This window comes from Micromonospora sp. NPDC049151, from assembly GCF_040648395.1.
Taxonomy (GTDB): Bacteria; Actinomycetota; Actinomycetes; order Mycobacteriales; family Micromonosporaceae; genus Micromonospora.
On record NZ_JBEZDP010000002.1, the window covers coordinates 229,201 to 459,886 of the forward strand.

A 230,686-nucleotide genomic window follows, 5' to 3' on the forward strand; every position below is an offset into this window, starting at 1 on the left:
GGTGAGCCGGTTGAGTTCGCTGTCCTTCGTGGGCGGCGTGGTGGCCAGTCGCGACGCCTGGTTGTTGATCAGCGCCTCGAACAGCTTGCGCGCCACCCGGCCGTTGCCGAACGTGGCGTTCCTCGGCACCCGGGTGAAGTACGCGGTGAGCGCGTCCACCGCGTCGTCGGTCAGCTCGTAGTAGTGCTTGCTGACCAGGTTCGAGGTGATGGTGACGAGTTCCTCGACCGAGTAGTTCGGGAACTCGATGGTACGGGTGAAGCGGGACGCCATACCGGGGTTGGAGGCCAGGAACTGCTCCATCAGCTCGGAGTAGCCCGCGACGATCACCACCAGCTCGTCTCGGTGGTCCTCCATCATCTTCATCAGCGCGTCGATGGCCTCCTGGCCGAAGTCCGGTCCGGAGCCGCCGGAACCGCTGGACAGCGTGTACGCCTCGTCGATGAAGAGCACGCCGCCGAGCGCCTTGGTGACCAGCTCGGTCGTCTTGATCGCGGTGGAGCCGATGTACTGGCCCACCAGGTCGGCCCGCGCCGCCTCCACCATGTGGCCCTTGGACAGGATGCCCAGCTCCTTGAGCACCGAGCCGTACAGGCGGGCCACTGTGGTCTTGCCGGTGCCGGGCGGGCCCGCGAAGACCAGGTGCCGGCTCATCGGCGGCATCGGCAGGCCCATCTGGAGCCGGACCTGCGACATCTTGATCAGGTTGATCAGCGCGGTGACCTCCTGCTTCACCCCGCGCAGACCGATCAGGCCGTTCAACTCGCGAAGCGGCTCGCTCAGCTCGTCCGAGCCGTTCCCCTCGGCCGTACCCTCGTCGTCGGCGACCGGGACCGACGCGGCGGCCGGCGGGCCGGCGGGCATGGCCTGCGGACGGCCCACCGTCAGCGCCTCGGTGGTCACCGTCGCGCCGGGCGCGCGGCGCACGTCCTCGCCGCCGCTGTCGCGCACCACGCACCGGGTGAGCGCGACCGGCTCCACGGTGTCCACGCCGATGCCGGCCGCGCCGCTGCCGAACACCTCCCCGTCGCTCACCGACCCGCGGGAGCCCGCCTCGAAGACGATCCCGTCGGCCCGGGCGTCACGTACCCGGGTCTGCGTGACGCTCGCCGAGCCGGTGACCCGCAGGCCGTCGCGGGCCGCGCCGACGATCTCGCTGTCGCCGAGCTGGAGCGCCCCCTCGGCCAGTACGCCGGAACCGCGCAGCAGGGCCGCGCGCAGCGTCAGGTCGGCGCCGGCGCCCACCCGGACGCAGGCCGCGCCGGTACCGGTGAGGCGGGCCTCGCGCACGACGCCCCGCGCCGGTCCGGTCAGCGCGAGCGCCGTCGCCTCGCCCGCGTCCACCACCAGGTCGGTGCCCTCCAGCGAGGCGCCGTCCTGGACCAGCACCCCGGAGCCCGTGGTGATCTCGGCGCGCAGCCGCTGGAGCACGACCGCCGACTCGCCCGCGAGCACCGCGACGTTGTCCCGCGTACCCCGCACGGTCAGGCCGAGGAAACGCGGGGCGCCACCGTTGACGGCGACGCCCACCGGCGCGTCCTGGATCGTGCAGTCGGTGAAGGTCGGCCGGCCGCCGCCGAGCACCTGGACCGCTGTGTGCCCGGCGCCGCCGAACGTGCAGTCGCGGAACGACGGCGAGGCACCCTCGGCGATGTGCGCCGACTGCACCGCCGCGCCGGTGAACGTCGAGTCGCTGATCTGCACGTCGGCCTCGCCCCGGACGAAGACGTCGACGTTGCCGCTGCCGGTGACGGACAGGCCGCGGATGCGGGCCCACGCGCGCTGCTCGACCACCAGGGCGGGCTTGCCGGCGCCGGTGATCTCGCACTGCTCGACGGTGAGCCGGGCGTCGCCGCCGACGCACACGCTGTTCGCGCCGGCCGTACGCAGCCGGCAGCGGCGCAGCGTCAGCGCGCTCTGCTCGCCGGCCACCACGCTGCTCGTGGCGACGTCGTGGACGTCGGTGTCCTCGATCGTGCTCGAACCGGCCGACATCACCACCACGCCCGCGCCCGCCGAGCTGGTCACGTCGCAGCCGCGCAACGCGACGGTGCCCTGCATGCGGGCCAGCAGCGTCACCCAGGAGGCGCCGCTGACCCGGCAGTCGTCGAGCGCCACCTCGCCCGCGTACACGTCGACAGCGGCGAGCGTGGCGTCGGCTGAGCTGAGCGTGATGCCGCGCAGGTGGGCGCCCTCGCCGCGGACGACGAGAACGCTGCCCTCCTCGACGTGCACCTCGACCGTGCCGGGCTGGACCGCGCTGATCGTCACCCGGTCGCCGACCACGAGCTTCTCGACGTACCGGCCGGGGTGGACGTCGATCGTGGCGCCCGGCTCGGCGCGGGACAGCGCGGCGCCGATCGTCGGATGGGAGCCCGGCCTCCGGTCGCCCACCACAAGAACCTGCCGACTCACCGCGTCACCCCTTCCGGTCCAGTCCGGGCAGCACCCGCAGGCGCCCGCGGGCCGCCGCTCCGACGCGTACCCGGGGCTCGGCCGTGGCCCAGCGGTCGACGCTGCGCCGCAGCGACGTGATCGCCAGCTCGTCGAGCGACAGCCGGTTGGAGTCGACCCGGCCGGTGTCGTCGATCTCGTTGGCGCCGATCTCCCGCAGCAGCACCGCGCCGCGCCCGCCCGCCGCGGGCCGGCGCAGGTCCAGCACCTTGAAGCTCGTACCCGGCAGGAACAGCACCCGGTCCTCGACGTGCTCGTCGCCGTCGGGTTCCAGCAGGCTGGTCCGGCGGGCGGTCATCGACCAGATCAGCACGTCGGTGTCGCCGTCCTCGGCGGCGCACGGCTGGGTGAGCGCGTTGACGAAGCTCCAGTCGGTGACCAGCCGCCGGTCCTGGTAGAGCGCCCACTCCCCGGCGGTCGGCGAGAGCCGGTAGACGGTGGTGCCCCGGAAGGACGGCATCCGGGAGACCCCGGCGACCACACAGCGCGCGAACGGCACGTGCGGCCCCTTGCGGCCTGACCGCAGGCCCGCGTCGACGCCCGGCCCACGGCCGGTCAGGTAGAGCCGCAGCGCGACCGAGTCGGCGAGGACGTCGTCGGTGGACACGCCGGAGCCCTGCATGCCCGGGTGCTCGGACATGATCCGGGACACCGAGCTGGCCATCACGTCGAACTCGCGGCTGAGCGTGCGGCGCAGCCAGGCGCGCTCGTCGGCGAGCCCCTTCTTCTCCGACAGCAGCGCGCCCGCGCCGGCCGAGGGCACCGGCTGCAGCCGCGCCTCGGCGGCCACCTCCGACGGCTCGGCGTCCTCCGCCGGCCCGGCGGTCGTTGCCCGCCCGGGTGTGTCCACCGGCTCGGCGCTCCGCGCCGGGCCGGTGCCGGCGTGCGCGGCGGGCGGCAGGTCGACCGCGACCGGCATCGACGGCGGACCGGCCGCCACGGGCGGTGGCGTCGCGAGCGCCTGGCCGAAACCGGCGGGCATGGTCGGCGGCGCCGGCTCGTCGAAGCCGGCCGGCACGGTGGACGGCCCGGGGTACGCCTCGCCCCCGGTGTCCTCGGCGGGTGCCGCCGACGGCCCGCGCCCGGAACCGGCGGGAACCACCGGCCCGGCGACCACGGGCGCGGCCGGCGCGGCGGGTGCCGTCGGCGCGGCGGGTGCGGCCGGCGCGGCAGGTGCCGTCGGCGCGGCGGGTGCGGCAGGTGCGGCCGGCTCGGCGACGGCGGCCGGCTCGGTGAAGGCGGGCGCGACCGGCTCGCCGACCCCGGCCGGGGGCGTGGGGGCGGCCACCACGACCGGTGCCACCGGCGGCGCGGTCGGGAGCGGCGGTGCTGTCGCAAGCGGCGGTGCTGTCGGGAGCGGCATCGCGGGCGGCGGCGGCAGCTCGGACCCGAGCGGCACCGAGGGTGGTTCCGGAAGCTCCGATCTCAGTGGCGCCGAGGGTGGTTCGGGCAGTCCGGCCGCGACCGGAGGGGCGGCCGGAAACGGTCGCTCGGACCGGGCCGGGGGCGGCGACGGGAGCGGCCGTCCGGACACGGCCGGCGGCGGGGCCGCCCGTTCGGACCTGAGCGGCACCGCCGGTGGATCCGGCAGCGCGGACACGAACGGCATCGCGGGCGGCGCCGGCAACTCGGATCCGGGCGGCGCCACCGGGGACGGGGGCAGTTCGGGCACCGCTGGGGGCGGCGGCAGCGTCGGCGTCCGCTCTCGCTCGGCGGAGAGGGCCGGGACCGGGGCGGGAACGGCTACCACCACACCGTCCGCCGCGGGCGGGGCGACGGCGGCGGGCGGGGTGACCTCCAGGTACCCGCGCACCGGCGCGGTCGTGCCCACAGCGGCCGCCTCGGCCTCCAGGTCGACGGCCATCTCCGCCCGGCTGGGCGGTTTCGCGCCGGGCACCAGCACCGACGCGGGCATCAGCGCGCGGCTCGTACCCGCCATGCCGTCGACCCGTGCGCCGAGGTCGAGCGCCAGTTCCCGCATCCGGTGGGCGGTGGAGTGGACGGTGTCGTCGAAGACGAGCGTGCCGCTGCGCGCGTCGAGCATCGCGGACCGGACCTGCTCGGCGTTCCTCGGCTCGGCGGTGGAGCGTACCCAGAGACCGGTCTGCACCACCTCGACCACGGCGCCGGGGGCGAACCAGTAGACCCGGGGTGCGACCTCCTCGGCGCCGGCCAGCGGCGGGCGGTGGCTGAGCACGGCGGGCCGGCGGGCCCGGGAGTTGGGGTGCGCCCGGGGCGAGTAGGACAACTCCAGCGCGTACGGCGCCCAGCCGAACGCGCCGTCGGGCAGCACGGTACGGATCTCGTACCGGTGCGGGCTGCCGATCGGCACGCCGGTGTAGCAGGTGACGTCGGTGTTCAGCAGGTCGGCGAGCGCCTGGCCGAACGCCTCCCCCTCGGGGATGCGGACCTCGCCGAACTGCACGAAGCGCACCCGGTGCCGGTTCTCCTCGTCGAGTCCGCGCCAGAAGCGCACCACGTCGTCGAGCGACAGCGGTGGCGTGCCGGGGCAGCCCAGCAGCACTGTCATGGTCTCCGCCTGGCAGGGCACGTACGCGGTGAGCCGCTGCCGTTGCGGGTCTACCACCTGCGGGTCGCGGTTGCTGTGGATCCAGACGCCGGCCGGGATCGGCTCGATCTCGGCGGTGGCGCTGGACGGCCGGGTGTCGATCGCGGCCCGGTCCCATCGCGGCGTCGGGTAGCGCTTGGCGTCCCAGGCCGGCGGGCGGCCGGGCCGGAACCGCACCCAGCCGCTGCCCGGGGCGGAGTGGACGAACAGCGTTCCGGCGGAGCCGCGTACCAGGTCGCCGTCCGGGGCGATGACGGTGCGGTTGAGGCGTTCGGAGAGCCACTGACCGGCCATCGCCGCCGAGTTGCCGTGCCGGCCGCAGGCGATGAGCCGGATGCCCCGGCGGCGGCGCGGCAGCACCCCGGCCATCGACTCCCAGGCGCTGATCGGCATCCCGTCGCCGAGGTCGAGCACGACCACGTCGTTCTCCGCGTCCTCGATCATGGACAGCGCCAGGGACTGGGCCTCCGGGCTGATGGCGTCCTCGGCGTGCACCACGAGCGCGTTGCCGACGGTGTGCTGGACGACGCCCTCCGGGCGGTCCTTGCCGCCGCCGAACAGGTCGCGGATCCGGGTTGCCATGATCGACCTACCCCACTTCTGCGGCCGCGAGGGCCCTCATGCTCAGCGCCGGGCCCTGGGGCACCAGCGCGAGCAGCTCTCTCGGGAAGGGAACGTTCACGACCCGGTCGAGCTTCAGCGCCCGTACCGCGTCCTGGTCGCCGATCGGGTACGCCTTTCCGTCGTCCGCGATGTACGTGGGCAGGGGTTGCGCCGCTCTGGAGCCGGCCGGTGCCGGGAGCACCGCCATGCCGCTGCCGGGTGCCAGGAGCACCGACGTGCGGCCGTCGGGGCGGACGCCGGAGCGGGCCAGCGGGACGAGCACCGCCGTGCTGTCGAACCGGGTGCCGTCCGCCGGGCCCTGGCGCAGGCACAGCGCGTACGGGCCGGGTTCCTGCGGGGTGAGGCCGGTCAGGTCGGGCAGCCGGGTGAGCAGCGACCTGTCGGCCGACATCCGCGCGGCGGCGAGCCCGGCGGCGCTCAACTCCACCGGTTCCTCCCCGGAGGCGGCGGTGGCCAGCAGGAACTCGGTCCGGCTCAGCGGCGCGAGACCGTCGCGGCGCAGCACCAGGAACTGTTCCGCGCCGGTGTCGGGCCGCTGCCGGAACAGCGTGCCGATCGGGTACGTGCGGTCGCCGACCCGTCCGGAGCGGCCCGCTCCCGGGATCGTGGCCGGCGCCAGGTCCGGCCCGTCGGGCAGGAAACCGAGCCATTCCCCCGGTGCGGGCACCTTGCGGGTGGTGGTGGCGCCGAGGGCGGCGAGCACGGCCGGGTCGGCCACCCGGTGCTTGCGGTCGGCGGTCACCAGGTAGGTCGGCCCGTCGGCGGTGCGGACGACGGCGAAGCGGTCGGCCGGCACCGGGACGGCTTCGGCGCGCGGGTCGAGGTTGAGGCCGAGCCGGTCGCCGGGTTCGTCGGTGACCGAGCCGGGCAGGCAGGCCAGCCACGGCCCGGCCACCATCGGCCCGGTGGCGACCGACTGCGGGGCGCCGTCGATGCCGATCGACGGCCCGCGCGGCACGTCCTTGATCGACTCCTGGGAGATCAGCTTCACGGTGGCGCCCGCGCCCTGGACCAGCATGGCCGAGGTCAGGTTCGGCGTCGGGCGCAGCGCACCGTCGAGGTAGACGTACCGGTTGCCGCTCTCCTTCTCCACCAGGATCACGCCGCTGCGGGCGTACGCCTTGCTGCCGCCGGGGACGATCCAGCCGTAGACGGCGAACCCGGCCACGACCAGGACGCTGATGAGCACGCCGAAGGCCAGGCCGGTGACGGCGCGCTGCCCGGGAATCTCCGCCGTCGACGGGTCGCCCTGCACCAGGGCGGAACTCAGCCGGCCCATCATGAACTGGTGGGCGTGGACGTGGTCGCGCTGGGTCTGCACGGCCGGCTACCCGAACAGCCCGCGGGCCCAGGCGTAGAGCCCCAGCACCTGGGCGAGCACCGGCAGCACGGCCAGGCCGGTGGCGACGTCCAGCCCGCCGGCCGTGTACTCCCAGAACGGCAGCATCCGGCGCGGCCACGGCCGCAACGCGGCCATCACCAGCGGCACCAGGAGGGCGACGAGCCCGCCGAGCAGGACGTACCGGCCGGTCGGGGCGAGCTTGTCGGAGAACATCAGGGCCACCATGAGGTAGCCGACGGTACCGGCCGCCACCAGGGCGACCCGCTGCCAGAAACCGAAGAAGGTACGCGAGCGCAACAGGATTGCACTCGATGTCACGAGCACGAGCGTCCACCCGGACCAGCCGGGCACCTTCATGGTGTGGTGCATCAGCACCGGCAGGACCAGCGCGGAGGCGGTCATGCAGGCGGTCAGGTAGGTGTCCGCCTCGTCGGCGCGTGCCTTGACCAGGTCGGAGTCCTCCGGCTCGATGTCGTACGACATGTCCGCGCCGGTCTTGGGCAACTGCGGCCCGCGCAGCCGGGCCAGCTTCACCGCCGCCCGGGGCGCGATCACGATCAGCACCAGGATCACCGACACGGCCACTGCGGAGACCTCCGGCGCGGTGAGCGCGAAGCCGTCGCCGGCCAGCAGCACGAGCACCACGATCGCGGCGGTCAGCGCGATGACGAGCAGTGGAGCGAACGGCATGACCGGCGTGACCGTACGCTGCGCGATCAGCAGCAACGCGGTCACCGCGACGATCGCGACGGTGGCGGCCAGCCCGGCGCTGGCGTTCCAGGCCACGCCCTCCGGGTCGCCGTCGACGGCGCTGGACGCGGCGACCGCCGCGAAGAACGCCGCGCCGCCGCCGAACAGCAGCGGGAACGCGCCGTCGCTCTGCTGGCGGGCGCTGACCATCGACGCGGTGAACAGGCCGGCCGCGAGCACCGCGCCGCCGATCACCTGGGGCAGCACCGGCCCCCGGTCCACGAGCACGGCGGCGATCAGGCCCATCGCCACCACGCAGAGCACCAGGAACAGCACCCGGCGGTACTCCGGCTGCCACCTGTCGGCCCGCCGGTTGACCACAGTGGCGACGCCCTCGGCCAGGTCGTCGAAGTCGAGTTCGGGCAGCGGGTCCTGCGCCGGGCGCAGGTGCAGCTCCTCACCCTCCAGCCAGTCCAGGCTCTCCGGCGTGCCGGACAGCTCGAACGGCGCCTGGCCGAGGCGCTGCAGCACCCACGACTCGTCGGGCGCCTCGCCGTCGGGGACCCGGGCCAGATCGGTGGTGTGCCGCACCAGCAGCGGCATCAGGTTCGCCACCGGCATCCGTGCCGGTACGGCCAGGTCGGCCCGGCGGGCCGGCCCGATCACCGTGATCCGGCACAGTTGGTCGTTCAGCGCTGCGGTCACCAGCGAGCCTCTCTCATCGGGCCGTGTCGGACACGAAACCGGTCTGCATCAGGCGTACGCCGCGCCGGGTGACGAGCTGGGCGCGTCCGGGCGGCAGTTGGCGGGGCTTCGCCTCGCCGAGGAACTTGCCCTCCTCCTTCGGGTAGGAGAAGAGCGTCGCGGGCGTGCCCAGCTCCCACATCCGCCGGATCACCGGGTCCATCATGGCCCGCATCGCGCCGGAGGTGCTGCGCGCGACGATCACGTGCAGGCCGATGTAGGCGCCCTGCGCGAGCAACGGCAGGAGCGGGTCGAGCGTCGAGCCCATCCCGGTGCTCTTGGTCATCAGGTCGTAGTCGTCGACGATGACGAAGAGCTCCGGCCCCTCCCACCAGTCGCGCTTGCGCATCCGCTCGGACGAGACGTCCGCGCCGGGCATCCGCCGGTTCATCGAGACCGACGCCTGGCCGGCCAGCTCGTGCATCTTGTCGCCGGTGAACGCGAAGCCCACCTGGTACGCGGCGCCGATCGCGGTGTCCAGGTCGCGGCGCGAGTCGCCGAGCACGACCTTCGCCCGCTCCGGCGGGTAGTGCTGCTGGATGGACCGCAGGACGAGCCGGAGCAGGTTGGTCTTGCCGGTCTCGCTGTCGCCCAGGACCAGCATGTGCGGCGTGGCCATGAAGTCGTGCCAGACCGGGGCGAGACGCTGCTCGTCCTGGCCGATGACGAACTTGAAGTAGGACTCGGGCGGTGGCAGCGTCTCCACCATCAGGTGCGCCGGAAGCATCCGTACCGGCGGGGCGGCCGGACCGGGCCAGAACGTGCCGATCTCCTCGACCACCGACTTGGTCGCCTCGGCCAGGTCGCCCACCTCGGAGCTGCCGTCCATCCGGGGCAGCGCGGCCAGGAAGTGCAGCGCGCCGTCGGTGAGACCGCGCCCGACCTGGTTGGGCACGGTGGCCGCCTTGCGGGAGCCGTGCTCGGACTCCATCGCGTCACCGAGCCGCAGCTCCAGCTTCGTGCCGAGCAGATCCCGCATCCAGGTACGCAGCTCCGACCAGCGGGTCGCGGTGACGATCACGTGCACGCCGAAGGACAGGCCACGCGAGGCGAGTTCCTGGAACTTCTGCTCCAGCTCCTGGAAGTCCTGTTTCATCGTGTACCAGCCGTCGATGACCAGGAAGACGTGCCCGAAGCCGTCCTCGATCGTCCCCTCGGCCACCTTGGCCAGGTAGCTGGACATGGAGTCGAGCCCGTGCCGGGCGAACTCGGCCTCGCGCTTCTCCATGACCTGGAGGACCTCCTCGACCGTCCGGACGACGCGGTCGCGTTCCATCCGGGTCGCGATCGAGCCGACGTGCGGCAGGCCGGCGATCGAGGCGAGGCCGCCGCCGCCGAAGTCCAGGCCGTAGAACTGCACCTCGCGGGGCGTGTTCGCCAGCGACAGCGCCAGGATCAGGCTGCGCAGCAGCGTCGACTTGCCGCTCTGCGGGGCGCCCGCGATGCCGACGTGGCCGTCGGCGCCGTTCAGGTCGACCACCAGCAGCTCGCGCAGCTGCTCGGCGGGCCGGTCCACCACGCCCACCGGAACCCGGAGGCCACCCTGGACGGCCGGGTCGTCGATGGTCATGCCGCGTACCGGGTCGGGCAGCACGCTCGGGATGAGCGAGTCCAGGCTCGGCGCGTAGGACAGCGGCGGCAGCCAGACCTGGCGGGCCGGCGGGCCCGAGCCGGCGAGCCGGTCCAGCAGCACCTCGACCAGGCTCGGCCCGTTCGCGTCGCCGGCGGGCTCGTCGACCTGCTCGGCCGGACGCTCCGGCCCGGGGTCGTGGCGCACCGCCACCTGCCGGGTGGTGAACGGCACCACGTCCGCGGTGGGCTCGTCCCCGGCGTCCGCGACGCCGCCGCGGCGTCCACTTCCGGTGTACGCGCCGGAGACGTACGCCGCCTTGAAGCGCACCAGGTTCGTGGTGTCCACCTTGAGGTAGCCGTTGCCCGGCTCGGGCGGCAGCTCGTACGCCGCACCCACACCGATCACCGACCGCGACTCCATCGAGGAGAACGTGCGCAGCGCCAGCCGGTACGACAGGTGCCCCTCGACCCGGTTGATCCGGCCCTCGTCCAGGCGCTGGGAGGCGAGCAGCAGGTGCACGCCGAGCGACCGGCCGAGCCGGCCGATGGACACGAAGAGGTCCATGAACTCGCTCTTGCTGGACAGCAGCTCGCTGAACTCGTCCACGATGATCAGCAGCACCGGGAAGGGCACGAGCTGGGCGCCGTTGCCGCGCGCCTTCTCGTAGTCGAACAGCGAGGCGTAGCCGCTGGCCCGCAGCATCTCCTGCCGCCGGGTCATCTCGCCGTTGAGCGCGTCCTGCATCCGGTCGACAAGCGGCAGCTCGTCGGCCAGGTTGGTGATCACCGCCGAGGTGTGCGGCAGCTTGTCCATGCCGAGGAAGGTGGCGCCGCCCTTGAAGTCGACCAGCACCAGGTTGAGGATCTCCGAGCTGTGCGTCGCGGCCAGGCCGCAGACGAGGGTACGCAGCAGCTCCGACTTGCCCGAGCCGGTGGCGCCGATCAGCAGGCCGTGCGGGCCCATGCCGCCCTGCGCGGACTCCTTCAGGTCCAGCTCGATGACCTCGCCCTCCTCGGTGACACCGATCGGCACCATGAGGCGGTTGCGTTGCGGGGTCCGGGTACGCCACAGGGCCTGCACGTCGAAGGTCATCGCGTCGCGGATGCCGAGCAGCGTGGTCAGCTCGAAGCTGGTGTCCAGCGGTTCGTCGGACACCTCCAGCGTGCCGCTGGTCCGCTTCGGCGCGATGATCCGCGCGAGGGCCTCGCACTGGGTCCGGTCCAGACCGTCGCGCTTCGCCGAGCCGGTCGTCGCGCCGGCCGGGAACTCCACGACGTCGCCGGTGACTGTCAGCCGCAGCACCTTGGGACCGCCGGGCATCGCGCCGGTGAGGTCGAGCAGCACCACGTTGCGGATGCCCGCACCGAGCAGGCGGGAGCTGTCCGGCAGGTCCACCAGATGCGCGACGATCACCAGGAACGGCTCGCTGGTGGTCGGCCTGACGGCCCGGTCGTGGTCGCCCCGGTCGGTGATCTCCGGACCGAGCATGTCCATCAGCGCGTCGTGGCTGCCGGCGAACATCCGTACCGGACCGGCCGCGTCGTACGCGGTGGGATGCGCGTTGTGCGGCAGCCACTTGACCCACTCCCACGGGCCCCGGTGCACCTCGGCGGCGAGCACCGCGATCCGCAGCTCGTCCGGGGCGTGGAAGGTCGCCAGCTGCGCCACCATGGCGCGGGCCAGGTCGATCGCCGGGTCGATCGCGCCCTCGAACTCGACGCTTGTGAAACTCGGCAGGCCGACCGAGGTCGGGATGCCCGACACCGTCCGGTACGCCTCGGAGAACCGCCGCAGCGAGATCGACGACAGCGGTTCGAGGTCCTCGATCGGCTTGGTGGACGGCGGGTTGAACTTCAGCATCGCGGCCTGCCGGCCGAGACCGATGCGGACCCGGCCGAAGTCGTCGTGGCTGGGCCGGCGCTCCCACAGCCGGCTGCCCATCGCGATCGACCACAGCCAGCCGGGTTGCGGGTTGTTCCAGAGCACGTGCCGGCGCTGCTGGTCGGCCGCCTCGCGGGCCTGCTTGCGCAACTGCCCGATGTAGCGCAGGAAGTCACGCCGTTCGCCGCGCATCTTGCGCTTGCGCTCGGACGCCGCCCGGCCGATCTGCATGACGCCCATGAGCAGCATGCCACCGGCCATCGCGCCGCCCATCACGTACATCACGGGGGTGCGGTTGTAGAGGCCGAACATCGCGAGCATCGCGCCCATGCCGAGGCCCATCGGCACGACCATCGCGAACGAGCGGAAGTCGAGCGGGGCCTCCTCCGCCATCAGCGGCGGCTCCTGCAGCTCGACCGAGCCTTCCGGCGCCTCCGGGCCCGGCGCGCGGGGCGGGCGCTTGACGGTGACCGTACTCATCCGAGCGTCCCCGCGTCGGCGCCGTCGCCGCCCCAGACGGTGCGCTCCTGGCGCAGCAGCTTCACCGCGTAGCGGTCGTTGCGGTAGCGCTCGGCCACCTTGACGTCGTCGTCCTCCTCCGCCTGGCGCTTCTTCTCCCTCTTCGCCCGCTCCTCCTCGTCCCTGCGGCGTCGCTCCTGCTCGGCCCAGAACGCCTCGGCGCGAGCGGCGGCAGCCGTCTCCTCGTCGGCGAGCGACGCCGTGAACTCGGCGTCGCTGACGCCGGGCTCACCGCACCGGGGCAACTTCTCCAGGTCGGCGCTGAAGAAGTCGAGCGTGCCGTCGGACGGCCTGGGCGCCTTCGCGGGCGCCACCCGCCGCCACACGGCACGCGGGGGCTGCGGTGTCTCCGACATGGTCACCCTTCCCTGCCGTCGTCAGCTGACGGGCCGGTCAGCCAGTCCGCGTCGCTGAGGTCGTCCCAGCCCGCCGTGTCGTCCGGGTCGTCGTCCGGGCGGACCAGCGGCACGTGGTCGCCGGCCGCCGGCCGGGCGCGGTCACCGCCCCAGACAGCGTCGTCCTCGCGCAGACCCGCGGCGGGTTCCCGGCCGGCACCGGGCTCGCGCTCGTCGTCGCGATCGGAGCGCGCCCGGACCGTACCGGTCCGGCCCGGGTCGTCGGGGCCCGCGCCGGACGCCGCGCGGCCGGACGTCTGTGGACCACCGACTCCGGCGACGGCGGCGGCACCGGCCAGGCCGAGCGCGCCGGGGACCGCGACCGCCACCTCACCGTCGGCCACGACGGCTGTCCTCCGCTGCGTCCCCTCCGGACCGCCGCCCCCCGGCGAGACCTGTTGGTTCGACTGCGCAGGCGAGTTCGGCTGAGCAGGCGGGTTCGCCTGCCCGGACGGGTTCGGCGCGGCCGTCTGGCCGGGTGGGCTCGCCGCCTGGCCGGGCTGGGCGGCCTGGCTCGGCTGCCCGGGCTGGGCGGGTGGGTTCGGTACCGGGCCGGGCGCGGCGGGCAGACCCGGCTGACCGACGATCACCGGAGCCGCCACGACACCGCCGACCACCGGCGGCACGACGGCCGCGGGCGGCTCCGCCCGTGACGGCGGTTCCACCGCCGGGGACAGATCGACCACCGTCGGCACCTCCACCGCCGTCGGCGGCACGACCACTTCCGGTACGGGCACACCCGGCGTACCGCCGGTGCCGGACACGGGTGCCGCCGGAACGTCCGGCGCGGGCTCCTCGGCGGCGGCCTCCGGCACGCCCGGATCCGGGCCGGCAGGTGGACCGTCCGGTCGAGAGCCGGGCACAGCGGTGACCGGTGCAGCACCGTCGGGATCCACCGTCCCGTCGCCCGCCTCCGGCGCGCAGTCCTCCGGCCGGGCCGGGGTCCATTCCGTCTCGTCCGGGCGGATCAGATCGGACGCCGCTGGTGCGGTACGTGGTGTGGTGCCGGCGGGCGCGTGGCTGCCCGGCGGGCCGCCCATCGGCGGCAGCACACCGGCGACCGGTGCCGACACGTCGGTGCTCGGGAGCGTCACACCGGTGCTCGGCGGCGCGACGGGGACCGGCTCCACCAGTCCGGCGCCGCCCGTGCCCGCTCCCGTGGGCGCCTGCGGCGCACCGGCGTCGGGGGTCGACGGGCGCCAGTCGTCGGCGTCCGCCTCGACCAGCCCGGAGGCGTCCGGCGCGTCCGGCACACCGGCGGGCGCGCCCGCACCGGCGCCCGGCGCACCCGGCGCTCCCGGCATCATCGGCATCGCGGCACCGGCCGGCGCCGTGACCGGCGAGTCGACGCCGACGCCCGGAGCCACCGGCGCGGCGGGGATCTGCGGGCCGTCGACGCCGAGCCCGTCGCCACCGGCCGGCGCGCCGCCCGACCCGTCCGGCACGCCCGCGTCCACGCCCACCGGTCCCCAGGTCTCGGGGTCGCCGCTGACGAGTCCCCGGGCGTCGGGCGACTCGGCCCCACCGGGGTTCGTCGCGCCACCTGCGGGCCCCGGCATTCCGGGCATGGGCGGCATGCCGGCGCCCAGCCCGGCGCCGCCGGCCGAGACGCCGGCCGGTGCGCCGGGAACCTGCACGCCGTCGAACCCGGGTGACCGCCAGTCCGCCTCGTCGCCCTCCACCAGGCCCTTGGCATCCGGTGCCTCGGGGACACCTGAGCCGCCACCGGCACCGGCGCCGGGAGCGCCCGCGCCGGGCATGCCCGGCATCATCGGTGACTGGAAGCCACCGCCTCCGGGCACGGCGCCACCGGGAGCGGCCGGGATGTCCACGCCGTCGACGGCCCCGGGGACGAAGTCGTCGCTGTTGCCGAGCAACCCGTTCGCGTCCGGTTTCTCCGGCAGCCCGGGGCTGCCGCCCGCGCCGGGACCGGCGCCGCCGGGCGGGCCGAATCCCGGGATGCTCGGCGCGGTGAACCCGCCGCCCGGTTTGCCGATGCCCGTTCCCGTGCCCGTACCCGCCCCCGGCTTCGGGCCGCCCACCTCACCCGGTCCGGAGAACGACGGCGGCTTGACCGATCCGGCGCCACCCGCGCCGCCACCGAGGTTGGCCGAGCCCGGCGGCTTGATGCCCGGCGGAACGACACCGGAACCGAGCCCGCCCGGCAGGCCGCCCCCACCCGGTACGCCGACGCCGGGGAAGCCGGCGCCCCCCGGCCCGTTGATGCCCGGCGCGTCGAAGCCGGGCAGCCCGCTGCCGCCGCCCCCGCCTGGCGTGGGCCCACCGATCTCGCCGGGGCCCGAGAACGACGGCGGGGTGATGGCGCCCGGTCCCTGGCCGGAACCCGGACCACCGATGTCGGCGAGGTTCGGCGGCGTGATCGAGGGCACGGTGATGTTCGGCGGCGTGGTGAACCCCGGCGTGGTGATACCGCCGGCGGGTGGCGCGGTGAATCCCGGCGGGGTGATCGTGGGCGGGGTGGTGAGGGTCGGCGTCGTGAGGTTCGGCGACGAGATCGGCGGGCCGGTCGGCACGTTGATGCTCGGCGTCGGCATGGTGACCCCGGACGTCCCCGCCTTGTCGGTGGTCATCCGGTACTTCTCGGCGACCGTGTGGACGACCTCGGACATCTGCTGGGCCATCGGCTTCTCGTACTCGGTGCCGCTGATCGGCACCGGGCCGCTGCCGCTGCCGACGCCGTTGTCCGAGGCGATCGTGGCCCAGGCGCCGTCCAGGTAGGCGATCGTCTGCTGGGCCCAGGACAGATGGTTGGCGGCGTCGTAGAGCTGCGACGGCAGCGAGTTGCGGTTGGTCGAGGAGTTGATGCTGTTGGCCGCCGTGGTGGAGTCCGGGACCGCGCCGCCGGCCAGGTGCTCTGCCTGCTTGCCGAGCAGGTCGGCGTAGAAGTTCATCTTGTCGCGGAACCCGTTGGCCGCCGGCCCCTTCCACGCCTTGTCGTCTCCGACCATCGAGGTGACAGCGGTACGGATGGTCTGTTCGAGCCAGATCAGCAGGTCCTGGGTCGCCTGGAAGGCCTGCGCGGTCTCGACGACGGACCGGACGCTCACCAGCGTCTTGGCGTGGTCCCGCCCGCTCTCGGTGGTCAGCGCGGCGCCGCCGTTCACCGCGGCCTCGAGCTTCCGCCAGCCCCGGGTCTCCTTCGCCCAGGTCTGGTAGTCGTACAGGTCGCTGACGGGGACCACCTTGGGTGGGAAGGTGGCCGCCTCCTCCGCGGGGTCGTTCCACCCGTCGAGCTTGCTGTCACCGAGGCCGTTGCCCATGCCCTGTCCCTCTTCGCGAGCGGCGAGACCGTTTCGCCCGCGTCAGTTTCCGTCGGTCTTGACGATCTTCTGGCCGTAGGTGCTCAGGTTGTCCAGGCCCTTGAAGGAGTCACCCATGATCTCGCCGAGCTTGTCGGTGGTCAGCGCGTTCAGCTCTTCGAGGTTCTCGTACTCCGCGGCCATCTTCAGCAGGGCGGTCTGCACCGCGAGCAGGGCGGTGTTCATGTTGACGAGCATGTCCTTCATGTCGCCCTTGACGCCGCCGTCCTGGGCCGTCGCCCCGACGATCGCCTGCCGCAGCACCTCGGCCCGGGCGAAGGCGCCGGGACGCGGGTCGATCGCGCCCACCTGGTCGGCCGTGGTGAGCAGGATCTTCCCGGCGCCGGTGATGCTGCCCAGCACGTCCTCCGCGAACCACTTCAGGGCGGCGGTGTTGACCGCCACGCCACTGGTCGAGGCGGTGTCACCCTTGAACGTCGGGTTGATCGCCGGCGGTTTGAAGCCCGAGCCGGTCGAGATCTCGTCGTCGATCCAGTCTGACTGGTCGGTGAACGCGGGCGGCTTCACGTTCGACGGGTCGGTGATGTTGTCCTTGTACGTCTTGACGAGGTTTTTCCAGCCCTCGGTGTCGAGGATGTTCTTGTCGTACCAGTCGCGGGCCTCGATCCACTCCGGATGCTCGGCGCGGACCTCGTCCTTCCATCGCTCGTAGTTCACGCCGGTGCGGTTGTTCTGGTGCTTGTTGTAGAAGGCCATCCAGGAGTCGTGCGCCGCCTGAACGGTGCCGTCCGGCTTCCCTATGGCCTCGTCACCCATGCCGTAGGCGTTCATCGCGCTGATGGCTTTGTCGTTGGGGTATCCCCAGTCAATGCGGGCCAAGGAGCTCACTCCACTCGAGAGTCGACGACGGAACGTTGGCACAGACCCCAGCGGCCCGGGTCGTCTAGCTCACCGGGCCGGGGACGGACGACGTGGGCCGCCACGCCGCGTCCGCGGCGGCCGTCCGGCGGTTCAGCCGCCGCGGACGTCGTTCCAGATCATGGCGTGACGCTGCTCGGTGGTGCCGTAGTTGTCCGAGATCTGCAGCAGCGTCTGCCGGGCCTGCTCCAGGTAGCCGACCATCGAGTCGGCCGCCTGGTTCCAGGCCAGCTTCGAGACCCTGTACTGCTCCTGGGCGGCACCGGTCCACTGGGCCAGGCTGGCCTCGACGGTGCGCTCCATCTCCTCCAGCGACGACTGGATCTGGCCGTTGATGCGGTTCATGTCGGTCAGCACGGCGTCTGCCTGCACGAAGTCGAAGGTGTAGTTGGACACGTCAGTCCTCTCGGGAGATCGGGGGGATCCGGATGCGGCTCAGATGCCCGGCAGAGCCGCGCCGAAGGAGTTGGCCACGCTCGACGCCTCGTCCTCGGCCGTCTGGTAGCCCTTCGTGGTCACACCCATGACCTCGAGCATCTTCAGCAGCTCGTTGATGACCCGCTGGAACGCGTTCTCCCAGTTGTCCATGGCCTGGTTGAAGCCCTGCGACGCCTGGCCGGTCCAGGAGGAGATCAGGATGGCCATCTGCCCGTTGACGGCGCGCAGCTGGCCGGTGAAGGCGGTGGCCTTGTCGGAGAACTCCTGGGCAGCCCGCTGCATACCCTCTTCGGTGGTGCTGACGGTCGGCATCGTCACGGCCGGACTCCTCGTGTCAGGGAAAGGTGGCAGGGAAGAGTGTTGATCCGCGGCCCTGCCCGGCGGCAACCCGTTCGCGCCACCATGTCCGAACGTCACCGAACATTGCACGGCAGCGCCCCGGGACCCGGCGCCGCCGGCCGACCGACCGGGAAGAGTGGTTGCACTTTCATGCACTGATCCCCGGCCGGAGTTCCGGCGCGACGGCGGTGGCGTCTTCACTTGACGGCGACGTCGAGGGAGTGGTCCGTCGTGAACTACAGCGAGCGCATCGAAGGCCTGTTCCAGGAGTACGAACGGCAGCGCAACAGCCTCGCCGAGATGCAGGCCCGGATGAGCGCGCTCTCGGCCACCGCGACGTCACCGCGCCAAGAGGTGAGCGTCACCGTCGGCCAGAACGGCGTGCTGACCGACATCCAGTTCCCCTCCGGCGCGCACAAGCGGCTCACCACCGCCGATCTGACCCGGCTCGTCCTCGACACCTACGCCGACGCCAAGGAACAGGTCATGAACCAGGCGGCCGACGTGCTGGCGCCGATGCTGCCGGACGGTCTGGACGCCCACAAGCTGGTCCGGGGCCAGGCCGGGGCGGACGCGTTCCTGCCGAAGGAACCCCGCATGGTGACGAGCGTGCGGGAACTCCTGACCCGGGGGCCCGAGTGATCAGCAACAATCCCGGCGGGCGGCTGTGGGTCGACCCGGACGGGGTGGAGGGGCTCGGCAAGGCGTACGAGTCGCACGTGCAGCTCTACGACACGTACCTCACCCAGTTGACCGCGCTGCGCGCCCGCTACGCCAGGGCCTGGGGCGACGACGACATGGGCGAGCAGTTCTCGACGAAGTTCCTGGAGGGCCTGGACAACCTCGAAGCGATCATCGGCGGCGTCCGGGGAACCCTGCGCTACACCGCACAGGGGCTCACCGAGAGCAGCCGGGCGTACCGGGAGGCGGACGAGGCCGCCCTCGACGTCAGCCGGAAGATGACGAAGGACTTCGACGGCCTGGACGGCCTCACGTACCCCCGGCGGGCGGTGGTCGCGGACCCGGTGCTGGAGCCCACCGCGGAGGGTGAGCCGCGCCGGCCGCATCTGACGTCCCGTCGGCTGGCGCTCACCGAACCGGTCGCCGAACAGGCCGGGGTCGCTCCGCGGCAGTACGGCGCCCCGATGCTGCCCGTCCAGCCCGCCGAGCCGCTGATCCCGCTCACCGCCGCCCACCCGGCCATCTCGTCGTACTTCGTGCGGCCGGAGTACGCGACCGCCCACGTCGGCGGCCGGCCGCTGCCCGAGGGGTACCGGCTGATCGCACTCAACCCGTTCGAGGACGGCAGCGCCCGGGTGGACGCGAACCTCTACGACTCGATCACCCCGCTGGCCGGGACGCCCGTGACCACCCCGGACGGCAAGCCGATCGACCCCGGGCAGGGCCGGCTCTTCGTCGTCAGGGAGAACCCGGCCGTCGACCCCACCGCACCCGGCTACCAGCCGCTTTACCTGAGCTACGCGCCGGACGGCACACCCACCCCGATCATCCCCGGCGCCTGAGCCACCCACAGGTGCCCCGGTAGGACATGCCCGACTTCCACATCCCCAACGACCCGCAGTGGCAGTGGGCGTACGACCTGATCCTCGTCGCCGTCGGCGAGGAGTATCCGAAGGCCGACCCCACCGCCCTGCGGGCCATGGGCGACGAGCTGTACGCGCTCAGCAGCACCATCCTCAACGGGATGGGTGCCACCGCCAACCTCGGCTACGGGCTGGCCGGGAGCCTGTCCGGCCCGGCGATGGACGCGTTCCAGCACTACCAGGTGGGGATCACCAAGAACGTGCCGGCCGGCGGCAACATCGCCCTGGCCCTGGGCGGCTCGGCCTACAACTTCGCACTGGACTCGGAGAACACCCAGTACAACATCGTCATCGCGGCCTTCACCCAGGTCGTCGAGATCGCCATCGCGCTGGCCTCCGGCTTCGGCGCGGCGGCGGTGCCCGCTCTGATCAGGATCGGTCAGGAGATCGTCGGGGCGCTGATCGGCCTGCTCCGCCAGCGGCTGCGGAACCTGCTGATGCGGCTGACCTGGGAGGCGTTCCAGGAAGGGCTGGAGGAACTCTGGCAGAGCGCCGCCGCCCAGGTGACCCAGATCATCGAGGGCAACCGCAAGTCCCTGGACTACAAGGACCTCGGGCTGGCGTTCGCCGGTGGCGCCTTCATCGGCGCGGGCGTCAGCGGCATGCAGATGATCGGCGGCAAGTTCTTCCCGAAGATCAATAACAACGTCCTGTCGCGGGAAGGGCTGTCGGCGCTCGCCGAGACGCTGTTCGAGGGCCTGTTCACCATGATGGTCGGCGGCGGAGGCTTCAACCCGTGGGCCACCATGAGCTCGTCGATGATCGGCGGGATGGCCCACCACTACGCCACGGTGGCCGGCCAGAGCTACGGCCCCGGCGCCGCCGCCGGGGCGCCACCGCCGACGATCGAGACGAAGAACCTCACCACCACCGCACCCACGCCGCCGACGACGACAGTGGACGGGCCAGCAGTACCCCCACCCGTCGGCTCTCCCACCGGCCCGGGCGGTCAGAGCGGTGGCCCGGGTCCGCAGCCCTCGGGCGGGCCGACCACCGGAGGCGCCGGTCAGGGGTCCGGCCCGGGCGAGGCCGGAACCCGGGGGCCGTCGCCTCAGGGCGCCGGTGATCCGGCTGCCGGCCAGGGCAGTGCCGGGGACACCACTCCAGGCGGCCAGGCTCCGGGCAGCCAGACCGCCGAAGGTCAGGTTCCGGGCGGACAGACTGCGGGCGGCCCTACCTCCGGCGGACAGACCGCCGACGGCCGAGCCCCGGGCGGACAGATCTCGGGCGGGCAGACCGCAGGCGGACAGGCCGTGGATGGTCCGGGCGTCGGCGGTCAGGTCGGCGACGGGTCACAGGGCGGCATCCAGAACGGCGACACGAGCCCGAACGGCACCGGAGGCCAGAGCCCGAGCGGGCTCGGCGCCGCGACCCCGGCGACCGGCACCGACCCGCGTGGAGCCGGCGGTCCCGCCCCGGGGCCGAGCCCGGCCGCCGGCACCGAGGGGACGTCGCCGCGCGCGGACGCGACGGGCGCGCCGAGCGGCAGCCCGGCGAGCACCGGTGCGCCCACGACCGGCACCCCGGCCGCCGTCGCCGGCCTCACCACGCCCCACGGCGGCGGCCTTCCCGGTTTCGACGCGCCGGCGTCGAACGGCGGGCCGGCCGCTCTCGACACACCGGCGCCCGTGGCCCCGCCCGCCACCGCCGCCGGCCCGGCGGCAGTCCCGACCGGCCCGTCACCGTCCACCGGCACGCCCGGCACGGGCGCGGCGACCGCCAACGGCACACCACCTACCGGCACACCGGGCACCTCCACGCCGGGCACCGGCACACCGAGCACCTCCACACCGGGCACCGGCGCACCGAGCACCAACGGCAGCCCGCTTACCGGCTCGCCGAACACTGGCTCGCCGCCGACCACCGCGTCCACGGGTTCGCCGACCGGGACCCCGAGCACCGGCCAACCGACCACGAGCACGTCGTCCACGGATCCGGCGACCACCGGCCGTCCGGCCGCTTCCCCGCGTGACGTCGCCGGCGCCGCGGAGGCGCCCCCGCCGCCGCTGGCGCCCGTCGGCGGGATCTCGGTCGACGGTCCGGCCGTGGCCGCCTCACCGGCCACCGACCCCGGTGTCGCGGGACCGTCCTCACCGGAGCCGGTCGTCGCGGTGCCCGGCCCGGTCGCCGCCGTCGACACGCCGGGCGACGGCACGTCGGATGCCCAGGTCGACGCCGACGGTCCCGGCACGGGGACGGGCCGGGCCGGCGACCCGGAGACGGGCGCCGTCGACACCACGCCGACGCCGGACGGAGCGACGACGCAGCAGCACGGGACCGTCGAGCCGACGCCGGCCCCTCCCGCGCCGATCGCCGGCGCGGACCTTCCCGCGCCCACCCGGCCCACGCCGAGCCCGCAGTTCCAGCAGGCCAAGGCGAGCGCGGAGCCGAAACGGCTGCGCACCGAACGGTACGTGCCCTGGAAGGACACCGTCGTCCCCGGCACCCACCTGCTGCGCGGCGAGATCACGACGATCGACTTCACCACAAGGGAGTTCACCGCCGACGGCCGGGACTACCGGTCGTTCGACGTACACCTGGATCTGGTCTCGAAGAACGACCAGATGTCCCCGCGGGAGTTGCGCGACTTCGCGGCGACGGTGCAGCGCACCGTCGACGAGATGGTCAACGGCAGATACACGCTGCCCGACGGTCGCCTGCTGCACATCGACCTGGTCGTCGACACTCCCCCGTGGCGCGACGGCATGACCCGCGACTGGCAGGCCGACCCACGCCGTAACCCGCCGGTGGAGGTGACCTCGCAGGACGGGGTGAGCACCGACCAGCACGTGTGGAACACCGGCGACCGCCTGCCAGTGATGGTGCACGAGGTGATGCACTACCTCGGGGCCAAGGAGGGTCACCAGGCCCCCGAGCACCTCTTCACCACCGTGCCCCGGCCGGGGGTGATGGGTGTCGAGGTCGACACGCTGCCGATGTCGGAGCAGGACGGGATTTCGGCCGGGCCGGTCGACTATCTCACCGCACAGGATCTGGCGACGATCCACGACGTCGCGCTGACCGCCGGACCGGTGCGCGACCTTCCGGCACCGCAGGCGCCGCGCGAGCAGACACCGGACCCGTACCCGAACCCGCAGGTCCCGTCGCGCGCCCCGGCCCCGCCACCACCGCCGCCGCCACCGGGCGTCCCGGTGCCACCGCCGCCACCGCCGGGTGTCCCGGTACCGCCACCACCGCCACCGGGTGCCGCGCTGGGTGTTCAGGGCCCGCCGCCTCCCCCGGGGATGCCTCCACCGCTGGGGATGCCGCCGCCTCCGGCCGCGCCCGGGTTCCCGCCGCCTCCGGCGCCCGGACCGGCGAACCGGAACTCCGCCCCACCACCCAGGGCGGACCTCTCCACAGCCACGCTGCCGCCCCGGCAGCAGCCCGTGCCGACGGCGGTCGGGCAGAGGCTCACCGCGAAGTACCAGGTGGTGCACGTCCTCGACCAGGGTTCACCCGGACTGGGCCACCAGGCCGCGACGGTCGCCATGCTCGACGGGCTGGCCGCTACCGGCTACCGGGGCACTGTCGTGCTGACCTATCCCAGCAACAAGACGCCGTACTACGCGGGGCAGCTCGGCCGGCAGTCCGACTTCGACGACCCGGTGGGCTCCTACGATCTGTTCCACCGCGAGTGGACCGGTCGCCGGGGCGACATGGATGTCGTCATGCGACCGCAACAGCCGGCCGAGCAGAAGGCCGCCGCCGCCCTCCGCACGGAGGTGAACTGGAAGACGAGGCAGTGGCCCGGCGCCGCGCAGGCCCCCGAATGGCAGAAGGAGCTGCAGCCGGGGTTCCGGAAGAAGACGGAGGACGAGCAGAACAACACGCAGGGCCTGCGCCTCGACCAGATCGGCGCCGACCCGCTCCCCCCGGGCACGGTCCTGACCGTGCTGCCCGCCGTCGACGTGCCGAAGAACGACGACGAGTCGGAGCTGACCGACGATCAGCGGAAGGAGTGGTTCCAGGAGTCCTGGGTGCGCCGGCTACGCGACGCCCACGGCGACCACGACCTGCTCACGCTCCAGCCGTTCCTGTGGGACAAGTTCCCCCGCCAGTTCCACAGCCCGAACGCGCCGGTGAAGGATCTCGACACGATCCTGACCGGTGTCCCGTCCTACCGTGGCCGACCATCGGCAACCCCGCCGCCCAGTGCCGGGGCGGTGATCAGGGACACCGGCGTTTCCGGGGCCGACGGCCTCGCGGACCTGGTCGACGACGAGGGCACCGACGTGGTGCTCGTCTACTACGGCAAGACGCGGGTCACGCCGGAGCACGGCGACGTGGTCCGCCGGCTGACGACTGGCGCCCGGCAGGACCGGCCGACAGTCGTCCTGGTGGTCGGCGACGCGACGCGGGCCCTTCCCACGGCCGGGGCCCCGGTCCACGTCGCCGCCCTGCCCCGCGTCACGCCGGAACAGATGGCCGGGCTGCGCGAGCGCGCCACGCTCGTGGCCACCGAGGGCGCGAACACCTGGCAGGAGTCGCTCGCGGCGGGCAGACCCACGCTCTCCGTGACCGCGTCCGCAGGTGACACCCGCCCCTGGCAACACGAGCCCGCGTCGTTCCACGACGACCCCGAGCTCACCGGTGGCCGCACTCTGCTCGACCGGGCGTCGCACCACCTCCGTACCGGGACGGACCCGGACGCGCTGCGCGACTTCGTCGAGGACCGCGACGGCGCCGTCCGCACGTACTTCGACAGATGGCGCGAGGCGCTCGGCGAGCCCGGCTCCGATCAGGTCGACCAGGCCCTCGCCACGGTCACCGGCCTGCCACTGGACCCGGACGCCCGCCCGCGCGCCGACACGTCGCCGAGCGCGCCCCCGATCGACACCGCCGCACGTCAGCAGGGCACCCCGCCGCCCCGGTTCGACGTGCCCAAGACCCGCGACGAGATCGCCCAGGCACGCGCCGCGCAGCGCGACACCGCGCCGCACCGGGTCGCGAACACCAGCGCGTACGACGTCATCGACCGGGGACCCCACCCCGACACCCGCGTGCCCGGCGTGGTCGCGCGCTCGTACGAGCAGGCCGGTCTGCCCCTTCCGGCCGACGACCGGCCCCGCCTGCGCCTCGACGCGGTCGACAACCGCATCGCGTACGACCATCGGGTGCTGGGCCTCGGCGACCGTGACGTGCAGGACTTCACGGTCAAGGTCTTCCTCGACGCGCGGGACGCCACGGCGGCCTCCGCCCGGCCCGACATCCAGACCCGGGTACGCGACGCGGTGGACCGCGTCTACAACCAGGGCTTCCGGATCGGCGACGATCAACTGAACGTCACTGTGGAGTTCGTGGCGACGCCCAGCGAGGCGCACGCCACCGTCGCGCTGCACGGCACTCCGGCGCCGGCCACCCAGACCACCTGGTCGACGCACTCGTCCGACCTCGATCTCGCGCACGAGATCGGGCACTTCCTCGGCCTGCGCGACGAGTACCCGGTGGCGGACCGCGCCCTGGACGCCACGTTCGTCCAGGGCGACACCTCGCTGATGGCGACCACCACGCCGGAGCACGATCCGGGGCTGCTGGCGCGCAACGTCGACCGGATCGCCGGTCAGCAGGATGCCGTGCTCTCGCCCGACCGCGGCGGGCTGCCGCCTCGGACGGCGCCGGTCCGCTTCGAGCCGGTACGGGTGGCGGGCGGCCGCAACGCGCGGTTCGACGAGCTGACCCGGCACACCCGCGAGGTCGGTCCGGGCAACTACCGGCAGGTGAGTGCCGCGCTCAAGGACGAGGGAGCGCCGATCGGGTTCGTCGTCAACTCGATGCTGCCCGCCGAGGACGTCGACCAGATCCCCGAGGTGGTCCGCGCCGTCACCGAGGGACTCGCCCCCGGCACCACTGTCGCGTTCGTCTTCGGCGTCAACACCACCGCCGAGACGCCCGACCTCGCCTTCCGGGACGCGGTCGCCCGAGCCGCCCGGCTGGTGGAGGGCCTCGACGTGCCGGTGGCGGTGAACGGCTACGCGGTCGGCACGAAGGGCGGCAAGTTCCCGTACGGCCGCACCCGCAACCAGGTGCTCCGCGACCCCGACACGGTGGCCGCGATCCAGGGCCTCGTCCAGGGCGACCCGGCCCGCGAGGAGCGGCGCTACCCGTACGTGTCGATCCAGGACTTCGACCGGGGTGCCCGTACGACGGCGGACGGCACCCACGTCTTCGACCGCATCGACGGCCGGACCCGCTTCGACCCGGAGTCGACAGGACCGCAGGACGAGCCGCCGGCCCGGCCTTTGATGATCTCCGGTGGTTACCGGGTCGGCGACACCGAGGAGCTGATCCGGCGTACCCGTGAGCGGCTGGACCGGCGTGTACGCGACCACCAGGCGAGGATCGCCGACCTCACCACACGCGGCCCGGGCGCGCGCCGGGAACTCGGGATCGAGCGGCAGAAGCTGACCGCCGTCCTGGAGGGCCTCGCCACGTTCGACACGCAGGCCGGGCGGGACGCCTTCGTCCAGGACTTCACCGACGCCGTGGACGAGGACATGCGGTCCCGGGACCGGCAGGCCACCGTCCACCCGATGCTCCCGTACTCGCCGGAGCCGAACCTGTTCGTCGACGGCCTGCTCACCCTCGGCCGGCCCGAGGTCCGGTTCGGCGAGGCGGGCGCGGAGTTCCTCATGCTGGCCGAGAGCCTGCACCAGGCGTACGGCGAGGAGCTCGCCGTCGCCCACGGCGCGGCGACGCCGGCCGGCCTGCCCGCGGACGTCCTCACCGTCGACGTGCAGGTCCAGTCGCAGAACAACAGGCATCCCGACCGCGACCTGGCGTTCATGACGGACTTCGTGGGCGCCGCCACGCCCACCGACCTGTCCCGGCTCGCCGCCGACTTCGCCGTCGTCCACGCCCTCCCGCAGTCGCACGCCGTGCCCACGAACGCCAACCGGCAGCTGTTCTACACCGAGGGCACCGGCTTCAAGGAGTACCGGGCCGACCTGCGCAAGCCAAACGTCGCCGCCTCGACGCCGTTCGCCGCGCCCACCGACGCCGGAGCCGGATCGCCGACGTGGCAGCAGTCGCTCACCGCGCGGCAGCTCCGGCAGCTCGGCGCGCAACCGCACAACCGGTACGTCACCGCCGTCTCGCTGCCCGCGCCGGACACCGGTCCGGCGCCGGACGTCCCGCCCGCCGTCGACCCCGACCTGGATCCGTCGCGGCCGGCCCGGACCGTGGGCCTGCCGAACAGCCAGCGCCTCGTCGCCGCGCACCTCATGGCGACGTCCGACGACCCCGGGACCATCCAGCAGGAGTTCGCCGTCGCCACCGCCGTCGCCGTCCGCGGCGGGATCGACAGGCAACCCGGTTCGCTCTACGACGCGATCGCCGCCGAGCTGCCCGGAGGGGACGCGGACGCCCTGCGGTTGAGCACGCTCCGCGCCGGACGGGACGTGATGAGTCTCGACGAGGCCGCGGCGATGCGGCGGCGCAATCCGTACGACAACAGCCAGTTCGTCCGGGCCGCGCTCGCCCCCGACCCCGGCGGGCGGCGCCGCGACACGCCTGTCGACGACGCCGAGCGGCGCGGCATCGGCAACGCGCACGACGTGGTCGAGCTCGCCGCGGCCCGGGGCACCCACGTGCACCTCGTCGTGTACGACGACCCGGCCGGTACGCCGCGCGACTACCCGGTGATCGGCGCCCGGCCGCTGAGCCGGCTGGAACTGGTCCGCACGATCGACCCGGCGGGCCACGTCACCTACACCCGCCGGGAGCCACCGCCGCCGGCCCCGGCCGACGACACCGACACCGGCAGCGAGCCCGGCGGCTTCGACCTGTTCGGCGACGGCGACGACGACGGCTTCGGCGACTTCGGCGCCGGCTTCGGCGAGCACGACGACGGTGACGGCAGCGACGACCACGACGGCGACGACGCCCCGGTCACCCGGTCGACAGCCGAGGACGACACGACCACCGGGACCACCGCCACGAGAGACCCCGCAGAAGAAACCACAGCGGGCGAGACCACCACCGCGGAGACGACCACCGCGGAGACCACCGCAGCCGAGACCGCCACCGGGAGGGCCACCGCGGAAGAGAGCGCCGCGGAAGAGACCACCACCCGGGAGGACGCCGTGGGCGGGGCCGGCGCGTCGCCGGCGACCACCGGGACCACCGGGACCACCTCGGCGCTGCCGTCGTCCGACGAGGTACGCCGGAGCCTGTCGTCCTACCTGCGGGAGAGCCGGACCCTCGGGCTCGCCGAGCAGTTGCGCGCCACCGAGAACGCGGACCTCGGCGCGGCGCTGCGCACCCTCGACCCCGGCCTGTCCGACGAGTTCGTCGACGCGGTGGCGGCGGACAGCCGCGACGACGTGGACCAGTTCCTCGGCGAGGGCCGCCCCTACCCGGTCACGATCGGGGGGCACCCGGCCGAACTGCTCGTCACCGCCGTCCTCGACTGGGACGCGGTCCGCGTGGACCGGGCCCACGACGACAAGCGCAAGGTCACCGCCAAGACCCGGGAGAACCTCACCCACAAGCTGCGCCACAACCGGGACCAGCGGGTCGAGCCGAAGGTGACTGTCACGGCGATACCCGGTGTCGTGGTCGGCGTCGGTGGTTCGGTGCCGACGGCGCCCGTCACCGAGCACTCCGCCGAGCACAAGGACACGTTCACGTCCACCACGACGGTCAAGGTCGCGGGGCTGACCGAGGTGACGGTGCCGGTCCGGTTCGTCGCCCGGCTCGTGCGGCCCGGCCGTCCCGCCGCCGGACCGGTGGAGGCCTCGGGCACCGTGGCTCTCGCCGTACACACGGGGTTGCGGACGGCAGACGCGACAGCGCCGGCCGCCGCGGACCGCACGCTCGGCGCGCCGGTGCCGGACCGGTTCGGGGTGGAGAGCGTCCGGAGCCGGCCGGCCGATCCGGACGCCACGTTCTTCGACCAGGTGGAGGCGATCCTCGCCGAGGACGGCATGGCCGACCTGGTCCGGATCGGCGCACCCGGCCGCCCGGTGATGCAGAAGCTGCTCAGCACGGCGTCGATCTCCGGCAGCCTGCCGAAGATGGTGGTCACCGACCCGGCGAACGTCCACGACGGCTGGGTGCGGTCGGGTGCGCTGCCGCGCGCCGCGCGCACCGGATGGCGGCGCTTCTTCCCGGGCCGCGCCCGGCAGGTCGAGGTCCGCCTGGTCGCCCGGCACGTCGAGGAGGTGGAACGGGTCGAGGGGGTGACGCACATCGACACGGCCGCGCTCGCCGGCGAGGGCACCGGCGGCGCCACCACCAAGCGGCCGTGGGGCCTGTGGGGCCTCGGCGGCGCCGGACTGGACGCCGCGCCGTTGAGCCTGGTCGTGGGGCCCCGGGTCGGCGGCGGCCGGGAGCGTGGCGCCACCCAGACGATCGCCGAGCGGACCGGCGGCAAGCAGACGGTGACGGGCACCGCGCCGGGCGTCCGGTACCGGGTCGAGTACGGCGTGCAGGTGCGCGTCCTGGGCCGCGCGCCACGGATGCTGTCCGGTTCCGTCGACGCGCTCCAGTGGACCACCGGCGACCGGCTGCCCGGCACCGCCCTCGACCCGAACGGCCTGGAGTGGCGCGGACGGCGCGGCGCCGCCCGCACCCACTTCGCACCGGCCCGCGTCGAGCACGGCGAGTCGTTCGGCGGCGCGTACCTGACCCGGGTGGGCGACCGGAGCCTGTACGAGACGGTCGCCGACGCGGTCCGCTCGGTGCCCGGTCACCGCCGGTTCCGTCTGGCCACGCCCGAGGAGACGCTGCGGCACTTCGGCGACGCGCGGCTCGCCGACGGGCTGACGCCCGAGCTTCAGGCGGCGCTGAACCGGGACACGGACCTGAAGACCCAGCTCTCCCCCGACCAGTTGCGCCACCTGGCGGACCGGATCGTCGGGCCCGGGCTGAGGATCCCGCTGATCCGCACCGGCACGTTCCACGACCACGTCACTGTGGTGACCATCCGGGGCAGCCTCGGCGAGGTGTCCGACGGTGACCTGGTCAACCGGGACAAGATCGGCACCGCCGACAAGCGGACCGCCAGGTCCACGGTGACCAGTGCCCGCGACGACAGCCGGTCGGCCGAGCTGAGCCTGGAGCCCCGCGTCCTGGGCCCGCTCGGCCAGGCCGCCTCGACGCTGCTCGGCGGGCCGCGCGCCGCGATCACCTGGGGCACCACCGACGAGAGCGCCGTCACCGGGGGGCAGTCCGTCGAGAGCGACCACGGGCCGGAGCTCGACGACGAGGGCAAGCCCACCGGGGTACGGCTGCGCGAGTTCGCCGCCACCCTCGACCTGACCGTCACGACCCGGTCCACGGTGCGGGTCAACCAGGCGGGGCGGCAGCTCTCCCTCGGGACGTACGGCCGGGACGTGCCCACCGTCGTCGCCTCGTCCGAGACGCGTCCCCGCACGCACCGCCTCGACGTGCGCATGCTCGTGCCGGAGACGCGGGTCTCCCGGCGACGCCCGGACGCGGAGCCCAGCCCGGCTCCCCGCGACGTGGAGACCATCGCGTACCCGCCCCCGTTGAGCCGGATGACCGGCGGACCGCACGACCTCGACGGACGCCGGGTGGAGTCGTTCGTCGGCGCCGACCGGTTGCAGGAGGCGGTGGTCGAGACGCTGCGTGAGGCCGCCCGGGACGACGTCTACGCCGTCGAGGACGGCCGATTCTCCACTGTGGTCGCCGACGAGCTGTCACCGGAGCGCCTCACCGGTGACGCCGAGCTGTTCAGCCGCCCGCTGGCGCTGAGCAACCTGTGGCACGGCCGCCGGGCCGCCGACGCCCGCGCCGACGTGCGGGTACGGCTGCGCCCGACCAACCCGACGGTGCTCGACGGCGCCGAGTTCGCCCGGGTCAAGCGGACCTTCGCCAGCGGCACCGCCCGCAAGAGCACGCACACGCGCGCGGCCGAGCTGAGCGTCTCCGGCACCGGTGTCGCCGCTGTCAGCGGGCCGGTCGCCGACCACGGCGGCAGCACCGGCCGGCCCGGCGGCGCCGTCATCCTGTCCGTCACGCCGTGGCGGCGGGCCTGGGGCCGGATCAGCGAGCGCAGCGCGTCCGGGGTCGCCAAGCTCCGCCTTGGCGGCGGCCGGGCCGAACGCGAACTGCTGGTACGGGTGGACGTGGAGGCCGAGGTGGTGGCCGAGGCCCGGCACGACAGCAACCTGCGCCCGCTGGGCCGCTGGCCCGGGTCGCCGGCCCGGCGGGCCGGCCGGCGGCTCACCCTGCCCGGCGCGGTGGTCATGCGGATGACACCGGCGGAGCTGAGGCGGCTCCAGGACCGCGACCGCGCCCGCCGGCACGGCACCGCAGACGTGCGCCTGCAACTGCGGCACGCGGAGGACGCCGAGACGCTGCGCGCCGACCAGCGCGAGCAGGTCGCCCGGATGGTGAGCGAACAGGCCACCGAACGCGGTTACCTGCTGCGGCGCCAGCACACCGAGCTGCGTGCCGCCCGCGCGTACGTCGACCGGGTCCGCCGGGACCGCGACGTCGGCGAGACGGACCGGCGGCGCGTCGACGACGCCTTCACCGACCTTCAGGACCGCCACCGGCGCGAACTCGGGGAGCTGGACGCGCGCCACAGAGCGGCGGTGGATGCGCTGAAGCAGACGCAGGAGCGGGAGCGGGCCGCGCGGGCCGCGCATCAGCAGCGGGAACGCGACCTGGTACGCGAGGCGCAGCAGCGGCAGGACGAGGAGGCGGCCGGCTCCGCCGCGCCGGCCGACGCGACACCACAGCCGTTCCGGCCCGGGCCGGAACGATCGTTCGGCATCGGCGGCGTCACCACCCACGTCGACCTCACCGACCGCATCCCGCACCTGCGGCGTGCCCTGGCCCGGGAGTCCAGTGAGGAACTCGCCCAGGCGATCCTGCCGGCCACCCGGGACCGCGGCCCCGGCGACCCGATCCGGGGGCTCGGCAGCAGCGGGTTCCTCGGCGCCGCCCACCTGCACCTGGCCGACGCGCTCAACGGCGGCCGCAGCGAGACGGTACGGCTGGAACGGCGGTTCCGGGGTGCCACGTACCACGTCACGCTGACCGCCGAACCGGTGGCGGAGCCGAGCTTCACCGGCATCGAGCTGGTCGACGAGCTGTCGGTCACCGACCGCTCGGTCGTCGGCGAGGCGCAGACCCGCACCACCTCCCGGACGGCGGCGCAGGTCACGCTGACCGCGCGGGGGCAGGGCACCGAGACCGACCGGGTCCAGGACGACGCCACCCGCACCACCGGCCACGGCCCGTCCTCCGGCACCGTCGCCGCCGGCCTCAGCGGCACCGCCGCCCTCGGCAACCAGGCCACCAAGACGACCGAGCGCACCGGCCGGACGTACGAGCAGTCGCTTACCGTGTCCGGCCCGGTGCCCACGTACCGCGGGCCGGTCCGGCTCACCGTCACCGTCACCGGACGCGGGCTGCCCGAGGGCGGCGTGTCGATCCAGGCGGTCCGCGACGTCACCACGTACTCGGCGACCGAGGGCAGGCCACCTGCCGTCTCCGGTCCGGTCACGCCGGTGCCCGCCGGGCAGACCACCGACGAGGGCCGGCGGCCGTGGCGCGAGGCGGCCGGCTTCGACCGGCTGCCCGAGCCGGGCCGGTTCGCCGTCCAGGACGTCCTGGTCGACCTGCCCGGCCTGCACGAGGCGGCCCGGCAGGCGCTCATCGCCTCCGGCGCCGACCCCGGCCGGGACGTCGCCGCCGCGCTGCGCGACACCCTGACGGTGAGCCGGATCAAGGCGCTGCCGGCGATGCAGGACGGCGCGTTCCCGCTGCCGATGCCGGCCGCGCTGGGCCGCGACCTGTTCCTCGACGCCCGCCTGGTGGCCCGTCCCACCCTCCTGCGGGCGGACGCCACAGTGAAGATCGGCGGCTCGGCGAAGCGCAACACGGACACCGAGTACGAGCGGACAGCGGGCAGTTCGCTCACGGTGAAGGCGGCCGGGCCGCTCGTCGCCGGCGGGGTCGGTCATCCGGGCGGCGCGAGCCGGGTGGGCGAGCGGCAGGACTTCGCCGCCGTCAACGCCTCCTCGCTGGTCGAGCAGCAGCTCTACCGCACCGACCCGGGCGCCCAGGTGAAGGACGAGGGCAAGGTGGCGGTCAGCGCGACCGGCAAGCCGATCCGTCGCACCGACCCGGACGACAAGATCACCGCGGCGGTCCGGTACGACGTCGAGTTCCGTTTCGTCGCCCGTTCCCGTGACGGCCGGCACCGGGCCGGCACCGAGGTCCGGGTCCCGGGCGGCTTCGTCGTCCGGCTGGACGAGGCGGCCGCCCGCGACGCCACCGGCCGGGACCTCTCCCCCGCGCTGCGCGCGTCCGCGCTCGCCGTCGCGGACGCGGCGAAGAAGATGTCGGAGGCGGCGGCCCGCCTGGACGGGCTGACGTCCCGGACGGACTCGACAGCGGAGTCCGTCGCCGAGGCCGAGCGGGCCCTGACGGAGGCGGAGAACGCCTGGTGGAACGCCTACCGGGCACACGAGGACGAGGTGGCCCGGCCACCGGCCCCGGTCCCGCCGGTCGCCGGACCGGCCACCGGGGCCGCCACGCCCACCGCACCGGCGTCCGGCGCCGGCGGTGCCGTGCGCCCGCCCACCCCCGGCCACGACGACAGGCGGCGTCCGGTCGAGGTACGCGACGCGGACCGCCGCCACCCGGAGGAACCATGACCGACAGCGCCGAGCCGCTGGACGTGCTGCTGCGCCGGATGATGCGCGGCGACGCCCCGGTGGAGCGGGTCCAGTCCGCGCTGCGCGGCTCCCGGTTCGACCTGGCGATGAACGGCGACGGCCGCCCGCTGATCGTCCGTTCCTTCGACGACATGCCCTGCGTGGTCGTGGCCACCTCGGCCGAGAAGCGGGCGCGCACCTTCGCGCCGCGGTGGCGCCGGGTCGAGACGGCCGAGCTGGCCGAGTTGCTTCCGGACGGCATCGACGTCCTCGTCGACCCGTCCGGCCCCGAGCCGGTACGTCTGGCCGCCGCGCTCGTCTGGCACGCGCTCCTGTTCACGGACGAGGACGCCGGATGAGCGACGTGGACTTCCTGTTCCTGCTCGACCCGGAGTGGCCGGCCGACGACGATGATCCGCCGTTCGAGGCGGTCGTCGGGGTGTGGCAGGTCGGCGAGGACGGCGAGGTGGGCGAGTTCCGGAGCAACCCGGACTACCGCCCGTCCTTCCCGGACTCCCCCACCGACCCGGTCGACGCGCTGCTGCGCCTGATCGCGGCCGGCGCGGCGCAGCCGGCGCACCTGCGGGCGGTCCTGCGCGCCGGCACCCTGCACCTGGCGGTGAACGGCGACGGGCGGCCACTTGTCATACCCGCCCCGGACGACGAACGGTGCGTGGTGGTAGCGACCGGCGAAGCACACCGGGCGCGGGTGCCGTCCCCCGGCTGGCGGCAGGTCGACCTGGCGGAACTGGCGGCCGTGGCCGGTGACCGCGATGCGCTCGTCAACGCCGGCGGGGCCGCGCCGGCCCGGCTGGCCGCCGCCTTCCTGCGCGAGACGGCGGCGACGCGATGAGCACCGGCGTGCTGCACCTGCTCTGCCTGCGCGCCGCCGGCCGGATGCCGGACCAGGAACTCGCCGGCTTGCGCGCGCGGCTCGCGCACGGCGACCGGAGCGCCTGCGCGGCCGGGCTGCTCGGCGCGTTCCCGCAGTCCGCGGCCGAGATCGCCGCGCTCACCGCGCTGCTGCCCCCGGAGACGCCGCTGCTGCCCGACCCGGCGGCGGACGAGGACGTGGACACCGGCCCGGCGGCGGTGTTCATCCCGTTCCCGCCGGCCGACCTGCCGCTGTACGCGACGGCCGCGCCGCCGGTGGTGGACGAGACAGCGGGCGGCACCGTGGACGGCCTCGACCAGGTACTGCTCGACGTGCTGGACCCGGCGCACACCGCCGGGGTGTGGCGCTGCTGGCGGATCACCCCGGGACCGGACGACACGGTGGACGCGGCGCGCGTCTACCTGGTCGAGGCGGCGACGCCCGACGACGAGCTGCCCGTGATCGCCGACCGGGGGCAGGCGGCGCTCGCCGACGCCGGGCACGCCGCACCGGTCGAGGTCTACCGGCACGACCTGCCGCTGCCCGCGTACCAGTGGGCGGCCCGGTCGCGGTCCGCGCTGATCTGGGCCCCGGAACCGCCCGGCGAGGTACGCCTGGCCGCCGACGGGGACGCGCGGCTGCCGGTCGACGACGACGAGGTCGCGCCGTTCGTCGCCCACCTGCGGTCCGCGCCCGCGCTGACCGCGCGCCTGCGCACCGACGGCGTGTGGGTCTGGCCGGCCGACGTGGCCGACCGGCTGCTCGACGAGGGCACGCTGGCCGACGAGGGTCTGCTGTGGCACCTGCGGCGGTGCCGGGCCGATCCGCCCGCGCCGGCCGGCGCGGTCGCCGTCCACCGGGCGCTCGCCGCGCTGGTACGCGCCGGAGCGCTCTGACCGGGTGTACGAACGGCCCGGGTCGCGGTGTCTCTCGGGCACGAGCCCCGGCGCCGCGCGGCGCTCCCGGCGGCCCGCGTGGTCGAATGCGCCGGCGCCCCGCCCACGAGGACCAGAGGAGGCCGGAGATGACGGACCAGGACCACCTGCACACCGCGCTGCTGCACCTCGGTGGCCGGGTGCCGGACGCGACGCTCGCCGACGCCCGGCTGCGGCTCGCCGACACCGGCACGGTGTCCCTGCCCGAGCCGCCCGGGCCGGTCGACCTGCCGTTCACCTTCGCGTCGGCCGTACCGAACCCGCGTGTCTTCGGCGGGCGGGTGCCGCCGCTGGCCGACCTGACCGGCCGCGAGGGCCTGATGGACGACACCGACCGGGTCGCCGTCGCCGCCGTGCGGCAACAGCCCGGCGCGGTGGCGCTGTGGCGCGGATGGCGGATCGCCCCGGAGTGGGCCGCCTCGGTGATCCCGCCCGCGCCGGTCTACGTGCTGGAGACGGAGGGGCCGCGGGCCGGGACGGCGGCGAACGTCATGCGGGCGCTGGGCGCCGCCGGGATCTCCGCCCCGCTGGTCGAGGTGTACCGGCCCGGCGACAAGCTGCCGCCGTACTCCGCGGCGGCCCGCCGGTCCGGCGCGCTGCTCTGGGCCGACCGGGACACCGAGCCGCCGCGGATCGCCCGCGTCTTCGACGAGGTGGACGACGACGGGGCACGCTTCGCGCCGGACCACGAACGACTCTCCGGCACCGACCTCGCCCGGGCGGCGGCGTACCTGGAGACGGGCACGGCGGTGCTCGCCACCACCGCACGCGGGCCCGACGTGGTGGAGCCCGAACGCGGCCGGGTCGTGCCGATGACCTACCGCACCGACGGCCGGTGGCTCTGGCCCGAGTCCGTCGCCTACTACCTGCGGGCCTACGGGCTGGCGCCGGAACCGGACCTGCTGGCCCACATCCGGTCGCGCGGCGGGCTGCCGCCGGTCACCGACCCCGCCGACGAGCACCGGGCGCTGGCGCTGCTGTTCCAGTCGTACGCCCTCGTCCCGGCGGAGGCGGAGGCGTGACGATCTTCGTGGCGATCGCGTCGTACCGGGACCCGGAACTCGTGCCGACGGTGCTGGACTGCCTGGCCAAGGCGGCGCACCCGGAGGACGTCCGCGTCGCGGTGTGCTGGCAGCACCTCGGCGACGAGGACATCTCCGCCATCCGGGACCTGCCACAGGTCGACGTGCGGGAGTACGACGCCCGGGACAGTCGTGGCGCCTGCTGGGCCCGGGACCAGACGTTCCAGCGGTACGGCGGCGAGGACTGGCTGTTGCAGGTGGACAGCCACACCCGGTTCGCGCCGGACTGGGACGTCCGCCTGATCCGGATGGCGCGGGAGACGGGCGCGGCGAAGCCGATCCTGACCGCGTACCCGCCGAGCTACGAGCCCGACCAGGAGTTCACCGGCGCGGGCGCGCCCGCCGAGATCATCGTCAGCGACTGGACGACGTTCGGCGTGCCCGTCTTCGGCCAGCGCCTGATCGAGGGGGCCGCGCCCGGCGTACCACCCAAGCCGGCGCTCTTCCTGGCCGCCGGGTTCCTCTTCGCGCCCGGCTCGTTCGTCGCCGAGGTGCCCTACGACCCGGGCATCTACTTCCACGGCGAGGAGATCACCCTGGCCCTGCGCGCCTTCACGTGGGGCTACGACCTGTTCCACCCCACCGAGGTGCTGACCTGGCACTACTACATCCGGCAGGACCGGCCGCGGCACTGGAGCGACCACGTCGAGCAGGACTGGGCCCGCTGCGAGGAGCTGAGCCGCCGCCGGGTGCTCTACATGCTGCACACCCCGCCGGCCGACCGGCTCGGCATCGGGCCGGTACGCACCCTGGAGCAGTTCGTGGCGCACACCGGCTGCGACTTCACCCGGCGCACCTGGACCGACATGCTGGCCCAGGAACTCGTGCTGCTCTGATCAGCTCCCCCGCGCCGGCTCCCCGGCCCCGCTCGACCAGCGGGTCTCGGCGATGGCGGTGGCGAGCCGGGCCAGCTCCGGATGCTGCCGCGCGTACGACGTGACGTGCTCGGCCAGCTCGTACTGGGACTGCCAACGGACCTTCCCGGCCCGGACCAGCGCCCGGTCCAGCGCGAGCGGGTCGCCGCGCAGGTGACGCCGGACGTCCACCAGGACGCCGGTGAGCGACTGCTCCTGCTCGTCGGTGCCGGGCAGCGCCGTCACCATGGCCGGCAGCGCGGCCACCGTGTCGTCGTCCATGCCCGGCACCAGGCCGATGAGCGCCTTCTCCCGCGCCTCCGGGCGGGTCTCGGCCAGGTACGCCATCCCCGCCTCGTCTGCGGCCAGGTGCCGCAGCGCGGGGTCGCGGCTCAGCTCCGCCACCGCCGCCGTCACGTCCGGCCCGACCGGAACGGCGTCGCCCGGAACGGTGTCCTCGGGGGCGGGGTCAGCGGGTACGCCGCCGGCGGTCGCCCCGGTGCCGGCGGGCCCGGTGTCCTCGGGAGCGGCGACGGCCGGCCGGGCTGATGCCGGGGCGGCGTAGGTCCGGTGGGGGCCGGCCTGCTTCGCGAGCGCCGCCTCGGGGACTGCTGGATCCACACGGGTCGCGGCCGGTTCCACCGGGGCAGCACCGGCGGACACGGCTGTCGTCGTGGCCGGCGCCGCCTCGGCCGATCCGGCACCGGCGCCCGTTGCCGCCCGGCGGCGGGCACGCAGGCCCAGCAGAACCGCGGCGAGCGCCGCCAGCCCGGCGAGCGTCAGCAACGCCGCCCGGCGGCCGATCCCGGTGGTGGAGCCGGACACCGGTTCGGCAGCCTGCGCGCGGGGCGCCTCCTCGGGCAGCGCGGCCGTGACGGAGGCGGTCAGGTCGATCTCCGGCGCGACGCCGCCGGTGGTCCTCGCGGTCTTCAGCACCCGGTTGCGGACCCGCGCCGGGTCGAGGTCCGGGTACGCCGACCGGATCAGCGCCGCCTGCCCGGCCACGTACGCGACGGCGAGGTGGGTGCCGGTGCCGTTCACCGGCCGCGTGCCGGTGATGCCGAGGCTTGTCACGTCGACGCCGGGCGCGATCACGTCCACGCCGCCGGAGCGGTAGCGCTCGGCCGTGCCCCCGTCCGGACCGATCCCGCCGACGCGCAGCACCGCGTCGTGCAGGGGCACGTCCGGGTCCGGCGCCGCCGCCTCGCCCGCGGCGCCAACCACCACCACCGCGCCCCGGTCGACCGCCTCGTTGACGGCGGCCACCACCTCGGCCTGACCGAGGTCCACCTGCGGCCCGAGCGCGATGACCGACGCGCCGGAGCCGACCGCCGCCCGGATCCCCGCGACGCTCGCCGCGGCCGAGGCGCCGGGCGTCCGGCCCGCCACCCGGACGGGCATGACCGCCGCGTCCGGCGCGACCCCGGCCACCGTCGACCCCTTCACCGGCCGCGCCACGATCAGCCCGGCCATCGCCGTACCGGTGCCGAGACAGTCGGTGTCACCGCGGGCGGCGCCGGCCGCCCGGTCGACGCCCGTCGTCACGCGGCCGGCGAGCGAGGGCAGGCTGCCGGCGACGCCGGAGTCGACGACGGCCACGAGCTGGTCCCGGCCCCGGCTGTGCGGCCACGCCCGGTCGGCGGCGACGCGCGGACCGGCCCACGGCGACCGGGCGCGCGCCGTCGCGGCGGTGCGGCACCCCTTCGGCGGGCCGGCCGCCGCGTCGCCGTCGGCATCCGGTTGCCGCCCGGACGGCGTGGACGCGCCGGGCGTCCGCTTCGGGGCCGGCGGGACGCCCTGTCGGACCTCGCTGCCGTACGCGTCCCACGGCAGCACGAGCACCCAGCCGGCCCGGAGCCGGGCGCCGTCGGTCAGGGTGGCGCCGTCCGGCTGGATCCGCCCCGCGTTGAGGGTGAACAGCTCGGCCGACCGCGCGCCGTCGCCGAGGAACCGCTCCGCGATCTCGGTGAGGTTCTCCGGCTCGCCCTGGTGGGTGGCCCCGACCCGGTAGTACTTGACCTGTTCACCGTCGGCGCGGGCCGCCGGTGCGAGCGGGGCCAGCGCGAGCACTGCCACCGCGACGACGACGGCGAGCGAGGCCCGGACCACCGCCGGTGCGGTCCGGGTCACCCGCCACCACCCCGGGTGCCGGCGCCGGTCACGGGCGTGGTCGCCGTGGTACCGCGAACGCCGGGCGTCCGAACCATCAGTCATCGATCCACTCTTGAGCCCGGTCGAGAAGACTGTCCATACCAGACGGGCAGGCTAGCATCGCGGACTCCCGACGCCCGGCGGCGGTGCACCTCCGGTCGAGTACGCGGTCATCCGCGGAGGGCCTGCCGCCCTCCGCGGATGTGCCGGAGCCACAGCCCGGGTGTCACTGTCCGAAGCTGCCCGAGGCCCTGGCGCTCTCCGCGTCGGCCAGCAGCCGCGCGATCGCCGTCTTCCGCCGGTTGACCACACCGGCGAAGTTCACCAGGATCCCCATGTACACGACTGTCTCCGAGGCCCACATCGCCAACCGGGAGCCCCCGCCGGGCTGCGGTTCGATGTCGATGGACAAGGTGATACCACCCCGGATTCCACGCCGCCGCATATTGATCATTCCCGGCCCGTTCGCGCCGGTCCACAGCACTGCGCGGGGACCACCGAAGGCCCCCCGTACGACCTCGGCGGCCAGTGCGGTATCGCACGTGGTGTCGACGGTCGTGGTCGCCGTGGCATTTCGTGTCTCGACGAACTGCCAGACGAGAATGCCGATCAGTGCGGCCACGATGCCGAAGCAGACTAGTCCTTCCACGGTGTTCATTCCCTCCTTGCGATCGGACGAAGTCGACGCCGATCGCGGGTCAGCCGCGCTGCGCGCGGATCTGCTGGAGCCGTTGCTGCTCGTAGCCGGTGAGCAGGGCGTCCGGAAGCCCTCGCGCGGCCTTGAAGGCGATGCCCGCGTCGATCAGCGGCCACGCCGCGGGAATCGTCAGCACGTCCCCGCCGAACATCTCCCAGACGAGCCGGGCCGCGCCGAAGGTCGCGAAGCCGCCCTGATCGTCGGCGACGAGGTCGCCCAGGGCGGCCAGGAAGCCCTCCCGGTCGCTTCTCGCGTACTCGTACAGCGACCCGACGCGTTCCCACATGCTGCTGTCGTCGATCCCGCTGCCGTGCACGTCGAACGAGTACCGGCCGAAGAGGTCGAGCCACCGCAGCATGTCGTCCGGAAACGGCGAGCTGGACGGTCGTCGGAAGAATGCCATGCCCCCTGCTGACGGACAGCTGTCCGTCAGCAGGGGGCGAGGTCCGGCAGCCGGTGCCGGCGACGCACACGAGGACGGTCACCGCGTTGGTTCGACGCCCGCCACCTACCTCCTACGGATACCTGGCGCCACCCGAGGCGGCAGTGCGGGGCTGGGAGTGCCGCAACGACGGCTGCTGGACGAGCGACGTCCCGGCGCCCCGGTCGTGGCCGCACCCGTGTCCGACGTGCGGAAGGCCGACCGATGCGACCTTCGAGGAGCCGTGGGCGCACGAGGCCAGGGGACAACGGATCAGGCACGACCTGGACAGCCCGGACGACGACCGGCGGCGGATGGCCGAGGCCGCCCGGGATGTGTGGGCGTACAAGGACGCACACCTGCGGGGCAGCCCGGCCGAGGCTCACCGGGCGTGGACGGCGCACCGTCAGACCCGGCCGCGGCAGTGGCAGAGCACCGGCGACTTCAACCTCTGGCTGGGGAGGCTGGAGGACCTGGTCCGCGTCGCCAGCGCGTTCGACGACCTCGACCTGGCGATAGAGGACCTGCTGAGCTGCCATCCGTTCATCGACACGCGGAACGTGGACGAGGACAACCTGACACGGACGATGGCCCGCGCCTACGTATCCATGTGCCTGATGGTTTTGAAGCGCGAATCCTCGATCGGCCACCCGCAGGAGAACGCACTCTTCGCAGCGCTGCGCGACGTCGCGGACCGCATCTCCGGCGTCCTGCTGCCCGCGCATAACGCCGCCTTCCGGAAGATCGCCGAGATGCGGGCGCTGCACCACACTCGCGCCGCTCTGGGGCGGAACAGGTCGGCCTCCGTTCTCGTGGCGGGTATGCCGGCCGTCCTGGCACCGCGCGTCCTCCGGGGAGGGCCCGCCCCGACGGGCGACGTGCCGGACCTCGCCACCGTTGCCCTGTCGGACGAGGGGCGCGTCCTCGCTGTCGCCGAGGCGGCCCTCGCCATGGCGGAGACCCACGACGACACCGCGCCGCTCGATCAGTTGATCGACCGGCTCGACCTCACCGGTTCCAGCCGTGGTCTGCTGTCTCTGCTGCGGGGCCGCCGTCACGTGCTGAACGGGAACCTCCGCGCGGCGGTCGTGGAACTGACGAGCGGCTGGCAGGCGCAGGACAGGCTCTCCCGGGCGTTGCGGCCCCAGATCCTCGCCACCCTCGGCCTGGTCGCGGCGGCCAGCCATCCACATCGACTCGACGAGGGCATCAGATGGTGCCGGTCAGGCCGGGCCGCGGGCTCGCGGTGGTGGCGTCGTGCCACTGCCGCGGATGCCGCGCTCGCCAGGCTGCTGTTGCGACGGGCCGCGTCGTCCGGGGCCGCGTCCGCCGGCGACATACGCGAAGCGGTGCGCCTGGTCCGTGGCCGCTGCCGCCCCTGGCGCCGCCCGGACGCGGACGATCGCCTGCTGCTCCAAGAGGCGCTGTCCGCCCGGGACGCGCTGGCCGGCGTACCGAACGACGAGCGCCGCCACCGGGCGTGGCGCGAGTCGATGGACGCCACCGGGACCATCGCCGCGCGGGCCCGGCTGGCGGTGGCGTGGGCGGAGTGGGCCGTCGGCACTGGTGATGCCGGGTACGCCGCCGAGGCGTACCAGTACCTGGTGGATCTGGCCTCCCAGGACGCCGTCACGCGATACGGAGCGCGCGCGAAGCAGCGGGTTCTCGCCGCCGCGCAGGAGTACGCCGAGGAGGCCGGATACTGGCTGGCGCGAACCGGACGTTACCGGGAGGCGGTGCTCGCGCTGGAGACCGGCCGGGCCGTGGGACTGACCGAGGTGATCGGCCGGGACGACGCGGCGGTGCTCCAGCGCCTCGGAGCGGCCGGCCGGGCGGACCTCGCGGAGGAGTACCGGCATGCCGTCGAGGACTTCGACGATCGGACGCGCCTCTCCTCCCCCGATCTACGGCAGTCGTGGTCGCACCTCCGTGACGTCGCCGGGCGTGTCGCGGAGGTGACCGGAACGGACCCACTCGCCCTCTTCGCCGACTACGACACGATCACCGCCGAGACCGAAGACGGCGCTTTGGTCTACCTCGGCGCCGCGAAGGCCGGCGGGTACGCGCTCGTGGTCGCCGCACGCCACGACCCGCAGTACGTCGACCTGCCCGAACTGGACCGCGCCACGGTCACCGAGCTGGTCCGTGACGTGGCGGCCGGTACCCCGACGGCATCCGGTCGAACCGTCTCCTTGAGCACGAGCCCGCTCCTGCCCGGGCTCCGCGACATCGAACCGCTCGGAGCGACGGGCGTCGACCGGACTGCCGCGGCGCTTCGCACCCTCTGGGAGGCAGGGCTGATGAACGTCGTCCTGTGGAGTGCGAGGGGACGGGTGGTCACGCTGGTGCCCGTGGGCCTCCTGAGCCTCCTGCCGCTGCATGCCGCCGGAATGCCCGGCATCCCTGGTGACGAGGACACCGAATGGCGTCACGTCGGGCAGTTTTCGGCGATCCGGTACGCGCCGAACGTCCGGAGCCTGCGACGATGCCGCAGCACTGCCCGGCAACTCGCCGGCCCGGAGCAGACACTGCTCGCCATCGACGTGCCCGACGGGCACGGCACGAGCCTCGGCGAACACCTTCGGTATGTCGGCCGGGAGACCGCCGAGATCACCCGCAGATGGAACGGCAGGCCGACGTCGCCACGGCACGGCTGCACCTGGGCGGAGTTCCAGGCCGCAGCCGACAGACACACCGTGTGGCACATCGCCTGCCACGGCAGCGTCGACCCTGACTCGATCATGGACAGCAGGCTGTACTTCGCGGACCGGCAGGTCACGCTCGAGGAACTACGCCGGACCTTGAAGCCGAGCCGCCGCCGCCTGGCGGTGCTGTCCGCCTGTCAGACCAACCGCAGTGGATCGGCGCTGCCCAACGAGACTGTCGGCCTGCCCTCGGCCCTGATCCAGATCGGGTTCGCCGGGGTGATCGCGACCGCCTGGTCGGTCGACGATCTCGCCACCACCTACCTGATGGTCACGTTCTACCGGCTGTGGTGCCAGGAGGGCTGCGAGCCTGCCGAGGCGCTCAGCCGTGCCCAGCGGTGGCTCCGTACCGCGACGCGGACCGACCTGGCCGCCCTGCTGCCCGATGTCGAGCCGCCGGGCCGGGCGGACGACCGTCCCTACGTCGATCCGAGGTACTGGGCCGCGTTCGCCTACACGGGGGCATGATTCCCGGCACACCCGCCAAGGCGTCCTAGGAGGCTGATGTGCCGGGCGGCGCGGCGCCGGCAGCGAGCGGCCGCTACGTCACGGGCAGGGCCCGCCCCCGCAGACGTCGATCACCTTGCCGGTGAGCAGGAACACCGCCTTCTGCCGCTGGGCGCCGGGCTGGGCGCGGGGGAACTCGTGCGAGTCCTCGCCGTACTCCGGTCCGGCGGGCGCGAGGTTCGTCGTCGGCGGCGCGTACGCGGCTCCGCTGTTCCAGACCACCATCGCCGAGCCGGCGTACGGGTACCTGCGGATCGGCGCGATGCCCCAGAACGGCCGCACGTCCGGTGACCAGCCGTCGGCGAGCGCCGGGGCGTGCAGGCGGGCGCCGATGGTGCGCGCCTGCACCTCCGCCGCGGCGGTCGACACCTGGTGGTCGCCGAACGCCACGTGCATCAGCACCCGGTGCGCCGGGGTACGCGGCAGCGGCCGGTCGGTCATGTGCTGGGCGTACCCGTTGGCCTCGGACCGGTCCCACAGCATCTGCAGCAGGCCGAAGATGAGCTGCTGGTCGATCCGGTCCGGGTAGTAGCCGTCCATGACCGTCTGGAACGGGGCGAAGTCGACGCTGCGTTGCAGCAGCGTGGAGTAGTTCATCGCGGGCACGCCGAGCACCGAGCGGGTCCAGTCCTGGGCGATGGCGGTGAGCGCGCCGCCGTTGATGCCGCCCTGGCTGTTGCCGTCGTAGTGCAGTCCGCCGGCCACGTCGATCAGCGGCCGACCGGCGGCGTCGCGGAACGCCGGGTGGGCGGCGAACCCGTTGCGGTGGATCATCGTCCGGCCCAGGAAGAGGAAGTTCAGGAAGCTCTGCTGGAGCCGGTCGGCCACCGCGGGGAAGGCACTGAGGTCGGTGAAGGCCCCGGCGACGTACGGGACGTCGGCGGCGGCCATGCCGATCCAGCTCGTCGCGCAGAAGGTGAAGTCGTACGTCTGCGACATGGTCTTGACATTCGCGGCGTTGATCTCGGTCGGGCGGCCGAGCAGGCCGTGGCCGTAGAGCGAGAGGTGTGCGGGTCTCGTGGCGGACGCGCTGCGCGGGATGTTGCAGACGAAGTCGGCAGCCACCGTCGTGCCGGACGGTGTGGGCAGCGCGTCGCGTGTCGGCGGGGTGCCGTCGCCGCCGACCGGCCCGTAGTGCAGCCGGGAGCCCGGCCCGCCGTCGCCGGTCAGGTAGGACGGCACGGCGACGGTGCCGGTGACCTGCCGGGCGATCAGCGGGTCCTGCTCCGGCGTGTAGTCGGTGACCTGCGAGACGGTGAACGTGGGCGAGCGGCGGCCGAGCGCGGCGAACGCGCCGTCCCGGACCGCCAGCATCCGCCCGGTCAGCCCCTGCCGGCTGGCCACGGTGAAGTCCCAGGCCAGGTAGAGGCTGTGCCGCTTGACGCCGGCCCGGTTCAGGTCCGCGAGGATCCGCTTCATCTGCGGCGCGCGCGGGTCACGCCGGTCCAGGCCGGAGCCGGTCACGTACTTCCGGAACGCCTTCGGTGCCGGGATGAGCGCGCCGTCGCCGTCTCGCATGCCGCGCAGGCCGACGACGTACCTCGTGCCCTCGGTCAGCGCGACCGCCGGCCGGATGATCAGCGCCTGCCGGTCCGGGCTGCCGGCGGCGTGCGCGTCCAGTTCGGCCCAGTACGGCGTACGCCTGCCGGTGCGCGCGTCGAGCAGCACGATCGGCGCGTCCGGCGCGAGCGATCGCGCGACGTCGGTGACCGGCGCGATCCGGGTCCGCGCGGCGTCGAGACCGGGTACGCGCGCCAGGATCGGCGAGCCGGGGCTGAATCCGTCCTGCCGGTTCCACTCGGCCGGGTCGATCGGCACTCCGAGCACGTTGGCGGGCATCGCGGAGGCCGCGAACCGGACCCGCTTGCCGGTCGGGGTGCTGCGGTCCGGCACTGTGAAGTAGTCGTTGGGGAACGGCAGCAGGCAGGCCGCCGGGTCGATCGGGTCGCAGGGCCGCTGCCCGGCCGTCGCGGGAGGCGCGGACGGTGCCGCGGCGGCACCGGAGCCGAGCAGCACGGCCGACGCGGTCACCAGCGCGGACACGGCGAGACGGAGCCGTCGGGGTGTGCGCACGCGCGTCTCCTTCGACATCGGACGGTGGGTTTCTTCCTACGCTCGTGAACGGATCTCGGCAAGGCACTCACGTCCACCGGAGGACGTCATGAGCACTCCCGCCCCCACCCCACCGCCTCAGCTCCAGGTCGCCCTCGGCACGCCGGGGATCCCGGCTCGGTGGGTCCCCCTCGCCGAGCGCGAGGGGGATCGGACAGGGCTCGTGGCCGGCCAGCCAGCGTTGCTGCCGCGGCGGGAGCAGGACCCGGTCCAGTTCGGCGGCGCCGAGCCGGCCGGCGGTGTGCACGACGTTGCGCAGCCGCACCCCGGCCGACTCCCGCCTGCGGATCTGCTCCCGCTCGTCGTCGTCGAGTCGATCGCGGGGTACGCGCCGGAAGGCGATCTCGACGATGTCGTGCCACTTCCGGCGGTGCATGCCGAACCGCGCCACCACGTCGACGGCCTGCCCCACGTACCGCTCGCCGTCGGCGAAGGTCAGCTCGTAGATGCCACATCGGCCGCGTGACTTCGGCAGCAGGTGCGCTATCGAACCCACACCGTCGACAGTCAGCTGGTCGACCTCCGTGCCGTCCACAGTGAACGATGATAGGCGCGTCAGGCACTGCCTCCGGGCGTCAGGTCACGAACCCGGTGCCGCCCCGAGCCCCGACGTCTCCGCCCGGGCCCGGTCTCCGTCCGGCGGTACGCCGAGAGCGGCCGACAGGACCCGTGCGGCCCGCTCGGCACCGCCGGCCGTGACCAGGGCGAACACGAACCGGTCCGGCCGTAGCACCACCAGGTCGGCGCCGTGCCGCCGCAGCCACCCGCCGAGCACCCCGTCGGCGTCCACCACGTCGACCCGGTCCGGCCCACCGGCCACGGGAGGGCCGGAAAGCGGATCCGGCAGGTCGCCGGACGAGCCCGGCAGGCCGGCGAGCGGCGTGCCGGACGGGTGGACCGCGACGAACCGCACCGGCAGCCCCGGCCGCCACGCTCCGAGCGGAGCGTCCACTCCGGCGGCGCCGAGCACGACGAAGCCGTCGCCGAGCGCCTCGTCGAGCAGGCACTCGCCGGGCACGCCCGGGATGAGCACGCGCGGCTGGGGGAACATCGTGCCGACCACGCCGTCGCGCCGCCCGCCGGCCATCAGGCCCCGCCGGTACGCCGGCACCGGCTTGAACTCGAACCGCTCGACGAACCGCCGTACCTGGGGGATCGTCTGGACCGCCCGCAGCGCGACGTCGCGCACCCCGGCGGTGACCCGGTTGCGGGCCAGGAAGACGCGTCCCAGCCGGACGCTCGTCTGCGCCATCTCCACCGTGTGCGGGCGCCGCTCCGTCTCGTACGTGTCGAGCACCGCGGGATCGGCGGCGCCGGACAGCACCAGCGACAGCTTCCACGACAGGTTCGCCGCGTCGCGCAGGCCGCTGCACAGGCCCTGGCCCATGAACGGGGGCATCTGGTGGGCGGCGTCGCCGAGCAGGAACACCCGCCCCTCCCGCCACCGCTGGGCGATGAGGTGGTGGAAGGTGTAGACCACCGCGCGGGTGACGGCGAACCGATCCGGGTCGACGTACGGGGACACGAGCGCGGCTACGGTCTCCGGCCGCCGCATCCGCGCCTCGGTCTCACCCGGGCGCAGCATGAACTCCATCCGGTAGCTGCCGGCCGCGCCGGGCGACACGAACGCCGGGCGCTGCCAGTCGCAGACGAACGTGGTGTCCGGCACCCGTACCGCCTCGGGCGGCACGTCGCCGGAGACGGCCAGCCACGGCTCGGCGTAGCTCGCCCCGGACAACGGGATCCGGACGGCGGCGCGGGTGGCACTGCGGGCACCGTCGCAGCCGAGCACGTAGCGGGCGCGGACCGCCAGCCGCTGCCCGGTGCCCACGTCGGACAGCAGCACCGTCACGCCGTCCTCGTCCTGGGCCAGGCCGACCAGTTCGGTGCCGAGCGCGAGCTGGACGTGCGGGAAGCGGTCCAGCCCGGCGCGCAGCGTCCGTTCCAGTCGCGGCTGGTCGAAGAAGCGCAGCGGCGCGTGCCCGTACCCGAAGTCCGTCTCGGACAGCTTCATCCGGGCGAAGGTGCGGCCCGCGCGGTTGACGTACTCGACGAGCGGCGGCGCGATCGTGGAGTCGCGTACCTCGTCGAGCAGGCCCGCCTGCTGGTAGACGCGCAACGCCTCGTCGTCGCAGGAGAAGGCCCGCGGCTGGCCGTGCGGCGTGGCGCTGCGCTCCACGACCAGCGTGGTGACGCCGCGCGCGCCGAGCAGGTTGGCGGTGAGCGCACCCACCGGCCCGCAGCCGATCACGGCGACCTCGACCTCCGGCTGAACTGATCCCATCAGTGGTGCCCCTTCGAAACGTGCCCCGGGACGGCTCCGGCCGCCCTACCCGACACCGACCAGGGCACCAGCCCGGCGTGGAAGGGGCGTGGAGAAGGCGTGGAGGCGGGCCTCCACACCGGTCAGAAGCCGGTGAACCGGGGCAGCAACAGCCCGGCGCCCTGGTCGGCGGCGATCCGGGCGCCGAGGTCCCACTCCGCGCGGTCGCGCCGGGCCGCGCCGCGGATCCGGTGCAGCTCGGCCACGTAGACGCGCTCGCCGACCCGGTCCGCCACCGCCAGCGCCTCCCCGGCCAGCGTCGCCGCGGTGTCCGGACGGCCGGCGGTCAGGTACGCCTCGGCCATCGCGCAGAGCGTGATGGTCCGGGTCGAGCGCAGTCCGGGCCGGTAGAACTCGTCGGCGGCGGCGCGCATCGCGTCGAGCCGGCCGTGGTCGCCGCCGCGCGCCGCGGCCCACTCCAGGAAGTACGCGCCGGTGGCGGTCATGTGCGGCAGTCCGGTGGCCCGGCCGATGTCCCGGCACCGCCGTCCCGCCGCGTCGGCCGCCGCGACGTCGTGTTCCTGCATCGCCAGCCAGGCCGCGTAGAGCGCCGCGTTCGCCCGGCCGTACGGGTCGTCGAGCTCCTCGGCGAGGGCCTCGGCGGCGGCGATGTCGGCCCACGCGCCGGCCGGGTCGCCGCGCATCGAGCGGACGAGCGCCCGGAAGTTGTGGCAGGCCAGCACCGGCCGGCGGCCGGCCTCGCGGCGCAGCAGCGCCCGGTCGACGGCACGCAGCCGCTCGATCCCGGCGGTGAGCCGCCGCTCGCCCTCGGCCTGCCGGCCGGTGAAGTAGCCGACGGCGCCCAGCAGGTACTCCCCGGCCACGGCGATCAGCCCGCTGCCGTCGTCGGGTGCCCGCACGAGCCGCCCGGCGAGGTCGGCGCAGATCGCGTACTCGGCCCGGTTGGCGGCCAGTTCGCCGAGCGCCCAGAGCGCGGGCCCGATGTCCGCGTCCGGGCCCACGAGTGTCAGCAGCTCACGGGCGCGGGCGCAGACCCGGTCGACAGCGTCGCTGCCGACGCCCACTGTCATCTGGAGCAGGGACGCGCGGTGCAACTGGACGGTCAGCTCGGTGGCTGCCGCGTCGGGCGACACCGGCGCGGCCGGGGCCAGGCGGAGCGCGGCCCGTCCGAGGTGGCCGAGCGCGTCCTCGTAGGCGACCCGCCGGGTGGCGTCGTCGGCGGCACGCAGTGACCACCGCAGGTGGTCCTCGCCGTGGCCGAGCCCGATCGCCTCGCCGTAGTGGTGGGCCAGCTCCGCCGGTGCGGTGCCGGCGGTCCGCTCGTACGCGGCGGCCAGCCGGGCGTGCAGCGCGGCCCGGCGCGGCGGGACCATCTCGGCGTGGGTGACCTCGGCGATCAGCGGATGACGGAACGCGAGCGCGCCCGGACCGGTCTCGACGACAAGCGCGGCCGGGTACGCCGGGGCGAGGTCCTCGGCGACCGCCTCGGCCGTGCGGTCCAGCGCCGCCGCCAGCACCGCCAGGTCCAGGTCGTGTCCGGCGACGCTGAGCAGGTCGAGGCAACGCCGGGTGGAAGCGGGCAGCCCGGCCAGCCGCAGCCGCACCGTGTCCCGGATGCTCGGCGGCAGCTCCGCGTCGGCGCCCGCGTCGGCCCGGGACCGTAGCAGCTCGGTGAGGAAGAACGGGTTCCCGCCGGTGCGGGTCACGAGCCGGGTCACCTGCGGCTCCGGCGGCGCCACGCCGGTGCGGTCCCGGACCAGGTCGGCGACCGCCGCGGCGTCCAGCCCGGCGAGCCGGGCCTGACCGAAGCCGCGTCCGCGCGCCAGCTCGGCGACCGTCGCCATTAGGGCCGGATCGTCGTCGTACGGGCGCAGCGTGGCGACCACCAGCGCCCGCGACGCCGGCAGGGCGGTGGCGAGGAACCGCAGCAACAGCAACGAGTCCGGGTCGGCGGCGTGCAGGTCGTCCAGCACGACGAGCAGCCCGCGTTCCCGGGCCGCCGCGTGCACCAGGTCGGCCACCGCCTCGTACACCTGGAACCGTGCCGTGGGGTCCAGACCGTGACTGTCTGCCGGCCCGGCCGGCGAGCCGGCGGCGAACCCGTCCAGCCGGTGCGCCGAGCCGGCGGCGTGGGTCCGCGACATCGCCGTCAGCGCGCGTACCACCTGGCTCCACAGCCAGAACGGCGGTGCCTGCCCGACGTCCGGACAGCGACCCCAGACCACCGGGACGCCGGTCGCGGCGGCCCGCGCGCCGAGCGCCGCGGCGAGGCTGGTCTTCCCGATGCCGGCCTCCCCCACCAGCGCGAGCACCCGCCCGCCCTGCCCGGTCGCCGCGTCCAGCGTCTCCCGCAGCAGTTCGAGCTCCGCGTCCCGCCCCACGAGCGGCCCGCCGTCCCGCTCCGGCGCCACCCCGGCCGGACGTCCGGCCGCCGCCCGGCCGCCGGCTCCGGCCGCGGTGCCGGGGTCCTGCGGTACGGCGGGCTCCGCCGGTACGGTCTGCGCCAGGATCAACCGGTGCGCCGCGCGGATCTGCTCGCCGGGGTCGAGCCCGTACTCGCCGGCCAGGATCCGGCGTCCCTCGTCGAAGACGGCGAGCGCCTCGGTCTGCCGTCCCGACCGGTACAACGCCAGCATCAACTGCGCCCGGGCGCCCTCACGCAGCGGGTTCGCCGACATGAACCGGCGCAGCTCCGGCAGCAGCGTCGCGTGCCGGCCGGCCGCGACGGCGGCTGTCAACCGCCCCTCCTCGGCGCTGGACCGCAGCTCGGCCAGCCGGGCCGCCTCCGGGCGCACCGCCGCCAGGTCGGCAACGCCCGCCAGCGGCTCACCACGCCACAACGCCAGCGCCTCGGTGTAGATCCGCTCGGCGTCCGCCGGCCGCCCGGCCGCGAGCGCCTCCGCCGCCCGGTCCACCAGGGCGCCGAACCGGACCGCGTCCAGGGCGTCGGCGTCCACCCGCAGTTCGTACCCCCCGGGGTGACCGCGCAGGACGCGCGCCGGCTCGCGGTGGGACCGTTGCGGTTCCACGGCCCGGCGCAGCCCGGCGACGTACGTGCGCAGCGTCGTCTGGGCGCTGGCCGGCGGCCGTCCGTCCCAGAGCGCGTCGACCAGCCAGTCGGCGGCGACGAACCGGTTCGGGCGCAGCAGGAACAGGGCCAGCAGGGCTCGCTGCTTCGGCCCGCCGAGCGGCGCCACCCGCCCGTCGCGGACGACCTCCGGCGGACCCAGCACCCGGAACTGCACAGTCACCTCGACGACGACCCTCGTGTCCGACGCCGGGTCAGGCCGCCGCCATCTCCCGCAACTTCAGCACCGAGCGCCAGTTGCGTGTCGTCCCGACCATCCCCGTCTTCTTCTCCACGAAGGCGTTGCCGATCTTGCTGCGCCCGTACCCGTCGGGCACGTGCACGAACACGTCCCGGCCGACGAGCGTCAGCGTCCCGGTCTCGCCGGGCGGGGACGCGAGCGCCGCCTGCTTGTCCGCGCCGGGATCGCTGCTGAGCATCGTCACCAGCAACTTCGTCAGATCGGTCTGCCCGGCGGCGTACGGATTCGCGGCGATCATCGCGTCCAGCTCGGCCAGGCTGCGCAGGAGCACGGGCACGTCCCGGCCCCACCGCCGCTCGATGGCCCGGCCGATCTCGGCGAGGATCGCGGCCTCGTCGGTCTCCGGACAGCCGAACACCACGTTGCCGCTCTGGAGGTAGGTCGCCACCTGGTCGAAGCCGCAGGAGACGAAGACCTCCTTCAGCTCCGCCATCGCCATGGAACTGGCGCCACCGATGTTCACCGCACGCAGCAGAGCGACGTATCTCGCCATGACTCGGGATGGTAACCGGCAGTGGCGTCACCGTGGTACGTCCGTGACCTCGACGCACCGGCCGACAGTCGCCTGCGTACGCTGTCCGGGCAGGCCGGCGGTGCGAGCCGGCCGCCTCCCCGCCGGTTCCCGGCACTGACGTCGAGGTGGGACTGACCGACCCGATCACGGGCGCGGCGGCGCGCAGTTCGCGCTCGTCAGCCGCACCGAGTACTCGCGGTCGTCGGACGTGATCCCGGACGGCACGCCGTCGAAGTGAGCCTCCACCTTCTCCCAGCCCCGGCGCTGCTCGTAGTGCAGGTGCGGGGCTCCGGAGTTCCCGGTGCTGCCGACCCGTCCGAGCTGGTCGCCCCGGGCCACCCGCTGACCGGCCCGCACCGACGGCGGTTCGAGCAGGTGCAGGTACTGCGTCTCCCACTTGCCACCATGGTCGATCTTGACCCAGTAGCCGCCGCCCCGCCCGCGCGGCCCGTCCGGGTCCTGCGGGGTACGGCCACCCAGCGAGCCGTTGATCCCCGCGACGGTGACGGTGCCGTCGGCGGAGGCGAGCACCGGCCGCCCCCACGCCTCCCCCGCTGTCGGGAAGAAGTCGACGTCGTAGTCGTCGTGCCCCGGATAGGTGGACAGCCGCCACGTCTCACCGCACGCCACCGGGAGCTGGAAGTCCGGTCGGGGGCCGGGCGGCCGCACCAGCGGCACCACGACCGCCGCGACGGCGGCGAGCGCAACGAGGACGCCGACGATCAGCAGGACGCGCGGGAGGCGGGAGCCGCGGGGGCGCTCGGTGGTCATCGTTTCGAGCATGACAGGCCGTGTCCGGTGGCAGACACGGGTCTGCCGATCAGCGACGCACTGGCTAGTCTCATGGCGCTCGCCACGACTAGGAACGGCGGAACGGCGTGACGGACCATCAGCAGGTGCCGGTGTGGACCCTGGCGACGGAGCCCGGGAAGATCTCGCGGGCGGCGGAGCTTCCCGTGGACCACAAGGGCATGTCACCGGAGCGGTTGGCCGGGCTGCGGCAGGCGCTCGCCGCGTTCCTCGACACGCCGCTCGTCACGGTGGAGGCGTACCCGCTTCCGCCGGCGACGGACATCCGAGGCGGACGGCTCCTCGACGCCGCGTCGCCGCTCGCGATGGAGCTCCGGCGGCTGCTGAAGACGCCGAATGCCGGGTCCGCGGCGACGGCCGCCGCAGGGTCGACGGAGACGCTGTACCGCATGGTCGTGCCGAGGTCGGTGGCCTCGCAGCTCGGTGACGGTCTCGTCCGGTCCATGCCGTCCAAGGCCGTCGCGGGTGGCATCCATGGCGATATCCTCGGCAGGACGGGCATCGTGCAGAAGGCCACCTTCGTGCCGGTGGCGGCCGACGCGTCCCGGCCGGGCGTCACGGGGGCGTGTACGCCGAAGAGCAGCGTCGTAAGGCCATGGAGAGGGTCACCGAGCTTCTCGAGGAGCTGACCGCCGAGAACCTCGACGCGGAACGCGACCGCCTCCACGGCGCGACGGCGGCCGTCGAACGGGCGACCGCGCTCCTGCTCGACAAGGGTGAGGCGGGACATTCTCTCGGCCTGGACGCGGCCGTACACACGGTCGACACCGCCATCGCCGCGGCCCGACGCAGGGCGGGCGCATGGCGGGCGAAGGTCGCGGCGTTCTCATCCGACGGGGTGGAGGTCGCCGACCTCATCAAGGTCTTCCCCGGGATCGACAAGCCCGACGGCGCCTTCCGCGTCGAGCTCCGGCTGGCGTCACTGGCCATCGCGACGAAGCGACGGGTCGCGGTGCTGCAAGCCGTCGAGCACGCCCAGAAGTCGCCCGAGCTCAGTTTTCGCCGCTTCACCGCGATGTTGCAGGACGAGCAGCGGAGCGTGGACGAACTCCAGGACGAACTGCACGCGCTCCTCGGCGCCCTCGCGGACCTGCGGCTGCGGGCACCCACCAAGAGCTTCACCGATCGCCTGCTGACCCAGGGCGAGGTGAACAACCTGCTCGCCTGGCCGGGTCGCCTGCGTCAGCTCGCGGCCGAGGAGACCGTGTCCGTGTCGGATCTGCCCGATGTCGAGATCGGCCTCGTCGAGAAGGAGGACGGGAAGGTCCTGGTGCTGCCCACCCGGGCGTTGCCACGCGACCGGGTCGCTTAGGGGCGCGCGGACGCTGACACCAGGTCCTATCCCCTCAGCCATCGCGCGACGAGTCGGTGGTCCGCGTCGGTGAGGCCGCGGCGGGCATCGACGCGGTGCAGGAGCGCCGGCGCGCCGTGGTTCCCGGCCACCCACCTCCGGTCGGCGTCGGTGATCTCGTCGTCCAGCCAGACGAACCGGCGTCCGGCGGCCCACTCGACGAGCCGCCGTGTCTTCCAGTGCAGCCGACCGCCGTCGTCCTCGTCGTCCGGCCAGTCGACGACCGGCAGCGGAGGCAGCCCGAGCCGCGGCGCGAGCACCTCGTTGGCGTCGTGCATCCAGGTCGTGGCCCACACGAGATCGCACGGCAACGCGGCGAGCCGCCGGCCAAGGCCGGCGTCCAGACCGGCCAGCAGTGGGTTGGCGCCGTCCTCCGGCGGCCCGGCGGAGCCGCCGAAGGGCAGAAGCGTCCCGTCGACGTCCAGGAACAGCAGCGGACGATCAGTCATCGCCTGCCGCGCCGGAGGGTTCGCCGGTCCTGGCGTCCATCCGGGCCTCAGCCCAGCTCGATGACGGGCCGGGTCAGGATCTCGTCGGCGTATCCGTCGTCGGAGGCGACCCACTGGCCGAAATCCTCGTCGCGGTACGCGGTCGCCAGGGTGAGCCAGCCCAGGAAGAAACCGCTGCCGCCGCAGGTGGCACCGCCGCCGTCCCCACCGCACACGACGGTGCGCTCGGTCGTCGCCTCGTGCCGGTATGGGTCCTGCCCGATCGCCAGACCCCAGAGGTTGTCCTGCCGGTGCGGGCCGGTCCTGTGGTCGTACGGGTAGCCGTCGCCGGGGCAGTCGTCACCCCAGCGGAACAGCGTCGCCGCGCCGGCGCCACACGCCCACTCCCACTCGTCCGGAGTGGTCGTCCGCAGGCCGAGGTCGGCCAGCCCGGCCATCGCGTCGTCGTACGAGACCTCGCGGATCGCCCGGGCGCGCACCACCTGCCCGGCCCGGTCGAATTCCACGGCCAGCCCGTCACCCGACCGGAAGGTGCGCACCCCGCCGAACCGGCCCCCGGCCGACGAGACCAGCTCCCGCACGCGAGGGTCGTCCGGCGCCAGCGGAACCTCGCACGGGTCGAAGGCGTCCACCGCGACCAGCATCGCCGGCATGTCGAGGTCGCGGACGGGCGACGTCATCGCGTCCACGTACTCCGTCAGCGACGGAAGGCCGAACTCGGCGGCGCTGTCGGCGTAGTCGGCGGCCTGGTGCGCGGCGGGACGGAACCGGGCCGCGTCGTAGCCGAGCGTCGACCGGCCGCCGGGGACGAGAGCGAACCGCATCCCGCCGCGGTCGAACAGCGCCGTGCGGTGCGACCGCCCCGCGTACGCCCTGTTCTCCACACCGGCCACTGTCAACTCGTGCCGGCCGGCGATGTCCTGGGCCAGCCGGCCGGCAGCGCTGTCGGAGAGGTCGTTCCACTGCGCGGAAGTGAGATCGGCGTACGACACCGCGAAAGGATAGCCACGGGCTCCGACAACACCGGATCGACGCCGAGCTGTCCGGCTACGCGGCAGCGCGCGACCCGCCGACGAAGCAGTCAGGCGCCGTCGACGTCGGGCGGTTCCTCCGTCCAGCTCGACGCCGCCGCCCGCGCCCACCTCGCCGGCCTCGCGTGGCCGGCGAGGCGCAGCAGCCGGCAGATGCCGGCCCAACGGGTACGCCCGGCGATGCACCAACTGCTCGCCTCGATGACCGAACACCCCGCGTTCATCCTCGGCCGCCGCACGGACGTGCTCGCCTCGAAGCGGATGAGCCATCCGGCGGTCGGGCCGATCACTCTTCACTACGAGGCGCTCGCCCTGCCCGGCGACCCGGACCAGACGCTGTTCGTCTACACCACCGATCCCGGCAGCCCGTCGCACGACAGTTCCCTGGCCGTCCGGGCCGAGCCGGCCCCCGGCAGGGCCTCGTCCACGCCGCTGTCCGACGCGAGCAGGACCGAACCGAACCCGTCCTGACGCCGGCCGGGCGTCGTTCTCAGGCTGGCGAGGCGTCCGCGGCCCGCGGGGCCCCGGCCAGCCGGTCGCGGCAGAAGTCCCGGAACGTCCGGGCCGGCCGGCCGGTCACGTCCGCGACGGTCGTCGTGACCCGGTCCTCCGAGCCCGCGGCGACGGCCGTGTCCAGGCCCGCGAGGAAGCGGGCGTAGTCGGGCGCGAGGCCGTGAGCCTCGTGGTACGCGGTGAGCGCGTCCTCGTCGACCGCACGGTGCCGGACCGGGTGACCGAGGAGGTCGGTGAGCGTGGCGGCGACGTCGGCGTAGCTCAGCCGCTCGGGACCGGTGATGACGTGCTCGGTGTCGTGGGGCGCCGGGTCGGTGAGGGCACGCACCGCCACCTCGGCGATGTCGGCCGGATCGACGAAGCCCACGCGGGCGTCGTCGGTGGCGCTGACGATCTCGCCACGCTCCCGGGCGCTCGCGGCGTGCGGATGGTCGCCGACGAAGTTCTCCATGAACCAGGACGGTCGCAGCACCGCCCACTCGGGGATCATCTCGCCGAGCTGGGCCTGTACCTCGCCCAGTCCCGGCGTGCCGGCCTCGATCGCCGACGAGCTGAGCAGGACGGCCCGCCGTACCCGGGCGTGCCGGGCCAGGTCCAGGAACGGCAGCATGGTCGGCGCCGGGTCGGCGTCGCCGAGGGGCGCGATCAGGTAGAGCCCTGTCACACCGTCCAGCGCCGTGGCGTGCGTGCTGCGGTCGTACCAATCGAAGCGGACGCCCTCGGCGGACGCCCGGCGGCTGGCGACGCGGGCCCGGCGGCCGGCGGCGGCGAGTCTCGCGGCGACGAGCCGGCCCGTCGTTCCCGTGCCTCCGACGACGAGGATCATGCCCGCACCCCCTCGCCGAACAGTTCCCGCACGGCCAGCGGGTTCCAGTAGTCGCGGTAGCGCACGATCCGCCCGGCCCTGATGGTGAGGACGGCGATGTACCGCAGCCGGTACGGCTCGCCCGTGGCGACGACGACGCCGGTGGCGGTGAACTCGGCGACGATCACCTCCGGGTCCGCGGTCTGGTGCACGGTGACGTCGGCGATCTCGCGGATGTCCAGGGTCCGCGGGTAGTCGATGAGGTAGTCGTGCAGCTCGGCTCGGCCGGCCACCCGGCTGGGCCGCCCGGCCGGCGCGAACGGGAACTCCATGACGGCGTCGTCGGCGAACAGGGCGATGAAGCCCGGCATGTCCTTTCCGAGCAGAAGATCCAGGGCCTGGTGGAACACATCGGTGGCGGTACTCGGCACTGCTGTTCCTTCCTGTCGCGGGCCGCCCGCGGTGATCTACGATAAGCGGACGGCCGGTCCGCTTCACCATAGCGGACTGGCGGTCCGTTTGCGAGAGGGGGCAGGAGTGCGGGCTGACGCGGCGCGGAATCGGGAGGCGGTGCTCGCCGCGGCCGACCGGCTGTTCGAGGCGGCGACCGACCCCGACCGGATCTCCATGGACGACGTCGCCGCTGCCGCCGGCGTGGGCAAGGGCACGCTGTTCCGCCACTTCCGAGACCGGCTGGGCCTCATCCGCGCCCTCTACGGCGCACGCGGCGAACAGCTTCAGGCGTCACTCGCGGCGAGCCTGCCCGGCGACTCGCCGGCGGACCGGGCCCTGCGCCTGCTGCGGGAACTGGTCCGGTTCAAACGGGCCAACCGGGTCCTCACGCTGGCCCTGGAGAACGCGGGAAGCGGAAGCCCCTATCGCAACGAGTCGTACGAGGAGTGGCACGCGACGCTGAGCGCCATCGTGTCCGAGGCCCGGGGCCCCGAGTCGGCGGAGTTCCTCGCGCACGCCTTGCTGGCCGCGGTGCGCAGCGATCTCGTGGAGCATCTTCGCGACTGGCCCGACGAGCGCTGGGATGCCGGGCTGACCGCGCTGACCCGTTCGGTGCTGGCCTCCGGGCGGTAGTCATTCCGGCGGACGCCAGGGTGGCGGGGCGTGAGCCGTGCCGCGCTCAGGCCCCCGCCCTCACCTGGTCCGCTCGATCACGGCGGTGAGGCGGAGCCCGGCTGTCGACACCGTGCCGCTCCCCCAGAACGACGAGGTCCCCGGGATGTTTGCGAGGGCGTCCAGGCTCGGGTCGTTGCCGTCCACCTTCGGCCCGTACGCGACGCTCCATCGGCCGCCGGTGTAGCGCAGCAACAGCGTGCCCGGGTACTCGACGTACGGCGGGACCGGATTCGTGCCACTGATCCAGACGTCGCCGTTCGCGTCACCGGCGACGGCGTACACCCAACCGGCGGGTGCCGGTCCGGCCACCCGCTGCCACGTCCGGCCGTCCCAGTGCAGGATGACCGGCTTGGGGGTGGAGTCGAAGTCCTGGGTGCCGACCGCCCAGGCGTCGGTCGACGAGCGGGCCCACACACCGGTGAGCCGGGCGCTCGGGATCGGCGGCAGCGATGCCACCCGCCACGACCCGCCGACGCGCTGCGCGATCATCGGCTCCGGGTAGGGCGCGTCGGCGACGTACCGTTCACCGGCGGCGAACACGCTGCCGTCCTGGGTGCGTGAGACCGCCCGCAGGACGCCGTCGATTCCCTCAGTCCCCGGCACCGCGACGCGGTCGAAGCGACGGGCGTCACCCTCGACGACGAGCGGCCGGCCGCCGTCGTGACCGACGAGCACGGCCCGCCCGCCAGCGGCGGCGGCCACGTCCAGCAGCTCCGAGGTCCCGGCCGGTGCCGTCCACGGCGCGTGCGCCGTCCAGGTCTCGCCGTCGAAGTGCCCGGCGTACGCCTCACCGCGGCGCCCGATGCCCACCGTCCAGACGTCCCGGGCGTTCGCCGCGTCCACCTTGTACAACACGTATGCGGCGTGCGGCAGCCGTCGTTCCGTCCACGTCCGCCCGTTCCACCGCAGCAGCGCGTACGGCTCGTCGATCGAGTACCCCGTGTAGGTCGACGCCTGGTAGCCGACGGACCAGGCGTTGTTCGGGCCGGTGGCGGCCACGTCGGTGAGCCGGCTCTCGTGAATCAGCGCCGGGACCGTCGCCGTCCACGTCGAGGGCGTCGCGGCTGCGACAGGCGTGACCGGCGGGAGCAGCACGCCTGCCGCCAGTGTGGAGACCGTCGCCGCGGACAGCCCGTACCGTGCCAGTGATCCCATGGTGGCCCCTCTTCCTGCGTTGACAGCCGGCCCTCAGCATCGCGCCCCGTGACGCTTCGGGTACGCCCGCGTGCTGTCTCGTAAGAGAGCGGTAAGAACGGCGTACGCCGCCGGGTTCGCGGGCCGGATCCGGCGGCGACGTTCGTGGATGATCGCGCGCCCTGTGCTCGACGCGATGGACGAGTCACGCATCCCGGCGACCGCATCCGGCCGGCGTGTCCGTCAGCTATCGCTACAGGCAACCCGAGCACCGGCCAGGGAGACACCATGACGGCGGACGCCATCGACCTGCTGCACCCGTCCGATGTCCTAGCCGGACGCGAACTCGTGTCCGCGTCCGGGCGCTCCGCCGACGACCGGGAGGTCCGGGTGGTCGGCGACGGGGTCCGCTGCGGACGCCCGGTGATCTACCCGGTGCCGGCTGCGGACCTGCCGCCGGCCCTGCGGCGGCGTGCCGACGCCGGCTACCGGTACGTGGGCGCCATCTTCGCCTTCGACCTCGGCGATCTCGCCGACGGCGAGCGCTATCAGGCGGTCCGGTTCGAGGTCGAGCTGACCGACCGGCGCGCCGTGGCGGTGCGGCTCGACGGTGACGGCGGCGCGGTGGGGCTGACCTTCGACGACGCCGGCCCGGCCCCGGCCTCCACGACCGCCGCGCACACGGTCACCGCCGCCCGGGCCCGGCCGGACTGGCTCCGCCGTCTGCTCAACCGATGGGGCGTCCCCCGGGCGTGGACGCTCGGCCTGCACCAGCACCGGTTCCGCTGGACGTACGAGGACCCGCGCGGCGTCCTCCTGTTGCCCCGGTCGTACGCCGTGCACGCGCTGATCGAAGTCCCCGCGGACCTCGCGGAGCTTCACGGCACGATCGACATGCACGTGGACGTGTCGACACGGACGTCCACGGTCCTGCACGCCGACCTGCGTGACTCGATCGCCTTCAGCGAGTCGATCCAGGTCACCGCCGGGCCGGCCGACGTGGCCGGCTCAGCGGCGGTGCGGCTCTGCATGGCCGCCGACGTGTCGGGTTACAGCAGCCGGACCAACGCCGAGACCGAACGGATCCAGAGTCTCCTCGTCGACGTTCTCGCCCGGGCCCGTCGCGCCGCGGGCATCGCCGACTCCGCGGTGGCGCCCCAGGCACACGGTGACGGCCAGTTCACGGTGCTGCCCTCCGGCATCGACGAGTCGGTGGTCATTCCACGCCTGGTCGAGGAGCTCGGCGCCGCCCTGTGCGAGGTGAACGCGATCGCCGCGCCGGAAGCCCGGCTGCGCCTGCGGTTGGCGCTGCACCGAGGTCTGGTCAAACCGGCGTGCAACGGGTGGGTGGGCTCGTCGACAATCGCCGTGCACCGCCTTCTCGACAGCCCTCCGCTGCGAGCGGCGTTGCGCGACAACGCGGCGGCCGACTTCGTGCTGGGCGTCCCGGACGTGCTCTTCAAGGACGTGATCGTGCACGCCGCCGAACCGCCGCTGCCGGGCGACTTCACACCCGTCATCGTCGACCTGCCGGAGAAGAGCTTCGTGGAGCACTGCTGGGTGGCCGCCAGCACCACCCTGGCGGTGCGAGCCTGACGAGGACGCCGGCCGGCTGACGACCGCGTCGCCGCCCCCTGCCGATTCCGGTTTCGGTCGGATTCCGCACGCCGCTTTCCCGATCTGATTCCGATCAGCGGCCGGGATGTGGCCGAAGGGGATTCCCACACAACCGGGGGGTGGCCGACGTGGAGTCGCACTGACCTGCGTTGACGGCGGCGCGGAGAGGCACTTGCCTGCCTTCCCGCGCCGCCTGTTCCCCCGCGTGCGGCATCGACCACTGCCACCAGCCCACCGCCACCCACACCCGTCCGTCCTGGCGGGCGGTCCGTCAGGAAGGGGTACGCCGGCGAGAGCCCGGCGGGACGGAGGTGGGCCGCCGATGACGACGAGGACGGCCGGTGCGGCGCGGACAGCCGGGCGGACGGACGTGCGACAGTCGCGGGCCGCGAACGTGATCGACACCTTCGCGGTGCGGAATCGTCTCGTGATCATTCAACCGGCCGGCCGGCGGTGCGGGTGAGACTCTCGCCGGAGCAGAGCGCGAAGCTCCAACGCCTCGTGGAGGAGGAGCTTCGCGCTGCCGTGCGCGCCGCCGCGGCCGACGGTGTCCCCACCGACGGGCTGGCCGCCGACCTCGACGAGCGCCGCCGGGCTGTGGAGTCAGCGCTCGGGGCCACGGACGATCTGCTGGACGGCCGCGACCACCCGGGCAACGACGGCGGGGTCGGCGAGTCTCGCTGAGACCCGCTCGTCGAAGGCGGGCGCCGATCCCGGCGCGCGGTCCAGTTCGTCTCCCCCGGTGCCCTCCCCGAACACCGCGGTGACGATCCGCACGACGGCCTCGTCCGGATCGACGCCCCGGCCCAGCGCCTCGTCGAGTGCCTCGATGACGGCCGCGGCGAGCGCTCGCAGTCTCACCTCGTCGATCTCGCCGCTGGTCGTCGGCGGGGCGTGGTCCGCGCTCTCGCCCACCGGCGTCGCCGCCACCGGGGCCGGCTTGGCGCCCATCGGCCGCTCGACGTACATGGCGAACCAGGCCGGGCGGCGCCGCATCGCCGCGAGCACCTCCTCGACCTCGCGCACCACCGCCGCCGGGTCGCTTCCCACCCAGTCGCCGGTCGCGGCGACACGCCGGGCCGCCCAGCTCTGCAGCGGCCACACATCGGCACCGGCGCTGGCGGTGACACCCACCCAGTTGAGGATCTCGACGGCGAGTTCCATCAGCCAGGCGTCGTAGCCGAGCGCGTCGGCCAGCCAGCCGGGGACGCGCGGACGTTGCAGCGCTCCCCGCCGCCCCCGGCGCCGTCGGTGCGCGTCGACTGTGACAGCGGTCAGCCGTCGCGTCATCCACGCCTCCACGCTCCGGATCGGCGCCACCGCGTGCGTCAGGAGATCCTCCACGACCGCCTCCACGTCATCGTGGAAGCCGTCGAGGCAGTCGTCGGCCAACTGCGGCACGGCCGCCGCGCAGACGAAGTGGCCGCGCCGGTGTTCGACCGGCCGGGTGACGCGGGCGAAGACCAGCGGCCAGGCCACCGACCACGCGCCGGCGGTCAGCCGCCGGCGCTCCGCCGGTGACGCGGCCCGCGCCACGGCCGCCAACTGACCGTGCCCGGCCAGCAGACGGACGTAGGCGACCTCGGCGTCCGCGGCGGGGTGCGAACTCGTCACAGCGCTCCTTCCGATGCGGTGACTACCGGTGTGGAGCGTGCGGAGACCCGGCCGCGCGCTGGCTGCCGGTCGGCCGGTCAGGCAGCTCACCCCACGAATGACAGATCAATCGTGGGGTCGCCGCCGGTCGTCCGCCGGTCATCGCCCGGCCGACTCTGTGGCCAGTTGACGGCCAGCCGCCGGCCTCAGCGCCCGAAGTGGACGAACGCGGCCCAGCCGACCGGATCGGCCGTCGTGGTCCGGCCGAGCGCCGCGCGCAGCACGTCGGGCATCTCGGCGGGCACCTGACGCGTATCGGAGATCATCCACCGCTGGGCCGCGCGGAGGGCATCGGCCGGCGCGAGACCCTCGCGACGCAGGTAGTGGTGGAACATGTACATCAGCACCGACGTGGCGGCGTCCGGCACGCTCCACTGGGCACCGACGACAGCGCTGGCGGTGTTCGCGAGCAGCGTGGTGCTCAGGCTGAACGCCTCGTCGTCGGCGCGGCCGCAGACGCCACTGCCGCACGCGGCGAGCACCGCCAGGGCGATGGAACGGGCCGGGGCGAACCGGACGATCTCCTCGGCCGACATCCGCTCCCCACCGGCCAGCAGGAGGTAGGACGTGTCAGCCCCGGTGCGGCCGGGGCTTACCACGCCGTGGCAGGCCAGGTGCAGCATGGCGCCGGCGTGCTCGTCGGCGAGCCACCCGAGCAGGTCCGCCCGGGTGCCCACCCCGCCGTCGGCGGCACCTCCGTCCGGGGTGCGGCCGACATACCGGGCGCGCGGATAGAACCGCTCCCGCACCGCCTGCGCCTCGGCCCGGGCCGCCGGCAGGTCCGCGGCGGCGCCCGCCGTGTCCGGGTCGCCCACCACCAGGCCGGAGTCGGACAGCGGTACCGGTGCACGCCAGGCCAGGTCGCACAGCAGACGTGCCGACGGCGCGTACGAGAACACCGCGTCCTCGATCGCGTACCGCACTCCCCCGTCCGTCACCTGGCGGGCGGCGTGCCAGGGAATGCGGGCCAGCTCGCCCACCGGGATCAGCACGAGGCGCGGCGCACGTCCGTCCGCCGGTTGCGGGCACCGTTCCAGCAGCGGACCGATCGCGGCCGTCCACGCCCAGTCGCAGACGTCGTCGAGGGTCTTGCGCGCCGTCCCGGCGGCCTCGGACCACGATCCGGCCACCGCCACCCGGCCGGCGAGGCTTTCGGCTGTGGTCGCGGTAAGGAACGCGTCGAAGCCTGCCGTGCCCTGCTTGCTCAGCGTCGCCAACGGGAACCAACTCGGCGGCTCCGCGCGTGGCACCATCACCACCGCACCCGACTTCTCGTCACCGGGCATCAGATAGACGAGCATGTCGGCGCCCAGTCCGGTCAGCGCCGCCCGCATCTCGTCGAGGTCGGGCGGGGCGAGCAGCCGCGTCGCCGCGGCGTCGGGCGCGACCGTCGTCGTGCCGTCCTCGGTGATGGCGATCCCGGCCAGTGCCGCGATGACCTCGCGGCGCAGCTCGCCCGGCACGAGCTCGGGCTCGGTCTCGGCGACGGCGTCGCGCCAGCGTGCGGCGAGGTCGGCCCGGCCGGCACCGGCCAGGCGCGCGCCGAGGTCACGGGTCTCGGTGGCCGTGTAGAGGATCAGCGCGCGACAGGCGTCCAGCGCCAGCGCCGCGGATCCCGGATCGTCGTCGGCGAGGCACCACGCCGCGACGTCGAGCGCGTCGTCCGCGGCGTTCCGCGCGGCCGCGTCGGCGTCGCTGACGCTGCCCGTCAGCAACACGTTCCAGGCGTGCCCGCGCAGCCCGGCGAGCGCGACCTCCCGGCCCCGCCGCTTGTCGCCGGCCATCCGGTACGCGTGCGCCAACGGGTTGGACAACCGCGTCCACTGCTGGTGCTGGTTAGAACCGGCCAGTTCGCGTCCCTGTTCGAGCAGCCGGATGGCCTCGGCGAGATCCGCGCGGCGTGCCAGTTTCTCGACTCGGCGCAGGTACGCGGTGCCGAGGCTCGCCAGGTACGGCACCCGCCTCGGGTCATGGTCCGGCACCAGGTCCACTGCCGCGCGGAGGTCGCTGATCGCGGCGTCCAGCAGGCTCCTGTTGTCAATCCCGTGAGCCAACTCCGCGAACCCCAGCGCATGCAGGTGCATCGCGCGTTCGTGCGGCGGCTGGCCGGGCTGCTCGGCGAGCGCGCGCAACGCGGCGAGCTGCTCGTGCTGCTCCGGGCCGGTCGGATCGCTCCGCCACGGGGCGGTGCCCGTGTTGGCGGGACTCGTCATCTCCCGCAACGCTTCCATCTGCATCCGGGCGGCGCGCAGAGCGTGCCGCAGGGGCTCGGCGGCGGGTAGCGACGACGCGGCCTCCTCCGCCCGGTCCAGGGCCGGCCACATGGCCGCCAGGTCGCCGCGGGCCGCCGCCACGTTGAGTTCGAGGAAGCCCTTGACCGCCGCGAGCCGCACTTTCGCATCCTCGCGGTCGGGCATCAGGCCGAGCACGAACTCGATCGAACGTTCCAGGTCTGCCGACGACTCCGTCACCCGTGCCGGATTACCCTCCAGCGCACTGAGGAGGAAGCTGAGGCAGACACGCGTGTGCTCGACCATCTGCGCGTACGGCTGCCGATCGCCCACGACACGGGCCAGCCGCTCCACCTCGGCGAGAGCTCCCCGGGGAGTGACCCCGGGCGCGCTGTCCGCCACCGACCGTGCCAGGGCGGTGGACCGCACGACCGCCGCGCCCAGCTCCGCCTCCGGCAGGGGGTGCGGGTCGGCGGCGGCGATCTCACACAACGCGACCGCTCGTTCGAGGTGCGCGGTGAAACGTCCCGAGCGGAGGATGGCGTTGACCAGGATCTGCGCGAGCTTGCACCGCCCCGGCAGGTCTTCGGGAAGCATGTCGCAGTCCGCGAGAGCCGCCGACAGGTCGTCCGGCCGCCGGCCGTGCTGGTCGAACGCGACCAGGCGCAGCCAGCAGCGGGTGAAGCGCCACGGCCCGCTGTCCGCCTGGCCGACCGTCGTCATCGCTGCCGATGCCGAGTCGACGAGCGTACGCAGCGCGTCATCGGGTACCTGAGCCAACGTGACCCCACAGAGTACGGTTCCGGTTGACCACTACTGACGGACCGGGGAGGCGGTCGTGTCCCTTCAGGACGAGCTCCACCGGGAACTCGTTGAACTTCGCCGGCGGCGGGGCCTGCTGAGCGCGTCACTGGGCCGGCTCGTGGGACCACGGCTGCACGAGCTGAGCGGGACCACGCCGACCGACCCGGACCGGGTGGTGCGTGAGCGGGTCGGGCGGACGTTGCTCTCGCTGGCCCGGGACCTGCCGGCGGACCTGGTCCGTGTGGTCGAGCTGACCTACGCCCTCGACACCGAGCACGCCTACGCCGACCTGACCACCCGGCAGTCTCAGCTGGGCCGGGAGCAGAGATACGAGATGCGGACCGCCCGGCGCCGTTCGGAGCAGGTGACCGAGTTGCTGGCCGCGGCGGCGGAGGCCGACTGGGCGACGCGCCTCGCGGGGGATCTCGACTCCGGGTGGCGGGTCCGGTCGCTGGAGGCGCTGCTGCGGCTCGACACCCCGACGCCGGAGTTGCACGAGGCCCGGACCATCGTCGCCACCCGGGATCTCGACGAGATCGTCGTCCGGCTCGACCTGCCCCGCCCGGACACCGACAGCTCGGACGGCGCCGACCTCCGCATCGACGTGCTCTACGGCGCACGTATCCGCAGCGTCGAACGGGGCAACGGCAACCGCCACTTCGAGGTCCGGCTCGCCCTGCCCGAGACGCTGAGCGCCGACCGGAACCACAAGCTGTGCATGCACTTCCGGGTGGCGCCCGGGCAGCGGATCCGCGACCGCTACGTGATCACTCCGCTGGATCCCTGCGACTACGGACTGGTGCGGGTCCGCTTCGCCGGTCGCGAACCCGCCGCGCTGTGGCGGATCGACGGGCTGCCGCAGGGGCTGCTCGACGATCCGGACCGCCGGCACGACCGGCTCAGCGTGGACGGCGCGGGTGACGTCGTGTCGGAGTTCCGGCGGCTGCGACAGGGGCGCGGCTACGGCGTGGGGTGGCGGTTCGCGCAGCCGTGACCCGGCGGGCGTCCCGCTGTCCGTCAGTGACGGATGTGGCCCGGTTCTGTCGCGGGCCGAGGGCGACGCACCGGAAGGCCGGTACCGGAGATGGACGGCGAGCACCTGTTGAACGTGATCGTCGGCATGTCGATCGACGACCTCCCCGACGCCATCGACCATTTCACCGAGTCGGGTGACCGGCTCGCCCGCGCCATGGCGTACGCCCGTCTCCATCAGCACGACCGCCGGCCGGAGACACTCGCGCGCGCCGAGTCGGACTTCGCGGCGGCCGGCGGCAGCCCCGCCGACCGCGCCCAGGTGGCACGGGTGCTGGCCGCCCAGCGAGCCAAGGAGGCCGCCTTCGGCGCGCCCGGTGACGTGGGGCCGCTCCAGCGGATTCTCGACGAGGCCGAGGACGACCCGGCGAGTCCCGGTGACCGCGCCATGCTGGGCGTCATGACCGACCTGGCCGGCGCCCTGCGCGGGGGACCCGCCCATGACCTTGAGGGCACGCTGGCGCGGCTCTCGTCGATCAGCGTTCCGCCCGACAGCCCTCACGCCGCGATGCTGCCGTTCATGAAGGCGGCGCTGGCGGCGCAGATCGCCGCCCCCGACGATCGAGCCGCCGTGGAGGATCTGCTCGATCAGGCCCGGTCGACCCGCAGGGAGCTGTGGAAGCACGGACAGCATGCGTCGACCGGCGAGTTCCTGGAGGCCTCGGCCCGGCTGATCGACGCGGCGCAACGGCAGGACCTCCGATCGGCGGAGGGGGCGCTCCGGAGCATGCGCGAGGCACTCGACCGCACGCCCGCTGACCATCCGGGTGTGGCCGACCTCCTTGAGCACGTCAAGCAGAACAAGGCTCAGCTCGACGGCCTGCTCTCGACCATCGCCGCCGGCCCGCCCCCGGCCTCCGATGACGCCGCCACGCCCGCCGACGACGTGGCTCGGCTGATCGCCGACGGCTGCCGGCTCGTCGCGCAGGCGCAGACCGGCCAGGACCTCGGCCTGCTGCGCCGTGGCATCGACGACCTGGCCGGCGCCGTCCGGGTCGCTACCGAGGACGACCCGCGGCTGCCCGCCGTACGGATGGTGCTCGGCCACGCGCTCACGCTGGCCCACCGGGTCGGCCGGGACGGCGCCGCGCTCACCCGGGCGGTCGACCAGCTCACCGCTGCGGTACGCGAGGCGGCCCAGCCGGGCCACCCGGTCTTCGCGCCGGCCGCACACGCCCTGGCTCACGCGCACCTCGAAGCGGGTAGCGCCCGCGCCGCCTGCGACGTGGGCCTGCGTGGCCTGTCCGGGTACGCGTACCAGGTGCTGCTGGGCAGCGGTACGGAGGACGCCGTCACGATCGCGCGGGACGGGGCGACGACGGCCGCGGAGGTGGCACGCTGGTGCCTGGCCCAGAACGACGTCCAGGCCGCCGGGACGGCGTTGGACACCGGCCGCGACATGCTCCTGTACGCGGCGACGGTGGCCGCTACCGTTCCGGAGCTGCTGACCGCAGCCGGTGAGCCCGACCTCGCCGCGGGCTGGACGGCCGTGGACGGCGTCCTGGACGTCGCCGGGGCACGACGCGCCGCGCGTGCCGCCGCCGCGCTGACGAGTTCCGCGACACCTGCCGTCGGTCGCCTGCTCGGCCCGACGAGCTTCGACGAGATCCGCGCGGCACTGGCATCGCTGGGCCGGGACGCGCTCGTCCATCTGCTGCCCGAGGACGGCAGCGGTGGCGGCCTCGCCGTCGTCGTGCCGCGCGAGGAAGCGCCCTTCTCGCTTGAGCTGCCGGCGCTCACCGTGCCGCCGGCGGCCGGGCCGTGCTCCGCGGAGACGGGCGAGTGGGCGTGGCGGGCAGCCATGGGCCCGTTGCTGCACGCCCTGGGCCGCGCCCCGGATCCGGGCCGCCCGGCGCGGCTGACGCTCGTCGCGCCCGGAGCGCTGGCCGCGGTGCCCTGGCAGGCCGCCCGCGCCCCGGACGGCCGGTACGCCGTGCGGGAGGCCGCCCTCTCGTACATCGTCTCCGCCCGGCTGTTGTGCGAGCTGGCCTGGCGAGGGCCGGTGGCGTCCGGTGCCGAGGTGACAGGCGACGCCGGCCTGACGCCGCACGCGATCCTGACGCGGCCCGTCGGGGCGGACGTCGTCACACTGCCGCCCCGCCCCGGCGGGGCCGAGGTCGCCGGGGCCGACGACCCGGCGTTCGCGGCGGCGACGGCGTACCTGGTCGGCGGCGCCCGTACCGTGTTCGCCGCCGGATGGCCGGCGCCGGGCTCCTCGGCGCCGCTGCTCGCCTTCATGACCTCGCACTTCCGGCGGGAAGGGCTGCCCCCGGCGGACGCGCTGCGCCGCGCCCAGTTGTGGATGCTCGACGGCGGCCGCACGGCGCCGCACTCGATGCCTGACCAGCTACGCGCGGAGGCGGGCGAGGCGGGATACGCCGAGGTCGCCGCGTGGGCCGGGGTCAGCCACCACGGCCGGTAGGCGACGGCCACCGCCGGCCGTGTCCGCCTGACCACCGCGTCAGCCGGCGACCGGGCCGGGCCCCGCCTTGGCGCCGACGATCTTCAGTGCGGCGGCCGCGATCCGGTCCACGTCGACATGCCCGCTCAGCGCATCCAGCACCGTTTCGCCCGGGTCCGTGCCGGCATGCTCGACATCGGCTGCCACGCTCCCCCGCCCGAAGACGGTGGCGAGGACGTCGGCCACCACCTCGGCCGCGGACTCGCCCCGCCCGATCCGTTCCTCGATCGCCTCGACGGCGTGGGCGGCGAGCCGGGTCAGCTCCGCGTCGACCCGCGGGTCCAGGCCGGCCGGCGAAAGCGGTGCGACCTGCCGCGACGCGCCGGGCGCGGGAGCCCGGCGAGCGACGGGCATCCGGGTCGCGTCCCGTTGCTGGGACCGCACTGCCGAAGCACCCACTGCGGCTCCTTCCAGAGCAGATTCGTCAGGGATGGTCTCCGATCGCGCCACGGCCGGCGGGATCGGACGGACACAGCCTGCCCCCGGTACGGGGCGTCACGCGACAACGCGGCCGCACCGCTGGGCCCGGGGAGCCACATTCAGTCTCTTCAGTGGATCGCTCCACATCGGTCGGACCCGGCGGCGGGGCCGGCCCGCGTCGCCGGAGGGTCATCCGGCGACGGGTCGTGAACCAACTCGACAAATGCCCCTCCGACGTCCACCTGTCCCCGATGTGGGGTCTTGCACCAGTGGCGATTCTGTGCAACGAGATCGTCGGCGGTCACCGGGGCGGCCGGTCCGTCAGATACCTGTGTCACCTCCGACGAATCGCTCGGCGGATCGGGAAGGGCGGGAACTCCGTGTCGTCGCTGTACGCGCTGCTGGTCGGCATCAACTCGTATCGGGCACCCGGGCTGAGCCGGCTCTCCGGGTGCCACAACGACGTCGGGCGGGTGGAACAGCTCCTCGACGCCCGGTTCGGATCCGGCCCGAAGGCGCACGTCCGGACGCTGCTCGACGAGCAGGCGACCCGGGCGGCGGTCGTCGCGGTGTTCCGCGAGCACCTGGGCCAGGCCGGCCCCGGCGACACCGCCCTGTTCTGGTTCAGCGGGCACGGCTCACGCTCGCCCCTGCCGCCGGAGCTGTGGTATCGGGAGCCCAGCGGCTGGTGCCAGACGCTCGTGTGCCACGACAGCCGGGCCGGCGGGACCGCACCGCCCGATCTCCTCGACTGCGAACTCCGGGTGCTGATATCGGAGGTCGCGGCCCGCGGCGCGCACGTCGCCGTCGTCCTCGACAGTTGCCACTCGGCCGGTGCCACCAGGACCGGCCCCAGCACCGACCCGCAGACGGATGAGGTGATCCGGATCGCGCCGGTCGCCTCTCGCTGGGCCGAGCCCGCCACGCGCCCGCCTGCGCTGGAGTCGCTGCTACCGGAGCTCGTCGCCGCGACGAACGATGCCGCCCTCGGCGGCGACCTCGCCGCCGGTAGCCGAGACGTCGGTCCGGACCAGGCCGGCGTCGACCACGTGGCGCTCACGGCGTGCCGCGACGAACAGCAGGCGTACGAGACCGGGCCGTGGAACCGGCGCAACGGCATCTTCACCCTCGGCCTGCTCGACGCCATCGAGCGGCTGGGCCCCGGTGCCACCTACCGCGAACTGATGGTCGCCGCCCGGTGCGCCGTCGAGAACGCCAGGGACCGTCAGGTGCCGACGCTGTACCCGGCTGACCACGACATCGTCGACCAGCCCTTTCTCGGTGGCGCGTTCCGGGCGCCGGCGGGCGCGCTCGTCATGCGGTTCAAGCGTGGCAGTTGGGAGATCAACGCCGGGTCGATCCATGGGATCAAGGCCGCGGCCGGCGACGACGTGCGGGTCGCCGTACACCTCGAGAACCCGGTACGCGAAGCGCGAGTGACCCGGGTACGGACCGAGGTCAGCGTCGTCGAACCCCTCGGCTGGACGCCCGACACCGGTCGCCAGTACGACGTGGTGCTCTCCCGGGTGCCGATGCCCGCGGTCACGGTGGCGGTCGGGGGGACGAGCCGGGACGAGCCGGAAACCGCCCGCGCCGTCATCGAGGCGATGCGGAACGCGGGGCCCGGCGGGTCCCCCTCACCGCATCTGCGGGTGGTCCCGCTCGACGGCTCGGAGACGATGCCCGATCTGAGGGTCTCCACCGGCGGCGGCCGCATTCGCGTTCTCTCCTTCGACGGTACGCCGTTGACGGACGACCTGACCCGCGCCGACGTGCACACGGTCGTGGACCGGCTGGAGCACCTGGCCCGCTGGCGCACCATCCGGAACCTGGCGAACCCGGTCTCCCGGCTCGCCGACGCGGTCAAGATCGAGGTGGTGGCGGCGGAACCGGGCGAGATCAGCGCACCGCGCGACCGGGCGCCGTACAAGCCCGGCGACGACGGGGCCGTCCTGCTGACGTACGCCCGCGCCGGCGACCGGTGGGCGCCACCGATGGTCTTCATCCGGCTCCGAAACACCAGTGACCGGCCGCTCTACTGCGTCCTGCTCGACCTGACCGACCGGCACGCCGTCCACCCGCACCTGTTCCCCGGCCGGATCATCGCACCCGGGAACTGCGGCGCGGCCTTCGACGGTGGCCTGGTCGCCTTCCAACTGCCCGAGGACCGCGCCGTCGAGCCCGGGGCCGAGACGCGCGACTACCTGCAGTTGCTCGTGTCGGAGGAGGAGTTCCCGGCCACGTCGTTCCACCTCGGCGCGCTGGGCACCCAGAGGGCCGTCGATTCGAGCCCGAGCCGCTCCGGGTCGTTCACCGGCATCCTCGACCGGCTGGGGATGACCGCCCTTCATCGCGAGGCGGTTCGCCCGCCCGCCGCGGCACCGGACTGGGCGAGCAGCGTCCTGACGGTACGCACGCGGGTGCCGGAGATCTCGTGAACGGCGGACAGCGCGGCCGAGACGTCCCAGTCGACGAGACGTCCCCGTCGTAGGCGGTCAGGCGGCGCGGCGGGCGCGGCGACGGGCGCGGAGGAAGACGGTGTCGCCCCGCTCGTCGCCCCACCACGCCCACGGAACGCCTGTCACGTACCGGCCGATCGACGCGAACACCGGTGCGGCCTCGGCGTCGCGGCCGGTGCGCGCCAGTCCGTACGCCAGGAAGTTCGCGTCGTCGAGCCAGTCGGCGTGCCGGGTGGCCGGCTGGTGGAACCACCGGGACAGCGCGTTGTCGAGATCCGATCGCATGACCGGATCCTGCCGCCACCGCTCGCTGATCTCGTCGGCGGTGCCGCCTTCGGGTTCGCGATCCTGCTCCCACAGTGCCCACTCCGCGGCGGCCCGCACCGGCAGCACGAGCAGTGGCGAGCCCGTGGGCGCCGTGGCGGCGACCGAGCGGGCGAAGCCGAACATCGCCTCGTGCGAGCCGCTCCACTTCCGGCAGTGGTAGGTCAGCCTGAGTACGTGGCCCTGATGGTGCCGGGGATCCCGCTTGGTCAGCTCGCGCCACGTCTCCTCGACGTCCTCCAGTGGCGCACTCTGGTCGATCATGAGGTCCAGCCGGTGCGCCCACGGCGTGGGGTCGTCCGGCGCGAGCCGCATCGCGAGATCGTTCACCTGCCGGGCCAGGCCCAGCAGGCGGCGGAACTCGGCCCACTGCTCCGGACGTACGCCGGCGGCCCAGTCGCCGCCGCGCACCTCCCACGCCCGGGCCATCAGGGAACGAGCACGGACGAGCTGGGCGTCCGGGTCGGCGGGCGCGCGCGAGGCCCAGCGATCGGTCCAGGCGGCGGTGGTGTCGACCCGGCCGGTCGTCTTGTCGATCCGGGATCCGAGCCCGCCGGCTGTCGACTCGGCCAGCACACGGACGTACCGTGCCCGGCGGTCGTAGTCGTCCCGCGTGGCGGCCAGGGCCTTCCGGGCCGGTCCGATGTCGGAGCCGTACCGCGCCTGCGTGCACGCCTCGCGCAGCACCGCGTCGTCCTGCGCCAGGTTGGGGTCGATCTGGCGGGTGAGCAGCCGCCACACGGTCGAGATCATGATCAGGATGGTAGATGTCGCGGGCCTCGCCGGTGTGCCCGTCAGCCGGCGGCCGTCGCGGCGGAACGGATCACCGCGTCGAGCCAGCGCAGCTGCCGCCGGACGTGGAAGGCCTCCCCGCCCTCGTGGCCGTTGAACGGGTACGTGTGCATCTCCCGTGGCGGCGTGGCCGATCCGCTCGCGGCGGCGTACTGGTTGTAGGCGGCGAAGCCGGTGCTCGGCGGGCAGACCTCGTCCCGCAGGCCGATCCCGAAGTGCGCCGGGGCGGTGGCCCGCCGGGCGAAGGCGACGCCGTCAACGTAGGACAGGGTGTGCCGGACCGACTCCTCGGCCTCGCGGTGCACCGCCAGGTAACCGGCGATCTCGCCGTAGGGGGAAGCCCCGGTGAGTTCGATGGCGCGCTGGATGTCGCACATGAACGGGGCGGTGACCAGGAGCGCGGCGAGGCCGCCGACGAGGCCCGCCGCCGCGAGCGCGAGTCCGCCGCCCTGGCTGTTGCCCACCGCGGCGACGCGGTCCGGGTCCACCCCGGGCAGTGCGCGGACGGCGTCGATCGCGCGGACCGCGTCGGTGATCAGCCTGCGGTAGTGGTAGTCGTCCGGGGACAGGATCCCCCGTGTGGCCGGGCTGGGCCCGCCGGGCGCGTCGTGCGGGTCCGGGGTGTCGCCATGGCCGAACAGTCCGGCCTGCCCCCGGTTGTCCACCAGCAGGTGGGCGTAACCGGCCACCGGCCAGGTGAGCCGCTCGCCCGGCAGGCCCCGGCCGCGTCCGTAGCCGGGGTACTCCACCACGGCGGGCAGCGGCGTGGACACCCCCGCGGGACGGGTGTACCAGGCCCGGACCGGTTCGCCGGCGAAGCCGGCGAACGTCACGTCCCACACGTCGACCAGCCGCAGGCAGGTGGGTTCGGGGCGGGCGTCGACGAGCACCGGGGTGGCCCTGGCGGTGGCGAGGGTGGCGAGCCAGAACCGGTCGAAGTCGGCGGGTTCGACGACGTCCGGCGAGTAGCGACGGAGCTGGTCGAGGGAGATATCAATCGACGCTCTTGACACGAAGATAACGATACCCATAAATTTCCGAAAAGCTTACAGCGCATTACCGGAAAGTTCCGGCCGACGGTCAGTGGGGAGGATGAGCTTGGCATCCCCGACCCCGCGCGGTCGTCGTACGCCCTGGCGGCGGGCCCTGCGCCGGGACTGGCAGCTCTACTCGCTCGCAGTCCTTCCGCTGCTGTTCTTCCTGACGTTCCGCTACCTGCCGATGCTCGGCAACGTGATCGCGTTCCGGCGCTTCCAGCCGGGCGGCAGCCTCTTCGGCGAGTACTGGACCGGGCTGCGGTACTTCCGGTTGTTCTTCACCGACCCGACCTTCTGGAACGTGTTCACGAACACGCTCGTGCTCGGCGCGCTGACCCTGGTGTTCTGCTTCCCGCTGCCGATCGTGCTCGCGCTGCTGCTCAACGAGGTACGCAACCGCGCCCTCAAGCGGTTCGTCCAGTCGGTGTCCTACCTGCCGCACTTCCTGTCGATCGTGATCGTGGCCGCCATGGTCCTCCAGCTGCTGTCGGTGGACGGCGCGGTGAACCAGATGCTGCGCGCCGTGGGCGGCGAGCCGGTCCCGTTCATGCAGCAGGCCGGCTGGTTCCGGACGATCTACGTCTCCTCCGAGGTCTGGCAGACCGTCGGCTGGGGCACCATCCTCTACCTCGCCGCGCTCACCACTGTCGACGGCGACCTGTACGAGGCGGCCCGCATCGACGGCGCCAACCGGTGGCGGCAGACCTGGCACGTGACGCTGCCGGGGATCCGGCCGACGATGGTCACACTGCTGATCCTCAACATCGGCACCTTCATGGCCGTCGGCTTCGAGAAGATCCTGCTGCTGTACAACCCGCTCACCTACCCGACGGCGGACGTCATCTCGACGTACCTGTACCGGGTGGGCATCGTCTCGGGGAACCTCAGCTACGCCGCCGCGATCGGCCTGTTCGAGTCCGTGATCGGGCTGACGCTGGTGCTGTCGGCGAACGCGATCTCCCGGCGCACGGTGGGGACGAGCCTGTGGTGAGCACGCGCGCCCGCACGAGGGCGCCGGCCACCCGGCCGCGTGGCCCCCGGCCCACAGCGGGCTACCGGGTCTTCCAGGTGGTGAACGCCGTCGTCCTGACCGGCGTCGTGGTGGTGACCCTGTATCCGTTCCTCACCATCGTGGCCCGCTCGCTCAGCGACAACGCGTACATCGTCGCGGGTGAGGTGAACCTCGTGCCGCGGGGGTTCAACCTCACCGCGTACCGGGTGGTGACGTCGGACCCGACGTTCTGGGTCAGCTACCGCAACACCGTCTTCTACACGGTGGTCGCCACGCTCATCTCCGTCGTGCTGACCACCTGCTACGCGTACGTGCTGTCGAAGAGACACCTGCGCGGCCGCACCGCGCTGGTCGGGATCGCCGTGTTCACCATGTTCTTCACCGGCGGCCTGATCCCCAACTACGTCCTGGTCACCAGCCTGGGGCTGAAGAACACCGTGTGGGCGATCGCCCTGCCCAACGCCATAAACGTGTTCAACCTGCTGGTGATGAAGGCGTTCTTCGAGAGCCTGCCGGTCGATCTGGAGGAGGCCGCCGCCGTCGACGGGCTGAACACGTACGGCACGCTGCTGCGGATCGTCCTGCCGCTGTCGAAGGCGATGGTCGCCACGATGGTGCTGTTCTACGCCGTCTCGTTCTGGAACTCCTGGTTCGCCGCGTTCCTCTACATGGACCGTCAGGACCTGCTCCCGGTGACCGTCTACCTGCGCAACCTCATCGCGGGCGCGACCGACGCCACGCAGACCGGCGGCGGCCTCGGCAGCGCGGGCGACATCGTCCAGTCCGCCGCCACCATCCAGTCCGTGACCATCGTGCTGACGATCCTGCCGATCCTCGCGGTCTATCCCTTCATCCAGCGGTACTTCGTCTCCGGGATCATGCTCGGCGCCGTGAAGGGATAGCCGCCCGCACCACACCCCCACCACCGGAAGGAAGAACCCATGGCCCAGCTGTCCCGGCGCCAGGTACTGCTCGCCAGCGGCGCGGCCGCCGTCGTCGCCCTGGCGGGTTGCGGCGACGACACCCCGGACAAGAAGGACCTCGACCGCAACCGTGCGGGCGCGATGGAGAAGTACGGCATCGGTGACCAGTTCAAGGCCACCGAGCCGGTCACGTTCTCGATCCTCTACAACAACCACCCGAACTACCCGCTGAAGCCCGAGTGGCTGTTCTGGACCGAGCTGGCCGGGCGGACGAACGTCAAGCTGGACCCGGTCGCCGTGCCGCTGAGCGACTACGAGCAGAAGCGCAGTGTGCTGGTCGGCTCCGGCGACGCCCCGATGATCATCCCGAAGACCTACCACCCGCAGGAGAACTCGTACGTCTCCTCCGGCGCCATCCTGCCGGTCAGCGACTACCTCGACCTGATGCCGCACTTCAAGGACAAGATCGAGAAGTGGAAGCTCCAGCCGGAGATGGACACGCTCCGGCAGGAGGACGGCAAGTTCTACCTGCTGCCCGGACTGCACGAGAAGCCCTGGCAGGACTACACCCTCGCGGTCCGCACCGACGTGCTGGAGCAGTTGAAGATCCCGTCCCCGACCACCTGGGACGAGGTGTACGCCATGCTCAAGGCGATGAAGGCGGCCCACCCGGACGTCATCCCGTTCTCCGACCGGTTCGGCAAGCCCAACCCGGCCGGCAACCTGCTGAACATGCTCGCCTTGGCGCATGGCCTGCCCGGCGCCGGCTGGAACTACCAGCCGACGAGCTGGGACGCCGGGGCCGGGAAGTACGTCTTCACCGGCGCCTCGGACGGCTACCGGCAGGTGGTGGAGTACCTCCACAAGCTGGTCGCCGAAGGGCTCCTCGACCCGGAGACGTTCACCCAGACCGACGACCAGGCCCGTCAGAAGCTCGCCAGCGGCAAGTCGTTCGTGATCAGCACGAACGCGCAGACGCTGGTGAACGACTACCGCCCGGACATCGCGAAGATCAACCCCGCCGCCCGGCTCGGCAAGATCCTCTTCCCGGTCGGGCCGGCCGGGCCGGTCAACCCGGCGAGCCGGCTGGAGAACGGCGTGATGATCTCCAGCAAGGCCCGGGACGGCAAGAACTTCGTGGCCATGATGCAGTTCATCGACTGGCTCTGGTATTCCGACGCCGGCCAGGAGTTCGCCAAGTGGGGCGTCGAGGGCACCACGTACGCCAAGGACGGCTCGGGCAAGCGCACCCTCGCCCCGGACGTCAACGTCATCGGCCTCAACCCCAAGGGCACCAAGCACCTGCAGAAGGACTTCGGCTTCTACAACGGCGTCTTCGCCTACGGGGGCAAGCTCGACCTGGTGCAGTCGTTCTTCTCGCCCGAGGAACTGGAGTTCCAGAAGGAGATGAACGCCCGCAAGGCCGCGTCCTGGGTGACTCCGCCACCCGCGCCGCTCAGTGACGAGGAGCGGGAGCAGACGACGCTGTGGGCGACCGCGCTGAAGGACCACGTCACCCAGAACACGCTGAAGTTCGCCCTCGGCCAGCGGCCGCTGAGCGAGTGGGACGCCTACGTCTCGGAGCTGAGGGGCAAGAACGCGCAGGCCTACACCGACCTGGTCAACAAGGCGTACGACCGGTACCGCAAGAACCACGGCTGACCGGCGATGCGCGAAACCGTTCCCGAGCGGCCCACCGGCCGGTTGACCGACGCCTGGCGTACCTGCGTCGGCACCGGCCGGTTCGACCTGGCCCTGCGACGCGACTACCAGGACTCGCTGGCGCTGGTGCAGCGGGACATCGGCTTCCGGCACATCCGCGGGCACGGGCTGCTCAGCGACGGCGTCGGCGTGCACCGCCCCTACACCTACCAGGGCGAGCGCCGGGTACGGCACGCCTTCACCTACGTCGACCAGGTCGTCGACGCCTACCTCGCCATGGGCATCCGGCCCTTCGTGGAGCTGGGGTTCATGCCCTCGGCGCTCGCCTCCGGCGACCAGACGGTGTTCTGGTGGCGGGGCAACGTGACGCCGCCCCGGTCGTACACCGAATGGGGTGACCTGGTCCGCGCCACGGTGGCCCACCTGGTCGACCGGTACGGCCTCGACGAGGTACGCGGCTGGCCCATCGAGGTGTGGAACGAGCCCAACCTGACGGCGTTCTGGCAGGGCGCCGACCAGGACGCCTACCACCGCCTGTACGAGGTGTCGGCGCACGCCGTCAAGGACGTCGACGCGGCGCTGCTGGTCGGCGGCCCGGCCCTCTCCCCCGGCGCCGACGAGTGGCTCAAGCCGTTCGCCGAGTTCGTCACCGACCGCGACGTGCCAGTCGACTTCGTCAGCCGGCACGCCTACACCTCCGGCCCGGCGCGGCACCTGCCGTTCGGCACCCGGCAGACCCTGGCCCCCGCCGCGGACCTGCTGGAACAGTTCGCCGCACCCCGCCGGCACCTGGCCGGCACCGCGCTGGCCGACCGTCCGGTGCACATCACCGAGTTCAACTCCTCGTACCGGCCGGACAACCCGATCCACGACACGGCCTTCCACGCCGCCTACCTCGCGCCGGTGCTGGCCGGCGGCGGGGACCTGGTCGACTCCTTCTCCTACTGGACCTTCAGCGACGTGTTCGAGGAGGAGGGGGTGCCCACCGCGCCGCTGCACGGCGGCTTCGGACTGCTCACCCACCGGCAGATCAAGAAACCCACCTACCACCTGTACGCGTTCATGGCCCGGCTCGGCGACGAGGTGCTCGCGCGCGGCCCGGACCACCTCGTCACCCGGCACCCCGACGGCCGGGTCGCGGCGCTGGCCTGGGCCCCTGTCGACGTCACCGGCCGGGAGCCGGCGCCCGAACGGCACACCCTGTCGCTGTCGGTCCCGGTCGGCCCGCCGGGCACCACGTCGGCGTTCCTGCTCCGCTCGTCGGTGAGCGAGGACGCCGGCAACGCCTGGGCCGCCTGGCGGGAGATGGGCGGCCCGCACTCGCCCCGGCCCCGGCAGCTCGACGCGTTGCGCGAGGCGGCCGAGCCGGCCCGTACCCATCGCGCCCTGCCGGTCGCGGCCGGGCGGGCCGACCTGGACCTCGTCCTCGCCCGGCACGAGGTGACCCTCGCCGAACTGACGCCGGTGGTGGACGAGACCCCGCCGTGGTGGGACGACGACCGGTTGCTCGACCCGCCCGGGGAGCAGGCGTGAGCCGCGCGACCGGCGGGCTGCGGGAGTTCGGCGACGGGCCGTTGTCGCGGGCCGCCGCGACGGTCCACACCCTGCTCGTGGTCGAGCTGCTGCTCCTGGCAAGCGTGCTGCCCGGCCTCGCTGTGCTCGTGCTGCTCGACCGCGACAGCAGCAACCTCCCGCTGGTCGCCGCCGCCGCGCTGCCGCTCGGTCCGGCGGTCTCGGCCGCGCTGCACACGCTGCGGCACCAGCGCCCCGACCTGACCGACCTCCGTCCCGCCGCCGCGTTCCGCAGGGCCTACCGGGCCAACCTGGCGGGCGTGCTGCGCGTCTGGGCGCCGACGCTGCTGTGGCTCGCAGTCATCGCTGTCAACCTGGCGAACCTGCCCGCCGCCGCCGTCCCCGGCTGGTGGGCCGTGCCGCTTGTGGTGGTCGGCGCGGGGGTGATCCTGGTCGGGGTCAACGCGCTGGTGATCGTCTCCCTGTTCGCCTTCCGCACCCGCGACGTGCTGCGGCTCGCCGTCTACTACCTGGCGCGCAAGCCCGGCGTGACGGTCGGCAACGTCGCGCTGCTGGCCGCCGCCGCCGGCGTCACCGCGGTGTTCTCCGAGGCGGTGCTGGCCCTGTTCGCCGCGCTCCTGGTGCTGGCCCTGCTGCGGATCGGCGACCCCATGATCGATGACATCCGGGCGGAGTTCACCGCGTGAGCGTCCCGGTCGCCGGCCGCGCGTCGGCCGACAGCGGCGAGTCGGCCTGGCACGCCGCCTGGCTACCGCCTGCGGCGTTCCGCGAACTCGGCTCCCGGCCGGTGCTGGTGCACGGCGACGGGCCCCTGGTCGACACCGTCATCGACGAGGTGAGCCGGGCCTGCGCCCGGTACGGCGGGCGGCTCTGGCACGGTCCACCGTGGCCCGTCGACGCGGACCTGGTGCTGGCCCTGCGCGGGGCCGGCCCGGTGCCGAACGCGGCGGCGGAGACGGCCCGGCTCGATGCGACACCGGCGGTGAACGGCACCGGCGACGGCTCCCTCGGCGACGAGGGGTACCTGCTGGCACGGGTGAGCGGCGTGACAGTGGTCCTGGCCGACGCGCCGGCCGGCCTGTTGTACGGGATGTTCCACGTCCTCCGGCTCGGCGCGGCGGCCTTCCACCGCGACCTTCCGGCGCGGCGGCACCGGCCGGCACTGGACCGGCGGATGCTCGACCACTGGGACAACGTGGCCGTACACCCGGTGTCGGGGCAGGTCGAGCGGGGCTACGCCGGTGGTTCCCTGTTCTGGCGCGACGGCGCCGCCCGGCGCGAGCCCGCCCGGCTGCGCGACTACGGACGCCTGCTCGCCGCCTGCGGCGTCAACGCGATCACCGTGAACAACGTCAACGTGCACGACACCGAGGCTCTACTGCTGACCGACCGGCTCGGCGACGTCGCGGAGATCGCCGAGGTGCTCCGCCCGTACGGCATCCGGGTGCATCTGGCGGTGACCTTCGCCGCCCCGGTGGTCCTCGGCGGCCTGCCCACCGCCGATCCGCTGGACGAGCGGGTACGGGCCTGGTGGGCCGCCGCCACCCGGCGGGTCTACCGGCGGATCCCCGACTTCGGCGGATATCTGGTGAAGGCCGACTCCGAGGGCCGGCCCGGCCCGTTCGCGTACGGGCGCGACCACGCCGACGGCGCGAACCTGCTCGCCGAGGCGCTCGCCCCGCACGGCGGCGTGGTGCGCTGGCGGGCGTTCGTCTACGACCACCACCAGGACTGGCGGGACCGGTCGACCGACCGGGCCCGGGCCGCACACGACCACTTCGCGCCGCTTGACGGACGGTTCGCCGACAATGTGATCGTCCAGGTGAAGTTCGGCCCGATCGACTTCCAGCCACGCGAGCCGGTGTCCCCGGTGCTCGCCGCGATGCCGTCCACCAGGCTGGCGGTGGAGGTGCAGGCGACACAGGAGTACACCGGCCAGCAGCGGCACGTCTGCTACCTCGCGCCCTGGTGGAGCGAGGTGCTGCGGTTCCGGCCCCGGGGCGCGGCCGGCGGCACGATCGCCGACGTGGCGGCCGGCCGGGCGGGCACCGGTGGCGGCCTGGTCGCCGTGGCCAACGTGGGCGACGACCCGTTCTGGACCGGGCACCCGCTGGCCCAGGCGAACCTGTACGCCTTCGGCCGGCTCGCCTGGGACCCACTGCTGGATCCCGCCGCGATCCTCGACGAGTGGATCGACCTGACCTGGCTGCCGGTCACCACGGGCGATCCGGATCTGGTGCGGCGGACGACGCACGCGATCATGGACGATTCCTGGCGTACCTACGAGCGCTACACCGCCCCGCTCGGCGTCGGCTTCATGGTGCGGCCCGGTCACCACTACGGCCCGGACGTGGACGGCTACGAGTACACCCCGTGGGGCACCTACCACTTCGCCGACCGCGACGGCGTCGGGGTGGACCGGACCCGGGCGACCGGGACCGGCTTCACCGGCCAGTACCCGCCGCCGTGGTCGGAGGTGTACGAGTCACGCGAGCGCTGCCCGGACGAACTGCTGTTGTTCTTCCATCACGTCCCGTACCGGCACGTGCTGCACAGCGGCAGTACCGTCATCCAGCACATCTACGACACGCACTTCGCCGGGGTCGAGGAGGTGGCGTCGATGCGGGAGCGGTGGCGGCTCCTCGCCGGGGCGGTCGGCCCCGCCGTCCACGAGCGGGTGGCCGAGCGCCTCGACGAGCAGTACCGCAGCGCCGTCGAGTGGCGGGACCAGATCAACACCTACTTCTTCCGTAAGTCCGGCGTGCCGGACGCGCACGGTCGCCGCATCCACTGAGCCGGCGCGCTCACCAGGGGTGCCCGGTGCCGTCCTCGATCTTCTGGATGTCCCGGCACCGGCCGGTCAGGCCGGTTCCGGTACGCCCCCGGGCTCCCCGTCGTCGGGCATCGGCTCGACCGGGGCCTCGGGCAGCTCGCCCGGCGTGTCCGGGAGGAGTTCGCCGGGGTCGTCCGGCACGTCCTCACGCGGGTCGATCGGCGGGTAGAGCTCGGGATCGAGGTCGGGGTTGGTCATCGGCCCAGTATCCGACGCCTCAGCCGATACCGCCCGCCGAGCACACCAGCCCTTTGCCCCCGCGGTCCACGCGCGGTCACGGGGTCTCACCGTCGCCGACCGAGGAGCGGTCCGCCGGCTTGCGCAACCACAGCCACACCCCCGCCAGCAGGCACGCCGCGCCGCCGATCGCGACCGCCGTCTCGGCCGGTTCGGAGAGATCGTCGAGGAACGGGAAGGTGCGGGTGGCCGCCATCGCCAGCAGCCCGATCAGCAACAGGAGGCCGGCGGCAATGCGCTGGAGAGTCATGCGCTTCATTGGATCATGCCGTCGCCACGGCCCGCGGGCGCCGTCGCCCCGGTCGTTGCCGAGTCACCGCGGGCGGAACCCGGCGGCGGACACGGCGCCGCTACGGACGCAGATCCGTCCGCGCCGTCCCGGTCGAGGGGTCGTACGGGTAGGAGAGGTGCTGGTGGGTCATCAGCCAGGCCCCGTCGCGCCGCTGGAAGACCCGGGTGCCCCGCGACCAGCTCTCGATCGGCGGACCGCCGCCCGGGCGTACCGAGACGCGGTTGAGGCCCCACGCGACGGCGAGGTCGCCGTCGACCACGATCGTCAGGTCGGGCACGTCCCAGGCGACCGCTCCGTCACCTGACGCCGCCAGGCCCGCCGCGCAGACCTCGCGGACCGCGTCCACGCCGACGTATCGCAGCGGCTGGTCGTGCTCGTACGAGACCACGTCGTCGGCGACCGCATCCATCAGGGCATCGAGGTCCTTGGCCGCGGTGCCCTCGAACCAGCGCTGGTGGAGCCCGCGTACCTCCGCCTCGGCGGCGGCCGCGTCCGAGGCCGCCTCGACGGCATCGGCGAGCGGGAAGGAGTGGTGTTCGTGGGTGACGACCCACCGGCCCTCCCGCCTCCGCAGACCGAACGTCAGCCGCAGGCGGTTCGCCGGACGTGCGGCGAAGTCAGCCGCCGTGCCGCAGCGCACGAGCGCGTACGCGAAGGCCACGTCCTCGCCTGCGACGACGTCCAGCGACTCGACCTCGAACGACGCGCCCTGCGCCTGCCACCCGAAGAACGGCGGCCAGATCTCCCGGTAGGCGTCCAGCCCGCGCACGCCCTCGTACGGCGGCGGCACGTCGAACATCACCATGTCCTCGGCATGGTCGGCCAGGACGCCGGCGAGGTTCCCGTCATGAACCGCGGCGGCCCATCGCTCGACCACGGCCCGGATCTGTTCTTCGTTGCTCGGCATGTCCGCTCTGCCCTTCGTGGCTGGTGCACCCGTCAGGACTACAACCCCGGCCGAACCGCGTACTCATCGCGTCCGCGCGAACTTTCCGGCAGCCGCTCCGGTAGGTCGAAGGCGGGCAGGCGCGCGTCGAGGAACGAGACGACCTCAGCCACCCGGCGGCCCCGCAGCACGAGCAGGTCCAGCCCCGCCGGCAGGTAGGCGGCTGCCGTGTCGTTCCACAGGTACGTCCCGAAAGCGAGCTGCCCGTTGGCGCTCGTCGGCAGGAACCGCCACCTTCGCCCACCGGTGACCTCGGCCAGGAAACCGCGGAGCTGCTCATGACCCTCGTACCAGACGGTCAGCGGCGGCATCGAGTACCGCGCGTCCCGCGTCAGCATCGCCACGATCGTCTCGACGTCCCCGGATTCCCACGCCGCGGCGTACCGCCTGGCCACCTCCCGCTGCCCCGCGTCGCCCAACTCGGCGAGGATCCGCTGCTGACTGCCGGACGGCGTCAGCCCGGCGACGATCCGGCGGGCCCGCTGCGTCGCGCTGTTGACCGCGGCGACCGTGGAGACCAGTATCCCGGCGGTCTCCTCGGCGGAGTAACCGAGAACGTCTCGCAGCAGCAGAACGGCACGTTGTCGCGGTGGCAGATGCTGCAACGCGGCGACGAACGCGAGTTCCATGGTCTCCCTCGCGATCACGTGGGCCTCCGGATCCGGTCGAACGGGCGGGGCCGCGATGCGGTCCGGATACGGTTCGAGCCAGCTCACCTCGGCCCGGGACACGCCCTGGGCGGTGAAGTCGGTGGGCAGTTCGCGCCGCCCGCGCGAGTGGAGGAGCGAAAGCGCGCGGTTGGTGGCGATCCGGTAGAGCCATGGCCGGATCGAATGCCCCTCGAACCGGCTGACAGCCCGCCACGCCCGGTCCATGGTGTCCTGGACCGCGTCCTCCGCGTCGTGGAAGGAACCGAGCATCCGGTAGCAGTGCGCACGGAGCTCGTCCCGCAGGGGTGCGACCAGACGACTGAAGGCCGCGCCGTCGCCCGCACGCGCCGCCGCCAGCATCCTCACCGTCGCGTCGCCGCCCGACGGACCGGTTTCCGTGGATGGTTCGCCCTGGCTCACCCGTCTCAATCTACTGCCGGGCACCGATCGAACACGGCGCTCCCGCACCCCACCCCGGTGGCGGCCGGTGGGGCCGGATCACGAGAGAGAGCGATATTCGTCGATTCCTTGACACCCCAGACGCGGTCGCCAACACTTGTCCGCAACGCGCACTTAACAATCAGAAGCATGGTGCCGCCTCGGCGTGACCCGCCGGAGCTGCTCGCGCGGCACGTCAACCACCGCCAAAGACCAAGAAGCCCGGGTTGCTGGGGACGCAACGGTGTTAGCGCTAACAATGCCGGCGTTCCCGGAGGACCTCACGGCTGCCGCACCACGGCGGGCAGCAGCGGCTCCGGCAGCCTGAGCTCGAACCCAGAGAGGCTGGATCACGTGACCGACCACTTCCTGACACGGATCACGTCGTCGAGGCGCCATGCAACGGGACAACCGCGGCGCACCCGGTCGTTACGCCGGCTGCTGATCGTGCCGGTGGCCGCGATGACGGCGATGGTCGGCGGCGTCGCCGTCATGTCGTCGCCGGCCATCGCCGCCACCAACCAGTTCCGGGGCATGAACTGGGCCGTGTTGGGCGACAACTTCAGCACCGGTCCCCTCGTCGTGCAGGGTCTGAGCTCCTCCGACAGCAACGCCACGGTGCGGGCCAAGGCCAACGCCCTCTACGACGACATGGCTTCCACCATGGGGGTCAACACCGTCCGGCTGCCCGTCAACACCCACACGGTGGGGACGGCCTGGTGGGACGCCTACCGGGGCGCCATCGACGCCGCCACCGCCCGCGGGTTCAAGGTCATCCTGGCCTACTGGGAGGACGGCGCCGCCTCCGGCGGCAGGATCACGAACCTCACCGCGTGGAACACGATGTGGTCCACTGTGACGAACACGTACGGCTCGAACCCCAACGTCTACTTCGAGCCGATGAACGAACCCCACGGTTACAGCTCGACGGAGTGGCGCAACGTCGCGGCCAACTGGCTCAGCTACCACTACTCGGCGGCGCCCAGCCGGGTGCTGATCGGGGGCACCGGCTTCAGCCAGGACCTGCGGGACATCTGCAACGACACCCGCTTCAACTCGACGTTGCTCTCGTTCCACTACTACGCCTTCTTCTACGGCGCGATGACCTACGACGCCTTCCGGAGCCACATCCAGACCCGCCTCGGCAGCTGCGCCGACCGGGCCGTCGCCACCGAGTTCGGCGCGCCCATGAGCGACGGCCGCAACTACGCCGACGCGAACAGCACCGACAACTTCGTGCGTTACATCCGCGCCATGGCCCAGGTCATGCGCGACAACCGGATGGGCGGCACCTACTGGCCCGCGCTCGGCGGCAAGCCCGGCACGATCGGCTACGACTGGTACTCGATGTACTCGCTCAGCGGCGGCGGCACCGACCTCCATCTGACCGTCCGCAACACCTCCGGCGCCGACCAGGTCCGCTACGGCTGGGGCGACACCGTCGGCGGCGGCCCCACGACGCCGCCGCCGTCGACGGACACGTTCTACCGGGTCGTCGTGCGTCACAGCGGAAAGGCCATGGACGTCCAGGCACCGAACACCGAGAACGGCTCGCGCGTCGGCCAGTACACGTACAACGGCAACGCGTGGCAGCAGTGGCAGTTCCAGGACGCCGGCAGCGGCTACTGGCGCCTGGTCAGCCGCAACAGCGGGAAGTGCCTCGACGTGGTGAGCGCGTCCACCGCCGACGGCGCCGAGCTGATCCAGTACACCTGTGGCAGCGGCACCAACCAGCAGTTCCAGATGGTCGCAGCCGGCAGCTACTTCCAGCTCCGGGCACGGCACAGCGGCAAGTGCGTGGACGTACCGGCCGCGTCGACGGCGGACGGTGTGGTCCTCAAGCAGTACGCGTGCAACACCGGTGCCAACCAGCAGTGGTCGCGTACGAGCGTCTGACCGGCCCTACGGCCGCTGCCGGCAGCAACGGGCCGGGTCGAGCGGGCCCGTTGCTGCCGGTGTGGCTCACCCTCCCCCGGTCACCGGCGCAGGTGGCCGATGCCGTGCTGATCCAGCCAGGCGACCGTCCGCGGCACGAACGTCGGCGCCGCCGGGCCGGCGCTGACGTCGGTGGCGATCAGCGGTACCTGGGCGGCGACCGGGAGCAGGGTCGACCGCCAGCAGGCGGGCGTGGCGCAGGCCGAACGGTCGTCGACGCGCCAGGCGGCGGCCACGCTGCGGCCGTCCGGGTCGGCCGGGCGGTATTCCAGCCACCGGTGCAGGTCGTTACCGCCGTCGACCCCGGCGGCGAGGACCAGGTTGAACGAGCCCTGGACGCGAAGCAGGCGAATCTGCTCCTGTACGCCGAAGGGCGGCAGGCCGGTGCCCGAGCACGCGGGGCCGCCGTCGCGCCAGCAGGCCCAGACCGTCGCGGGATCGGCGCCGCCGGCCGCCGGGAAGTCGTACGGCGAGATGTCGAGGACCACTGCGTTGTCGTCACCGAACACCTCCGCCGCCGCGCTCCAGAAAGTACGGGCGGCGAGAGTGTCGCTCTGGCGCAGGGACACGATGGGTGTGATGCCGGCCCGGATGAGCCGGTCGACGTACCGGGCCGCCTCGTCGAGGTACCCGACGCGGTTCTGCCTGTCGGCAGGGCTGCCGGTGTAGACGTAGCAGGCGTCGCTCAGCACGACCCGCACCGCGTTGACGCCGCGGGCCCGCAGCGCGCCCACTGACGCGTCGTCGACCGGGCCGTCCCAGCGAACCGGTCCCCAGGCGCACTCGCCGGGCAGGGCCGACCGGATGATTCCACGCGGCCGGTACGGCCTCGGGTCGGCGGTGACGGTGAGGATGCGGTTGCCGAATGCCTTCAGCGCGGGCGCGGCACCGGGTGCCTGCGGCGGGAGCACCCGGATGCCGCGGACCTCGGCGGTGGCCTGGGCGCCGCCGCTGTCGAAGGCGGTGGCGGTGACGCGGGTACCGCTGTTGGGCGGCACGCCGCGCCAGTCGAACGCGTACGGCGCGGTGGTGTCCACGGCGAGCAACGTGCCGCGCTCCCGGAACTCGACCCGCTCGATCCGCCGGCCGGCCGCCGCAGTGGCCTCCGCCCGGATCGGGATGACGCCCGGCGCGGCGAAGAAGTCGTTGGGCAGGGGCGAGGTGAGCGCCACCGACGGCCCGCCCGGCAGAGGGCTGGGCCGCGGGCTCCCGGAGGCTGCCGGCGACGACGAGCCGGTCGGGCCGGCGACGTCCGCGTCGCACGGCTGGCCGCTCAACATCCAGTCGGTCGGCTCGGGATCGGCACCCCGGTAGTTGCCGCCGAACCGCACCGTCACCGAGGCGCCGGTCGGCAGCGTGGACCCCGCCGGGGGGCGGAGCATGGTTACCGGGTACATCTCGCCGCTGCCCAGCGTGTATCCCTCCGGCAGCCGGTCGAGGCCCATGGTGATCGTCTGACCGCTGGCCTGCCGGAACCGCAGCCACCAGTCGGTGACGGGAGAGCCCAGATTGGTGAGGGTGAGCTCGGCCCAGAAGCCGGTGGACCACTCACGGGTGATTGTGTAGTCGACCGTGCACACGGGCGCGGCGTAGGCCGGCCGCAGCACCATCGTCATGGTCCCGCCGACGACAACAGCTGCGGCTGCGGCCAGCGCGAGGATCCTCCGTCGCATCATGCCCCCATGTATCGACATACATCTCTTCATGCAGCCTCAGCGGTCGGGACACGATCTGTCAATACCGTGCCGCCCGCTGCCGCCTGTGAGCGTGCGGTCGCCGGGACCGGCGGATAAGGTGCGGCACATGCGATCGCTGATTGCGGCAATCGTCGAACACGAGGAGGCCGCCAGCGTCCTGGCCTGGCCGGGCGACTTCGACCTCGACCGGAGAGACCACGTCGAGGACGTCCACCTCGCATCAGGCGTGGCACTCGAAGGCCTCGCGGGTGACGGCGCCGGGGGCACGTACTTCTTCTGCGGTGACGGTGGCGAGGAACGGCCGGTCCTGTATGCGGACTCGGAAGGCAGCGCGGCCCTCGTGGCGATCGGGCTGGAGCAGCGCCGTACCACAGATTGATCAACGACTGAGGGCACTGCCCAGCGGGTACGGGCGGCGATGCGGAGCGATGGTGCTATCGCCGCGCAGCGGCCGGACGCGGCCGTTAGTCTCTTGAAGACGGTACGCCGGGATGCGATCGTCACCGGCTATGAGCCCGCATCGACACGAACGCCCCCGACGGCCGAGCGACGACATCGAGGACCGGCGCGACCGGCGCGACGCACGGATCCGCGCCGATCGTGTGGAGATCGCGATGGCGGAGCTGGAGGACAGGCCGCCGACCGACGACATCGAGTTCGGGCCCGACCGGGACACGCGTACGTGGCGCGGCGGATCGCCCGGACTCGGCCGGCGACGCCGCTGAACACACGGCGCGCCCGTGACGGCGCCGGCTACCGGGTCGCGGCGGGTGCGGCATCCGCCCGGGCGTGACCTCAGCCCGCTGTCTCACCGGCGGCGCGGTAGCCCTCCTCGACGGTCCGCTTCCGCGGCTTCCACCACCATTCGTTGGCGCGGTACCAGTCGATGGTGGCCGCGAGCCCGTCGCGGAACGAACCGAACCGCGGCCGCCAGCCCAGCTCGGTGCGCAGCTTCGTGGAGTCGTTGGCGTAGCGCAGATCGTGCCCCGGGCGGTCGGGCACCAGATCGTACGCGTCGGCCGGCCGGTCCATCAGGGTGAGGATCAGCTCGACGATCTCGCGGTTGCTGCGTTCGTCGCCGGAGCCGATGAGGTAGGTCTCGCCGAGCCGGCCGTGCCGCAGGATCAGGTGGACCGCCTCGTTGTGGTCGTCGACGTGCGTCCACTCGCGGACGTTGACGCCGGTCCCGTACAGCTTCGGGCGCTCACCGATCAGCACGTTGGTGACCTGCCGGGGGATGAACTTCTCCACGTGCTGGAACGGCCCGTAGTTGTTGGCGCAGTTGGAGAGCGTCGCCGCCACGCCATAGGACCGGACCCACGCGCGCACCAGCAGGTCCGATCCCGCCTTGGTGGCGGAGTAGGGGCTCGACGGGTCGTACGCGGTCCGCTCGGTGAACTTCGCGGGCCCGTCCAGCGGAAGATCACCGAACACCTCGTCGGTGGAGACGTGGTGGAACCGGACGTCGTGCCGGCGTACGGCCTCCAGCAGGGTGAACGTGCCGATCAGGTTGGTCCGGACGAACGGCTCCGGATCGCGTAACGAGTTGTCGACGTGTGACTCGGCGGCGAAGTGGACGACCACGTCGGAGCCGGCGACCAGGGTGTCCACCAGCTCGGCGTCGCAGATGTCGCCGTGCACGAACTCCACCCGGTCCTCGACCGGGCCGAGGCTCGCGCGGTTGCCCGCGTAGGTCAGGGCGTCAAGGACACGGATCCGGTACTCGGGGTGGTGCCGCAGGGTGTGGTGGACGAAGTTCGACCCGATGAACCCCGCGCCCCCGGTGACCAGCATTCTCGTCATGAGTCGTCACTCTATCGGCCGCCAGGGTCTCGACCGATTCACCGAAGGCGATGACACCGCATTCCGGAAGAAGCGCGGCACGGGCGCGGGCGGCCCCCTCGGCTGTGGGGCGGCTCAGCGCGTCCGGTAGCGCGCGTAGATGAGGCCGGTGGCGAAGGAACGCTCCTCGACCAGTTCGAGGTCAAGGCGTAGACCCTCGGGGAAGAACCGCTTTCCGCCCCCGACCACAGTCGTGGTGATGAACAGGTGGTATTCGTCCACCAGGCCGGCCGCGATCGCCTGGGCCGCGAGGTTCGGGCCGTCGATGGTGAGGTCCCGGTCGGCCTGGGCCTTGAGCCTGCGCACCGCGTCCGGGTCGAAGGACCGCTCGATCCTGGTCTTCGCGCTGGACACCGACCGCAGCGTCGTGGAGTACACGATCTTCTCCGCCGCCTGCCAGTCGCTGGCGTACTGGAGTATGTGCGGTGGCTGGCCGGGCTTGGTGTGCGCGGTCTCCCAGTAGACCATCGTCTCGTAGATGCGACGGCCGTAGAGGTACGTGCCGACGGGGCGGAAGAGGTCGTTGACGAAGGTGTGCACCTCCGGGTCCTCGGCCCCGGTGCCGAGGCTGCCCTCAGCCGCCTCGACGTAGCCGTCGAGCGAGGTGACCATCGAGTAGATGAGCTTCGCCATGCGTCTCCTCCGGGCACCGACACCTCTTCGGCTACCGCCACCGTCCGGGTCGACAGCGAGGCGATCAGCCGGCGGCGTCGGCCGGTCCGGCCGACGCCGTCGACATCGCTACACGCGCTGGGCGAGGCGCTGGGCCTGCCCGGCATGCATGTCGCTCACCCACTCCCAGCCGGGCTTGGCCGATGGACCGACCCGCGGATCGTCGGCGATGTCGCCCTCGGGCAGAGCGAGCACATACGCCCGGTCGCACTCGATCCGCGCGCGGACCTGATCGGCCTCGGCGACCGACCCGTGGCCCGGAACAACGACATCGACGTCGTCCGCCACCTCCTCGAGCAGCCGCAGCGCGGTCAGGTAGTCGTCGACCGGCTCCTCGGCGCCGTTCAGGTCGAGCATCGGAATCAGGACATCGGAGAGCACGTCGCCGGCCACCAGCACCCGACGCTCCTTGATCAGCAACGACGCATGGCCGGGCGCGTGCGCCTGATGCTCGATGATCCGGACCTCGGGACCGTCCCAGGGAATCCGGCTCGTCCCCTCCGGGAGGCCGGTGATGTGGCCGAGCAGGTCCAGCGGCACCTTGCCGACGACCTCCGGCGGGAGCATCCCCTCGACGCGTTGCCTCGCGTCCGCGTCCGGCAACTTGGCCCGGACGGTGGCCGCGCAGCCCGCGGTGCCGTACCGAGGTGCCTCGCCGAAGCTCTCATGCCACAGCAGATGATCCCAGTGCGGGTGCGTCGAGAAACCCGCCACGACGCTCTGACCCAGCTCGGACAGGTCGTTGGCAAGGCAGGCCATCTCGTCACCCGTCACACCGGGGTCGATGAGCAACACGCCGGACCGGCCTTGCACGACGACGGCGTTGCACTCGAGGAACTCGCTCTCGTGGATCAGCACACCCTCCGCGACCTGCCTCAGCACGGGGCCCCCTTCGTTCGTGATTCTTCTATCGCCGGTCGGGACGCTAATACCGGCGGTGGTAGTTTGCAAGCACTATGGACGACACGCACGAGCCGCGGTCGGAGTGTCCGATCAACGCCGCCGTCGAGGTGTTCGGCGATCGCTGGAGCCTGCTCGTCCTCCGCGACATCGTCTTCGGGGACCGCCGCTACTTCCGGGAGCTGCAGGCCAACTCGATCGAGGGCATCGCCACGAACATCCTCGCCGACCGGCTGAAGCGGCTCGTCGAGTCGGGACTGCTCACCCGGGAGGACACTCGACCGGGCCAGCGGGCGCGCTACAGCCTGACCGAACCCGCCATCCGACTCGTACCGGTGTTCGCGCGGCTCGGCAGCTGGGGGCTCCGGCACCGGCCCACGGACTCCGCGCTGCGCGCCCCCGCCGAAATGCTCGAAAACGGCGGCCCCGGGCTCTGGCAGGAGTTCATGGACGAACTCCGCCACTCGCACCTCGGCACCGGCGCACCACCGCGATCGCCGAGCCTCCACGAGCGACTGAGCGCGGCCTACCTGGCCGCCGCGGACGCCGGGTAACCACCGGGCGTCGCACGACGGCCGGGCGGCCGCGCCGCATCCGCTACGGCTTGCGCCAGGGCTGATCCGGCTGGTCGGCGATCGTCAGGATCAGGTCGATGAAGTCCGAGCCCCAGCGGTCGATCGTGCCCGCGTCGACCGCACCGGGCTCGTACTCGACGCAACACCGCAGTTCGCCGGGGGGAGCCACGAGGAAGGTCCAGACGAACCCGCCACGGAGAAAGGACGTCGTCCGTTCCTCCGGCATGACCACCGGTTCGACGCTGGCCGCGAACCCGGTGTCGTCCTGCGCCACCGGTGAGTTGATGTAGTTGAGGATGGGCATGAGGGCCCGCGGATCCGCGGCACCGTTCATCAGGCCGGGCGTCATCTCGACGATCGTCGGGAACGGAAACGGGTGCCGCCGCGCCTCGGCGCCGCCCTTCCGCGCGAGCAGCATGAGGTCCAGGAAGGTCTCGCAGCCGCCGAACTCCAGACGAAGGGGAACCGGGTTGACGAAGAAGCCGATGGTGTCGTAGAAATCCGGGCTCGGCCGGCCACTGCTCGACGTGAACAGGGTGATGTCGGACCGGCCGGTGACTCGCTCCGCGAGCACCATGAACGCCGCCAGGAAAACGTGCCAGACGCTGCAACGATTCTGGGCGGCACTCGCCGCGACCTTCGCGAAGCTGCCCGGGTCGATCGTGAAGTTCCCGATCGCCATCTGCGGCTGCAGCGTGTCGGGACCGTGCGGCCGGTCGGCCGGCATGGTCAGCATCTCGGCACCCGCCAGCTTGTCCGACCAGAAGCGGCGCGCGGCCGCCGCCTTCCCGCCGCGCAGGAACTCCTGTTCCTGAAGAGCGAACTCCCGGTACGGGACCGGCGTCGGAAGCGTGTGCGGCACGCCCGTCACCCGGGCCGTGTAGCAGGCCGCGATCTCACGCCGGAGGATGTCGGTCGACCAGCCGTCACAGAAGAGGTGGTGGGTCTGGATGGTGAGCACCGCGTCGCGGTCGTCGAACCGGTGCAGGGAGGCCCGCAACGACGGCTTGACCGAGAACGACATCGTCTGTTGGCTCAGATCGGTGAGCAGATCGACCGCCACGTCGTCGCGCGAGCGGCCGGGTTCCACGGCGATGTCGCGGACGGTGAGCGGGACCGGCAACGGCGGCAGCACCTCCTGGAACCCGAGGTTGCCGTCCGTCTCGTCGTAATGAACCCGCGTACGCAGGGACTCCTGCCGTTCCACGACCTCGTCGAGGGCTGCTCTGAGGGCATCGACGCGCAGTTCTCCCTTGATCCGGAGAGCCAGGGCGATGACATGTTGCGGTGCGCGTGCCAGACCGCCCGGGTCCCGCTGCCGGGAACTCAGCGGATAGCGGGCCGCGGGTTCCACGAGGATCTCCGATTGGTTCATGGCAGCCCCCAGGAGTCATAGATCGACGTATTCCTCTGCGACACTCCTCCGGCCACGCTAGTCAGGACGCCGGCGGCGGGCACCTTCGTAGTTGCCCGCCGCTGTCCGGCGTGCGAGCACGGCCGGAGATGCCCCGTACTCCCGGCCTGCCGGATCGTGGTCCCTGCCACCGCGGCCGCCCTCTTGCCCACCGGGCAGCCCGCGCCCCACAGCCCAGCCACCTCCGGGTGACGATGCCGACGGCCACCCATGCCGTCGATCGCCCTCGCCCGGGAGACGGCGCCGACGGCTACCCGCCGTCGGCGCCGTCGCACTGGTCGGCGCGTCGGAGCCGGCCCGCGGATCGTCCCGTGGGTCGGTACGGCCGAACCCGGTGCCCGGTCCCGGCGGCACGGGTACCGGCGATATCCGTCGTCGCACTTTCGCGGGTGCTGCCGGCTGACCGCCTGGCAACGATCAGGAGACCGCTGAACCCACCAGGAAGGGGCCCGACCATGAGCGAAGCGCACGGCACGCCCGAGGAAGGCGCCGCGACGCCCGCAGTCGCGGACGAAGGCGATCCGTCCGGCCCGCAGTCCCGCCGAGCCCACGGGGACGCGAGCCCGGGGGCGGGCCGCGCCGTCCTCGTCACGGGGGCGGCGAGCGGCATGGGATGGGCCATCGCGAAGCGATTCGCGGCGGCGGGTGACCGGGTGGCACTTCTCGACAAGGCGGCCGGCGTCGCCGACGAGCTCCTGGGCGAGCTGGACGGCACCGGGCACGTCGCCCTCCAGGCCGACCTCATGGACAGCGCCGCTGTGCGGACCGCTGTCGACTCCGCCGCCGAGCGGCTGGGCGGGCTCGACGTCCTGGTGAACAACGCCGGCGTCTTCACCCTGCACCCCATCACCGAGGTGAGCTACGAGGTCTGGCAGCAGCACTGGCAGTCCACCCTGGGGCCCAACCTGATCGGCGCGGCCAACGTGACGTGGTGCGCGGTCCAGCACCTGAAGGAGCGCGGCGGGCGGATCGTCAACGTCTCGTCGCGGGGCGCGTTCCGCGGCGAACCCGAGGCGCCGGCCTACGGTGCGAGCAAGGCCGGCCTGAACTCCTTCGGCCAGTCGCTCGCGCTCGCCCTCGCGCCGTACCGGATCTCGGTCGCGACGGTGGCGCCCGGATTCGTGCGGACCCCGATGGCCAAGGAGTACCTCGAGGCACCCGGTGGCGACGCGATCAGGGCCCAGAGCCCGTTCGGCCGGGTCGGCGAGCCGGACGAGATCGCCGCGGCCGTGTTCTATCTGGCCTCGGAGAAGGCCGAGTGGGCCAGCGGTGCCGTACTCGACCTGAACGGCGCCTCCTACCTGCGGACCTGAGCAGCGGTGGCGGTCCGGTCCGGGCGGCCGATGTCGTCCGGACCGGCTCGACCATCAGAACGTCCGCTGGTAGGCGCGCGCGACGTCCAACCGTGTCTGCGCCATCTCGACCGCGGCCTCGGCGGGCAACAGACCGGGACGGGCCGCGACCCGATCCAGCAGTTCGAGCGTGTTGGCCGTGATCCGCTCCGCGATCTGGGTGAACGCCTCCGCCCGGGTACGGCCCCGGTGCTCGGCGGCCGCGCAGATCACACCCCCCGCGTTGACGATCACGTCGGGCACGCTGAGCACACCGCGCCGGGCGAGGACAGCCTCCGCCTCCGGTGTGACCGGCAGATTCGCGCCCTGCAGGATCGTCCTCGCCCGCACGTCATTGACGTTGCCCATGTGCACGGCGTCGCCCTGGGCGGCGGGGATCAGGATGTCGCACTCGACGGTGAGCAACTGGTCGCGCTCCATGGGTTTCACGTCGTGGCAGTCCGCGATCGGGCCGGTGCGCTGGAAGGCCGCGAGCGCCTCGATGTCCAGGCCGTCCTGGTCGTAGACGGCGCCGGTGATGTCGGACACCGCGACGACGCGAGCGCCGAGGCGGGCCAGCTCGAGGGCGGCGACTCGCCCGACGGCGCCGAAGCCCTGGACTGCCACCCGGGCGCCCGCCAGCTCGAGCCGGTTCGCGGCCTGCAGGGCCTCCGCGCACTTCGCCACGCCGTAGCCGGTGGCGCCGACCTCGTTGAGCGGGATGCCGCCCAGCGCGCTGGGCAGCCCGACCGAGCGGCCGATCTCGTCGCGGATCCACGCCATCGCCGTCTCGTCGGTCCCCACGTCGGGCCCGGGGATGTAGTCGACGACGTGACGGATCGCGCGCGCGAAGGAGCGGAGCACGGACTGCCGCGCCGCGGGGTCGAGCGGCCCGTTGATCCGGATGCCCGACTTCCCTCCGCCGTGTGGCAGTCCGGCCGCCGCATTCTTGATCGTCATGGCGCGGGCGAGCCGGGCCACCTCGCCCACGGTGACCGTCGGGGTCATGCGCACCCCGCCGATGGCCGGGCCGAGCACAAGATTGTCGAGCACGACGATGCCCGTGGCACCAGCCGTCAACTCGAAGAAGTGCACGGCCGCGGGGCCGAGATCGTCGGCCGGCCAGGCTGCGGTCTCCCGCATCACGGCCTCCCCGGCGTCCCGGTGGGAACCGTCTCGCCCGCGCCCGGTGGCGAATACCAGAATGACTCGCGCATGGATGTGACCTCCCGAATAGATGGGCATCCGTCGTGTCGAGTCTCACCGCGGCGTTGCGGCGTGCTCAACGGTGAAATTGCCGTCCGGCCACGAGGGTGACCGCTGATCGGAGTGCCGGTCCTGATGGCGACGGCGCTGCCGTCTCGGCACATCGGACGGGCGGCTGCCGCCTCACCCGGCCACTGGCATTCGCAGTGGCCGGGTGAGGCGAAGACCGGCCGGGGGTGTCAGCGAGCCCGGCGCGCCGATGGTGTCCCGAGGACCGACGCGGGGCCCAACGGGGACCTGGCGGCGCCGATTCCGGACGCCTGCGCGGTGGCCGCCGGGCCGGGTACCGGCTGCGGGAGCGGTGCGCAGGTCGCATCCGGGCCGTTGCCCCGCTGACGTGCGGGCAACGCGCCGGTCGCCAGGTAGGTGGCGACCACGCCGTTCACGCACTCGTTGCCGACGAAGAAGCCGCTGGCGTGGCTGGTGCCACCCGGTACGGCGAGCAGGCGGGAGTGCGGGAACCGCCTGCGCACCTCGAGACTCCCCCCGAACGGCGTCGCCGCGTCCAGCGTCTCGTTGACGAGCAGGACGCTCGCGACGCGCCGCCCGTCGATGTCCACCGCCCGGCCCGCCGGTGCGGGCCAGGACAGGCAGGGCGCGTTGTACCACCCGTTGAGCCAGGTGAGGAACCGCGCCGTCCGGAAGGTGGAGCTCAGGTCGCGCTGCCAGGTGGCCCAGTTCCGGGGCCATGGCGCGTCGGTGCACGACACCGCGTTGTAGGCGGCGTAGCCGTTGTCGTCACCCGGCCCGTCGACGATCTGGTACCAGCCGATCAGCGTGTCGGCGTCCTGGTCGTGCACCCACCCGGCGAACACGCCGGCGAGCTGGGTCCAGAAGTACTGGTTGTATCCGGCGTGCACGAAGATGTCACTCCACTCGGCGCCGCCGACGACGCCGCCGGCCGGCTGCCGGTCGAGTTCGTGGAGTTTCTGGTAGAAGAGCTTCTCGACCGCCGCCGCCGTGCTGCCGAGGTGGTAGACGCTGTCGTACCGGGCGAGCCAGCCGAACCAGATCCTGATGTTTCGTTCGAAGGCGACGGACTGGTCCAGGTTGTTCCGGTACCAGACGGTGCGCGGGTCCACGGTGCTGTCCAGCACCATCCGCCGTACGCGCGCCGGGTAGACGCTGGCGTAGACCTGGCCGAGGTAGGTGCCGTACGAGTATCCGAGGTAGTTGATCTGGCGTGCGCCCAGTGCGATCCGCAGGCTCTCCAGGTCACGCGCGGAGTCCAGCGTCGTCATGTGCCGCAGTAGCGGCCCGTTCTCCTCGGCGCAGGCGCGGGCATATCCACGCGTGCGCGAGAGCCAGGCGCGCTCCACTGCCGGAGCACCGGGCACGTACGGCGGCCGCGGCGCCGCGAAGTAGTCCGGCCGGCAGGAGATCGCCGGCACGCTGGAGCCCACGCCGCGCGGGTCGAGGCCGATCCAGTCGTAGGCGTCGCCGGCGCCGTCCGGGACCGCCTGGCCCAGTGCCGCCAGGCCCAGCCCGGATCCGCCGGGGCCGCCGGGGTTGGTCAGCATCACGCCCTGGTACTGCGAATCCGGCGTGGTGTGCGGGATCCGCGACACCGCGAGCTGGATCGTGGCGCCGCGCGGACGGGCGTAGTCGAGCGGAACGGTGAGGAATCCGCACCGCGCACCGGCGGCGGCCAGATCCGGGTCCGCGCAGGCACCCCATGCGATCCGGGTCGTGGCGGCCGCGGACGCGGTCGCTCCGGCGCCGGTCATCAGAACGCCGACCATGGCGGCGGCAACGAAGTGCCTCGTCCGGCGGCCGATCGTCGTGCTCATCACGCGCCCTCCCTGGGTGTGAGTGCGGCAGCGTCAACATTTGTGATGCTTGTCGACGTCGCACACCAGGGGCAACGTTCCATTGTGCGCAGTGCGCCACCGACGCTCGCCGGAATCCGGCACCGGCCGGCTGATGACGCACTCGTGGAGAAGTTTCGTCGTCCCGCTCACGGCATGCTGAACGAGAGCGTGCGCCACAATCGCGCCGGCCGCAACGACGGGACCGGCCATGGTTCGGGGCAATTCTGAGGGGAAGATCGGGCTATGAATAAGGGCAGCCGGTTGAACGTTGCCATCCTCGGAGCGGGGCTCATTGGGCTCGATCTCTTGACAAAGATCAAGCGTTCCAAATTCCTTGACTGCCAATTGGTGGTGGCGCGCGACAGTCAGAATCGCGGATTGCGCACCGCAGCCGAACTTGGCTACCGGACGACCGGCGGCGGGGTCAGGTCGCTGGCGTCTGCCCCGGTGAAGTTCGACGTCGTGTTCGACGCCAGCAACGCCGCCTCCCACGCCGAGCACTGGGAGTACCTGGAGGGCCTCGGTGCGCTGGTCGTCGATCTGACGCCGAGCCGGATCGGCCACATGATCGCGCCGACGGTGAACGGGACGGACGCCCTTGTGCACCGCAACGTCAGTTTGATCAGCTGCGGCGGCCAGACGGCGATCCCGATCCTGCACGCGCTCACCCAGCGGTACTCACCCGACTACATCGAGGTGGTGACGACCGCGGCCAGCCAGAGTGTGGGGCGGGCGAGCCGGCTGAACCTCGACGAGTACGTCGAGACGACGCAGGCCGCCATCCGTGCCTTCACCGGAGTGCCCGATGTCAAGGTCCTGCTGAACCTCAGCCCCGCCGAGCCGCCTCCCACCTTCCGGGTGGCGATCTCCATGACCGGCGACGACTTCGATCTGGACGTGATCCGCAAGCACGTGACAGCGGCGGCGGAAGAGGTCCGGACCTTCGCCGCGGGCTTCGACATCGCCGCGTGCAGCGTCGTCGACGGCCGGGCGTTCATCGCGATCGAGGTGAGCGCCTCGGGAGATCTGATCCCGCACCACGCGGGGAACCTCGACATCATCAACTCCGCCGCCATCTACGTCGCCGAACAGTACGCAGCGGGCCGTCCGGTCGCCCAGAAGAGGACAGTGAGCTGAACATGGACCAGGGTACGCAGGAAGACGCCGTGACGATCCGGCCGGTGACCATCCATGACCCGACACTGCGCGACGGTCAGCACGCGATTCGTCACCAACTCGGTCGAGACCAGCTCCGGCGGTACGCCGCCGCGGCGGACGCGGCCCGCATCCCGGTCGTGGAGGTGGGCCACGGCAACGGCCTCGGCGCGTCGTCGCTGCAGGTGGGCCGGGCCGCGCTGACCGACGCCGAGATGCTCACCGTGGTCCGGGAACAGCTCTCGCACAGCAAGATGGCCGTGTTCATGCTGCCCGGCTGGGCCACCACGCACGACCTCAAGGAAGCGGTGAACCACGGAGTCGACGTGGTGCGGGTCGGCGCCCACTGCACCGAGGGCAACACCATGGAGCGCTATCTGGGGTTCCTGCGGGACGCCGGAGTGGAGGCGCAGAGCGTCCTGGTGATGAGCCACATGGCCGCACCCGGGCGGCTGGCCGAGGAGTGCCGCCGGCTCGTGGACTACGGCGCGTCAGCCGTGGGCATCATGGACTCCGCCGGGCACTACCTGCCCGAGGACGTCAGCGAGCGGATCACCGCCATAGCCGGTGCCGTCGACGTGCCCATCATCTTCCACGGGCACAACAACCTCGGGATGGCCGTGGCCAACTCCGTGGCCGCGGCGCGCGCCGGTGCCACGATCATCGACGCGTGCGCCAGAGGATTCGGGGCGGGCGCCGGCAACACCCAGCTCGAGGTGGTGGTGCCGGTCCTCGAACGGAGCGGCTTCTCGACGGGTGTCGACCTGTACGGCCTTCTCGACGCGGCGGACCTGGCCGAGCGGGAACTCATGCCCAAGCCGCCGACCATCGACTCGGTGGGCATCGTCAGCGGGCTCGCGGGCGTGTTCTCCGGCTTCAAGAACCCGGTGCTCGACGCGGCGAGGCGCGAGAACCTGGACCCGCGTGACATCTTCTTCGAGCTGGGCCGGCGCCAGGCGGTGGCCGGCCAGGAAGACCTGATCGTCGACGTCGCCGCGGCCCTGGGCAGAAGCAGGGTCGACATCCCGGACCCGACGTCCTAGAAGTCCCGCCGCACCGGGCACCGCCTGACGTTCCTTCGCTCGACTCCTGGGAGTTTCCGTGCGCATCCTGGTCCTGAACTGTCCGAGCAAGACCCACCTGTACGCGCTGACACCGCTCGCCTGGGCCCTGCGCACCGCCGGGCACGAGGTCCGGATGGCCACCCAGCCGGACCCGGTCGGGCTGACCCCCCAGGATGTCGCGCACACCGGCCTGACCGCGGTGTCCCTCGGCACCCCGATCGACCTGACCGCGATGGTGTCCGAGAAGGCCACCGAGGAGGAGGCGCTCCCCGTCCCGGACGCGGACGCCGGGCCCTACGAGAACGGGCGCAAGTCGGTGCAGGCCGACTACGCCGCCGACGACCCGCTGGGCGAGCTCACCGCCCTGGCCGACTGGCACTTCACGATCTTCAACCCGGATTCGGTAATCGACGACGCGGTGCGCTTCGCCCGGGCCTGGAAGCCGGACCTGGTGCTCTGGGACGGCATGACGATGGCCTACGCGGGCCCGGTCGCCGCCCGGGCCTGCGGCGCCGCGCACGCCCGCCTGGTGATGTGCACCGACGCGCTGATGCAGCTGCGGACTGCGGCGCGGGCTGTCGACCCGGCGCGCGATCCGATGCGGGTCCACCTGGAGCCGATCCTCGCCCGGTACGGCCTGGACTTCACCGAGGAATCGGTGACCGGCCAATGGTCGGTGAACGCGATGCCGCCCTGGACCTGGCAGCCGGAGGGCATCGACTACCAGATGGTGCGCGCGGTGCCGTTCAACGGCCCGTCGATCGTTCCGGAGTGGCTGTACGCCGAGCCGGACCGCCGGCGCGTGTGCCTCACGCTCGGCCTGTCGTTCCGCGAGCTGAATGCCGGCGCGTCCGTCAGCGACATGCTGGACGCGGTCGCAGACCTGGACGCGGAGGTCATTGTCACGCTCACCGATGAGCAGCGCGCGGCCCTGCCCGCCCTGCCGGGCAACGTCCGACCGGTTCCCTTCGTGCCGTTGAACGCGCTGCTGCCGACCTGCTCGGCCATCGTGCACCACGGCGGGTACGGCACGGTGGCCGCGGCCACCTACTACGGGGTGCCGCAACTGCTGGTGCCGGGCAAGTTCGGCGCCGACAAGTTCTGGGGCCCGCTGGCGGTCGTCACCGCTCTGGAGGAGCAGGGTGCCGGTGTCTACGTCAGCGACCCCGGCCGGCTCACCGCCGAGGCCCTGCACAACCAGCTGCGACGGGTGCTGGACAGCCCGTCCTACGGCCGCAACGCCGAACGCCTGCGCGCGCGGACAGCGGCGGTCCCGTCGCCCAACGACGTCGTGCCACAGATGGAGAAGCTCGCCACCGTGCACCGCGCCGGATAGCGGGCGGCCGGGGCCGGGCGTCGAGTTCATCCGGGCACCCCGGCCCGACGACCGGCAACGCCGTCTCCTCATTCGAGGAGACGGCGTTGTGCCGTGCGCCTGGCTCGGCGATATTCACCTGTGGCGCGGCGTGAGGCCGGTGGCGGGTGTGGGCCCGCCACCGGCCCCGGGCCTCAGAGGTAAACCGGCAGTTCGCGCCAGCCGTTCATGATGAACGTTCCCTGCCCGGCCAGTTCCTTTGGCTCCACCGCGAGCCGCAGCCCCGGCAGGCGTGTGAACAGCGCCTCCAGCGCGATGCGCGCCTCCATCCGGGCCAGGGCCGGGCCGATGCACCGGTGGACGCCGTGCCCGAACGCCACGTGCCGCTTGTCCGCCCGCTGGACATCGAACTCCCCCGCCGCGATGCCGTGCACCTCCGGGTCGCGGCCGGTCGTGAGGTAACCGATCAGCACCGGGTCACCGCGTTTGATGGTGACGCCGGCGATCGTGACGTCCTCCGTCGCGAACCGGAACGGCAGGTGTGCGACCGGGGCGTCGCTGCGCAGCGTCTCCTCCACCACGTCTTCCCAGCGCACCCGGCCACTCACCGCCAGGCCGCGCTCGACGGGCCGGGTGAGCAGTGCGGCCGCGGCATTCGTGATCAGGTTCCGGGCCGGCTCCGCGCCGGTGTTGAGCATCAACTGCGCCAGGCCGACCAGCTCGGCGTCGGACCCGGCACCCGTGCCGCTCACCGGGCAGGCGCCCGGCTGGGCCGCGATCAAGTCGCTGATCAGGTCCTCACCTGGCTCCCGCCGCTTCACCGCGACCAGGGCTTCGAGCTTGCGCCGGATCAGGGCGAAGACCTCGCCCGCCTTCTGCGGGGTCGACTCGACATACCCGGCGCGGTCCAGAATGCCGTCCGGGTCCCCGTCGGGCACGCCGAGCAGTTCGCCGATCACCCGCGCGGCGACCCGGTGGGCGTACCGCTCCTTGAGGTCGACCGGCTCACCCGGCCGCTCGGCCGCGTACTCGATCAGGTCGTCGAGCGCGCGCGTCACGACACGCTCGACCCGCGGCCGCAGGGCGGCGATGCGCTGCGGGCTGAACGCGCCGGCGACGAGCCGTCGCTGGCGGGCGTGGGGCTCACCGTCCGCGGTCGACATGTTGTCCATCCGCGCCCAGGCGATCAGCGGGAAGTCCGGGTCGAGGGCGCCGTCGACGTACGCCGGCCAGTGCTGCCGGGCGTTCTTGCCGAACCGCTCGTCCGCCAGGACCTGCCGAACGGTGTGGTAGCCGGTCACTGACCAGGCCGTAACCCCGCCGGGCAGCAGCACCCGGGTGACCGGCCCCCGGGCCTGGAGCCGGTCCATCTCGGCGTGGATGCCGGCGCCGAGGGGATCAATGACGAACGGACGCTCATCTTCCACGTCTTCCTCCTATGAGACCCAATCGGTGGGTCTTTCCATCGTGGGCAGTGATCAACGCCGTGGTCGTCTTCGAGGGTGCGCCGCCGATCATCGTCCGGCGGCGCTCAGCCGCGGCGCGCCGACATGGAGCGGCGCGGATCCGGCGGTTCCCAGTTCCCAATCTGGCCGAGCACCAGCCGGGCCAGTTCCGGTGTGACGTCATCGGGCCGCTCACCGGAGGGCGGCGGCGTGATCCGGTACCGGTCCGGAGCGGTACCGGGAAACACGAAGTGGGGGTCGTCGGTCAACACCGTCACCTCGACCGACTCGGCGGGCGGCTCCGCGGGCCGGTCGTTGCGGCAGGCCAGCAGGAAGGCGAGCCAGGTCCGGTACGACACCAGCAGCTCGGAGAAGGCCAGCGGGGCGCTGTCGAGGCCGTGCCGCTTCGCCAGCTCCGTCATCTCCGCCCGCATCAGCTGTTCCATCTCCGCGACGCAGGCCCGGGGATCGCCGTCCAGGTCGGGACACGGCTGACCACCGGCGCCCAGCTTCGCCTGGAACTCCGCGAACCCCTGGACGACGTGCTCCGTGCCCGGCCAGGTCGGCTGCACCAGGACGGCGGTGACCTCCCGGACGGCGCTCAGGTGACCGGCGATCCGCAGAGACAGGGCGGCGGCGCTGCAGTGGCTCACCACGAACAGCCGCTGGTCCCCCGCCGCGGAGGATTCGGCGCGGAAGAGGGCGACCGCCTCGTCCGCCAGTTCCGCCAGGGAGGCGTAGAGCCGGCCACCGGACAGCGCGCCCCGCGGATCCACCTGGTAGATCCGCTGGTCGGTGGCGGCGTCACCGAGCAACTGGCTGAGCCGGGGCGCCCCGTTGAGCGCCTGAAAGTCGGTGACCAGCACCTCCGCCCCGTCGCCGGAGCTGAGCTGGCTGCAGAGTGGGCCGGTGCCGGCGACGGGGCGCATCGGCGTGTCCTTTCGTCAGGCGCTGTCGAAACGGCCGCTCGCGCGTCAGGACGGGTCGCCGTCCAGGGCCGCGACGGCGCGTTCCACCGCGATCCGCGTGTGATACAGGTCGTCGGGTTCCTGCGGCAGGTCGAAGACGAAGGTGCGGGCACCGCCCTTCAGATACGTCGCCACCGCCTGCGCCACCTCGTCGTAGCTCCCGACGAGGTACGGGCAGAACGTGTGGTGGTACCGGAAGGGAACGAGCCAGTACGCCCCGCCCTCCCCCTCGTCGGCGATCGGCACGGAGGCGAGCTGGGGCTGCCAGGACGACACCGCGGCCGAGAGGAGCAGTTTCATCCGCTCCGCGCCGTCCGGATCGGCCGGGAACCGCTTGTGCGCGATCCGCCATGCCTCGGACGAGTCGTCACGGGCGATGATGCCGATGCTGATGCCGGCACCGAACCTGTTCTTGCGGGTGTCCGGACTGGCGAACTCGGCGGGCAGCAACGGGAAGGAGAGCTGACTGAGGCCCAGTGACTCTCCCGCCTGCAGGCTGGCCGCCGACGAGCCGGACACGTACGCCCTGGGCAGCAGATCGGCGGGCACCGGGGTCGTGAGCCGCGCCCGCCGGAAGTTGTAGTACCGCCCCTCGTGACTGGTCAGGCCGCCGTCGAGCAGCCCTCTGACGATCGTCACGTACTCGACGAGCCGGTCGTACCGGGCGTCGTGTGGCAGCGCGTCACCCTGGACCCGCAGGTCACGGCTGAAGCCGCCGCTGACGTAGTTGATGTCGACCTGCCGTCCGTACAGGTGGGCCAGGGACGAGATCGCCCGGGCCAGCGCGAACGGGCTCTTGTCCAGCGGCTGGACCGCGATGAGCGGCACGAAGCCGGCGGTGTTCGCGATGGCGGCCTGGGCCGACATCCAGGCGTCGATCGAGGTGTTGTCGCTGTACAGCAGGGCCCCGCGGTAGCCGGCCTCATCGGCCCACCGGGCGGTCTCCAGCAGCTTGCGCAGGTGGGAGTCCTGGCCGTAGCCGATGCTCGACCGACATGTCGAGTAGATGGTCACACCCCTGGCCGCCAGATCCATCGTTTCTCCTCCGGGGAGTCGTCTCGTGCCGATCAGGACTGTCCGGCCGTCTGCGAGGGCGCGTGGGCGGCGACCGCACCGACGGACGGGTTGGCGAGGAAGTTCTGCAGGCTGATCTTGACCCCGAGCTGGTTCTCCAACCGGGCGACGAGCACGGCGCCGAGCAGCGAATGCCCGCCCAGGTCGAAGAAGTTGTCGTCGACGCCCACCCGGTCCACCCCGAGCACCTCGGCGAACAACTCGCACAGGGCCCGCTCGGCCGGGGTGCTCGGTTGCCGGGCCGCCACCGTGGCGTAGTCCGGGGCGGGCAGCGCCCGCCGGTCCAGCTTCCCGTTCACCGACCTGGGCAGCTCGTCGATGGCCACGACCGCGGACGGCACCATGTGTCCGGGCAGGGCCCGGCCCACCGCGGCCCGGACAGCGACCGGGTCCACCTCGTGAGCCCCGTCGGCCTCGGGCACCACGTACCCGACCAGGCGGCGATCGCCCGGGCGGTCCTCCCGCAGCACCACCACGGCCCGGGCCACGCCGGGCTGCCCGGCCAGCACGGCCTCGATCTCACCCAGCTCGATCCGGAAGCCCCGAAGCTTGACCTGCTCGTCGACCCGGCCCAGGAACTCCAGCTGACCGTCGTTGCGCCAGCGCACCAGGTCACCGGTCCGGTACATCCGCTCACCGGGTGCGAACGGGCAGGCCACGAACCGCTCCGCGGTCAGCCCGGGCCGGTTCAGGTAGCCCCGCGCCAGGTACGGCCCGGCCAGGTACAGCTCCCCGGGCACCCCCGCCGGTACCACACCCAGCCGCTCGTCGAGCACGTACGCCCGCACGTTCCACATCGGCACCCCGATCGGCGGTGTCTCCCCGCCGCCGGACAGCCGCCGGCTCATCGTCGTACCCACTGTCGCCTCGGTCGGGCCGTACCCGTTGTAGATCCGCCGGCCCGCCGACCACGCGGCGATCAGCTCGGCGGAGCTGGCCTCGCCCCCGACGATGAGGCACTCCAGGGCCGGCACCTTGGCGGGCGTCGCACCGGCCAGCGTGCTGGGCGCCACCATCGCGTGGGTGATGCCGAGCTCGTGGAACGCCTCGGCCAACGGCTCCCCGGCCAGCGGCCACTGCTCGGGGAGCACCAGCGCCGCTCCGGCGGTCAACGACAACAGCAGCTCCACCATTGACATGTCGAAGCTCAGCGAGAGCAGCTGCGCCACCCGTGACCCCGGCCTGGTCTCGAAGGTGTGCACCAGGAACGCCGCCAGGCTGGGCAGGCCCCGGTGGCTGACGACGACGCCCTTGGGCCGCCCGGTGGACCCGGACGTGTAGATCACGTACGCCGGGTGGCCGGGCAGCAGCGGCGCGATCCGCTCCCCGTCGGCGACCTCGCCGCCGGGCCGGCTCGCCACGTCGGCGGCCACCGCCGGATCGTCGAGGACGACCCGCACGCCAGCGGCGGGCAGGTCGGCGTCGAGCTGCCGGGTCGTGAGCATCGCGATCGGCGCCGCGTCGGCGAGCATGAACGCGATCCGGTCCGCCGGATACCCCGGATCCACAGGCAGATACGCCGCACCCGCCTTCACCACACCCAGCACCGCCGCCACCATCTCCAACGACCGCGGCAACGCGACAGCCACCACCCGCTCCGGCCCCGCACCCAACCCCACCAGATACCGCGCCAACCGGTTCGACCGCGCATCCAACTCCGCGTACGACCACGACACACCACCGAACTCCACCGCCACCGCGTCCGGCGTCCGCGCCGCCTGCGCCACGAACAACTCCGGCAGGACCACACCGGGCACGTCCCGTGCGGTGTCGTTCCACCGCGAGACGACCAGTTCGCGTTCCGCCGCCGACAGCAGCTCCACGCCGCTGACCCGCTGGCCCGGGTCGGCGGCGACCTGGCCCAGCAGCCGGACCAGCCGCTCCGCCAGAGCCTGCGCGGTGCTCGCGTCGAACAGGTCCGCCGCGTACTCCAGGGTGACGCCGATCCCGCCGGGGGCGCCGTCCGGCTCATGTCGCGACCGGTACGTCAGCGACAGGTCGAACTTGGCCGACTGCTCGGGCAGCGGCAGGTTCGTGGACTCCAGGCCGTGGACCCGCCAGTCCCTGCTGGTGTCGTCGTCGGAGGCCAGCGTCACCTGGAACAGGGGGTGATGAGTGGTAGACCGGACCGGGTTCAGCACCTCCACCAGCCGTTCGAACGGGACGTCCTGGTGCGCGTAGGCCGCCAGGTCCTGCTCCCTGACGCGGCGGAGCAACTCCCCGAAGTCCGGGTCGCCCGACAGGTCGGTCCGCATCACCAGCGTGTTGACGAAGAACCCGACCAGGTTGTGCAGCCTCTCGTCACCGCCTCGACCGGCCACCGGCACGCCGATCGGGATGTCGGTACCGGCCCCGGAGCGGGACAGCACGACCGCGAGGCCGGCCTGGAGCACCATGAACAGCGTCACCTGGTGCCGGCGCGCCAGCTCCACCAGCCCGCGGTGCACAGCCGCGTCCACGTCCACGTCGACCTGCCCGCCCTGATAGGAGCGGTGGGCCGGGTGGGGCCGGTCGAACGGCAGCTCAAGCCGCTCGGGCAGACCGGCCAGCGCCGACTGCCAGTACTCCACCTGCCGGGCCAGCACGCTGCCGCCGTCCTGGCCGGCGCCCAGGAGGCCGCGCTGCCACAGCGTGTAGTCCGCGTACTGGACCGGCAGCTCGGTCCACTCCGGCGCGTGCCCGGCCAGCCGCGCCTCGTACGCCTGCCCCAGGTCCGCCAGCAGCACGCCCAGTGACCAGCCGTCGCTGGCGATGTGGTGCGTGAGCAACACCAGCACGCACTCGTCCGGCCCCAGCACGAACACCCAGGCGCGCACCGGCAGTTCACCGGCCAGGTCGAAGACGTGCTGCGCCGCCCGCCCGGTGAGCGCCGGCAGCTCGTCCTCCTGAGCCGGCACCACGGTTACCTCCGGCACCGCCAGCGCGGCCGGGACCACCCGCTGGTACGGCTGCCCGTCCACCGCCGGGAACACGGTCCGCAGCGTCTCGTGCCGCCGGACCACGTCACCCAGGGCGGCGGTCAGCGCGGCGGTGTCGACCCGCCCCCGCAGCCGCCACGCGAACGGCACGTTGTAGGTGGTGCTCGGCCCCTCCACCTGCGCCAGGAACCACAACCGCTGCTGCGCGAACGACAGCGGCAGGCGTGCCGGCCGGTCCCCCGGCTCCAGCGGTGGCCGGGCCGCCCCGACGCTGTCCAGCGACCGCGCCAGCGACTCCACCGTGGGATGGTCGAACACCGCCCGGATCTCCAGCTCCACCCCGAGCACCGACCGCACCCGGCTGATCAGCCGGGCCACCAGGAGCGAGTGTCCACCCAGGTCGAAGAAGTTGTCGTCCACCCCGACCCGGTCCACACCGAGGACCTGGGCGAACAGCTCGCACAGGATTTCCTCGGCGGGAGTGGACGGCGCCCGGCCGGTGCCGCCGACGAACGTCGGGGCCGGCAGCGCCCGCCGGTCCAGCTTCCCGTTCACCGTCAACGGCAGCGCGTCCAGGACCACCACGGCGGCGGGCACCATGTAGACGGGCAGCACCGCTGCCACGGCCGCCCGGATCCCGGCCGGGTCCAGCTCGCTCCCGGCAGCCGGCACGACATAGCCCACCAGGCGCTGGTCGCCGGGGCGGTCCTCCCGCATGATCACCACGGCTCGGGCCACCCCGGGCTGCCCGGCCAGCACGGCCTCGATCTCGCCCGGCTCGACCCGGAATCCGCGGACCTGGACCTGCTCGTCGACGCGGCCCAGGTATTCCAGCTCACCGTCGTCGCGCCAGCGCACCAGGTCGCCGGTCCGGTACATCCGCTCACCGGACGCGAACGGGCAGGCCACGAATCGGCCGGCGGTGAGACCGGGCTGGCCCAGGTAACCCCGCGCCAGGCTCGGCCCGGCCAGGTACAGCTCCCCCGCCACACCGGGCGGCACCGGCCTCAGCCGATCGTCGAGCACGTACGCCCGCGCGTTCCAGATAGGCCTCCCGATCGGCGGGGCGTCCCCTCCCGACAGCGGCCCACTCATCGTCGTGGCCACCGTCGCCTCGGTCGGGCCGTAGGCGTTGAACATCCGCCGGCCCTTCGACCACTCGGCGGCGATCTCGCCCGGGCACGCCTCACCGCCGACCATCAGGCACTCCAGGCCGGGCATCTGGTCCGTCGTCGCCCCGGCCAGGGAGGCCGGCCCGACCAGGGCATGGGTGGCCCGCAGGTCGCGCAGCGTGTCAGCGAGCGCCTCCCCGGCCAGTTGCCCCTGCTCGGGAAGGACCAGGGCCGCCCCGGCGGGCAGCGACATCATCAGTTCCATGACCGCCGCGTCGAAACTCAGCGAGGCCACCTGTCCCACCCGTGACGCGGGCCCGATCTCGAAGGTCCGGATGAGGAAACCGGACAGGCTCGCCAGGCCGCGGTGGCTGACCACCACGCCCTTGGGCCGCCCGGTGGACCCGGACGTGTAGATCACGTAGGCCGGGTGGGCGGTACGCAGCGGCGCGAGCCGGTCCGCGTCCCCCACACCGCTGCCGTCCTGCCGGGCGACCGGCTCGGCCACCCGGGGGTCATCGATGATCACCAGCTCGACGCCGGGCACGTCCGGCAGCCGCAGCGCCGTGGCCCGGTCACTGATGAGCAGGCGCGGGGCGGCGTCGGCGAGCATGAACCCGATCCGGTCCGCCGGATACCCCGGATCCACAGGCAGATACGCCGCACCCGCCTTCACCACACCCAGCACCGCCGCCACCATCTCCAACGACCGCGGCAACGCGACAGCCACCACCCGCTCCGGCCCCGCACCCAACCCCACCAGATACCGCGCCAACCGGTTCGACCGCGCATCCAACTCCGCGTACGACCACGACACACCACCGAACTCCACCGCCACCGCGTCCGGCGTCCGCGCCACCTGCGCCACGAACAACTCCGGCAACACCGTTTCCGGCACGTCCCGCGCCGTGTCGTTCCACCGCGAGACGACCAGTTCCCGTTGGGCCTCCGTCAGCGTTTCCACGACACTCACGCCCGTTCCGCCCGGACCAGGCTCTGCGGACGCATGTCGGTCCAGTGTTCTTCGACGTACCGAAGGCAATTCGATCGGGAATCCGTGTCCTGCGCGGTGACCCAACCATCTGGGACGGCGATGCCGGACGGCCACAAACTGTGCTGCCCCTCGTCATTGACAAGGACCAGATACAGGGCGTCGGCGTCCTCGAACGGATTAGTCATGGCAACCTCATTCCGATTGGCAGACCCGGCCGGCCGCTTGACTCGCATCGTTTCCGCACGACGACGGGCGGTTCGCTGACCACCCTGCCCGGCCCATTTATCCCGGCGCATCTCCACAGTTGCCCATGCGATTCGCCCGCCGACGGGGGGCGGTTCGCCCGAGCCGGAGCCCGGGCCGCGAGGCGGGGTTCAGAAATCGCGCCGGGGCTCGGTCCGGTTCCCGGATCCGGGAACCGGACCGAGCCCCGGGCCGTCGCTGACGGCGGCTCGCGATGTCGGGAGTCCTGCCGGTGTGAACCGGCCGCCCGGCGTCTCGGTGCCTACCTGAGCGGCATGAGGTCCAGAAGCCGGTCGAACTCCGCCACGGTCGGCGCGTCGAACAGGTCATCCATCGAGATGTCCCGGCCGAGTACCGCGCTGGCGCGGCTGGCTATCAGCATGGCGTCGATCGACTCGCCGCCGAGGGTGAAGAAGTTGTCGTCCATACCGCACCGGGGCCGGGCGAGCACCTCGGCGAAGATCGTGCAGAGCGCTTCCTGGCGGGGAGTGTCCGGCGGCCGGTAGGGCATCAGGCCCCGCAGGTCGGGTTGGGGCAACGCGCGCGGGTCGGCCGTCCCCCCAGAGTCGACCGGAATGGCGTCGACGACGGTGACGGCGGCCGGCACCATGCTGCCCGGCAGCCGCTTCCTGAGGTGCTTGTACAGCTCAGTGAGGTTGAGGCCGACGCTACGCAGCACGATGTAGGCCACCAGGACATGGCCGAGGGCTTCGTGCTCGTGGGCCAGGACCGCGACCTCCGTGAGCCCGGGGTAGTCGGTCAGGACATCTCGCACGTTTTGGATCACGGCAGTAGCCATCAGCCGCTCACCTTCCAATCGAGGCTCCAAGGCTTCCGGGCTACCTTCGCACGCGAGTGCATGGGAGCTGTCTCCCAGATTGCGCGGATACCGAGCCTGCTCAGAGGCAACGCGGGCGGACCGTTTCGACGAGCTTCGCGGGGTGACATGCGAGCGGACCGGGCCGATTTGGATCAGTTGCGACCCAGCGGGGCGCCGACGTCGGCGCCCCGCTGGTGAGGGAGGGCTGGAACTGGATGGGCGCGGCGGCGCCGCGGCCGGGTCAGCGTGTGGTCGGGAGCTGCCGCGCCACGACCGGCACGACGATCGCCGCGGCGACGATGTGCAGAGCGACCAGGGTTGCCGCGGCACCGGCGTCGAAGCCGAACGTGACGCTCGGGATGAAGGACAACACGAGCAGCGCCACCGCCGTCCGCACGAAGGTGGACCGCGGTCGACGGGCCTTGCGCGCCATGACGGCGGCGATGGCGACACCGACGAGCGAGAGGACCAGCGTCAGCACCGTGAACATGGGGAGCGGGATGGTCTCGCCGCTGTTCCCGAGCGTCACACCGGCGGCCGACGCGATCGCCGCGAGGACGGTGGTGACGATCGCGGCGACGACGGCCGCGACGACCCCGTGCTTCCAGACCGACTGTCGCTCGGTGGCCGGGACCGGCGAACTGGTGGACGGGGCTGTCCGGGCGTGCGTGTCATCCATCATCGTGAGTTCCTTCGCAGTGCGGCTAGACGGGCGACAGCACCGGCGGACACGGAACGCTACCGCTCGGTTCCATCGGCAAGGTCACGAACCGGAAGGTATCGGTCGGCGAAGACCAGCGCATCTTCCATCGTGCGCACTTCGGCGGCGGCCCCGCTGTTCACCCGGCGGCGGGCGGCACGGCGACCGACGCGGTCACCTTCATGCCCTGCCTGAGGGTCGCGGCCACCAGGCAACCGCGTTCGGCGATCACGACGAGGTGTTCGAGGTCCGCGGCCGGGCACGAGTCGCACGACACCTCGATGTGGATCGCACCGAACCGCCGGGGGTTCGGCTCGAACACGCCGGTGACGCGACAGGTCGCGCCCTCGACCCGGGTGGACCGGGCCTCGGCGGCGGCGTAGAGAGTGCTCATGAAGCAGCCACCGACCGAGGCGAGCAGCGTCTCACCACCCATCGGGCCCGCGTCCGATCCGCCGTTGGAGGACGGACGATCCATCACGATGGTGTAATCGCGAACGCTGGCGATGGTCGCCGTATGGCCGCTCTGCGCGAGAGCCACCGTCATCTGTTCCATGGATGCGTTCCCCTTTCGCGAGGGTCATGATCGGCTTCTCGAACAGGCCACCACATCGACCGCCCATCGTGCCGCGCCTGTCGGCGTTCCGACAACCCGCCCTCGTCCCGACGATAGGGGTGTGGCGTGGGGCGCCGCCGGTTTCAGCACTGGTGAAGTGGCGCCGTTCCGCGCCCGGCCGCCAACATCGAACGGATCCCCGGGAATGACGAACGGGCGTCGCTCAGGAGGAGGAAATTGATCGACAGGCGTCGGGCGATGCATGCTGCCGGTATCCAAAAAGGAGGCAGGAATGCATCGTCCTCGGGTCCTCATCGTCGGTGCCGGGCTGGCCGGCACGGCGACAGCCATCCGGCTCCTGCAGTTCGCCCGCGAACCCCTCGAGATCGTCTTGCTTGAGCGTCGCCGGGACTACCGCTACGCGGGGGTGGCGTACCACCGAGACGGCAACCCCTGGGATCACGTGTTCAACATCCAGGCCGGCCGCATGTCCGCGTTCCGCGAGGACGTCCACGACTTCGTCCGCTGGGCCAATCACGAGGCCGATCGCAGCGGATGGACCGCGCCCTGGGGGGACTTCACATTCGTCGGACACGGCCCCGCCCCACGCCGGATCTACCACGACTACCTGACCGATCGCGTCGCCGCGGCCCGCGCCGAGGCGTACCCCGGTGTGGAACTCATCGAGACCGAGGGTGAGGCGGTCGACCTCGACATCCACGCGGACCACGTCGTGGCCTCCATCCGGCTGGGCTCCGGCGACGACGCCGGGCACACGAAGACCCTGACGGCCGATCACGTGATCCTCGCGACCGGCATGGAGCTCCGGGAACCGGCGTTCGCCGGCCAGGTGCTGGGGCATGACGCGTTCATCCGGCACCCGTACTCGGAGGAGGGCGTACGGCGGCTGCTGGATACACCGCCCGACGCGAGCGTCGTGGTCGTCGGATCGGTGCTGAGCGCGTACGACTCCGTGGCCCTGCTCCTGCGCCAGGGTCACACCGGCACCATCCGCCTGGTCTCCAAGTCGGGCACGATGCCACGCGCGTACCCCGAGCACCACGAGCACGGCGTGGTCCAGCTCCCCGCCCCCGGACGGCTGTTCGAACCGTACCGGGACCGCTCGGACTTCCTGGCACGCCTCCACGCCGAGTGGGAGGCCGCCTGCGCCGCGATCACCGCGGAGCACCCCGACATCCACCAGCGGATCATCACCGAACGGGTGGCGAAGGCATGGGAGCCCTACCTCCCGCGGGTCATCGCGCAGATCCCGACCGACGAGCTGCGGCAGCTGCTCAAGGAGTTCAGCACGCAGATCGCCTCGCTACGAGTCGGCGCGGTGCCCTACACGACTGCCATCGTGGAGCAGGCCATGTCCCCCGACCACGGCTCGGTCGAGCTTGTCGTCGGCCGGATCGAGGAGGTCGGCCCGGCGGCGTCGGGGCGACTCGACGTCGTCGTGGCGACGGGGGCCGGCACCCGCGTCCTCCCGGCCGACCTGGTGGTGTGCAACTTCGGCCGGGAGTTCGACTACACGCACGTCGAGTCCCCGTTGTGGACGAACCTCCTGGCCGGCGACGTCGTCACTCCCCATCACCGCACCGGCCGCGGCATCGAGGTCGACACCCGGGGTACGCCGCTACGACCCGACGGCGAGCCGGTTGAGGTGCTCTCGGCCATCGGGGTGATGCGCGAGGGCGACGAGATCGTCCGCAACGGTCGCACCGGCGCCTTCGCGTTCAACCTCGCCGCGATCAAGAACCACTCCGTCATGGTCGCCGCGCACGTTCTCGAACGGCTCGAGCTGCGCTGCGACGGGGCCGCACGACGGGCCGCGACGGAACTGCGCCACACGCTCACCGAGACGACCCGCGACGGGTTCGCGCAGGCCGTCACCGTGGAGGTCAGGCGGCTCGCCGCGCGGTCCCGGGCGGAGCGGGAGCGACTCGACGCGCGGCTGGCCGGCCACCTGTGCTCCGATCACTTCCACGGTGTGCGGGCCGAGACGGGTGACCGGTTGCTGCGTGCCGCGGTCAACCAGGCGGCGCTCGAGAAGCTCACGGACATTTCGGTGACGCCACGCGAGCTGCGGCGGCAGCTGGGCATCACGAACGAGGGAGAGGCGGACGACCAGTGACCGAACGACAGATCCGTGGCGTGCTGCTCATCGGCGGAGCCACATCCGTGGTGGACGGGCCGTGCAACCGCACCGAACGACCGGTGGCGGGCTCGGTCGTCATCGCGCAGACACTCACGCCGAGGCTGTACGACGCGCTCACGACGGCCCGCGCCGTCGTCTGCGGCTCCGGCGGGCGTACCGGCCACATGCAGTCCGTCTGCCGCGCCAAGGGCATCCCCGTCCTGCGCGTCGACCCCGGCGACCTCGACAAGCTCGTCGGCGTGGTGACGCTCGACCTGGAGCGGGCGACTGTCGTCGTGGGCGCCGGCGGCGGCGCCGGCGCGGCGGCCGTCGGCCGGGCCGGTCCGCCGCCGGACGTTCTCGGCTCGGCCTGCGCCGTGATCGCCGACCTTCGCGACATCCGCGGCCTCAACGCCACAGCCGGGGGTACGACTGCCGTCGAGTCGTTCTTCGTCCGGGAGGAGTTCCTGTGCTTCTCCGCAGGCCTCAGCCCGATCGACGCCCTGCGCGGCGGGGCTGCCGTGCACGCCTACGGACGCGCGATCGCCGACCAGCTGCGGGCATGCGTGGAAGCGCTCCGGCCGGGCCAGCGGCTGATCCTGCGTATGCTCGACCTGCGCTCCAACGACGCCGCCCACATCACCGGTGAGGCCACGGTGCCGAGCGAGCCCAACCCCGACATGGGCCTGCACGGCACCCGGTGGCTGCTCCGGTCGGCCGCCTATCCCCAGGCGCTGCACGTCATGCTGGACACCCTGCGCGGTCAGCTCGGCGCTCAGGCCGACCTGGTGCATCTCTCGGCGCCGTTCCTCACCGACGCCGAGGAGTTCGCGAAGTTGCGACCACATCTCGGCCTGCCGGCCGAGACGCCCCTGTCCGCGTTCATCGAGACGCCGGCCGCGGTCCACGCCACGTCGGACATCTGCGCCGCCGGTGCCGCCGAACTGTTCGTCGGCACCAAGGACCTGGTGCAGTTCTACCTCGCCGCCGACCGCAGCAACCACCTTGTCGCCGACTCCTACCGCACCCGGCACCCGGCCGTCCTCGACGGGCTGCGACGGGTGATCGAGGACGCGCGCGGCACCGGCACCCCGACCCGGGTGTTCGCGCTCGGCGCCGACCTGCGCTACTACCTCGACCGGCTGCCGACACCGACCGGCTACATGATGTGCGTCTCGGAACTCCGGCACGTTCTCCGGCCCTCGGATCGCGCTGCCTGACCCGCTGCGGCCGGCGGGCGGAGCGGGCCACTGTCGATGCGGCAACTGCGCACGCAGGAAGTTGTCCCCCCGATCGGCGCGTGCCACGGTACGGCATGGCTTACATCGATCTGGGCGTGGACGAGCATGAGTTTCCGGGCATCACGGGCCCGATGCGGTTCCGCCCGGAGACCGCGGAGCCGCTCAACATGCTCGCCGAAGTGCTGCTGCGCGCACCGCACTCCATGCCGCCCGGCGAGCGGGAGCTGATCGCGGCCTACGTGTCCGGTCTCAACGAATGCACCTTCTGTTGCTCCTCTCACTCGGCGTTCGCCGCCGTCCAGCTCGACGCTGGCATGGCCGTGGTGGACAAGGTGCGCGCGGACCTGGACTCGGCGCCGGTGTCACCGAAGCTGCGAGCGTTGCTGCGCATCGCCGGCGCGGTCCAGCAGAGCGGCCGGGCGGTGACCGCCGAACTCGTCGACGCCGCCCGGGCGGAGGGCGCCGACGACGTCGAGATCCACGACACCGTGCTCATCGCCGCGGCGTTCTGCATGTACAACCGCTACGTCGACGGGCTGGGTACCTTCGCGCCGCAGCGGCCGGAGGACTACCTGCCGATGGCCACGCGCATCGTGGAAGAGGGTTACGGCACCTGACCGTCGGACAGTCGAGCAAGAACCAATATGACATCGAACAACTCCGGTCAATACTGTCCGGGTCATGGCTGGTGACGCGACAGCGGTGGTGATCGGTGCGAGCATGGGCGGCCTGCTTACCGCCCGGGCGCTCAGCGAGCATTTCGCGCGGGTGGTCGTGATCGACCGGGACCTGCTGCCCGACACACCGGCGAGCCGCCGCCACGTGCCGCAGGACCGGCAGCTGCACGTGCTGCTGGCCCGCGGCAGGTCGGTGCTCGAGGAACTGTTCCCGGGGCTGTCCGCACAACTGCGCGACGCCGGCGCGCCCATCGTCGACCTGCACGAGCAGGTCCACTGGTACAACGACGGATACCGCATGCGGCGGGCACCGTCGGACCTCATCGGCGTCGGGGTGAGCCGCCCCCTGCTGGAGCACGCGATCCGCACCCGGGTCGCCGAGCTGCCCGGTGTGGAGCTGGTGCCGCGGACCGACGTCACCGGCCTGCTCACCGACACCGGCGGTATGACCGTCACGGGCGTCCAGGTGGCCTCGCACAGCCAGACCGCGACGCCGTACACCATCACGGCGGACCTCGTCGTCGACGCCGGGGGCCGCGCCTCCCGCAGCCCTCGGTGGCTGGCCGAGCTCGGCTACCGGCCGCCGCCGGAGGATCGGGTCCGCGTCGACGTCACGTACGTCACCCGCCTCTACCAGCGCTGCCCGGAGCACCTTGACGGCCTGCTCGGCGCGCTGACGAACGCCGTACCGGGGGCGCCCCGCGCCGGGATCGCCGCAGCTCTGGAAGGCGACCGGGTGGCGATCGCGCTGAACGGCATGCTCGGCGAGCAGCCGCCGACGGATGACGCGGGCATGGCGGCATTCGCCGAGAGACTGGCGGCACCGCACATCGCGACGATCGTCCGGTCCGCCCCACCGGCCGGTGAGCCGGTGACGATGCGGTTTCCGGCCAGCATCCGCCGGCGGTACGAGCGGCTGCGCCGGTTCCCGTCCGGATACCTGGTCGTCGCCGACGCCCTGTGCAGCTTCAATCCCATCTACGGGCAGGGCATGACGGTCGCGGCGCTGGAGGCGCTGTTGCTGCGCCGCCTGCTCACCGAGCACGGCACCGCGATCGCGCCTCGCTTCTTCCGTGGCGCGGCCCGGATCATCGACGGCCCGTGGGCGATCGCGGTCGGCACCGACCTGCGGTTCCCTGAGGTGCCGGGCCGGCGCGGGGCCCGGGTGCGGCTCACCAACAGGTTCGTGCACCGGCTGCATGTCGCGGCCAGCCACGACGCGGTGCTCGGCGCGGCGTTCCTGCGGGTGCTCAACCTCGTGCAGCCTCCGGCGTCACTGCTCAGGCCGGGCATCGTCCTACGGGTCCTGCGCGGGTCCCTGAGGGCGAGGACACCGTAGCGCTCCACTGTCGACACGGCGGAGTCGTGCCGGACATGGGCGCTTCCTCATCCGTGGCGGCCAGTCGGCGGGCCATGCCGCGGGCCGGGTGCGGCGGCGCCGCTGCCGGCGCGTTCCCGCCGAACCCGGCCGGGTGGGGGGCGTCGCCCGCTGTCAGGCGGGCGACCGGGAGCCGGCGAACTGACCGGCCGCGCGTCCCCTGCCGGCCGGGCCACGGTAGGCCTGCGCCAACCCGATCCACGTGCGCGCGTCCGCGCCGGTGGCGACGAGGCCCAGGTCGCTGTGATGGCGGCGGCGGGTCGCGAGCAGGCACAGGTCGACAGCGGAGCCGGTGACCGACTGGGCCGCGTCGGCCGGGCCGAACGTCCACTGCTCGCCCGAAGGCGCCGTGACCTGGAAGCGGAACTGCTCAGCCGGCGGGGTCAGGTCATTGGCCTGGTAGCCGAACTCCCAGGTGTGCACGACGAACTCCACGATCCGCCTGATGCGGTCGGTGTGTCGCCGTTGAACGCCGAGCGCGTCGGCGATGTCCTGGCCGTGGGCGAAGAGCTCCGTCATGCCGGCCGCGCACAGTACGGGCGCCGGGATCGGCCGGACGAGCCACGGTACGAGCGTCCCGTCCGGAACGGCCGCGAGTGCCGCGACGCCGGCGTCACGCTCGGCCCGCCACCGGGCGAGGAGCGCTTGCCGCGGCAGCACGAGGTATTCCGCCAGTGCGGCGTTGACAGCCCGGTCGAAGGCGCCGAAGCCGGTGCCGATGCGCTGGGTCAGGGCGATGAACGCCTCGGGGTCGGCGGCGGCGAGGCCGGCGATGCGAAAGACGAAGGCCAGATGACCGACCTGATGGGCGACGGTCCAGCCCTCGGCAGGCGTGGGCAGTGTCCATTGCTCGTCGGTGAGACCGGCGACCATGCGGTCGACGTCCTCGGCACCGGCGGTCAGATCGGCGATCACGTCGTGTGCTGTCACGTTTGGAGCCTCCGGTCGAGGGGGGATCGGTGTATGCCTCAAGCCTGCGGCCGTTCGCTCGCCGTGTCGTCTCCGCCCGTGCCCGTGGACGGCGTCTGCCGCGGCCCGGCCCTGTCCGTCTCGGTCTGAAGGCGGACCGATGGGCTCACCGTTCAGGCACGGGCGTTGTTGGGCATGTGCACGACCCGCAGGAAGGCCCGTAACCGCCACGGGCGGGGGCCGCCGACGATCACGTCCCGGGCGGCCGCGGCGCGCAGCGCGCCGACGCGGCCGAAGAGCATCAGGTTGAAGCGGGCCGGGCGGAAGGTCAGGCTGACGTCGTACGGGTCGTCGGGCGGCGCGACCACGACCCGGCCCCGGTCCAGCGCCAATGTCGCCGTCGTGGTGTGCGCGGAGCGGAACTGGACCGCGATGCGACGGCGGGGCATGCGGACCGAGGGGTTGAGCAGCGCGCCGTAGTCGTTACGGATCATGTCGACGAGGAACAGGTCGAAGAACAGCCCCGCGTCGGCGTCCGGCATCCGCCACGGCAGGCGGGCCGCCCGCGCGATGTCCCAGCCGTGCACGAGCATCTCGTTGACGAGGTGTGCGAGCACCCCGGCCACTGTCACCTGGGCGTTGCCCAGCCAGGTGACGGTGGAGGCCGGGTCGGCGGTACGGGTGACGAGCAGGATGCGCTCGATCGACGTCCGCAGCTCGTGCAGGACGACCCGCGGGTCGCGCTCGGTGAGGTGCCGCATGACGTGGGAGTTCGCGTCGGCGACGGTGTCGACGTTGGTGTCCGACAGCAGTTCACGCAGGCCCGGCACCGGCAGCGGTGGCGCGTCGGGGTCGAGCAACAGCAGACACAGTGAGCCGATGGACAGCACATGGGCGGCGGAGTCGGCGATGGACCACTCCGCGGTCGCCATCGCCGCGGGATCGGGTACGGATCTGACGAGCGCGTCGAAGCGTCGGCCGGTGTCGAGCACAGCGGCCCGGGCCCGCGTCCAGTCATCCCGCGTCACGGCTGTCATCGGCACCATCCAGGAGACGTGTTGCGGCCGCACTCGGGCATCCGGCCGGGTCCACCCACTGCCGGCAGGGTTCAGCGGCGGTTGTACAGGCGCATGGTCAGGGCACCGAAGATCAGCGTGAGGGCCGCTGCCGCGGCCAGCGTCCAGGTGATCTCGGCCATGTCCCAGTCGCCGGCCATCATCGAACGGACGCCGGTCACCAGGTGGCTGATCGGGTTCACCTCGACGAATGCCTGCAGCCAGCCCGGCATCGTGCGCGGGTCGACGTAGACGTTGCTCAGGAAGGTCAGGGGCATCAGGACCAGGAAGCTGAAGCCCATCACCGACTTGTCCGAGCGCAGGAGCAGACCGACCATGGTCCACACCCAGGAGAAGCCGAAGGAGAAGACCACGAGCAGGCCGATCGCCGCGGCCACGCCCGCTGGGCCGCCCTCGGGGCGGAAGCCGAGAACCAGGCCGACGCACATGATGACCACGGCTGCCAGGATGTAGCGCACGACGTCGCCGAAGATCATGCCGACCAGGGGTGCGGGGCGCCAGACCGACAGGGTGCGGAAGCGGTCGAAGATGCCCTTCTCGATGTCGATATTGAGGCCCACACCGGTGTACATGGTGATCATCACGACGCTGGTGACCATGACGCCGGGCAGGAAGAACTGCAGATACTCACCCGTGGAGCCGGCCAGCGCCCCGCCGAAGAGGTAAGTGAACATCAGCGTCATGATGAGCGGAAAGGCCGTCACGTCGAAAAGCTGTTCGGGAACATGCTTGATCTTCAGCATGGCCCGCCAGCCGAAGGTCAGTGACGCCGACAGCGAGCTCGGGCGCGGTGGGCGTTCGTCGCGGGCCAGCACCGCGGCAAGGGTCTCCGCCGACGGGATGTAGACCGTGGGCGCATCGGGGGCGCTCGTCGCGGTGCTCATGCGCTGACCTCCTCATGTGCCGGCCGGTCGGTGAGAGCCAGGAAGACCTCGTCCAGGCTGGGCTGGCCGAGGGCGAAGTCGTCGACGACGATCCCGGCGCCGGCCAGCGCCGCCAGGGCGCGGGAGGCCTGCTCGGTGGCGCCCTGCTCGGAGCCCGCGGTACGCGCCGACAACGCCACCGGGTCGGCGTCCAGGTCGATCGTCGTCTCCAGGGCGGTGGCCAGGATGCGTTCGGCGGCCAGCCGCTGCGCGGCGTCGCGAATCCGGACGTGGATCGTGCCCGCGCCCACCGAGGACTTCAGCTCCCCGGGCGTGCCCTCGGCGATCACCCGACCGTGGTCGATCACCGCGATGCGTCCGGCCAGCCGGTCGGCCTCGTCCAGGTACTGCGTGGTCAGTAATACCGTTGTGCCGTTCGCCACCACCAGCCGGATGATGTCCCAGACCTGGTTGCGGCTACGCGGGTCGAGGCCGGTCGTCGGCTCGTCCAGGAACAGCAGGTCCGGAGTGTTCAGGATGCTGGCGCCGATGTCCAGGCGCCGGCGCATGCCCCCGGAGTACTTCTTCACCTGCCGGTCGGCCGCGTCGGTCAGTCCGAACGCCTCCAGAATCCGCTCGGCGCGGGTACGGGCACCAGACCGGGAGTGACCGAGCAGGCGTGCCAGCAGAGTCAGGTTCTCCGCGCCGGTCAGGTCCTCGTCGACGGAGGCGTACTGGCCGGTGAGGCTGATGTGGCGGCGTACCGCGTCGGGATCGGCCGCCACGTCCTTGCCGAAGACATGGGCGCTGCCGCCGTCGGGCCGCAGCAGCGTGGCGAGCATGCGCACCACGGTGGTCTTGCCGGCCCCGTTCGGGCCGAGCAGGCCGTAGACGGTGCCGGCGGGTACCGTAAGGTCGACGCCGTCGACCGCGCGGTTGGCGCCGAAGGACTTGGCCAGGCCCGCGGTCTCGATCGCCGGCGCGCTCATCGGGAGAACCCCGGACCGGGGCCGGTGCCGTCTCCGTGCTCTGTTCCGGGTGTCCCGAGCAGGTCCAGCTCTGTCGCGCCGGGTGGCATCGCGGCCCCTTCCATCGTGGAACGCCGAGAGTTCATTGTTCCGGGCGCGGTGCCAGGCAGACATCTTCCGCATTGCGGCCGTGCCCCGCACGTCGGAGAAACGACACCGCTCTGGTGACCGACCGGACGAAGGAGTGGGTGTCAGCCGCCGAACCGCACGGCCACCGCGTTTCGGCGGACCGTCCGCAGCATCACCGACATCAACACGTCGAACAACACACTGCGCACCATGGCCTCAGCCTTGGCGTCACGGTCGGACCCCTGGACCAGACCCATCTCCGCATCCACCACGCTGCCCGCCGCCTGCGCGAACGTCAGGAAGTACCGACCATGAGCATCACAGCCGAGAGCGCGCAACGTGGTAAGCACCTGAACCAACGACTCACGCCCCGACCGCGTGGCCTCCTCGTCCCACCCCAACCTGTCAGCCAGCGCATCGATGTCCGCCCGCGCCGCCTCCACACCGTCGAAATCAGCCGGATACGGTGAAGCGGTGAACCCCACCCGGTCCAGCCCCGTATAAACCCCCGCCAACGTCACACCCGGATCCTCAAGCACCGTCAACAGACCCCGCACCGCGCCGATCTCCAACCCACCCACCGTGGTGAGCGCCCGGATCAGGCGCAGCCGCTCCAGATGACACTCCTCGTACCGCGCCTGGTTACGCGCGGTCGGCGTCCCCGGCGGCAACAGACCTTCACGGAGGTAGAACTTCACCGTGGGGATCGGCATGCCGGCCCGCCGGGCCAGTTCCGAGATGCGCAAACCCACCCCCGTCGCCGAGTGACCTTGCCGCGAGTCTGCCACGATCGTCACGACAGAGCTACCGCAGAAATCCTGCACGCTGGGAATGTCGACTGTAGTAATTGAACAGTCGCGGCGACTGGGCCTGTTCTCAGTGGTCGAACTGGCCTGGACGGCGGCCCTCTCCGGCCGGGCCGCGGTACGCCTGGGCGATGTCGAGCCACCGGTCCGCCTCCGCGCCGGTTCCGGTCAGGGCCAGGTCATCGCGGTGCCGACGGCGGGTGGCGAGCAGGCACAGGTCCACGGCAGGCCCACTGATCACGTCGGTCGCGTCGTCCGCGCCGTACGTCCAGAGGGCGCCGGACGGCGCGGTCACCTCGAACCGCAGCCGAGCGTCGGGCGTCTCCAGAGCGCGGGACTGGTATCCGAAATCCCAGGTGCGGGAGATGAAGTCGACGAGGTGCCGCAGCCCGTCGTCATGGGTGCGACGCACGCCCAGCGCGTCGGCGATGTCCTGCCCGTGGGCGAACAACTCCATCATGCCCGCCGCCGCCAGCACCGCGGCCGGCAACGGGCGCACCAGCCACGGCACGATCTGCATGGGCGGGGTCTTGGCCAGCGCCTCGTCGACCGCCACCCGCCCGGCCCGCCACTTCTTGAGCAGCACGTCGCGCGGCTCGCCGAGGTAGACGCCGAGGGCGCGCCGCACGTTGGCGTCGAAGTCGCCCCCGAGGGACGCCGTGAACGCGCGGAAGTCGTCGGGCGCGGAGACCGCGGTCTCCGCCATCCGGAACGTGGCGGTCAGGTGGGCGATCTGGTGCGCGACGGTCCAGCCCGGAGCCGGCGTCGGCCGGTCCCAGCCCGCGGCGTCGAGGTCCGCGACCAGCCGGTCGACCTCCTCGCCCTGGGCGGCGAGCTGTACGTAGACGTCAGGCAGTGCGGTCATCGGGGTTCCTTTCGCTCGAGGGGAGGCGCCAGGCGACGGGGGCGGCGCCGGGCCGGCGGACGACCAGGAGGAAGACCACGGCGAGGACGACCAGGCCGTCGATGACCAGCAGCGTGGCGCTGACCGGGTCGACGTCGTGCCCGCCGTGCCCGGCGTGGGCGCCGCTGTCGTCGGCGGCCGGATCGGTGAGGACACGGAAACGGCGGGTGCCCTGCTCCTGCCCGCCGTCGGCGAACGTCACGGAGTAGACGATGGTGAAGTCACCGGCTCGCGCGATGCCCACCGGCTGCGTCAGGCTGAGCCCGGCGCGGACCGGCCCGCCCGGCCCGTCGACCGGGCGGCCGTCGCCGGACACCACCCTGACCCGCGACGTCTCGGCGACCGGGGCGCGGGTGAAGGTCAGCGTGACCTGCCGCGGCGCGGCGGCGAGGGCCGCGCCGTCGGCCGGGTCGCTGACCGTCGCCGCCACCGCGGCGGCCGGTGCGAGCAGGAGCACCGACGCCGCGAGCAGCGGCAGCACCGCGTTCCGGAGAAGCCGTGGCATGTCAGGCCGTCGTCGGACGGGGAATGCCCGGCGAGAAGCTGGCCTGCGGTGCCGCGCAGTCGCAGGTGACCCTCGCCCGCTCGGTCGGGGTCGGGCGCAGGTGCAGGTACATGCCGATCAGCATCGGGATGAAGACGACGGAGTTGTAGAACAGGTGCAGCTCCACCCGGGGCATCACCAGCTGGGCGATGCTCGTGGGCACCGTGCCGCCGAAGAAGAAGGTGCCGGTCTGCGCCTGGATCAGCAGCAGCAGGTGCTCGATGTGGTGCCAGAACTGCAGCCCGAGCGCGATCCCCCACCACACCTTCGAGCGCCCGGAGAAGCCGGGGAACAGCAGGAACAGGAATACCAGCATCACGATGGCATAGCCGTAGTGCAGCCACTCGGAGCTGACCAGCCAGGGCCAGAACTGTCCCAGCACCCCGCGAGCCTGGGGGCGCGGCTTGTTGAGCACCCAGATCTGGTAGGCCTGCACGAGATGCTCGGCCCAGTGCGCGACCACAACGATGAGAAAGAGTCGCAGCGTGACCCGATGATAGCGCCCGTTCACGAGGGCGAGAACCCCGGATTTCTGTCCCATCATTCGTCTCCTCCGATGTGACGACGTCGACGAGTCACCTTATCGGCGCACTGAAGACCATCATTCTTCTGCCGTGCGGTATTCAGACTCCGATAGATTTGCGGGTGGCCGCCCGGCCGGCCTGGGCCGCGCTCAGGTGACCCGCTTCGCGCAGCCAGTGAACGGTGTCGGCCAGGGTGTCGACGAGCGGCCGCGGGGCCGGCGCGTCGTCGAGCGGGCGGGCCACCCCGCAGACGTAGATGGCGCCGTGCTCGACCGGGACGTGCACGGGCAGCACCCGCTGGGCGAGCCCGGCGAGCCGGCCCACCGGCAGCAACGCGGCGGCCGGCAGGTGCACGGCCGGCAGCCGGCGGCCCGTGACGTCACGCAGCGCCCGCAGCAGCTCCCGGGTGCGCACGAACCGGCCCGGCGCGGCGAGCTGGGCGGGCCCGCCGCGGATCAGCACGTCGGCGTGCCAGGCGGCGGCGTCGCGGACGTCCCCGATCGGGAAGCCCCCGTCCGGCCAGATCGGCATGAGGCCACGCAGCACGTCGCGCACCCGCCGGGTCTGGTCACCCAGACGCGGGTCGTGCGGCCCGAGCAGGGCCGGCGGGTAGGTGACGAGCACCGGCAGCCCGTCCCGCCGGTACTGCCGGGCCACCCGGTCGGCCTCCGCCTTGCTGGCCAGGTAGGGCTCCCGCGGGGCGCCGACCGGCGCATCCGAGGTGATCGGCCCGGTCGCGGGCAGCAGCGCGCCGAACGTCGAGACGTGCACGACCCGGTCCACACCGGCGTCACGGGCGGCGGCCAGCACGACCTCGGTGCCGCGGCGGTTGACCGCGCGCATCTCGGCGTGCCGGCGCGGATCGAAGCTGTAGACCGACGCCGCGTGCAGCACCCCGGCGCAGCCGCGCAGCGCCGCCACCACGGCCGCCGGATCGGTGACGTCCCCGAGCGCCATCGGCACACCGGCGGCACCGGCGGCGAGCGGCTCCAGCGCCTTCCGGGCCCGCTGCGGATCCCGTACGAGCAGCCGCACCGGAACCTCACGGCGGACCAGCTCGGCCGCGATGTGCGAACCGAGAAAGCCGGAGCCGCCGGTGATCAGAAATGTCATGGCGTACCTCTACGCATTCTGGGAGTTGGCCCGGGGTGCAGGCCGGCGAAAAGAATTGAAGAATCCCTCTTTGCACCTGAATGGAGTGACCGAATGGTGTCCATGGTGAACCCCGCGGAAGGCGCGGCTACTTTCGCGCGACAGGTCAAGAAGGCCTCGGACGCCGAATTGCGCGAGCTGGTCGCCGGGGACCGGCGCAAGACGGTTCTCGGCGACCTGATCGACGGCATGCCGGACGTGTTCCGGGCGGACCGCGCCGGTGCCCTCCAGGCCGTGGTGCACTGGCACGTGACCGGCCCCGCCGATGGCGAGGAGGACGTCTTCGAGCTGGAGATCGCCGGCGGCCGGTGCACGGTGTCCCCGCGACCGGCGCGCACGCCGCGGCTGGTGCTGCACCTCGACGCGGTCAACTTCGTCAAGATGACCACCGGCAACGCCAACGCCCGCATGCTCTTCCTGCGCGGCAGGCTGAAGGCCCGCGGTGACCTCGGTCTGATCAACAAGTTCCCCGCCCTCTTCGACGTGCCCCGGCCCTGAGCGGCCGGGGCACGTCCCGGCAAGCGGCCGGGTCCGTCGAGGCGGACCCGGCCGTTTCACGCCTGGGCGAGGAGAGGACGGCGGCTGCTGGTGCGCGCCTCCGGCGGCTCGGCCACGTACCGCACCCCGACACCGCGCCGGGCGACCGCCTCGACGATCCGGGGCACCGCCCGCTCGGCCAGCGCCGCGATGGTGAAGGCCGGGTTGACGGTCAACGCACCGGGCACCGACGAGCCGTCGGTGACGAAGATGCCGGGGTGGTTGCGCAACTCGTGCGTGTCGTCCAGGGCGGAGGTCTGCGGGTCGTCGCCGATCCGGCAGGACGACAACGGGTGCACCGTGTAGGCCCCGATCACCTCGTTGCTCCACGGCATCACCTTGGCCAGGCCGTCACGCTCCAGGATGTCGCGCACGTCCGCGTCGGCCCGCGCCCAGGCGGCCCGGGTGTTCGCCGTCGGGTCGTAACGCAGGGGGCCGCGGCTGAGCATCTGCTGCGAGACCCGGTCGGCGTTGCCGGTCTCCGGCGGCGGGCCGAAGACACCCTCGTTGTCGTCCTCGGACATGATGAAGATGGTCAGCCACGACTGCCAGCGGCGCAGCATCTCCTTCTTCTCGACGCCGAACCACGTGGGCCCGGTGGCGTCACGCACCTGAGCGAGGATCGTGCCGAAGCCGGGCGGGAAGTACAGCTGCTCCAGCGAGTAGCGGTGGAACTCCGGCAGGTTCCCGTCGAGCCGGTCCCAACTGGCGCAGACCGGGCCCTTGCCGATCTGGTACCCCTCGTAGGCCCGCCCGTCGGGGCGGGAGAGACCGAGCACCTCGCGCACCCGGTTCTCGTCGACGACCGCCGTGTTGAGCCGCTCGCCGTTGCCCGAGAAGTACCGGCCCACGGCGGCCGGCATCTCGCCGAGGTCGGCCTCGGAGCGTTGCAGGATCGCCGGGGTCGCCGCCGCGCCGGCCGCGACGATCACGACCTTGCAGTCGATCGCGCCGCTGCCTGTGACGTTGCGGTAGTCCACCTCGTCCACCGTGTTGAAGTGCACCCGGTAGCCGTCGTCGGTGCGCGAGATGCGCTGCACCTCGTGCAGGGGCCGGATCCGGGCGCCGTGCGCCAGCGCCCCGGGCAGGTAGTTGAGCAGCAGTGAGCGCTTCGCGTCGAACCGGCAGCCGGACATCATCCAGTTGCAGTTCGTGCACTTGTCCCGGTCGATGGCGGCGGGCACCGGGTTGGCCGTACGGTCCGCGTGCGCGCACGCCGCCCCGAACAGGCCCCCGGAGTACGTGACGTCGTTCCAGTCCTGACGGGTGATCGGCAGCGACTCGGCGACCATGTCGTACCAGGGATCGAGCTCGGCACGGTTGATGCTGCTCGGCCACAACCGCCGTCCCGCGCCGCCGAGCCGCTCGAAGGCGTACCGGGGCGCCCGTGGCATGGCCGCGAAATAGACGACGCTGCCGCCGCCGACGCAGTTGCCACCGAGGATGTTCATGCCGTCGCCCATGGTGAACTCGAAGGCCCGGGTGCTCGAGCTGCCGAACTTGAAGTCGTGCTCGAACTCCTCGCCGGTGAGCCACGGACCGCGTTCGAGCACGACGACGCGGGCGCCGCCGGCAGCGAGCCGGTAGGCCGGGATCGCGCCACCGAAGCCGCTGCCGATCACCAGGACGTCGGTGGTCTCAATACCTGTCATGCGGGATCTCCCGAGGGTGTGGTGTGCGGGTGCGGGGAGGCGAGCACCCGGCGGTAGGAGAAGTCCGGGAAGCGCCACAGGCCGTCGGCGTCGGGCCCGTTGAAGCCCATCGTGGTCAGGCCCGGGTGGCCGGCGGCCAGGGCCTCGGTGGTGTGCACGGAGGCACCGGTGTCCCAGGCCATCACGCTGAACATGGCGAGCGGGACCCACAGGTCCTGCTCGTCGGTGCGTGGCGCCATCAGCTCGGCGGCCAACGCGGTCCGGTCGTCGAAGTCCAGGGCGACGAAGGCGGGAACGCTGTCGTCGAGGGTCAGGCCGTGCTTGTCGGCGTACGCCTGCGCGTGGTCGTTGAGCCCGATCACGAGCGTCGGCAGCAGCCCGCCGAGGCCGCCCTCCTCGGACGCCATCAGATCGACGGCGCCGGACGCGACAGCGCCCCCGCCGTCGGCCGCGCCGGCGACGGCTCGGTCGGTGGCGTGCCGCCGCTCTCCGGGGATGATGGTGTCCGCGAAGGCCTCGAGCGTCATCACCTCGGAATCGGTCAACCGCGTGGATTCCGGTGGCATCCCTGCACCGCCTTTCTGCGAACGTCGAATCGAATTCTCATGTTCATTCGCTGCGCCGTTCGGGGTCATCTCTGGGCTTGCGGCACGATGCTGCGCACGCGTGAAGGCGCTACGCGGGCACGGATGTGGACACGATGGGGACGGCCGTTCCGCCGTCTCGTCGAGAAAGAGAGAGCCGATGACTTCGACTACCGCATCCACCGAACAGGCCGCCATCGCCGCCGTCCCGGCGCGCATGGTCAACGCGTGGCGTGAGCACGACGCCGACGCCTTCGCCCGGTTGTTCGCCGAGGACGGGACGCTGATCCTGCCCGGCGTCCTCGTTCAGGGACGCGAGGCCATCAGGCAGTTCATGACGAACGCGTACGCCGGCCCCTACCGCGGTACGACGGTCACCGGGACGCCGATCGCGATCCGGCCGCTCGGTCCGGGCGCCGTGGCGCTGCTGACCGAGGGCGGGGTGATCGAGGCCGGCGCCGAGGAGCTGGCGCCCGAGAACGCGATCCGGGCGTCGTGGATCCTCGTCAAGGAGAACGACGACTGGGTGCTCGCGGTCTATCAGAACTGCCCGCGCGACCGTTCCTGACGTCCCTTTCGACCAGACCGAACACGCCGCCGGTGAATACACACCGGCGGCGTGTTCGTCTCACCGCTGCCCGGTGGGACTCAGTTCGGCGGAAGCCGCCGGGGACTGCGTGTAACGCCGGCTCAGCTGTCGGTACGAACGGCTCAGCATCGCCAGGACGGTGACGATCAGGCCGACGACGCCGCTCAGCATGAACATGAGCGCGAGGCCGCGGTCGGTGCCGGTGCCGTACCAGCCGCCGATCGCCCGGGCACCGGCGCCGTCGGTCATGAAGGGGACGACCAGGAACTGGGCGATCGGCGCGACCAGGAACGCGGCCAGCGGTGAGGCGGCCTGCTCGACGCTCTGCGCAAAGCCGAAGACGCGCCCCTGCCGCTCGTAGGGCACCACCTTCTGCAGGATCGTCTGCTCGGAGGCCTCCGCGTACGGCTGGAGCAGGGTGTAGATGAACATGCCCACGGACAGCAGGATGATCGAGGACCGCACCGGGAACAGCAGGGTGACCGCCCACAGGCAGAGGTTCACGATGAGCAGCAACCGCACCGGGTTCCTGCTCAGGCCGGTCCGGGCGATGATCAGCCCGCCGACGATGAAGCCCGTGGACAGCACGCCCCAGAGCAACCCCCACGCCTGGACCGACATCAGCGTCAGTCCATAGGGGGTGATCAGCGCCAGGAACACGCCGCTGAGAACGTTGTTGAACGCCGAGAAGACGATCAGGCCACCCAGCCCGGACGCCTGGCCGATCACCCGAATGGTGCCCCGCAGATCCACCATGCCGCCCGGCACGGCCACGTCGGGCGCCGGCCCGTGGGAGGCCGCCTCACCCGGACGGGTGTCGGTGGCCGCGCGCTCGGGAACGGGCACGAGGCGCAGGTGCGCCACAGAGGCGGCGAGCACCACCAGGGCCAGGACCAGCACCCAGAACATGCCGTCGACCGCCACGAGCACGCCACTGATCACGTTCGTGACGACGCCGACCACCCCGATGGTGGCACCGATCAGGCCGTTGGCGCGGTCCCTGGACTCCTCGGGGATCAGGACCGTCACCAGCGTCGGCAGTGCGATCAGGCGGACGTTGCCCGTGACGACGCCGAACATCAGCACCACCACCAGCGTCCACAGGACCACGCTGGTCGGGTCGGTGAACGACTCCGGCGACGCGGTCTCGTAGATCACGAAGGCCACGAGGTACAGCACCAGCGACACCACCGACGACACCTGCATCATCGTCTTCTTCGGATGGCGGTCGACCAGGCTGCCGAACCAGATGCCGGTCAGCGCGGACATCGCCAGGAAGAGCCCGGAGATCACTCCCGTGGCGAACACCGAGCGCGTCTGCACGTACACATAGAAGGTGACCCCGAACCAGACGGTGACGTTGATGATCGAGACCAGCACGGTGCTGACCAGAAGATGGTGGAAGGCCTTGCGCCTCACGTCGACGATGCTCATAAACGCCTCCCGCTTGAACGCCAGGTGAGTTCGGGCTCGGGGCATCCGCGATCGCCCGGCGGCTTGGGGTGCCGGGCGGCCGGGTGTCACCCGGACGACGCGACCGGGCCCAGTCTGGCCTCACGCCCGAACCCGGGGCATCTCCTGAAAAGCGACCTCAGCGTCCGGCGGGGGCCGGGCTCGGGCGCGACGGTGTGGGCGCCGCCGCCGTCACGGGTACGGCGGCGACGCCCACACTGGTCGGCGTGGCGGCGTGCCTAGGCCAGGGCCGGGGCCAGCTGCGGCCGGCGGCTCTCCCGGTACGAACGCACCCACCAGTACAGGCCGCGGATGACACACACGATGGTGACCGCGAAGAACAGCGTGTAGACCACGTTGAAGACCATCAGGATGCCGTAGACGGTGGCCACCGAGGCGCCGAACATGAACATCGCGCGGCCGGTCGAGGGCGTCGTGCCCGGGTCCGTGATCATGTAGTTGGTGAACAGGACGAAGGCCACACCGGTCATCGGCACCAGCGCGCCCCACAGCGAGACGTCCCAGATCCAGTGCCGTACCAGTGCCTGGATGACGAAGCCGCCCGCCCAGCCCATGATCAGCAGGACCTTCCTGGTGAGCATGGCGTTCAGCACGGTGCCCGCCGTGAGGATGACGAACGGGACGATGAACGAGATCGCGTCCGGCACCGACTCGGTGAAGTGGTACGGCGGCGCGATGTTCACCCACGAGAAGGCGAGCAGGGTGATCGTGATGCCGAAGTTCGACGGGTTCAGGAAGTGGCGCATCCGTCCCTTGATCGGGGCACGGAAGACGTACTTCTGCCCGATCGCCACCACGACGGCGAACGCGATGGGCCAGAAGTGCACGTTGGCGTAGAGCAGCATGTTGCAGGCCAGCGCCGTGATGTGGGTGGGCAGCAGGAAGGTGTACATGCCCCACGCGCCGTTGCCGGCGTACTCCGGCCGGCGGCCGTTGGCCCACGCCGCCACCGACTCGATGGCGATCTCGGCGGTGTAGCCGACGGCCAGGGCCAGCAGCGGCCAGAGCCACGGCTGCTCGAAGCCGAGCACTGTGTAACCGAGGATGTTGAAGACGCTCATCGAGATGGCGAAGTTGCGCAGCGCCTTGTAGCGGGGGTCGGCGGAGTCGACGCGGGCGGGCTCACGCGCCGCCTCTCCGGAGGCCGCGGCTGGTGAGACCAGCGGCTCTGCCGGCCGGGTCCTCGTCGCGGTCCGAACCTCGGTGTCGGTCATCGTCCTGGTACCTCCGTTGCCTGCTCGGTGAGCATTACGTCGTGCCACCCGTTGGTGAGGTCGAGCGTCTGGCTGCGGGCGACCCCGTTGGCGTCACGCCACTTGACGGTGGCCTCGACAGGCTGCGAGCCGGCGTCGCCGAGCCCGAAGAAGACGTCGAAACTGCGGCGGCCGCTGTGCCCGCCGCCACCGTCGAGCTGCGAGATCTGCATCCGGCCGTCGGCCCTCTTGATGCAGACCTGCGCGCCGTACGCGGGCGTACGGGCCCGGTCGTCGCCGAGCGCCGGGCGGAAGAGCCGCAGCCCGAGGAAGTTCCCCTTGCCGGCCTTGGCGTTGCGGTAGTAGACGGGCGCGTCCCACTGGCGGGCCACCGCGAAGTCCTGGCCACCGTCGTTGTCCGCGTCACCGACGGCGATCCCGCGCGTCGGCACCGGCACCGCGAGGCCGAGGTCCTCGCTGACGTTGAGGAACTTGCCGTCCTTGCCCGGCGCCCAGAACGCCAGCTTCTGGTGTCCGGCGATGTCGTCACCGGGCTCGGCCTTCGGCCACATGTGCGGGTTCTGCAACATGAGGTCGTTGCTCATGGCCAGTTCCTGCAGCCAGGGCCAGCGGTTGATGGTGCCCTTGACGAAGCCGTCCGCCTGCACCACCGCCAGGCGCCCGCTGTTGTCGAAGTCGGCCATCTTGGCATCCCAGCCCCAGCCGGTGAAGGCCATCTGGTGCTCGGCGGCCTTCTGGTCGTACGGGGCGATGCCCTTGCGGAGCTTCCGGCCCGCCTCCTGCTCGTTCGCGGCGTTGTTGCGCCAGACGAAGTTGCTCTCCTCGATGCCCCACGGGGTCGTGATGTTGCTGACGAACATGTCGAACCGGCCGGTGCCCATCAGGTCGCCGAAGTCGATCGACATGCCCTTGAACGAGTCGTGGCCGAGCACCATCGACTTCGGCGTCATGGCGCCGCGGCGTCCCTCCGTACCGGCGAACTTGATCTTTCCGGGGGTGGACACGTTGTGCAGGAGGTGGTCGTTGCCGAAGTCGTTCGCCAGGTACAGCTCGGGCAGCAGGTCGCCGTCCAGGTCCGCGGAGCCGGCTCCCAGCGTCCAACCGGACGCCAGCTTCGGCGGCACGGCGCCGGGCTGCTCCTGGTAGTTCACCGAGGGCCGGTCGCCGCCGGTGGCGCCGGTCCAGCGCAGCACGTGCGCGCCACCGCCGTTCTTCGCCCGGGACATGGAGTGGTTCATCTCGACGTTGCGCGGGGAGTCCGGGTCGAGTACCCCGCTGTCCGGGAAGTAGTTGAACACCCCGATGTCAGGGTGCGAGTCACCGTCGAAGTCGGCGACCGCCACCGCGTTGGTGTTCCACAGCGGGCCGTGGTAGCTGCCGTCCGCGGAGGGCGACTGGGGCACCAGCTCGGTCGGTTGGTAGGTCGCCTTGCTGAGCGACGTCGAGGCGCCGGCCTGCTTGTTGAGGAAGACGATCGGCGTGCGACCCCAGTAGTAGGTCAGCAGGTCCATCCGACCGTCCTGGTTGAAGTCACCGGGCGTGCAACCCATCGGCGCGACCCCCGGGCCGCTGGGCAGCGGCGCGGGATCCAGCACGAACGGCGCATACCGGGTCCCGGTTCCGGGTACGGGGGTGACGATGACGGAGTCGCTGCGGGTGTCCACCAGGCAGAGGTCCTGGGGGACGCCCGCCCCGGTGAGATCGTTGACGGCGATGCTCGCGCCGACCGACGAGATCCAGGAGCGGATGTGCTGGTAGTCCTGGTTCACCCGGCGGACGTTGTTGTTCGGCAGACCCGGCGGGAGGGCGATCGGGAGTTCGGTGAACTGGTAGCGGGACGAGATCTCGGCCCGCTCCGAGGCTGATGCGGACGGTGCGCGGGCGATGGCGTAGAGGCCGGCGACCAGCAGGATCGCGAACAGGGCCGGCAACATCCGCCGTGGCCGTCCGATCGTGGGCGTTGACAAGAGGCTCTCCATTCAGGGGTCAGGCGGCCTGCACCGTTACCGGCAGTCCACCGCGGATGCGCAGCGACAGCATCGGTTCGGCGACGACCGGTCGGCCGGGAAGCCCGGTCAGCCGCAGGTCGCGGCAGAGCAGGGCGAGCACAAGAACCGCCTCGAGCAGACCGAGGTGGTTACCCACGCAGAAGCGGGGGCCGGCTCCGAAGGGGATGTAGGCGAACCGCGGCCGGTCCGTCCCGGCGTCGCCGAGGAAGCGCTCCGGGTCGAACCGGTCCGGTTCCGGCCAGAAGGCCGGATGGCGGTGCAGGGTGTACGGCGAGACGAGCACGTCCGCTCCGGCGGGCACCCGGTAGCCGCCCACCACGTCGTCCTCGATCGCGATCCGGGGAAGCAGCCAGACGGGCGGGAACAACCGCATGGCCTCGGAGATGACGGCCGAGGTGTAGGTCAGCCGCCGCAGGTCGTCGTACTCGGGAGCCCGGCCGCCGAACACCTCGACCGCCTCGTCGTGCACCCGCTGCCAGACCTGCGGGTGCCGGTCCAGCAGGTGCAGGCTCCAGCTCAGCGTGCTGGCCGTGGTCTCGTGCCCGGCCAGCAGCAGCGTCACCAATTCGTCGCGCAGGCGCATCCGCCCCGTGCGGGGGTCGGCCTCGCGGTCGGCCGACACGATGAGCCGGGACAACACGTCGTCGGCGTCGGTCCTGCGCGCGCGTCGCTCGGCCACCAGGCGTTCGACGACGACCTCCAGGCGCTGCCGCGCCTTTCGGAACCGCATCTGGTGCGGCAGCGGGATCCACATCGGCACCATGCTGAGCGTCTCCAGCTCGAACATGGCCTGGTCCTGCACCCGGGCGAAGTCGGTGCCGATCCCGTCGAACTCGTGCAGGTCGGCGTCGAGCAGCGTGCGGCCGAGCACGCCCAGGGTCAGGCCGGTGAGTTCGTCGACCAGCTGCACCGGGCCGGCGCCGATCCGGCTCCGCAACCGGTCGACCAGCCGGGCTCCCTCGGCCGCGACGGCCCCGGCCTGTTCGGCGATCCGCCGGCTCTGGAAGGCCGGCTGGATCACCTTGCGCTGTTCCTTCCAGAGCTCGCCCTCGCTGGTGAGCAGGCCGTCGCCGAGCGCCCGCCGGGCGTGCACCAGGCCGATGCCCTTGCGGTAGTTGGCGGCGTTGCCGGCCAGCACGTGCTTGGCAGTCTCGGGATGGTTGAAGAAGTAGAGCGCCTTGTGCCCGACCGGCAGCCGGGCGGCGTCGCCGTACTCCCGTGCGGCGCCGGTCATCATGGCCAGCCGGTCGCGGTTCATCTGGGCGAGCAGCCGCAGCGCCGACCGCCGGGACGGCCCCGGCAGGGCGCGCCCCCGCGACGGGGTGTCGGTGGGCGTGAAGGCGGCGGTCATGCCGCCCTCCGGTCGGCCGCGTCGCACTCGATCCGCCCGAACCGGCCGCGCAGGAAGACCAGTACGTCCTCGTCACTGCTGCCCGCCATGCTGAGCAGCCGGCCGACGAAGATGCTGTGGTCGCCGCCGTCGTACGTGCGCCACAGCTCGCACTCGAAGTGCGCGGCCGCGCCGGCGATCAGTGGGGCGTCGCACCAGGCGCCCCGCAGGCAGTCGGTGTCGGCGAACTCCGCGACGCCGATCGGCCGGCGCCCGGCGAAGTGCCGGGCCACCTTCTCCTGACCGGCGCTGAGCACCGACACCCCGAAGGTGCCCGCCCGCACCATGGCGCTGTGCATGTTGGCGTTGCGGTCGACGCAGACCAGCACCAACGGCGGCTCCAGCGACACCGCGGTGAAGCTGTTCGCCGTCATGCCGTGCGGCTCGTCGCCGCCGGTCGTCACCACCGTCACCCCGGTCGCGAAGGAGCCGAAGGTGCGCCGCAGCAGGGCCGTGTCCTGCACCTGCGGCACCGGTTCGCGTTCGGTCTGCAGCTCGGTCATCAGCGGGCCCTCGCCAACTGATGGGTGTACGGCTCCAACGCGCGCACCAGCGCCTCCGGTACCCGCGACGGCACGGTCCGGTTGTTCGGGCCGCGCATGCACGCCACCCGCTGCATCCCCCGGGCGACGAGCGTCTCGCCGCCCTCCGGGTTGAGCCGCACGTAGTCGAAGCCGAACTGCAGCTGGGTCTGACCAAGCTCGACCAGGCGCATCCGGATGGAGACCTCGTCGAACGCGGTGATCTCGGCGTAGAACTCGCAGTCCACCTTGAGCGTGAACAGCTTCAGGTCGTCCTGCAGATCGGCGAGCACCTCGGCGGCACGCTCCTTGAGGAACAGCTCGCGCGCCCGGCCCTGCCACCGCAGGTAGTTGACGTAGTAGACGTTGCCCACCAGGTTGGTCTCTTCGAAGCCCACGGTGTGGCGATACTCGAAGTACTTCACTGGCCCTCCTTTGCGAGTACGGCGAAGACCACTGGCTCGACGGCGCCGCCGCGTACCGTCGCCGCCAGGGCGCCGATGCGGATGTCGCCGGAGGCGAGGGTGACCCAGCCAGCGCGTTCGGTTCCGGCGAGCGTGAGCGGGGCCTCGGCCGAGGAGCCCGCCTTGCGCAGGCACTCGATCGCCGACCAGACCCGGGTGGCCGCCACGTCCAGCGGCTCGGCACACGTCTCGGCGATCAGGCGGGCCAGGTCGAGGTGCCGGCCGAGCAGCCCCTTCCAGTCGTCCTCCGTCCGGGCGGTGACCGGCTCGACGTCGCAGCCGAGCTGCCCCTCCCCCACCGCGCACAGGGTGAGACCGGCGCCGTGCGACGCGGTCAGCGTCAGGTTCCCGTCGATCTCGGGCCGCCCGTCCGGGCGGTACCGGACGTTCACCGGGCGGTTGACGGCCCGCCAGGCCGCGCGGGCGGTGCGTACCCGCCGCGTGCCGACGTGGTCGCCGGTGTCGTCGCCCGGGTCGTCCGGCTCGACCACCACCGCCGCCCGGATGCCGGCCAGGTCGCCGATCGTGCGCTCCAGGTACGGCCCGAGCAGCGCCGGCACCCACGGGCCGCGCCCGTCGCGCTTGCGTACCGCCCGCAGGTGCAGTCCGGTCCAGCGCTCGATGACCGAGCCGTCCGCGTCGCGCAGGGCGATGTCGTAGACGTACGTGTCGCCGTCCCGGCTGCGCTCGGTGGCGCAGTAGCGCAGCTCACCGGCCCGGTCGAGCCGGTCACCGGCGGGGTGCAGCTCGTCCACCCGCACCGGCAGCAGCGTCGCGTCCGGCACGCAGACCTGGTTGCCGTGCATGAGGGTGTCCCGCACGCCCGGGTCGCCGAGCACGAGCGCGCCGGGCAGGAAGGCGGCGAACCAGTCGGTCTGCGGCAGCGCCTCGACCACGACGTCCACGTCCCGGGCCTGCGCCCGCCGGTAGCCGCGCAGCCGCTGGAACCGGCCGCCCTGGAAGAGCACGTCGCCGTAGAGGTCCACGGCCGGGTCGAGGGCCACCGGCGGCATCCCCTCGCCGACCTGGTCGGGGGCGCCGCCGGCCGGGCCGGTGTCGCGCCGGAGCAGCCGGGCGCGGAAGTGGTCGGCCGCGAACGCGGTCTCCTCGCTCTGGATCACCACGTCGACCGCGTCGTCGTCGGTGCGCACCGCGGCGATCCGGATCGTCGTGCTGCCGCCCGGCGGCACCACGATCGGCCGCTCGAACCGGGCGTCGGTGATCGCCGGCGCTCCGGTCCAGCCGGTCAGGGCCCGGGTCACCTGCGCCATCGCCTCCATGCCCAGCACCGCCGGGAACAGCAGGTTGCCGTCGAGCAGGTGGTCGGCGAGGTACGGGTCGGTGCCGGCGTTCAGCTCCGTCTCCACCACCAGCTCGACGCCGTGGTAGCGCACCAGCGGCCGGTCCACGAAGCGCAGCAGCGGCAGCGGCGGGTTCTCCCGCTCGACCGTGTGGATGCCCTCGGTCCGGCCGCTGATCACCACGGTGGACGGCACCGACGGGTCGGCGAGCAGCCGGCGCAGCATCGCCAGGCCCTGGTCCGGGGTGATGGCGGTGACGCCCTCGCGGGCCAGCGTCTCGACCACTGACAACCGCTCGCCCATGCCCACGCCCGACCAGACCGACCACTCCAGCACCAGGGCGCGGCAGTCCGGGTGGTCCGCGCCGTAGCGGGTGACCAGGTCGTCGAGCCACTCGTTGGCGATCGAGTAGTGCGCCTCGCCGCGCAGCCCCGCCCGGCCGATGATGCTGCCGAGCGCGACCAGCAGCTTGAGCCCACCGCCGCCGACGGCGTCGAGGACGTTGCGCAGGCCGTCCACCTTGGGTGCCAGCGTGCGACGGACCAGGTCCTCGTTCACGCCGGTGAGGGCGGTCGGCTCGTTGCGCCCGGCACCGTGCAGCACCGCGGTCACCGGACCGCCGAGTTCCGCGGTGAGCGACTCGACCGCCGCGCGCACCTGGGCCGGGTCGGTGACGTCGGCCCGCGCGTACCGGACGGTGACGCCCTGCTCGGCGATGCGGGCCAGGTTCGCCGAGATCTCCGGGTCGGTGGCCGCGTCGGAGCGGCCGAGCAGGGCCAGCCGGGCACCGCTGTCCTTGGCCATGGCCAGGGCGCACTCGGCGGTGATGCCCTTGGCGCCGCCGGTCACCAGCAGCACGTCGGACTCGTCGAGCGCCGCCTCGGTGCGCTCCGCGCTCACCGGCAACGGGCGCAGCACCGGCACGCGGCGGGTGCCGTCGGCCTCGTACCACGCCTCGGTGAAGCTCGTGGTGCCGGCGACCTCGGCGACGATCCGGTCCACCGCGTCGGGTTCCGGCGCGATGTGTACGACAGTGGTGCGGATGTGCGGCGCCTCCAGGTGCAGGGTCTTGGCCAGACCTGCCGCGCCCCGCCCGTGCTGCACCAGGACGAACCGGCCACCGGAGGCGCCCGTCACCGCGGCCCGGGCCCCGGCGAGCGCCTCGGCCAGATCCGCCTCCTCGCAGTCGGTCGGCAGCAGGACCAGAACGCCGCCGCCGACGTCGCCGCGCTCGAGCGCGGCCCGCAGCGGCTCGGCCAGCGGGTGCTCCGCCGGGGCGTGCACCTGCCAGCTGCCGCGCTGCTCGACGCCGGCCGCCGCCGGCACGTCGCGCTCGTCGAGGTCGACCCGCCAGGACCGCACCCAGTCGGCGGCGCCGGTGACGATCGGCGCGGCCTCGGTGACGCCCTCGACCGTCTCCGACCCGCGCAGTCCTTCGAGGGCCTCGGCCAGCTCGGCGAGGGTGGCGGTGGCGAAGTTGGCGGGCGTACGGCTCGGCGGGATGCCGATGCTCTGCGCCACCCGGTTCACCATCTGGCCCACGGTGATCGAGCTGAAGTGCAGGTCGTCGAGCAGCCGGCTGTTCATGTCGACCAGCTCGGGCGGCAGTTCCGCCCGTTCCGCCGTCATCCGGCGCAGCAGGTCGGCGACCGACTCACCGGCCGGGCCGGACACGGGTTGCGCCTCCGGCGTGCTGGACGGCGCCGCCGGAATCCCGCCGCGGTTGCGGGCCGGCACCTGCGGCGCGGCCTCGCACGGGCTCTCGAAGAAGCTGAACTCCGTGCCCACCGCCAGCGGGCGCACCAGCCGCCCGTGGAACAGCGCGGGGTCGACGTCGGTGGCCCCCACCACGAAGGCCGCTCCGAGCACCCGCAGCAGGCCGACCGACGACTCGTCGTCGGTGTCCAGCGCGACCGCCGGCACGTCCACCACGCCGCTCGCCAGGCCGCTGAGCACCCGGCCGGGGCCGACCTCGATGAGCAGGTCGACGTTCTTGGCGGCCACGGCGACCGCCTGGGCGAACAGCACCGGCTCGGTGATCTGCCGGGTGAGCAGGTCGGCCAGGTCGGTATCGGTGGGCAGTTCCTCACCGGTCACCGTCGAGACCACGCGCCGGTCGGGTGTGCCGAAGGACTCCCGGCGCAACAGGCCGCCGAAGGCGCCCGCGGCCTCGGCGACCAGCGACGAGTGGAACGCGTGGGAGACGGCGAGCCGGGTCGCCGCGACGCCTGCCTCCTCGGCCCGCCGGCAGGCCTGCTCGACGGCCTCGACGCTGCCGCTGATCACGGTCTGTCCGGGTCCGTTGTGCCCGCCGACGACCGCCGACAGTCCGGCGATCAGCCGTTCGGCCTGCTCGGGCCCGCAGGACAGACCGGCCATCGTGCCGGAGGAGCTGTGCTCGGCCATGGTGCGGCCGCGCAGGGCGGCCAGGCGCAGCACGGTCTCGTCGTCCATCGCCCCGGCCCACTGGAGGGCGGTCAGCTCGCCGAGGCTGTGCCCGACCGCCACGACCGCCTCCAGGCCGAGGGTCCGCAGCACGCGCTGGCCGGCGATCGAGCCGGTGACGATGCGCGGCTGGGCCACCTCGGTGGCGACCATGTCGCCGCTGCGGGGCAGCGCGGCGGCGCGGTAGACCTCGTCGGCCTCGGCGAAGCGCCGGCGCAGCGCGCCACCGCTGGTGCCCTTGCCGGAGCCCTGCCCGGGGAACAGGAAGCCGATCTCCCCGTCGCCGATCTGTCCGAAGCAGGTACGACCCCCGTCGGCGAACAACTGCGGCTCGCCGGCGTCCAGGGCGTCGACCACCGCCTTCAACCGGTTCGTCGCGTCCGACGGGGAGTGCGCCACGACCGCCGCCCGCCAGGGCAGCTCCCGCAGCTCGCCGTGCAGGGTCGCGGCCAGGTCACTGAGCTGCGCGTAGCTGATCGACGGCACGAAGTCGGCCACCCGCTTCAGCCGTTCGCGCAGCTCGGCCGGGGTCAGCGCGTCGAACACCAGCAGCTCGGCGTCCTGGGCGCCGGCCGCGATGGCCCGGGTACGGCTCCCGTAGCGCACCTTGCGCACCGGCTCGCCGCGGTCCAGGACGAGGTGCGTGTTGATGCCGCCGAAGCCCATCGCGGTCACGCCGGCACGCACCGGGCGGTCGTCCGGCCACGGTTCGGCCCGACGTGCGACGCGCAGCGCGGCGTCCGGCGACTCGAAGACCTCGTGCGGGTCGACACAGCCGACGGTCGGCGGGATGACCTCGTTGTGCATCGCCATCGACGCCTTGATCAGCCCGGCCACACCGGCCGCGGCCTTGGTGTGCCCGATCATCGCCTTGACCGACCCGATCACCGCGGGCGCGGCGCCCGGGTCGGCGGCCAGCCGGTTCTGGTTGAGCGCGGTCAGCTCGTTGGAGTCGCCCACCTTCGTGCCGGTGCCGTGCCCCTCGAACAGCGGCACGGTCTCGATGCCGAAGCCGGCGCGGGCGTACGCCCGGTTGAGGGCGAGGTGGTAGCCGCGGGTCTCCGGCCGGGTGATGCCGCCGCGCCCGTCGGAGGAGATGCCCCAGCCGGCGATCGTGGTGTAGATGCGGTGGTTGCCGCGCAGCGCGTCACTCTCACGCATCAACACGACCATGCCGCAGCCCTCGCCCGGCCAGAACCCGTTCGAGCCGCGGTCGTAGACGCGCATCTCGCCGGTGGCCAGCGCCCCGGTCTTGGCGAACCCGATGACCTCGAACGGGTCGACCGACAGGTCCACCCCGCCGGCCACCGCGACGTCGAGCTCGCCGTCCGCCAGCGCCTTGCAGGCGGTGGCCACCGAGAGCAGCGAGGACGAGCACGCGCCGTCCACCGTGTAGCCGCCGCCCTGCAGGTCGAAGTGGTTGCAGATGCGCCCGGCGATGGTGTTGGACAGGCCGCCGGCAAGGGTGTCCTCGTCGACCGCCGGGAACGGGCTCTTGTACGTCTGCTCCAGGTCGTCGAGGAGAGCGTCCAGGTCCTCGTCGGCGAACCCACGCTCGCGCAGCACCGCGGTCACCGTGCGCTGCACGTACGGCCAGCGCAGCCGCAGCTGGTTGGCGCGGGAGAACTCGCCGGTGAGCGTGTTGCCGACGATCACGCCGGTGCGCTCCCGGGGCAGGCCCTCGGCCATCGGAAAGCCGGCGTCGGCCAGGGCTCCGGCGGCCACGTCGAGAGCCAGCCAGTGCGTCAGGTCGGTGGAACGGTACGTGCTGCCGGCCACCTTGTACGCGATCCGGTCGAACTCGTACGCGTCGATGACCGCCGCGTTACGGGCGTAGAAGCGGTCCGGGGTACGGGGATCCGGATCCCAGTAGTCCTCCAGCCGCATCCGGACGTCCGGCAGCCGGCGGAAGGCCCGGCGACCGGCGATGGCGTTGTCGAAGAGTTCCTTGGGGGTGGTGGCGTCGGGATATCGGCACGCCATTCCCACCAGCGCGATTCTGGACATGGGCGATCGGGGCTCCTCACATGGACGGGCGGACGGGCGCACGAGACGGGGTCAGCGACGCCGTTCCACCCCGGTGTGTGCCGAGAACGCGTCGGCGATGCGTTGACGCCAGGTCGCATAGGCGGGCACTGCGCCGTCGGCGGGCAGGCCCTCACGGGCGTGGTCGGTGGCGGCGGCGGCCGTGGCCACGTCCGTGCCGCACAGCACCTCGGTGGCCAGTTCGTTGTGCGGGACGACGAGACCGGCGCGCAGCCGGGCCTGCGCGGCGAACGCGGCCCCCTGGGCCAGCTGACCCCGGTACGGGCCGGCCGCCTCGGCGAGGCACTCCAGCTCCGCGCGGTCGACGCCGCCCGCGTACGTGGCGGCCAGGCCGGCCCCGCTGTACAGGTCCGGCCGGCGCTCCTCCGGGAAGGTGGCGAACAGCGCGGCGAGCCGCTCCGGGTCGGTGCCGCAGACGAACCAGCTCGCTCGGCCGATGCCCTGGTCGATGACCTGGTTGGTGTGCCACGCCGGGCCGGGCACTACGTTCGGGGCCCGGGGTGCCTGGTACCGCTCGTGGACGTACTGACGGGTCTTGAAGTACGCCTGGTGGAAGCCGTAGCCGTCGAGCAGCAGCCAGCGCAGCAGCGGATCCGGGCCGTACAGCGTGGACCAGCGGAATCTCGGCAGGCGGGCCATCGCCCAGCCGACCCCGACGTACACCATGTAGATGTGGTCGGCGCCCGGCCCGTCGAGCAGCGATCGCACGTGCCCGCCGCGTCCGGTGGGCAGGCCGTCGAGCACTGCCATGGCCATCCCGGCGCCCTCGTAGGCGAAACCGCGGTAGAGCTCGGGCAGTTGCGCGAGCTCGGCCTCGACGTCGGCCGGCCGGCCGGTCGCCGCGGCGGCGCCGTAACCGGTGAGGAAGGACCTGCCGACGGTCTCCAGCCGGTCGACGGCCTCCGCCGACTTGGCGTGGAAGCCGCGAACCGCGACCTTGGTCTCCGAGATGTCCGGCGTCAGGACGCGCCGTCGCAGTTTGTGCCAGGCTGTCATGTCACGGCCTCCGCTAGGGGTGGGAGTGGGCGAGCGCATCGAGGTGGTCGCGGATCTGCTGCCGCCAGGACTCGTAGTCGGGCGGGCCGGTCGGCTCGGTTCGGCTCAGGCTGATGTCGTCGGCCAGCGTCGCCGCGGCCGACACGGTGAGGCCGGTCAGCGTGTGCAGCGTGCTCGCCGAGTGTTCCGGCACGAAGCCGGAGAAGTCGCGGGCCTTGGCGGCGAACACCGCGCCCTGTGCCAGGTGCCGCCAGTGCTCGCCGGACGCCCGGCGCAGCACCGCCAGACCGGTCTCGTCGCAGCCGCCGGCGAAGGTGGCCGCGAGGCCGACACCGCTCCACAGGTCGGCGTGCCGCTCTGCGGCGAAGGCGCGCACCGCGGCGTCGACGTGCTGCGGGACTCCGCCGTGGATGAACCACAGCGCCCGCCCGATGCCCTGGTCGACCGCGCGTGGGAAGTAGTCGGCGCGTCCCTGCCACGGGTACGGCGCCGGACGGCGCTGGCGCTCCACCACGCTCCGGGTGTCGAAGTAGGCCCGGTCGAAGCCGTAGCCGTCGACGGCCAACCAGCTCATGGTCGGGAAGTAGGGCGTGCCGGTGAGGTCGGGCAGGACACCACGCCACAGTGGACGGGGCAGGCGGGCCATCGCGAACCCGATGCCGATGTAGGTCAGGAACGTGTGCGGGACACCCGGTCCGCGCAGCAGTTCCCGGGTACGGGTTCCCCGGCCGCCCGCCATCGCGTCCCGCACGGTCAACGCCATCGTCGCGCCCTCGTACGCGAAGCCGCGCAGCTCGGCGTCGACCATGTCGAGCCGGCGCTCCAGGCCCCACTGGTCCCGCAGTTCGATGCCCCACTCGAAGCCGCAGACGACGGCCTGCGGGATGGCTTCGAGGGCGCGGGTGGCGTCGGTGGGCGTGACCGGAAATCCGCGCCCGGCGAAACTCACGTCGTGGAACGACGGAGTCAGGGCCATCCGGCGTAACGAACCGAGGACTGTGGGCATCGGGAAACTCCCTCACGCGGTGTGTGGGTGAGACTTCATCGTGTTATGCGATTCCCGGCCGGCGCGTCTCCTGGTGTGCGGGGTGCGGCGAGACGCTGCCGGGCTCCGATGCGACGGGCGGCTTCGAAGGCCGCCCACCCGGTGACCTCCACGAGCGCCTCGTCTCCGGGCTGGTGACGCCGGAACTCGGCGACGACCCCGTCGCCCACCTGGTGCGACGACACCGCGGTGAGCAGCGCGAGCCGTCCGGCCGCCCGGTCGGCCGGGCCGAGCGGGGTGAGCAGGTCCTCGCACCACGCCGTGGAGATGCCGGTGTCCGCGCCGCGCCAGCCGTCGAGGTGCTCGCGCACCACGGCACGGACCTCGGGTGACAGCCACCGTTCGCCGGCCGCGTCGAACGTCGCGGCGGCCCGCGCCAGCGCACCGCCGATGAACGGGTTGCCCGCCGCCCAGCCGGCGTCGGCGGGCTGCGGCGCGTCCGGCAGCAGGTCGAGGGAGCGGCCGGGCTCGCGGTGCGCGCGCAACGTGTCGCGCAGCAGCCGGCCCACCCCCTGCTTCATGCGCTGCCGTGCCCGCCCGGTGAGGCCGGGCGGAAGCAGGAAGCTGGAGAGGAAGACGTTCACCATCCGGGTCAGGTAGTGCATCGCGGTCACCGTGCCGATGAGCTCGGCGCTCTGCGCGGGGGTGAGCCAGGCCGGCACCCCGAGTCCGTCGGGCGCCTCCTGCGCGCCCCGCGCCCATTGGCTGATCTCACGCAGCCGGGGGTCGCGCATGTCGTCGACGCGGTCGGCGGCGAGCTGGTCCGCGTCGTACTCGCCGGCCAGGTCGTACATGCTGACCGAGTGCATGTCGACGCAGTACGGGCAGATCGTGGCGACCGCGACAGCGGTCGCGGCGGCCTCCTTCGAGGCCCGGTCGGCGGCGCCGCTGGCCAGCACCGGCTCGCGCATGAGGGTCCAGTAGGCGGCCAGCGCGCGGGGGGACGGTGAATGCATGAGCGCCGGTGGGATCACCAGGCGCATCTCGTCCGCCACCTGCTGGTACACCTGCTCGACCAGACCGCTCGCGGAGAGCGCGGAGACCGGTGTGACATGGCGTACCTGACGTTGCACGACTGAGGCTGCGACTCGGCCGACGATCATGGCTGCTCCTTCCGCCGGTGTGGCCAGTATCAGCAGATCGAACGCGAAAATCCCGCGTGCCGGACGAGGGAAGCAATTCTGGAAAAGAATTTCCCGGCGGAGAGCTGTGATCGGGTATCTCCGGTATCCAATTGCTACTTCAATATTGCGCTCGGCCCGGCGGGACGGCCTATCCGGTTGCCCGCCCAACTCGGCCGTGGCTAGCCTGGCGACACATGAACGTGGGGGTGCGCTGTTCGGTGCGCATTCCACCGCTCGCCGTGACGGATCGGCCGAGAAGGCCGGAATCTCATTGTTGCGGCGCGGCCCAGCCCTGGGGGAAGAATGCAGGATACGTCGGAGAAGGCAGTTCTGCGCGCCATCGAGGCGATGCACGAGCGCCTCGGTGGACAATTGACGGTCGATGACATGGCTCGCGCAGCCATGTTCAGCAAGTTTCATTTCACACGATTGTTCCAGCGGGTCACCGGGGTGTCGCCGGGTCGCTTCCTCTCCGCGCTGCGCCTCCAGCGGGCCAAGGAACTACTCGTCTCGACGCCGATGAATGTCGCCGACGTCAGCGTCAGCGTCGGTTACAGCAGCGTCGGCACGTTCAGCTCCCGGTTCAGCCGGAGCGTCGGGATGTCACCCACCACCTTCCGGCAGCGCGCCGGCTACGCCAGCGAGATCCGCACCGACTCCGACGGGGTGGCCCTGAGCGACGCGAGCCTCTCCTGCGTGGTGCACCCCGCCGGCCCCACGGAGAACACCCTGACGTTCGTCGGCCTCTTTCCCGAGCGCGTCCCCGAGGGCCGCCCGGTCCGCTGCGCGGTGCTGCGCGACTCGCGGCACGTCACCTTCAACCACGCGCCGCTGGGCCGGTGGCACCTGCTCGCGCAGTCGGTTTCGGCCGACCGGCGCCCACCCGGCTCGTACCGCGATCACGCCGACCGGCCGGTCGCCGTGGCCACCGCCGGGCCGATCGTCATCCGGCCGGGCAAGCCGATCTCCACCGAGCTGGTGCTGCGGCCGGGCCGCGCCCTCGATCCGCCGGCGCTGCTCGCGTTGCTCGACGTCCGCACCTACGCGCTGAGCCGGCTGGCCGAGCAGAACCGGCCCGCCGAGGAATACGCCGGCGCCGCCTGAGTCAGGGCCGCCGGCCCGGCGGGTCGGCACGGGAGCACCCCCGGCCACATCCGCCCGGCTCTACCCGCTATTTCGGATTCGACTGGGTTCCGGCGATGTTCGACAACTGATTCTCAGTACGCAGCAGTGCGTTCCACTATCTACATTCCGCCACCCGGCGAGGGGCCCCGGCCAGGACATCCACGTGCCGCACCCCGGCGTGGATTCGGCGTCGGGAAACTGATGGCGCGGCGGATTGCGCCCGCTCCCGCCCTGAGATAGCCTCGGGGAAGAGCGACGGACATCACAAGGCCGCCAGCATTCGGAATTGGCCGGAATGGGCGCAATGGAACAGGAAATTGAGATAGCCGTCAAACGCGCAGTGACGACAATGCGCGACAATCTAGGCCAACCGCTGACGATTGACGACATGGCCCGCTCGGCCATGTTCAGCAAATTCCACTTCACGCGCGTTTTCCAGCGGGTCACCGGCATCTCCCCCGGCCGTTTCCTTTCCGCACTGCGGCTCCAGCACGCCCAGCAACTGCTGGTCTCGACCCCACTGCGGATCGCCGATATCAGCCAGCGGGTCGGCTACAACAGCGTCGGCACGTTCAGCACCCGGTTCAGCCGTAGTGTGGGCATGTCCCCCACCGAATACCGGCTCCAGTCCGGATTCGCGCGGCAGATCGTCACGGAAACAGACGCCCACACCACGTCGTCGGCCGGTGGTCGCGTCGAGTGCCGCATCCGGATGCCACAGGACGGCCAGCCGCGGCTGGTCTTCGCCGGCCTTTTCCCCGAACGCATTCCGCAGGGCCGCCCGGTGCGCTGTACGGTGCTCGCCGACCCGGCGCATCTCGAGCTCGACGACGTGCCCAGCGGCACCTGGCATCTGTTGGCCCAGGCGGTGCCGGGATCATGCGGCCATCCGGACGGCTACCAGGCAAACGTGAACGAGTCGGTGTCGGTGGCCAGCCTCGGCCCGATCACCGTCGCACCGCGCTCGGTGGTCCGTTCCGCGCTGGAGTTCAACAGCGCCGGTCCGCTCGACCCACCGGTCCTGCTGGCCCTGCTGGACGTCCGCAAGCTGGCGATGGAGATCGTGGCGCAGCGTGCCCATGCGCACGTTCCGCTGACGGCCGGAGTGGCTGGTCACGGTCCCTCGAACTGCTGGTGACGCCCGGGCCGCAACCCGGAAGTGGACCGGCGCCGGCGACTCGGCGACCCTGGTGCCGTGACTATTCCATCCGCACCCAGGAAGCTGGTCGCCGGTGCCCTCGCGTTCGACACGCCGGCCTTTCCGGACGAGCGCGGCGTCTTCCGTACGCCGTTCCGGTCGTCGGCATTCGGACGTCCCCTGTTTCCGGTGGCCCAGGTCAACTTCAGCGTCTCGCGCCGCGGCGCGGTACGCGGCCTGCACTACACAGTCACCCCGCCCGGCACGGCGAAGTACGTCTACTGCCTGCACGGCCGCGCCCTCGACATCATCGTCGACCTCCGGGTGGGCTCGCCGACGTTCGGGCGGTACGACGCCGTGGAGCTTGACCAGGAGCGGTGTCCGGCGCTGTACCTGCCGTTCGGGGTCGGTCATCTCTTCGTCGCACTCGAGGACGACACCGTGATGAACTACCTGCTGTCGCTGGAGTACCGGCCGGAGAACGAACTCGCGCTCGCGCCGTTCGACCCGCAGCTCGCGCTCCCGATCCCGGCCGACATCGATCCCATCCTCTCGCCGCGGGACCAGGCGGCGCCCAGTCTCGCCGAAGCGCTGGACGCCGGCCTGCTCCCGGGCTACGCGGCCTGCCGCGCGCTGGAGGAACGGTACAGCGCCTGCCAGTAGTGGCTCCACACTGGAGTGCTCGCCTCGGCGGCGCACTCCCAGCGGTCCCCCGGCGTGTAGGCCGAGACGAACCGGCGCGACTGCTTACGCACGGCCTCGCTGTCGAAGATGTCGATCACCTCGGTCAGCAGCCCGGCGCGCAGCGCGGAGGCCACCTGTTCGGTGCCCTGCGAGTGGTCGTCCAGCGCCTTGTCCAGATACTTGCCGACCGGGCCGTTCACGTAGAACGCCTGGCTCCGCTCGTCGACGAGACCCAGGTAGCCGCGGACCACCTCCGGCGGCATGCAGGCGAACGAGTCGATGTTGATCGCCAGGTCGACGTCACGCGGGAACGTCCGCCCGGCGTCCGCGGCCGCGTGGAAGGACACCTTGGCGTACTGCGCGGGCTCGAGCACCGCGCGCAGGTAGGCGCGGGCCAGCCGCAGCGAGGGCTCCTGCTCCACGATGTGGTACTCCGCGACGTCGTGGTTGGCCATCAACGCGTGGCAGGTACGGCCGTATCCGGCGCCGATCTCGACGATTCGCGCACCGGCCAGGCGCACCCGTTCCGCGAGGAAACCGACCTCCTGCACGGCCCGCAGGTAGTCCATGTCGATCTCGTCGCCGTCGTGGCGAACGGTGATCGGATCGCCGACGTCCCGGTTCCGGGTCTTGCGCAGCCGCTCGCGGTCCTGCGGGCTCAGCCGGCCGCTGACGCTGTACAGCAGTGCTTTGAGGTACCGCACTCCGTTGTTCCGTGGATCCCACAGCGTCAACTTGAAGTTGGCGTCATCGGACCGGAATCCCGCCAGAATATCCGTGTCCTGATCGACAGTCACTGTTACCGACCTCCTGGATGAGCGGAGCCCGAACGGCCCGGTGAAGTGGAGTATCACGCCGTTTCCCAGCGGGCTGCGCCTCTGAGAGTGCGAACAGCCGGGCCGCTCGCCGGGGTTCTGCGCGCACCGCATTCCAGGAGACCTGGGGGTCTGCCGGCCCGCCACATACTGGTTTTCCGGCAGATGTCGACTCGACGAACGGACCCGATGGTGAAGGGAATTGTTCTCGCCGGTGGCACCGGTACGCGGCTGTACCCGCTGACGCTGGCGACGTCCAAACAGTTGCTGCCCGTCTACGACAAACCGATGCTCTACTACCCGCTCTCAGTACTCATGCTGGCCGGCATCCGGGACATCCTGATCATCTCGAACCCGGATGTGCTCCCGCACATGCGCCAGTTGCTGGGCGACGGATCCCGGCTGGGCCTGAACCTCAGCTACGCCGAGCAGAAGGAGCCACGCGGCATCGCCGAGGCGTTCCTCATCGGCGCCGGTCACATAGGACACGACCGGTCCGCGTTGATCCTCGGCGACAATCTCTTCCACGGCGCCGGCTTCTACAACCTGCTGCAGCACGAGGCCCGCTCGGTCGACGGCTGCACCCTGTTCAGTTACTCGGTCTCGGATCCCGAGCGCTACGGCGTCGCCGAGACCGACACGGAGGGCCGGCTGGTCTCGATCTTCGAGAAGCCCCGGCGGCCGCGTTCCAACCAGGCGATCACCGGCCTCTACCTCTATGACAACGACGTGGTGAGCATCGCCGCCGGCCTGAGTCCGTCGGATCGCGGGGAACTGGAGATCACCGACGTCAACCAGGAATACCTGCGGCAGCGCCGGGCCGGGCTCGTACCGCTGAGCCGCGGCTACACGTGGATGGACTGCGGCACGCACGCCAGCCTGCTCGCCGCCAGCCAGTACGTGCAGGTGATCCAGGAGCGGCAGGGGGTCCGGGTGGCCTGCCTCGAGGAGATCGCCCTGCGCATGGGCTTCATCGACGCCGAGGCCTGCTACGAGCTGGGCGCCGAGATGCCCCACTCGGACTACGGCCGCTACCTCACCGAGATCGCATACGCACTCGACTAAGGACGACGATGGGAAGACTGCTGAGAGCGGCGACCCGACGCATCGCGCCGGCCCACATCCGTTACGTCCGGCCGGTGCCGCCGGAGACCGCCCCCGAACCGGTCGCGCTGGTCTACCGCCAGGTCGAGACGGACTTCGGGATGCTGGCCCCGCCGGTGGCGCTGCACGCCCCGGCGCCACCGGTGCTGGCCGCCTGCTGGAGCATCCTGCGGGAGACCCTGGTGGTGTCCGGCCGGGCGAGCCGCGCCGACAAGGAGGCGGTCGCCGCGGCCGTCTCGGTGGCCAACCGCTGCCCGTACTGCCTGGACGTGCACGGCGCCGCGCTGACCGGCCTGCTCGCCGGGCCGGACTCCGCCCGCATCGCGGCCGGCGGGACCGACGAGGTGACCGAGCCCCGACTGCGCGCCCTGGTCCGCTGGGCGCGGACCGGCGAGGGGCCGGAGCCGTTCCCACCGGAGCAACGGGCCGAGCTGGTCGGGGTGGTGCTGGTCTTCCACTACATCAACCGCATGGTCAACGTGTTCCTGCGGGACTCACCGCTGCCGGCCGTGCCGAGGCCGGCCGAACGGGTCCTGCGGCGCACCGCGGCGTCGGTGCTGGGCCGGCTCGGCCGGGTCGAGGTCGCGGCGGGCTCGTCGCTGGACCTGCTGCCCGAGGCCGGCCCGCTGGCGGGCACCGCCTGGGCCGCGACCGTGCCGCACATCGCCCAGGCGCTGAACCGCGCCGGCGCCGCCATCGCCGCAGCCGGCGAACGGAGCGTCCCGGCCCGGGTGCGCGAACTCGTCGAGGCCCGGCTGGCTGATCCGGGCTTCGCGGGGCCCGGGATCAGCGCCAGGGCGTGGCTGGACGAGGCGGTCCAGCAACTGCCCGCGGCGGACCGGCCGGCCGGGCGGGTGGCGCTGCTGACCGCGTACGCGTCCTACCGGGTCACCCCGGAACTGGTCGCACAGTGCCGGTCGGACGACGCGCAACTGGTCGAGCTGACCGCCTGGGCGGCGTTCGCGGCGGCCCGTGCGACCACCGGCCGGATCGTGCCGGATGAGGGCAAGCGGGGAGATGTGAGCCCGCCCGTCTGACTGCGACGCTCATCCCGATGGCTGAGGGTGTTCCGCAGCCAGGTCGGGTGGCCCGTTCGGTGGCCCGCCGACGTATCCGAGCCGTGCTGTTCCTCCTGCCGTCCCGCTCGGCCCGCATCACCGGCCAGACCTCGCCGTGCACGGCGGCCTGCTCGGTTCCGCGCCGATGAGCAGGATGCCCGGCTGACCGTCAAGCAGCCGCATCGCACAGAGAAAGGGTGGAGCCACCCATGGGGAAGAATCCACGCCGGGCGCTGGTGCTCGGCGGCAGCTACGCCGGCCTGTTCGCCGCGCGAGTGCTGACCGAGCGGTACGACGAGGTCCTGATCGTCGACCGGGACAAGCTGGTCGGTGAGCGGGGACCGCGTCGCGGCCGCCCGCAGGGCAAGCACATCAACGCCATGCACGTCCGCGGCCTCCAGGTGACCGAGGAACTGTTCCCCGGCTTCATCGAGGGACTCGTGGCGGACGGCTGCCCGACCGGCGACTACGCCGGCTCGTGCCGGTGGTACTTCAACGGGCGGCCGCTGGTCCGCGAGGACATCGGCTACATCGCGGTGCCCGCCACGGCCCCGCTGATGGAACGTCACCTGCGCGAGCGCGTCGAGCAGCTGTCCGGCGTGCGGTTCCTGGAGCGCCGCGACATCGTCGAGCTGGAGACGACACCGGACCGTGCCCGCGTCACCGGCGCCCGGCTGCGTGATCTGGACAACGACCGGGACGAGGTGATCGAGGCCGACCTGGTCGTCGACGCCACCGGCCGCGGCTCGCGGACCCCGGCCATGCTGGAGCGGTTCGGCTACGAGCGGGTCCCCGAGGAGCGCATCAAGATCAACCTCGGATACGTGACCCAGCACTACGAACTGGACGACGACCCGTGGCACGGCGACCTGGCCATCATCCCGGTGGCGTACCCCGCCTCGCCGCGTGGCGCGATCTTCACCCAGACCGACCACGGCAAGGTCGAACTGACCGCCTACGGCCTGCTCGGCGACCACCCGCCGACCGACCAGGAGGGCTTCTACGACTTCATCCGGTCGCTGGCGATCCCGGACATCGCCGACGCCCTCAAGTCGGCCCGCCCGATCGACGAGCCCGTCCCCTTCCACTATCCCGTCACGCTGCGCCGGCGCTACGAGCGGATGTCCCGCCTGCCGGCCGGCCTGCTGGTCACCGGCGACGCGGTCACCAGCTTCAACCCGGTGTACGCGCAGGGCATGACGGTGGCCGCGGTCGCCGCCCTGACGATCCGGCGCCACCTGAGCGCGCACGGCGAACCCGACCCGGCCGCGTACTTCCGCGACCTGGCCCGCGACTGCATCGACGCGCCGTGGGAGATGACCACGACGGTCGACCTGAACTTCCCGGACGTGCCCGGCCACCGGTCTCTCAAGATGCGGATGGTGCAGCGCTACCTGCGGCTCGTGCAGGTCGCCGCGACCCGGGACCCGAAGGTCACCACGGCGTACCTGCGGGCCGCGGGCATGGTCGACACCCCACAGGCGCTGATGCGCCCCGCGACGCTGTGGCGCGTGCTGCGCGGCGCCTTCGCCCGGAGCGCCCCCGTCGACCGGCCGCGTCAGCCGACGCTCGCACAGTCGGGCTGAGCCCCGCCGTCCCGAACCGGGCCCGTCGTGCTTCCCCCCGCACGACGGGCCCAACTCTGTGCCCGGTCCCCCGGGAACGCGCCTGCCGTCGGGGCAGCGCAGACGGCGGGTTCAACGCACGATTGGAGGACCACCCGGTGCCACCGGTCTCCGCCGCGCGTGCTCGCCCGGCAGAGAGCACGATGCGAGTTGATTCGCGCGCCGATCTTGTCACAATCCAAGGGAAATAACCTGAAAGAGGCGTTGATGACGCAAACGATGCGGGACTGGCTCTTCGCCGGCATCCATCTGGCACCCTGCCGCTTCGCGAACGTAGAGGCCTTCCTCTCCGGTGTCGAGCCCCACCTGCCCCTGGACGACGTCGTGCCGGCCAGGCAGGCGATCGACCTGCTGCGCCGGGCCGGCGCGTCGCTGGACGGCGACAGCGGGGAGTGCGCGGACGACGACGCCGCCGCCCGCCGGCTCACCGCCGCCCAGCTCCGCGAGCTGGCGGACGCGCCGCTGGCCCTCGGCAGCAGCGGTACGGAGCACGCGGTGCTCGCCGCGGCGGGACCGCTGCGCGACCGGCTCACGGCGGCCGGCCTGGACGTGGCCGGAATGACCGTCACGGTCGGGTCGGTTCTGCCGGATCCGTACGCCGCGTCTGAGCGCACGTCCATCTCCATCGGCCCGTCGAAGGCCGCCCGGCACCGGCTCGAGCCCGGTGCCTACCTGCGGCTGTCCGGGCTGCGGCCGTTCCTGAGCATCACCCGGGCCGCGCGCAGGCTGGTGCACGCCGCCGCGGACGTCGGGCCGGACGGATCCGACCGGGGGCTGGAGCAGGGGCTCGCCGACGTCCTCGGGCTCTGCTACGCGGCGGCCGCGGTCGTGCCGCGCACGGCGTTACGGTCGATCCTCGTCCACGACCGGCACTGCCCCGCATCGCCGAGGCTGCGCTCCGCGCACATCCGGCAGGCCACGCTGCTCTACCGCGAATTCGGCGTCGCCGGGCTGGCCGCGCTGGTCGCCGGCGGGCGGCGCCGCATCGCCGAGGCCGAGGTGGCGGTCCTGACCGGCCGGTATCGCGAGCTCGACCTGCCACGCGGGCCGGGCGACGAGGTCATCACCTGGCTGCTCGACCACCTCTGCGGCGCGTTGCTGCCGTCGTATGTGGTCTCGCCGCTCGATCTGTTGCTGTTGGACGCCGTCCACGACGGCGCCGGCGTCGCCGAGGTGTGTGCCGCCGCCGGGGTGCCGGTGTCGGTCGGCGCCGCGCGGCTCGGCCAGCTGAGTCTCTCGACGGCGCTGTTCAGGCTGACCGGCGGGGCGGTGACCGACTCGATCCTGCCCCGCTACCGGGAGGCCGAGCAGCAGTCCGGGCAGCCGGTGCTGCGCTGGCTGGCCGGTTGACGGCGGGGCCGGGCGGGCGCGGGGCCGGACCGCACCGGCGTGCGTCGGACCGGTCCCGTCAGCGTTCCGGCGTCCACAGGTCGGGGGCGGTCCACCCGTCCAGGTCGTACTCGGCGAGGCACTGCTCGGCGAAGGCCTTGTAGCCGTCGACCAGCCCGGTCGCCGTCTGCGCGTGCAACAGCTCGACCCGGGTGTTCTCGTGGTTGCCGGCGTAGTTGCGCTCGTAGAGCTCGTGGCGGCCGCCGAACTCGGTGCCGGTCGCGTCCCAGAGCAGCTTCATCACCTTGACCCGCTGCTCGGCGTCCGAGCCGTCCGAGCCGCGCAGGTACCGGTCGAGGTAGGGCCGGATCTCCGGGTTGCGGAAGTCGTCGGCGCTGGAGTTGACGTAGATGAGCCCGCTGGCCACGTCCTGCTGGATGATCTCCTTGACCCGCGGGTAACCGATCTGCATGAACCAGCGGTACGCCATGCCGTACTGCGGGTTGGGCAGCAGCGCGCCGTTCTTCCACTGCACCGGGTTGCGGGCGGCGGCGTCCGACAGCCCCCAGAACAGGTTGCGCCACGCGAGCACCTCACCGAGCCGGCTCTGCACGCCGCGGAAGTCCTTCGTGCCGGTCAGCTCCAGGGCCTTGGCGAGCAGGCCGGCGAGGAACTCGAGCTTGACCGCGAGCCGGGTGCAGCCGTGGAAGGTGAACCGCTCGGAGAAGCCGGACTGGCCGGCGAACATCTGCACCTTGCCGAGGTTCCCGTACACGAACACGTTCTCCCACGGCACCAGCACCTGGTCGAGCACGAGGATGGTGTCGTTCTCGTCGAGCCGCGACGAGAGCGGGTAGTCGAACGGTGTGCCGACCGCGGCGGCGTTCGCCCCGTACGACGGACGGCAGATCAGCTTCACGCCGGGCGCGCCCATCGGCACGGTGGCGATCAGCGCGAACTCCTTCTTTCGCACCGGCAGGCCGAAGTGGGCGATGAAGTTGTAGTGGCTCAGCGCCGACCCGGTGGCGACCACCTTGGCGCCGCTGACGATCAGACCCTCGCCCGTCTCCCGCTCCACCCGGATGTAGACGTCGGCCACCTGGTCCGGCGGCCGGTTACGGTCCACCGGCGGATGCACGATCGCGTGGTTCCAGAAGAGCACCTTCTCCTGGGACTCCCGGTACCAGCGTTCCGCGTTGTCGCTGTACGGCGCGTAGAAGCCGGCGTTGGCCCCGAGCGTGCCGAGGAACGACGCCTTGTAGTCGGGGCTGCGCCCCATCCAGCCGTAGCTCATCCGCGCCCAGGCCGCGATGGCACGCTGATCGGCGATCATGTCGTCGACGGTGTGCGGGGTGCGGAAGAACGGGTGGGTGAAGCCGCCCGATCCGGTGTCCGTGGGCGCGGTCAGCACGTCGCGCTGGGCCGGATCGTGCAGCGCGTCGTAGAGCCGGGCGGTCATGCGTACCGGGTTGCGGAACGCCGGGTGGGTGGTGACGTCCTTGACCCGCTCGCCGTAGAGGAACACCTCGCGGCCGTCGCGCAGGCTCTCGACGTACTCGTCCCCGGTCAGCGGCCCGGTCATCGCCGTGCTCCGCCACGCCGGGACGGCCGGGCGGGCGTACCCCCGACCAGCCGGCGACCGCCGTCGTCACGCTGTCGTGGAACGAGCCCGGGCACCATGGCCCGGGCTCGTTCGGTCAACTCGGTCAACTCGGTCGGGGCGGACGGGGATGCGGACGGCGCAACCACGTTCGAGATGACGGTCATGCCGACAGCGTCACATCGGGGTGGCCAGCACGGCATCTCCGCCGGTGCTCAGCGCCGCGCCGGCGCCGCCCGGCTCAGGGCACGATCTCCATCTGCGCCATCATCCCGATGCTGGAGTGCTCGAGGAAGTGGCAGTGGTAGACGTACCGGCCCAGGTAGTCGGTGAAGGTGGCCTGCAGCCGCACCGAGGTTCCGGCCGGGATCAGCACGGTGTCCTTGAGCCCCGCGTCGTCCGCGGTCATCGGCGCGCCGGTGCGGCCCAGCACCCGGAACTGCGTCAGATGCAGGTGGAAGTTGTGGTCGATGCCGGCCTCGACGTCGTCGTTGTAGACGGTCCAGATCTCGGTCGTGCCACGCTTGATGCTGAAGTCCACCCGGTTCGGGTCGTAAGACCTCCCGTTGACCATCGGGTACGGCGGCTCCTGGCTGAAGTCGAACCCCAGGTGAACCTCACGCTGCTTGGTGGCCACGGGCAGCGTGGGCAGCGGGCGCAGCCGGAGCGGGAACCGGCTGGGATCGGCGGCGGTGGAGCGCACGTCGAAACGCAGCACCGGTCCCTTGACGGCGTCACTGAGCACCACCGAGGTGCCGACCGGCAGGCCGGTGAAGTCGACGAGCAGGTCCGCCCGCTCGCCCGAGCTGAGGGTCAGCGAGGTCCGGGCCACCGGCGCGGGCAGCAGACCGCCGTCCGAGCCGACCTGCCACATCTTCCCCTTGTCGATGCTGAACGTGTACTTGCCCTCGTTCGTCGCGTTCAGGACACGGAACCGGTACCTGCGGGCGGCGACCGGGAAGAACGGCTTGACCTTCCCGTTGACCACGACGAGGTCACGTTCGTTCGGGAAGCCCCAGATCAGTGAACCGTCGGTGTCCATCTGGACGTCGGTGAACATGATCGGCACGTCGTACGAGCCGGTCGGCAGCCCCAGGTCCTTCTCTGCCGGGTCGTTGACGAGGTAGAAGCCGTGCAGCCCGCGGTAGGTGTGCTCGGCCTCGTCGCCGTGCACGTGGTCGTGGTACCAGAGCGTGGCCCCGCGCTGGTTGTTCGGGTAGTAGTAGGTCCTGGCGGCACCCGGGAGGATCATGTCCATCGGGTGCCCGTCGTCGATCGCCTTCACGTGGCCGCCGTGCAGGTGCACGTTGGTGTGCGTGTCGAGGTTGTTGCGGAAGGTCACCTTGGCCGGCCGGCCGGTGCGGCCGTAGATGGTCGGGCCCACCCAGCCGCCGCCGTAGGTGAGCGCCGCGGTGCTGATACCCGGCACCAGTTCGAGCTGGGCGGGCTGCACCAGGACCTCGTACTCGTCGCAGTCCGCCGTCTGCCGCTTCGGCACCGCGACCGGCGGCACCGGCATGCGCGTCTGGAACGGCGTGACGCTGAGCGTCGTCGCCTTGCGCGCGGTGGCTCCGGCCGGACCGTGCGCGTGGTGGTGGGCCGCGGCTGACGCGTCCGGCCCGCTGGTGGTCGCCGCCGCCCCCCGCGACAGCATCACCGCGCCCGCCACCGATCCGCCCGCGACCAGGATCGCCCGTCTTCTCATCGCTGTTCCCCCCACTCGGTTAGGTGAGCGGGAGTCTATGGTCGTCGATCGCGGCCTAAGATCTTCCAGATTGCTTTACTGAGCCGCTTACTGAGCCGCCGATCGGCGCCACGGCGACCGGCACACCGTTGAAGACCGCGTTGCCGGAGGGCACGTCCACGGCACCACCGGTCAGCTCGTTCACATTGACCCCGGCCCGACCGGCGGCCACCCGCTGGCCGGTACGCCGGTGCCCCCACCCGTGCGGCAGGCTCACCACCCCGGGCATGATCGTGTCGGTCGGTTCCAGCTCGACCTCCAGTTCGCCGGAGGCCGAGCTGACCCGTGCCCGCTCGCCGAGGCCGAGCCGGGCCACGTCGTCCGGGTGGATCTGCAGGGTGCAGCGGTTGGTGCCGCCGGTGAGCGTCGGCACATTGTGCATCCAGCTGTTGTTCGAGCGCAGGTGCCGGCGTCCGATCAGCACCATGGGCGCGGGCGGGCGGATCATCGCCGCCCGCAACCGCCCGGTGTCCTCGGCGAGCGGCTGGGGGGCGAGCTCGACCCGCCCGGACGGCGTCTTGAGGATCTCGGACAGCCGGGGTTCCAACGGGCCCAGGTCGATCCCGTTCGGGTGGTCGAGCAGCTTCCGGCGGGTCAGGCCGTACGGGCCCATCCGCAGCATGGCGTCGAGCAGCAGATCCGGGCCGTCCTCGCCGTCCAGTTCGGCGCGGGTCGTCACCGGGATCGCCGACAGGAGCTGGCCCAGCATCTGCTCTGGCAGCCCGGACGGGTCGGCCTGCGCGCCCAGTCCCATCGCGATCAGCGTGAGCCGCTCCAGGATCTCGGCCTCGCTGCGCTGCCCGGCGTCGAGTGGCACCACCGCCGGGGAGTAGCGGGCGTAGTTGCGTACCTGGATGGTGGAGATGAGGAAGTCGTAGTGCGCCATCTGCAGGGTGCGCGGCGGCGGCAGGATGACGTGGGCGTGCCGGGTCGTCTCGTTCAGGTACGGATCGACAGCCACCATGAAGTCGAGACTCTCCAGCGCCCGGTCGAGCCGTCCGCCGTCCGGAGTGGACAGCACCGGATTGCCGGCGACGACGACGAGAGCCCGTACCTGACCGGGGCCGGGCTGCTCGATCTCGTCGGCCATGGTGGCGGCCGGGAACTCCCCGAGGGTCTCGGGGAAGCCCTTCACCCGGCTGCGCCAACGCCCCGCGGTGAACGGCTCGGGGCTCTTGTGCACCTCGGCGGTGGCCGGCTTCGCGTACATCACCCCGCCGGCCCGGTCGAAGTTTCCGGTCAGCACGTTGAGCACGTCCACCAACCACTGCGCGAGGGTGCCGAACTCGGCCGTACAGGTGCCGATGCGGGCGTAGACGGCGGCGGTGGGCGCGGCGGCGAGCTCCCGGGCGAGCCGCCGGACGGTCTCCGCGTCGACGCCGCAGAACGGGGCCACCAGTTCGGGCGTGAACGGCGCGGCCAGCTCCCGCAGCCGGTCGAGGCCGGCCACCGGCACCCGGATCGTCACCAGTTCCTCGTCCAGCAGCGTGTGCACCATGGCGAACAGCAGCGCCGGGTCACTGCCGGGCCGGACGAACACATGCTCGTCGGCCAGCTCGGCGGTCCGGGTGCGGCGCGGGTCGAGCACCACGATGCGCCCGCCGCGCTCGCGCAGCCGCCGCATCCGCCCCGGGAAGTCCGGCGCGGCGCACAGCGAGCCGTTCGACACCGCCGGGTTGGCTCCGATGATCAGCAGGTGGTCCGTGCGGTCGAGGTCGGGCACCGCCACCGCCCACGGGTCGCCGGTCATCAGCCCGGACGCCACGTGCTTGGGCATCTGGTCGACGGTGCTCGCCGAGAACACGTTGCGGGTGCCGAGCGCCATGGCCAGCGGACCCCGGTAGAGGATGCCGGCCATGGTGTGGAAGGTCGGGTTGCCGTAGTAGAGCGACAGGGCCTCCCGCCCGTGCTCGGCGATGACTCCCTCCAGCCCCCGGGCGACGATCGCGAACGCCTCGTCCCAGTCCGCCCGGCGCCACGCCTCACCCTCGCGGACCATCGGGCCGGTAAGCCGGTCCGGGTCCTCGTCGAGGCGGCCCAGGGTGGCGCCCTTCGGGCACAGGTAGCCCTTGGAGAACGGGTCGTCCTTGTCACCGGTCACCGATGTGACCCGGTCACCGTCGAGGGTCAGGCGCAGGCCGCAGACGGCCTCGCAGAGCGGGCAGGTGCGATACGCGGTCCGCGTGCCGGTCATGAGACTCTCCCGTCAGTTCAGGCGGACGCCGGCGTCGTCGAGGGCCTTGAGCAGCGTGCCGCGCTCCAGCTCGGCGGCGACGAGTTCGAGCTCGTCGGCCATGTAGCGGTCCTCGTCGAGGGTCGGCACGAGCGACCGGATCGTGTCGTAGGTGACCCGGGCGGCCGGGCTGAGCCGGTCCCGGCGGCCGGAGACGTCCACGGCCTGCGCGGCGGCGAGGAACTCCAGGGCCAGGATGATGTGGTTGTTCCGCAGCACCCGGCGAGCGTTACGGGTGGCGATCAGGCCCATGCTGACCACGTCCTGGTTGTCGCCGTTGGACGGGACGCTCTGGGTGCTGGCGGGGCTGATCGTGCGGTTCTCCGCGACCAGCGCGGTGGCCGGGTACTGCGCACCGGCGAAGCCACTGTTGAGACCCGGCTCGCCCTTGACCAGGAACTCCGGCAGACCGTAGCTGAGGTGCCGGTTGAGCAGCCGGTTGCTGCGCCGCTCGGAGAGGACGCCGAGCTGGGTGAGCGCGATGGTCAGGAAGTCCATCACGAAGGCCACCGGCTGACCGTGGAAGTTCGCCCCGTGGAAGATCTCCTTGCCGGTGAAGAACAGCGGGTTGTCGTTGGCCGAGTTCAGCTCGATCTCGAGCTTGAGCCGGGTGTGCGACAGGGTGTCCCGCACCGCGCCGATGACCTGCGGGATGGCCCGCAGCGAGTACGCCTTCTGGAGGTAGACGTCGGAGCGGTAGACGTTGCCGCCGTTGCCGTTGCCGTTCTCCTTGCTGGCGGCCACCTGCTTGCGCAGGTCGGCGTGCTCGACGGTGAGCTTGCTGCCGGCCATCAGCGTGCGCATGTTGGCGGCGCTCGCGATCTGCCCGGCGTGCGGCCGGGCGATGTCGTGGCCCTCCGGCTGGAACGGGCTCATCGAACCCTGCAACGTCTCGATGACCAGTGCGGCGGCGATCTCGGCGTGTCGGGCCTGGGCCAGCGCGTACTCGGCCAGCAGAGCGCCCACACCGGTCATCGCCGAGGTGCCGTTGATGAGGGCGAGGCCCTCCTTGAAGCGCAGCCGCAGCGGCTCGATGCCGAGCGAGCGCAGCACCGGCCCGGTCGGCGTCTTGTCGCCGTCGCGCAGCAGGTAGCCCTCGCCGATCAGGGTGCTGGCGATGTGTGCGAGCGGGGCCAGGTCTCCGCTGGCGCCGAGTGAGCCGATCTCCGGTACGGCGGGGGTGAGGCCCTCGTTGAGGTAGAGCGCGAGGCGCTCGAGCACCACGGGACGAACCGCGGAGTGGCCCTTCGCCAGCGCGTTCAGCCGGGCGGCGACCACGGCGCGTGCCTCGGCCTCGGCGAACAGCGGACCGACGCCGGCGCTGTGGCTGCGGACCAGGTTGGTCTGCAACTCGGTCTCCTTGGCCGTGTCGACGAGCATGTAGATCATCTCGCCGTAGCCGGTCGTCACGCCGTAGACCGGAACGTTGCTGCGGACGGTCTCCTCGAACTGCTCCCGGCTCGCGGCGGCGCGGCTGAGCACCCGCTCGCCGAGGACTACCGGCACGTGCTCCTCGGCAACCTGGCGCACCTGCGGCACGTCGAGCGTCTCGCCGTTCAACTCGACTCGGACATCGGTTTCCACCGTGGTCATGTGATGCTCCCGATTGGTGTGGGGAAAGAACGCCTGGTTGCGCATCGATGCCATCACCGGCGCGATAGCCGTCGCACCTCTTCGCTTGCCCTGGTGCCGGCCTGGTGTTCACGTGCTGCCGCGGACGGCACCGACGAAGATGCACCCGCCGGCCGTGGTCGCCGAGCATGAAGGCACTGACCCGGCCGCCCGCTCCACCGGGCCACCGCCGAGGCGCAGGCCCTGCTGGACGTAGGCCGGAAGGACGCCGCATGATCAACGTGTTTCAGCCGAGTGTGGGTGCCGAGGAGCTCGCGGCGGTCGGCGAGGCATTCGACAGCAACTGGCTGGGCTACGGCCCTCGGACGCGGGAGTTCGAGCGCGCCTTCGGTGAGCACCTCGGCGTACCGCCGGAGACGTTGCTTTTCCTCAACTCGGCCACCTCGGCGCTGGGGCTGACCGCCAGGCTGCTCGAGTTCGGTCCGGGCGACGAAGTCGTGGTGCCCTCGGTGAGCTTCGTGGCCAACGCCAACACGATCGCCGCCTCCGGCGCCCGGGTGGTGTTCTGCGACGTCGACCCGCACACCCTGAACCCGTCGGTGGCGGACATCGCCGCCTGCCTCACCCCGCGCACGAAGGCGGTGACGATCCTGCACTACGGCGGTCACCCGGGGGAGGTCGTGGGGATCGCCGAGCTGTGCCGCGAGCGCGGCATCCCGCTCGTCGAGGACGCCGCCTGCGCGGTCTATTCCCAGGTGGCGGGGAAGGCGTGCGGCACTTTCGCCGACGTCGGCATCTGGAGCTTCGACTCACGCAAAATCATCACCACCGGCGACGGCGGCATGATCTATCTGCGCGATCCGGAGATGGCCCGGCGCGCCCACCGCCTGGCTTACCACGGCATGCAGGACCGCGGCGCCTTCGCGGCGATGGCCCGCGACCCGCGCCGCTGGTGGGATCAGACCATCCACGAGGTCGGCCAGCGGCTCATCGGAAACGACATGACCGCGGCCATCGGCCAGGTCCAGCTGCGCCGCCTGCCCGGCTTCGTGGCGCGCCGCCGCGACATCTGCGCCGCCTACGACCGGGCGCTTGCGGGCCTGCGGGGCGTGCGGCTCTGCCCGCAGCCGCCCGAGGAACACCGGTCCACGCACTACTTCTACTGGGTCCAGGTGGATCCGGCGCTGCGTGACGGCATCGCCGAGGAACTGCTGGAGAACGGCGTCTACACGACATTCCGTTATCCACCGCTGCACCGCGTTCCGCTGTACGGCTCGGACGCCCGCCTGCCCGGCACCGACGCCGCCGCCGCGACGACCCTTCTGCTGCCCCTGCACCAGTCACTCACCGACGCCGAGGTCGAGCAGGTGGCCTCGCTGTTCCGCACGGCGGTCGAACGGCGCACCCCGGCCGTGGCGGTCTGAGCGGACAAGCCGGCGCGCCGCGACCGCTGAGCGCCCGTCACTCACCATGGGAGGCATCATGACCATCGGCACCGGAACGGTCACCGAATGCACGGCCTGCCGGATCTGCGGCAACCGCAATCTGGTGCCGGTGCTGGACCTGGGGATGCAGGCACTCACCGGCATCTTCCCCCGGCCCGGCGAGGACGTACAGATCGCCCCACTGGAGCTTGTGCGGTGTGACCTGGGCGGCTGCGGACTCCTGCAGATGCGGCACACCGCCGACCTGTCGCTGATGTACGGCGAGCATTACGGCTACCGCTCCAGCATCCGCCCCTTCATGATCAATCACCTGAACGGCAAGGTGGCCGCCCTTACCGGCCTGGTCGAGTTGAGTCCGGGCGACCTGGTGCTCGACATCGGTAGCAACGACGGGACCCTGCTCAAGGCGTACCCGTCGCACGTCACCCGGGTGGGCGTCGATCCGACCGGCGAGAAGTGGCGCCAGTACTACCCGGACGACATCGCCCTGATCTCCGACTTCTTCACCAGGGACGGCTTCACCGAGCGGTACGGCGACCGCAAGGCGAAGATCGTCACCGCGATCGCGATGTTCTACGACCTGCCCGACCCGCTGGGCTTCATGACCGAGGTGCGCGACATCCTGGCCGACGACGGCGTGTGGATGATCGAGATGAGCTACGCGCTGCCGCTGCTGGAGATTCCCGCGTACGACGCGATCTGCCACGAGCACCTGGAGTACTACCAGCTGCGCCAGATCGAGTGGATGGCGGCACGGGCCGGGCTCACCCTGACCACCGCCGAGATCACCGACGTGAACGGCGGCAGCCTCTGCGTCACCCTGGTCAAGGACCCGTCGAAGCACCGGATCGACCACGCCGGCATCGAGCGCGTCCGGCAGCGTGAGGCGGCGCTGCGGCTCGACACCGAGCAGCCGTACGAGACGTTCGCCCGCCGCGTCGCCGAGCACCGCGACCAGGTGCGCGCGTTCTTCGACCGCTCGCGCCGGGCCGGCCTGCACACCGTCGGGTACGGCGCGTCGACAAAGGGCAACGTGATCCTCCAGTACTGCGGCCTGACCACCGACGACCTGCCGTGCATCGGCGAGGTCAGCGAGGAGAAGCACGGCGCGGTCACCCCGGGCACCGGAATCCCGATCGTCTCCGAGGAGGAGGCCAAGTCCCGCCGCCCCGACCAGTTGTTCGTGCTGCCCTGGGTGCACCGGCAGGGCTTCCTCGAACGGGAGCGGGAGTTCGTCGCCGCCGGCGGGAAGCTCGTCTTCCCACTGCCCTCGCTGTCCGGGCCGATCTGATGCGACCCGGGTTCCTCGCCTCGGCGCTCGTCACCGACGGGCCTGTCGACGCCGACCTGTTCCTGAAGCAGCGGTCTGCCTCCGCCAGGTACGAGGTGACGGAGGTGCCGCTGTCGGCGCTGCCCGAATGGCGGCTGACAGACCGGCTGGCGCACACCTCGGGTCGCTTCTTCAGCGTGGAGGGCCTCGCGGTCCGCACCAACTTCGGTCCCGTGCCCGCCTGGCACCAGCCGATCATCGTGCAGCCCGACATCGGCATCCTGGGCATCCTGGTCAAGCGGTTCCACGGCGTGCCGCACTTCCTCATGCAGGTCAAGATGGAGCCCGGCAACAGCAGCCTGGTGCAGTACGCCGCGACCGTGCAGGCCACGCAGAGCAACTACCAGCGCGTGCACGGTGGGCGACCCACGCCGTACCTGGAACACTTCCTGCGCCCCTCGCGCGGCCGGGTGCTGGTCGACCGGCTGCTCTCCGAACACGCGTCGTGGTACCTGCACAAGCGGAACCGCAACATGATCGTCGAGATTCCGCCGGACGTGGACGTGCCGCGCCTCGACGACTTCGCCTGGCTCACCCTCGGGCAACTTCGGGCACAGCTGGCCGCCGGCCACGTGAACATGAACGCCCGTACGGTGCTGGCCTGCATCTCCTACGCCGGCAACGGGCCGGACCCCGAGGACGACTTCCACGCGGCCGTGGTCGCCTCGCACCGCCGCAGCCGCTCGGACGCCGACCTGGCCGACGCCATGACCTGGCTGATCGACCAGAAGGAGCTCTACACGCTCGACGTCCACCGCACCGCCCTGTCCGGCCTGGACGGCTGGATCGCCGACGACGAGGGCATCCGGCACCGCGACGGCGGCTACTTCCGCGTCGTCGGCCTCAAGATCACCGCGACCAGCCGCGAGGTCACCAGCTGGACCCAGCCGATGCTGGAGCCGGTGCCCGGCAACCTGGTCGCGTTCCTCTGCCGGCGCCGGGGCGGCGTGCTCGAGTTCCTGGTCCAGGCGTTGGTGCAGCCCGGCTTGACGGACCGGCTGGAGCTGGCCGCCAGCATCCAGCTGGCCCCCGGTTACTACCGCACCCCGTCCGATCTTCCCCCGCTGGTGGAGTATCTCTCCGCTCCGGTGTCACAGGTCCGGCACAGCTCGGTGCAGTCGGAGGACGGCGGCCGCTTCCTGCGGGCCGACACCCGGCACGTGGTCATCGAACTGCGGCCCGGCCAGGAGGTGGACGTGCCGCCCACCCACCGCTGGATGACACTGGGCCTGCTGGACCGCCTGGTGTCGGCGGGCTACTACGTGAACGTCGAGGCCCGCAGCCTGATGGCCTGCCTTCTCTAGGAGTCGCGTGGACTTCCTCCTGATCGGCCGGTCGCGCTTCGCGCAGCGGCGGGTCCTGCCCGCCGCCGCGGCGCTTCCCTTCGATTCGATCACCGTGGTGAGCCGCCGGGACGGCACGCACTGGCGTACCCTGACCGGCCGCAGGCCCGGCCTGGTCTACATCTCCCTGACCAACGGCGAGCACGCCGAGGCCGTCGCGTGGGCCCTGCGGTCGGGACACCACGTGGTGGTCGACAAGCCCGCCTTCCCGACCCTGACCGAGGCGCGGTCGGCCGTCGCACTGGCCCGGCGGTCGTCGCTGGTCCTGGCCGAGGCGACCTGCTACTCGTACCATCCGATGTTCGCCTGGGCGGGCGCGCTGGACGCGACGTTCACCAAGGCCGTCGCGGTCTTCACCCCGCCGGTGCCCGCCACCGACTTCCGCCACGACCGTTCGCGGGGTGGCGGAGCCCTGCTGGACACCGGCCCCTACCTCGCGTCCCTGGGCCGGGTCCTGTGGGATGCCGAGCCCGACCGCCTCCAGGTCATCGTCGGCGACCGTGCCCCCGACGGCCTGGAACTCGCCTACAGCGTGCTGGCCGGTTATCCGGGCGACCGCACGCTCGTCGGACAGTTCGGTTTCACGACGGGCTACCGCAACGCCCTCCATCTGCTGGGCCCCGGCGTCGGTGTGGACTTCGAGCGCCCGTTCTCGGCGCCGCCGGACCTCTCCCCCACCGTGCGGGTGGACGCCGGGGGCACGTCCGAGTCGCACCGGCTCCCGCCGGCCGACAGCATGCTCCTGTTCCTGGACCGGGTGCTGGCGGCCGTCCGTTCGGGTTCCCGGGAGTTCGACGAGCCGCTTCTCAGCGACGCCCGGACCCGGGATCAGCTCGCCCGCGCCGCCGACCTCGACCTCGCCACGAGAACGGTTCAGCCTGGTGGAACGGGCGGTTGACCGACCGGCGGGCCCGGTGGAGCGCTGTCAGGGGCTCGTCTCGCTCGCGTCGCAGACGGCGTAGCGATGCATCGTGACGCCCTGCTTGAACGACCGCTGCTCGATCAGGTCGAGGTCGATGGGCATGTCGTAGTCGTCGAAGAGCGGCCGGCCGTAGCCGAGGATCGCCGGGTGGGTGAAGAGCAGCAGCTCATCGAGCAGCCTCGCCCGCAGCAGCTGCGTGGCCAGCGTCGCGCCGCCCACCCCGAGAGTGCCGAGGGTGGTGGCGCGGAGGTCGGCGAGCTGCTCGATCGCGTCGTCACCGCCGATGATCCGGGTGCTGTGGTCGGCGTGGCGGCGGGTGCGGGACACCAGCACCTTGGGCGCGGCGGTCCAGATCTCGCCGTACTCCCGCAGGAAGTCCGGCAGCGACTCGTCCCCCCGCGCGCGTGGCCAGTACTCCTCCATGATCTCGTACATGACGCGACCCTGGACCATGATCGAGAGTGCGCGCGCCCGCGCGTTGAACTCCCGGTGCAGCTCCTCGTCGATGCGCAGCCACTCGCCGGCGCCGTTGTCACCCGGCACCTGCTCGATCCGGAGGTCGAGGGACACGTTCATCCAGTACACGAAGCGGCCCATCATCGCCTCTTCCCGGTAGCGGTTGCGTTCCGCAACCACTATATGTAGAGCGACATACCTGTCAAGGAGGAAGCGTGCAACAACGATCCGGGTGTCCGATCAACGCCGCCGTCGAGTTGCTCGGCGACAGGTGGTCGATGCTCGTGCTCCGCGACGTCATCTTCGGCGACCGACGATACTTCAGGGCGCTGCTCACCGGATCGGTCGAGGGCATCGCGTCGAACATCCTCGCCGACCGCCTGGTGCGGCTGGTCGAGGCGGGGATCCTCACCCGCGGCACCGCGGCGCGGGGGCAGCGCGCTCTCTACAGCCTCACCGAGAGTGGCATCCAGACCCTGCCGATCCTCTACGCCCTCGGCGACTGGGGGCTCGACTGGCGCCGCGGCGACGACGCGCTCCGCAGCCGACAGCAGTTCATGCGCGACGCGGGCCCGGCGTTCCTCGACGAACTCATGGACGAGCTCCGGGTACGCCACCTGGGCGCGCCGCCGAAGCCGCGGCACGGCCCCGGCGCCTTCGAGCGCCTCGAAGCCGCGTACGCCGCCGAGCGGGAACGCACCGCAGGCGAGAGCGTGACGGGTACGCCGGCGGGCCGGTGAGCCGGCCCCGGCCGGCCGGGGCGGTGGCCGTCTCCGGCGGGATCACACGACGCAGCCGGTGCGCCTGCTCTCGCAGAGCGCACCGGCTGCGTCAGGTGACGGCACGGACCGGCTCATGTCCGGCGCGCCACCGGTTCGGGTGGGACCCGGCCGGCCCTACATCAACGGATTCGCACCGCGCGGCCGGGCGGTGAGTTCCTCCAGCGTCCGCTCCAGCAACAGATGCGGGTCCTGGGTCGCGACCTGGCCGAGACCCGGCGGGCAGCGGTCCCAGCCGAGCAGCCGCTGCACCTCCTCCGGCAGGGTCTGCACTGTCTCCCGCGGGACCGCGAGGTACTGGTTCTCCTCCTGCCGCAGGTTACCCAGGTCGAGCGCGACGGAGAGGCTCATCCGCGAGGAGTCAGTGGTGTTGGCGCCGCCGCCGTGGTAGACGCCGCCCGGCCAGAGCAGCGCGGAACCGGCGGGCATGACGGCCGGGACCGTCTCGGCGTACGTCGGGGCCCGCTCGTCGTCCCAGTGGTGACTGCCGGGGATGACCAGGGTCGCGCCGTTCGCCGCGGTGAAGTCCGTCATGGCCAGCATCAGCTGCAGCCGGCACGGCGGGCCCGGATGCCGCCACAGATGCATCGCGTCGTCGCGGTGCAACGGCTGCCGGCCCTGCCCCGGGTCGATGCGGATCGCCTGGGTGAAGCTGACCTGGATGTTCGGCGTCACCTCCATCCGGACCTTGCCGATCCACATGTGCGTGGGCTGTTGCAGCAGGCGCCGGGCCGCACCGAGGTACTGCGGCTGGGTGACCACCGTGGACATGTGACGCGGCGACCAGTGGAACAGGCTGGACAGCCGCTTGGTCTTCTGCCCGTCGTAACCACTCTCGCTGTAGCCGGCCGCATCGAGGCCGGACTCGAGGTCCGCCCGGAGCCCGGCGAGGGTCTCGCCGTCGACGAAGTTCTCGACGATCACCGCCCCGTCGCGTTCCAGGATCGCCACGACGTCGTCCAGCGGAGCGGCCGGGGTGACGTGGGTCAGGTCGGCCATCCCAGTCACCCCTCGACGCGGGCCAGGATGTTACGGGTCAGGGTCTCCAGATCCGGGTCCTCGAACAGGTCCCCGATGTCGAGAGTGACACCGAGCTGCTCCTCGACCGCCGCGGCGATCTGCACGGCGGCGATGGACTGCCCGTTGAGTTCGAAGAACGTGCCGGACCGATCGCCCAGGACATCCGTCCAGATGGCCGCGACCCGTTCGGCGATGTCCGCGGTGGCCGGCTGCTGCTGAGTGGTCATGTCGCTCCTCCTGGCAGGAGATCAGAGGTACTGGGTGTTGGGGGCGAGCCCGCAGGCCACCCGCCCGTACAGTTCGAAGTTGGTGTCGGGGTGCATGATCGCGTGCAGGTTCAGCGCCTTGATGTCGCGCTCGATGCGCTGGATCGGCACGTCGAGCTGGAGCGAGCTTCCGCCGCTCGCACCGGCCAGCAGGTCGACTGCCTCCTTGGCGCGCAGGCACGCGGCGCCCAGGTCGAGCCGGGCCTGGACCCGCTCCTCGATCGTCCACGGTTCGCCGGTGGCCGCCTTCGCGTCGATCCGGTCGGCGGTGCGCAGGATGTGGAAGCCGGCCTCGTCCACCCGGAGCGTCGCGCCGGCCACCTGGAGGTGGGTCAGCGGCGCGGCGCTCTGCTCGTCGTAGTCGGTGTAGGTGATCTTGCGGCCCGGCAGCCGGGTGAGGAACGCGTCCCGCGCCGCCTGCGCCAGCCCGTAGGCGACGGCGCCCACAGTCATGCAGGCGATCGGCATGAACGGGGCCCGCCACATCGGCGCCGAGGGGTCCTGCTGCAGCGGGTGCGCCCCGCCGATCACCGGACCCATCGGCAGCACCCGGTCCTCGGGCACGAAGACGTTGTCCGCCACGGTGGAGACGCTGCCCGAGCCGCGCATGCCGGTGGTGTGCCAGTCGTCGATGACCTGCAGCTCGCTCATCGGGACGAGGACCATGACGGGCTCGAACTGGCCGTCCGGGGTGGGCCGGACGGCGGCGTTGACGTTCCAGTCGCTCTGCAGGCAGCCCGTGTTGAACGACCACTTGCCGTTGACCCGGTAGCCACCGTCGACCGGCGTCGCCATGGCGGTCGGGCTGAGGATGCCGCTGATCCGCACGTCCGGATCGGCGAACACCTCCGCGCGCACGGAGTCGGGGAACAGCCCGACCATCCAGCTGCTGATCAGCCAGACGGACGCGGTCCAGGCCGCGGAGCCGTCGCCGCGCGCGAGTTCGGCCAGCACCTCGGCGACGGTCCGCATGTCGGACTCGTAGCCGCCGTAGCTCCGCGGGACCCGCATACGCAGCAGGCCGGAGCCGCCCAGCGCTTCGAGCGTCTCGATGCTGAGCCGCCGCTGCTCCTCCGACGCCTGTGCGTTGTTCCGCAGCAGCGGGCCGAGCTCGGCCGCACGCCGCAGCAGCTCCGCTCGTGGCAGCGTGGTGACTGTGTCCATTGATTCTCCTCGAGTCCGAACGCCGTTAGGTGTGACTCTGGCCGCTCAGGTCACCGCGACGCATCTCCTGAGCTGCTGTCTTGTCCGTCGGCCGGGGCCGGCGGCTGGTCCAGTCCGGTCAGCCGGCGGCGGTCGACCTTGCCCGTCTCGTTGCGCGGCAGCGCGTGCGGCACAACCCGGAACGTCATCGGCAGCATCACGTCACCGAAGCGCTGCCGCATGTGCGCGCGCCACCGTGCCGGGTCCGGCCCCTCCCGCGGCACGACGTACGCGGTCAGCCTGGTGACGATGCCGTCGGCACCGGTCACGGCGAGCACGGCGCACTCGGCGATGGAGCCGTGCTCGAGCAGAATCGACTCGATCTCGGCCAGTTCCAGCCGATGCCCCTGGATCTTCACCTGCTGGTCCCGGCGGCCCCGGAACTCCAGCAGCCCGTCGTCGCGGCGCAGGCCCAGGTCGCCGGTCCGGTACCAGGGCCCCGGCCCACGGCCGGGCACAGGGCGGAAGGCCGGCCCACCGGCGTCGTCGCCGAGATAGCCCGGGGTCACGTACGGACTGCCGACCACGATCTCACCCACCACTCCGGGCGGACAGTCGCGGTCCCGCTCGTCGAGGACCAGCACGTCCCGGCCGGGGATCGGCCGCCCGATGGGCACGGTGCCCCGGAACCCGCGTGGAATCCGGTGCCAGGTGGCGGCGACCGTCTCGGTCGGGCCGTAGATGTTTGCCAGGGCCATCCGGGGCGCCGCGGCCTGGAATCCCTGGACCAGGCTTTCCGGCACTGCCTCGCCCATGAGCAGCAGGCGACGCAGGAGCAGGGGCACCCGGGACCGCTCGGTGCTCTCGGTCAGCAACTGGCGGGCGAAGCTGGGCACGGTCTGCAGGACGTCGATCCGCTCCGCCGACAGCCAGGCGAGCAGGCGGCCGGGGTGGGCGCGGATCGGGTCGGGCACCGGGCAGAGCACCGCGCCGGCCACCAGCGTCGCGAACGTCTCGCACAGCGCGGGGTCGTGGTCCGGGGCCACCCACTGCGCCACCCGTACGCCCGGAGCCAGTCCGAACTCGGTGGCGAACCAGGTACTGAACTGCGCCAGTGCGGCATGCGTCTGTGGCACGCCCTTGGGCCGGCCGGTGGAACCCGAGGTGTGCGCGAGGTAGGCCCAGGCCCCGGGCGGAACGGACGGCTCGGTCGCGGTCGCGTCGGGCAGGGCTGTCACATCGATCTGCGGTACACCGGTGCGCCCGGTGTGCCAGTCGCTCAGCTCGTCGCCGGCACCGCCGGTCAGCACGGCGGCCGGGCGCACCGCGTCGAGGATGGCGCGACCGCGCTCGCCGGCCGCCCCGGTGCCGGACCACAGCAGCACGGCGCCGGCGCGCAGCACCCCCAGCAGCGCCGCGTACCGGTCCGGTCCGGCCGGTACCCGTACGGCGACCGGGCGACCGGCGAAGCCGGCCAGCGCGGCGGCGATCCGTGCGGCGTGCCGGTCGAGGTCGCGCGCGGAGACGGCCTCGTCTCCCCACGAGATGGCGGTGGCTTCCGGCGCCGCCTCGGCGCGGCGCCGGACGAGCAGGTGCACCGGCGCGCCCGGCGCGAGAACGGGTGCGGTCATGGCGGAGTCCTCCACTTCAGGTCCGGCCTCCGGATCTGAAGTCTGGCCCGCCGTGCCGGGGAAGGTCCTCTTCCCGCGTGCCCGCCTGCGGACGGTCCGGGGCAAGCGAGGAGATGCGACAGCTGCTGACGGCGCAGAGCATGAGAACCCTATGAATATCCCCGGCGCCGACCTGAGGTGGCAGGACTGATGCATGAATCAGCCGACAAGATCACAATCAAGCTCTGGCTGAACCGCTGGCCGATGTGGCAACAACTCGTCGACCCGGTCCGGAGACAGGCGGAGGAGTTCAACCGCAGGCATCCGCAGTACCGGGCCGTCGTCGAGGCCGTCAACGTGGGCGCCTTCCCCCGGGAGATGGCCCGGGCCGCACGCGAGGGCACGGCGCCGCACATCGCCTCGTACCAGTACACGTATCTCCAGGAGGTTCAGGACCTCCGCGACCCGGAGGGACGGCCGTTCTTCACCTCGGTGACCGAGGCGGTGGGCGGGCGGGACGAGATCCTCGGCGAGCCGGTGGTCCTCGACGACATCGTGGCCAACATGCGCGCTTACCACACGTTCGGCGGCGAGCTGCGGTCGATGCCACGTAACACCTCCACTCTCCTGCTCTACTCCAACATGGACGCGCTGCGCGCGGCCGGGATCACCGAGCCGCCGGCCACCTGGTCGGAGGTGGAGGCCGCCTGCGCCGCCGTCGCCGGCCGGAACGGCGCGCGCCGTGGCGGGATCACCTGGCCCAACTTCGGCTGGCTGTTCCAGCAGTCTGTGGCCCAGCAGGGCGGGCTGACCGCCGACCACGACAACGGCAGGTCGGGGCGCAGCGAGAAGGTGCACTACACGTCCCCGGAGATGCTGGCCTACGCGACCTGGTGGCGGGACCTGCACCGGGCCGGCCACTACCTCTACACCGGCAAGTCGTCGGACTGGTGGGGCTGCATGGAGACGTTCGCCGCCGGGGACACGGCGATGATGATCAGCACCTCGGTCGAGGCCGGTCCCATCGTCCGGGCGGCCCGGCGGGCCGGGTTCCACGTGCAGGCGAGCCCGATGCCGTACAACGAGCGGGCCGGCTACTCGGGAAGCGTCATCGCCGGCGAGTCGCTGTGGCTGCGCGACGGGCTGGACGAGCGGACCCGGGACGGCGCGCTGGCCCTCATGCAGTTCCTGAACAGCCCGCGCAACGCCCGCGCCGTCTATGACCACGGGCGGGCGTTCGTCCCCTCCACCGAGGCGTCGATCGCCCTGCTCGCCAGCGAGGGTTGGTACGACCGGAACCCGCACGAGCGGGCCGCCGTCGACCAGCTCCGGGCCAGTCCCGACTCCCCCGCCACCCGGGGGGCGGTGATGGGCAACTTCCTGCCCGTCCAGAGCACGGCCGTGCAGGCCATGCACGACGTGCTGGTCGGCGGCGCGGACCTGGTAGCGCGGTTCAGCCAGGCCAACGACCAGGCTCAGCAACTGCTCGACGAGTACGCGCGTCGGGTGGACTCGGGCGCCGCCAACGACGGCCAGGCCCCGCAGGCGCTGCCGCAGTCGGAGCCGGAGCGGCTCCGGCTCGGCGCCTGACCGACAGTCGCGGTCGGCGAACCAGCCGCTGCCTTCCCGAGTGGAAGGCAGCGGCTGGCGCCTTTTCCGGGCCGTGCCCCGGCCCTCACCGGAGGGCGCCCCCTGAGCCGCACGCGACGCCGCACCGGTGTGTGCGGCGCACGCCCACAGCCGGGCCGCACCGTCCGGCCGGGAGACGGGGACGCACCGGGCGGTGACACGCATCCGTGTCACCGCCCGGTGCGTCCCGGCCGGTCGCCGTCAGCCGGCGGACGGTGTCCGCGGCCGGCGACGCCGGCCTGACCCCGGCGCCGCGATCACCGTCACCGGTGCTCGCGCCGCAGCCGCATCTGGGTGTACGCGCGGTTGGCCATGGTGGTGAGCAGCACGGCGGAACTGACGTGCGTACGGCCGGTGGAGAGGTCCCGCCAGACCCGTTCGAGGCGCTCTCCCTCCCGTACGGAGGTGCTGCCGCCGGTCGGCTGGATGATCTCGTCGACGGCCCGCCAGGCCAGTGACGTGGCCTCTCGGCAGGTCAGCGCGATCCGCAGGTCCTCCTCGGCGGTGAACGCACCGACCGGCTGCTCGGACAGCTCGTGCCAGCGCCGGGCCGTGGCGAGCACGAGCGTCTCGGCGGCGTCGATCATGCTGCTGGCCTGCCCGTACCAGAGCTGGAAGTCCGGGTCCTCCACCCGGGGCGGGAACGGCGGCAGGATCGTGGGCCGGGAGAACATCAACTCGGTGTACGCGTCGAGCGCGCCCTGGCACATGCCGACCGCGATGTGTGCGCCCTCCAGGGCCATCGAGCTGGCCGGCGCACCGCCGTACTGCGGGTGCTCGTGCAGGTCACGCCCGGGGGTGCCACCGGTGACCGAGATCTCGTTGAAGTCCAGCTCCAGGCCGAAGTGGCCGGGGATGTGCCCGTCGGAGATCCGGATGCTGTGCGACCCGCTGCCCTTGAGGCCGAGCTGCCAGCCCCAGTCGTCGAGCATCTCCCACTGGTCGCGGGGCGCGATGAACAGCAGCGGGCGCGGCGGCTGCCCCTCCTCGATGATCATCGTGTTGCCGATGAGGTGGGTCGCGTACGGCGCGCCGGAACAGTACTTCCAGACGCCGTTCAGGATCCAGCCGCCGTCCGCCGCGCGCCGGGCCGTGCCGTGCGGGGCGTTGACGAGCGGTGCGATGAAGTCACGATCCTTGAAGATCTCGGCCTGCGCCTTCTCGCCGAACATGGTGCCGACGAACAGCGAGTGCGCCGCGCCCAGGCAGTACATCCAGCCGGTCGACGCGCAGGCACGGGTCAGGATCATCACGACCTGCAGGAAGGTGTCGAAGCCGAACTCGTAGCCGCCGTAGCGCTTAGGCACCGTGATGCGGTAGAGGCCCGCGTCCCGGAACGCCCGGTGGGTGTCCTCGGCGTAGTACGTTCGCTCCTCGGTCTCCCGCTGGCGGGCCACCAGGGTGGACCCCAGAGCCCTGGCCCGCTCGATCAGCACGGCCGGGGTGACGTCGGGCTCGGATGACAGGGCCGCGCCCTGCACGTCGTTCGCGGTGACGGTCATGGGTCAGCCTCTCAGATCGCCGCGTCCGGGTCGGCCGCCATCTCGGCGATCACGCCGAGGTATCCGGCCACCTGCTCTTCGATCTGGGCGCGTTCGAACAGGTGGCGGCTGAAGCTGAGCCCACCGACCACTTCGGTCTTGCCCAGGTGCATCGACCAGATGATGCCGTCCGGGGTCTCGGAGCCGACCGGCTGCGGCTTGACCCGCCGCCAGATCGCCGTGTACTCGAGGTCGCCGATTCGCTTGCCCTGCATGAGGTAGGGCGGCTGGACGGCCTGGAACAGGCACGGCACCGCGTCGGGGCTCACCGAGGCCATCAGCTCGGGCGCCTCGGCGAGCACGTGCAGCAGCGGCAGCTCGTGCTTGAAGGCGCCGACGCAGGCAGTCCTGGTGCGGGTGACGACGTCCCGGAAGGAGCGGCAGTCGCGCAGGTCCACCCGGAGCGGGAGGAAGTTGAAGAACGACCCGACCGTGGCCTGGAAGCCGCGCTGGCGGCCCGGGGCGAACGTGGGCACCGTGATGTCGGTCGCCTGGGTGCGCCGGTGGACGAAGACGGCGAACGCGGCGAGCAGCACCATGAACGGCGAGCTGAGCGTCTCCCGGGCCAGCCGGGACACCTCGGTGCTGAGGTGCTCGTCGGTGGTGAAGCGGTGGTAACTCGTCGCCGGGGCCTGCTCGTTGCGGTGCGTCGGCTCGACCAGGATCCGGGCGCCGCGCAGCGTCTCACGCCAGTAGGCACGTGCGGCCGCCACCGTCGGCCCCGCGGCCTCCTCCTGCTGCGCGGAGACGTAGTCGCGGTACTGGGTCGCCTCGGGCAGCCGCGGCTCGTCCCCGGCGACGCGCGCCGCGTAGCACTCCGCCAGGTCCCGCAGGATCACCTGGAGCGACCAGACGTCCGCGGCGCTGTGGTGGGTGCAGAGCACCAGCACCGAGTCCTGCTCGTCGAAGCGGCCGAGCACGGCCCGCATCAACGGAACCTCGTCGATCGGGAACGGCCGGGTCTCCATCTCGATCATGAGTTCCTCGGCGCGCTGGTCCCGGTCCACGCCGGGCGAGCCGTCCAGCTCCACCTCGCGCAGCTCGGGCGGCCGGGCGGGCAGCACGCTCTGGGTGCCGCCGCCGTTCTCCAGGTGCAGCACCGTACGCAGCGCCTCGTGCCGTTGCACCACGTCGGCCAACGCCCGGCGCAGGACCTGCCCGTCGACGCGTCCGTGGATGCGCCACCCGCCGACCTCCACGTAGTGCGGCCCGAACGGCCCGGCCTCGAAGCCCTGGGCGAACATGCAGAGGAACTGCTGCTGCAGCGAGAGCGCGCTGGGCGCCTGCGGAGCTTCCGGAGTGATGGTCATGGGAACTTCTCCTTACTGGAGGTTGATGCCGGCGTCGTCGAGGGCGTCGAGCAACGTGCCGCGCGCCAACTCGTCGGCGACCGACTGGACGTCGTCGGCCAGGTAGCGGTCGTCGGCGAGGGTGGGCACCAGCGACCGGACGGTGCTGTAGGTGACCCGGGCAGCCGGGCTGAGGCGGTCGAGGCGCCCGGAGACGTCCACCGCCGCAGCGGCGGCGAGGAGCTCCAAAGCGAGGATGAGGAAGTTGTTGCCCAGGACCCGCCGGCAGTTACAGGCGGCGACCAGCCCCGCACTGGCCCGGTCCTCGTCGTCGTCACCGGGCGGGCCGCCGGTGCTGGCCGGACCGATCGTCCGGTTCTCCGCGACCAGCGCGGTGGCCCGGTACCGCGTGCCGGCGGAGCCGGGACCGCCCTTGATCAGGCTCTCCGGCAGGCCGTCGTCGACGCGCCGGTGGAGCAGCCGGCTGCTGCGCCGGGCGGAGGACGCGCCGAGCCGGGCGAGCGCGATGGTCAGGAAGTCCATCACGAAGGCGACCGGCTGGCCGGTGGGCACGTCCCGGTCCGGTGGGAACAGCGCACTGTCGTCGGCCGAGTTGAGTTCGATCTCGAGCGTGCGCGTGGCGTGCCCGAGGGTGTCCCGGACCGCGCCGATCACCTGCGGGACGCAGGGCCACGAGTAGGCCTGCTGGAGAACGACGTCGGCGCCGAACACGGCCCCGTCGCCGTTGCCGCCCGTCATCCTGGCGGCCACTCGCCGACGGCGGTCCGCGTGGTCGCTGATCAGCCTGCTGCCGCCGGTCAGCGCACGCATGTTGGCGGCGCTGGCGATCTGGCCGGCGTGCGGGCGGGCCTCATGGCCGGCCGCCTGGAACGGGCTCGGCGAGCCTTGCAGCACCTCGACGACCAGCGCCGCGGCGATCTCGGCGTGCCGTGCCTGCGCCAGCGCGTGCTCGGCCACCAGGGCGGCCACGCCCGTCATGGCCGAGGTGCCGTTGAGCAGCGCCAGGCACTCCTTGACGTCCAACCGCAGCGGCTCGATGCCCAGCGAGCGCAGCACCGGCCCGACCGGCGTCCGCACCCCGTCCCGCAGCAGGTGCCCCTCGCCGAGCAGCGTGCCGACCATGTGGGCCAGCGCGGCCCGGTCCCCGTCGGCGCCCAGCAGTCCGGTCTCCGGCACGGCCGGCGTCAGACCCTCGTTGAGGTGGAGCGCGAGACGTTCGAGCACCACGGGCCGAACCGCCGACGGCCCCTTGGCGAGGGCGTTCAGTCGTGCGGTGGTCACGGCCCGCGCCTCGGGCTCGCCGAGCAGCGGTCCCACGGCGGCGCTGTGACCGCGTACCAGGCCGGTCCGCAACTCGGTCTCGTCGGTCGCTTCGGTGAGCAGGCGGACCATCTCGCTGTAGCCGGTGGCCACCCCGTACACCGGGAGGTGCTGCCGCACGGTCTGCTCGACCTGCTGCCGGCTCACGGCCGCGCGCTCCAGCACCCGGGTGCCGAGCGCGACCGGCACGTGGTCCTCGGCGATCCGGCGCAGATCGGGAAGGCCGAGCGTCGCGCCGTCGAGAGCGACGTGGACGCCGGTACCGACCGTGGTCATGACGCTCCCTCCTGGTGTGGCGAAACGGATGGTCACTGTCCCGGCTGCCGGGCCGCGTCCGATTGGCGGAGGAGTGACGCCGGTCAGGCGGCGCTGCGCTCGAATTCCGGCTGGGTGTCCCGCTCCTCGCTCATCCGCTCCATCGCGTACTTGCGTGCGTCGAGCAGGGCGAGCAGGACCGGCGGGTCCAGGTCGCGGGCCGGCCGCAGTTCGAGATCCGCCATGATCGTCGAGTCGGCCCGTACCGTGAAAGGGCCGTAGGTGGCGACCGACACGGGCCGGTCGGCGATGTCCGTCCCGGTTCCGGCTCCGTCCAGCGACACCGACTGCGCGAGCAGGTACCAGGTGCCGACGGGCACCGAGTTGAAGACGACCCGGCCGGGTTGCTCCAGCACCGCGCAGCGCGCCGGTCGGCCCTCCGGGATCCGGTGGGCGAACATGCCCAGGAAGATCACCGCGTCGTCCGACTCGGGCAGCCGCAGCCGGCAGGACAGCCGGGCGTTCGATCGGCGGCTCGCGCTGTCGGTGGCGGCCTGGATGGCGGCGGCGTAGCCGGCGCGGCGGCGGTACACGGTCGGCGACATGCCGACGCTGCGGCTGAAGCGCGAGCTGAACGTGCCGACGCTGTTGTACCCGACCCGTACGCTGATGTCCGCGACGTTCATCGACGTGGAGACAAGCAGCTGCTTGGCCTTCTGCAGGCGCAACGCCGACAGGAAGCGGCCGGGCGAGACGCCGGTGAACCGCTGGAAGATCCGCGTGAAGTGGAACTTGCTGAACATCGCGGCGCGAGCCAGGTCGTCGACGGTCAGCTCATCGCCCAGCCGCTCGTGCATGGCTTCGATCGCCCGTAGCACGGCCCGTTCGGCAACGTCCTGCATGGTCTCCCCCTCATGACAGTTGACGAATCTAGAGTGGCAGCGCAATTCTGACGACAATTTACGGTCGCCTGGACAGCGACATAAAAATAATCGCCCAAATTGCTCTCGGGACAGCGTTACCATCGATCGATGTGGAACTCTTTGATCCCCGGAGACAGGCTAGCCGACCCCCTGTGGGCGATCAATACCCTCCACTTACCACCCGGGTACGCAGCGCACACGTGAAGTAGTTCTGGATATTGAAACTATCTGCTGCCGCCGGAATCCGCAGCCCAGGGCACATCTGCCGGAATGGATACTGATACTCGCCGATGCTTGAACCTAAAATCGACACCGTCGATGCAGCATTCATTCATGAAGTGCTCGAATACGGACGTTCTACACCATTAGCAGCCGGTCCGCCGACTCTTCTCAGAAACGACTTCGCCCGCCTGGACAGACCAGGCCACACTGGCATTACAAATCGACACAGGACGGTCAGCAGCCGACACCCCGCCCGCGCCCGCCGGCCCGAACCACCCACCCACGACGCCGGCCGCGCGTCGACCGCCGGACGACCCCTGGCAGGCCCCGGACGCCGCGCACCCCGCTTCACCCCCGGCCCGAGCACTCCGACCTGCGGTCGGCCCACCCGGTGGTCCGCCGCGGCAAGCCGACCCCGGACCACCACACCCGGTCACGGCGCACGCCGCGGCCCTGGATGAAGCAGGGCGAGGGCGCCAACCTCGTCACGCACCGTAGCCGCGACGCTACCTAGCACGGACAGAGAAGACACCGGAAACGTGCCGCATCGACAATATGCATGCCCGCACAATCCATCCGCACGAGGGAGACCGTCGGCAACGCGACTCAATGAGATTCCCGCCAGCACCGTCGCGGCACCCGTGACGCACCACGCTGGGCAGCGGCCTGAGGCGCGCGCCGCCGGACTCCACCCGTCAATACTGTCCGCTAATTGACGGCCCACCTCAATCAATCGCTATTACCCGACGGTAGAAAACGGCAGTGATAATCGACTCCGGGCACCGTCGGGCCGGCGAGTTAACGATCCGCCACAGTTACGTAGTGCGACCGTAAGCGGCCTCGGCTCCGGTCGGTGCCGCTTTTGGTGTCAACCAGGGCACCCGTCTTCTTTCACACAGCCACGACATGGCCCGTCAAAGTACAATCACACCGGGCTCGCGGGACGAACTGATGCAGGGAACAGATGCCCGCGGAATATGGGGGTTTCCATGCGAATATCGGATCTGAGCAAACAGACCGGTGTACCGGTTCCCACGATCAAGTTCTACCTGCGCGAACGCCTGCTCCCGCCGGGCGAGCCGACCGGCCGCAACCAGGCCGTATACGGCGAGGCACACCTGCGTCGGCTACGACTGATCCGCGCGCTCACCACCATCGGCCAACTCGACCTCACCACGGTCCGCGCCCTCCTCACCGCGATCGGAGACGAGGCACTCCCCCTTCCCGGGCTCTTCGACGTCATCAACCGCACGCAGGTCCCGCAGGAGGATCCCCGGCCGGACAACGCCGACGTGTTGCGTGCCGCACGCGAGGACGTCGAAATCCTGATCAAGGAGCACGGCTGGCGGGTCGATCCGGAATCGCCCGTCAGCAGCCACCTGGCGCAGGTGCTGGCGGCACTGCGACAGCTGGGCTGTGACTGCGAGATGGACTTCTTCTCCCCGTACGCCGAGGCGGCTGAGCGCCTCGTCGTCCGAGAGCTCGACCTGCTCTCTCCCGAGAAGCCCAACCGGGGGGAGGCGGCCGCCCGCAGCGTCCTGCTCGAGGTCGCGCTGACCGCGATCCGCAGGATGGCTCTGGAGCACCACGTCGCCCTGCGGTTCGACTGACGGCCGCCCGCATCGTCCCGGCTCGCCCCCGCCCTCCACAACGGCAGACGCCACCCCCGGCGGGGGTGGCGTCTGCGTTTCGCGGCGGCGTCAGACCTGGGCCGACGCCTCCCTGGTCACCGCCGGCCCCGCCGCAGGATCGCCGTCGCCCGTGGCATCCGGCGTCCCGCCCGTGGGTGGGAACCGGCGCAGCACCGTGACAGCCACCACCGCCAGCATCGTGGCGATCACCGCGGAGATCCCCGCCACGCTCTGCAGCGCCGTGGTGAAGGCAGCGCGTGCGTCCTCGAGCAGGGCCGCGCCGGTGGAACTCGGGAGGCCGGCCACCGCGGCGACCGCGCCCGTGATGTTCTCCCGGGCCGTCTCGGCAACGCCTCCCGGCACGCCCGCCGGCACATCCAGCAGGCCACGGTAGATGCTCGTGCCGATGGTGCCGATCACCGCGATGCCCAACGCGACGCCCAGCTCGCCGCTCATCGACGAGACCGACGACGCCGAGCCGGCCTGCTCCGGAGGCACCGAGCTGACCACGAGACCAGTGGCGATCGACGCGAAACCGCCGGCGCCCAACGACACCAACGCGATGGCGACGATCGGCAGGGCCAGCGGGCCGGTCTTCTGCACCTGCGTCATCAGCAGGAAGCCGGCCACCGACGCGACCAGGCTCATGGCGATGACCACGCCGGGGCGGATTCTCCGGGCCAGGATCGGCGCGGTCATCGAGCCGGAGACGAGCGCCGCCGCGGAGACAACGCTCCAGAGCCCGGTCTCCAGCGGCGTCAGGCCGCGCACCGACTGGAGGAAGAGCGTGAAGATCAGCGACATGCCGGACATCATCACCGAGCCGATGATCATGATCATGAGGGCGCCGGTGAAAGCCTGATGCCGGAAGAGCTTCAGGTCGAGCAGAGGATCCCGCCGGCGCTTCTGCCGCTGCACGAACAGGAAGCCCATCACCAGCCCGGCCACCAGGGCGAGCGCGGGCGGGACCGCCCACCCGTCGCGCGCCAGCTTCTTGAGGCCATAGATGACAGGCAGGATCGCACCGAGCGACAGCACCACGCTGACCAGGTCGATCCTGCCGCCGTCCGGGCCACGGTACTCCGGCAGCAACACCGGCCCGGCCAGCACGATCACCAGCATCACCGGCACGTTGATAAGGAAGATCGAGCCCCACCAGAAGCTGGTCAGCATGGCACCGCCGACCACCGGACCGACCGCCGCGCCGCCCATGAAACAGCCGATGAAGACCGCGACGGCCAGGCCCATCTGCCGTGGGTCGCGGAACATGTTGCTGATCAGGGCGAGCGCCGACGGCATCACGGTGGCGCCCGCGACACCCATCAGGGCCCGGGCGAGGATCAGCATCTCGGGGGTGGTCGAGTACGCCGCGAGCAGAGACATGAGCCCGAAGGCGGCCGCGCCCACGAGCAGAATCCGGCGCCGGCCGATCCGGTCGCCCAGACCGCCCATGGTGATCAGGAACCCGGCGGTCAGGAAGGCGTACACGTCGATGATCCAGAGCTGCTCGACGCCGGTGGCGCCCAGGTCGGTGCTCAGTTGCGGGAGTGCCAGGAAGAGCACGCTGGCATCGACGGACAGCAGCAACGCGGGAAGGGCCAGCATCGCCAGCCCGATCCACTCGCGTCTGCCGGCCCGAGCCGGCTCAATGTCGTCAGTGGGGGGTCGCATCAGGCATCCTCCTGGTCCGTTCCGTCACCGGTGGACCCGGGACGGGCCTCCAGCGGGGAGCAAGACTATCGAACTCAATGTCCGTTTTGTTCTTCGAGCTTGCCCAGGTGACGTCCGGCGGCTCCGACACGCGGCACACACCACCCCCGAATTGATTGCGATCCACTCCTCTTTGGCATATGGTGCACCGATTGCAAACCGCAACCAGGCTGGGGGTCACCATGCACGAATTCACGCCACAGACCGCCGACGGCAAGGTGCTCTGGCACTTCTCCATGTCCCTGGACGGCTTTGTCGCGGGACCGGACCACTCGATGGACTGGATGGACGGTCTCTCCGACACTCCGGGGATCATCGAGCCGTACATCGAAACCCTCGGCGCCGTGCTCGGCGGTCGGGACGGCTACGACAAGTACGGCGACACCAAGCCCTACGGCGACTGGGACGGACCGGTCTTCATCCTCACCCACCACCCCGAGGACGCCAAGCCGTCGCCCGGCGTCACGTTCCTGACCTGTGACGTCGCCGAGGCGTTGCGGATCGCCGTGAAGGCCGCCAACGGCAAGAACGTCGAGATCCACTCCGCTTCGATCGGCCGGCAGCTGCTCCAGCTCGGCCTCATCGACGAGATCGACCTGCACATCGCACCGGTGCTGCTCGGCGACGGTATCCGGCTGTACGACAACCCGGGCGGCACCCCGATCCGGCTGCGCGCGACACTGCAGGAAGACCCGCTGGCCGAGCTCACCGTCCGCTACCGTCCGATCCGTGATCTCTGAACGCCCGTGACGGACGTGCGCCCCTGGCCGTCCGGCCGGCCTGGACCGGCCGTCAACGACACGACCCGTCGTGCCGGCCGAGGTCGCGCAGCCGCTTCTCGACGGCCGGAGGCAGCGCGCTGACGACCTTGATCGGGGCGACGTCGGACTCGGGCAACCGTTCGGCGACGAAGCGGCGTATGTCCTCGGCCAGCTCCGCCGCCTGTGGGTGGTTCAGGTAGTGCGCCGCCGACTCGATCGGTTCCCGCACCTCGTAGAGGTCGGTCAGCGGCTCGGCCGCGTCGGTGCCGAGGAAGACGGCGTCCATCTCGTCCGGACGCGCCGATGCGGTCACCACGACCGTACGGCCGAGGCGCTCGGCGAGGAGGTGCAGATCCTCCGGCAGCCAACCCCATGCCTCCCCGGGCGGGACCGGCTCGGCGCGCTCGATGGCATCCGCCGCGGCCACGAGTGCGGTCAGCGCCCGGTTCGGGATACCGGTCACCCGCAGGTCCTCGCCCGCCCGCTCCGTGAGCTGACGGGTGAGTCCGGTGAGATCGGCACCGTCGGGCAGATCGCCGAACCGCAGCCGGGGCACACCGGCGAGTGAGCGGACCGGTGCCGGCCCCTTGTGCAGGACCGCGTCGAACCGGAAGCTGGTCAGCTCGTTCACCGCGGAGCTGCGCTTGAGCTGGATGTCGACGCCCACCACGTCCGGCAGCTCCCGCGCCGTGGCGACGAAGTACTCCGGGGCGAGCAGCATCCACTGCTGGGTGACGGCCGCCTCGCGTACCCGGTCACGGATCTCGGCCGGCGAGGCCGCGGGGTCGCGTGTGCGCTGCACCTCGGTGAGGAACTGCGGCAGCAGGCTCAGGTTCCGGTTGTCACCGACGAACAACCGGCCGCCCGGCGCCAGCACCCGCAGCGCCTGCTCGATGAACCGGCGCAGGTACCCGTGCCCGGGGAAGTGCATCGTCACCGAGTTGAGGATCACCGTGTCGAAGTAACCCTCGGGAAAGCGGTCGGTCTCGACGGCCTCGGCCGCCCGCAGGTGCACCCGGCCCGCCCAGGGAACGCCCGCGCCCCGCAGCCGGGCCCGCAGCTTCGCGATGGTGACCGGCGAGAAGTCGGTGGCCCGGTATTCGACGCAGTCGGGGGCCAGGTGCCAGAGCAGCAGTCCCGACCCGACGCCGACCTCGAGCACCCGCGACGGCTTCAGGGCACGCACGCGGCGGACGGTCGCCCCGCGCCACTGTTCCATCTGGTCGGTCGGGATGAGCTCTCCGGTGTAGCTGCTGGTCCAGCCGCTGAAGTCGGAGGTGTGCCCGGCCGCCTCGGAGTCGGCGGAGTAGAGGTCGTCATAGAGCCGGCGCCAGCGCGTGACGAACTCGGGCTGCCGTGGGTCGGCCGGTACCACATAGATCACACCGTCTCCCACGGCCGCACGCTCCACCCGGGGGTGCGTGCCGAGGACGGTCTCAAGGCCGGTCATCGCCCGCTCCCCATCGCCACCGCCTGCGCGGCCAGCGCCCGCAGGTCGACCTTGGCGTTCCTGGTGAGGGGGAACGCCTCGATGAAGGCCCACAGCTCCGGCACGGCCCAGGCCGGCAGCGTCTGGCCCACCCAGGCCCGCAGCTCGGCCGCCGACGGGGCCGGGCCCTCAGGGATGACCCCGGCGATCAACCGCTGGTCGGCGACCTTGCCCTCGCCGACGACGACCGCGTCGCGCACTCCCGGGTGCTCGCGCAGCCGCCGCGCCACCGCCTCGGGCTCGACGCGAAACCCGCGTACCTTGAGCTGCTGGTCGAGGCGACCGACAAACATGAGGCGACCACGACCGTCCCAACGCACCAGGTCTCCGGTGCGGTAGAGGCGCTCGCCCGTGTCCGGCGCCTTCGCGCCGAAGGCGCGGGCGGTCTCCTCGGGTTGGTCCAGATAGCCCTCGGCGAGCGCGATGCCGCCGACGCAGAGTTCACCGACCGCGCCTGGCGGCACGGGGTGACCCTCGTCGTCGAGCACGAACAACCGTGTGCCCGTCAGTGGCCGGCCGATCGGCAGCGGGTCGCTCACCTCGGCCGGCGAGTCGAAGTGGTGGATCGTGGTGAAGGTGGTGCACTCGGTCGGGCCGTAGGCGAGGCTGATCCGCAGTCCCTCGTGGCGTTCCAGCACGCGCCGCACCTGCTGTGGCGGTGTGACCTCACCACCGGTGATCACCTGACGCATACGCGCGAACGCCTCGGGCCGGTGGTCGGCCATGAGCCGGAACAGGCCGGTGGTCAGGAACGCGACGGTGACCTCACGCTCGATCAGGAACCGGGCCAGCTCGGTCGGGGCGACCGGCCCGTCCGGAAGGACCTGCAGGCCGGCGCCGGACAGCAGCGACCCGAAGATCTCGAACGTGGACGCGTCGAACGCCAGGGGCGCGGCCCGCAGGAAGCGCTCGCCGGGGCCCTTGCGCGCATAGTCGGCGTCGCGGATGAGGCGGACCACCGCGCGGTGCGGCACGGGAACGCCCTTGGGCCTTCCGCTGGAGCCGGAGGTGAAGGCGATGTACGCGAAGCGGCCCGGGTCGGCGGGCGCCGGCTCAGGCCCGGGTTCCAGCGGCATCGCAGGCGTCCACGGTTCGACCGACGGCCGGCCGGCCAGCTCGGCCACCTCGGGCGCGCCGATGACGGCCACGGGCGAGACCTGGCGGAGGATCTGGGCGAGCCAGTCACGTGGGGCGGCCTGGTCCACCGCCACGTAGGTCGCTCCTCGATGCAGCACCGCCAGCACGGCCACGACCTCGGCGACGCCGCGGGGTACGGCCAGCACGACGCGGTCGCCCGGGCGGACCTGGGCCAGGGCGGCGGCCTGGGTACGCACGGCGGCGAGCAGTTCGTCGTACGTCAGGTCATCGACCGCCACCTCGTCCGGAAAACGCTCTGCCGTCTCCTCGAAGAGGTGCCACAGATCCGCCTCGCAGTCGGTGGCCGGCCCGTCGGAGAGCTCCTCCAGCCACCGCCGCTGCCCCGCCGAGATGGCCCGCACCGTCGACACCGGCGCGTCCAGGTCCGTGACCAGCTCCTCGAGCGCCGCCGTGAAGCCCTCGATCAGGGCGACCGCCTCGTCCGGCCGAAAGACGCTCGGCTGGTACTCCAGCTGCAACGACGGCCGCTCACCCCAGTTGGTGAGGAACAGCGTCGTCTCCATCATGGACGAGCCGCCGTATCCCTCGTGCAGCCGCAGGTCCAGCCCACCCGCGCGCAGCCGGTCGCCCACCAGCTCGTCGTGGGCCTCGAACACGGCCTGGATGACCGGCGTCCGATCGCGGACCTCCTCCTTCCCGAGCGCCCGGATGATCTCCTCGAACGGCAGCTCGGAGCGGCCGGTGGCGGCGGACCAGGAGGCGGCCCAGGCGCGCAGCTGCTCGGCGACCGTACGGGTGCCGCCGATCTGGAAACGTACCGGTACGATCCGCACGCACAGCCCGAGCACGTCGTGCAGCTGAATGGCCTCCCGCCCGGACATCGCGACGCCGATGGCCAGGTCCCGCAGACCGGCCCGACGCCCCACGGCCATCGCCCAGGCGCTGCACACGACGACGGTGTGGGGCACGCCGAGCCGGTGCGCGGTCGCCTCGACACGGTTCCGCAGCTCGGCGCTCAGGCTGAACGGCAGGTGCACGCCCGTCACGTCGGGGACCTCGGGCCGCTTGCGGTCGACGGGCAGTGGCACGGTGTCGGGCAGCCCCGCGAGGTCCTCGACGGCGAGCCGGGTCAGCTCCGCCAGCCGCCCGTTCTCGCTGATCTCCCGATGCCAGGCCGCGATCAGGTCGGGCGAAGGCCCGGGCTCGGCGACGCCCGTGGCGTACGCGTGGGCGAACGCGTGCCAGAACCGGCCCAGCGCCCACCCGTCCATCAACGTGTGATGGAACAGGACGCTCAGCAGGTCGGGTCCGCCCTCGACCCGGGTGTGCACGAACAGGATCGGCGGCTCCTCGAACGGCCGCAGCAGCCCCGGCGCGGCCGAGAGCTGGCCGTGGACGATGGCCACCACGTCACCGCCGGCCGGCGGTGACAGCCGCTGCTCGATCAGCCGCGGTTCCCAGCTGGGCAGCACCCGGCGGCTGAAGTCGTCGCCCGGAGACCCGGAGACGTACCCGCCGTGGGAGGACGCGGCGGCCTCGCGCTCGGCACGCGCGGCGGCGCCGGAGGTGAAGATGGTGCGCAGTGCCTCGTGGTTGCGGGTGAGCGCGGCCAGCGTCGACCGCAGCCGCTCCGGATCGAAGGGTACGGCGCTCTCCGCCGTGAAGATCACCCGCACCGGGCGACCGTCGATCATGTCCTCGGCCAGGAGCATGCCGGCCTGGCCGGTCAGCAGCGGCCGGTCCACGGCGGTGCTGTCGTCGCCGGCCGACACCGGCTGGTACGCGGTCGCCTGCGCCATGGCCTCCGTGAGCGGCACGGCCGCCCGCAGTGCGCGCAACGGTGGCGCGACGCCCAGCCGGCGCTCGACCCGGGCGGCGAAGTCGGCCGCTCGCAGGGAGGTGCCGCCCAGATCGATGAAGGATGCGGTGTCGGCGCGCTCCTCGATCGTCTCGGTCGCGCACCCGAGCACCTCGGCCGCCACTCTGGCCCATTCCCTGCGATCAACTCCGCCGGGTCCGACTGGCGCACGGTCGAGTTCGTTCGTGGTCATCGCCACCCCTACCGGTCTCGGCATCTCTGTCGATGCAGCCATGCTTCTCGATTCCGGAGACGCAACGCACCTCTCGCCTTGCTCTACCGCCACTGCCGGCCCGCGTGGGCTGGCCGTCCGCACGACCGAGGATCCGCCCTCGGCACTGTCCGCACGATCGAAGATGCCCGCCCGCCCGGCCGGTTGCGAGACTGACGCGCATGAGTCTCTCCATCGCCTGGCGGGACGGTGCCGTCGAAGCGGTCGACCAGTGCGCCCTGCCGCACGAGTACCGGCTGCTGCGGCTCACCACGCCGGGCGAAGTGATCGACGCCATCCAGCGCCTGGCCATCCGGGGGGCCCCGGCCATCGGAGTCGCCGGTGCGCTCGCGGTGGCGATGTCGGCGCGGGCGCACACGCGCGACGGCGTCTGCGACGAAGGTGCCGTCCGCGCCGACGCCCGGCGGATAGCCGACGCACGGCCGACCGCCGTGAACCTGAGCTGGGCGGTACGCCGGGTGATCGGCGAGCTCAGCGGCGGTGCCGACGCCGTGCTCGCCGAGGCGAACGCGATCCTCGTCGAGGACGAGCAGCGTAACCGCGCAGCCGCCGACGAGGCCGCCGAACTCGTCCGGCGGTTGTGCGGGCGGAAGCCGTTACGGCTGTTGACCCACTGCAACACGGGCCGTCTGGCCACTGCGGCGTGGGGCACGGCGCTCGGCGCCATCCGCGTTCTCGCCGGCACCGGCCACGTGGCCGAGGTGCTGTTCGGTGAGACCCGGCCGCTGCTGCAGGGCGCCCGGCTCACCGCGTGGGAACTGGCCGAGGCCGGCATCCCGCACCGCATGCTGGTCGACTCGGCCGGGCCGGCCGCTCTGGCCTCGGGCATGGTGGACTGCGTCCTGGTCGGGGCGGACCGGGTGTGCGCGAACGGAGACGTGGCCAACAAGATCGGCACCTACTCGCTCGCGCTGGCCGCGCACCGTGCCGGCGTCCCCTTCATCGTCGTCGCACCCGAGTCGACCCTGGACATGTCGCTGGCCAGTGGTACGGAGATCCGCATCGAGGAGCGCGCGGCCGGTGAGGTCACCGCGTTCGGCGGGGTGGAGGTCGCGCCGGCGGGCACCGCTGTGTTCAATCCCGCGTTCGACGTCACGCCCGCGGAGCTGGTGACCGCCGTCGTCACCGAATCCGGGCCGTTCCGCCCGCTGACGACGCCGCTGTCGGCACCGCCAGTGGGTGAGCCGGTCTCATGACCTGGTCCGTCGACGGCGCGGGCAACGCCCTGGCCGAGACCGCCGCCGCGCTCTACACCCGCGGCTGGCTGGAGGGCACCGCGGGTAACCTCTCGATCCGGATGCCCGGTGGCGAGACCGCCCTCATCACCGCCAGCGGCGTCAGCAAGGGCTCGATCACCGGCGCCGACGTGGTCGAGGTCCGCATCGACGACGCGCGCCCGGTGCGGGCCGACGCCCCGAGGCCGTCGGCCGAGACCACCATCCACGCGGCGCTGTACCGGTTGTCCGCCGAGTCCCAGGCGGTCGTCCACGCCCACCCGCCGTACGCCACCGCGACGGCGATCCTGGCGGCGCGGCGCGGCGCCGACAACGTGACGTTCACGGACCTGGAGATCATCAAAGGGCTCGGACTCTCCGATCCGTCCAAGGTCGTCGTTCCGGTGTTCGACAACCACGCCCACGTGCCCCACATCGCCGGCGACGTCCTCGACCGCATCGCCGCGGACGCGCCGCCGGTGATGCTCATCGGCAATCACGGGGCGACCACGTGGGGGCCGACGCTGGACATCGCCCGCAACCGCATGGAATGCCTGGAGGCGATGTGCCAGCTCACGTTGTTGGTCGACCGCTCATGACGTGCCATCAGTGACAAGGAGATCTGAGATGACCCTGCTACAGGTCATGCCCAAGGACGACGGTACGAACGTGTTGACGCGCACCGAGGACATCGCCGAGATCGCCGCCGAGCTGGCGCCGCACGGCATCCGGCTCGAGCGCTGGGCGACCGTCCCGCTGGCCCCGGACGCCGGGCAGGAGGAGGTGCTCGCCGCCTACGCCTCCGAGGTGGAGCGGCTCTCGGCCGAGGGCCCGTACCCGCTCGTCGACGTGGTCCGGATGGTGCCGAACGACGCCGACCCGGAGTGGCCGGCCAAGGCGGAGGCGGCCAGGACGAAGTTCCTCAACGAGCACACCCACGACGAGGACGAGATCCGCTTCTTCGTCGAGGGCAGCGGATGCTTCTACCTCCACCTCGGTGACAAGGTCTACGCCGTGGTCTGCACGGCCGGTGACCTGATGTCGGTCCCGGCGGGCACGACGCACTGGTTCGACATGGGTACCCGGCCGCACTTCTGCGCCATCCGGTTCTTCCAGGAGGAGGACGGCTGGGTGGCCGAGTTCACCGGTTCGGAGATCGCGTCCCGGATCCCGACCCTCGACGAACTGCTCGCTCCCGCGTCCACCTCATGACCGGTGCGGTCGTCCTCGACATCGAGGGCACGGTCAGCCCGCTGTCAGCCGTGCACGACGTGCTGTTCCCCTACGCCCGCGATCGGATCGAGAGCTGGGTGCGGCAGGACCGCCCCGGCACCCGCGAGGTGGTCGCCGGGGTTCGCGGCCTGCTCGGCGACGGTTACGACCTCGACGACGTGGTACGGACGCTGCTCGACTGGCACGACCAGAACGCGAAGCACAGCCCGCTCAAGACGCTGCACGGGCTGATCTGGGAGCAGGGTTTTCTGGCCGGTGAGTTGTCCGGTGTCTTCTACGCGGACGTGCCGCCGGCACTCGCCGAGTGGCACCGGCTCGGCACGCCCTGCTGGATCTACTCCTCCGGTTCCGCGCTCGCCCAGAGGCTCTGGTTCTCCCGCAGCGACCAGGGGGATCTGCTCGGCTACCTGGCGGGGCACTTCGACACGGTGACCGGCGGCCCCAAGCGGGACCCGGCTTCCTACCGGAGGATCGCGCACGCCATCGGCGCGGACGGCAGCGACATCCTGTTCCTGTCCGACAGCCGGGCCGAGCTGGACGCCGCCCGGACGGCGGGCTGGCGGGCCGTGGGCGTACGCCGGCCCGGCTGCGAGACCGACTTCGGCACCCACCGGGTGGTCGACGACCTCGCCGGGTTCGGCGCGAGAACGGAGGTGGCCTGAGTGAGCAACGACGTGCTCGTCCCCAAGTTCGCGGCCTTCCGCAGCACGATCTTCGCCGAGATGACCGCGCTGGCGAACCGAACCGGCGCGATCAACCTCGGTCAGGGCTTCCCGGACAGCGACGGCCCTCCCGAACTGCTCAAGGCCGCAGCGGAGGCGGTGCTCGCCGGGCACAACCAGTATCCGCCGCTGCCGGGTGTGCCCGAGCTTCGCCGCGCGATCGCCGAGCAGCGGTCGGCCGACTACGGCACACCGTACGACCCGGACACCGAGATCCTCGTGACCGCGGGCGCCACCGAGGCGATCACCGCCGCGATCGCCGCTCTGGTCCCGGCGGGCGACGAGGTCCTGGTGTTCGAGCCCTACTACGACTCGTACAGCGCGGCGATCACCATGGCCGGGGCCCGCCGGCGCACCGTACCGCTGCGTCCGGAGCACGACCGCTTCACCTTCGATCCCGACGAGCTCGCCGCGGCGGTGACCCCACGCACGCGCGCGGTGCTGGTCAACACGCCGCACAACCCGACCGGCACCGTGTTCTCGGCGGCCGAGCTGGCCCACATCGCCGCCGTCTGCCGCCGGCACGACCTGATCGCCGTCACCGACGAGGTCTACGAGCACCTGACCTTCGACGGGATCCGGCACGTCCCGCTGGCCTCGCTGCCGGGGATGGCGGAACGAACGCTCACCATCTCCTCCGCGGGCAAGACCTTCAACGCCACCGGCTGGAAGATCGGCTGGGCGTGCGGGCCCGCGCGGATGGTCGCCGCCGTGCGGACGGTGAAGCAGTACCTCACCTTCGCCGGCGGCACGCCGTTCCAGTACGCCGTCGCCGCGGCGCTGCCCGAACGGCACGGCTGGCTGAACGAGCTCCGGGCGCGTCTCATGGCCGCCCGCGACACGCTACGGGACGCGCTCACCTCGTCCGGATGGCAGTGCTTCTCCTGCGAGGCGGGCTACTTCCTCCAGGCGGACGCCCGGTCGGTCGGCTACCTCGACGGCACCGCGCTGTGCCAGGACCTGGCCACCAAGGCGGGCGTGGTCGCCATCCCCAGCTCGGCGTTCTACGCCGACACCGAGGCGGGGCGGCACCTCGTCCGGTTCGCGTTCTGCAAGAGTCACGCGGTGATCGCCACCGCCGCCGGCCGGTTGGCCGAGTTCGCCAGCACCACGAAGCAGCGGGAAGGAGCGGCATCATGGCGGGAAGCACGCCGGTCGGTGTGATCGGTGGCAGCGGGCTGTACTCGCTGCTGGAGGAAGCCGAGCAGGTCAGCGTCGAGACTCCCTACGGGGAGCCGTCCGACAGTCTGGTGCGCGGCGTGGTCGGCGGCCGCGAGGTGGTCTTCCTGCCCCGGCACGGCAAGGGCCACCGGCACCCGGCCCATGTGATCAACTACCGTGCCAACCTCTGGGCCCTGCGGTCGCTCGGCGTACGCCAGGTCCTCGGCCCCTGCGCGGTCGGCTCGCTGCGCCCCGAGCTCGGGCCGGGCACGTTCGTCGTGCCCGACCAGGTGGTCGACCGGACCAGTGGCCGCGCCGCCACCTTCTTCGACACCGGCGCCGTGCACGTCGGCTTCGCGGATCCGTACTGCCCGGACGGACGGGCCGCGGTGGTGAAGAACGCGGCCGAGTTCGGGCAGCCCGCCGTCGACGGAGGGACGATGGTCGTGATCAACGGCCCGCGGTTCTCCACCCGCGCCGAGTCGCAGTACTACGCTCGGCAGGGCTGGTCGCTGATCAACATGACCGGCCTTCCGGAAGCGTCGCTGGCTCGCGAGCTGGCCATGTGCTACACCTCGATCGCCCTCGTCACGGACCTCGACGCCGGCATCGACGAGGAGAGCGCGGTGGCACAGGACGAGGTCTTCCGCGTGTTCTCCGAGAACGTCGAGCGGCTGCGCGAACTCGTGTTGCGGACCGTGGCGGGGCTCGGTGACCAGGGGGAATGCCGGTGCGCCCACGCGCACGACGGGCTCACCATCCCCTTCGTCCTGCCGGGGTGAAGCCTGCCGGAATGACAGGGGGACCGTCCTCCCGCAGGACGGTCCCCCTGTCGTCACCGGCGCCGGGCCTGGTCCGGCGTCAATCCCACGGCATGGCCTTCGCGATGTCGTTGCGGTACCGGATGCCCTGGAAGCTCACCTCGGCTATCGCCTGGTAGGCGTGCGAGGCCGCCTCGTCGAGCGTGGCGCCGCGACCGACCAGGTTGATGCTCTTGCCCCCGTCGGTGATCAGCTGGCCGTCGGGCCGGGTGCGGGCGGCACCGTAGAAGACGAGGCAGCGGTCCCGGTCCACGGCGTCCAGACCGGTGATGGGATAGCCGCGGCCGTACTCCCCGTAGGGCCAGCCGGGAAAGGACCGGCCGGGCTCCCTGGTCGGCCCCTGGGTGGCCACGACGTTCACGAAACACTCGTCGGTGACGGCCAGCGGCGGTTGCCGGTCGAGGCTGCCGTCCAGGATGGACGCGGCCACCTCCGTGAAGTTCGTCGTGATCCGGGGGAACACCACCTCGGCCTCCGGGTCACCCATCCGGGCGTTGATCTCGATGAGGTGGAGCTGGTCTCCGACGAGCATGCAGCCGACGTAGATCACCCCGGTGTAGTGGAGTCCCTCGGCGTTGATCGCGGCAAGCAGCGGCCGCAGCATCTGACGCTCGAACCTCTCGATCTCCTCGGGTGTGTCGTCCGGGCTCGGCGAGAAGGCGCCCATGCCGCCGCACATGACGCCGCGGTTGCCGTCGTCGGACCGGGGGTAGTCGACCGCCATCGGCAGCATCAGGTGGTGTTCCCCGCCGACCAGCGCGAAGTACAGGAGTTCCCGGCCGACCAGCTTCTCCTCGATGATGATGGTTCGTCCGCCGGGGCCGAAGTCCCGGGAGACCATCAGCCGGTTGATCGCGTCGATCGCCTCGGCCTCGGTGTCGCAGATGAAGACGCCGTTGCCCTGGCACGACTCGTTGCCCTTCACCACGTGCGGGCCGTCGACCGAGCGCACGTACGCGATGGCGGCCGCCGGATCCTCGAAGTACCGGTATCCCGCGGTCGGGATGCCGTACTTCACGCACAGTTCCTTCGTGAACTTCTTGCTGGACTCGAGACGGGTCGCGGACCGGTCCGGGCCGATGGTGGGGATCCCCGCGGCGCGCAGCTCGTCGACGAACCCTTCGGTCAGCGATCTGGGATGGGCCGGCATGGCCAGGTCCGCGCCGATCTCCCGGGCGTACTCCACGACCGGGCCGGAGTGGTAGATGTCCAGCCAGGGCGCCGAGACGATGCGATCGTCCGTGATCGCCGCGCAACCGGGGGCGAGGTGCACGGTGACGTCCGGGTCGGTTCTCACGAACAGGTCGGCGAAGGCGTGGCCCCGGCCGGCGTAGTCGATGATGAGCACATTGCGCATCCAAGGGCTCCCGTTGGGGCGGCAGTTATGGGACTCGGGAAATCCGGGGTGAGCCGTCACCCGCGAGATCGCGGGGCGACACGCCGACGTGGTCGGCGAGGGCCTGGGCGAACGCCTCGGCGAGCGCTTCGAGCTGGTCGGCCCGGTCGCCCGCGTAGAGCCGCAGGAAGGGGGGCTCGCCCTCGGCGAAGGCGTCCGCGGCGGACACTCGTGGGATCGAGAAGCCGAAACTGGCTCCCTTGGTCACCTGCACGCCCGAGACGCGGGCGTAGGCGAAGATCCGGTCGAACAGCAGGTTGAGCTCACCCTTGGTGTTGCGGTCCCGGTCGTGGAACAGGAACGTCACACACCCACCCGCGTACGGCAGCCGCTCGGCGATCCGGACGTCGGGGTGGTCGGGCAGACCGGGGTAGAAGACCGCGCCGGCATCGGTGACCCGGTGGTCGCCGCGCAGCAACTCGGCGATCCGCAGGGCGTTCGCGCCGATCCGCGTCATCCGCCGGCGATAGAAGGATCGCTGATACCGCGGGAACAGGTCCGCGCCGTGCCGGTAGAGGATCAATCCCGTGTTGCGGCGTTGCCGGTCGAAGGCCTCCCGCAACTCGACCGGGTAGGCCACCATGCCGGCCATGCCGGCGTCCATGCCCAACTGGAGGTACTTCGAGCCGCTCTCGTAGTACAGCACCTCGACCTTGTCGTCGCTGTTCAGCAGGTCGGCCGGCATGCCACCGGAGAGCATGGTGCCGTCGATCACGACTGTGGTCCGCTCGATGACCACCGAGCGCAGCCGGGCCAGCAGGCCGGGCAGGTCGATCATCCGCTGCTCGGCCGTGTTCGACAGCGGGTCCACGAAGAGGGCTCGCGGCCGGTAGTGCACGACATCGGCGATGATCTCCTCGACGCCGTACCCGGAGGCCCGCTCGACCCGGACGAACGGCAGCGTGACCAACTGCTCGGACGCCTCGAAGTAGATGTACGGCGCCATCAGGACCAGGTCGCCGTTGCGCAACCGCTCCCGCAGCAGGAATGCCTCGACCAGAGTGTAGGCGGCGACACCGGACGAGGTGGCGCTGATCGAATGGCGCTCCGGTGACAGGCCGAGAACGTCGAGCAATTGCGCCTCGACCCGGCGCACCGGATCGTGCTCGTAGCGCTCGTAGTTCACGATTGGTGAGCCCTGCGCCCGGAGGTCGAAGAATTGCACGGCCACCGACTGGTCGAATGCGGCCGAACGCCATTCCAGCGCACCACGGACATAGGAGTGCGTGGCCAACCCGAAGCGGAGCGCCAGCTCGCTCGCCGACAGCAGGCTCGCGTCGATCGCGGACAGTGTCAGAAGCAGGTGCCGCTGCTCGGCGATGCGCTCGCCGGCCGCGTCGGCCGCGGCGACCAGGGCGGCGACGACCGGCTCGTCCACCGGTAGCGTGTTGCGCTCGCAATATCCGACGAACTCGTCGATGTCGTGCCGTGCCGTGCTCAGCTCCCAGGCGCAGCTGTCCAGCGCTTTGACCAAGTCCTTAACCTGGTCGGACGCCTGCGGCCCGGCGACGTCGCCGACCGGCCCCGTGGTTGCCGGCGGGCCGCCGGAGAGGACCCGCGGCTCGCCGCTGTCGTCGGCCGTCGACCGCGTGTGCTCTGGCAACGTGCTCCTCCAACTCGGGCCGGCTGTACCGGGAACGCCGCTCCGGCGGACATCGTCACGCCAGCTCTGATGCTACTTTGTGGCCACGCCACGAAATCTTGTTCCAAATTGCTCAATTGCCGGATCACGTCGACCTGGTCGGTAGGCATGGGCACACTTGTCACGAATCTTGGGCTACATTGCCGGTGAGGGGATACGACGCTGTCATGGATGTCGACCCGCAGGCGCCACCCGCGAAGCAGGCGCGCAGCACGGGAGCGGCCGACCTCTCGAAGCGCCAGGGGCGGACGACCACTCCGACGCCGATCCTGAACCGCCAGATGGTCCTGTTGCTGCTGGCCGCGTTCGGCGCGCTCACGAACTTCTTCCTGCTCCTGTCGGTCGTCCCGCTCTATGCCGGCGGGTCGGACGCGGGCGACGTCGGTGCCGGTCTGTCCACCGGTGCGATGATGCTGTCCACGGTGCTGCTGGAACTGGCCGCACCGAAGTTGCTGGCTCGATGGGGCTATCGGACGGTGCTGACGCTGGGGCTGCTCCTGCTGGCGGTGCCGTCGCTGTTGCTGACCGTCTCGGCGGCGGTGGAGCTGGTCATCGCGGTGTCGCTGGTGCGGGGCGCCGGGTTCGGCATCTTCGTGGTCGCCGGCGGCGCCCTCGTCGCCGAACTGGTCCCACCCGAACGCCGCGGGGAAGCCCTCGGGCTGTACGGGGTCATCTGCGCGATACCGGCCGTCGTGGGGTTGCCGGCCGGGGTGTGGCTCACCGACCACGTCGGATTCTCGACGATCTTCACGGCGATGACGGTGATCGGGTTGGCCGGGGTGATCGCCGTGCTCCTCCTGCCGTCCAGGGCCGGCCGGGTCGAGCAGGAGCCCAGGGTCTTCAAGGGGATGACAGGAGCACTGGCCCGCCCGACGCTGATCTTCACGGCACTCGCGGTGGCCTCGGGCGTGTTCGCCACCTTCCTGCCGCTGGCGGTGTCGGCGGATTCACGCGGCCTGGCCGCGCTGGCTCTGCTCATCCAGTCGTGCCTGGTCGCGCTGGCGCGCTGGGCCGCGGGCTGGATCGCCGACCGTCACGGCGTGTCCCGGCTGCTGGTCCCGGCCGTGCTCTCGGCGGCCGTCGGCACCCTCTGCGTGGTCTGGCTGGACAGCCCGGTCGCGGTGATCGCGGGCATGGTGCTGTTCGGCATCGGTTTCGGCGCGGGGCAGAACGTGACGATGGTGATGCTGTTCGAGCGGGTCGACAAGGCCGAGTTCGGCCGGGCGAGCGCGCTGTGGAACTTCGCCTACGACGCCGGGCTCGGGATAGGCGCCGTGGGATTCGGTTTCGTGGCCGACATCCTCAGTTACCCGGCCGGTTTCGCGCTGACCGCGGCGCTGCTGCTGATCGCCGTCGTCCCGGCCGTGCGGGACCGGAGCGCCCGGTCGTCCACGGGGCAACTGAGCACGCACGAGGATGACACCCGGGTAGGGACTTCTTAGCATCGCTGGCATGAACTTCACCAACGTGGATCCCCCGCATCTCGCCGATCCGGGGCTCTCCCAGGGTGCGCTCGTCACCGGTGCGCAGCGGCTGCTCTTCATCACCGGTCAAGCGCCGTTGACCGCCGAGGAAGCGGTGCCGGAGGGCTTCGAGGCACAGTGCCGGCTGGTCTGGCGCAACGTGCTGGCGGTGCTGCACGAGGCCGGGATGACCGTCGAGAACCTCGTCAAGGTCACCACCTACCTGGCCGATCGCTCCGACCGGGAGATGAACTCCAAGATCAGGCAGGAGATGCTCGGCGGCCACCGGCCCGCTCTGGGGATCATCATCACCGGATGCTGGGACGAGTCCTGGCTGCTCGAGATCGAGGCCATCGCGGCAGCCTGATGCCCTGAACCATCCGGGCCCGCCAGGTCGCGTCCTCCCTTCCGCCGGACGCGACCTGGCGGGTTTCCGCATTCGCGGGTCGGCGACGATCAGGGCGCCGGCTTGATGTTCTGGTTGAGGTGGAACACGTTGTCCGGGTCGTAGGCCCGCTTCACCTCGGCCAGCCGGGTCAGCTTGGCGGGCGGGTAGGCACGGCGGACACCGTCGGTCCCGTCGTCACTGAGCATGTTCACGTAGACCCCGCTGGCAAACGGTTCGAGCGCCGCCGCCACCTGCTTCGTCACCGCGATCCGGTCGGCGTCCTCGGCGGGATCGGTCCACGACGAGCGGACCCCGAACTCGAAGAGCGTCTGCCGGTGGCCGAACGCGGTCTCCTCGTCCGGCACCTCGGCGATCGCCCCGCCGTACGCCTCCAGCCAGCCGCCCGGCAGTCCCTCGCCGCTGCCGTCCCGCGCCCCACGGGACAGGTACGCCTCGATCGCCGCGTCCGGGAACGTCGACAGGTAGTGGTCCTTTGAGAACTGGCGCAGGCCGTGCCGATCCGCCTCGTCGTCCCTGGTCTGCAGCTCGTGATAGCTCGCTTCGTACACCCGCTCGCGCACCGGCCGGCTCAGCCCGCACAGCTCCGGCACGAGGCCCTTGCCCTGGTCGGGATCGCCGACCCAGACGTACCCGACGGTGACCTCCGCGTCGGAGACCGACGCGGTGAACGTGGCCTGGCGCGGCGCAATGGCACTGAGATCCCGCCAGCCGCGCAGCACCGCCGGACCGGCGTCGATCGGGAAGGTCAGCTCCGCCACCAGCGCCCGCGGGTCGACCGCGTGCAGCCGGAACTCGAACTCGGTGACCACGCCGAAGTTCCCGCCACCGCCGCGCAGCCCCCAGTACAGGTCCGGATGCTCGGTCCGGCTCGCCCGCAGCACCTCCCCCGCCGCCGTGACCACCTCGAACGACAGCACGTTGTCGCAGCCCAGTCCGTACTGCCTGGCCAGCCAGCCCATGCCGCCACCGAGCGTGAACCCGCCGACCCCGGTGTGCGAGACACTTCCGGTCGTGGTCGCCAGACCGTGCGGAAGTGATCCGCGGTCGACCGCGCCGAGCAGTGTTCCGCCCTTGACGACGGCGGTGCGACGTGCCGGGTCGACCTGTACACCGTGCAGCGGCCGGAGATCGATCAGCAGACCGTTCTCCGGCACGGCCGGCCCGAGTGCGGCGTGTCCGCCGCACCGCACGCCGATCTCCAGCCCGGCGTCGCGCGCGGTGCGCACGGCGGCCACCACGTCCCGCACGCTCGCACATTTGACGATCATCCGGGGCCGGTGGTCGACCATCCCGTTCCAGGCGGCGCGTGCGTCGTCGTAGTCACGGTCCCCCGGCCGGAGCACCCATCCGTCCAAGCCGTCAATCAGGTCACCCATACCGCCTCCTGTCATCCCACGATGGCTTCGGCGATGGCCTCGACGAGGCCTTCCACCTGATGCATCCGGTCCCCCACGTAGAGCCGGAGGAACCGCGGCTCGTCGTCGGGGATCGGCACATATCTGTACTCCTCCTCGGTGGTGCTGACGCTCTGCGCCCACACCCTCGGTACGGAGTAGCCGAAGCTCACGCCCTTGGTGACCTGGATGCCACGCGTCCTGGCCCGCACCAGGATGTGGTCGACCACAGTGTCGAGATTGTCCCATTCGTTGCGTACGTGATCGTGGTACAGGAACGTCACGATGCCGCTGCCGTAGGGCAGGTCGGCGGCCAGCCGCCGGTCCGGGTGGTGCGGCAGCACCGGGTGGTGCACCATCCCGGCCGAGCTGACCCGAGGATCGGCGTGCAGGAGGGTCGCCACCCTCTCGGCGTTGGCCCAGATCCGTCGCATTCTCCTGCGGTGCACCGAGACCTCGTAGCGCGGGAAAAGCTCGGCGTTGTGCCGGGCGAGCACCAGGCCGGTGTTGCGGCGCAGCATGTCCATCCGCTCGGCCAGCTCGATCGGGTACGCCACGAGACCCGCGAGGGCGAAGTCCATGCCCAACTGGAGGTACTTGGTGCAGCTCTCGTAGTAGATGACCTCCAGCCGGTCGTCGGAGGCGAGCAGTGCCGGCTGCAGCGACGCGCCGGTCATCGTCCCGTCCACGACCACGGTGCAGCGTTCGGTCACCACCTCGCGCAGCCGCCGGAAGAGCTCGGGGAGGTCAAACATCCGCTGCCGCACGTTGTTCGCCAGCGGATCGACGAAGATGACCTTCGGGCGGAGCCGGACGACGTCCGCGATGAACTCCTCGACGGTGTACCCGGTCGCCCGCTCGGCCCGAATCTCGGGCAGCGCGTGGAGCTGCTGCGCCGCCTCGTAGTAGATGTAGGGCGCCAGGAGCATCGTGTCGCCCGCACGGAGCCGGTCCCGCAGCAGGAACGCCTCGATCCAGGTGTACGCCGCCATGCCGGAGGAGGTCACCCCGATTGCGAACCGGTCAGGCGGGAGGCCGAGCAACTCCAGCAGCTGGCGCTCGACCCGGATCACGGACGCGTGCGTACCGTTGCGGTCGTAGTGGATCGTCGGCCACGCCTCGGACTGGGTGCCGAAGAACTGCACCTGGGCCGACTGCCCGTAGGACTTCGCGGACCAGTCGAGCGAGTGCCGCACATAGGCCAGCGTCGCCACGCCGAACCGCAGGACCGCCTCGCTCGCGCCCAGCAGGTCCGCCGCGTCCGTGGTGGAGGCGGCGAGCAGGGCCTGCTGCTGCCGGGCCATCCGCATACCGACCTGGTGCGTCGCGGCTACCAGCTGCGCGAGCACCGGCTCGTCCACCGGCAGCTCGTTGCGCACGCAGTACGTCGCGTACTCGTCGATCTCGCGCCGCGCGGCACGTAGTTCGACGAGGTAGCCGTCGAACTGCTCGCTCAGGTCCTTCACCTGCTCGGGCAGCACGTCGTCGAGCGGCGCGCCGGCGCCGAGGCCCGGTGCCGTCACGGAGCCCGCAGGGCCGCCGAAGCCGTGGTCCCCGCCCGTCATGCCGTCATGCCAGGCGATGGATCGCGTCATGAGCGCCATCGTCGCAACCGCCCGGCGCGATGAGCATCTTCGATCGTGCGGGTGTTCGGACATCCATCTCGGAAAATGCGCTCTTCGGAAGCGGCTCTCGCCCGCGAGCGCGGTCCGGGCCTAGTTTGAGAGGTGGAATGTCCGCGGTACGGAGGAGTTTCCATGACCGTCACGCCGTCCTCTGAGGCGCAGTCCCACCGGCCGACGGTGTTCGACACCCAGGAATGGCTCGACGCGTGGACACGGGCGACCATCGAGCGGCGACGTGTCATCCACCCGGGTCGGGCGCCGCGCTACCTGTTGGAATACTCGCCGTTCTGGCAGGGCCTCGAGAACGACACCGGCAGCGGCGTCGTCTGGGACCGGCCGGTACTCACTGTCGGCTCGATCTACTCCGTCTACGGCCCGGCATATCTGGCCGGTGACGAGTCGGCGGTGGCTGCCCTGGTCGACGAGACCCGCGAGCAGGCGCGAGACCTCGGTGCGGCCGGGGTCCTGGTGCTCAACCTGCCACCCGGTCCGGCCCGCCAGTGGGCCGCCGTCCGGCCGCCCGACGTCTTCGCCCGCCTGGACACCGCCTACTACAAGAACCCGGGCAGCGGACCGGACCCGGTGATGGGCGAGGTCAAGACGAGGAAGCGGACCGACTGGCGACGCCGCTGGCGCCGGGCCACCGAGAAGGGCGTCAAACTCGTCGAGGAGACGGGCCCTGACGCGGTGGCGCAGATCGACCGGGTTCTCGAGCTGACGAACGGCTCGTCGGTCAAGCACGGCTGGCCGGCGCTGTACGACAGCACCACCCTGGAGGCGGTGCTGTCCACGCCGTACGCCAGTCTGATCCGGGCCGTCTGGGAGGACCGGACGATCGGGGTGTCCGTGTCGCTTGAGCACGACCGCCGGCTCTACATCTGGGGCGCCGGCACCGACGCCAGCGTCTACCACGAGGTGAGCCCCTATCCGTTCATGCTGTACGAACTCCTCGCGCAGGGTGTGGAGCGCGGCTGGGACGTCATCGAGTTCGGCCGGGGCAACGACACGTTCAAGAAGCAGCACGGTTTCAAAGGCACCCACCTCTGGGGGCTGTGGTACGCGGCCGACCCGCAGGACGTCGACGTCTACCGCCCGCGGTTGACGACCGTGCACGAAGGCCTGCTGACAGTGGCCGGTTACGAGGGACTAGCGCAGCATCCATGACCACCGGCAGACGGACCGGGATCGCGGCGCTGCTGCTGTCCGCGGTGATGATGAACATCGCGTACACCATGCTGGTGCCCCTGGTGCCGGAGCTGACCGGGCGGTTCCAGATGTCCGCCCTGGAGATCGCCGCCGCGTTCAGCGGCTTCGCCGTGGCCAAGGCACTGACGCAGCCGATCGGCGGGATCCTGGTCGACCGCACGCCACGTCCGCAGGTGCTGGGTTTCCTGGGGATGAGCCTGACGGCAGCCGCAGTGCTCGGTCTGGCCTTCGCCGCCGCGGGCTGGCAGGTGCTGGCCTGGCGGCTCGCCTGGGGTGTGGCCGAGGGGCTCACCATGCCGGTGCTCTACCAGCTGGCCAGCTCGTTGGGAGCCCGTTCGCGCTACGGATCAGCCCGCGTGCTGGGCTGGTTCGGTGGCTGCTGCACGGCCGGCATGGTGCTCGGTCCCGCCGTGGTCGGTCTGCTGCACCCCGTACTCGGATTCACCGGGGTGTTCCTGGCCGGCGCGGTGGTGACCGCCGCCGGCGGAGTGCTGTTGCTCGGCCTCCGGACCGAGCCGGTGGAGGCCGAGCCGCCGGCCGCCGAGGCAGAGCGATGGAGCACGGGAGCCGTCCGCCCGCTGGTTCTCCTGGTGGCTCTCTTCGCGGTGCTCGACCTGATCAACAACGCGCTGTTCTCGGCGTTGGAACCGGTGGTCCCCCTGCACCTCGACACGTTCACGAGCAACGGGGTCGCCTACACCTCGGCGATCTACACGGCCGGGCTGGCGATGTTCATGGTCGTGGCCATGACCTGCGCCGGGTTCGTGGAGTCCCGGCCGTTGCTGGTGATCGCCGCGTACGCCCTCGGCGCCGAGGCGGTCGGTCTCGCCGCGGTCGGCCTGTTCGACGGCGTGGTGGCGATGGGTGCCGGCCTGCTGCTGTTCATGACGGCTCAGCCGGTGCTGTACCTGGTGACCCGGCAAGGGGTGAACCGCGTGCCGCGGCATCTGCTCGGGCGCGCCTTCGGGGCCTTCGGAATGGTGTCCGACACCGGAATGGTCGTGGGCCCGCTGCTGGGTGCTCTCGCCTACACCCAGCTCGGCATCTCCGCCTTCCTCGTCATGGCCGGCGTCGCCGCCGCGGCGGGACTGGGTGTCGCGCTGCTTCGGGTCGTCCGGAGCGATTTCGTGTCCGAGAAGAGCGTCGGGAGTCCTGCCGGCGGCGAGCCGGTGCGGGCGGAGCGATGACCCGCGCCGAGGGAGCGCGGACGGAACATCACATCGTGCCGGCATGAAGCAACATGGGAGATGACTGGTCGATCTCCGGCGGGCAGCATTGGCCTGACCAATCGCCGGGCCGACCAGGAGAGTGACGTGTCGACCGTTTCACCCAAGGTCATGGAGAACTACGCCTCGCAGGCCTTCCTCGGTAGCTACCTGTACACCGACTGGGGGGACGTCGTCCTGCCCGAGGCCCTGCCGGACCGCCGCCTCGCGCGGGCCGAGCCGCCGGTCGCGGGGCGTTTCGCCCGCGCGACGGCCGACCTCGTGGTGCAGTGGTGGCCGTCCGCGGAGCCGCCGGCCCGGGTCTTCGACGTCGGTGGCGGCACGGGCCGTTTCCTGTACGAGATGGCCCGCCGCGGCTTCGGCGACGAGGAGCGCGTGCTGTCGGAACCGGCCGACATGTTCAACGTGTGGGCGCGGCGCCTGCTGTGCGGCGAGCCGTTCGACGGCTGGTTCCCCATGCCACCGCGTGATTCCGAGCGGCCGGACTTCCGCCTCGTGGACGCCGCGGACATCCCGAAGCCGGACGACAAGGCCACCGTCTACCCGGTGCCGGCCGAACAGGTGCCCCGGGAGGCCGGCCACTTCGACCTCGTCAGCGTGCTCAACGTCGTCGACCGGGTGCCGGACCCACGCCAGGTCGTGTCGGCGGCGGCGCGGCTGCTGCGTCCGGGCGGCCTGCTCGTGCTCTCCAGCCCGCTGGCCTTCGAGAGCCAGTACACCGACGAGGCGAACTGGGTCAGCGACCTGCACGAGCTGGTGGACAGCGACGAGTGGTCGGAGGTCGGCCAGCACGAGGGCGTGCCCTACGAGTTCCTCTACTACGACCGGCACCTCACCCGCTACTACAGTCAGGTGCTCGCCGTCACCAAGCGGTGAGGCCGGCCGGAACGCACGGCAGCGCCCGGGCCGGCGGCCCCGTGCGGGGCCGCCGGCCCGGCCCTGTCACAGCACCCCGTTCGCCAGTCTCGTGACGACCTCGGTGATCACGTCGTTCGAGAGGGAGAAGGACACCCGCACGTACGGCCGCTCCGGCGGGTTGAGGTAGAACGCCTCGCCGGGCACCGTGCCGATGCGGGTCCTCTCCAGCAGGACCTCGGCTGCCTCCGTCCCGCTCGCCACTCCCATGGCGGAACAGTCGACCAGCAGGTAGTAGGCACCCTCGGGCTCGTTGGGCGACAGCCCGGCGGCCGTGAAGCCGGCCGCCAGGGCACGGCGCTTGCCGTCGTACGTGGCACGCAGGTCGCGGTAGTAGTCGTCACCCATCCGCAGCGCCCGCGCGCCGAACTCCTGCAACGGGGTGGCCGCGCATCCCACCAGCGCGTCGGCGGCGAGCCGCACCGTACTCATCAGGGGGGCCGGGCCGCAGACGTAGCCCAGCCGCCAGCCGGGGATGCTGAACGACTTCGACAGCGAGGAAATCGTCAGCGTCCGCTCGCCGAGGCCGCCGACGGTCGCCGGGGCGAGGTGCGGGTCGGAACCGAAGTAGATGTCCGCGTACACCTCGTCGCTGATGACGAGCAGGTCGTGTTCCTCGGCGACGGCCGAGACGATCATCAGCTCCGCCTCGGTGAACCGTCGCCCGCTCGGGTTGTTCGGCGTGCAGACGATCATCGCGCGGGTGTGTTCGGTGATGGCGGCCCGCAGGCCCTCCTCGGTGATCTCGAACGTCGGCGCGGCGAGCCGCACCGGTTCGGGGCGCAGGTTCAGCACCTTCAGCGCTGACAGGTGGTAGCTGTAGAAGGGCTCGAAGACGAGCACGCCGTCACCGGCGTCCAGCAGCGCCGTGAGCGTCGCCAGCAGACCGCCCGTCGCGCCGATCGTGGTCACGACCTCGGTGGACGGGTCCACGCTGAGCCCGCTGTGCCGCTTGAGGCGGTCGGCGACCGCGTCCCGGAAGACGCCCAGGCCCTCGGCGGGACTGTACGAGTGGTCCACCTTCCCGAAATCGCGGGCGCTCTCGACCAGCAACGACGGCGGCGGCGGCACCTGGCACAGCCCTTGCGCGAGGTTGATGGCATCGAGTTCCTGGCACCGCGCGGTCATCGCCCTGATCGAGGACTGCTGCATGCCGCGCATCCTCTTGCCGATCTTCGCCATGGTTGGTCTCCGAACTCCGGTAGCTGACGCTGCCGGCAGCGAGGGTGAACGGTTCAGCTGACCGCACGGCTCGTGGCGGGCGTCGCAGCGGCCGGCGCTGCTTCCATGATCGCCAGGCCGGCCTTCCGTTGTCTTCTCTCACGTTGCCGGCCCCGGCCACCACGCGACGAAGCGGCGCGACGGCACGCCGAACGGCGGATCCGCGCGAACGCCGCGCGGATCCGCCGACCGGACCGGAACTCAGGCGGGGACCTGGTCACCCCCGGCACGGGAGCCGTCCGGCGCCGTCGCCTCGGCCACCAGCGAGCCCGCGGCCGTCGTGTGCGAGCTGGCGAACAGCAGCGGATGGGCCGAACGGATGCCCTCCACCACGAGGTCGTAGGGGACGTCGTCGAACTCCCCCCGCATGAGCAGGAACTCCATGTGCTGCCGGCCCTGCTCGTCGAAGGGGTGGTACAGGCTGTCGGACAGCCCGTCGAAGTCCAGCGGCCTGATCTGGTAGAGCTTGCAGAGCATCTTGTTGAACACCGGAGTCGCCTTGACCCAGGTGCCGTTCAGGTGGACCGAGGTCAGGCTGTGGAAGCGGAAGATGTCGCCGCCGACGAGTTCCCGCAGCCGGGGCGAGGCCAGGTGGTTGCGGACGTCGCCGTAGACGATCCGGCTCGGCACGCCGACCGCGCGCAGCGCCGCCGCGTACAGGATCGACTTGTGTACGCAGAAACCGAAGCCGCGCTCGATCACCCCGCTGGCGGTGAGCCCACGGCGGGAGAGGTCCGCGCCGTACACCTCGTAGCGGATGCCGTCCCGCACGGCGTAGTACAACCGGACCGCCTTGTCGACGTCCGAGCCGCCCGCGTCGTCGCCGAGGGCATCTCGGACGAAGCCGCGCACCACGGGCGAGTCGTAGTCCAGGAACTCGGTGGCCCGTACCAGTGCCGGGTCGATGTCACTCATGTCGTGCGCCCCCCTGTCGAGCCGGCCGCCGGGGCGGTCCGACCCAGCCCCATCAGGGCCGCCACCCGCTGACGTTGGATCTCCGAGGTACCGGAGTAGATGGTTCCGGACACCGCGTTGCGCAGGTCCTTTTCCAGCCCGTACTCGGTGGTGTAGCCGTATCCGCCGAATACCTGCACGGCGGCGAGTGCGGACCGGACGTTGCTCTCACTGACGACCAGCTTGGCGATCGCCACATCGGTGGCGACGTTCTCCCCGGCGGCCATCCGCTCGGCGGTGTCGTAGAGCCACTTGCGGGAGGTCTCCAGGTCGATGCGCATGTCGACGATCCGGTTCGACACCGACTGGTAGGAACCGATCGCGGCCCCGAACTGGACGCGGGTGCGGGCGTACTCGACGCACCGCTCCAGGCGGTGCTGCATCTCGCCCAGCACCCCGGCGAAACCGCACAGGATCTCCCACCGCATCACCGCGTCGAGCACCAGCAGGCCCGCGCCGACCGATCCGACGACATGGTCGCGCGGCACCCGCACGTCGTCGAGGAACACCTCCGACAGCGGGGACGTGCGCAGCCCCATCTTGCCGATCGGCCCGCCGACGCTCAGTCCGGGCGAGTCCCGCCGGACCAGGAACGCGGTGACCGCTGTCGGGTTACCGGGGCGACCGGTACGGGCGTAGACGACCACCAGGTCGGCGATCGGGCCGTTGCTGACGAACGCCTTGCTGCCGCGCAGCACGAAGTGGTCGTCCTGCGCGGTCGCGGTGGTGGCCATGTTGGTCACGTCGGAGCCGCCGGCCGGCTCGGTGATCGCGTGCGCGCCGATCATCGTGCCGGCGGCGATCTCCGGCAGGTACCGCTCCCGCAGCGCCGGAGAGCCGAAGCGCTGCAACGGGACTCCGGTGCTGACCAGGTGGGTGCAGGCGGAGAAGGTCAGCCCGGCGTCGCGGCAGACGTAACCGAGCCCTTCCAGGACGTACATCGTGGTCGGCAGGTCACGGCCGAGGCCGCCGTACGCCTCGGGAAAGGGCAGTCCGAACAACCCGGTCGCGCGGAGGCGCTTCCACCCGTCCCAGGAGAACTCGCCGCTGGCGTCCCGCTCCAGATGGTCCGCGCCGACCTGCCGTCCGACCTGCTCGGCCGCGTCGCGCAAAGCCCGCTGTTCGTCATTCCAGCGCATGCCCGGCCTCAGTACTGCGAGAATTCGACGGAGTCCAGGTTGTGTCGCTCCGTGCCGACGAGCGGCGGGTTGAAGATGCTGATCAGCTCGAGATCGGTGTCGGGCGCGGCGATCAGGAAGTGGGCGTCGTGCTCGTTCAACGCGTAGAGCACCCCGGGCCGCAGCTCCCAGGTCTGGGAGCCGTCCGCGGTCACCACCGAGCCCTGACCGCCGACGCACAGGCATGCCTCGAGATGGCGGCGGTACTCCAGCCGCGACTTGGTCCCGGCGCGTACGACCGTGTGGCACACAGTGAAGCCCATCTTGTCGGTCGTGAGCAGGTACCGGTAGCTGAGACCGTTGCCCCACTCCACGGGCTCGATCTCTTCCCTCGTGCGAACGATCATCAGTTTCAGTCCTCGTCCGGTCAGCCGATGGCGGCGTGGGTTCGGGCGGTGGTGACCAAGGCGGCCATGGCGTCGACCGACCGGAAGTTGTCCGGCGAGATGTCCAGGTCGTCCATGGGGATCCGGTAGTGCTCGCCGAGCCAGGCGATGAGCTGGAGCAGCCGCAGGCTGTCCACCACACCGGTGTCGAGCAGGTCGTAGCTGGAATCGAGTTCCTCGGGAGCGGTGCCCGGAAGGTACTCCGACACCACGTACCGGGTTATCTCGTCGGCGAGGCTCATATCAGCTCCCTCATCAGGTGGTCACAGACCCGACGGCGGTCGACCTTGCCGGTGGGTCCCACCGGCAGCGGTTCGGTGACCAGGCGGAAAATCTCGGGGATCGCCACCCGGGTGAGCCGGGCGGCGCAGTACGTGCGCAGGGCGAGGCCACTCGGGCCGTCGCCTCCGGTACGGACCACGGCGTACAGCCGGGTGCCGGCCGCCGGGTCGGGCAACGCGACGACGACCGCCTCGACGACCTGGTCGTGGGTCTGGATGACCCGCTCGATCTCCTCGAGGTTGACCCGTACGCCGCGGACCTTGACCTGGAAGTCGTTGCGACCGGCCAGGGTGAGCCGGCCGTCGGCGCCCCGGTGGACCAGATCCCCGGTGCGGTACCAGGTGCGCTCGCCCCGGTCGGTGACCCGGCGGAAGAACCGGTCCCCCGGGGCCTGGTCACCGAGGTAGGCGTCAGCCTGGAAGGGCGTGGCCACCACGAGCTCGCCCGTGCCGGGGCCGGTCAGCACCTGCCCCTGGTCGAGCAGTGCGACCTCCACCCCGGGGATGGGCCGGCCCAGGGGCAGCACGTCGTCCGTCGCGGCCTGTTCGGGGCCGAAGGTGTGCAGGAAGCTGTCGTTTGTCTCGGTGCACCCGTACACGTTGTGGAAGGTCGCCCGGGGAAACACGGCCGGCAGCGCGGCACGGACCCGGCGTGGGGTGTGGTCGCCGGTCAGCAGGACGTGCCGGACCTCCGGGAAGGCACTGCCGTCGCCCGCCTCGGTGAGCAGCCGGAACAACATCGGCACCGCCTGGACGACAGCCGGCCCGGCCTGCGCGAACAACTCCAGCAGGTAGCGAGGCTGGGCCGCCCGGGCCGGGTCGACCAGCACCACCTCGCCGCCGTGGCACAGGGTGGCCCACACGTCCAGCAGGCAGAGGTCGAAGTTGAGTGGCGCGTAGTTGAGCACCCGGGTGCCCGCGGTGATGCCGAACTGGCCGGCGGCCCAGTCGACGAACCGGCCCACGCCGGCGGCCGGCAGCGGGACGATCTTGGGCAGCCCGGTGGATCCGGAGGTCGTCAGCAGCAGACAGGTGCCCGGCGGGAGCGCGGGCGCCGTCCGGGCGACCGGGACCGGCCGGACCCGCAGGCCCCCGTCGTCGACCGCGAGGACCGCGGCGCACCCCGCCCGCTCGACGAGCGCGTCGAAGACCTGCGCACCCAGGTCGCTGGAGAGCAGCAGCACCGGCTGCCCGGCGGCGAGACAGGCCAGCACCGCCGCCACCGACTCCGGCGACTTGGTGGCGCGCACCGCCACCGGAGCCTCGCCCGTCGGCACGCCGGCCAGATAGGCGGACGCCTTCGCGGCCAGCTCGACCAACTCGGCGTAGCTGACCAGCCGGTCCCGCCAGCGCAACGCCGTCGCCGTGGGCGTCCGCTCAGCCTGCTCGTGGATGCGGGACGCGATGGAACCGTTCGACACCGCTTCCCCCTCTCGCATGTGCCGACCGGCAATCTCCCCCCGACCGACCCGACGCACCGATCTTCGAGTCCGCCGGGCAGATGTGCATCTTCCAAAATGCGCAGGGCCGCGGGTGCGCCGACGAGCCGCCCGACATCGGCGCGACATGCTGGTATTTCTTGACATCGATGGGATCCGTGCCCGGGGACACGGCGCCGGGTCGGCCGACCGGGCCGGGGCGGCACGGAGCCACCCACGCTACGCGGGGCACGACGGCGCGGGGCACGACGTGCGGGCGCGGACCGCCATGGGTGTCTATCAAGGACAGACGCCGAGGGGCCGGCCACCGATCGGTGCCGGCTCCTCACTCGACGGCCGACGGCGCGACGCCGCGGCGGGCGCCCGGTCGGGTCAGATATTCCTCACCGGTCACGAAGACCGCGAGGCCACGACGAGACGGCACGGCAGCGACGCCGAACACGTGACCAGCAAACAGCACGTCGGTCGTGCTGCGCGGACATCATCGGCTCGGCCTGTGCCGCACCACGAAAGCGGTCATCCTGCCAGGGCGGGACCATCATCCTCTCGACGCCCGTACCTCTCGGCCGCGCGCGCTTTCGCCTTGGCGGCCTCGATCTCCCGGTCGCGGGGCGGCGCCTTCGTCACGAGGCTGTCGAGGAGGGTCCGGGTGGCCTCCGCCACGACGCGGACCGCCTCCGCGAACGCCTCCTCGTTTGCCGCCGACGGCCGGGTCGCGCCGCTGACCTTGCGAACATATTGAAGGGCAGCGGCTTCGATCTCGTCGTCGGTCGCGGGTGGTTCGAAGTTGTGAAGCACGCGAATGTTCCGGCACATGCCTCCACCATGCCAGGCCGGGGCGACAATCGGCAGGCTTCGCTCCGCTCACCGAGCGCGTACGTCGCGCGTTGGCCGCCGCGTGCCGCCCCAGCCGGCCGGTCGGCGTGGTCAGAGGCCGGCGGCGGCGTCGTACCGGCGCCGCAGGTCGGCCATCTCCGATGCGGGCAACGCCTCCCTGAGTGCCAGTTCCTCGTACTTGTCGGGGAACATCTCCCGTAGCCGGTCGACGAACCTGACGCCGGCGGTCGCCTCGACCACCTTGATGCCGGGAGGCCGGGTGGTCATGTCCATGATCACCGGGCCGACGAGTTTGACCGCCCCGTCCCAATGGCGCTTCTGTTCGGCGACGCCGCAGAGGTGGAAGCCGTAGACCGTCTGGACGTCGGCCAACGTGGCGGCCCCGGTGGGCTCGTGGCCGTAGACATGGACTCCGCAGACGACCGCCGGCACGGCCTGCTCTCCGGTTGGCACCTGTGGGGTGTGCCCGGCGTGCTGGTGCTGTGCCGGGTCCGCCTGTTCGAGGGTCGTACGCATCCGGGTCAGGATCTCCTGGCGGAGAACTGCCGGGTCCGTCTTCGGGGTGGTCGAGGTGACCACGGCGGCCGCGCCGAGCGACGCGGCCAGCAGGCACACCTCGATCCACACGAAGCGGCTTCGGTACCAGCCGCTGACGCTCACCCGGGAAATCATGCTCGTTCCTCACCTCGTCGCGGTTCCTGATGGTGGCGGAGGGCGCCGGCGGTGGGGTGGTGCGGCACGCGCCACCCCACCGCAGACGCTGTTACCGAGCGGTGCAGGTGAGGTTGGGTGTGGAGTTGGTGCCGTTCCAGGAGGCGTTGAAGCCGAAGCTGGTGGTGGCGTTGGCGCTCAGGGAGCCGTTGTAGGCGACGTTCGACGCGGAGACCGACGAGCCGCTCGACGTGACCGTCGCGTTCCAGGAGTTGGTGATGCTCTGGCCGTTGGGCCACGTCCACGCCACCGTCCATCCGGAGATGGCGGCGTTGCCGGCCCGGACGGTGACTTCGGCGCCGAATCCACCGGACCACTCGTTCGTCTTGCGGAAGGTGGCGGTGCAGGCACCGTTCCCGGCCGGCGGCGGGGTCGTGGGCGGCGGAGTCGTCGGCGGCGGGGTGGTGGGCGGCGGCGTGGTGGGCGGCGGGGTCGTCGGCGGCGGGTTGCCGCCGCCACCGAAGATCACGTCACTGCAGAGGTAGTACGGCTGGTCGAGGTGGGACGCCTGCCAGATGGTGTAGACGACGTGCCGCCCGGTGCGGTTGCCCGCGTTCACCTGCGCCTCGTAGAGCCCGGTGGTCGGGTAGCTGCCGGTGCGCAGCACCAGTTCGAGGCTGTTCCAGGTGAGGGGCTGAGTGGTCGGGTCGAAACCCTGCTTGGTGATGTAGATCAACATGTAGTCGGCACCGTGCTTGGCACCGTCGGTCAGCGTCAGCGTGAAGTTGTTCGGCATCGGCTTCGCGGTCCACGCGCCGACCGCGTCGAGCGAGGCGTACAGGCCGTTCTGGGTGCGACCACCGCTGCACAGCTGCCCGTCCGGCACCGCGGCCTGGTGATTACCGCCGACGTTCTCGCGGTACAGGCCGTTCCAGTTCCACATCGTGTTCGGGTTGGCCTGCCACGCCTGCCAGCACATCGGGTCGGTCTGCGCCATCGTGGGGTTGAGGTGGTCGGCACCCCAGCGCTCGTAACATCCGTAGTTGCGTGACGGCGGGTTGGTGACCGATCCGTGCGCCGAGGCCGGACCGGCCTGGTTGACCACGACCATCGTGAACGAGGCGACGAGAACTGCGACCGCGGCCAGTCCCAGACGGCGTGCTGTCCGTGAGATTCTCATGATGCTCCAGTGGATGCGCCGACGCCCAGTGGCCCTCGCTGGGTGCCCACCCCGGAGAAGGACGCCGATCGATTCAAGCCGCCCACCAGGTGGACGGCACTGCTGCCCAGCAGCGCTTGGCGACTCCCAGCCACGATCTTAGTAAAGACAGCCGTCAATGTAAATCGATACCGACGTATCGGTCAGACCGCGAGGGCCGCGCGCACCTCCCGCTCCGCCGTCACTCCCCCGTCGCCGTGCGAGGTGACCCGGCCGGATTCGAGGACGTGGTAGCGGTTCGCCACCCGCAGCGCGAACCCGAGGTGCTGCTCGACGAGCAGCGCGCTGAAGCCGGACTGCCGGGTCAGCTCGACGATCCGCTCCTGGATCTCGGCGACCACCGACGGCTGGATGCCCTCGGTCGGCTCGTCGAGCATGAGCAGCCGCGGCCGGGTGATCAACGCGCGGGCGATGGCGAGTTGCTGACGCTGACCACCGGAGAGCAGCCCGGCGCGCCGCCGCAGCAGCGGACGCAGCGCCGGGAACAGGTCCAGCACCTCCGCTGTCGCCTCCGCGCCGTCGCGCCGGCCGTCGGCGACGAGGCGCAGGTTCTCCGCCGCCGTCAGGTGCGGGAAGCACTGCTGGCCCTGCGGGACGTACGCCATGCCACGCGCCACCCGCTCGTGCGGCGCGAGACGGGTGACGTCCTCGCCGTCCAGCTCGACGGTGCCGGCGGTCGGGCGCAGCAGGCCTGCCGCGACCCGCAACAGGGTGCTCTTCCCGGCGCCGTTGTGCCCGAGCACCGCGGCCACCCCGTCGGGCGGGACGGCGAGGTCCACGCCGTGCAGCACCCGGGAACGCCCGTATCCGGCGTGCACCCCACGCAGGGTCAGCATCATGCCTCCAGACCGCTGGGGACCGACCCGGCGTCGACCGGGTGGCCGAGGTAGACCTCCTGCACGCGCGGGTCCGCCTGGACCTGCGCCACAGTGCCCTCGCTGAGCACCCTCCCCGCGTGCAGCACTGTGACGCTGCGCGCGAAGCGACGCAGGAAGTCCATGTCGTGCTCGATCACCACCACCGTGCGATCCCGGCTCACCGTCTCCAGCAGGGCGCCCGTGGCGTCGCGCTCCTCGTGGCTCATCCCGGCGACCGGCTCGTCGAGCAACAGCAGCCGCGCGTCCTGCACCAGCAGCATGCCGATCTCCAACCACTGTTTCTGGCCGTGCGCGAGCGTGCCGGCGAGCTGGTCGGCGCGGCCGGTCAACCCGATGGTCTCCAGCGCGGCCGCCACCTCGTCGGGGATCCCCCGCCGACGCCGGGCCAGGGTGGCCCAGCCGCGGCGGGCGCCCGCAGCGATGTCGAGGTTCTGCACGACCGACAGCTCCTCGAAGATCGTCGACGTCTGGAACGTCCGGCCGATGCCGAGCCGGCTGATCCGGTGCACCGGGCGACCCAGCAGCTCCTGGTCGCCGAAGCGCACCGAGCCGGTGGCCCGCACCAGACCGGTGATCGCGTCGACCACTGTGGTCTTGCCGGCGCCGTTCGGCCCGATCAGGAACCGGATGTCACCGGCGGGAACCTCCAGCGAGACGCCCTCGACGGCGGTGAAGCCGTCGAAGCTGACCCGCACGTCACGGACGGACAGCCCGTCCAGCCGGTCGTCGCTCATCGGTGCGCCTCCGCCCGCTCGGCGCGGCGGCGGGCCAGCGCCCACAGCGACGCCAGGCCGCCGGGAAGGAACGCCACCACCACCACGAAGAGCAGACCCTGCAGGTACGTCCAGGTGCCCGGGAAACGTTCGGACAGGGCGGTACGCGCCCAGGCGACCGCCACCGCGCCGAGCACCGGCCCGAGCAGCGTGGCCCGGCCGCCCACCGCCACACCGATGACGAACTCGATCGACGGGACGATGCCGATGAGGGCGGGCGAGATGATGCCCACCGCCGGCACGAACAGTGCCCCGGCGAGGCCCGCCATACCCGCCGCCACCACGTACGCGACGAGCTTGACCGACGCCGGGTCGTAGCCGAGGAAACGGACCCGCTCCTCGCTGTCACGTACCGCCACGAGCAGTTCCCCGTAGCGGCTGTGGATGAGCTGGCGGGCCAGCGCGAGCAGCGCGAGCAGGACGCCGGCGATGATGAAGTAGACCATCCGCTGGTTGACCGGGTCGTCCAGGTCGTAGCCGAAGAAGCCCTGGATGTCGGTGAGCCCGTTGGTGCCACCAGTGGTCCCCTGCTGGCCGATCAGCAGGATCACCATGGCGGCGGCGAGAGCCTGGCTGAGGATCGCGAAGTACGCGCCCCGCACCCGGCGGCGGAACACCAGTGAGCCGAGCCCGAAGGCGACTGCCATCGGCAGCAGAACCGTGGCCGGCAGCGCGAACCACGGGCTGGCGAACGGCCGCCACCAGACTGGCAGTTCGTCGAGCTGCCCGTACAGCTGCATGAAGTCGGGCATCCCACCGGGACCCGCGTCGGCGAGCTTGAGGTGCATGGCCATCGCGTAGCCGCCCAGGCCGAAGAAGACGCCCTGGCCGAGGGTGAGCATGCCGCCGCGCCCCCAGGCGATGCCGATGCCGACGGCCACCATGGCGACGCAGAGGTACTTGGCGAGCAGGGCCAGCCGGAAGTCCGACAGCGCCAGCGGCGCGACGGCGAACAGCAGCGCCGCGCCGAACGCGAACCCCGCCGCCGCACGCAGCCGGGACCGGCCACCCGGCCGGCTCGGAGGCGCGATGCCGGCCGGGGCCGGTGCGCCGGCGGTGCTCGGCGGCGCGGGTGTCACGGCGGTCATGCGAGGCTCCTGGTCCGCAGGGTGAACAGGCCCTGTGGCCGCCACTGGAGGAACGCGACGATCGCCACGAAGACGATCACCTTGGCGACGCTGAGGGTCGTGAGGTACTCCCCGGTGGCCTGGAGGACCCCGAGGGCGAAGGCGACGATCACGCTGCCCTTCAGCTGACCGATCCCGCCGACCACGACGACCAGGAAGGCGTCGATGATCAGGTTGGTGCCCATGGTCGGGCCGATCGGGCCGAGAAGGGTGAGCGCCACCCCGGCGAGCCCGGCCAGGCCCGAGCCGAGGAAGAAGGTCGTCCGGTCGACCCGGGCGGTGGGGACGCCGGACACCGCGGCGAGGTCGCGGTTCTGCACCACCGCGCGGATCCGACGCCCGAGCGGGGTGAGCCGCAGCGCCAGGGTGAGGGCGGCGACCGCGGCCAGGGCCAGGGCCAGGATGAACAGCCGGTTGTTGGCGACCGTCAGCCCGCCGGGCACCGCCACGTTGCCGGTGAGCAGGTCCGGCGCGCGGGTCTGCACGTTCGGACTGCCGAAGATGTCCCGGGCGAGCTGTTGCAGCATCAGGGACACGCCCCAGGTGACCAGCAGGGTGTCCAGCGGACGGGCGTAGAGCCGGCGGATCAGCAGGATCTCCAGCAGCACCCCCATCGTGCCGGCGACCGCGAACGCCACCGGCAGCGCGACCAGCAGCGACAGGCCGGCGCCGGTGATGCTCTGTTGCAGCACGTACGTGGTGTAGGCGCCGGCCATGATGAACTCGCCGTGCGCCATGTTGATGACGTTCATCTGGCCGAAGGTCAGCGCCAGCCCGAGCGCGATGAGCAGCAGCACCGCGCCGATGCTGATGCCGGTGAAGAGTTGACCGAAGAGGACTGTCACGGTGGGTACTCCCGTACTGCTGGTCGAGGGACCCGGGCGGGGCGCGGCGTCGCGGTGCCCGCCCGGGGCCGGCGTCGTCAGCTCAGGCCGCTCGCCCACGGATAGGTCTTGAGGTACGGGTCCGGCGCGATCGGCTTGCCGGAGTTCCACACCTCGCTGATCAGGCCGTCCGCGCCGACCTTGCCGATGCGGGCGGTCTTGGCGATGTGCTGGGTCTTGCCGTCGACGGTGACCAGGCCCTCCGGCGCGTCGAAGGTGATTCCGTCGGAGGCGCCGCGGACCTTCTCGACGTCGAACGCGCCGGCCTTCTCGACCATCGCCTTCCACAGGTAGACGCTGACGTAGGCGGCCTCCATCGGGTCGCTCGTCGGCTTGTCCGCGCCGTACTTCGCCTTGTACGCGGCCACGAACTTGCCGTTCGCCGTGCCGGGCGTGGTCTGGTAGTAGTTCCAGGCGGTCAGCTGACCCTCCAGGTACTGGGTGCCGATGCTCTTGACCTCCTCCTCGGCGATGGACACCGACACCACAGGCATCGCGGCGGCGGTCAGCCCGGCCGACTTGTACTCCTTGAAGAACGCCACGTTGCTGTCGCCGTTCAGGGTGTTGAAGACCGCCTTCGCGCCGGATGACTTGACCTTGTTGACGATCGTGCCGAATTCGGTGGACCCGAGCGGCGCGTAATCCTCGCCGACCACCGTCATGCCGTTCGCCGCCGCGTACGCCTTGATGATTTTGTTCGCCGTTCGCGGGAAGACGTAGTCGCTGCCGACCAGGTAGACCGATTTCGTTCCCTGAGCCTTGAGATAGTCGAGCCCGGGAACGATCTGCTGGTTGGTCGTCGCGCCCGTGTAGAAGATGTAGGGCGACTGTTCCAGCCCCTCGTACTGCACCGGGTAGAACAGCAGCGCCTTGTTCTTCTCGAACACCGGCTTGACCGCCTTGCGGCTGGCCGACGTCCAGCAGCCGAAAACGGCTGCGACCCGGTCCTCGGAGATGAGCTTCTCGGCCTTCTCCGCGAAGGTGGGCCAGTCCGAGGCGCCGTCCTCCCCGACCGGCTGGATCTTCTTGCCGAGGACGCCGCCGGCCGCGTTGATCTCCTCGACGGCGAGCATGATGGAGTCGCGGACGGTGACCTCGCTGATCGCCATGGTGCCGGAGAGCGAGTTGAGCAGGCCCACCTTGACGGTGTCGCCGGAGACGTCGGCGGTGACGCCGGCCGCGCCGCCCGCGTCACTGGTCTTGCTGCCGCACGCGGTCATGGCCGCCGCGGCGACGAGGGTCATGGCACCCGCCAGGATGCGGCGGCCCCGAAGAAGTGGCATCTAATCTCCCTGCGGTGCACTCAAGTAGCGAAAGGACGGTCGGTGCGGTCCGGTGGAGTTGGCGATGCCGAGGTCGACGGGTGGACGTCGCCTGTGGTCATCGCATCGGATACGGGCACGCAAAGCGTTGACCGGCATGATTGCGCGGAGGTTTCCCAGTCCTTAATTGACTGTTTCCCGGGCACCCGGAGAGAACGCGTGCGAGAACGGCTGACACCGCCCCACGGGAAACGGTGTCAGCCGTGATTATTTCGCCGAAGAATTGCGCCACCACAATGGCCGGCGGACAGATTCCGCCGACGGTGGACAGGCATTCGCGGTATCCGCCCCGGAGGTAGATACTTCACGCAGGAAGCATCTTAGGGCCGGGCCGGGTGGACGTGTCAAGGGTCGATACCTGACGGTCAGATCTGGGCGAGCACTGTGAAGTCGAGACCGTCGGCCTCGGCGAGGTAGATCCGCTGGCGCACGTGCCGTCGACGCAGCTCCAGCCGACCTCGCGGCCCGTGGTACGCCACCGTGTCGGCAGCCGTCTCGATCGCCCGTACGTCGAGGGTGCGGGCCTGCCCGATCAGGGCGGCGAGCAGCATCACGCCCTCGTAGCAGGACTCCCCCAGGCTGCCCAGCGGCGGCGCCTCCACCCCGAACCGGCGGGCGAACTCGCCGTGGAAGTCGAGGTTCTCCTGCGTCACGAGGCCGGCGAAGAAACCCGCCGTGCTGTAGAGCCGCCGCGTCGCGCCCGCCCCGCTGGCCAGCAGCATGTTCTCGTCCATCAGGGTACTGAGCCGCAGGCAGCGCTGGTCCATCGCGGCGCGCGCGAACGCCCTGTTGAACCGCACCGCGTCCGCACCGACGAGCAGCATCACCACGGCGTCGGCCGCGCTGCGCTCGATCCGGCGCAACACGTCGTCGAAGTCGTGCGTCTCCAACGGCAGGAACGCCTGCCCCACCACGCGGCCACCGCCGCGCAGCGCGTACCGCTGGGCCGCCCGCGCGGTACGCCGGGGCCACACGTAGTCGTTGCCGACCACGAACCAGCGGCGCACGCCCTGCTCCCCCGCGAGCAGCCGCATCGCGGGCCACAGCTGGGCGTCCGGCGTCTCGCTGGTCAGATAGACCCCCTCGGTACGCTCACCGCCCTCGTACAGTGCGGTGTAGACGTACGGCACGCGGTGCGCGACCCGGGGCGCGAGCGCCTGCCGCACCGAGGAGATGTGCCAACCGGTCACGCCCTGCACGGCGCCCACCGACACCAGCGCCTCCACCTGGGCGGCCACCTCGGCCGGCGGGGCCCCACCGTCGACCGGCACCAGCCGCACCTCGCGGCCCAGCACCCCGCCGGCGGCGTTTATCTCCTCGACCGCGAGCTGGGCGCAGAGTTCGCAGGTCGGGCCGAACATCCCCGCCGGCCCGCGCATCGGGTAGACCAGCGCGATGCTGACCACGGCCCGATCGACGGTGAGCCACGGCGGTGCCGGCGCGGACATGAGCCCATGATTGCCCGGCCGACGTGGGAAAACCATAGCTCTCCACGGACCGGGACGAGTCGCTACCATGGCAGGGCCACCGGCCCAGGGAGTCCCATGTCAGACGTGCCCGGGGCGCCAGCCGATCTGCTGCGCTCGCTCACCCGTGCCGAACGGCTGCTCTCCCGCCGGCTGGCCGCCGTTCTGGCCGACGACGACCTGACCGCCGAGGCGTGGCGGGTGCTCTGCCTGCTGGCCGACGGTCAGGGCCATCCGATGAGCGAGGTGTCCGCCGAGGCGTCGTTGCCGCCGGGGACCCTCACCAAGCTGGTCGACCAGCTCGTCGACCGTAACCTGGTGTTCCGGCGGATCGACCCGCTGGACCGCCGGCGTATCCGGGCCTACCTGACCGCCCGGGGCCGCCGCGAGCACGCCCGCCTCGACGAGCGGGTCCGGGCCAGCCTCGCCGAGGCGGGCGTACCGGCCGACACCGCCCTGCTCGACCACCTCACCGACCTGATCGCCCGGCTCGACCCGGCCGGTCGCCGCGACGACGCCGAGGCGGCCGGCCTTCGCCGTTGACCCCCGCCTCACTCCACCTCGGTGAGCAGCGGCTCACCTTCGAGGTGGGCGCGCAGCGTGTGCGCGTCGGCAGCGGTGGCGGTCCACAGTGTTGCCGGGCCACCCGCCAGGGGCAGCCGGGCGACGGTGCCCTCGACCGTCGCGGGATCGTGGGGCAGCGACGGGTCCACCACCAGCAGCGACCCGGTGGCCGACGCGCCGCCGAGCACCGCGGGGCCGGCCCAGCCGGGCGCGCCCGGTCCCACTGCGAGCGACTGACGCAGCAGCGGCCGGCCGTCGTAGTCGACCCGGGTGTGGACGACCGCGCCGCCCGGCGTTTCGCCGTACCGGCCGCAGATCACCTCGTCGCGCCAGGTCAGCCTCGCCCCCGCGGCCAGCTCCACCTGGGACTCGGCGAGGTGGGCGCAGCCGGCGGCCGCGACCAGTTGCTCGGGCAGCCAGTGCAGTACGCCGCCGTCGCGCACCACGGCGCGGACCGCCATCCGCGACACGACGCCGGGCCGGCCGGGCAGGGCGACCGAGGCGGCGACGGTGTGCAGCCGTACTGCCGCCCCCGGTCCCACGTCGATCTCCAGCCGCAGGTCGTCGCCGGCGAGCGGGCCGGCCGCACCGCCGACGACGTACACGGTCACGCCACGACCGCCGCCGGGCGTCTGCCGCAGCAGCAGCGGCGTCTCACCGCGCAGCTCGGCGAGGACCGTGCCGCCCCGGCCGTCGGCCCGGGCCACCAGCCGGGCGTACGCGCGCATCAGGCCGGGCCGACCCGCGCGGCGGTCGGGTGCACTGCCGCGTGGTGGGCGAGTTCGTGGCGGACCCAGTCGGCGACCCGCCCCGCCGTCGGGTCGCCGACGATCGACAGGAACACGGTCGGCAGGTCGCCGCGCCGGGCCCGCGCGTCCCGGTCCATGACGGCCAGGTCCGCGCCCACCATCGGGGCCAGGTCGGTCTTGTTGATCACGAGCAGGTCGGCGGACGTCACCCCCGGTCCGCCCTTGCGCGGCACCTTGTCCCCGCCGGCCACGTCGACCACGAATATCTGCCGGTCCACCAGGCCCCGGCTGAACGTGGCGGTCAGGTTGTCCCCGCCGCTCTCGACCAGCACCAGGTCCAGCGGGCCGACCGCCTCGGCCAGCTCGTCCACGGCGTCGAGGTTGGCCCCGATGTCGTCCCGGATGGCGGTGTGCGGGCAGCAACCGGTCTCCACGGCGCGGATCCGGGCCGGGTCCAGCACGCCGGCCCGCTTGAGGAAGTCGGCGTCCTCGGTCGTGTAGATGTCGTTTGTGACCACGCCGAGTCGCAGCTCGCCGGCGAACGCCCGGCACAGGGCCGCCACCAGGGCGGTCTTGCCGGATCCGACCGGCCCGCCGATGCCGACGCGCAGCGCCCGGCCGGCTCGCGCCAGCGGCGGATGCGGGTCCACCCCCGGTTCGGGGTGGGTGTGCGGAACGGTCTCGTCGTGCGGGGCAGGATGCTGGCCGGCAGTGGGCGCAGCGGTCGGCACAGCGGTGTCAGGACGCAAAGAGACGCACCTCCCAGGTGGCATGAGCTTCGGCATGGATGTCGGCGAGGGGCGCGGCTGCCGCGGGCAGCCGCTCGGGCGGGTCGTCGGCGGCCCGGGCCGCCGCGGCGGCGGTGCCGTCGCACAGGCCGGCGAGACCGACCAGCAGGGACTGGACCCGGTACGGGTCGAGGCCGAGCAGGCGTACGGCCGCACTGGCCGCACCGGTCACCGTCCCGTGCACGGCGACAGTGGCGGTCTCGGCGCGGCTCAGGCCGGCGGCGGCGCAGAGCAGCCCGAGCACCAACGGCTGGTGCGCTCCGCCAGGTGTGGAGGGCAGGTCGTCGAAGGACGCCTCCGGCCAGACGGCCCGGCCCGCGCGCAGCAGAGCCCGTCCCTGGCGACGGGACACGGTGCGCAGCGCCGGTGCCGCCGTCCGGGCGTCCAGCTCCGCGTCGAGCAACACCAGCGCGGAACCGCGTACGGCGGAACCGGCCGACGTCACCGCCCGGTGCGCCGCCGCCGCGAACGCCGCGCCGACCAGCCCGGCGGTGGCCAGCCGGCCGGCCAGGAACGCCTCCAACGTGGCCAGGTCGGTGACCCGGCCGGCGGCGACGGCCGCCTCCAGGCCGTTGGAGTGGGCGTGCGCGCCGGCCGGGAATCGACCGTCGGCCAGCAGGAGCAGACTCGACGTCGCCATCAGAACAGGAAGTACCGCTGGGCCATCGGCAGGCGTGGCACCGGTTCCGGCTCCACCACCTGACCGTCGATCCGCACGGTGAAGGTGTCCGGGTCCACCTCGATCCGGGGCATCGCGTCGTTCTCCGGCAGGTCGGCCTTGCCCCGCGAGCGCACGTCCGCCACGGGCACCACCCGCCGCCGCACGTCGAGGCGCAACCCGGCGTCGAGGGCGGCCGGCGCGACGAACGCCAGGCTGGTGGCAGACGCCGCGGCGCCGTACGCCCCGAACATCGGGCGCGGCAGCACCGGCTGCGGCGTCGGGATGGACGCGTTGGCGTCACCCATCTGGGCGTACGCGATCATGCCGCCCTTGAGCACCAGGTGCGGGCGTACGCCGAAGAACGCCGGATCCCACAGCACCAGGTCGGCCAGCTTGCCCGGCTCGACCGAGCCGATCTCCCGGTCCAGTCCGTTCGCCATCGCCGCGCAGATGGTGTACTTCGCCACGTACCGGCGGGCCCGGTGGTTGTCGGCCGCGCCGTCGCCCGGCAGCGCGCCGACCCGCTCCTTCATGACGTGCGCGCTCTGCCAGGTTCGCAGGATCACCTCGCCCACGCGGCCCATCGCCTGGGCGTCGGAGCCGATGATGGAGATCGCGCCGAGGTCGTGCAGCAGGTCCTCGGCGGCCATCGTGGACGGCCGGATGCGGCTCTCCGCGAAGGCCAGGTCCTCCGGCACGGACGGGTTGAGATGGTGGCAGACCATCAGCATGTCCAGGTGCTCGGCGAGGGTGTTGGCGGTGTACGGCCGGGTCGGGTTGGTCGACGACGGCAGCACGTTGGGCTCGCCGGCCACCGTGATGATGTCCGGCGCGTGCCCGCCTCCCGCGCCCTCGGTGTGGTACGAGTGGATGGCCCGGCCGGCGATCGCCCGCAGCGTGTCGGCCACGAAGCCGGCCTCGTTGAGGGTGTCGGTGTGGATGGACACCTGCACCCCGGAGGCGTCCGCCACCCGCAGGCAGGCGTCGATCGCCGCCGGTGTGGTGCCCCAGTCCTCGTGCAGCTTGAAACCGCCCGCGCCGGCGCGCAACTGCTCCCACAGCGCCTCCGGAGAGACGGTGTTGCCCTTGCCGAGCAGCAGCACGTTTACCGGCAGCGTGTCCAGCGCCTCGTGCATGCGGGCCAGGTGCCAGGCGTTCGGGGTGACAGTCGTCGCCCGGGTGCCCTCGGCGGGGCCGGTGCCGCCGCCGACGAGTGTGGTGACGCCGCTGGCCAGCGCCTCGGTGACGATCTCCGGGCAGATGAAGTGCACGTGCGTGTCGACGGCGCCCGCCGTGAGGATCCGGCCGTTGCCGGCGATGACCTCGGTGGCCGGGCCGATGACCAGCTCGGGGTGGACGCCGGGCATGGTGTCCGGGTTGCCGGCCCGGCCCAGCGCCACGATCCGCCCGTCGCGCAGACCCACGTCGGCCTTGACCACGCCCCAGTGGTCGAGCACCACCGCGCCGGTGATGACGGTGTCGAGGGCGCCCTCCGCGCGGGTGGCCCGTGACTGGCCCATCGACTCGCGGATCACCTTCCCGCCGCCGAATACCGCCTCGTCGCCGCCCACGCAGTGGTCGGTCTCCACCTCGATCAGGAGGCTCGTGTCGGCCAGCCGGATGCGGTCGCCGGTGGTCGGCCCGTACAGGTCGATGTAGCGGTCCCGCCGTACGGCGCTCACCGCGCCGGCCCGTCGGTCGTCGGCGCTTCCGTTCCCGGGGCGGTCGGTGGCGCCTCGTCCAGCGGTCCGGCGCACTCGCCGCGGAGACCGGGCACGACGCGTGCGCCGCCGAGCGGGACCAGCTCGACGGTGCGGCTCACGCCCGGCTCGAACCGGACGGAGGTACCCGCCGCAACGGCGAGACGCTGACCCCAGGCGACGTCTCGGTCGAACATCAGGGCCGGGTTGGCCTCGGCGAAGTGGTAGTGCGAGCCGACCTGCACCGGACGGTCGGCGGTGTTTACCACGACCACTGTGGTCACCGGCCGACCCACGTTGATCTCGACCGGGCCGGCCGCCGGCAGGATCTCCCCCGGGATCACGGGATCGGGTGGTGCACCGTCACGAGCTTGGTACCGTCCGGGAAAGTCGCCTCCACCTGCACCTCCCTCAGCATCTCGGGGATGCCGTCCTGGACGTCCTCGCGGCCGAGCACCGTCCGGCCGGCGGACATGAGGTCGACCACCGACCGTCCGTCGCGGGCCCCTTCCAGCAGGAAGGCGACGATGATCGCGACGGCCTCGGGATAGTTGAGTCGCAGGCCGCGCTCGCGGCGGCGGCGAGCGACGTCGGCCGCGACGTGGACGAGCAGGCGGTCCTGCTCGTGCGGGCTGAGGAACACGGGATTCTCCGGTGGGGATCGGCGTGGCCCGCTCGCCGTCGGCTCCGCGCGGAGCCACACCGGGCAGCACCACCCGGAGTACGAGCTGGGAGTCACACGACCGCCGCGACGCCGCCGACGGGGTGGCCCGGGACTCCACCGTCCCGGCCCGCGCGACGAGCACCCGGCGGTGTCGGTCGGATGCGGACCGCACCGCCCACCGCTTGAGCAGACCGTAGAGGATCGTCACCGGCGGGGGCAACAGGTTCTGGCACGTTCGCGCCGCGCGCCGTGTGGCCGTCGATCCCGGTGCCGCCCGATTTCGGCGACGCACCCGAGTTCGACTTCCGGGTCGGTGCGCCCGATACGCGGTTGTTCCCGTACGCGGCCTGGCGCCGGCTCCTGGGCAACCAGTTCCGGCCGACGGCCGTCGGCACCGGGATGCCTGTCGAGCCGGCCGGCCACTTCCGACTGCGTACCCTCATCGCCCGTCATCTGGGCACGGCCCGGAGCATCAGGGCGAATCCGCGGGATGTGCTGATGACCTGCGGCGTGCAGCAGGCGCTCGACCTGGTCGGGCGGGTGCTGCTCGAACCTGGCGCCACGGCGGCGATCGAGAATCCCGGCTATGAACCTGCGAAACTCGTATGGGAAGCCCAGGGCGTCCGGGTCACCGGCGTCCCGGTCGACGAGGAGGGCCTGATCGTCGACGCGCTGCCCGCGAACGCACGGCTCGTCTATGTGACGCCGTCCCACCAGTACCCGACCGGCGTGGCGCTGTCGCTGCGGCGGCGCGTCGAGCTGCTCGCGTGGGCCCGGCGGCATGACGCGGCCATCGTCGAGGACGACTACGACAGCGAGTTCCGCTACACCAGACAGCAGCTGGAACCATTGCACAGCCTCGACCGCAGCGGCCGGGTCCTCTACGTCGGATCGTTCTCCAAGGTCCTGCTGCCCACGCTGCGACTGGGTTTCCTGATCCATCCGCCGTCGCTACGCCACGCCCTGCACGCCGCCAAATTCGTCACCGACTGGCACACCAACCTGCCCCTGCAGGCTGCCATGGCGGATTTCCTCGAGCAGGGCATGTTCACGCGGCACCTGCGGCGGGTCCGCCGGGTGTACCGGCAGCGCCACGAACGCATCGCGGCTGCGCTCGCCGGCCCGCTGTCGGCGTACCTCAGGGTCGTGCCGTCGGCGGCCGGCCTGCACCTGAGCGCGATGGTGCGGGGGGCCACCGCCGCCGATGCGCTCGTCCGGGCCCGGACTGCCGGCGTCGTCGTGGCGAGCTTTCCGGAAATCGCCGCCGCGGCACCCGATCCGCCGGGAGTGATCTTCGGGTACGGCATGATCGACGCGCACCGCATCGACGAAGGGATGGCCCGACTACATCACTGTTTGGCCGCCGGCTAGACCCCCGGCCGCGACCTCGCCCAGGCACAGGTGTGACGCTCGAGGCAGGCCCGGTTGCGGGTCGGTGACAGCGGCTCCGGCAACAGCGACCGCGAACAGCAGCACGATCCAGAGCGGCACGGCGCCGACGTCGCGCGGTTCGGGTCAGGTGGAGCCGCGGACGACAAGCGTCGTCGGCAACACGGTCGGCTTGGGCGGGTCGTCGCCGCCGTGCAGCATGGCGACCAGCGCCTCGGCGGCGGCCGTGCCGAAGCCGGGCTTGTTCTGGGCGACGGTGCTGAGCCCGGGCGGGATCAGCGCGGCCACCTCGATGTCGTCGAAACCGACAATCGCGATGTCGTCGGGGATCCGTAGGCCGGCCGCCTGGGCCGCCCGCATCGCGCCGACAGCCATCTCGTCACCGGCGACGAACACTGCGGTGGGGCGGTCGTCGAGGGCGAGCAGCCGGTTCATCGCGGCGTGACCGCCGTCGAGATAGAAGTCTCCCTCGATGACGTGGCTGTCGGCGAGCGGCAGGCCGGCCCCGGCCAGCGCGGCCCGGAAGCCGACGAGCCGTTCGGCTCCCGGCCAGGTTCGCAGCGGGCCGGTGATGGTGGCGATGCGCCGGTGGCCGCGTTCGACGAGGTGGCGCACGGCGAGCGCCGCGCCGCCGGCATTGTCCGAGGTGATGTAGGTCGACGCCGGGCCGTCGACCCGCAGGTCGAGAGCGACGCACGGCACCTGGGCTTCGACGAGGGCGAGCACGGCTGGGTCCCGGGTGCCGTTGTCGATGATGACGGCGCCGTCGAGGTTGTGCTGGCGGACGGCGCGCACGTATCGCTGCCCGTCGTCGGGCCCCGCCGCGTCGTGGCCGGCGAGCATGAGCAGGTTCAGCCCGTGCGCGCTGAGCGCCGTTTTGAGCGCGACGAGGATCTCCTGCAGGAATGGGTGGCGCCATCCAGGGCGGCGATGGTCGGTGTCCCACACCAGGCCCACCATGTTGGATTTCTTCGTGGCGAGCGTCCGGGCCGACCCGTTCGGCAGGTAGCCGATCTCGGCGGCCAGGTCGAGGATGCGCTGGCGGGTGTGCTGGCTGACGACCTCGGGGGTGTTGAAGACGCGGGACACGGTGGCGACGGACACGCCGGAGCGGCGCGCCAGCTCCCTGATAGTGGTCAATGTGGTGCCTTCTCTGTAACCGGTTTCACGACCGTAGCGCCAGCGATGTCCGCCGGTCAACCCGCATCGACCGTTATCGTTTCGTAACTTGACACCCCCTAGCCGAACCCGTTCACACTTCCCAGGAAAGGCGCTCGCTGGCGGTCGCCCGCAACTCGGCCGGATCCGATCTTCATCCAATTCCACCCACCCCTACCACCATCGCTTCGCCGACAATGTAACCGGTTTCAGGTAACCGGTTACATCGCACGAAAGGGTTCCCTCACATGCACCCAAACCGACTGTTGCGACTGGCGGCGGCCACCCTGGCCGCCGGAGTACTGCTGACCGCGTGTGGCACCGGCACCGAGGGAGGCTCCGGCGGCGGCAACGAAAAGATCACCCTGAATGTCAACCTGTTCGGCAACTTCGGGTACCAGGACCTGTACGCCGAGTACCAGAAGGCGCATCCGAACATCACGATCCAGGAGCGCACGGCCGCCTACAACGACCATCATCGCGACCTGATCACCCACCTGGCCACCGGCTCCGGCGCGGGCGACATCGAGGGCGTCGACACGGGCTTCATCGCGCAGATGCGCGAGCGGGGCAACCTCTTCGTGGACCTGGGCAAGGACCGCCAGTCCGAGTACCTCGACTGGAAGTGGGCGGCGTCGCTGGCCAAGGACGGCAAGCAGATCGGGTACGGCACCGACGTCGGCGGCCTGGCCATCTGCTATCGGCGTGACCTGTTCGAGAAGGCCGGCATGCCGTTCGACCGCGACCAGGTGTCGGCCGCCTGGGGCAGCGGCTGGGACCAGTACATCGAGTTCGGCAAGCGGTACGCGGCGAAGGCCCCGGCCGGCAGCGCCTTCTTCGATGGCGGAGGCCAACTGTTCAACGCCATCATCGGCCAGGCCCCGGTCGGGTACTACAACGAGGACAACGCCATCGTCGTGGGCACCAGCCCCGATGTCCGAAAGGCCTGGGACCTGACGGTGAAGGCGATCCAGAGCAACCTGTCGGCCAAGCTGATCGGCAGCTCGCAGGAGTGGAACAACGGCTTCGCGAAGGACCAGTTCGCCACCATCGCGTGTCCGGCCTGGATGATGACCAAGATCAAGGACCAGGCGAAGCACGCCGCCGGCAAGTGGGACGTGGCGAGCGTGCCGGGCGGCGGCGGCAACTGGGGCGGCTCGTACCTCACCGTTCCCAAGCAGGGCAAGCACGTCGAGGAGGCCAAGAAGCTCGCGGCGTGGCTGACCGCCCCGGAACAGCAGGCCAAGGTGTTCACCGCGCGGGGCAACCTGCCGTCCATCCCGGCTCTGTACGACAAGCCCGACATTGCCCAGTACAAGGACGCCTTCTTCAACAACGCACCGGTGGGCCAGCTCTTCACCACCGCGGCAAAGCAACTCAAGCCCCAGTACCAGGGCCCGCGAGCCGGAGACGTGCAGACCACCATCCGCGACGCCCTCGTCCGCATCGAACAGGGCAAGCAGAGCTCCGACGAGTCCTGGAAGCAGATGGTCAGCGACGTCGAGCGCCTCGCCAAGTAACTCGACCCGCGCCGCCGGCGGTCGCCCCTGACCGCCGGCGGCCCCCGGCGACGAAGGATCGACGATGGCCACCTACCTCCACCAGGCCCGGCGGGCCGGCCTGAGCCGGCTCGACACCAAGGGCTCGCCCTACCTCTACATCCTGCCGTTCTTCCTGCTGTTCGCCGCGTTCGGGCTGTTCCCGCTGCTGTACACGGCGTACGTCTCGTTCAATGACTGGGACCTGCTCGACTCCGGGTCGCACCGCTGGGTCGGCCTCGCGAACTACCGCGAGATGCTGCAGGACGCGTACTTCTGGAACGCCCTGGGCAACACACTCAGCATCTGGGTGCTGTCCACCGTGCCGCAACTGCTCGCCGCGCTCTGGATCGCCCACCTGCTCAACCACCGGCTGCGGGCCCGCACCGCGCTACGGATGGGCGTGCTGCTGCCCAACGTCACCTCGATCGTGGCGGTGACGATCGTCTTCACCCAGCTGTTCGGCCGCGACTTCGGCATGGTCAACTGGGCGCTCGGCCTCGTCGGCATCGGCCCGATCGACTGGCAGGCCAACACCTGGAGCTCCCACCTGGCCATCTCGTTCATCGTCGCCTGGCGGTGGACCGGCTACAACGCCCTCATCTACCTCGCCTCGATGCAGGCGATCCCGCACCACCTGTACGAGGCCGCCGACCTCGACGGTGCGTCGCAGGGTCAGCAGTTCAGGCGGATCACCGTCCCGATGCTGCGGCCGACGATCATCTTCACCACGGTGATCTCGACGATCGGCGGCCTGCAGATCATGGCCGAACCCCTGCTGTTCGCCAGCTCCCAGACGCCCACCGGCGGCTCCGACCGGCAGTTCCAGACCGTCGCCCTGTTCATGTACGAGCAGGGGTTCCGGGAGTTCCGCTTCGGCTACGCCTCGGCGGTCGCGTGGACGCTCTGTCTGGTCATCGCCATCTTCGCGATCATCAACTTCCTGCTCACCCGGCGCATCGCCAAGGACGAGGACTGAGGAGGATGCCGTGACCACCCTCGCGGACCCCACACAGACCGGCACCACACCCTCGCCGCCGCAACGCCGGTCCCACCGGCGCCGGAGCTTCGGGTATCCACGCAAGGGCTCGGTCTGGAGCTACGGCGCCCTGCTGGCGGTCGTGGCCGGGTCGGTCTTCCCGCTCTACTGGTCCATCGTCGTGTCCTCGCAGACCAGCGAAGCCGTCACGAAGGTGCCGCCGGCCCTGGTGCCCGGCGGGCACCTCTTCGACAACATCGCGCGCGTGTTCGACACGACCGACTTCGGCCGGGCCCTGGTGAACTCCTTCATCGTCAGCGGCTCGATCACCGTCTCCGTGGTGTTCTTCTCGACCCTGGCCGGGTTCGCCTTCGCCAAACTGCGGTTCCGAGGCCGAAAGGCGCTTCTCGTCGTGGCCATCGCGACCTCGATGGTGCCGCACCAGCTCGGCATCATCCCGCTGTACATCCTGATGGCCGACCTCGGCTGGACCGGGCGCCTCACCGCCGTGATCGTGCCCGGGCTGGTAACCGCGTTCGGCGTCTTCTTCATGACCCAGTACCTCGGCCGCGCCGTGCCCGACGAACTGCTGGAGGCCGGCCGCGTCGACGGCTCCAGCACGTTCGGCCTGTACTGGCACATCGTCCTGCCGGCGGCCCGCCCCGCCGCGGCGGTGCTCGGGCTGTTCACCTTCATGCAGGCGTGGAACGACTTCTTCTGGCCGCTGGTCGTGCTGCAGAACAACGCGACCGTGCAGGTGGCGCTCTCCGCACTGGCCAGCGGCTACACCACCGACTACACCCTGACGCTGACCGGCACGTTGCTCGCCACGCTGCCGATCCTCGTCGTCTTCATGCTCCTCGGCCGGCACCTCGTCGACGGCATCATGCAGGGGGCGGTGAAGGGATGACCACCACGTCCGAAGGCGCCGCCGCGCCCGCAGCCCGGCCGGACCTGCCCGAGCTGCCGGACCTGCCGGCCGGCTTCATCTGGGGCGCGGCCACAGCGGCGTACCAGATCGAGGGGGCGGTCGACGAGGACGGCCGCGGGCCGTCGATCTGGGACACCTTCTGCCGCCGCCCCGGTGCCGTCGACGACGGCACCTCCGGCTCGGTCGCCTGCGACAGCTACCACCGCTGGCGGGAGGACGTGGACCTGCTGGCCGGCCTCGGCGTGGATGCCTACCGTTTCTCGGTCGCCTGGCCACGGGTCATGCCGGCCGGGCGGGGCGCGGTGAACCGGCGGGGCCTCGACTACTACGACCGGCTCGTCGACGCCCTGTGCGGGCACGGCATCCGGCCGTTCGTCACGCTGTACCACTGGGATCTGCCCCAGGCGCTCGAGGACGAGGGTGGCTGGCGGGTACGGGACACCGCCGAGTGGTTCGCCGAGTACGCCGCCGCGGTGGCGGGCGTCCTCGGTGACCGGGTCCAGGACTGGATCACGCTGAACGAGCCGTACTGCTCGTCGATGGTCGGCTACGCGGAGGGCCGGCACGCTCCCGGCACCGCCGAAGGACATGGTGCTCTGGCCGCCGCCCACCACCTGCTGCTCGGGCACGGCAGGGCGGTCGCCGCAGTCCGGTCCGCCGCCGGCCCGCGGTCGCGCGTCGGCATCACGCTCAACCTCTCCCCCGCCGTGCCGGCCAGCGATACCGAGGCCGACCGGGCGGCGGCGGAACGGCAGGACCTCATGCTCAACCGGCAGTTCACGGATCCGGTGCTGGGCGGCGCGTACCCGCCCGGGTTCGAGCGGCTCTACGCCGGGGTGAGCGATCTGTCGTTTCGCCGGGACGGTGACCTGGCGGTGATCTCCACGCCGCTGGACTTCCTCGGTGTCAACTACTACTACCGGGTGCACGTCGCCGACGCCCCGTACGAGCAGCCCGACCCGGCGCTGCGCAGCGCGTTCGACATCGGGGTCCGGCAGCTACGGCCGGACGGGTTGCCCACCACCGACCTGGGCTGGCCGGTGGAGCCGCAAGGGCTGTTCGACACCCTGACCGGGCTCGCGGACCGTTACCCGGGCCTGCCTGCCGTGTACGTGACGGAAAACGGCTGCGCCGACCTGCGGGACGGACCCGAGCCGGACCCGGAACGGATCTCGTTCGTAGCCGGGCACCTGGCGGCGGCGGCCCGTGCGGCCGCCGTCGACGACCGGCTCGATCTGCGGGGGTACTTCTACTGGTCGCTCATCGACAACTTCGAGTGGGCCCGCGGGTACGGGCCCCGCTTCGGTCTGGCCCACGTCGACTACGGCACCGGATCCCGTACGCCCAAGGCCAGCTACCACTGGCTGCGTGACCGCTTGCGGGCGTGGCGGAAACGCACCTCCACCTGAAGCGCCGCCCGCGGCTTGTGGCCGGAACAAGCTCTTCGATCATGAAGTCGGGGCGTGGGCACCGGGTTCGCCTGGCGGGGCGTCGAGGGCCAGCCTCAGCGCCGCCTCGACCGGATAGACCGGGCAGTACAGCGGAGTGTCTGTGGCCGGCGGGGACGCGTCCTTCGCCTCGAACGCCTCGCGGGCCCGGCCGAGGTCCGCGAGCAGGTCGGCGACTGACGGCTCCTTCTTCGGC

The 230,686-nt window shown here is 72.0% G+C and carries 182 protein-coding genes (2 of these 182 running past the window's edge); 69 read left to right on the top strand and 113 right to left on the bottom strand.

The features are described 5' to 3' along the window. The 10 genes from AB0B20_RS04000 to AB0B20_RS04045 form a co-directional block, all read right to left on the bottom strand. Positions 1 to 2,415: the 5' portion of a right-handed parallel beta-helix repeat-containing protein gene (locus tag AB0B20_RS04000; RefSeq protein ID WP_357467904.1), read on the bottom strand. Its footprint begins 867 nt before the window's first position; 2,415 of the gene's 3,282 nt are visible here — the first part of the coding sequence; its start codon is at positions 2,413 to 2,415; its stop codon lies beyond the left edge, outside the window. A 4-nt stretch (positions 2,416 to 2,419) separates the two neighbouring features. Continuing rightward, positions 2,420 to 5,605: a hypothetical protein gene (locus tag AB0B20_RS04005; RefSeq protein ID WP_357467907.1), complete on the bottom strand. Its 3,186-nt coding sequence runs from the start codon at positions 5,603 to 5,605 to the stop codon at positions 2,420 to 2,422. Positions 5,606 to 5,612: 7 nt separating this feature from the next. Further along, on the bottom strand, positions 5,613 to 6,968 hold the full coding sequence (gene eccB, locus AB0B20_RS04010; RefSeq protein WP_357467911.1) for a type VII secretion protein EccB: 1,356 nt from the start codon (positions 6,966 to 6,968) through the stop codon (positions 5,613 to 5,615). A 6-nt stretch (positions 6,969 to 6,974) separates the two neighbouring features. After that, positions 6,975 to 8,384: a type VII secretion integral membrane protein EccD gene (gene eccD / locus AB0B20_RS04015; RefSeq protein WP_357467914.1), complete on the bottom strand. Its 1,410-nt coding sequence runs from the start codon at positions 8,382 to 8,384 to the stop codon at positions 6,975 to 6,977. Between the two features lie 13 nt (positions 8,385 to 8,397). Next, the gene (gene eccCa / locus AB0B20_RS04020) at positions 8,398 to 12,357 is read right to left on the bottom strand and encodes a type VII secretion protein EccCa (protein ID WP_357467917.1); all 3,960 of its coding nucleotides are present in this window, start codon (positions 12,355 to 12,357) and stop codon (positions 8,398 to 8,400) included. Next, complete coding sequence (locus AB0B20_RS04025) at positions 12,354 to 12,752, bottom strand: hypothetical protein (protein WP_357387162.1); 399 nt, start codon at positions 12,750 to 12,752, stop codon at positions 12,354 to 12,356. The genes eccCa and AB0B20_RS04025 overlap by 4 nt, the downstream gene beginning before the upstream one ends. 2 nt (positions 12,753 to 12,754) lie before the next feature. Then, the gene (locus AB0B20_RS04030) at positions 12,755 to 16,072 is read right to left on the bottom strand and encodes a hypothetical protein (RefSeq protein ID WP_357387164.1); all 3,318 of its coding nucleotides are present in this window, start codon (positions 16,070 to 16,072) and stop codon (positions 12,755 to 12,757) included. Positions 16,073 to 16,114: 42 nt separating this feature from the next. Then, positions 16,115 to 16,951: a hypothetical protein gene (locus tag AB0B20_RS04035; protein ID WP_357387166.1), complete on the bottom strand. Its 837-nt coding sequence runs from the start codon at positions 16,949 to 16,951 to the stop codon at positions 16,115 to 16,117. 132 nt (positions 16,952 to 17,083) lie between these two features. After that, on the bottom strand, positions 17,084 to 17,386 hold the full coding sequence (locus AB0B20_RS04040; protein ID WP_357387168.1) for a WXG100 family type VII secretion target: 303 nt from the start codon (positions 17,384 to 17,386) through the stop codon (positions 17,084 to 17,086). 39 nt (positions 17,387 to 17,425) lie between these two features. Then, a complete protein-coding gene (locus tag AB0B20_RS04045; RefSeq protein ID WP_357387170.1) occupies positions 17,426 to 17,746 on the bottom strand; it encodes a WXG100 family type VII secretion target in 321 nt (106 codons plus the stop codon). Positions 17,747 to 17,998: 252 nt separating this feature from the next. Here AB0B20_RS04045 and AB0B20_RS04050 point away from each other — a divergent pair, with 252 nt between their 5' ends. From AB0B20_RS04050 to AB0B20_RS04085, 8 genes are all read left to right on the top strand, one after another. Then, positions 17,999 to 18,409: a YbaB/EbfC family nucleoid-associated protein gene (locus AB0B20_RS04050; RefSeq protein WP_357467922.1), complete on the top strand. Its 411-nt coding sequence runs from the start codon at positions 17,999 to 18,001 to the stop codon at positions 18,407 to 18,409. Next, positions 18,406 to 19,290: a hypothetical protein gene (locus AB0B20_RS04055; protein WP_357467926.1), complete on the top strand. Its 885-nt coding sequence runs from the start codon at positions 18,406 to 18,408 to the stop codon at positions 19,288 to 19,290. The genes AB0B20_RS04050 and AB0B20_RS04055 overlap by 4 nt, the downstream gene beginning before the upstream one ends. A gap of 26 nt (positions 19,291 to 19,316) precedes the next feature. Beyond that, the gene (locus tag AB0B20_RS04060; RefSeq protein WP_357467929.1) at positions 19,317 to 33,008 is read left to right on the top strand and encodes a hypothetical protein; all 13,692 of its coding nucleotides are present in this window, start codon (positions 19,317 to 19,319) and stop codon (positions 33,006 to 33,008) included. After that, complete coding sequence (locus tag AB0B20_RS04065) at positions 33,005 to 33,367, top strand: type VII secretion system-associated protein (protein ID WP_357467932.1); 363 nt, start codon at positions 33,005 to 33,007, stop codon at positions 33,365 to 33,367. Before AB0B20_RS04060 ends, AB0B20_RS04065 begins: the two co-directional genes overlap by 4 nt. Beyond that, positions 33,364 to 33,861, top strand: coding sequence for a type VII secretion system-associated protein (locus tag AB0B20_RS04070; protein ID WP_357467936.1), 498 nt, complete (start codon positions 33,364 to 33,366; stop codon positions 33,859 to 33,861). Before AB0B20_RS04065 ends, AB0B20_RS04070 begins: the two co-directional genes overlap by 4 nt. After that, on the top strand, positions 33,858 to 34,778 hold the full coding sequence (locus AB0B20_RS04075) for a hypothetical protein (protein ID WP_357387182.1): 921 nt from the start codon (positions 33,858 to 33,860) through the stop codon (positions 34,776 to 34,778). The genes AB0B20_RS04070 and AB0B20_RS04075 overlap by 4 nt, the downstream gene beginning before the upstream one ends. 128 nt (positions 34,779 to 34,906) lie before the next feature. Then, positions 34,907 to 35,839: a hypothetical protein gene (locus AB0B20_RS04080; protein ID WP_357467939.1), complete on the top strand. Its 933-nt coding sequence runs from the start codon at positions 34,907 to 34,909 to the stop codon at positions 35,837 to 35,839. Beyond that, a complete protein-coding gene (locus AB0B20_RS04085) occupies positions 35,836 to 36,735 on the top strand; it encodes a GlcNAc-transferase family protein (protein ID WP_357467942.1) in 900 nt (299 codons plus the stop codon). The genes AB0B20_RS04080 and AB0B20_RS04085 overlap by 4 nt, the downstream gene beginning before the upstream one ends. On the opposite strand, the gene AB0B20_RS04090 is transcribed toward AB0B20_RS04085, so the two are convergent. From AB0B20_RS04090 to AB0B20_RS04100, 3 genes are all read right to left on the bottom strand, one after another. Then, a complete protein-coding gene (locus AB0B20_RS04090; RefSeq protein ID WP_357467945.1) occupies positions 36,736 to 38,967 on the bottom strand; it encodes a S8 family serine peptidase in 2,232 nt (743 codons plus the stop codon). A gap of 163 nt (positions 38,968 to 39,130) precedes the next feature. Continuing rightward, positions 39,131 to 39,562 carry a hypothetical protein gene (locus AB0B20_RS04095; RefSeq protein ID WP_357387190.1) on the bottom strand — a complete coding sequence of 144 codons (432 nt, stop codon included), beginning with the start codon at positions 39,560 to 39,562 and terminating at the stop codon, positions 39,131 to 39,133. A 40-nt stretch (positions 39,563 to 39,602) separates the two neighbouring features. Beyond that, complete coding sequence (locus AB0B20_RS04100; protein ID WP_357387192.1) at positions 39,603 to 40,004, bottom strand: hypothetical protein; 402 nt, start codon at positions 40,002 to 40,004, stop codon at positions 39,603 to 39,605. Between the two features lie 332 nt (positions 40,005 to 40,336). Between AB0B20_RS04100 and AB0B20_RS04105 the strand changes: the two genes are divergently transcribed. Next, positions 40,337 to 43,195 carry a CHAT domain-containing protein gene (locus AB0B20_RS04105; RefSeq protein WP_357467948.1) on the top strand — a complete coding sequence of 953 codons (2,859 nt, stop codon included), beginning with the start codon at positions 40,337 to 40,339 and terminating at the stop codon, positions 43,193 to 43,195. Between the two features lie 78 nt (positions 43,196 to 43,273). Here AB0B20_RS04105 and AB0B20_RS04110 read toward each other — a convergent pair whose 3' ends face one another. The 6 genes from AB0B20_RS04110 to AB0B20_RS04135 all read right to left on the bottom strand — a co-directional run bounded on the left by AB0B20_RS04110 (position 43,274) and on the right by AB0B20_RS04135 (position 52,244). Then, entirely contained in the window at positions 43,274 to 45,307 is a 2,034-nt protein-coding gene (locus AB0B20_RS04110) for a hypothetical protein (RefSeq protein ID WP_357467951.1), read from the bottom strand. A gap of 67 nt (positions 45,308 to 45,374) precedes the next feature. Continuing rightward, entirely contained in the window at positions 45,375 to 45,881 is a 507-nt protein-coding gene (locus tag AB0B20_RS04115) for a GIY-YIG nuclease family protein (protein WP_357467954.1), read from the bottom strand. Positions 45,882 to 45,926: 45 nt separating this feature from the next. Beyond that, entirely contained in the window at positions 45,927 to 47,630 is a 1,704-nt protein-coding gene (locus AB0B20_RS04120) for a bifunctional 3-(3-hydroxy-phenyl)propionate/3-hydroxycinnamic acid hydroxylase (protein WP_357467957.1), read from the bottom strand. Positions 47,631 to 47,752: 122 nt separating this feature from the next. Next, positions 47,753 to 50,881 (bottom strand): BTAD domain-containing putative transcriptional regulator, encoded by a 3,129-nt coding sequence (locus tag AB0B20_RS04125; RefSeq protein WP_357467961.1) that lies wholly within the window; start codon positions 50,879 to 50,881, stop codon positions 47,753 to 47,755. Positions 50,882 to 50,912: 31 nt separating this feature from the next. Further along, a complete protein-coding gene (locus AB0B20_RS04130; protein ID WP_357467964.1) occupies positions 50,913 to 51,452 on the bottom strand; it encodes a DUF1697 domain-containing protein in 540 nt (179 codons plus the stop codon). A gap of 165 nt (positions 51,453 to 51,617) precedes the next feature. After that, a complete protein-coding gene (locus tag AB0B20_RS04135; RefSeq protein WP_357387206.1) occupies positions 51,618 to 52,244 on the bottom strand; it encodes a M23 family metallopeptidase in 627 nt (208 codons plus the stop codon). 131 nt (positions 52,245 to 52,375) lie between these two features. Between AB0B20_RS04135 and AB0B20_RS04140 the strand changes: the two genes are divergently transcribed. Then, positions 52,376 to 52,912 (top strand): hypothetical protein, encoded by a 537-nt coding sequence (locus tag AB0B20_RS04140; protein WP_357467967.1) that lies wholly within the window; start codon positions 52,376 to 52,378, stop codon positions 52,910 to 52,912. Continuing rightward, complete coding sequence (locus AB0B20_RS04145; protein ID WP_357467970.1) at positions 52,879 to 53,595, top strand: hypothetical protein; 717 nt, start codon at positions 52,879 to 52,881, stop codon at positions 53,593 to 53,595. The genes AB0B20_RS04140 and AB0B20_RS04145 overlap by 34 nt, the downstream gene beginning before the upstream one ends. 26 nt (positions 53,596 to 53,621) lie before the next feature. Here the strand turns inward: AB0B20_RS04145 and AB0B20_RS04150 are convergent, their stop codons facing one another. Both AB0B20_RS04150 and AB0B20_RS04155 read right to left on the bottom strand, forming a co-directional pair. Beyond that, positions 53,622 to 54,083 carry an HAD domain-containing protein gene (locus AB0B20_RS04150; protein ID WP_357467973.1) on the bottom strand — a complete coding sequence of 154 codons (462 nt, stop codon included), beginning with the start codon at positions 54,081 to 54,083 and terminating at the stop codon, positions 53,622 to 53,624. Between the two features lie 47 nt (positions 54,084 to 54,130). Further along, the gene (locus AB0B20_RS04155; protein ID WP_357467976.1) at positions 54,131 to 55,075 is read right to left on the bottom strand and encodes a hypothetical protein; all 945 of its coding nucleotides are present in this window, start codon (positions 55,073 to 55,075) and stop codon (positions 54,131 to 54,133) included. A gap of 192 nt (positions 55,076 to 55,267) precedes the next feature. Here AB0B20_RS04155 and AB0B20_RS04160 point away from each other — a divergent pair, with 192 nt between their 5' ends. Continuing rightward, complete coding sequence (locus tag AB0B20_RS04160; protein ID WP_357387213.1) at positions 55,268 to 55,585, top strand: hypothetical protein; 318 nt, start codon at positions 55,268 to 55,270, stop codon at positions 55,583 to 55,585. Between the two features lie 19 nt (positions 55,586 to 55,604). Here AB0B20_RS04160 and AB0B20_RS04165 read toward each other — a convergent pair whose 3' ends face one another. Together AB0B20_RS04165 and AB0B20_RS04170 are read right to left on the bottom strand one after the other, a co-directional pair. Then, positions 55,605 to 56,453, bottom strand: coding sequence for an ergot alkaloid biosynthesis protein (locus AB0B20_RS04165; protein WP_357387215.1), 849 nt, complete (start codon positions 56,451 to 56,453; stop codon positions 55,605 to 55,607). After that, positions 56,450 to 56,863: a nuclear transport factor 2 family protein gene (locus tag AB0B20_RS04170; RefSeq protein ID WP_357467979.1), complete on the bottom strand. Its 414-nt coding sequence runs from the start codon at positions 56,861 to 56,863 to the stop codon at positions 56,450 to 56,452. Before AB0B20_RS04170 ends, AB0B20_RS04165 begins: the two co-directional genes overlap by 4 nt. Positions 56,864 to 56,969: 106 nt before the next feature. On the opposite strand from AB0B20_RS04170, the gene AB0B20_RS04175 reads away from it, so the two are divergent. Then, entirely contained in the window at positions 56,970 to 57,518 is a 549-nt protein-coding gene (locus AB0B20_RS04175) for a helix-turn-helix domain-containing protein (protein WP_357387219.1), read from the top strand. A gap of 60 nt (positions 57,519 to 57,578) precedes the next feature. Here AB0B20_RS04175 and AB0B20_RS04180 read toward each other — a convergent pair whose 3' ends face one another. Continuing rightward, complete coding sequence (locus tag AB0B20_RS04180) at positions 57,579 to 58,715, bottom strand: hypothetical protein (protein ID WP_357467982.1); 1,137 nt, start codon at positions 58,713 to 58,715, stop codon at positions 57,579 to 57,581. Positions 58,716 to 58,982: 267 nt separating this feature from the next. Here AB0B20_RS04180 and AB0B20_RS04185 point away from each other — a divergent pair, with 267 nt between their 5' ends. Then, complete coding sequence (locus tag AB0B20_RS04185) at positions 58,983 to 60,290, top strand: hypothetical protein (protein ID WP_357387223.1); 1,308 nt, start codon at positions 58,983 to 58,985, stop codon at positions 60,288 to 60,290. 624 nt (positions 60,291 to 60,914) lie between these two features. Here AB0B20_RS04185 and AB0B20_RS04190 read toward each other — a convergent pair. Both AB0B20_RS04190 and AB0B20_RS04195 read right to left on the bottom strand, forming a co-directional pair. Next, positions 60,915 to 61,925, bottom strand: a complete 1,011-nt coding sequence (locus AB0B20_RS04190) for a hypothetical protein (RefSeq protein ID WP_357387225.1) — start codon at positions 61,923 to 61,925, stop codon at positions 60,915 to 60,917. 185 nt (positions 61,926 to 62,110) lie between these two features. Further along, positions 62,111 to 64,975 carry a CHAT domain-containing protein gene (locus AB0B20_RS04195; RefSeq protein ID WP_357467985.1) on the bottom strand — a complete coding sequence of 955 codons (2,865 nt, stop codon included), beginning with the start codon at positions 64,973 to 64,975 and terminating at the stop codon, positions 62,111 to 62,113. A gap of 58 nt (positions 64,976 to 65,033) precedes the next feature. Between AB0B20_RS04195 and AB0B20_RS04200 the strand changes: the two genes are divergently transcribed. Both AB0B20_RS04200 and AB0B20_RS04205 read left to right on the top strand, forming a co-directional pair. Beyond that, complete coding sequence (locus AB0B20_RS04200; RefSeq protein ID WP_357467988.1) at positions 65,034 to 65,993, top strand: hypothetical protein; 960 nt, start codon at positions 65,034 to 65,036, stop codon at positions 65,991 to 65,993. Positions 65,994 to 66,083: 90 nt separating this feature from the next. Further along, positions 66,084 to 68,453 carry a CHAT domain-containing protein gene (locus tag AB0B20_RS04205; protein WP_357467991.1) on the top strand — a complete coding sequence of 790 codons (2,370 nt, stop codon included), beginning with the start codon at positions 66,084 to 66,086 and terminating at the stop codon, positions 68,451 to 68,453. A gap of 39 nt (positions 68,454 to 68,492) precedes the next feature. Here the strand turns inward: AB0B20_RS04205 and AB0B20_RS04210 are convergent, their stop codons facing one another. Next, positions 68,493 to 68,891, bottom strand: coding sequence for a hypothetical protein (locus tag AB0B20_RS04210; protein WP_357387233.1), 399 nt, complete (start codon positions 68,889 to 68,891; stop codon positions 68,493 to 68,495). 401 nt (positions 68,892 to 69,292) lie between these two features. Here AB0B20_RS04210 and AB0B20_RS04215 point away from each other — a divergent pair, with 401 nt between their 5' ends. Then, a complete protein-coding gene (locus AB0B20_RS04215; RefSeq protein WP_357387235.1) occupies positions 69,293 to 71,350 on the top strand; it encodes a caspase family protein in 2,058 nt (685 codons plus the stop codon). A 57-nt stretch (positions 71,351 to 71,407) separates the two neighbouring features. Here the strand turns inward: AB0B20_RS04215 and AB0B20_RS04220 are convergent, their stop codons facing one another. Next, a complete protein-coding gene (locus AB0B20_RS04220) occupies positions 71,408 to 72,448 on the bottom strand; it encodes a DUF4034 domain-containing protein (protein WP_357467994.1) in 1,041 nt (346 codons plus the stop codon). Between the two features lie 41 nt (positions 72,449 to 72,489). Next, complete coding sequence (locus tag AB0B20_RS04225) at positions 72,490 to 73,518, bottom strand: acetylxylan esterase (protein WP_357467997.1); 1,029 nt, start codon at positions 73,516 to 73,518, stop codon at positions 72,490 to 72,492. Between the two features lie 61 nt (positions 73,519 to 73,579). Here AB0B20_RS04225 and AB0B20_RS04230 point away from each other — a divergent pair, with 61 nt between their 5' ends. From AB0B20_RS04230 to AB0B20_RS04255, 6 genes are read left to right on the top strand one after another with little or no spacing between them, the layout of a single operon-like run. Beyond that, the gene (locus AB0B20_RS04230; protein ID WP_357387241.1) at positions 73,580 to 74,515 is read left to right on the top strand and encodes an ABC transporter permease subunit; all 936 of its coding nucleotides are present in this window, start codon (positions 73,580 to 73,582) and stop codon (positions 74,513 to 74,515) included. Beyond that, positions 74,512 to 75,438, top strand: coding sequence for a carbohydrate ABC transporter permease (locus AB0B20_RS04235; RefSeq protein ID WP_357468001.1), 927 nt, complete (start codon positions 74,512 to 74,514; stop codon positions 75,436 to 75,438). Before AB0B20_RS04230 ends, AB0B20_RS04235 begins: the two co-directional genes overlap by 4 nt. 39 nt (positions 75,439 to 75,477) lie before the next feature. After that, positions 75,478 to 77,121, top strand: a complete 1,644-nt coding sequence (locus tag AB0B20_RS04240) for an extracellular solute-binding protein (RefSeq protein ID WP_357468004.1) — start codon at positions 75,478 to 75,480, stop codon at positions 77,119 to 77,121. Positions 77,122 to 77,127: 6 nt separating this feature from the next. Next, positions 77,128 to 78,654 carry a xylan 1,4-beta-xylosidase gene (locus AB0B20_RS04245; protein ID WP_357387247.1) on the top strand — a complete coding sequence of 509 codons (1,527 nt, stop codon included), beginning with the start codon at positions 77,128 to 77,130 and terminating at the stop codon, positions 78,652 to 78,654. Further along, positions 78,651 to 79,340 (top strand): hypothetical protein, encoded by a 690-nt coding sequence (locus tag AB0B20_RS04250; protein ID WP_357468007.1) that lies wholly within the window; start codon positions 78,651 to 78,653, stop codon positions 79,338 to 79,340. Before AB0B20_RS04245 ends, AB0B20_RS04250 begins: the two co-directional genes overlap by 4 nt. Beyond that, positions 79,337 to 81,448 carry an alpha-glucuronidase gene (locus AB0B20_RS04255; protein WP_357468010.1) on the top strand — a complete coding sequence of 704 codons (2,112 nt, stop codon included), beginning with the start codon at positions 79,337 to 79,339 and terminating at the stop codon, positions 81,446 to 81,448. The genes AB0B20_RS04250 and AB0B20_RS04255 overlap by 4 nt, the downstream gene beginning before the upstream one ends. Positions 81,449 to 81,514: 66 nt before the next feature. On the opposite strand, the gene AB0B20_RS04260 is transcribed toward AB0B20_RS04255, so the two are convergent. The 4 genes from AB0B20_RS04260 to AB0B20_RS04275 all read right to left on the bottom strand — a co-directional run bounded on the left by AB0B20_RS04260 (position 81,515) and on the right by AB0B20_RS04275 (position 83,972). Further along, entirely contained in the window at positions 81,515 to 81,685 is a 171-nt protein-coding gene (locus AB0B20_RS04260; protein ID WP_184686617.1) for a hypothetical protein, read from the bottom strand. A gap of 76 nt (positions 81,686 to 81,761) precedes the next feature. Then, positions 81,762 to 81,974 carry a hypothetical protein gene (locus AB0B20_RS04265; RefSeq protein ID WP_357387253.1) on the bottom strand — a complete coding sequence of 71 codons (213 nt, stop codon included), beginning with the start codon at positions 81,972 to 81,974 and terminating at the stop codon, positions 81,762 to 81,764. Positions 81,975 to 82,074: 100 nt separating this feature from the next. Then, a complete protein-coding gene (locus AB0B20_RS04270; RefSeq protein ID WP_357468013.1) occupies positions 82,075 to 82,923 on the bottom strand; it encodes a nuclear transport factor 2 family protein in 849 nt (282 codons plus the stop codon). A gap of 38 nt (positions 82,924 to 82,961) precedes the next feature. Further along, complete coding sequence (locus AB0B20_RS04275; protein WP_357468187.1) at positions 82,962 to 83,972, bottom strand: sigma-70 family RNA polymerase sigma factor; 1,011 nt, start codon at positions 83,970 to 83,972, stop codon at positions 82,962 to 82,964. Between the two features lie 540 nt (positions 83,973 to 84,512). Between AB0B20_RS04275 and AB0B20_RS04280 the strand changes: the two genes are divergently transcribed. Beyond that, complete coding sequence (locus AB0B20_RS04280; protein WP_357468016.1) at positions 84,513 to 85,946, top strand: RICIN domain-containing protein; 1,434 nt, start codon at positions 84,513 to 84,515, stop codon at positions 85,944 to 85,946. Positions 85,947 to 86,026: 80 nt separating this feature from the next. On the opposite strand, the gene AB0B20_RS04285 is transcribed toward AB0B20_RS04280, so the two are convergent. Next, the gene (locus AB0B20_RS04285) at positions 86,027 to 87,661 is read right to left on the bottom strand and encodes an Ig-like domain-containing protein (protein ID WP_357468019.1); all 1,635 of its coding nucleotides are present in this window, start codon (positions 87,659 to 87,661) and stop codon (positions 86,027 to 86,029) included. 127 nt (positions 87,662 to 87,788) lie between these two features. On the opposite strand from AB0B20_RS04285, the gene AB0B20_RS04290 reads away from it, so the two are divergent. Together AB0B20_RS04290 and AB0B20_RS04295 are read left to right on the top strand one after the other, a co-directional pair. Next, positions 87,789 to 88,061: a hypothetical protein gene (locus AB0B20_RS04290; RefSeq protein ID WP_357468022.1), complete on the top strand. Its 273-nt coding sequence runs from the start codon at positions 87,789 to 87,791 to the stop codon at positions 88,059 to 88,061. A 130-nt stretch (positions 88,062 to 88,191) separates the two neighbouring features. Further along, positions 88,192 to 88,407 carry a hypothetical protein gene (locus AB0B20_RS04295; protein ID WP_357468027.1) on the top strand — a complete coding sequence of 72 codons (216 nt, stop codon included), beginning with the start codon at positions 88,192 to 88,194 and terminating at the stop codon, positions 88,405 to 88,407. Between the two features lie 70 nt (positions 88,408 to 88,477). Here the strand turns inward: AB0B20_RS04295 and rfbB are convergent, their stop codons facing one another. From rfbB to AB0B20_RS04310, 3 genes are all read right to left on the bottom strand, one after another. Then, positions 88,478 to 89,476, bottom strand: a complete 999-nt coding sequence (gene rfbB, locus AB0B20_RS04300; protein ID WP_357468190.1) for a dTDP-glucose 4,6-dehydratase — start codon at positions 89,474 to 89,476, stop codon at positions 88,478 to 88,480. Between the two features lie 123 nt (positions 89,477 to 89,599). Continuing rightward, entirely contained in the window at positions 89,600 to 90,157 is a 558-nt protein-coding gene (locus tag AB0B20_RS04305; RefSeq protein WP_357387265.1) for a dihydrofolate reductase family protein, read from the bottom strand. 108 nt (positions 90,158 to 90,265) lie between these two features. After that, positions 90,266 to 91,078, bottom strand: a complete 813-nt coding sequence (locus AB0B20_RS04310) for an MBL fold metallo-hydrolase (protein ID WP_357468032.1) — start codon at positions 91,076 to 91,078, stop codon at positions 90,266 to 90,268. A 74-nt stretch (positions 91,079 to 91,152) separates the two neighbouring features. On the opposite strand from AB0B20_RS04310, the gene AB0B20_RS04315 reads away from it, so the two are divergent. Further along, positions 91,153 to 91,650, top strand: coding sequence for a helix-turn-helix domain-containing protein (locus AB0B20_RS04315; protein ID WP_357468038.1), 498 nt, complete (start codon positions 91,153 to 91,155; stop codon positions 91,648 to 91,650). 43 nt (positions 91,651 to 91,693) lie between these two features. Here the strand turns inward: AB0B20_RS04315 and AB0B20_RS04320 are convergent, their stop codons facing one another. Next, positions 91,694 to 93,001 carry a condensation domain-containing protein gene (locus AB0B20_RS04320; protein ID WP_357468193.1) on the bottom strand — a complete coding sequence of 436 codons (1,308 nt, stop codon included), beginning with the start codon at positions 92,999 to 93,001 and terminating at the stop codon, positions 91,694 to 91,696. Between the two features lie 539 nt (positions 93,002 to 93,540). Here AB0B20_RS04320 and AB0B20_RS04325 point away from each other — a divergent pair. Beyond that, positions 93,541 to 94,398, top strand: coding sequence for an SDR family oxidoreductase (locus tag AB0B20_RS04325; protein WP_357468043.1), 858 nt, complete (start codon positions 93,541 to 93,543; stop codon positions 94,396 to 94,398). A gap of 54 nt (positions 94,399 to 94,452) precedes the next feature. Here AB0B20_RS04325 and AB0B20_RS04330 read toward each other — a convergent pair whose 3' ends face one another. Together AB0B20_RS04330 and AB0B20_RS04335 are read right to left on the bottom strand one after the other, a co-directional pair. Continuing rightward, on the bottom strand, positions 94,453 to 95,661 hold the full coding sequence (locus AB0B20_RS04330; protein ID WP_357468046.1) for a Glu/Leu/Phe/Val dehydrogenase: 1,209 nt from the start codon (positions 95,659 to 95,661) through the stop codon (positions 94,453 to 94,455). Between the two features lie 200 nt (positions 95,662 to 95,861). After that, positions 95,862 to 97,472: an alpha/beta fold hydrolase gene (locus tag AB0B20_RS04335; RefSeq protein ID WP_357468049.1), complete on the bottom strand. Its 1,611-nt coding sequence runs from the start codon at positions 97,470 to 97,472 to the stop codon at positions 95,862 to 95,864. A gap of 264 nt (positions 97,473 to 97,736) precedes the next feature. On the opposite strand from AB0B20_RS04335, the gene AB0B20_RS04340 reads away from it, so the two are divergent. Genes AB0B20_RS04340 through AB0B20_RS04350 form a run of 3 tightly spaced genes read left to right on the top strand, consistent with a single transcriptional unit; the run spans position 97,737 to position 101,048 of the window. Beyond that, a complete protein-coding gene (locus AB0B20_RS04340) occupies positions 97,737 to 98,630 on the top strand; it encodes an acetaldehyde dehydrogenase (acetylating) (RefSeq protein WP_357387277.1) in 894 nt (297 codons plus the stop codon). Between the two features lie 2 nt (positions 98,631 to 98,632). Beyond that, the gene (gene dmpG, locus AB0B20_RS04345) at positions 98,633 to 99,691 is read left to right on the top strand and encodes a 4-hydroxy-2-oxovalerate aldolase (protein WP_357468052.1); all 1,059 of its coding nucleotides are present in this window, start codon (positions 98,633 to 98,635) and stop codon (positions 99,689 to 99,691) included. Between the two features lie 58 nt (positions 99,692 to 99,749). Next, positions 99,750 to 101,048, top strand: a complete 1,299-nt coding sequence (locus AB0B20_RS04350) for a nucleotide disphospho-sugar-binding domain-containing protein (RefSeq protein WP_357387281.1) — start codon at positions 99,750 to 99,752, stop codon at positions 101,046 to 101,048. 173 nt (positions 101,049 to 101,221) lie between these two features. On the opposite strand, the gene AB0B20_RS04355 is transcribed toward AB0B20_RS04350, so the two are convergent. The 8 genes from AB0B20_RS04355 to AB0B20_RS04390 form a co-directional block, all read right to left on the bottom strand. Next, positions 101,222 to 102,454, bottom strand: coding sequence for a cytochrome P450 (locus AB0B20_RS04355; protein WP_357387283.1), 1,233 nt, complete (start codon positions 102,452 to 102,454; stop codon positions 101,222 to 101,224). Between the two features lie 104 nt (positions 102,455 to 102,558). Then, positions 102,559 to 103,401: a hypothetical protein gene (locus AB0B20_RS04360; protein ID WP_357387285.1), complete on the bottom strand. Its 843-nt coding sequence runs from the start codon at positions 103,399 to 103,401 to the stop codon at positions 102,559 to 102,561. A gap of 45 nt (positions 103,402 to 103,446) precedes the next feature. Continuing rightward, positions 103,447 to 104,475 (bottom strand): LLM class flavin-dependent oxidoreductase, encoded by a 1,029-nt coding sequence (locus tag AB0B20_RS04365; protein WP_357468055.1) that lies wholly within the window; start codon positions 104,473 to 104,475, stop codon positions 103,447 to 103,449. Between the two features lie 32 nt (positions 104,476 to 104,507). Continuing rightward, positions 104,508 to 109,517: an amino acid adenylation domain-containing protein gene (locus AB0B20_RS04370; protein WP_357468058.1), complete on the bottom strand. Its 5,010-nt coding sequence runs from the start codon at positions 109,515 to 109,517 to the stop codon at positions 104,508 to 104,510. Next, positions 109,514 to 109,723, bottom strand: coding sequence for an MbtH family protein (locus tag AB0B20_RS04375; RefSeq protein ID WP_357387291.1), 210 nt, complete (start codon positions 109,721 to 109,723; stop codon positions 109,514 to 109,516). The genes AB0B20_RS04370 and AB0B20_RS04375 overlap by 4 nt, the downstream gene beginning before the upstream one ends. 320 nt (positions 109,724 to 110,043) lie before the next feature. Then, the gene (locus tag AB0B20_RS04380) at positions 110,044 to 110,580 is read right to left on the bottom strand and encodes a phosphopantetheine-binding protein (RefSeq protein ID WP_357391027.1); all 537 of its coding nucleotides are present in this window, start codon (positions 110,578 to 110,580) and stop codon (positions 110,044 to 110,046) included. Between the two features lie 262 nt (positions 110,581 to 110,842). After that, positions 110,843 to 111,283 (bottom strand): DUF6069 family protein, encoded by a 441-nt coding sequence (locus AB0B20_RS04385; protein ID WP_357391025.1) that lies wholly within the window; start codon positions 111,281 to 111,283, stop codon positions 110,843 to 110,845. Between the two features lie 157 nt (positions 111,284 to 111,440). Continuing rightward, entirely contained in the window at positions 111,441 to 111,857 is a 417-nt protein-coding gene (locus tag AB0B20_RS04390) for an OsmC family protein (protein ID WP_357468061.1), read from the bottom strand. A gap of 292 nt (positions 111,858 to 112,149) precedes the next feature. On the opposite strand from AB0B20_RS04390, the gene AB0B20_RS04395 reads away from it, so the two are divergent. The 4 genes from AB0B20_RS04395 (at position 112,150) to AB0B20_RS04410 (ending at position 117,254) form a co-directional block, all read left to right on the top strand. Continuing rightward, positions 112,150 to 113,994, top strand: coding sequence for an FAD/NAD(P)-binding protein (locus AB0B20_RS04395; protein ID WP_357391021.1), 1,845 nt, complete (start codon positions 112,150 to 112,152; stop codon positions 113,992 to 113,994). Further along, positions 113,991 to 115,217, top strand: a complete 1,227-nt coding sequence (locus AB0B20_RS04400; protein WP_357391019.1) for a putative PEP-binding protein — start codon at positions 113,991 to 113,993, stop codon at positions 115,215 to 115,217. Before AB0B20_RS04395 ends, AB0B20_RS04400 begins: the two co-directional genes overlap by 4 nt. A 95-nt stretch (positions 115,218 to 115,312) precedes the next feature. Beyond that, positions 115,313 to 115,855, top strand: coding sequence for a carboxymuconolactone decarboxylase family protein (locus AB0B20_RS04405; protein WP_357391029.1), 543 nt, complete (start codon positions 115,313 to 115,315; stop codon positions 115,853 to 115,855). Between the two features lie 64 nt (positions 115,856 to 115,919). Continuing rightward, positions 115,920 to 117,254 carry an FAD-dependent monooxygenase gene (locus tag AB0B20_RS04410; RefSeq protein ID WP_357468063.1) on the top strand — a complete coding sequence of 445 codons (1,335 nt, stop codon included), beginning with the start codon at positions 115,920 to 115,922 and terminating at the stop codon, positions 117,252 to 117,254. 153 nt (positions 117,255 to 117,407) lie between these two features. Here the strand turns inward: AB0B20_RS04410 and AB0B20_RS04415 are convergent, their stop codons facing one another. The 9 genes from AB0B20_RS04415 to AB0B20_RS04455 all read right to left on the bottom strand — a co-directional run bounded on the left by AB0B20_RS04415 (position 117,408) and on the right by AB0B20_RS04455 (position 125,129). Continuing rightward, on the bottom strand, positions 117,408 to 118,223 hold the full coding sequence (locus tag AB0B20_RS04415; RefSeq protein WP_357468066.1) for a TIGR03084 family metal-binding protein: 816 nt from the start codon (positions 118,221 to 118,223) through the stop codon (positions 117,408 to 117,410). Positions 118,224 to 118,375: 152 nt separating this feature from the next. Further along, positions 118,376 to 119,239, bottom strand: coding sequence for a maleylpyruvate isomerase N-terminal domain-containing protein (locus tag AB0B20_RS04420; protein ID WP_357468069.1), 864 nt, complete (start codon positions 119,237 to 119,239; stop codon positions 118,376 to 118,378). A 71-nt stretch (positions 119,240 to 119,310) separates the two neighbouring features. After that, the gene (locus tag AB0B20_RS04425) at positions 119,311 to 120,162 is read right to left on the bottom strand and encodes an ABC transporter permease (protein ID WP_357391011.1); all 852 of its coding nucleotides are present in this window, start codon (positions 120,160 to 120,162) and stop codon (positions 119,311 to 119,313) included. Beyond that, on the bottom strand, positions 120,159 to 121,130 hold the full coding sequence (locus tag AB0B20_RS04430) for an ATP-binding cassette domain-containing protein (protein ID WP_357391009.1): 972 nt from the start codon (positions 121,128 to 121,130) through the stop codon (positions 120,159 to 120,161). Before AB0B20_RS04430 ends, AB0B20_RS04425 begins: the two co-directional genes overlap by 4 nt. Before the next feature lie 230 nt (positions 121,131 to 121,360). Further along, entirely contained in the window at positions 121,361 to 122,062 is a 702-nt protein-coding gene (locus AB0B20_RS04435) for a MerR family transcriptional regulator (protein ID WP_357391007.1), read from the bottom strand. Positions 122,063 to 122,114: 52 nt separating this feature from the next. Further along, a complete protein-coding gene (locus AB0B20_RS04440; protein WP_357391005.1) occupies positions 122,115 to 122,909 on the bottom strand; it encodes a TIGR03084 family metal-binding protein in 795 nt (264 codons plus the stop codon). Next, a complete protein-coding gene (locus AB0B20_RS04445; protein WP_357391003.1) occupies positions 122,893 to 123,453 on the bottom strand; it encodes a copper resistance protein CopC in 561 nt (186 codons plus the stop codon). Before AB0B20_RS04445 ends, AB0B20_RS04440 begins: the two co-directional genes overlap by 17 nt. 1 nt (position 123,454) lies before the next feature. Then, on the bottom strand, positions 123,455 to 124,033 hold the full coding sequence (locus tag AB0B20_RS04450) for a hypothetical protein (RefSeq protein WP_357391001.1): 579 nt from the start codon (positions 124,031 to 124,033) through the stop codon (positions 123,455 to 123,457). Positions 124,034 to 124,115: 82 nt separating this feature from the next. Beyond that, positions 124,116 to 125,129 carry an NAD-dependent epimerase/dehydratase family protein gene (locus AB0B20_RS04455; protein ID WP_357390999.1) on the bottom strand — a complete coding sequence of 338 codons (1,014 nt, stop codon included), beginning with the start codon at positions 125,127 to 125,129 and terminating at the stop codon, positions 124,116 to 124,118. A gap of 105 nt (positions 125,130 to 125,234) precedes the next feature. On the opposite strand from AB0B20_RS04455, the gene AB0B20_RS04460 reads away from it, so the two are divergent. Then, a complete protein-coding gene (locus tag AB0B20_RS04460) occupies positions 125,235 to 125,666 on the top strand; it encodes an SCP2 sterol-binding domain-containing protein (protein WP_357390997.1) in 432 nt (143 codons plus the stop codon). A gap of 56 nt (positions 125,667 to 125,722) precedes the next feature. On the opposite strand, the gene AB0B20_RS04465 is transcribed toward AB0B20_RS04460, so the two are convergent. Both AB0B20_RS04465 and AB0B20_RS04470 read right to left on the bottom strand, forming a co-directional pair. Further along, positions 125,723 to 127,357, bottom strand: a complete 1,635-nt coding sequence (locus AB0B20_RS04465) for an FAD-dependent oxidoreductase (protein WP_357468072.1) — start codon at positions 127,355 to 127,357, stop codon at positions 125,723 to 125,725. Beyond that, complete coding sequence (locus tag AB0B20_RS04470; protein ID WP_357389658.1) at positions 127,354 to 127,884, bottom strand: DUF5987 family protein; 531 nt, start codon at positions 127,882 to 127,884, stop codon at positions 127,354 to 127,356. The genes AB0B20_RS04465 and AB0B20_RS04470 overlap by 4 nt, the downstream gene beginning before the upstream one ends. 217 nt (positions 127,885 to 128,101) lie before the next feature. On the opposite strand from AB0B20_RS04470, the gene AB0B20_RS04475 reads away from it, so the two are divergent. Beyond that, positions 128,102 to 128,509 carry an SgcJ/EcaC family oxidoreductase gene (locus AB0B20_RS04475; RefSeq protein WP_357389656.1) on the top strand — a complete coding sequence of 136 codons (408 nt, stop codon included), beginning with the start codon at positions 128,102 to 128,104 and terminating at the stop codon, positions 128,507 to 128,509. Between the two features lie 60 nt (positions 128,510 to 128,569). Here the strand turns inward: AB0B20_RS04475 and AB0B20_RS04480 are convergent, their stop codons facing one another. The 10 genes from AB0B20_RS04480 to AB0B20_RS04525 all read right to left on the bottom strand — a co-directional run bounded on the left by AB0B20_RS04480 (position 128,570) and on the right by AB0B20_RS04525 (position 144,537). Continuing rightward, positions 128,570 to 129,964, bottom strand: coding sequence for an MFS transporter (locus AB0B20_RS04480; RefSeq protein ID WP_357468076.1), 1,395 nt, complete (start codon positions 129,962 to 129,964; stop codon positions 128,570 to 128,572). 257 nt (positions 129,965 to 130,221) lie between these two features. Further along, positions 130,222 to 131,217, bottom strand: coding sequence for an enediyne biosynthesis protein (locus AB0B20_RS04485; protein WP_357389652.1), 996 nt, complete (start codon positions 131,215 to 131,217; stop codon positions 130,222 to 130,224). Continuing rightward, the gene (locus tag AB0B20_RS04490) at positions 131,214 to 133,151 is read right to left on the bottom strand and encodes a VCBS repeat-containing protein (protein WP_357468196.1); all 1,938 of its coding nucleotides are present in this window, start codon (positions 133,149 to 133,151) and stop codon (positions 131,214 to 131,216) included. Before AB0B20_RS04490 ends, AB0B20_RS04485 begins: the two co-directional genes overlap by 4 nt. Positions 133,152 to 133,203: 52 nt before the next feature. Then, the gene (locus tag AB0B20_RS04495) at positions 133,204 to 134,577 is read right to left on the bottom strand and encodes a cytochrome P450 (RefSeq protein ID WP_357389650.1); all 1,374 of its coding nucleotides are present in this window, start codon (positions 134,575 to 134,577) and stop codon (positions 133,204 to 133,206) included. Continuing rightward, the gene (locus AB0B20_RS04500; RefSeq protein ID WP_357468079.1) at positions 134,574 to 135,119 is read right to left on the bottom strand and encodes a flavin reductase family protein; all 546 of its coding nucleotides are present in this window, start codon (positions 135,117 to 135,119) and stop codon (positions 134,574 to 134,576) included. The genes AB0B20_RS04495 and AB0B20_RS04500 overlap by 4 nt, the downstream gene beginning before the upstream one ends. Next, complete coding sequence (locus tag AB0B20_RS04505) at positions 135,119 to 135,562, bottom strand: acyl-CoA thioesterase (protein WP_357389646.1); 444 nt, start codon at positions 135,560 to 135,562, stop codon at positions 135,119 to 135,121. The genes AB0B20_RS04500 and AB0B20_RS04505 overlap by 1 nt, the downstream gene beginning before the upstream one ends. Further along, the gene (locus AB0B20_RS04510) at positions 135,559 to 141,354 is read right to left on the bottom strand and encodes a type I polyketide synthase (RefSeq protein WP_357468082.1); all 5,796 of its coding nucleotides are present in this window, start codon (positions 141,352 to 141,354) and stop codon (positions 135,559 to 135,561) included. The genes AB0B20_RS04505 and AB0B20_RS04510 overlap by 4 nt, the downstream gene beginning before the upstream one ends. Positions 141,355 to 141,405: 51 nt before the next feature. Further along, the gene (locus AB0B20_RS04515) at positions 141,406 to 142,389 is read right to left on the bottom strand and encodes a DUF1702 family protein (protein WP_357468086.1); all 984 of its coding nucleotides are present in this window, start codon (positions 142,387 to 142,389) and stop codon (positions 141,406 to 141,408) included. A 13-nt stretch (positions 142,390 to 142,402) separates the two neighbouring features. Continuing rightward, positions 142,403 to 143,395, bottom strand: a complete 993-nt coding sequence (locus AB0B20_RS04520; RefSeq protein WP_357468089.1) for a DUF1702 family protein — start codon at positions 143,393 to 143,395, stop codon at positions 142,403 to 142,405. Positions 143,396 to 143,430: 35 nt separating this feature from the next. Continuing rightward, positions 143,431 to 144,537 (bottom strand): carboxymuconolactone decarboxylase family protein, encoded by a 1,107-nt coding sequence (locus AB0B20_RS04525; protein WP_357389638.1) that lies wholly within the window; start codon positions 144,535 to 144,537, stop codon positions 143,431 to 143,433. Between the two features lie 324 nt (positions 144,538 to 144,861). Here AB0B20_RS04525 and AB0B20_RS04530 point away from each other — a divergent pair, with 324 nt between their 5' ends. The 3 genes from AB0B20_RS04530 (at position 144,862) to rfbC (ending at position 147,484) form a co-directional block, all read left to right on the top strand. Next, the gene (locus AB0B20_RS04530) at positions 144,862 to 145,662 is read left to right on the top strand and encodes a helix-turn-helix domain-containing protein (protein WP_357468092.1); all 801 of its coding nucleotides are present in this window, start codon (positions 144,862 to 144,864) and stop codon (positions 145,660 to 145,662) included. A 325-nt stretch (positions 145,663 to 145,987) separates the two neighbouring features. Beyond that, the gene (locus tag AB0B20_RS04535; RefSeq protein WP_357389634.1) at positions 145,988 to 146,821 is read left to right on the top strand and encodes a helix-turn-helix transcriptional regulator; all 834 of its coding nucleotides are present in this window, start codon (positions 145,988 to 145,990) and stop codon (positions 146,819 to 146,821) included. Positions 146,822 to 146,884: 63 nt separating this feature from the next. Then, positions 146,885 to 147,484 carry a dTDP-4-dehydrorhamnose 3,5-epimerase gene (gene rfbC, locus AB0B20_RS04540; protein WP_357389661.1) on the top strand — a complete coding sequence of 200 codons (600 nt, stop codon included), beginning with the start codon at positions 146,885 to 146,887 and terminating at the stop codon, positions 147,482 to 147,484. On the opposite strand, the gene AB0B20_RS04545 is transcribed toward rfbC, so the two are convergent. Beyond that, positions 147,436 to 148,434 carry a putative sugar O-methyltransferase gene (locus AB0B20_RS04545; RefSeq protein WP_357389632.1) on the bottom strand — a complete coding sequence of 333 codons (999 nt, stop codon included), beginning with the start codon at positions 148,432 to 148,434 and terminating at the stop codon, positions 147,436 to 147,438. The two genes, rfbC and AB0B20_RS04545, sit on opposite strands and share 49 nt — an antisense overlap. Before the next feature lie 78 nt (positions 148,435 to 148,512). On the opposite strand from AB0B20_RS04545, the gene rfbA reads away from it, so the two are divergent. From rfbA to AB0B20_RS04565, 4 genes are all read left to right on the top strand, one after another. Continuing rightward, positions 148,513 to 149,385 carry a glucose-1-phosphate thymidylyltransferase RfbA gene (gene rfbA / locus AB0B20_RS04550; RefSeq protein ID WP_357389630.1) on the top strand — a complete coding sequence of 291 codons (873 nt, stop codon included), beginning with the start codon at positions 148,513 to 148,515 and terminating at the stop codon, positions 149,383 to 149,385. A gap of 8 nt (positions 149,386 to 149,393) precedes the next feature. Beyond that, on the top strand, positions 149,394 to 150,461 hold the full coding sequence (locus AB0B20_RS04555; protein WP_357389628.1) for a carboxymuconolactone decarboxylase family protein: 1,068 nt from the start codon (positions 149,394 to 149,396) through the stop codon (positions 150,459 to 150,461). Between the two features lie 230 nt (positions 150,462 to 150,691). Next, positions 150,692 to 152,068 carry an FAD-binding monooxygenase gene (locus AB0B20_RS04560; protein WP_357389626.1) on the top strand — a complete coding sequence of 459 codons (1,377 nt, stop codon included), beginning with the start codon at positions 150,692 to 150,694 and terminating at the stop codon, positions 152,066 to 152,068. A gap of 246 nt (positions 152,069 to 152,314) precedes the next feature. Continuing rightward, a complete protein-coding gene (locus AB0B20_RS04565) occupies positions 152,315 to 153,457 on the top strand; it encodes a hypothetical protein (protein WP_357468096.1) in 1,143 nt (380 codons plus the stop codon). A 58-nt stretch (positions 153,458 to 153,515) separates the two neighbouring features. Here the strand turns inward: AB0B20_RS04565 and AB0B20_RS04570 are convergent, their stop codons facing one another. From AB0B20_RS04570 to cmdF (AB0B20_RS04585), 4 genes are all read right to left on the bottom strand, one after another. Beyond that, positions 153,516 to 155,018, bottom strand: coding sequence for a 4-hydroxyphenylacetate 3-hydroxylase N-terminal domain-containing protein (locus AB0B20_RS04570; protein WP_357389622.1), 1,503 nt, complete (start codon positions 155,016 to 155,018; stop codon positions 153,516 to 153,518). 259 nt (positions 155,019 to 155,277) lie between these two features. After that, positions 155,278 to 156,741 carry a multicopper oxidase family protein gene (locus AB0B20_RS04575; protein WP_357389620.1) on the bottom strand — a complete coding sequence of 488 codons (1,464 nt, stop codon included), beginning with the start codon at positions 156,739 to 156,741 and terminating at the stop codon, positions 155,278 to 155,280. A 55-nt stretch (positions 156,742 to 156,796) separates the two neighbouring features. Continuing rightward, positions 156,797 to 158,974: a molybdopterin oxidoreductase family protein gene (locus tag AB0B20_RS04580; protein WP_357389618.1), complete on the bottom strand. Its 2,178-nt coding sequence runs from the start codon at positions 158,972 to 158,974 to the stop codon at positions 156,797 to 156,799. A 12-nt stretch (positions 158,975 to 158,986) separates the two neighbouring features. Further along, entirely contained in the window at positions 158,987 to 160,606 is a 1,620-nt protein-coding gene (cmdF, locus tag AB0B20_RS04585; protein WP_357389616.1) for a tyrosine 2,3-aminomutase, read from the bottom strand. Positions 160,607 to 160,857: 251 nt separating this feature from the next. Between cmdF (AB0B20_RS04585) and AB0B20_RS04590 the strand changes: the two genes are divergently transcribed. Genes AB0B20_RS04590 through AB0B20_RS04605 form a run of 4 tightly spaced genes read left to right on the top strand, consistent with a single transcriptional unit; the run spans position 160,858 to position 165,601 of the window. Beyond that, a complete protein-coding gene (locus tag AB0B20_RS04590) occupies positions 160,858 to 162,009 on the top strand; it encodes a DegT/DnrJ/EryC1/StrS family aminotransferase (protein ID WP_357389614.1) in 1,152 nt (383 codons plus the stop codon). A 58-nt stretch (positions 162,010 to 162,067) separates the two neighbouring features. Then, positions 162,068 to 163,321, top strand: coding sequence for a class I SAM-dependent methyltransferase (locus AB0B20_RS04595; RefSeq protein WP_357389612.1), 1,254 nt, complete (start codon positions 162,068 to 162,070; stop codon positions 163,319 to 163,321). Continuing rightward, complete coding sequence (locus AB0B20_RS04600) at positions 163,321 to 164,664, top strand: NDP-hexose 2,3-dehydratase family protein (protein WP_357468100.1); 1,344 nt, start codon at positions 163,321 to 163,323, stop codon at positions 164,662 to 164,664. Before AB0B20_RS04595 ends, AB0B20_RS04600 begins: the two co-directional genes overlap by 1 nt. A 7-nt stretch (positions 164,665 to 164,671) precedes the next feature. Further along, positions 164,672 to 165,601 carry a Gfo/Idh/MocA family oxidoreductase gene (locus AB0B20_RS04605; RefSeq protein WP_357389608.1) on the top strand — a complete coding sequence of 310 codons (930 nt, stop codon included), beginning with the start codon at positions 164,672 to 164,674 and terminating at the stop codon, positions 165,599 to 165,601. Between the two features lie 27 nt (positions 165,602 to 165,628). On the opposite strand, the gene AB0B20_RS04610 is transcribed toward AB0B20_RS04605, so the two are convergent. Beyond that, positions 165,629 to 166,222 carry a dihydrofolate reductase family protein gene (locus tag AB0B20_RS04610; protein WP_357468103.1) on the bottom strand — a complete coding sequence of 198 codons (594 nt, stop codon included), beginning with the start codon at positions 166,220 to 166,222 and terminating at the stop codon, positions 165,629 to 165,631. A 74-nt stretch (positions 166,223 to 166,296) separates the two neighbouring features. Between AB0B20_RS04610 and AB0B20_RS04615 the strand changes: the two genes are divergently transcribed. Continuing rightward, entirely contained in the window at positions 166,297 to 166,821 is a 525-nt protein-coding gene (locus AB0B20_RS04615; protein ID WP_357389604.1) for a helix-turn-helix domain-containing protein, read from the top strand. Positions 166,822 to 166,977: 156 nt separating this feature from the next. On the opposite strand, the gene AB0B20_RS04620 is transcribed toward AB0B20_RS04615, so the two are convergent. The 4 genes from AB0B20_RS04620 to AB0B20_RS04635 are packed head-to-tail and all read right to left on the bottom strand — an operon-like array spanning position 166,978 to position 170,920. Next, a complete protein-coding gene (locus AB0B20_RS04620; RefSeq protein WP_357389602.1) occupies positions 166,978 to 167,859 on the bottom strand; it encodes a phytanoyl-CoA dioxygenase family protein in 882 nt (293 codons plus the stop codon). A 5-nt stretch (positions 167,860 to 167,864) separates the two neighbouring features. After that, positions 167,865 to 168,107, bottom strand: coding sequence for a phosphopantetheine-binding protein (locus tag AB0B20_RS04625; protein ID WP_357389600.1), 243 nt, complete (start codon positions 168,105 to 168,107; stop codon positions 167,865 to 167,867). Between the two features lie 21 nt (positions 168,108 to 168,128). Further along, positions 168,129 to 169,310 carry an acyl-CoA dehydrogenase family protein gene (locus AB0B20_RS04630; RefSeq protein ID WP_357389598.1) on the bottom strand — a complete coding sequence of 394 codons (1,182 nt, stop codon included), beginning with the start codon at positions 169,308 to 169,310 and terminating at the stop codon, positions 168,129 to 168,131. A gap of 50 nt (positions 169,311 to 169,360) precedes the next feature. Further along, positions 169,361 to 170,920: an amino acid adenylation domain-containing protein gene (locus tag AB0B20_RS04635; protein ID WP_357389596.1), complete on the bottom strand. Its 1,560-nt coding sequence runs from the start codon at positions 170,918 to 170,920 to the stop codon at positions 169,361 to 169,363. A 189-nt stretch (positions 170,921 to 171,109) separates the two neighbouring features. On the opposite strand from AB0B20_RS04635, the gene AB0B20_RS04640 reads away from it, so the two are divergent. After that, positions 171,110 to 172,489, top strand: a complete 1,380-nt coding sequence (locus tag AB0B20_RS04640; protein ID WP_357389594.1) for an extracellular solute-binding protein — start codon at positions 171,110 to 171,112, stop codon at positions 172,487 to 172,489. Positions 172,490 to 172,791: 302 nt separating this feature from the next. Here AB0B20_RS04640 and AB0B20_RS04645 read toward each other — a convergent pair whose 3' ends face one another. The 4 genes from AB0B20_RS04645 to AB0B20_RS04660 all read right to left on the bottom strand — a co-directional run bounded on the left by AB0B20_RS04645 (position 172,792) and on the right by AB0B20_RS04660 (position 177,856). After that, on the bottom strand, positions 172,792 to 174,030 hold the full coding sequence (locus AB0B20_RS04645) for an acyl-CoA dehydrogenase family protein (protein WP_357386737.1): 1,239 nt from the start codon (positions 174,028 to 174,030) through the stop codon (positions 172,792 to 172,794). An 11-nt stretch (positions 174,031 to 174,041) separates the two neighbouring features. After that, complete coding sequence (locus AB0B20_RS04650; protein WP_357386735.1) at positions 174,042 to 175,379, bottom strand: condensation domain-containing protein; 1,338 nt, start codon at positions 175,377 to 175,379, stop codon at positions 174,042 to 174,044. A gap of 12 nt (positions 175,380 to 175,391) precedes the next feature. Next, positions 175,392 to 176,975, bottom strand: coding sequence for a tyrosine 2,3-aminomutase (cmdF, locus tag AB0B20_RS04655; protein ID WP_357386733.1), 1,584 nt, complete (start codon positions 176,973 to 176,975; stop codon positions 175,392 to 175,394). 83 nt (positions 176,976 to 177,058) lie between these two features. After that, a complete protein-coding gene (locus tag AB0B20_RS04660; protein ID WP_357386731.1) occupies positions 177,059 to 177,856 on the bottom strand; it encodes an AraC family transcriptional regulator in 798 nt (265 codons plus the stop codon). 1,220 nt (positions 177,857 to 179,076) lie between these two features. Between AB0B20_RS04660 and AB0B20_RS04665 the strand changes: the two genes are divergently transcribed. Then, a complete protein-coding gene (locus AB0B20_RS04665) occupies positions 179,077 to 179,709 on the top strand; it encodes a MerR family transcriptional regulator (RefSeq protein ID WP_357386729.1) in 633 nt (210 codons plus the stop codon). 90 nt (positions 179,710 to 179,799) lie between these two features. Here AB0B20_RS04665 and AB0B20_RS04670 read toward each other — a convergent pair whose 3' ends face one another. Then, complete coding sequence (locus tag AB0B20_RS04670; protein WP_357386727.1) at positions 179,800 to 181,401, bottom strand: MFS transporter; 1,602 nt, start codon at positions 181,399 to 181,401, stop codon at positions 179,800 to 179,802. Positions 181,402 to 181,622: 221 nt separating this feature from the next. Between AB0B20_RS04670 and AB0B20_RS04675 the strand changes: the two genes are divergently transcribed. After that, entirely contained in the window at positions 181,623 to 182,180 is a 558-nt protein-coding gene (locus tag AB0B20_RS04675; protein WP_357468108.1) for a dihydrofolate reductase family protein, read from the top strand. Positions 182,181 to 182,232: 52 nt separating this feature from the next. On the opposite strand, the gene AB0B20_RS04680 is transcribed toward AB0B20_RS04675, so the two are convergent. After that, on the bottom strand, positions 182,233 to 183,651 hold the full coding sequence (locus tag AB0B20_RS04680; RefSeq protein WP_357468111.1) for a class I SAM-dependent methyltransferase: 1,419 nt from the start codon (positions 183,649 to 183,651) through the stop codon (positions 182,233 to 182,235). Beyond that, the gene (locus AB0B20_RS04685) at positions 183,648 to 186,770 is read right to left on the bottom strand and encodes an amino acid adenylation domain-containing protein (protein WP_357468114.1); all 3,123 of its coding nucleotides are present in this window, start codon (positions 186,768 to 186,770) and stop codon (positions 183,648 to 183,650) included. Before AB0B20_RS04685 ends, AB0B20_RS04680 begins: the two co-directional genes overlap by 4 nt. Positions 186,771 to 187,039: 269 nt before the next feature. Between AB0B20_RS04685 and mtnA the strand changes: the two genes are divergently transcribed. From mtnA to AB0B20_RS04715, 6 genes are read left to right on the top strand one after another with little or no spacing between them, the layout of a single operon-like run. Continuing rightward, positions 187,040 to 188,074 (top strand): S-methyl-5-thioribose-1-phosphate isomerase, encoded by a 1,035-nt coding sequence (gene mtnA / locus AB0B20_RS04690; RefSeq protein ID WP_357386719.1) that lies wholly within the window; start codon positions 187,040 to 187,042, stop codon positions 188,072 to 188,074. After that, positions 188,071 to 188,691, top strand: a complete 621-nt coding sequence (gene mtnB, locus AB0B20_RS04695) for a methylthioribulose 1-phosphate dehydratase (protein WP_357468117.1) — start codon at positions 188,071 to 188,073, stop codon at positions 188,689 to 188,691. Before mtnA ends, mtnB begins: the two co-directional genes overlap by 4 nt. Positions 188,692 to 188,719: 28 nt before the next feature. Then, positions 188,720 to 189,304: a cupin gene (locus AB0B20_RS04700; protein WP_357386715.1), complete on the top strand. Its 585-nt coding sequence runs from the start codon at positions 188,720 to 188,722 to the stop codon at positions 189,302 to 189,304. Beyond that, a complete protein-coding gene (gene mtnC, locus AB0B20_RS04705) occupies positions 189,301 to 189,987 on the top strand; it encodes an acireductone synthase (RefSeq protein WP_357386713.1) in 687 nt (228 codons plus the stop codon). Before AB0B20_RS04700 ends, mtnC begins: the two co-directional genes overlap by 4 nt. Beyond that, complete coding sequence (locus AB0B20_RS04710; protein ID WP_357468120.1) at positions 189,988 to 191,211, top strand: pyridoxal phosphate-dependent aminotransferase; 1,224 nt, start codon at positions 189,988 to 189,990, stop codon at positions 191,209 to 191,211. It begins immediately after the preceding gene. Further along, positions 191,184 to 191,990 carry an S-methyl-5'-thioadenosine phosphorylase gene (locus AB0B20_RS04715; protein WP_357386709.1) on the top strand — a complete coding sequence of 269 codons (807 nt, stop codon included), beginning with the start codon at positions 191,184 to 191,186 and terminating at the stop codon, positions 191,988 to 191,990. The genes AB0B20_RS04710 and AB0B20_RS04715 overlap by 28 nt, the downstream gene beginning before the upstream one ends. Positions 191,991 to 192,069: 79 nt before the next feature. Here AB0B20_RS04715 and purD read toward each other — a convergent pair whose 3' ends face one another. Continuing rightward, on the bottom strand, positions 192,070 to 193,386 hold the full coding sequence (gene purD, locus AB0B20_RS04720) for a phosphoribosylamine--glycine ligase (RefSeq protein WP_357468124.1): 1,317 nt from the start codon (positions 193,384 to 193,386) through the stop codon (positions 192,070 to 192,072). Positions 193,387 to 193,411: 25 nt separating this feature from the next. Then, entirely contained in the window at positions 193,412 to 195,028 is a 1,617-nt protein-coding gene (locus AB0B20_RS04725; RefSeq protein WP_357468128.1) for a PLP-dependent transferase, read from the bottom strand. A gap of 77 nt (positions 195,029 to 195,105) precedes the next feature. On the opposite strand from AB0B20_RS04725, the gene AB0B20_RS04730 reads away from it, so the two are divergent. Then, complete coding sequence (locus tag AB0B20_RS04730; RefSeq protein ID WP_357386702.1) at positions 195,106 to 196,509, top strand: MFS transporter; 1,404 nt, start codon at positions 195,106 to 195,108, stop codon at positions 196,507 to 196,509. A gap of 10 nt (positions 196,510 to 196,519) precedes the next feature. Further along, entirely contained in the window at positions 196,520 to 196,897 is a 378-nt protein-coding gene (locus AB0B20_RS04735; RefSeq protein WP_357386700.1) for a RidA family protein, read from the top strand. Positions 196,898 to 196,986: 89 nt separating this feature from the next. Here the strand turns inward: AB0B20_RS04735 and AB0B20_RS04740 are convergent, their stop codons facing one another. Then, positions 196,987 to 198,315 carry an FAD-binding oxidoreductase gene (locus tag AB0B20_RS04740; protein WP_357468131.1) on the bottom strand — a complete coding sequence of 443 codons (1,329 nt, stop codon included), beginning with the start codon at positions 198,313 to 198,315 and terminating at the stop codon, positions 196,987 to 196,989. Positions 198,316 to 198,326: 11 nt separating this feature from the next. Beyond that, positions 198,327 to 199,928, bottom strand: coding sequence for a PLP-dependent transferase (locus AB0B20_RS04745; RefSeq protein ID WP_357468134.1), 1,602 nt, complete (start codon positions 199,926 to 199,928; stop codon positions 198,327 to 198,329). Between the two features lie 162 nt (positions 199,929 to 200,090). Between AB0B20_RS04745 and AB0B20_RS04750 the strand changes: the two genes are divergently transcribed. The 3 genes from AB0B20_RS04750 to AB0B20_RS04760 all read left to right on the top strand — a co-directional run bounded on the left by AB0B20_RS04750 (position 200,091) and on the right by AB0B20_RS04760 (position 203,266). Then, positions 200,091 to 201,122, top strand: coding sequence for a GNAT family N-acetyltransferase (locus AB0B20_RS04750; protein ID WP_357386695.1), 1,032 nt, complete (start codon positions 200,091 to 200,093; stop codon positions 201,120 to 201,122). Continuing rightward, positions 201,119 to 202,351, top strand: a complete 1,233-nt coding sequence (locus AB0B20_RS04755; protein ID WP_357386693.1) for an MFS transporter — start codon at positions 201,119 to 201,121, stop codon at positions 202,349 to 202,351. The genes AB0B20_RS04750 and AB0B20_RS04755 overlap by 4 nt, the downstream gene beginning before the upstream one ends. 126 nt (positions 202,352 to 202,477) lie before the next feature. Continuing rightward, entirely contained in the window at positions 202,478 to 203,266 is a 789-nt protein-coding gene (locus AB0B20_RS04760; protein ID WP_357386691.1) for a methyltransferase domain-containing protein, read from the top strand. Positions 203,267 to 203,332: 66 nt separating this feature from the next. Here the strand turns inward: AB0B20_RS04760 and AB0B20_RS04765 are convergent, their stop codons facing one another. From AB0B20_RS04765 to AB0B20_RS04835, 15 genes are all read right to left on the bottom strand, one after another. Then, positions 203,333 to 204,487, bottom strand: a complete 1,155-nt coding sequence (locus AB0B20_RS04765; RefSeq protein ID WP_357386689.1) for an aminotransferase class I/II-fold pyridoxal phosphate-dependent enzyme — start codon at positions 204,485 to 204,487, stop codon at positions 203,333 to 203,335. Between the two features lie 240 nt (positions 204,488 to 204,727). Then, positions 204,728 to 205,441, bottom strand: a complete 714-nt coding sequence (locus AB0B20_RS04770) for a transglutaminase domain-containing protein (protein WP_357386687.1) — start codon at positions 205,439 to 205,441, stop codon at positions 204,728 to 204,730. Further along, a complete protein-coding gene (locus AB0B20_RS04775; protein ID WP_357386685.1) occupies positions 205,438 to 206,619 on the bottom strand; it encodes an acyl-CoA dehydrogenase family protein in 1,182 nt (393 codons plus the stop codon). The genes AB0B20_RS04770 and AB0B20_RS04775 overlap by 4 nt, the downstream gene beginning before the upstream one ends. An 8-nt stretch (positions 206,620 to 206,627) precedes the next feature. Continuing rightward, positions 206,628 to 207,005: an ectoine synthase gene (locus tag AB0B20_RS04780; RefSeq protein ID WP_357386683.1), complete on the bottom strand. Its 378-nt coding sequence runs from the start codon at positions 207,003 to 207,005 to the stop codon at positions 206,628 to 206,630. A gap of 20 nt (positions 207,006 to 207,025) precedes the next feature. Then, positions 207,026 to 207,286: a phosphopantetheine-binding protein gene (locus AB0B20_RS04785; RefSeq protein WP_357386681.1), complete on the bottom strand. Its 261-nt coding sequence runs from the start codon at positions 207,284 to 207,286 to the stop codon at positions 207,026 to 207,028. Next, positions 207,283 to 208,746, bottom strand: coding sequence for an AMP-binding protein (locus AB0B20_RS04790; protein WP_357468138.1), 1,464 nt, complete (start codon positions 208,744 to 208,746; stop codon positions 207,283 to 207,285). The genes AB0B20_RS04785 and AB0B20_RS04790 overlap by 4 nt, the downstream gene beginning before the upstream one ends. A gap of 534 nt (positions 208,747 to 209,280) precedes the next feature. After that, positions 209,281 to 209,580: a DUF2277 domain-containing protein gene (locus AB0B20_RS04795; RefSeq protein WP_357386678.1), complete on the bottom strand. Its 300-nt coding sequence runs from the start codon at positions 209,578 to 209,580 to the stop codon at positions 209,281 to 209,283. A gap of 111 nt (positions 209,581 to 209,691) precedes the next feature. Then, positions 209,692 to 210,273, bottom strand: a complete 582-nt coding sequence (locus AB0B20_RS04800; protein ID WP_357468141.1) for a hypothetical protein — start codon at positions 210,271 to 210,273, stop codon at positions 209,692 to 209,694. A 91-nt stretch (positions 210,274 to 210,364) separates the two neighbouring features. Next, the gene (locus AB0B20_RS04805; protein ID WP_357386674.1) at positions 210,365 to 211,432 is read right to left on the bottom strand and encodes a lytic polysaccharide monooxygenase; all 1,068 of its coding nucleotides are present in this window, start codon (positions 211,430 to 211,432) and stop codon (positions 210,365 to 210,367) included. A gap of 182 nt (positions 211,433 to 211,614) precedes the next feature. Then, positions 211,615 to 212,307 carry an urea ABC transporter ATP-binding subunit UrtE gene (urtE, locus tag AB0B20_RS04810; RefSeq protein ID WP_357468146.1) on the bottom strand — a complete coding sequence of 231 codons (693 nt, stop codon included), beginning with the start codon at positions 212,305 to 212,307 and terminating at the stop codon, positions 211,615 to 211,617. Beyond that, entirely contained in the window at positions 212,307 to 213,083 is a 777-nt protein-coding gene (urtD, locus tag AB0B20_RS04815) for an urea ABC transporter ATP-binding protein UrtD (RefSeq protein ID WP_357386670.1), read from the bottom strand. Before urtD ends, urtE begins: the two co-directional genes overlap by 1 nt. Further along, positions 213,080 to 214,210 (bottom strand): urea ABC transporter permease subunit UrtC, encoded by a 1,131-nt coding sequence (gene urtC / locus AB0B20_RS04820; RefSeq protein WP_357386668.1) that lies wholly within the window; start codon positions 214,208 to 214,210, stop codon positions 213,080 to 213,082. Before urtC ends, urtD begins: the two co-directional genes overlap by 4 nt. Then, positions 214,207 to 215,094, bottom strand: coding sequence for an urea ABC transporter permease subunit UrtB (urtB, locus tag AB0B20_RS04825; RefSeq protein ID WP_357386666.1), 888 nt, complete (start codon positions 215,092 to 215,094; stop codon positions 214,207 to 214,209). Before urtB ends, urtC begins: the two co-directional genes overlap by 4 nt. A 77-nt stretch (positions 215,095 to 215,171) precedes the next feature. Continuing rightward, positions 215,172 to 216,416 carry an urea ABC transporter substrate-binding protein gene (urtA, locus tag AB0B20_RS04830; protein WP_357386664.1) on the bottom strand — a complete coding sequence of 415 codons (1,245 nt, stop codon included), beginning with the start codon at positions 216,414 to 216,416 and terminating at the stop codon, positions 215,172 to 215,174. Between the two features lie 404 nt (positions 216,417 to 216,820). Continuing rightward, on the bottom strand, positions 216,821 to 217,903 hold the full coding sequence (locus AB0B20_RS04835; RefSeq protein ID WP_357386662.1) for a substrate-binding domain-containing protein: 1,083 nt from the start codon (positions 217,901 to 217,903) through the stop codon (positions 216,821 to 216,823). A gap of 96 nt (positions 217,904 to 217,999) precedes the next feature. Here AB0B20_RS04835 and AB0B20_RS04840 point away from each other — a divergent pair, with 96 nt between their 5' ends. Then, complete coding sequence (locus tag AB0B20_RS04840; RefSeq protein WP_357386660.1) at positions 218,000 to 218,464, top strand: MarR family transcriptional regulator; 465 nt, start codon at positions 218,000 to 218,002, stop codon at positions 218,462 to 218,464. Positions 218,465 to 218,472: 8 nt separating this feature from the next. Here the strand turns inward: AB0B20_RS04840 and AB0B20_RS04845 are convergent, their stop codons facing one another. The 6 genes from AB0B20_RS04845 to AB0B20_RS04870 are packed head-to-tail and all read right to left on the bottom strand — an operon-like array spanning position 218,473 to position 223,026. Beyond that, complete coding sequence (locus AB0B20_RS04845) at positions 218,473 to 219,213, bottom strand: urease accessory protein UreD (protein ID WP_357468150.1); 741 nt, start codon at positions 219,211 to 219,213, stop codon at positions 218,473 to 218,475. After that, a complete protein-coding gene (gene ureG, locus AB0B20_RS04850) occupies positions 219,213 to 219,983 on the bottom strand; it encodes an urease accessory protein UreG (RefSeq protein WP_357386656.1) in 771 nt (256 codons plus the stop codon). Before ureG ends, AB0B20_RS04845 begins: the two co-directional genes overlap by 1 nt. Next, a complete protein-coding gene (locus AB0B20_RS04855) occupies positions 219,973 to 220,662 on the bottom strand; it encodes an urease accessory UreF family protein (protein ID WP_357468153.1) in 690 nt (229 codons plus the stop codon). Before AB0B20_RS04855 ends, ureG begins: the two co-directional genes overlap by 11 nt. Then, on the bottom strand, positions 220,662 to 222,365 hold the full coding sequence (locus AB0B20_RS04860) for an urease subunit alpha (RefSeq protein ID WP_357468156.1): 1,704 nt from the start codon (positions 222,363 to 222,365) through the stop codon (positions 220,662 to 220,664). Before AB0B20_RS04860 ends, AB0B20_RS04855 begins: the two co-directional genes overlap by 1 nt. Further along, positions 222,362 to 222,727 carry an urease subunit beta gene (locus tag AB0B20_RS04865; protein WP_357468159.1) on the bottom strand — a complete coding sequence of 122 codons (366 nt, stop codon included), beginning with the start codon at positions 222,725 to 222,727 and terminating at the stop codon, positions 222,362 to 222,364. Before AB0B20_RS04865 ends, AB0B20_RS04860 begins: the two co-directional genes overlap by 4 nt. Beyond that, positions 222,724 to 223,026, bottom strand: a complete 303-nt coding sequence (locus tag AB0B20_RS04870) for an urease subunit gamma (protein ID WP_073827834.1) — start codon at positions 223,024 to 223,026, stop codon at positions 222,724 to 222,726. Before AB0B20_RS04870 ends, AB0B20_RS04865 begins: the two co-directional genes overlap by 4 nt. A 270-nt stretch (positions 223,027 to 223,296) precedes the next feature. Between AB0B20_RS04870 and AB0B20_RS04875 the strand changes: the two genes are divergently transcribed. Next, on the top strand, positions 223,297 to 224,418 hold the full coding sequence (locus AB0B20_RS04875; protein WP_357468162.1) for a PLP-dependent aminotransferase family protein: 1,122 nt from the start codon (positions 223,297 to 223,299) through the stop codon (positions 224,416 to 224,418). 144 nt (positions 224,419 to 224,562) lie between these two features. Here the strand turns inward: AB0B20_RS04875 and AB0B20_RS04880 are convergent, their stop codons facing one another. Continuing rightward, positions 224,563 to 225,576 carry a LacI family DNA-binding transcriptional regulator gene (locus AB0B20_RS04880; protein ID WP_357386646.1) on the bottom strand — a complete coding sequence of 338 codons (1,014 nt, stop codon included), beginning with the start codon at positions 225,574 to 225,576 and terminating at the stop codon, positions 224,563 to 224,565. Between the two features lie 266 nt (positions 225,577 to 225,842). Between AB0B20_RS04880 and AB0B20_RS04885 the strand changes: the two genes are divergently transcribed. The 4 genes from AB0B20_RS04885 to AB0B20_RS04900 all read left to right on the top strand — a co-directional run bounded on the left by AB0B20_RS04885 (position 225,843) and on the right by AB0B20_RS04900 (position 230,451). Further along, positions 225,843 to 227,114, top strand: coding sequence for an ABC transporter substrate-binding protein (locus tag AB0B20_RS04885; protein ID WP_357468167.1), 1,272 nt, complete (start codon positions 225,843 to 225,845; stop codon positions 227,112 to 227,114). Positions 227,115 to 227,178: 64 nt separating this feature from the next. Continuing rightward, positions 227,179 to 228,111 (top strand): sugar ABC transporter permease, encoded by a 933-nt coding sequence (locus tag AB0B20_RS04890; protein ID WP_357386642.1) that lies wholly within the window; start codon positions 227,179 to 227,181, stop codon positions 228,109 to 228,111. Positions 228,112 to 228,241: 130 nt separating this feature from the next. Beyond that, on the top strand, positions 228,242 to 229,021 hold the full coding sequence (locus AB0B20_RS04895) for a carbohydrate ABC transporter permease (RefSeq protein ID WP_357386747.1): 780 nt from the start codon (positions 228,242 to 228,244) through the stop codon (positions 229,019 to 229,021). After that, positions 229,018 to 230,451 (top strand): GH1 family beta-glucosidase, encoded by a 1,434-nt coding sequence (locus tag AB0B20_RS04900; RefSeq protein ID WP_357468170.1) that lies wholly within the window; start codon positions 229,018 to 229,020, stop codon positions 230,449 to 230,451. The genes AB0B20_RS04895 and AB0B20_RS04900 overlap by 4 nt, the downstream gene beginning before the upstream one ends. Before the next feature lie 39 nt (positions 230,452 to 230,490). Here AB0B20_RS04900 and AB0B20_RS04905 read toward each other — a convergent pair whose 3' ends face one another. After that, positions 230,491 to 230,686: the final stretch of a right-handed parallel beta-helix repeat-containing protein gene (locus AB0B20_RS04905; protein ID WP_357468172.1), read on the bottom strand. Its footprint extends 2,636 nt past the window's final position; 196 of the gene's 2,832 nt are visible here — the last part of the coding sequence; its start codon lies off the right edge, out of view; it ends in the stop codon at positions 230,491 to 230,493.

Coding starts and splice junctions, on each gene's coding strand:
- AB0B20_RS04005 (WP_357467907.1), bottom strand. CDS start 5,605: ATGGCAACCCGGATCCGCGACCTGTTCGGCGGCGGCAAGGACCGCCCG.
- eccCa (WP_357467917.1), bottom strand. CDS start 12,357: ATGAGTACGGTCACCGTCAAGCGCCCGCCCCGCGCGCCGGGCCCGGAG.
- AB0B20_RS04025 (WP_357387162.1), bottom strand. CDS start 12,752: ATGTCGGAGACACCGCAGCCCCCGCGTGCCGTGTGGCGGCGGGTGGCG.
- AB0B20_RS04030 (WP_357387164.1), bottom strand. CDS start 16,072: ATGGGCAACGGCCTCGGTGACAGCAAGCTCGACGGGTGGAACGACCCC.
- AB0B20_RS04060 (WP_357467929.1), top strand. CDS start 19,317: ATGCCCGACTTCCACATCCCCAACGACCCGCAGTGGCAGTGGGCGTAC.
- AB0B20_RS04065 (WP_357467932.1), top strand. CDS start 33,005: ATGACCGACAGCGCCGAGCCGCTGGACGTGCTGCTGCGCCGGATGATG.
- AB0B20_RS04070 (WP_357467936.1), top strand. CDS start 33,364: ATGAGCGACGTGGACTTCCTGTTCCTGCTCGACCCGGAGTGGCCGGCC.
- AB0B20_RS04075 (WP_357387182.1), top strand. CDS start 33,858: ATGAGCACCGGCGTGCTGCACCTGCTCTGCCTGCGCGCCGCCGGCCGG.
- AB0B20_RS04080 (WP_357467939.1), top strand. CDS start 34,907: ATGACGGACCAGGACCACCTGCACACCGCGCTGCTGCACCTCGGTGGC.
- AB0B20_RS04090 (WP_357467945.1), bottom strand. CDS start 38,967: ATGACTGATGGTTCGGACGCCCGGCGTTCGCGGTACCACGGCGACCAC.
- AB0B20_RS04095 (WP_357387190.1), bottom strand. CDS start 39,562: ATGAACACCGTGGAAGGACTAGTCTGCTTCGGCATCGTGGCCGCACTG.
- AB0B20_RS04100 (WP_357387192.1), bottom strand. CDS start 40,004: ATGGCATTCTTCCGACGACCGTCCAGCTCGCCGTTTCCGGACGACATG.
- AB0B20_RS04105 (WP_357467948.1), top strand. CDS start 40,337: ATGGCCGAGGCCGCCCGGGATGTGTGGGCGTACAAGGACGCACACCTG.
- AB0B20_RS04120 (WP_357467957.1), bottom strand. CDS start 47,630: ATGGGATCAGTTCAGCCGGAGGTCGAGGTCGCCGTGATCGGCTGCGGG.
- AB0B20_RS04130 (WP_357467964.1), bottom strand. CDS start 51,452: ATGGCGAGATACGTCGCTCTGCTGCGTGCGGTGAACATCGGTGGCGCC.
- AB0B20_RS04135 (WP_357387206.1), bottom strand. CDS start 52,244: ATGACCACCGAGCGCCCCCGCGGCTCCCGCCTCCCGCGCGTCCTGCTG.
- AB0B20_RS04145 (WP_357467970.1), top strand. CDS start 52,879: ATGGAGAGGGTCACCGAGCTTCTCGAGGAGCTGACCGCCGAGAACCTC.
- AB0B20_RS04150 (WP_357467973.1), bottom strand. CDS start 54,083: ATGACTGATCGTCCGCTGCTGTTCCTGGACGTCGACGGGACGCTTCTG.
- AB0B20_RS04160 (WP_357387213.1), top strand. CDS start 55,268: ATGCCGGCCCAACGGGTACGCCCGGCGATGCACCAACTGCTCGCCTCG.
- AB0B20_RS04165 (WP_357387215.1), bottom strand. CDS start 56,453: ATGATCCTCGTCGTCGGAGGCACGGGAACGACGGGCCGGCTCGTCGCC.
- AB0B20_RS04180 (WP_357467982.1), bottom strand. CDS start 58,715: ATGGGATCACTGGCACGGTACGGGCTGTCCGCGGCGACGGTCTCCACA.
- AB0B20_RS04185 (WP_357387223.1), top strand. CDS start 58,983: ATGACGGCGGACGCCATCGACCTGCTGCACCCGTCCGATGTCCTAGCC.
- AB0B20_RS04205 (WP_357467991.1), top strand. CDS start 66,084: ATGGACGGCGAGCACCTGTTGAACGTGATCGTCGGCATGTCGATCGAC.
- AB0B20_RS04220 (WP_357467994.1), bottom strand. CDS start 72,448: ATGATCTCGACCGTGTGGCGGCTGCTCACCCGCCAGATCGACCCCAAC.
- AB0B20_RS04225 (WP_357467997.1), bottom strand. CDS start 73,518: ATGGGTATCGTTATCTTCGTGTCAAGAGCGTCGATTGATATCTCCCTC.
- AB0B20_RS04230 (WP_357387241.1), top strand. CDS start 73,580: ATGAGCTTGGCATCCCCGACCCCGCGCGGTCGTCGTACGCCCTGGCGG.
- AB0B20_RS04240 (WP_357468004.1), top strand. CDS start 75,478: ATGGCCCAGCTGTCCCGGCGCCAGGTACTGCTCGCCAGCGGCGCGGCC.
- AB0B20_RS04245 (WP_357387247.1), top strand. CDS start 77,128: ATGCGCGAAACCGTTCCCGAGCGGCCCACCGGCCGGTTGACCGACGCC.
- AB0B20_RS04260 (WP_184686617.1), bottom strand. CDS start 81,685: ATGACCAACCCCGACCTCGATCCCGAGCTCTACCCGCCGATCGACCCG.
- AB0B20_RS04265 (WP_357387253.1), bottom strand. CDS start 81,974: ATGACTCTCCAGCGCATTGCCGCCGGCCTCCTGTTGCTGATCGGGCTG.
- AB0B20_RS04270 (WP_357468013.1), bottom strand. CDS start 82,923: ATGCCGAGCAACGAAGAACAGATCCGGGCCGTGGTCGAGCGATGGGCC.
- AB0B20_RS04275 (WP_357468187.1), bottom strand. CDS start 83,972: ATGCTGGCGGCGGCGCGTGCGGGCGACGGCGCGGCCTTCAGTCGTCTG.
- AB0B20_RS04280 (WP_357468016.1), top strand. CDS start 84,513: ATGACGGCGATGGTCGGCGGCGTCGCCGTCATGTCGTCGCCGGCCATC.
- AB0B20_RS04285 (WP_357468019.1), bottom strand. CDS start 87,661: ATGATGCGACGGAGGATCCTCGCGCTGGCCGCAGCCGCAGCTGTTGTC.
- AB0B20_RS04290 (WP_357468022.1), top strand. CDS start 87,789: ATGCGATCGCTGATTGCGGCAATCGTCGAACACGAGGAGGCCGCCAGC.
- AB0B20_RS04295 (WP_357468027.1), top strand. CDS start 88,192: ATGAGCCCGCATCGACACGAACGCCCCCGACGGCCGAGCGACGACATC.
- rfbB (WP_357468190.1), bottom strand. CDS start 89,476: ATGCTGGTCACCGGGGGCGCGGGGTTCATCGGGTCGAACTTCGTCCAC.
- AB0B20_RS04305 (WP_357387265.1), bottom strand. CDS start 90,157: ATGGCGAAGCTCATCTACTCGATGGTCACCTCGCTCGACGGCTACGTC.
- AB0B20_RS04315 (WP_357468038.1), top strand. CDS start 91,153: ATGGACGACACGCACGAGCCGCGGTCGGAGTGTCCGATCAACGCCGCC.
- AB0B20_RS04325 (WP_357468043.1), top strand. CDS start 93,541: ATGAGCGAAGCGCACGGCACGCCCGAGGAAGGCGCCGCGACGCCCGCA.
- AB0B20_RS04330 (WP_357468046.1), bottom strand. CDS start 95,661: ATGCCCATCTATTCGGGAGGTCACATCCATGCGCGAGTCATTCTGGTA.
- AB0B20_RS04335 (WP_357468049.1), bottom strand. CDS start 97,472: ATGAGCACGACGATCGGCCGCCGGACGAGGCACTTCGTTGCCGCCGCC.
- AB0B20_RS04340 (WP_357387277.1), top strand. CDS start 97,737: ATGAATAAGGGCAGCCGGTTGAACGTTGCCATCCTCGGAGCGGGGCTC.
- dmpG (WP_357468052.1), top strand. CDS start 98,633: ATGGACCAGGGTACGCAGGAAGACGCCGTGACGATCCGGCCGGTGACC.
- AB0B20_RS04360 (WP_357387285.1), bottom strand. CDS start 103,401: ATGCGCCCCGTCGCCGGCACCGGCCCACTCTGCAGCCAGCTCAGCTCC.
- AB0B20_RS04365 (WP_357468055.1), bottom strand. CDS start 104,475: ATGGATCTGGCGGCCAGGGGTGTGACCATCTACTCGACATGTCGGTCG.
- AB0B20_RS04375 (WP_357387291.1), bottom strand. CDS start 109,723: ATGACTAATCCGTTCGAGGACGCCGACGCCCTGTATCTGGTCCTTGTC.
- AB0B20_RS04380 (WP_357391027.1), bottom strand. CDS start 110,580: ATGGCTACTGCCGTGATCCAAAACGTGCGAGATGTCCTGACCGACTAC.
- AB0B20_RS04385 (WP_357391025.1), bottom strand. CDS start 111,283: ATGATGGATGACACGCACGCCCGGACAGCCCCGTCCACCAGTTCGCCG.
- AB0B20_RS04390 (WP_357468061.1), bottom strand. CDS start 111,857: ATGGAACAGATGACGGTGGCTCTCGCGCAGAGCGGCCATACGGCGACC.
- AB0B20_RS04395 (WP_357391021.1), top strand. CDS start 112,150: ATGCATCGTCCTCGGGTCCTCATCGTCGGTGCCGGGCTGGCCGGCACG.
- AB0B20_RS04405 (WP_357391029.1), top strand. CDS start 115,313: ATGGCTTACATCGATCTGGGCGTGGACGAGCATGAGTTTCCGGGCATC.
- AB0B20_RS04410 (WP_357468063.1), top strand. CDS start 115,920: ATGGCTGGTGACGCGACAGCGGTGGTGATCGGTGCGAGCATGGGCGGC.
- AB0B20_RS04420 (WP_357468069.1), bottom strand. CDS start 119,239: ATGACAGCCGTGACGCGGGATGACTGGACGCGGGCCCGGGCCGCTGTG.
- AB0B20_RS04425 (WP_357391011.1), bottom strand. CDS start 120,162: ATGAGCACCGCGACGAGCGCCCCCGATGCGCCCACGGTCTACATCCCG.
- AB0B20_RS04430 (WP_357391009.1), bottom strand. CDS start 121,130: ATGAGCGCGCCGGCGATCGAGACCGCGGGCCTGGCCAAGTCCTTCGGC.
- AB0B20_RS04440 (WP_357391005.1), bottom strand. CDS start 122,909: ATGACCGCACTGCCTGACGTCTACGTACAGCTCGCCGCCCAGGGCGAG.
- AB0B20_RS04445 (WP_357391003.1), bottom strand. CDS start 123,453: ATGCCACGGCTTCTCCGGAACGCGGTGCTGCCGCTGCTCGCGGCGTCG.
- AB0B20_RS04450 (WP_357391001.1), bottom strand. CDS start 124,033: ATGGGACAGAAATCCGGGGTTCTCGCCCTCGTGAACGGGCGCTATCAT.
- AB0B20_RS04455 (WP_357390999.1), bottom strand. CDS start 125,129: ATGACATTTCTGATCACCGGCGGCTCCGGCTTTCTCGGTTCGCACATC.
- AB0B20_RS04465 (WP_357468072.1), bottom strand. CDS start 127,357: ATGACAGGTATTGAGACCACCGACGTCCTGGTGATCGGCAGCGGCTTC.
- AB0B20_RS04470 (WP_357389658.1), bottom strand. CDS start 127,884: ATGACGCTCGAGGCCTTCGCGGACACCATCATCCCCGGAGAGCGGCGG.
- AB0B20_RS04475 (WP_357389656.1), top strand. CDS start 128,102: ATGACTTCGACTACCGCATCCACCGAACAGGCCGCCATCGCCGCCGTC.
- AB0B20_RS04480 (WP_357468076.1), bottom strand. CDS start 129,964: ATGAGCATCGTCGACGTGAGGCGCAAGGCCTTCCACCATCTTCTGGTC.
- AB0B20_RS04485 (WP_357389652.1), bottom strand. CDS start 131,217: ATGACCGACACCGAGGTTCGGACCGCGACGAGGACCCGGCCGGCAGAG.
- AB0B20_RS04490 (WP_357468196.1), bottom strand. CDS start 133,151: ATGTTGCCGGCCCTGTTCGCGATCCTGCTGGTCGCCGGCCTCTACGCC.
- AB0B20_RS04495 (WP_357389650.1), bottom strand. CDS start 134,577: ATGACCGCCGCCTTCACGCCCACCGACACCCCGTCGCGGGGGCGCGCC.
- AB0B20_RS04500 (WP_357468079.1), bottom strand. CDS start 135,119: ATGACCGAGCTGCAGACCGAACGCGAACCGGTGCCGCAGGTGCAGGAC.
- AB0B20_RS04510 (WP_357468082.1), bottom strand. CDS start 141,354: ATGTCCAGAATCGCGCTGGTGGGAATGGCGTGCCGATATCCCGACGCC.
- AB0B20_RS04515 (WP_357468086.1), bottom strand. CDS start 142,389: ATGACAGCCTGGCACAAACTGCGACGGCGCGTCCTGACGCCGGACATC.
- AB0B20_RS04520 (WP_357468089.1), bottom strand. CDS start 143,395: ATGCCCACAGTCCTCGGTTCGTTACGCCGGATGGCCCTGACTCCGTCG.
- AB0B20_RS04525 (WP_357389638.1), bottom strand. CDS start 144,537: ATGATCGTCGGCCGAGTCGCAGCCTCAGTCGTGCAACGTCAGGTACGC.
- AB0B20_RS04530 (WP_357468092.1), top strand. CDS start 144,862: ATGCAGGATACGTCGGAGAAGGCAGTTCTGCGCGCCATCGAGGCGATG.
- AB0B20_RS04535 (WP_357389634.1), top strand. CDS start 145,988: ATGGAACAGGAAATTGAGATAGCCGTCAAACGCGCAGTGACGACAATG.
- AB0B20_RS04545 (WP_357389632.1), bottom strand. CDS start 148,434: ATGCGGTGCGCGCAGAACCCCGGCGAGCGGCCCGGCTGTTCGCACTCT.
- AB0B20_RS04555 (WP_357389628.1), top strand. CDS start 149,394: ATGGGAAGACTGCTGAGAGCGGCGACCCGACGCATCGCGCCGGCCCAC.
- AB0B20_RS04560 (WP_357389626.1), top strand. CDS start 150,692: ATGGGGAAGAATCCACGCCGGGCGCTGGTGCTCGGCGGCAGCTACGCC.
- AB0B20_RS04565 (WP_357468096.1), top strand. CDS start 152,315: ATGACGCAAACGATGCGGGACTGGCTCTTCGCCGGCATCCATCTGGCA.
- AB0B20_RS04570 (WP_357389622.1), bottom strand. CDS start 155,018: ATGACCGGGCCGCTGACCGGGGACGAGTACGTCGAGAGCCTGCGCGAC.
- AB0B20_RS04575 (WP_357389620.1), bottom strand. CDS start 156,741: ATGAGAAGACGGGCGATCCTGGTCGCGGGCGGATCGGTGGCGGGCGCG.
- AB0B20_RS04580 (WP_357389618.1), bottom strand. CDS start 158,974: ATGACCGGCACGCGGACCGCGTATCGCACCTGCCCGCTCTGCGAGGCC.
- cmdF (WP_357389616.1), bottom strand. CDS start 160,606: ATGACCACGGTGGAAACCGATGTCCGAGTCGAGTTGAACGGCGAGACG.
- AB0B20_RS04590 (WP_357389614.1), top strand. CDS start 160,858: ATGATCAACGTGTTTCAGCCGAGTGTGGGTGCCGAGGAGCTCGCGGCG.
- AB0B20_RS04595 (WP_357389612.1), top strand. CDS start 162,068: ATGACCATCGGCACCGGAACGGTCACCGAATGCACGGCCTGCCGGATC.
- AB0B20_RS04600 (WP_357468100.1), top strand. CDS start 163,321: ATGCGACCCGGGTTCCTCGCCTCGGCGCTCGTCACCGACGGGCCTGTC.
- AB0B20_RS04610 (WP_357468103.1), bottom strand. CDS start 166,222: ATGGGCCGCTTCGTGTACTGGATGAACGTGTCCCTCGACCTCCGGATC.
- AB0B20_RS04620 (WP_357389602.1), bottom strand. CDS start 167,859: ATGGCCGACCTGACCCACGTCACCCCGGCCGCTCCGCTGGACGACGTC.
- AB0B20_RS04625 (WP_357389600.1), bottom strand. CDS start 168,107: ATGACCACTCAGCAGCAGCCGGCCACCGCGGACATCGCCGAACGGGTC.
- AB0B20_RS04630 (WP_357389598.1), bottom strand. CDS start 169,310: ATGGACACAGTCACCACGCTGCCACGAGCGGAGCTGCTGCGGCGTGCG.
- AB0B20_RS04635 (WP_357389596.1), bottom strand. CDS start 170,920: ATGACCGCACCCGTTCTCGCGCCGGGCGCGCCGGTGCACCTGCTCGTC.
- AB0B20_RS04640 (WP_357389594.1), top strand. CDS start 171,110: ATGCATGAATCAGCCGACAAGATCACAATCAAGCTCTGGCTGAACCGC.
- AB0B20_RS04645 (WP_357386737.1), bottom strand. CDS start 174,030: ATGACCGTCACCGCGAACGACGTGCAGGGCGCGGCCCTGTCATCCGAG.
- AB0B20_RS04650 (WP_357386735.1), bottom strand. CDS start 175,379: ATGACCATCACTCCGGAAGCTCCGCAGGCGCCCAGCGCGCTCTCGCTG.
- cmdF (WP_357386733.1), bottom strand. CDS start 176,975: ATGACCACGGTCGGTACCGGCGTCCACGTCGCTCTCGACGGCGCGACG.
- AB0B20_RS04660 (WP_357386731.1), bottom strand. CDS start 177,856: ATGCAGGACGTTGCCGAACGGGCCGTGCTACGGGCGATCGAAGCCATG.
- AB0B20_RS04665 (WP_357386729.1), top strand. CDS start 179,077: ATGGGGGTTTCCATGCGAATATCGGATCTGAGCAAACAGACCGGTGTA.
- AB0B20_RS04670 (WP_357386727.1), bottom strand. CDS start 181,401: ATGCGACCCCCCACTGACGACATTGAGCCGGCTCGGGCCGGCAGACGC.
- AB0B20_RS04675 (WP_357468108.1), top strand. CDS start 181,623: ATGCACGAATTCACGCCACAGACCGCCGACGGCAAGGTGCTCTGGCAC.
- AB0B20_RS04680 (WP_357468111.1), bottom strand. CDS start 183,651: ATGACCGGCCTTGAGACCGTCCTCGGCACGCACCCCCGGGTGGAGCGT.
- mtnA (WP_357386719.1), top strand. CDS start 187,040: ATGAGTCTCTCCATCGCCTGGCGGGACGGTGCCGTCGAAGCGGTCGAC.
- mtnB (WP_357468117.1), top strand. CDS start 188,071: ATGACCTGGTCCGTCGACGGCGCGGGCAACGCCCTGGCCGAGACCGCC.
- AB0B20_RS04700 (WP_357386715.1), top strand. CDS start 188,720: ATGACCCTGCTACAGGTCATGCCCAAGGACGACGGTACGAACGTGTTG.
- mtnC (WP_357386713.1), top strand. CDS start 189,301: ATGACCGGTGCGGTCGTCCTCGACATCGAGGGCACGGTCAGCCCGCTG.
- AB0B20_RS04715 (WP_357386709.1), top strand. CDS start 191,184: ATGGCGGGAAGCACGCCGGTCGGTGTGATCGGTGGCAGCGGGCTGTAC.
- purD (WP_357468124.1), bottom strand. CDS start 193,386: ATGCGCAATGTGCTCATCATCGACTACGCCGGCCGGGGCCACGCCTTC.
- AB0B20_RS04735 (WP_357386700.1), top strand. CDS start 196,520: ATGAACTTCACCAACGTGGATCCCCCGCATCTCGCCGATCCGGGGCTC.
- AB0B20_RS04740 (WP_357468131.1), bottom strand. CDS start 198,315: ATGGGTGACCTGATTGACGGCTTGGACGGATGGGTGCTCCGGCCGGGG.
- AB0B20_RS04745 (WP_357468134.1), bottom strand. CDS start 199,928: ATGACGCGATCCATCGCCTGGCATGACGGCATGACGGGCGGGGACCAC.
- AB0B20_RS04750 (WP_357386695.1), top strand. CDS start 200,091: ATGACCGTCACGCCGTCCTCTGAGGCGCAGTCCCACCGGCCGACGGTG.
- AB0B20_RS04755 (WP_357386693.1), top strand. CDS start 201,119: ATGACCACCGGCAGACGGACCGGGATCGCGGCGCTGCTGCTGTCCGCG.
- AB0B20_RS04765 (WP_357386689.1), bottom strand. CDS start 204,487: ATGGCGAAGATCGGCAAGAGGATGCGCGGCATGCAGCAGTCCTCGATC.
- AB0B20_RS04770 (WP_357386687.1), bottom strand. CDS start 205,441: ATGAGTGACATCGACCCGGCACTGGTACGGGCCACCGAGTTCCTGGAC.
- AB0B20_RS04775 (WP_357386685.1), bottom strand. CDS start 206,619: ATGCGCTGGAATGACGAACAGCGGGCTTTGCGCGACGCGGCCGAGCAG.
- AB0B20_RS04780 (WP_357386683.1), bottom strand. CDS start 207,005: ATGATCGTTCGCACGAGGGAAGAGATCGAGCCCGTGGAGTGGGGCAAC.
- AB0B20_RS04785 (WP_357386681.1), bottom strand. CDS start 207,286: ATGAGCCTCGCCGACGAGATAACCCGGTACGTGGTGTCGGAGTACCTT.
- AB0B20_RS04795 (WP_357386678.1), bottom strand. CDS start 209,580: ATGTGCCGGAACATTCGCGTGCTTCACAACTTCGAACCACCCGCGACC.
- AB0B20_RS04800 (WP_357468141.1), bottom strand. CDS start 210,273: ATGATTTCCCGGGTGAGCGTCAGCGGCTGGTACCGAAGCCGCTTCGTG.
- AB0B20_RS04805 (WP_357386674.1), bottom strand. CDS start 211,432: ATGAGAATCTCACGGACAGCACGCCGTCTGGGACTGGCCGCGGTCGCA.
- urtE (WP_357468146.1), bottom strand. CDS start 212,307: ATGCTGACCCTGCGTGGGGTGCACGCCGGATACGGGCGTTCCCGGGTG.
- urtD (WP_357386670.1), bottom strand. CDS start 213,083: ATGAGCGACGACCGGCTGGACGGGCTGTCCGTCCGTGACGTGCGGGTC.
- urtC (WP_357386668.1), bottom strand. CDS start 214,210: ATGACCGCCGTGACACCCGCGCCGCCGAGCACCGCCGGCGCACCGGCC.
- urtA (WP_357386664.1), bottom strand. CDS start 216,416: ATGCCACTTCTTCGGGGCCGCCGCATCCTGGCGGGTGCCATGACCCTC.
- AB0B20_RS04835 (WP_357386662.1), bottom strand. CDS start 217,903: ATGTCCGCGCCGGCACCGCCGTGGCTCACCGTCGATCGGGCCGTGGTC.
- AB0B20_RS04840 (WP_357386660.1), top strand. CDS start 218,000: ATGTCAGACGTGCCCGGGGCGCCAGCCGATCTGCTGCGCTCGCTCACC.
- AB0B20_RS04845 (WP_357468150.1), bottom strand. CDS start 219,213: ATGCGCGCGTACGCCCGGCTGGTGGCCCGGGCCGACGGCCGGGGCGGC.
- AB0B20_RS04855 (WP_357468153.1), bottom strand. CDS start 220,662: ATGGCGACGTCGAGTCTGCTCCTGCTGGCCGACGGTCGATTCCCGGCC.
- AB0B20_RS04885 (WP_357468167.1), top strand. CDS start 225,843: ATGCACCCAAACCGACTGTTGCGACTGGCGGCGGCCACCCTGGCCGCC.
- AB0B20_RS04890 (WP_357386642.1), top strand. CDS start 227,179: ATGGCCACCTACCTCCACCAGGCCCGGCGGGCCGGCCTGAGCCGGCTC.
- AB0B20_RS04900 (WP_357468170.1), top strand. CDS start 229,018: ATGACCACCACGTCCGAAGGCGCCGCCGCGCCCGCAGCCCGGCCGGAC.